General features: G+C 71.7%; 163 protein-coding genes, 2 tRNA genes, 1 pseudogene and 1 riboswitch. Of the genes and pseudogenes, 100 read left to right on the top strand and 66 right to left on the bottom strand.

The window, feature by feature from the left end:
• Both ACFWRT_RS21095 and ACFWRT_RS21090 read left to right on the top strand, forming a co-directional pair.
• Positions 1–163, top strand: a 163-nt coding sequence (locus ACFWRT_RS21095; RefSeq protein WP_380953015.1) for a transposase, incomplete at its 5' end; no start/stop codon positions are given.
• A gap of 165 nt (positions 164–328) precedes the next feature.
• Positions 329–487 (top strand): annotated as a pseudogene (locus tag ACFWRT_RS21090) (4-(cytidine 5'-diphospho)-2-C-methyl-D-erythritol kinase); the annotation flags it as partial.
• 20 nt (positions 488–507) lie between these two features.
• Here ACFWRT_RS21090 and ACFWRT_RS21085 read toward each other — a convergent pair.
• The 3 genes from ACFWRT_RS21085 to ACFWRT_RS21075 all read right to left on the bottom strand — a co-directional run bounded on the left by ACFWRT_RS21085 (position 508) and on the right by ACFWRT_RS21075 (position 2,346).
• Positions 508–1,017 (bottom strand): DinB family protein, encoded by a 510-nt coding sequence (locus ACFWRT_RS21085; protein WP_380952942.1) that lies wholly within the window; start codon positions 1,015–1,017, stop codon positions 508–510.
• Between the two features lie 25 nt (positions 1,018–1,042).
• Positions 1,043–1,690 (bottom strand): class I SAM-dependent methyltransferase, encoded by a 648-nt coding sequence (locus tag ACFWRT_RS21080; protein ID WP_380952943.1) that lies wholly within the window; start codon positions 1,688–1,690, stop codon positions 1,043–1,045.
• A 113-nt stretch (positions 1,691–1,803) separates the two neighbouring features.
• Positions 1,804–2,346: a PASTA domain-containing protein gene (locus ACFWRT_RS21075; RefSeq protein ID WP_380952944.1), complete on the bottom strand. Its 543-nt coding sequence runs from the start codon at positions 2,344–2,346 to the stop codon at positions 1,804–1,806.
• A 198-nt stretch (positions 2,347–2,544) separates the two neighbouring features.
• Between ACFWRT_RS21075 and ACFWRT_RS21070 the strand changes: the two genes are divergently transcribed.
• Positions 2,545–3,891, top strand: coding sequence for an acyltransferase family protein (locus tag ACFWRT_RS21070; protein WP_380952945.1), 1,347 nt, complete (start codon positions 2,545–2,547; stop codon positions 3,889–3,891).
• A 14-nt stretch (positions 3,892–3,905) separates the two neighbouring features.
• Here ACFWRT_RS21070 and ACFWRT_RS21065 read toward each other — a convergent pair whose 3' ends face one another.
• Positions 3,906–4,190, bottom strand: coding sequence for a type II toxin-antitoxin system Phd/YefM family antitoxin (locus tag ACFWRT_RS21065; RefSeq protein WP_381121336.1), 285 nt, complete (start codon positions 4,188–4,190; stop codon positions 3,906–3,908).
• A 139-nt stretch (positions 4,191–4,329) separates the two neighbouring features.
• Here ACFWRT_RS21065 and ACFWRT_RS21060 point away from each other — a divergent pair, with 139 nt between their 5' ends.
• The 4 genes from ACFWRT_RS21060 (at position 4,330) to ACFWRT_RS21045 (ending at position 11,507) form a co-directional block, all read left to right on the top strand.
• Positions 4,330–6,162 carry an ABC-F family ATP-binding cassette domain-containing protein gene (locus ACFWRT_RS21060; protein ID WP_380952947.1) on the top strand — a complete coding sequence of 611 codons (1,833 nt, stop codon included), beginning with the start codon at positions 4,330–4,332 and terminating at the stop codon, positions 6,160–6,162.
• 347 nt (positions 6,163–6,509) lie between these two features.
• Positions 6,510–8,495 carry an outer membrane protein assembly factor BamB family protein gene (locus ACFWRT_RS21055; RefSeq protein WP_380952948.1) on the top strand — a complete coding sequence of 662 codons (1,986 nt, stop codon included), beginning with the start codon at positions 6,510–6,512 and terminating at the stop codon, positions 8,493–8,495.
• An 85-nt stretch (positions 8,496–8,580) separates the two neighbouring features.
• Positions 8,581–10,566 carry an outer membrane protein assembly factor BamB family protein gene (locus ACFWRT_RS21050; protein WP_380952949.1) on the top strand — a complete coding sequence of 662 codons (1,986 nt, stop codon included), beginning with the start codon at positions 8,581–8,583 and terminating at the stop codon, positions 10,564–10,566.
• 230 nt (positions 10,567–10,796) lie between these two features.
• Positions 10,797–11,507, top strand: a complete 711-nt coding sequence (locus tag ACFWRT_RS21045; protein WP_380952950.1) for a helix-turn-helix transcriptional regulator — start codon at positions 10,797–10,799, stop codon at positions 11,505–11,507.
• A 36-nt stretch (positions 11,508–11,543) separates the two neighbouring features.
• Here the strand turns inward: ACFWRT_RS21045 and ACFWRT_RS21040 are convergent, their stop codons facing one another.
• Together ACFWRT_RS21040 and ACFWRT_RS21035 are read right to left on the bottom strand one after the other, a co-directional pair.
• A complete protein-coding gene (locus ACFWRT_RS21040) occupies positions 11,544–11,834 on the bottom strand; it encodes a hypothetical protein (protein WP_380952951.1) in 291 nt (96 codons plus the stop codon).
• Between the two features lie 24 nt (positions 11,835–11,858).
• Complete coding sequence (locus ACFWRT_RS21035) at positions 11,859–13,529, bottom strand: sodium:solute symporter family protein (RefSeq protein ID WP_380952952.1); 1,671 nt, start codon at positions 13,527–13,529, stop codon at positions 11,859–11,861.
• A gap of 249 nt (positions 13,530–13,778) precedes the next feature.
• Between ACFWRT_RS21035 and galT the strand changes: the two genes are divergently transcribed.
• From galT to galK, 3 genes are read left to right on the top strand one after another with little or no spacing between them, the layout of a single operon-like run.
• Positions 13,779–14,822 carry a galactose-1-phosphate uridylyltransferase gene (galT, locus tag ACFWRT_RS21030; RefSeq protein ID WP_380952953.1) on the top strand — a complete coding sequence of 348 codons (1,044 nt, stop codon included), beginning with the start codon at positions 13,779–13,781 and terminating at the stop codon, positions 14,820–14,822.
• Positions 14,819–15,796 carry a UDP-glucose 4-epimerase GalE gene (gene galE / locus ACFWRT_RS21025; protein ID WP_380952954.1) on the top strand — a complete coding sequence of 326 codons (978 nt, stop codon included), beginning with the start codon at positions 14,819–14,821 and terminating at the stop codon, positions 15,794–15,796. The genes galT and galE overlap by 4 nt, the downstream gene beginning before the upstream one ends.
• Positions 15,793–16,968, top strand: coding sequence for a galactokinase (gene galK, locus ACFWRT_RS21020; protein WP_380952955.1), 1,176 nt, complete (start codon positions 15,793–15,795; stop codon positions 16,966–16,968). The genes galE and galK overlap by 4 nt, the downstream gene beginning before the upstream one ends.
• A 24-nt stretch (positions 16,969–16,992) precedes the next feature.
• Here galK and ACFWRT_RS21015 read toward each other — a convergent pair whose 3' ends face one another.
• Complete coding sequence (locus ACFWRT_RS21015; protein WP_380952956.1) at positions 16,993–17,433, bottom strand: GNAT family N-acetyltransferase; 441 nt, start codon at positions 17,431–17,433, stop codon at positions 16,993–16,995.
• A 282-nt stretch (positions 17,434–17,715) separates the two neighbouring features.
• On the opposite strand from ACFWRT_RS21015, the gene ACFWRT_RS21010 reads away from it, so the two are divergent.
• Positions 17,716–18,501, top strand: a complete 786-nt coding sequence (locus tag ACFWRT_RS21010) for a LuxR C-terminal-related transcriptional regulator (RefSeq protein ID WP_380952957.1) — start codon at positions 17,716–17,718, stop codon at positions 18,499–18,501.
• Here ACFWRT_RS21010 and ACFWRT_RS21005 read toward each other — a convergent pair.
• Positions 18,460–18,957, bottom strand: coding sequence for a MarR family winged helix-turn-helix transcriptional regulator (locus ACFWRT_RS21005; protein ID WP_018515683.1), 498 nt, complete (start codon positions 18,955–18,957; stop codon positions 18,460–18,462). The genes ACFWRT_RS21010 and ACFWRT_RS21005 overlap by 42 nt on opposite strands.
• Positions 18,958–19,046: 89 nt before the next feature.
• On the opposite strand from ACFWRT_RS21005, the gene ACFWRT_RS21000 reads away from it, so the two are divergent.
• Positions 19,047–19,892, top strand: coding sequence for a trans-aconitate 2-methyltransferase (locus ACFWRT_RS21000; RefSeq protein ID WP_380952958.1), 846 nt, complete (start codon positions 19,047–19,049; stop codon positions 19,890–19,892).
• 16 nt (positions 19,893–19,908) lie between these two features.
• On the top strand, positions 19,909–20,289 hold the full coding sequence (locus ACFWRT_RS20995) for a VOC family protein (protein WP_380952959.1): 381 nt from the start codon (positions 19,909–19,911) through the stop codon (positions 20,287–20,289).
• A gap of 22 nt (positions 20,290–20,311) precedes the next feature.
• On the opposite strand, the gene ACFWRT_RS20990 is transcribed toward ACFWRT_RS20995, so the two are convergent.
• The 3 genes from ACFWRT_RS20990 to ACFWRT_RS20980 form a co-directional block, all read right to left on the bottom strand.
• Positions 20,312–20,914, bottom strand: a complete 603-nt coding sequence (locus ACFWRT_RS20990) for a Uma2 family endonuclease (RefSeq protein ID WP_380952960.1) — start codon at positions 20,912–20,914, stop codon at positions 20,312–20,314.
• A 103-nt stretch (positions 20,915–21,017) separates the two neighbouring features.
• Positions 21,018–21,698, bottom strand: a complete 681-nt coding sequence (locus ACFWRT_RS20985; protein ID WP_015609059.1) for a TetR/AcrR family transcriptional regulator — start codon at positions 21,696–21,698, stop codon at positions 21,018–21,020.
• Complete coding sequence (locus ACFWRT_RS20980) at positions 21,695–22,699, bottom strand: acyl-CoA desaturase (protein ID WP_380952961.1); 1,005 nt, start codon at positions 22,697–22,699, stop codon at positions 21,695–21,697. The genes ACFWRT_RS20985 and ACFWRT_RS20980 overlap by 4 nt, the downstream gene beginning before the upstream one ends.
• Before the next feature lie 400 nt (positions 22,700–23,099).
• On the opposite strand from ACFWRT_RS20980, the gene ppc reads away from it, so the two are divergent.
• The gene (gene ppc, locus ACFWRT_RS20975) at positions 23,100–25,829 is read left to right on the top strand and encodes a phosphoenolpyruvate carboxylase (RefSeq protein ID WP_380952962.1); all 2,730 of its coding nucleotides are present in this window, start codon (positions 23,100–23,102) and stop codon (positions 25,827–25,829) included.
• Positions 25,830–25,857: 28 nt separating this feature from the next.
• Here the strand turns inward: ppc and ACFWRT_RS20970 are convergent, their stop codons facing one another.
• The 7 genes from ACFWRT_RS20970 to ACFWRT_RS20940 form a co-directional block, all read right to left on the bottom strand.
• Positions 25,858–26,370, bottom strand: a complete 513-nt coding sequence (locus ACFWRT_RS20970; RefSeq protein WP_380952963.1) for a hypothetical protein — start codon at positions 26,368–26,370, stop codon at positions 25,858–25,860.
• Positions 26,371–26,483: 113 nt separating this feature from the next.
• Entirely contained in the window at positions 26,484–27,077 is a 594-nt protein-coding gene (gene pth / locus ACFWRT_RS20965) for an aminoacyl-tRNA hydrolase (RefSeq protein WP_380952964.1), read from the bottom strand.
• Positions 27,078–27,228: 151 nt separating this feature from the next.
• Positions 27,229–27,828 carry a 50S ribosomal protein L25/general stress protein Ctc gene (locus tag ACFWRT_RS20960; RefSeq protein WP_380952965.1) on the bottom strand — a complete coding sequence of 200 codons (600 nt, stop codon included), beginning with the start codon at positions 27,826–27,828 and terminating at the stop codon, positions 27,229–27,231.
• Positions 27,829–28,051: 223 nt separating this feature from the next.
• Positions 28,052–29,029 carry a ribose-phosphate diphosphokinase gene (locus ACFWRT_RS20955; protein ID WP_018515674.1) on the bottom strand — a complete coding sequence of 326 codons (978 nt, stop codon included), beginning with the start codon at positions 29,027–29,029 and terminating at the stop codon, positions 28,052–28,054.
• Positions 29,030–29,149: 120 nt separating this feature from the next.
• A complete protein-coding gene (gene glmU / locus ACFWRT_RS20950; RefSeq protein ID WP_380952966.1) occupies positions 29,150–30,598 on the bottom strand; it encodes a bifunctional UDP-N-acetylglucosamine diphosphorylase/glucosamine-1-phosphate N-acetyltransferase GlmU in 1,449 nt (482 codons plus the stop codon).
• Between the two features lie 108 nt (positions 30,599–30,706).
• Positions 30,707–30,778 (bottom strand) — tRNA-Gln (locus ACFWRT_RS20945).
• Complete coding sequence (locus ACFWRT_RS20940; protein WP_380952967.1) at positions 30,779–31,672, bottom strand: hypothetical protein; 894 nt, start codon at positions 31,670–31,672, stop codon at positions 30,779–30,781.
• Between the two features lie 156 nt (positions 31,673–31,828).
• On the opposite strand from ACFWRT_RS20940, the gene ACFWRT_RS20935 reads away from it, so the two are divergent.
• A complete protein-coding gene (locus tag ACFWRT_RS20935; RefSeq protein ID WP_380952968.1) occupies positions 31,829–33,175 on the top strand; it encodes a sensor histidine kinase in 1,347 nt (448 codons plus the stop codon).
• A gap of 134 nt (positions 33,176–33,309) precedes the next feature.
• Here the strand turns inward: ACFWRT_RS20935 and ACFWRT_RS20930 are convergent, their stop codons facing one another.
• Together ACFWRT_RS20930 and ACFWRT_RS20925 are read right to left on the bottom strand one after the other, a co-directional pair.
• Positions 33,310–33,864, bottom strand: a complete 555-nt coding sequence (locus tag ACFWRT_RS20930) for an SUKH-3 domain-containing protein (protein ID WP_380952969.1) — start codon at positions 33,862–33,864, stop codon at positions 33,310–33,312.
• Between the two features lie 10 nt (positions 33,865–33,874).
• Positions 33,875–34,408, bottom strand: coding sequence for a YwqJ-related putative deaminase (locus ACFWRT_RS20925; protein ID WP_380952970.1), 534 nt, complete (start codon positions 34,406–34,408; stop codon positions 33,875–33,877).
• 236 nt (positions 34,409–34,644) lie between these two features.
• Here ACFWRT_RS20925 and ACFWRT_RS20920 point away from each other — a divergent pair, with 236 nt between their 5' ends.
• The 4 genes from ACFWRT_RS20920 to ACFWRT_RS20905 all read left to right on the top strand — a co-directional run bounded on the left by ACFWRT_RS20920 (position 34,645) and on the right by ACFWRT_RS20905 (position 40,563).
• Positions 34,645–35,622, top strand: coding sequence for an SMI1/KNR4 family protein (locus ACFWRT_RS20920; protein WP_380952971.1), 978 nt, complete (start codon positions 34,645–34,647; stop codon positions 35,620–35,622).
• Complete coding sequence (locus tag ACFWRT_RS20915; RefSeq protein WP_380952972.1) at positions 35,619–38,066, top strand: SUKH-4 family immunity protein; 2,448 nt, start codon at positions 35,619–35,621, stop codon at positions 38,064–38,066. The genes ACFWRT_RS20920 and ACFWRT_RS20915 overlap by 4 nt, the downstream gene beginning before the upstream one ends.
• A 251-nt stretch (positions 38,067–38,317) precedes the next feature.
• On the top strand, positions 38,318–39,214 hold the full coding sequence (locus ACFWRT_RS20910) for a coiled-coil domain-containing protein (protein WP_380952973.1): 897 nt from the start codon (positions 38,318–38,320) through the stop codon (positions 39,212–39,214).
• Between the two features lie 197 nt (positions 39,215–39,411).
• The gene (locus ACFWRT_RS20905) at positions 39,412–40,563 is read left to right on the top strand and encodes a cytochrome P450 (protein WP_380953016.1); all 1,152 of its coding nucleotides are present in this window, start codon (positions 39,412–39,414) and stop codon (positions 40,561–40,563) included.
• 61 nt (positions 40,564–40,624) lie between these two features.
• On the opposite strand, the gene ACFWRT_RS20900 is transcribed toward ACFWRT_RS20905, so the two are convergent.
• The 5 genes from ACFWRT_RS20900 to ACFWRT_RS20880 form a co-directional block, all read right to left on the bottom strand.
• Positions 40,625–41,887, bottom strand: a complete 1,263-nt coding sequence (locus ACFWRT_RS20900) for a cytochrome P450 (protein WP_380952974.1) — start codon at positions 41,885–41,887, stop codon at positions 40,625–40,627.
• Complete coding sequence (locus tag ACFWRT_RS20895) at positions 41,884–42,498, bottom strand: GTP-binding protein (protein ID WP_355117966.1); 615 nt, start codon at positions 42,496–42,498, stop codon at positions 41,884–41,886. The genes ACFWRT_RS20900 and ACFWRT_RS20895 overlap by 4 nt, the downstream gene beginning before the upstream one ends.
• Positions 42,479–42,835, bottom strand: a complete 357-nt coding sequence (locus ACFWRT_RS20890) for a DUF742 domain-containing protein (protein ID WP_355080796.1) — start codon at positions 42,833–42,835, stop codon at positions 42,479–42,481. The genes ACFWRT_RS20895 and ACFWRT_RS20890 overlap by 20 nt, the downstream gene beginning before the upstream one ends.
• The gene (locus tag ACFWRT_RS20885) at positions 42,832–43,248 is read right to left on the bottom strand and encodes a roadblock/LC7 domain-containing protein (protein ID WP_031124219.1); all 417 of its coding nucleotides are present in this window, start codon (positions 43,246–43,248) and stop codon (positions 42,832–42,834) included. The genes ACFWRT_RS20890 and ACFWRT_RS20885 overlap by 4 nt, the downstream gene beginning before the upstream one ends.
• A 117-nt stretch (positions 43,249–43,365) precedes the next feature.
• A complete protein-coding gene (locus ACFWRT_RS20880; RefSeq protein WP_380952975.1) occupies positions 43,366–45,270 on the bottom strand; it encodes an ATP-binding protein in 1,905 nt (634 codons plus the stop codon).
• Positions 45,271–46,011: 741 nt separating this feature from the next.
• Between ACFWRT_RS20880 and ACFWRT_RS20875 the strand changes: the two genes are divergently transcribed.
• Positions 46,012–46,689 carry a DUF4232 domain-containing protein gene (locus ACFWRT_RS20875; protein WP_380952976.1) on the top strand — a complete coding sequence of 226 codons (678 nt, stop codon included), beginning with the start codon at positions 46,012–46,014 and terminating at the stop codon, positions 46,687–46,689.
• Between the two features lie 40 nt (positions 46,690–46,729).
• Here the strand turns inward: ACFWRT_RS20875 and ACFWRT_RS20870 are convergent, their stop codons facing one another.
• A complete protein-coding gene (locus tag ACFWRT_RS20870; RefSeq protein WP_161266159.1) occupies positions 46,730–47,350 on the bottom strand; it encodes a TetR/AcrR family transcriptional regulator in 621 nt (206 codons plus the stop codon).
• A 147-nt stretch (positions 47,351–47,497) separates the two neighbouring features.
• On the opposite strand from ACFWRT_RS20870, the gene ACFWRT_RS20865 reads away from it, so the two are divergent.
• Together ACFWRT_RS20865 and ACFWRT_RS20860 are read left to right on the top strand one after the other, a co-directional pair.
• The gene (locus ACFWRT_RS20865) at positions 47,498–48,271 is read left to right on the top strand and encodes a siderophore-interacting protein (protein WP_380953017.1); all 774 of its coding nucleotides are present in this window, start codon (positions 47,498–47,500) and stop codon (positions 48,269–48,271) included.
• A gap of 224 nt (positions 48,272–48,495) precedes the next feature.
• Complete coding sequence (locus ACFWRT_RS20860) at positions 48,496–50,742, top strand: 2Fe-2S iron-sulfur cluster-binding protein (RefSeq protein ID WP_380952977.1); 2,247 nt, start codon at positions 48,496–48,498, stop codon at positions 50,740–50,742.
• Between the two features lie 35 nt (positions 50,743–50,777).
• Here ACFWRT_RS20860 and ACFWRT_RS20855 read toward each other — a convergent pair whose 3' ends face one another.
• Positions 50,778–52,595 (bottom strand): MFS transporter, encoded by a 1,818-nt coding sequence (locus tag ACFWRT_RS20855; RefSeq protein ID WP_463288373.1) that lies wholly within the window; start codon positions 52,593–52,595, stop codon positions 50,778–50,780.
• A gap of 87 nt (positions 52,596–52,682) precedes the next feature.
• Positions 52,683–53,306: a histidine phosphatase family protein gene (locus tag ACFWRT_RS20850; protein ID WP_380952978.1), complete on the bottom strand. Its 624-nt coding sequence runs from the start codon at positions 53,304–53,306 to the stop codon at positions 52,683–52,685.
• A 413-nt stretch (positions 53,307–53,719) separates the two neighbouring features.
• On the opposite strand from ACFWRT_RS20850, the gene ACFWRT_RS20845 reads away from it, so the two are divergent.
• The 13 genes from ACFWRT_RS20845 to ACFWRT_RS20785 all read left to right on the top strand — a co-directional run bounded on the left by ACFWRT_RS20845 (position 53,720) and on the right by ACFWRT_RS20785 (position 74,321).
• Positions 53,720–54,508, top strand: coding sequence for an ABC transporter ATP-binding protein (locus ACFWRT_RS20845; protein ID WP_380952979.1), 789 nt, complete (start codon positions 53,720–53,722; stop codon positions 54,506–54,508).
• On the top strand, positions 54,505–57,090 hold the full coding sequence (locus tag ACFWRT_RS20840) for an ABC transporter permease (RefSeq protein ID WP_380952980.1): 2,586 nt from the start codon (positions 54,505–54,507) through the stop codon (positions 57,088–57,090). The genes ACFWRT_RS20845 and ACFWRT_RS20840 overlap by 4 nt, the downstream gene beginning before the upstream one ends.
• Before the next feature lie 361 nt (positions 57,091–57,451).
• Positions 57,452–57,739, top strand: coding sequence for a hypothetical protein (locus tag ACFWRT_RS20835; RefSeq protein WP_380952981.1), 288 nt, complete (start codon positions 57,452–57,454; stop codon positions 57,737–57,739).
• A gap of 21 nt (positions 57,740–57,760) precedes the next feature.
• Positions 57,761–59,656 carry an AfsR/SARP family transcriptional regulator gene (locus ACFWRT_RS20830; RefSeq protein WP_380952982.1) on the top strand — a complete coding sequence of 632 codons (1,896 nt, stop codon included), beginning with the start codon at positions 57,761–57,763 and terminating at the stop codon, positions 59,654–59,656.
• A 5-nt stretch (positions 59,657–59,661) separates the two neighbouring features.
• A complete protein-coding gene (locus ACFWRT_RS20825) occupies positions 59,662–61,998 on the top strand; it encodes a TOMM precursor leader peptide-binding protein (protein ID WP_380952983.1) in 2,337 nt (778 codons plus the stop codon).
• Positions 61,988–63,952 (top strand): TOMM precursor leader peptide-binding protein, encoded by a 1,965-nt coding sequence (locus ACFWRT_RS20820; protein ID WP_380952984.1) that lies wholly within the window; start codon positions 61,988–61,990, stop codon positions 63,950–63,952. The genes ACFWRT_RS20825 and ACFWRT_RS20820 overlap by 11 nt, the downstream gene beginning before the upstream one ends.
• 68 nt (positions 63,953–64,020) lie before the next feature.
• Entirely contained in the window at positions 64,021–65,601 is a 1,581-nt protein-coding gene (locus ACFWRT_RS20815) for a nitroreductase family protein (protein ID WP_380952985.1), read from the top strand.
• Positions 65,602–65,616: 15 nt separating this feature from the next.
• Positions 65,617–68,364 carry a lantibiotic dehydratase gene (locus ACFWRT_RS20810; RefSeq protein WP_380952986.1) on the top strand — a complete coding sequence of 916 codons (2,748 nt, stop codon included), beginning with the start codon at positions 65,617–65,619 and terminating at the stop codon, positions 68,362–68,364.
• Positions 68,361–69,437 carry a lantibiotic dehydratase C-terminal domain-containing protein gene (locus tag ACFWRT_RS20805; RefSeq protein ID WP_380952987.1) on the top strand — a complete coding sequence of 359 codons (1,077 nt, stop codon included), beginning with the start codon at positions 68,361–68,363 and terminating at the stop codon, positions 69,435–69,437. The genes ACFWRT_RS20810 and ACFWRT_RS20805 overlap by 4 nt, the downstream gene beginning before the upstream one ends.
• Positions 69,434–70,543 (top strand): site-2 protease family protein, encoded by a 1,110-nt coding sequence (locus ACFWRT_RS20800; protein ID WP_380952988.1) that lies wholly within the window; start codon positions 69,434–69,436, stop codon positions 70,541–70,543. Before ACFWRT_RS20805 ends, ACFWRT_RS20800 begins: the two co-directional genes overlap by 4 nt.
• A gap of 64 nt (positions 70,544–70,607) precedes the next feature.
• Complete coding sequence (locus tag ACFWRT_RS20795; RefSeq protein ID WP_380952989.1) at positions 70,608–71,564, top strand: ABC transporter ATP-binding protein; 957 nt, start codon at positions 70,608–70,610, stop codon at positions 71,562–71,564.
• A 55-nt stretch (positions 71,565–71,619) separates the two neighbouring features.
• Positions 71,620–72,375: an ABC transporter permease gene (locus tag ACFWRT_RS20790; RefSeq protein ID WP_380952990.1), complete on the top strand. Its 756-nt coding sequence runs from the start codon at positions 71,620–71,622 to the stop codon at positions 72,373–72,375.
• Positions 72,372–74,321: a TOMM precursor leader peptide-binding protein gene (locus tag ACFWRT_RS20785; protein ID WP_380952991.1), complete on the top strand. Its 1,950-nt coding sequence runs from the start codon at positions 72,372–72,374 to the stop codon at positions 74,319–74,321. Before ACFWRT_RS20790 ends, ACFWRT_RS20785 begins: the two co-directional genes overlap by 4 nt.
• Positions 74,322–74,401: 80 nt before the next feature.
• Here ACFWRT_RS20785 and ACFWRT_RS20780 read toward each other — a convergent pair whose 3' ends face one another.
• Complete coding sequence (locus ACFWRT_RS20780; RefSeq protein WP_018515646.1) at positions 74,402–74,578, bottom strand: thiazolylpeptide-type bacteriocin; 177 nt, start codon at positions 74,576–74,578, stop codon at positions 74,402–74,404.
• A gap of 331 nt (positions 74,579–74,909) precedes the next feature.
• Between ACFWRT_RS20780 and ACFWRT_RS20775 the strand changes: the two genes are divergently transcribed.
• Positions 74,910–76,271: an amidohydrolase gene (locus tag ACFWRT_RS20775; RefSeq protein ID WP_380953019.1), complete on the top strand. Its 1,362-nt coding sequence runs from the start codon at positions 74,910–74,912 to the stop codon at positions 76,269–76,271.
• Positions 76,268–76,534: a hypothetical protein gene (locus ACFWRT_RS20770; protein WP_380952992.1), complete on the top strand. Its 267-nt coding sequence runs from the start codon at positions 76,268–76,270 to the stop codon at positions 76,532–76,534. The genes ACFWRT_RS20775 and ACFWRT_RS20770 overlap by 4 nt, the downstream gene beginning before the upstream one ends.
• A 52-nt stretch (positions 76,535–76,586) precedes the next feature.
• On the opposite strand, the gene ACFWRT_RS20765 is transcribed toward ACFWRT_RS20770, so the two are convergent.
• On the bottom strand, positions 76,587–77,582 hold the full coding sequence (locus tag ACFWRT_RS20765; protein ID WP_380952993.1) for a helix-turn-helix transcriptional regulator: 996 nt from the start codon (positions 77,580–77,582) through the stop codon (positions 76,587–76,589).
• Between the two features lie 533 nt (positions 77,583–78,115).
• On the opposite strand from ACFWRT_RS20765, the gene mfd reads away from it, so the two are divergent.
• Entirely contained in the window at positions 78,116–81,649 is a 3,534-nt protein-coding gene (gene mfd, locus ACFWRT_RS20760; RefSeq protein WP_380952994.1) for a transcription-repair coupling factor, read from the top strand.
• Between the two features lie 123 nt (positions 81,650–81,772).
• Here the strand turns inward: mfd and ACFWRT_RS20755 are convergent, their stop codons facing one another.
• Positions 81,773–82,414: an SMI1/KNR4 family protein gene (locus tag ACFWRT_RS20755; protein WP_380952995.1), complete on the bottom strand. Its 642-nt coding sequence runs from the start codon at positions 82,412–82,414 to the stop codon at positions 81,773–81,775.
• Between the two features lie 174 nt (positions 82,415–82,588).
• Between ACFWRT_RS20755 and ACFWRT_RS20750 the strand changes: the two genes are divergently transcribed.
• Positions 82,589–83,392, top strand: coding sequence for an HNH endonuclease family protein (locus ACFWRT_RS20750; RefSeq protein WP_380952996.1), 804 nt, complete (start codon positions 82,589–82,591; stop codon positions 83,390–83,392).
• 27 nt (positions 83,393–83,419) lie between these two features.
• Here the strand turns inward: ACFWRT_RS20750 and ACFWRT_RS20745 are convergent, their stop codons facing one another.
• A complete protein-coding gene (locus ACFWRT_RS20745) occupies positions 83,420–84,088 on the bottom strand; it encodes a hypothetical protein (protein ID WP_380952997.1) in 669 nt (222 codons plus the stop codon).
• A 229-nt stretch (positions 84,089–84,317) separates the two neighbouring features.
• On the opposite strand from ACFWRT_RS20745, the gene ACFWRT_RS20740 reads away from it, so the two are divergent.
• From ACFWRT_RS20740 to ACFWRT_RS20675, 14 genes are all read left to right on the top strand, one after another.
• Positions 84,318–85,064 carry an N-acetyltransferase gene (locus ACFWRT_RS20740; RefSeq protein WP_380952998.1) on the top strand — a complete coding sequence of 249 codons (747 nt, stop codon included), beginning with the start codon at positions 84,318–84,320 and terminating at the stop codon, positions 85,062–85,064.
• A gap of 75 nt (positions 85,065–85,139) precedes the next feature.
• Positions 85,140–85,733: a cysteine hydrolase family protein gene (locus tag ACFWRT_RS20735; RefSeq protein WP_380952999.1), complete on the top strand. Its 594-nt coding sequence runs from the start codon at positions 85,140–85,142 to the stop codon at positions 85,731–85,733.
• Positions 85,734–85,881: 148 nt separating this feature from the next.
• Entirely contained in the window at positions 85,882–86,517 is a 636-nt protein-coding gene (locus tag ACFWRT_RS20730; protein WP_380953000.1) for a hypothetical protein, read from the top strand.
• On the top strand, positions 86,514–88,175 hold the full coding sequence (locus ACFWRT_RS20725) for a protein kinase domain-containing protein (RefSeq protein WP_380953001.1): 1,662 nt from the start codon (positions 86,514–86,516) through the stop codon (positions 88,173–88,175). The genes ACFWRT_RS20730 and ACFWRT_RS20725 overlap by 4 nt, the downstream gene beginning before the upstream one ends.
• 140 nt (positions 88,176–88,315) lie before the next feature.
• Positions 88,316–88,972, top strand: a complete 657-nt coding sequence (locus ACFWRT_RS20720; RefSeq protein WP_380953002.1) for a SurA N-terminal domain-containing protein — start codon at positions 88,316–88,318, stop codon at positions 88,970–88,972.
• Positions 88,973–89,075: 103 nt separating this feature from the next.
• The gene (locus ACFWRT_RS20715) at positions 89,076–90,062 is read left to right on the top strand and encodes a nucleoside triphosphate pyrophosphohydrolase (RefSeq protein ID WP_380953003.1); all 987 of its coding nucleotides are present in this window, start codon (positions 89,076–89,078) and stop codon (positions 90,060–90,062) included.
• 507 nt (positions 90,063–90,569) lie between these two features.
• The gene (locus ACFWRT_RS20710; protein WP_380953004.1) at positions 90,570–92,051 is read left to right on the top strand and encodes a tetratricopeptide repeat protein; all 1,482 of its coding nucleotides are present in this window, start codon (positions 90,570–90,572) and stop codon (positions 92,049–92,051) included.
• Complete coding sequence (locus ACFWRT_RS20705) at positions 92,048–93,340, top strand: cytochrome P450 family protein (RefSeq protein ID WP_380953005.1); 1,293 nt, start codon at positions 92,048–92,050, stop codon at positions 93,338–93,340. Before ACFWRT_RS20710 ends, ACFWRT_RS20705 begins: the two co-directional genes overlap by 4 nt.
• A gap of 178 nt (positions 93,341–93,518) precedes the next feature.
• Positions 93,519–94,646: a transglycosylase family protein gene (locus tag ACFWRT_RS20700; RefSeq protein ID WP_380953006.1), complete on the top strand. Its 1,128-nt coding sequence runs from the start codon at positions 93,519–93,521 to the stop codon at positions 94,644–94,646.
• A 290-nt stretch (positions 94,647–94,936) separates the two neighbouring features.
• Positions 94,937–95,134: riboswitch (cyclic di-AMP (ydaO/yuaA leader) on the top strand.
• Between the two features lie 5 nt (positions 95,135–95,139).
• Positions 95,140–95,856 (top strand): transglycosylase family protein, encoded by a 717-nt coding sequence (locus ACFWRT_RS20695; RefSeq protein ID WP_380953007.1) that lies wholly within the window; start codon positions 95,140–95,142, stop codon positions 95,854–95,856.
• A 381-nt stretch (positions 95,857–96,237) separates the two neighbouring features.
• Positions 96,238–97,518, top strand: coding sequence for a phosphopyruvate hydratase (eno, locus tag ACFWRT_RS20690; RefSeq protein ID WP_003968663.1), 1,281 nt, complete (start codon positions 96,238–96,240; stop codon positions 97,516–97,518).
• Between the two features lie 161 nt (positions 97,519–97,679).
• On the top strand, positions 97,680–98,150 hold the full coding sequence (locus tag ACFWRT_RS20685) for an FtsB family cell division protein (protein WP_380953008.1): 471 nt from the start codon (positions 97,680–97,682) through the stop codon (positions 98,148–98,150).
• A gap of 55 nt (positions 98,151–98,205) precedes the next feature.
• A complete protein-coding gene (locus ACFWRT_RS20680) occupies positions 98,206–98,817 on the top strand; it encodes a DUF501 domain-containing protein (RefSeq protein ID WP_380953009.1) in 612 nt (203 codons plus the stop codon).
• Positions 98,814–99,755: a Ppx/GppA phosphatase family protein gene (locus tag ACFWRT_RS20675; RefSeq protein ID WP_380953010.1), complete on the top strand. Its 942-nt coding sequence runs from the start codon at positions 98,814–98,816 to the stop codon at positions 99,753–99,755. Before ACFWRT_RS20680 ends, ACFWRT_RS20675 begins: the two co-directional genes overlap by 4 nt.
• A gap of 32 nt (positions 99,756–99,787) precedes the next feature.
• On the opposite strand, the gene ACFWRT_RS20670 is transcribed toward ACFWRT_RS20675, so the two are convergent.
• Positions 99,788–100,057: a type II toxin-antitoxin system RelE family toxin gene (locus ACFWRT_RS20670; protein ID WP_380953011.1), complete on the bottom strand. Its 270-nt coding sequence runs from the start codon at positions 100,055–100,057 to the stop codon at positions 99,788–99,790.
• Complete coding sequence (locus tag ACFWRT_RS20665) at positions 100,054–100,326, bottom strand: type II toxin-antitoxin system Phd/YefM family antitoxin (protein ID WP_380953012.1); 273 nt, start codon at positions 100,324–100,326, stop codon at positions 100,054–100,056. The genes ACFWRT_RS20670 and ACFWRT_RS20665 overlap by 4 nt, the downstream gene beginning before the upstream one ends.
• Before the next feature lie 114 nt (positions 100,327–100,440).
• Between ACFWRT_RS20665 and ACFWRT_RS20660 the strand changes: the two genes are divergently transcribed.
• From ACFWRT_RS20660 to ACFWRT_RS20650, 3 genes are all read left to right on the top strand, one after another.
• A complete protein-coding gene (locus tag ACFWRT_RS20660; protein WP_380953013.1) occupies positions 100,441–101,442 on the top strand; it encodes an arsenic resistance protein in 1,002 nt (333 codons plus the stop codon).
• A 387-nt stretch (positions 101,443–101,829) separates the two neighbouring features.
• The gene (locus tag ACFWRT_RS20655; RefSeq protein ID WP_380947298.1) at positions 101,830–103,218 is read left to right on the top strand and encodes an NAD(P)/FAD-dependent oxidoreductase; all 1,389 of its coding nucleotides are present in this window, start codon (positions 101,830–101,832) and stop codon (positions 103,216–103,218) included.
• Positions 103,219–103,520: 302 nt separating this feature from the next.
• A complete protein-coding gene (locus ACFWRT_RS20650; RefSeq protein WP_380953014.1) occupies positions 103,521–104,834 on the top strand; it encodes a class I SAM-dependent methyltransferase in 1,314 nt (437 codons plus the stop codon).
• A 145-nt stretch (positions 104,835–104,979) separates the two neighbouring features.
• Here the strand turns inward: ACFWRT_RS20650 and ACFWRT_RS20645 are convergent, their stop codons facing one another.
• Together ACFWRT_RS20645 and ACFWRT_RS20640 are read right to left on the bottom strand one after the other, a co-directional pair.
• Complete coding sequence (locus tag ACFWRT_RS20645) at positions 104,980–107,514, bottom strand: ABC transporter permease (protein WP_380955503.1); 2,535 nt, start codon at positions 107,512–107,514, stop codon at positions 104,980–104,982.
• A gap of 106 nt (positions 107,515–107,620) precedes the next feature.
• Entirely contained in the window at positions 107,621–108,391 is a 771-nt protein-coding gene (locus ACFWRT_RS20640) for an ABC transporter ATP-binding protein (RefSeq protein WP_380955505.1), read from the bottom strand.
• Positions 108,392–108,942: 551 nt separating this feature from the next.
• Between ACFWRT_RS20640 and ACFWRT_RS20635 the strand changes: the two genes are divergently transcribed.
• The 3 genes from ACFWRT_RS20635 to ACFWRT_RS20625 all read left to right on the top strand — a co-directional run bounded on the left by ACFWRT_RS20635 (position 108,943) and on the right by ACFWRT_RS20625 (position 110,631).
• Positions 108,943–109,028 (top strand) — tRNA-Leu (locus ACFWRT_RS20635).
• Between the two features lie 194 nt (positions 109,029–109,222).
• Positions 109,223–110,107, top strand: a complete 885-nt coding sequence (locus tag ACFWRT_RS20630) for a Bax inhibitor-1/YccA family protein (protein WP_109978066.1) — start codon at positions 109,223–109,225, stop codon at positions 110,105–110,107.
• A 206-nt stretch (positions 110,108–110,313) separates the two neighbouring features.
• Positions 110,314–110,631 carry a hypothetical protein gene (locus ACFWRT_RS20625; RefSeq protein ID WP_380955507.1) on the top strand — a complete coding sequence of 106 codons (318 nt, stop codon included), beginning with the start codon at positions 110,314–110,316 and terminating at the stop codon, positions 110,629–110,631.
• Positions 110,632–110,651: 20 nt separating this feature from the next.
• Here ACFWRT_RS20625 and ACFWRT_RS20620 read toward each other — a convergent pair whose 3' ends face one another.
• From ACFWRT_RS20620 to ACFWRT_RS20610, 3 genes are all read right to left on the bottom strand, one after another.
• Positions 110,652–111,542 (bottom strand): hypothetical protein, encoded by an 891-nt coding sequence (locus ACFWRT_RS20620; protein ID WP_380955509.1) that lies wholly within the window; start codon positions 111,540–111,542, stop codon positions 110,652–110,654.
• A 378-nt stretch (positions 111,543–111,920) separates the two neighbouring features.
• Positions 111,921–113,141 carry an acetyl-CoA C-acetyltransferase gene (locus ACFWRT_RS20615; protein ID WP_128844858.1) on the bottom strand — a complete coding sequence of 407 codons (1,221 nt, stop codon included), beginning with the start codon at positions 113,139–113,141 and terminating at the stop codon, positions 111,921–111,923.
• Positions 113,142–113,307: 166 nt separating this feature from the next.
• Positions 113,308–114,318 carry an SGNH/GDSL hydrolase family protein gene (locus ACFWRT_RS20610; RefSeq protein ID WP_380955530.1) on the bottom strand — a complete coding sequence of 337 codons (1,011 nt, stop codon included), beginning with the start codon at positions 114,316–114,318 and terminating at the stop codon, positions 113,308–113,310.
• 232 nt (positions 114,319–114,550) lie between these two features.
• Between ACFWRT_RS20610 and ACFWRT_RS20605 the strand changes: the two genes are divergently transcribed.
• The gene (locus ACFWRT_RS20605; RefSeq protein WP_380955510.1) at positions 114,551–115,957 is read left to right on the top strand and encodes a cystathionine beta-synthase; all 1,407 of its coding nucleotides are present in this window, start codon (positions 114,551–114,553) and stop codon (positions 115,955–115,957) included.
• A gap of 382 nt (positions 115,958–116,339) precedes the next feature.
• On the opposite strand, the gene ACFWRT_RS20600 is transcribed toward ACFWRT_RS20605, so the two are convergent.
• Positions 116,340–116,798, bottom strand: a complete 459-nt coding sequence (locus ACFWRT_RS20600; protein WP_380955511.1) for a hypothetical protein — start codon at positions 116,796–116,798, stop codon at positions 116,340–116,342.
• Positions 116,799–117,019: 221 nt separating this feature from the next.
• Here ACFWRT_RS20600 and ACFWRT_RS20595 point away from each other — a divergent pair, with 221 nt between their 5' ends.
• Positions 117,020–117,865: a MurR/RpiR family transcriptional regulator gene (locus ACFWRT_RS20595; protein ID WP_380955513.1), complete on the top strand. Its 846-nt coding sequence runs from the start codon at positions 117,020–117,022 to the stop codon at positions 117,863–117,865.
• 193 nt (positions 117,866–118,058) lie between these two features.
• Positions 118,059–118,598 (top strand): hypothetical protein, encoded by a 540-nt coding sequence (locus ACFWRT_RS20590; RefSeq protein WP_380955514.1) that lies wholly within the window; start codon positions 118,059–118,061, stop codon positions 118,596–118,598.
• Between the two features lie 155 nt (positions 118,599–118,753).
• Here ACFWRT_RS20590 and ACFWRT_RS20585 read toward each other — a convergent pair whose 3' ends face one another.
• The 5 genes from ACFWRT_RS20585 to ACFWRT_RS20565 form a co-directional block, all read right to left on the bottom strand.
• Positions 118,754–119,128, bottom strand: a complete 375-nt coding sequence (locus tag ACFWRT_RS20585; RefSeq protein ID WP_317820545.1) for a hypothetical protein — start codon at positions 119,126–119,128, stop codon at positions 118,754–118,756.
• Positions 119,129–119,238: 110 nt separating this feature from the next.
• A complete protein-coding gene (locus ACFWRT_RS20580) occupies positions 119,239–119,706 on the bottom strand; it encodes a roadblock/LC7 domain-containing protein (RefSeq protein WP_380955515.1) in 468 nt (155 codons plus the stop codon).
• A gap of 38 nt (positions 119,707–119,744) precedes the next feature.
• A complete protein-coding gene (locus ACFWRT_RS20575) occupies positions 119,745–120,557 on the bottom strand; it encodes a transcriptional regulator (RefSeq protein ID WP_380955516.1) in 813 nt (270 codons plus the stop codon).
• Positions 120,554–120,967 (bottom strand): hypothetical protein, encoded by a 414-nt coding sequence (locus tag ACFWRT_RS20570; RefSeq protein WP_380955517.1) that lies wholly within the window; start codon positions 120,965–120,967, stop codon positions 120,554–120,556. The genes ACFWRT_RS20575 and ACFWRT_RS20570 overlap by 4 nt, the downstream gene beginning before the upstream one ends.
• Positions 120,968–121,124: 157 nt before the next feature.
• Positions 121,125–122,540: an APC family permease gene (locus ACFWRT_RS20565; protein ID WP_380955518.1), complete on the bottom strand. Its 1,416-nt coding sequence runs from the start codon at positions 122,538–122,540 to the stop codon at positions 121,125–121,127.
• Positions 122,541–122,673: 133 nt separating this feature from the next.
• Here ACFWRT_RS20565 and hutU point away from each other — a divergent pair, with 133 nt between their 5' ends.
• The 4 genes from hutU (at position 122,674) to hutI (ending at position 128,529) form a co-directional block, all read left to right on the top strand.
• Positions 122,674–124,332, top strand: coding sequence for a urocanate hydratase (gene hutU / locus ACFWRT_RS20560; RefSeq protein ID WP_380955519.1), 1,659 nt, complete (start codon positions 122,674–122,676; stop codon positions 124,330–124,332).
• A gap of 143 nt (positions 124,333–124,475) precedes the next feature.
• Positions 124,476–125,684, top strand: coding sequence for an allantoate amidohydrolase (locus ACFWRT_RS20555; RefSeq protein WP_380955531.1), 1,209 nt, complete (start codon positions 124,476–124,478; stop codon positions 125,682–125,684).
• Between the two features lie 224 nt (positions 125,685–125,908).
• The gene (locus tag ACFWRT_RS20550; protein ID WP_380955532.1) at positions 125,909–127,291 is read left to right on the top strand and encodes a formimidoylglutamate deiminase; all 1,383 of its coding nucleotides are present in this window, start codon (positions 125,909–125,911) and stop codon (positions 127,289–127,291) included.
• A gap of 65 nt (positions 127,292–127,356) precedes the next feature.
• The gene (gene hutI / locus ACFWRT_RS20545) at positions 127,357–128,529 is read left to right on the top strand and encodes an imidazolonepropionase (RefSeq protein ID WP_380955520.1); all 1,173 of its coding nucleotides are present in this window, start codon (positions 127,357–127,359) and stop codon (positions 128,527–128,529) included.
• Between the two features lie 73 nt (positions 128,530–128,602).
• On the opposite strand, the gene ACFWRT_RS20540 is transcribed toward hutI, so the two are convergent.
• A complete protein-coding gene (locus tag ACFWRT_RS20540) occupies positions 128,603–129,607 on the bottom strand; it encodes an RNA polymerase sigma factor SigF (protein ID WP_380955522.1) in 1,005 nt (334 codons plus the stop codon).
• A 286-nt stretch (positions 129,608–129,893) separates the two neighbouring features.
• Here ACFWRT_RS20540 and ACFWRT_RS20535 point away from each other — a divergent pair, with 286 nt between their 5' ends.
• The 6 genes from ACFWRT_RS20535 (at position 129,894) to ACFWRT_RS20510 (ending at position 135,308) form a co-directional block, all read left to right on the top strand.
• Complete coding sequence (locus ACFWRT_RS20535; protein ID WP_380955524.1) at positions 129,894–130,262, top strand: STAS domain-containing protein; 369 nt, start codon at positions 129,894–129,896, stop codon at positions 130,260–130,262.
• 199 nt (positions 130,263–130,461) lie between these two features.
• On the top strand, positions 130,462–130,953 hold the full coding sequence (locus ACFWRT_RS20530; protein ID WP_380955525.1) for an ATP-binding protein: 492 nt from the start codon (positions 130,462–130,464) through the stop codon (positions 130,951–130,953).
• Positions 130,954–131,135: 182 nt separating this feature from the next.
• Positions 131,136–131,900, top strand: a complete 765-nt coding sequence (locus ACFWRT_RS20525; protein ID WP_380955526.1) for a peptidase — start codon at positions 131,136–131,138, stop codon at positions 131,898–131,900.
• 32 nt (positions 131,901–131,932) lie between these two features.
• On the top strand, positions 131,933–132,817 hold the full coding sequence (locus tag ACFWRT_RS20520; protein WP_380955527.1) for a hypothetical protein: 885 nt from the start codon (positions 131,933–131,935) through the stop codon (positions 132,815–132,817).
• A complete protein-coding gene (locus tag ACFWRT_RS20515; protein WP_380955533.1) occupies positions 132,817–133,908 on the top strand; it encodes a hypothetical protein in 1,092 nt (363 codons plus the stop codon). The genes ACFWRT_RS20520 and ACFWRT_RS20515 overlap by 1 nt, the downstream gene beginning before the upstream one ends.
• Positions 133,905–135,308, top strand: coding sequence for a hypothetical protein (locus ACFWRT_RS20510; RefSeq protein ID WP_380955528.1), 1,404 nt, complete (start codon positions 133,905–133,907; stop codon positions 135,306–135,308). Before ACFWRT_RS20515 ends, ACFWRT_RS20510 begins: the two co-directional genes overlap by 4 nt.
• 123 nt (positions 135,309–135,431) lie before the next feature.
• Here the strand turns inward: ACFWRT_RS20510 and ACFWRT_RS20505 are convergent, their stop codons facing one another.
• Positions 135,432–136,916, bottom strand: coding sequence for an oligopeptide:H+ symporter (locus ACFWRT_RS20505; protein ID WP_380954755.1), 1,485 nt, complete (start codon positions 136,914–136,916; stop codon positions 135,432–135,434).
• A 503-nt stretch (positions 136,917–137,419) separates the two neighbouring features.
• Here ACFWRT_RS20505 and ACFWRT_RS20500 point away from each other — a divergent pair.
• Both ACFWRT_RS20500 and ACFWRT_RS20495 read left to right on the top strand, forming a co-directional pair.
• Positions 137,420–138,097 (top strand): response regulator transcription factor, encoded by a 678-nt coding sequence (locus ACFWRT_RS20500; RefSeq protein WP_380954756.1) that lies wholly within the window; start codon positions 137,420–137,422, stop codon positions 138,095–138,097.
• A 52-nt stretch (positions 138,098–138,149) separates the two neighbouring features.
• On the top strand, positions 138,150–139,415 hold the full coding sequence (locus ACFWRT_RS20495) for an ATP-binding protein (RefSeq protein ID WP_380954757.1): 1,266 nt from the start codon (positions 138,150–138,152) through the stop codon (positions 139,413–139,415).
• Between the two features lie 53 nt (positions 139,416–139,468).
• On the opposite strand, the gene ACFWRT_RS20490 is transcribed toward ACFWRT_RS20495, so the two are convergent.
• On the bottom strand, positions 139,469–140,002 hold the full coding sequence (locus ACFWRT_RS20490; protein ID WP_380954759.1) for a GtrA family protein: 534 nt from the start codon (positions 140,000–140,002) through the stop codon (positions 139,469–139,471).
• 162 nt (positions 140,003–140,164) lie between these two features.
• Here ACFWRT_RS20490 and ACFWRT_RS20485 point away from each other — a divergent pair, with 162 nt between their 5' ends.
• From ACFWRT_RS20485 to ACFWRT_RS20475, 3 genes are read left to right on the top strand one after another with little or no spacing between them, the layout of a single operon-like run.
• The gene (locus tag ACFWRT_RS20485; protein ID WP_380954761.1) at positions 140,165–141,304 is read left to right on the top strand and encodes a 5-(carboxyamino)imidazole ribonucleotide synthase; all 1,140 of its coding nucleotides are present in this window, start codon (positions 140,165–140,167) and stop codon (positions 141,302–141,304) included.
• The gene (gene purE, locus ACFWRT_RS20480) at positions 141,301–141,840 is read left to right on the top strand and encodes a 5-(carboxyamino)imidazole ribonucleotide mutase (RefSeq protein WP_380954762.1); all 540 of its coding nucleotides are present in this window, start codon (positions 141,301–141,303) and stop codon (positions 141,838–141,840) included. The genes ACFWRT_RS20485 and purE overlap by 4 nt, the downstream gene beginning before the upstream one ends.
• Before the next feature lie 11 nt (positions 141,841–141,851).
• Entirely contained in the window at positions 141,852–143,048 is a 1,197-nt protein-coding gene (locus ACFWRT_RS20475; protein WP_380954764.1) for a dipeptidase, read from the top strand.
• A gap of 33 nt (positions 143,049–143,081) precedes the next feature.
• Here the strand turns inward: ACFWRT_RS20475 and ACFWRT_RS20470 are convergent, their stop codons facing one another.
• The 3 genes from ACFWRT_RS20470 to ACFWRT_RS20460 all read right to left on the bottom strand — a co-directional run bounded on the left by ACFWRT_RS20470 (position 143,082) and on the right by ACFWRT_RS20460 (position 146,106).
• Positions 143,082–144,260, bottom strand: coding sequence for a GDSL-type esterase/lipase family protein (locus ACFWRT_RS20470; protein WP_380954806.1), 1,179 nt, complete (start codon positions 144,258–144,260; stop codon positions 143,082–143,084).
• Positions 144,261–144,289: 29 nt separating this feature from the next.
• Positions 144,290–144,655 carry a VOC family protein gene (locus tag ACFWRT_RS20465; RefSeq protein WP_380954766.1) on the bottom strand — a complete coding sequence of 122 codons (366 nt, stop codon included), beginning with the start codon at positions 144,653–144,655 and terminating at the stop codon, positions 144,290–144,292.
• Between the two features lie 107 nt (positions 144,656–144,762).
• On the bottom strand, positions 144,763–146,106 hold the full coding sequence (locus ACFWRT_RS20460) for a UDP-glucose dehydrogenase family protein (protein WP_380954767.1): 1,344 nt from the start codon (positions 146,104–146,106) through the stop codon (positions 144,763–144,765).
• A 217-nt stretch (positions 146,107–146,323) separates the two neighbouring features.
• Between ACFWRT_RS20460 and ACFWRT_RS20455 the strand changes: the two genes are divergently transcribed.
• Both ACFWRT_RS20455 and ACFWRT_RS20450 read left to right on the top strand, forming a co-directional pair.
• Positions 146,324–147,481 (top strand): acyl-CoA dehydrogenase, encoded by a 1,158-nt coding sequence (locus ACFWRT_RS20455; RefSeq protein ID WP_366391952.1) that lies wholly within the window; start codon positions 146,324–146,326, stop codon positions 147,479–147,481.
• Positions 147,482–147,562: 81 nt separating this feature from the next.
• Positions 147,563–148,123, top strand: a complete 561-nt coding sequence (locus ACFWRT_RS20450) for an SMI1/KNR4 family protein (RefSeq protein ID WP_380954769.1) — start codon at positions 147,563–147,565, stop codon at positions 148,121–148,123.
• Positions 148,124–148,144: 21 nt separating this feature from the next.
• Here ACFWRT_RS20450 and ACFWRT_RS20445 read toward each other — a convergent pair whose 3' ends face one another.
• Positions 148,145–148,717, bottom strand: a complete 573-nt coding sequence (locus ACFWRT_RS20445) for a dihydrofolate reductase family protein (RefSeq protein ID WP_380954770.1) — start codon at positions 148,715–148,717, stop codon at positions 148,145–148,147.
• A 139-nt stretch (positions 148,718–148,856) separates the two neighbouring features.
• On the opposite strand from ACFWRT_RS20445, the gene ACFWRT_RS20440 reads away from it, so the two are divergent.
• Positions 148,857–149,330, top strand: a complete 474-nt coding sequence (locus ACFWRT_RS20440; RefSeq protein ID WP_380954771.1) for a hypothetical protein — start codon at positions 148,857–148,859, stop codon at positions 149,328–149,330.
• Between the two features lie 94 nt (positions 149,331–149,424).
• Here ACFWRT_RS20440 and ACFWRT_RS20435 read toward each other — a convergent pair whose 3' ends face one another.
• Positions 149,425–149,658 carry a superinfection immunity protein gene (locus ACFWRT_RS20435; RefSeq protein WP_380954772.1) on the bottom strand — a complete coding sequence of 78 codons (234 nt, stop codon included), beginning with the start codon at positions 149,656–149,658 and terminating at the stop codon, positions 149,425–149,427.
• 278 nt (positions 149,659–149,936) lie between these two features.
• Between ACFWRT_RS20435 and ACFWRT_RS20430 the strand changes: the two genes are divergently transcribed.
• Entirely contained in the window at positions 149,937–150,368 is a 432-nt protein-coding gene (locus tag ACFWRT_RS20430; protein WP_380954773.1) for a hypothetical protein, read from the top strand.
• 68 nt (positions 150,369–150,436) lie between these two features.
• A complete protein-coding gene (locus tag ACFWRT_RS20425) occupies positions 150,437–151,060 on the top strand; it encodes a hypothetical protein (protein WP_380954775.1) in 624 nt (207 codons plus the stop codon).
• Between the two features lie 144 nt (positions 151,061–151,204).
• On the opposite strand, the gene ACFWRT_RS20420 is transcribed toward ACFWRT_RS20425, so the two are convergent.
• Positions 151,205–151,792, bottom strand: a complete 588-nt coding sequence (locus ACFWRT_RS20420; RefSeq protein ID WP_018515561.1) for a Uma2 family endonuclease — start codon at positions 151,790–151,792, stop codon at positions 151,205–151,207.
• A gap of 52 nt (positions 151,793–151,844) precedes the next feature.
• Positions 151,845–152,801, bottom strand: a complete 957-nt coding sequence (locus tag ACFWRT_RS20415) for a hypothetical protein (RefSeq protein ID WP_380954776.1) — start codon at positions 152,799–152,801, stop codon at positions 151,845–151,847.
• Positions 152,802–153,265: 464 nt separating this feature from the next.
• Between ACFWRT_RS20415 and ACFWRT_RS20410 the strand changes: the two genes are divergently transcribed.
• Positions 153,266–154,339 (top strand): DUF5954 family protein, encoded by a 1,074-nt coding sequence (locus ACFWRT_RS20410; protein ID WP_380954777.1) that lies wholly within the window; start codon positions 153,266–153,268, stop codon positions 154,337–154,339.
• A gap of 88 nt (positions 154,340–154,427) precedes the next feature.
• Here the strand turns inward: ACFWRT_RS20410 and ACFWRT_RS20405 are convergent, their stop codons facing one another.
• On the bottom strand, positions 154,428–155,777 hold the full coding sequence (locus ACFWRT_RS20405; RefSeq protein ID WP_380954778.1) for an LCP family protein: 1,350 nt from the start codon (positions 155,775–155,777) through the stop codon (positions 154,428–154,430).
• A 117-nt stretch (positions 155,778–155,894) separates the two neighbouring features.
• On the opposite strand from ACFWRT_RS20405, the gene ACFWRT_RS20400 reads away from it, so the two are divergent.
• Complete coding sequence (locus tag ACFWRT_RS20400; protein WP_015608950.1) at positions 155,895–156,452, top strand: acyl-CoA thioesterase; 558 nt, start codon at positions 155,895–155,897, stop codon at positions 156,450–156,452.
• Positions 156,453–156,557: 105 nt separating this feature from the next.
• Here the strand turns inward: ACFWRT_RS20400 and ACFWRT_RS20395 are convergent, their stop codons facing one another.
• Entirely contained in the window at positions 156,558–158,096 is a 1,539-nt protein-coding gene (locus tag ACFWRT_RS20395) for an LCP family protein (protein WP_463288372.1), read from the bottom strand.
• 226 nt (positions 158,097–158,322) lie between these two features.
• Between ACFWRT_RS20395 and ACFWRT_RS20390 the strand changes: the two genes are divergently transcribed.
• Positions 158,323–159,402 carry a glycosyltransferase family 2 protein gene (locus ACFWRT_RS20390; protein ID WP_380954779.1) on the top strand — a complete coding sequence of 360 codons (1,080 nt, stop codon included), beginning with the start codon at positions 158,323–158,325 and terminating at the stop codon, positions 159,400–159,402.
• Positions 159,403–159,493: 91 nt separating this feature from the next.
• Here the strand turns inward: ACFWRT_RS20390 and ACFWRT_RS20385 are convergent, their stop codons facing one another.
• The 4 genes from ACFWRT_RS20385 to ACFWRT_RS20370 all read right to left on the bottom strand — a co-directional run bounded on the left by ACFWRT_RS20385 (position 159,494) and on the right by ACFWRT_RS20370 (position 165,584).
• Positions 159,494–161,209, bottom strand: coding sequence for an LCP family protein (locus tag ACFWRT_RS20385; RefSeq protein WP_380954781.1), 1,716 nt, complete (start codon positions 161,207–161,209; stop codon positions 159,494–159,496).
• A 55-nt stretch (positions 161,210–161,264) separates the two neighbouring features.
• Positions 161,265–162,803: an LCP family protein gene (locus ACFWRT_RS20380; protein WP_380954810.1), complete on the bottom strand. Its 1,539-nt coding sequence runs from the start codon at positions 162,801–162,803 to the stop codon at positions 161,265–161,267.
• A gap of 425 nt (positions 162,804–163,228) precedes the next feature.
• Complete coding sequence (locus ACFWRT_RS20375) at positions 163,229–164,656, bottom strand: LCP family protein (RefSeq protein ID WP_380954783.1); 1,428 nt, start codon at positions 164,654–164,656, stop codon at positions 163,229–163,231.
• A 175-nt stretch (positions 164,657–164,831) separates the two neighbouring features.
• The gene (locus ACFWRT_RS20370; RefSeq protein WP_380954784.1) at positions 164,832–165,584 is read right to left on the bottom strand and encodes a TIGR03089 family protein; all 753 of its coding nucleotides are present in this window, start codon (positions 165,582–165,584) and stop codon (positions 164,832–164,834) included.
• A gap of 137 nt (positions 165,585–165,721) precedes the next feature.
• On the opposite strand from ACFWRT_RS20370, the gene ACFWRT_RS20365 reads away from it, so the two are divergent.
• The 3 genes from ACFWRT_RS20365 (at position 165,722) to ACFWRT_RS20355 (ending at position 169,636) form a co-directional block, all read left to right on the top strand.
• A complete protein-coding gene (locus tag ACFWRT_RS20365) occupies positions 165,722–167,341 on the top strand; it encodes an N-acetylmuramoyl-L-alanine amidase (RefSeq protein WP_380954785.1) in 1,620 nt (539 codons plus the stop codon).
• An 80-nt stretch (positions 167,342–167,421) separates the two neighbouring features.
• A complete protein-coding gene (gene manB / locus ACFWRT_RS20360; protein WP_380954786.1) occupies positions 167,422–168,513 on the top strand; it encodes a mannose-1-phosphate guanylyltransferase in 1,092 nt (363 codons plus the stop codon).
• 64 nt (positions 168,514–168,577) lie between these two features.
• Positions 168,578–169,636, top strand: a complete 1,059-nt coding sequence (locus tag ACFWRT_RS20355) for a DNA-3-methyladenine glycosylase family protein (protein WP_380954787.1) — start codon at positions 168,578–168,580, stop codon at positions 169,634–169,636.
• A gap of 258 nt (positions 169,637–169,894) precedes the next feature.
• Here ACFWRT_RS20355 and ACFWRT_RS20350 read toward each other — a convergent pair whose 3' ends face one another.
• The 3 genes from ACFWRT_RS20350 to ACFWRT_RS20340 are packed head-to-tail and all read right to left on the bottom strand — an operon-like array spanning position 169,895 to position 172,753.
• Positions 169,895–171,247, bottom strand: coding sequence for a coenzyme F420-0:L-glutamate ligase (locus ACFWRT_RS20350; RefSeq protein WP_381121333.1), 1,353 nt, complete (start codon positions 171,245–171,247; stop codon positions 169,895–169,897).
• Complete coding sequence (cofD, locus tag ACFWRT_RS20345; RefSeq protein WP_076967413.1) at positions 171,244–172,200, bottom strand: 2-phospho-L-lactate transferase; 957 nt, start codon at positions 172,198–172,200, stop codon at positions 171,244–171,246. Before cofD ends, ACFWRT_RS20350 begins: the two co-directional genes overlap by 4 nt.
• A 13-nt stretch (positions 172,201–172,213) precedes the next feature.
• Positions 172,214–172,753: a cysteine dioxygenase gene (locus tag ACFWRT_RS20340; protein ID WP_380954788.1), complete on the bottom strand. Its 540-nt coding sequence runs from the start codon at positions 172,751–172,753 to the stop codon at positions 172,214–172,216.
• A gap of 698 nt (positions 172,754–173,451) precedes the next feature.
• Here ACFWRT_RS20340 and ACFWRT_RS20335 point away from each other — a divergent pair.
• The 3 genes from ACFWRT_RS20335 to ACFWRT_RS20325 all read left to right on the top strand — a co-directional run bounded on the left by ACFWRT_RS20335 (position 173,452) and on the right by ACFWRT_RS20325 (position 179,552).
• Positions 173,452–173,715 carry a WhiB family transcriptional regulator gene (locus ACFWRT_RS20335; RefSeq protein WP_014046372.1) on the top strand — a complete coding sequence of 88 codons (264 nt, stop codon included), beginning with the start codon at positions 173,452–173,454 and terminating at the stop codon, positions 173,713–173,715.
• Positions 173,716–174,099: 384 nt separating this feature from the next.
• Complete coding sequence (locus ACFWRT_RS20330; RefSeq protein ID WP_380954789.1) at positions 174,100–178,008, top strand: glycosyltransferase; 3,909 nt, start codon at positions 174,100–174,102, stop codon at positions 178,006–178,008.
• Positions 178,005–179,552 (top strand): DUF5719 family protein, encoded by a 1,548-nt coding sequence (locus tag ACFWRT_RS20325; RefSeq protein WP_380954791.1) that lies wholly within the window; start codon positions 178,005–178,007, stop codon positions 179,550–179,552. The genes ACFWRT_RS20330 and ACFWRT_RS20325 overlap by 4 nt, the downstream gene beginning before the upstream one ends.
• 82 nt (positions 179,553–179,634) lie before the next feature.
• Here ACFWRT_RS20325 and ACFWRT_RS20320 read toward each other — a convergent pair whose 3' ends face one another.
• Positions 179,635–179,994, bottom strand: coding sequence for a metallopeptidase family protein (locus ACFWRT_RS20320; RefSeq protein ID WP_380954811.1), 360 nt, complete (start codon positions 179,992–179,994; stop codon positions 179,635–179,637).
• A 510-nt stretch (positions 179,995–180,504) separates the two neighbouring features.
• On the opposite strand from ACFWRT_RS20320, the gene ACFWRT_RS20315 reads away from it, so the two are divergent.
• The 8 genes from ACFWRT_RS20315 to ACFWRT_RS20280 all read left to right on the top strand — a co-directional run bounded on the left by ACFWRT_RS20315 (position 180,505) and on the right by ACFWRT_RS20280 (position 189,150).
• Positions 180,505–180,882: a DUF3499 domain-containing protein gene (locus tag ACFWRT_RS20315; RefSeq protein WP_380954793.1), complete on the top strand. Its 378-nt coding sequence runs from the start codon at positions 180,505–180,507 to the stop codon at positions 180,880–180,882.
• 67 nt (positions 180,883–180,949) lie between these two features.
• Complete coding sequence (locus ACFWRT_RS20310) at positions 180,950–182,359, top strand: phosphomannomutase/phosphoglucomutase (RefSeq protein WP_380954795.1); 1,410 nt, start codon at positions 180,950–180,952, stop codon at positions 182,357–182,359.
• A gap of 290 nt (positions 182,360–182,649) precedes the next feature.
• Positions 182,650–182,832, top strand: coding sequence for a Trm112 family protein (locus ACFWRT_RS20305; protein ID WP_015608932.1), 183 nt, complete (start codon positions 182,650–182,652; stop codon positions 182,830–182,832).
• A 151-nt stretch (positions 182,833–182,983) separates the two neighbouring features.
• Entirely contained in the window at positions 182,984–184,117 is a 1,134-nt protein-coding gene (locus tag ACFWRT_RS20300) for an SIS domain-containing protein (protein WP_380954796.1), read from the top strand.
• A gap of 112 nt (positions 184,118–184,229) precedes the next feature.
• Positions 184,230–185,444, top strand: coding sequence for a mannose-6-phosphate isomerase, class I (manA, locus tag ACFWRT_RS20295; RefSeq protein WP_380954797.1), 1,215 nt, complete (start codon positions 184,230–184,232; stop codon positions 185,442–185,444).
• A gap of 97 nt (positions 185,445–185,541) precedes the next feature.
• Positions 185,542–186,549: a cation diffusion facilitator family transporter gene (locus ACFWRT_RS20290; RefSeq protein WP_380954798.1), complete on the top strand. Its 1,008-nt coding sequence runs from the start codon at positions 185,542–185,544 to the stop codon at positions 186,547–186,549.
• A gap of 274 nt (positions 186,550–186,823) precedes the next feature.
• Complete coding sequence (gene ahcY / locus ACFWRT_RS20285; RefSeq protein ID WP_380954799.1) at positions 186,824–188,281, top strand: adenosylhomocysteinase; 1,458 nt, start codon at positions 186,824–186,826, stop codon at positions 188,279–188,281.
• 239 nt (positions 188,282–188,520) lie between these two features.
• Positions 188,521–189,150: a hypothetical protein gene (locus tag ACFWRT_RS20280; RefSeq protein ID WP_380954801.1), complete on the top strand. Its 630-nt coding sequence runs from the start codon at positions 188,521–188,523 to the stop codon at positions 189,148–189,150.
• On the opposite strand, the gene ACFWRT_RS20275 is transcribed toward ACFWRT_RS20280, so the two are convergent.
• Positions 189,147–190,088: an RDD family protein gene (locus tag ACFWRT_RS20275; protein ID WP_380954803.1), complete on the bottom strand. Its 942-nt coding sequence runs from the start codon at positions 190,086–190,088 to the stop codon at positions 189,147–189,149. The two genes, ACFWRT_RS20280 and ACFWRT_RS20275, sit on opposite strands and share 4 nt — an antisense overlap.
• 120 nt (positions 190,089–190,208) lie before the next feature.
• Between ACFWRT_RS20275 and ACFWRT_RS20270 the strand changes: the two genes are divergently transcribed.
• On the top strand, positions 190,209–191,216 hold the full coding sequence (locus tag ACFWRT_RS20270) for a stage II sporulation protein M (RefSeq protein ID WP_380954804.1): 1,008 nt from the start codon (positions 190,209–190,211) through the stop codon (positions 191,214–191,216).
• The last annotated feature ends 341 nt before the right edge of the window (positions 191,217–191,557 follow it).

The following is a 191,557-nucleotide window of genomic DNA, read 5'->3' as shown; positions in this document are numbered from 1 at the left end:
CGGACTGGGAACCTACCGCTGGGTCGTCGAACGCAGCTTCGCCTGGCTCCACGGCTTCAAACGCCTCCGCATCCGCTGGGAACGCCGAGCCGACATCCACGAAGCCTTCCTCAAACTCGCCTGCTGCCTCATCACCCACCGACAGATCAACTCATTGTGTTAGCCGCTGTAAGCCGGAATGGGGGCGGAGAGTAGGTCCGCACCTGAACCTTCAGGAAAATAGGTCACCCAGTTTTAATTCCTTCGTCTCGGGAGTTAAGGAAATCGGTAAAGTGTCGTAGTTGCGAGTTGCCATCCCAAATTTGAGGCAGCTGACTGCCCCTGGTGCGCCGCGCTGGTCTCCGGATCCGGGCCGACGACGGCGTTCCTGGTCGCGGACGAGCCGGCGGCCCGCAAGGTGGCCGACGCGCTGCTGGCATCCGGTACCTGCCGGAACGCGCGGGTGGCGCCGGCGCCCGCGCGGGGCGCGCACGTGGTGACGGCGTAAGTCTTCGGGGGACAGCCGGCTCAGCGGCCCGTCGAACCGTCGATCAGTTCGCGCAGGATGTCCGCGTGACCGGCGTGCCGGCCGGTCTCCTCGATCATGTGGGCGAGCGCCCACCGGACACTGGGCGCGGGCTTCCCGGGCTTCCCGGGCTTGCCCGACTCCGGCCGGGGGACCGGGGCGGCCAGGTCGGTGCACCCGTCGAGGACGGTGTTCGCGCGCTCGACCGCCGTACGGTAGCGGGCGACGACCTCGGCCACGCTGTCCGTCGGCGCCGCCGTGAACGTGGCCTGCCAGTCGGTGACCTGGTCCCCGAGGAAGATCGCGCGCTCGACGTACGTCAGGTGGTTGAGCAGGCCGAGCAGGTTCGTCCCCGAGCGCACGGCGGCCGTCCGGACCTCCGGTTCCGGGGCGCCGTCCACCTTCGCGGCGACCGAGGTCCGCAGGTAGTCGAGGAACCCGCGCAGGGTCTCGGCCTCGCTGCCGCCGGTCCGGGGCGGCGGGGTGTCACGGCGGCGGTCACGGGTGGCCATGGCGGGTCTCCAGGGTGCGGGCGGGTCAGGCGGTGCGGCGGACGACGATCAGGACGTGGTCGGTGACCTCGGCGGTGGTGCCGTCCGGGCCGGTCGCGATGCGGCGGGGCGCGTCGGCGCGCTCGACCGTCCAGGTGGCCGGGTCGAGCGCGATGCCTTCGGCGACCTCCTGCGGGCTCGGGTGGTGCACGTCGGGGTCCTGGTTCCAGGACCAGGGCGCGGTCGAACCGTGGTCGACGACCAGCAGCCGGCCGCCCGGCCGCAGCGCCTGGGCGGCCCGGCGCAGGACGACCGCCCGGTCCAGCTCGTGCGGGGTGTGCAGGTAGTGGGCGGTGACCAGGTCGAACCCGCCCTCGGGGCCGTCCGGGCTCTCCGGGAAGGTCGCGCCCAGGTCGTGCCGCTCGGCCGTGACCCGGTCGCCCAGGCCGAGCGAGCGGGCCAGGGTGGTGAGCCGCTCGACCGCCACGGCCGAGACGTCCACGGCGGTGACGCGCCACCCCTGGCGCGCGAGCCACAGGGTGTCGCCGCCCTCACCGCAGCCCAGCTCCAGCGCGTCGCCGGGCGGCAGGTCGGAGACCGTCTCGGTGAGCCGGACGTTCGGCCGGGGGTCGGTGGCGACGGGCCGGGCGGCGTACACGCCGTCCCAGGAGGCGGCGGCATCGGTGGTGGTCAACGGAGAGCTCCTTCGGCCGGGACGCGCGCGGCGGGGCGCGCTGTCGGGTACCCGCCCAGTGTGGTCACCGGCCGCCGGGATCCGCACGAGAAGTTGCCGTTCCGGCAAGCAGCTCAGGGTGTGGAGGCCGGGTCGTTCTTTTCGTACAGGTAGCCGTTGAAACTCGTCGTGCAGTCGCTGAAGTCCCGCGCGAGCTTGACGGTGACCGTGGTGGTGGCCGGGAGCGGGTCGCCGGGCCGGGGGCTGGTGTCGCAGATGTACCAGGCGCCGTGGTCCCGGGGAAGGGTGACGTCCTTGTGCTGGGCGGCGGTTTTCAGGCGTGCGGGAGACAGGTCCTGGCGGGCGAACTCCGTCCGCGCCTGCTCGTAGGTCCTGCTGTGCAGGGCGGGCATGACCGGATCGGGGGCGGGGGCGGTCGAGGCGGTGGCCGTGGGTGTGGGGGCGGGCATCTCCGTGGTGCCGGACGGGGACGACGGAGACGGCAACGGCGGGGCCGGGGCCTGGGACGGGGACGGGGATGACGACGGCGCCGACGACGACAGGGACGGAGCCGCGGTCACCGGTGCGCTGTCGTCGGTCGGCGCGCCACCCGAGCATCCGGCCAGGGCGAGCACGCCGACGAGGGCGCTGAGGGTGAGGCGGTGAGAGGTCCGCACGATAGGGGTACTCCGATCCGGTGGGGCGGCTCGGTCCGGTGGGCACGTGGACGGCCTGCGTGCTTGTCCTGCCCCTGTCTCCTCCCCGGTACGGAGGGGGCTCACTCGGCGCATCGGCGGCGCATCCCGCGTACTCAGGCGCCGAATTGAGTACCCGTACCCTCCCGTCGCACCCCCGTCCGCCGCGAACGTATGTCCATGGGATCACCAGTTCGCGTTCTCGCCGAGGCCACTCCCGCCACCCGGGACCGCTACGTCGACCTCCTCCGGGTCGCCTCGCTCGCCGCTGTCGTGCTCGGGCACTGGATGATGGCGGCGGTCACCCCGGACGGGGTCGGCAACCTGCTCGCCGTCGTCCCGGCGCTCCAGCCGCTGACCTGGCTGCTCCAGGTCATGCCGGTGTTCTTCTTCGTCGGCGGATTCGCGCACGCGCTGTCGTACCGCTCCCTCCTCCGCAAGCGCCCTGAAGGCTCCGCGGACTCCGTCTACGCGGCCTTCCTGCGGGCCCGGCTCCAGCGGCTGCTGCGCCCCACCATGGTCTTCGTCCTCGTCTGGGGTGCGGCCGCCCTCCTCGTCCAACTGCTCGGCGGAGGCGGCGGGCTGACCGGTGTCACCCTGCGGCTGGTGACCCAGCCGCTCTGGTTCATCGGGATCTACCTGGCGATGGTGGCGTTCACCCCGCCGCTGCTGAGGCTGCACGAGCGGTACGGCTGGGGCGCGTTCGCCGGTCTCGCGGGTGCGGCGGCGGCCGTGGACGTGCTGCGGTTCGCGGCCGGGGTCCCGTACGTCGAGTTCCTCAACTTCGCCTTCGTCTGGCTCGCGGTGCACCAGCTCGGCTTCCTGCGCGCCGACGGCCGCCTCGGCGTCGGCGCGGGCCTCGCCACACTCCGCCGCCCCGCGCTCCTTGCCGGGGGCGGCCTGGTCACCGCCGTGGCCCTGGTGGCGTTCGGGCCCTACCCGCTCTCCATGGTCGGGATGCCCGGCGAGAAGGTCAGCAACATGGCCCCGCCGACCCTCGCCCTGCTCTGCCACGGCCTCTGGCTGGTCGGCGCGGTCGAGCTGCTCCGCGCCCCCGCCGCCCGGCTGCTGGCCCGCCCGCGCGCCTGGCGCACGGTGGTGGCCGCCAACGGGGTGGCGATGACCGCGTTCCTCTGGCACCTCACGGCGATGCTCGGCGTGTACGGGGCGATGCTCGCCCTGGACGTCCCGCTCCCCGAACCCGCCACCGCCGCCTGGTGGGCCCAGACCCCGCTGCGCCTGGCCGCCGCGGCCGTTCTCACCGCGGCCCTGGTCGCCACCTTCCGCACCGTCGAGCGCCCGGCGCCCACGGCCCTCCGTACGGGCTCCGGCCCGCTGGCCGCCCTCGGCGCGACGCTCTGCCTCCTCGGCGTGCTCGGCCTCTCCTTGGTCGGCTTCGCCGGCCTGCTGGAGGGCCGCACGGCCCTGCTGATCGCGATCCCGGTCACCGCCCCGGCCGCCGTCGCGATGACGCTGTGCGGCTGGCTGCTGGTGGAGCGGGCGGGGCGGGGGACGGCCGTGCGGTAGGGCTCCACGGGCGGCTACCCGCCCGCCGCCCACCCCTCGGCAGCATCCCGTACGGTGCCGGTACCCCGTTCCAGCCGACCGATCGAAGCCAGCAGCCGACGTGCGTTCGCGGGGTCGCGGAGAAGGTGAAGGGTCTCCTTCAACGACGTGTACTCGGCCACGGGCATGATCACCACGGAGCCGTGTCTCCCGCGATCATCACGGAGCCGTGTCTCCCGCGTCACGGCAACCGCCTCCCCGCCCCTGCCCACCGCGTCCACGGTCCCGGCGCAATCCGCCAGGAATTCCTCACAGGTCATCGTCCGCATGGCCACCTCCCGGCTCACCGGCATCATCCCGCACACCGAGCCGCGGTCCGGACAGCACGCCCGTGCCACCGAGCCCCCTCCGCCGCGCCGTACCCTGGGAAGGTCGATCAACCCCCTGGGCAGGAGTGAAATGGCCGTCAATCTGGTCAATGTCGAGCAGGTCAGCAAGGTGTACGGCACCCGTGCCCTGCTCGACGGTGTATCCCTCGGGGTCTCCGAGGGCGACCGGATCGGTGTCGTCGGCCGCAACGGCGACGGCAAGACCACCCTCATCCGGATGCTCGCCAAGCTGGAGGACGCGGACACGGGCCGCGTCACCCACAACGGCGGGCTGCGGCTCGGTGTGCTCACGCAGCACGACTCGCTGGACCCGGCGAAGACCATCCGCCAGGAGGTCATCGGCGATCTCGCCGACCACGAGTGGGCGGGCAGCGCCAAGATCCGCGACGTGCTCACCGGGCTCTTCGGCGGTCTCGCCCTCCCCGGCTTCGAGCACGGGCTCGACACCGTCATCGCCCCGCTCTCCGGCGGTGAACGCCGTCGTATCGCGCTGGCGAAGCTCCTCATCGACGAGCAGGACCTGATCGTCCTGGACGAGCCCACCAACCACCTCGACGTCGAGGGCATCTCCTGGCTCGCCGGCCACCTGCGGACCCGGCGCTCGGCGCTCGTCTGCGTCACCCACGACCGGTGGTTCCTGGACCAGGTCTGCACCCGCATGTGGGACGTCCAGCGAGGCACCGTCCACGAGTACGAGGGCGGCTACAGCGACTACGTCTTCGCCCGCGCCGAGCGCGAGCGGATCGCCGCCACCGAGGAGTCCAAGCGGCAGAACCTCATGCGCAAGGAGCTGGCCTGGCTGCGCCGCGGCGCCCCCGCCCGTACGTCCAAGCCGCGCTACCGCATCGAGGCGGCCAACGAGCTGATCGCCGACGTGCCGCCGCCGCGCGACACCAGCGAGCTGATGAAGTTCGCCAACGCCCGCCTCGGCAAGACCGTCTTCGACCTGGAGGACGTGACCGTCCAGGCCGGGCCCAAGACCCTCCTCACCCACCTCACCTGGCAGCTCGGCCCCGGCGACCGCGTCGGCCTCGTCGGCGTCAACGGCGCGGGCAAGACCTCGCTGCTGCGCGCCCTGGCCGAGGCCGCCCGTACGCAGGGCGACGAGCAGCCCGCCGCCGGGAAGGTCGTCGTCGGCAAGACCGTCAAGCTCGCCTACCTCTCCCAGGAGGTCTCCGAGCTCAACCCGAACCTCCGCGTCCTGGAGGCCGTCCAGCAGGTCCGCGACCGGGTCGACCTCGGCAAGGGCCGCGAGATGACGGCGGGCCAGCTCTGCGAGCAGTTCGGCTTCACCAAGGAGAAGCAGTGGACGCCCGTCGGCGACCTCTCCGGCGGTGAGCGCCGCCGGCTCCAGATCCTGCGGCTGCTGATGGACGAGCCCAACGTCCTCTTCCTCGACGAGCCCACCAACGACCTGGACATCGAGACCCTGACCCAGTTGGAGGACCTCCTCGACGGCTGGCCCGGATCGATGATCGTGATCTCCCACGACCGGTTCTTCATCGAGCGGACCACGGACAAGGTCATGGCCCTCCTCGGCGACCGCGCCCTGCGCATGCTGCCGCGCGGCATCGACGAGTACCTGGAGCGCAGGCAGCGCATGGAGGAGGCCGTCACCCCCTCCGCCGCCCCCGCGCCCCGCTCGTCCGGAGCGGGAGCCGGAGCCCCCGCCGCCGCTCCGGCCCTCTCCGCGCAGGAGGCCCGCGCCGCGAAGAAGGAGCTCCAGAAGGTCGAGCGGCAGCTCGACAAGCTCTCGACCCGGGAGACCGCGCTGCACAAGCAGATCGCGGACAACGCCACCGACTTCGAGAAGGTCGCCGGGCTCGACGCCGAGCTTCGCGAACTCGTCACCGAGCGCGACGAGCTGGAGATGCGCTGGCTGGAACTGGCCGAGGACGCCTGAGAGCCCGCCCGCCGCGACGGACGCACCGTGCTCATGCGGTCGTCCGTCGGCGGGGCGGCGGCCGGTGGCTGAAGGCGATCGGGCCGGAGGTTCGTCCCCGGTGACTGGCCGTCATCTTCCGCCGGTCGTAACGAGGGCATCACGACCCGGTTCTCCCTTGGGAACAGGGGGCGGACCGATCCGGTGTTCGATGGCTGGTGGGTGGTACAAAGAAGCCCCGCTCGACTGTCGTGACACCGCGGAAGCCATGCCCGATTCGCTCCTTTCCGGGGGTGATTGAACCCTCCCTCCCGGAATCGCGGGGGAGACCGGATCGGGCACCGGCCCGCACGAAGGGGGACGTGCTGATGAGCCAGCCGCCCAGCCAGCAACCGCCGCAGGGGGGCTTCGGGGCTCCGCAGGAGCCGCCGCAGGGGACTCCTCAGCCGCCGCAGGACCAGCCGCAGCCGTCCTTGGCCAAGCAGCCGGAGCAGCCGCCGCAGGCCCCGGCGGCCGGTCAGCCCCAGCCCCCGGCCGGCCCGCCGCAGACGCCGCCGGCCCCGGGCGGCCCGGCGTACGGCTACCCGCAGACGCCCCCGGCTCCGCAGCCCGGGTACGGCTACCCCCAGGCGCCGGGCCAGGCGCCCGGCCCGTACGGTCATCAGGCCCCCGGCCAGGCGCCCGGCCCCTACAGTCAGCAGCCCTCCGGTCCGTACGGTCAGCAGCCCGGCCCCTACGGCCAGCCCGGCCCCGGCGGCTACGGCCAGCCTGCCCCCGGCCCCTACGGCCAGCCCACGCAGCCCGGTTACGGCTACCCGCAGCAGCAGTACCCCGGCGCCCCCGCCCCGGGCGGAACCGGCGGACCCGGCGGACCCGGCGGTCCCGGCAGCGGCGGCCCCTTCAAGGGGAAGACCGGTGTCCTCGCCGCGGCGGCCGTCGCCGTTGTCCTGCTCGTCGGCGCGGGCGCCTGGTACGTGGTGAGCGACAGCGGCGACGACCCCAAGAAGCCGGTCGCGGGCCCCAGCGGCGACGCCAAGGGGTCGGAGGCGCCCACCGCCTCCCCCTCCGTCGACGAGGGCGACGGCACCGGCGACGGCCGGGAGACGGACGACGACCTCAACGCCGGGCGCAAGCCGGGCGAGGCCAAGGTCGCCTGGCTCCAGAAGAACGAGGTCGACCTCCCGCGCGACGGCGACGAGATCCGTGGCCCCTGGTTCGTCGGCGACACGGTGGTCACGGCCCTGTACCGGGGGATCTCCGGCTACTCGGTCGCCGACGGCAAGAAGAAGTGGACCGTCGCGCTCCCCGCCGACATCTGCGCCGCCCCCAACACGGTCTCCCCCGACGGCAAGATCGTCATCGGCATCCAGAACGGCACCACGGACCGGTCCAAGTGCTCCGTGATGCAGATGATCGACCTCAACACCGGCAAGGCCGGCTGGAAGTCCGAGGTCAAGAAGAGCGGCGCCTTCGACCTGATCTCCGACATCGGCCTCGCCATCAGCGGGAACACGGTCACCGCCGGGCGGACCAGCTACTCCAGCGCCTACCGGGTCAGCGACGGCAAGCAGTTGTTCGGCACCCCCGACAGCAACTGCCGGACCTTCGCCTTCGCCGGCGGCCCGAAGCTGATCGCCGCCGCCAACTGCCGTAACGACGACGCCGACAACCCCCAGCACCAGTTGCAGGAGCTGGACCCGGCCACCGGCAAGGCCAAGTGGACCTACCAGCCGCCTCGCGGATGGGAGATCAAGAAGACGTACTCGGTGAGCCCGCTCGTGGTCTCGCTGGAGAACAGGAAGAAGAAGCAGTGGTCGGTGGCCGCGTTCACCGACAACGGCAAGCTCCGTTCCCAGCTGAGCCCGGCCAAGGGTGACCTGGTCACCGCCAACTGCGGCGGCCTGCTCTCCATCTTCGGCCAGCAGCTCGAAGGGTGCTCCGGCGTCGCCGCCGACGCCGACACCTTCTACATGGCCACCAAGACCGACACCACCGGCTCCGAGCGGACCAACAAGGTCGTCGCCTTCGACCTGGACACCGGCAAGCCCAAGTGGACGGTGGCCGCCCCGGCCGGGCGCACCGTGAGCCCGATCGGGATGGACGGCGGCAAGGTGCTGCTCTATGCGGAGCCCCGCTACGACAAGGCCGGCGCCATCCTCACCGTCCCGCCGACGGGCGGCTCCACCAGTGTCCTGCTCCAGCACCCGGAGGGGACCAACCGGATCGAGAACAGCCTCTTCGGGGGCATGAACACCGTGTACCGGGACGGCCGCTCCTTCCTCTTCCCCAAGCGCATCACCGGCCGCGACGACGGCGAGATGGAGCAGGCGACGGCGCTGGTGTTCTCCAAGTGACCGCTCACGACGGCATCCGAAGGCAGCCGGCCCCTCGCGGCCGGACGCGACCCCACCCCCACACATCCTCCGAGGTACGTACGCGATGACCCAGCCGCCGCAGCAGCCACCCAACGAGCCCCAGCCCCCGAACCAGCCCCCCGGGCAGCCCCCGGGCCAGCCGTCGAACCAGCCCCCGGGCCAGCCCCCGGCAGGACCGCCCGCAGGTCCTCCTGCCGGCCCGCCCTCCGGCGGATTCGGGGCCCCGCAGGACCCGCCGCCCGGTGGGTTCGGTGAGCCGACCCCGCCGCCCGCGGACCCCTTCGGCAAGCAGCCCCCTCCGGCCGGCCCGCCCGCCGGAGGCTACGGCACCCCGCAGCCCGGTTACCCGACCCCGCCGGCCCCGCAGCCCAACGGGTACGGCTACCCGCAGGCCCAGCAGCCCGGTTACGGCTACCCGCAGGGAGCCCCCGGCCAGCCGGGCCAGCCGGGCTACCCGGGCGGTCAGCCCGGCTACCCGGGCCAGCCCGGTCAGCCCGGCATGCCGCAGCAGGGCTACGGCTACCCCACCCAGCCGATGTACGGCGCCCCGCAGCCCGGCCCGGGCGGTGGCGGCCCCGGCGGTGGCAAGAAGTTCTCCACCCAGATGCAGATCATCGTCGCCGCGGCCGTCGCCGTGGTGCTGATCATCGGCGCGGCCGTCGTCTACACCTCCACCAAGGACGACGGCGACACGGGCGACCAGGCCTCCACCTCCGGCTCCACCGGTGGCGGCGAGGGCAAGGGCGGTGACGGCAAGGAGGGCGGCCTGGCCGGCGGCAGCGAGAAGGCCCCCGGCAACACCGGCTCCAAGGTCGCCTTCCAGCTCCCGCAGCCCGAGGTCACCGACGTCACCGCGGTCAAGGGCTCCTGGCTCACCGACAAGGCGTACGTGAAGTCCGGCGTCAACGAGGTCGTCGCGTACGACCGCGACAAGGGCACCAAGCTCTGGTCCGTGCCGGTCGCCGGCGAGGTCTGCGGCGCCTCCCCGCACATGACGAAGGACTTCAAGACGGCGATCCTCTTCAAGGAGGGCAAGCCGACCAAGGCGAAGAAGTACCCCGCGTGCAACCAGGTCGGCGCCGTCGACCTGGCCGCCGGCAAGCTGCTCTGGAGCAAGTCAGTCACCTCCGCCACCGGCGGCGACCGGCCGGTCCAGTTCGACGAGGTCACGCTCAGCGGCACCACCGTCGCCGCTGGCGGCACCTCGGGCGGCGCGGCCTTCAAGCTGGAGAACGGTGCCGAGCTCTGGAAGCCGAAGGTCAGCGCCGACCGCTGCTACGACACGGGGTACGGGGGCGGTGAAGCCCTCGCCGTGGTCCGCAAGTGCGGTTCGTACGACAGCCCGCAGCTCCAGATCCAGGCGCTGAACCCGGCGACCGGCGCACCCCTCTCCTCGTACCAGATGCCCGCCGGCGTCGACTACGCCTCCATCGTCTCCACCAAGCCGCTGGTGGTCGCGGCCAACGTCGGCGACACCGCCAACGACGGCAGCGCCATCTCCGACTTCTTCTCGATCGACGCGGCGACCGGCAAGCTGATCGTGCGGATCTCCGCCGACGCGGAGAAGTACGCGGCCCGCTGCGGCTCCACCGACGTCGAGAGCTGCCGTGCGGCGGTCGTCGGCAACAACCGGCTCTACCTGCCGACCGAGGACCACGACGGTACGAGCGAGTACGGCGACACCAACGAGGTCGTCGCCTTCGACCTCACCACCGGCAAGCTGCTCGGCGGCCGGGCCGACGCGGGGGACCGCTACAGCCTGACCCCGCTCCGGATGGACGGCACCAACGTCATCGCCTACAAGCGGCCTCCGTACGACAAGGGCGGCCAGATCGTCTCCATCGACGGGGAGACCTTCAAGCAGACGCTGCTGATGGAGAACCCGAGCGACGAGTCGGTACGGGACGCGGAGACCGCGTTCACCGCCGACCGCTCCGAAGTCCTCTACGGAGAGGGCCGCCTCTTCCTCGCGAAGCAGTTGATCAGCGAGCGCCGTGACAGCCAGGCGGACGAGAAGCTCTACCTCGCGGTGGGCTTCCGCACCGACTGACACCCCCAACCCGCCCATCGGCCCTGCCAGTTGATCGCTGGCTGGCAGGGCTGATCGTTTTCTGCCCCGCGTGCGGTCTCCAAGTGATCCTGAATCAAGCAGAATTCGGCACTCTGATCAGCTTCTCCCCCGTAAGGGGCACACAGCGCCGAACAAGCGTGTACGTTGCCGGGTCAGGGAGCCCGGGGGGCCGGTATCCAGGGCATACACGGGCACTTGGAGCTTGAACGATGAGCGTGCGGCTCATGGTGGTCGACGACCACCGCCTGCTCGCCGAGGCACTCGCCTCGGCGCTGAGACTGCGCGGGCACCGGGTGCTCGCGGCGGCCGCCCCGACGTCCGGGTCGGCGGAGCTGGTGGTCAGCCGGGCCCCGGAGGTCTGCCTCTTCGGTACGGCGTCGCCCGCCGCGCCGGGGGTCTTCGACCCGATCACGCGCATCGTCCAGGAGCGCCCGCAGGTGGCGGTGGTGGTCCTCGGGCCGGTGCCGAGCCCGCGCGGGATCGCCGCGGCCTTCGCGGCCGGGGCGGCGGGGTACGTCCGGCACGACGAGCGCATCGAGGGCGTCGAGCGGGCGATGCTGAAGGCGCGGGTGGGGGAGAGCGCCGTCGCCCCGCAGTTGCTGCACGGCGCCTTCGCCGAGCTGCTCAACCCGGCGGCCCAGCCCGACGACGAGGGCCGCCGCCTGCTCCAGATGCTGACCCCGCGCGAGGCGGAGGTCCTCGTCCGGGTCGCCGAGGGCGAGGACACCCGGCTGATCGCGGCCGGGATGCGGATCGCGCCGAGCACCGCCCGTACGCACGTCCAGCGGGTCCTGATGAAGCTGGGCGTCGGATCCCGGCTGGAGGCGGCCGCCCTCGCGGCCCGTACGGGACTGCTGGAGCGGGCGGCGGCGAACGGCGGGACGCGACAGGGGCCGTACGTTCCCGGACAGCGCGGGTGACGTACGGCCCCCGAGGGCGTCAGGGCAGGCGACGGGTCAGTCCGCGCCGGTCTCCTCGACCGGGGCGGCCGGCGCCTCCGCCGGGCGCAGCTTCATCCAGATGAGGAAGAACAGACCGAGCGCCAGCATCGCGAGGCCGGTCCACAGGTTGATGTGGACGCCCTCGGCCTTCTTCAGGTCGGCGTCGGACGGGCTGATCCCGGCGATGGTGACGATCACCCCGTAGACCACGAACAGGCCGCCGATGATCCGCCGGATGTCGAAGAGACGGGCCGCGGTCGCGGACTTGCGCTCCAGTTCGGAGACTTCCTTGTGCAGGTCGGACATGGTGGGTTCCTCCGATCGGAAGTATCAGAACGAGTACGGGACGTAGCACGCGGCGGCGAGCACGATCGCGCCCCAGCCGAGCAGCGCGGGCTTGCGGTACCAGGCCTTGTCGGCCTCCTCCAGCGCCTCGTCGGGGTCCGGGGACTCCGTCCCGTACACCAGACCGGCCAGCTCGGCCTCGGGCTTCGGCGCGGTGAAGAGCGTGACGACGACCATGACGACGGCCCCGGCGACGAACCCGACGATCGCGGAGACGAAGTTGGCGCCCTGGTCGGACGGGATGTCGATGACCCCGCCCTTGTAGATCCAGAAGTAGTTGACCATCGCGGCGCCGGTACCCGCGATCAGCCCCCAGACACCGGACTTCATGGAAGCCCGCTTCCAGAACATGCCGATGATGAAGACGACGAACATCGGGACGTTGAAGAACGAGAACAGCGTCTGCAGGTAGCTCATGATGTTGGAGAAGCTCGCCGCGATGAACGCCGTGCCGATCGAGGCCAGCACCCCGATCGCCGTGATCAGCCGGCCGAACTTCAGGTAGTACGTGTCCGGCTTGCCCTTCACCACGTACCGCTGCCAGATGTCCGTCGTGAACACCGTGTTGAACGAGGACACGTTGGCCGCCATGCCCGCCATGAACGCGGCGAGCAGACCGGTCACCGCGATGCCGAGCACCCCGTTGGGCAGCAGCTCCTGCATCAGCAGCGGGATCGCGTCGTTGTACGTGAGGTCCGAGTCCGGGGTGCCGATCTGCGGCACGATCACGGCCGCGACCAGACCCGGGATCATCACCGCGAAGACGATGAAGATCTTCGGGAAGGCGGCGATCAGCGGGGTGCGCTTGGCGGCGGAGAGGTTCTTCGCGGACAGGGCGCGCTGCACCTCGGCGAAGTTCGTCGTCCAGTAGCCGAAGGAGAGCACGAAGCCGAGCCCGAGGATGATCGTCAGCCAGTTGGCGCCGAGCGGGTTGGCGTCACCGATGCCGGTGCCGCCCCAGGCCGTCATGAAGTCGCCGCCGTGCTGCTTGGTCAGCGAGTCGCTCATGGCGTCCCAGCCGCCGACCCGCTTGAGGCCCAGCACGGTGATCGGGATCAGCGCGGCGAGGATGACGAAGAACTGGAGCACCTCGTTGTAGATCGCCGAGGAGAGGCCGCCGATGGTGATGTAGATCAGCACGAACAGGCCCGCGACGACGATCGCGACCCACTGCGGCCAGCCGAGGAGCGCCTCCACGACGATCGACAGGGCGTAGAGGTTGACGCCCGCGATGAGTATCGCCGCGAAGGCGAAGAGTATGGAGCTCAGCAGGTGGGCGGACCTGTCGAACCGCTGGAGCAGGAACTCCGGTACGGAGCGCACCTTGGAGCGGTAGTAGAACGGCATCATCACCAGGCCGAGGAAGACCATGGCGGGGATGGCGCCGATCCAGTACCAGTGGACCACCGCGACGCCGTACTGCGCGCCGGTCGCCGCCATGCCGAGGATCTCGGTGGCCCCGAGATTCGCCGCGACGAAGGCGAGACCGGTCACCCAGGCGGGCAGGGACCGTCCGGAGAGGAAGAAGTCGAGGCTCGTCTTCACACTCGCGCGGGCCGCGAAGCCGATGCCGAGGACGACGACGAAGTAGATCGCCAGGATGGCGTAGTCGAGCCCGTTCGTGGGGAGACGGAGCCCTTCGGCCAGTGTCTGCATGGGGGTACTCGCTTCGTTGCGCGAACTGAACCCGACGGAACTTACGCCTCTGTGTTCGTTAAATGAACAGGTTCGTTGGGCTTCTTTGTTCGATCGTGATCGAGTGCGGTGGAATGTCCGGGTATGCCGCACGGAAGTGTTGCGGACGATCTCTGTGAGTGGCGTACGGGCGTCGGCATTGACGAGGGTGTTCGCTTGTGATTTGTTATGTGCGTTTGTGTTGGTTGGGGGAACGGGTGGAGGACCCTGGTGAAGAAGACGGTTACGCGCCTGGCCGACGGCCGTGAGCTGATCTACTACGACTCCGCGGACGGCACCGTCCGCGACGCCGTCGACCGGCGCCCGCTGGACGCGGTGTCGACCTCGTCGGAGATCCGCCGCGACCCGCTCCTCGGCGACGCGGTCGCCGTCGCCTCGCACCGCCAGGCCCGCACCTACCACCCGCCGGCCGACTCCTGCCCGCTCTGCCCCACCCGGGACGGGCGCCTCAGCGAGATCCCCGACAGCCACTACGACGTGGCCGTCTTCGAGAACCGCTTCCCCTCCCTCGCCGGCGACTCCGGCCGCTGCGAGGTCGTCTGCTTCACCTCCGACCACGACGCGTCCTTCGCCGACCTCACCGAGGAGCAGGCCGCGCTCGTCCTCGCCGCCTGGACCGACCGCACCGCCGCGCTCTCCGCGCTCGACCAGGTCACCCAGGTCTTCTGCTTCGAGAACCGGGGCGCCGAGATCGGCGTCACCCTCGGCCACCCGCACGGCCAGATCTACGGCTACCCCTTCGTCACCCCCCGCACCGAGCTGATGCTCCGCTCGGCCGCCCGCCACCGCGAGGAGACCGGGGGCAACCTCTTCGACGACGTGGTCGCCCGCGAGGAGAAGGACGGCACCCGGGTCGTCCTCGCCACCGACCACTGGATCGCCTACGTCCCGTACGCGGCGCACTGGCCCTACGAGGTCCACCTGCACCCCCGCCGCCGCGTCCCCGACCTGCCCGCAATCGACGAGGCGGCGCGTACGGAGTTCCCACAGGTCTATCTGGAACTCTTGAGGCGCTTCGACCGGATCTTCGGGCCCGGCGAGCCGCCGACCCCGTACATCTCCGCCTGGCACCAGGCGCCGTTCGGGATCGACGGCCGGGACGAGTTCGCCCTGCACCTGGAGCTTTTCACCATTCGCCGGACCTCCGGCAAGCTGAAGTTCCTCGCGGGATCCGAGTCCGGCATGAGCGTGTTCATCAACGACGTGCCGCCGGAGGCCGCGGCCCAGCGACTGCGAGAGGTAGCGAGCGAATGAGTAGCGCGAAGAAGTACCTGGTCACCGGCGGGGCCGGATACGTCGGCAGCGTCGTCGCCCAGCACCTGCTGGAGGCCGGGCACGACGTGACCGTCCTGGACGACCTCTCCACCGGCTTCCGCGCCGGCGTCCCGGCCGGCGCCACCTTCATCGAGGGCCGCATCCAGGACGCCGCCCGCCACCTCGACCCCACCTACGACGGGGTCCTGCACTTCGCCGCGTACTCCCAGGTCGGCGAGTCCGTCGTGGACCCCGAGAAGTACTGGGTCAACAACGTCGGCGGCACCACCGCCCTCCTCGCCGCGATGCGCGAACACGGTGTGCGCACCCTCGTCTTCTCCTCCACCGCCGCCACCTACGGCGAACCGGTCTCCAGCCCCATCACCGAGACCGACCCCACCGCCCCCACCAGCCCGTACGGCGCCTCCAAGCTCGCCGTCGACCACATGATCAGCGGCGAGGCGACCGCCCACGGCCTGGCCGCCGTCTCGCTGCGCTACTTCAACGTGGCCGGGGCGTACGGCAGTTGCGGCGAACGCCACACCCCCGAGTCCCACCTCATCCCACTCGTCCTCCACGTGGCCCTGGGCAGGCGCGAGTCGATCTCCGTCTACGGCGACGACTACCCCACCCCCGACGGCACCTGCGTCCGCGACTACATCCACGTCGCCGACCTCGCCGAGGCCCACCTCCTCGCCCTGGACGCGGCCGCCCCCGGCGAGCACCTCATCTGCAACCTCGGCAACGGCAACGGCTTCTCGGTCCGCGAGGTCATCGAGACCGTCCGCAAGGTCACCGGCCACGCGATCCCGGAGACCCCCGCCCCGCGCCGAGGCGGCGACCCGGCCGTCCTCGTCGCCTCCGCCGCCACCGCCGTCGAACGCCTCGGCTGGCAGCCGTCCCGCGCCGACCTGGCCGGAATCGTCGCCGACGCCTGGGAGTTCGCCCGCCGAGAGGAGACCACCACCCCATGAACGGGACCACCACACCGTCGGAACCCGCCGCCACCTTCACCGAGCTGTACGGGGGTGAACCCCACGGCATATGGGCGGCACCCGGACGGGTGAACCTCATCGGCGAGTACACCGACTTCAACGACGGCTTCGTCATGCCGCTCGCCCTCCCGCACACCGCCGTCGCCGCCGTCTCCCCGCGCACCGACGGCGTCCTGCGGCTGCACTCCTCCGACGTACCCGGAGGCGTCGTCTCGCTCCGCGTCGAGGAGCTGGCCCCGGGCTCCGGCCACGGCTGGGCCGCCTACCCGGCGGGCGTGGTCTGGGCGCTGCGCGAGGCCGGCCACCCGGTCACCGGCGCCGACATCGCGCTGACCTCCACCGTCCCCACCGGCGCCGGGCTCTCCTCCTCCGCCGCCCTGGAGACCGTCACGGCGCTCGCACTCAACGACCTGTTCGGCCTCGGCCTGACCGGTCCCGAACTGGCCGTCATCGGCCGCCGCGCCGAGAACGACTTCGTCGGCGTGCCCTGCGGGATCATGGACCAGATGGCCTCGGCCTGCTGCACCGAGGGCCACGCCCTGCACCTGGACACCCGCGACCTCACCCTGCGCCAGGTCCCCTTCGACCTGGCCTCCCAGGGGCTGACGCTCCTGGTCGTCGACACCCGGGTCAAGCACGCCCTCGGCGACGGGGCGTACGCGGAGCGCCGGGCCGGCTGCGAGGAGGGCGCCCGGCTCCTCGGGATACCCACCCTGCGCGACCTCCCGTACGACGGTCTCGACGCGGCCCTGGCCACGCTCGCGGACGCCGGGGCGGACGAGTCCGTGATCCGGTACGTCACCCACGTCGTCGGCGACAACCGCCGGGTCGAGCAGGTCATCGCCCTGCTGGACGCGGGCGAGGTGCGGGCGGCGGGCCCGGTCCTGGACGAGGGTCACCGCTCGCTCCGCGACGATCTGCGGGTCTCCTGCCCCGAGTTGGACCTCGCGGTCGCGGCGGCGGGGGAGGCCGGGGCGCTCGGGGCGCGCATGACCGGCGGCGGCTTCGGCGGCTCGGCGATCGTGCTGGTGGAGGCGGCGGAGGCCGACGCGGTGGCGGAGGCCGTCACGAAGGCGTTCGCCGGGGCGGGGCACGCGGCGCCGGGCATCTTCGCCGCGATCCCCTCGGCGGGGGCACGCCGCCTGAGCTGAACCGGCCTTACGCGGCAGGGCTGTTCAGAGCCGCTTGGTGAGGATGAACTCGGTGACGCCGGGCGGGTAATCCTCGACCCGGCCGATCTCCTCGTACCCCTGCTTCCGGTAGAAGTCCGGGGCCTGGAAGTCCCAGGTCTCCAGCCGGGAGCGGGTGCAGGCCCGCTCCGTGCGGGCCACCCGCTCGGCCTCGGCGAGGAGTCGCGAGCCGAGGCCGGCGGAGCGGTGGCGGGCGTCGACCCAGAGCAGGTCGACATGGAGCCAGTACGCCCAGGTCCGCCCGGTCAGCCCGCCGGCGACCGTGCCCTGCTCGTCCAACGCCCACACCTCCAGCGGGACTTCGTGCTCGGCGGAGGTGGAGAGCAGGGCGCGCAGACCGGCCGAGGCCGCGACGTTGTCCTCCTGGAGACGCTTGCTCAGCAGGCGGTGACGTTCTTTGTCCACTTCTGCCTCAAGACGGAACATGAACCCCACCCTAAACACCTCGTAGGCCGCCCCGGCCCACCAGTTCCGCGAATCGCCTTCCCCCTCCGGCCCCCGCCCGTACGCTGATCCCAGCACCGGTGGGGGCCGGTGCCGGATCAGGGGGCGAGAGAGTCGGGTACGGCGCCCGGAGCGGGGCGGCAGGCGGTGCATACGACGGCGGTCGGAGCACCGGAGGCCGCCGGTGAAGGCAGGCCACGGGCCCGCCGGATGTTCCGGACGCCGTACCCGCGGCTGTCCGCCCCCGCTGATGGGGGTCTCTCTGTGGCTCGAATCCGGGTTCTGGTGGTCGACGACCACCGCATCTTCGCCGAATCGCTCGCGGCGGCCCTCGCGGCCGAACCGGACGTGGACGTGGCGGCGGCGGGCAGCGGCCCGGCCGCGCTGCGCGCCCTGGAGCGCGCGGCCGCCGAGGCGCGCCCGTACGACGTGATCCTGGTCGACGCCGAGCTCGGCGTCCTGGCGCACGGCGGCGGCGCCCCTGTGCTCCCCGTGCCCCGGCCGGAGGAGCCGGGGGCCGTCGACGGCATCTCGCTGGTCGCCCAGGTCCGCGCCGCCCGGCCCGGCGTGCGCTCGGTGGTGCTCGCGGAGAAGGACGACCCGCGGTGCGCCGCCCGGGCGCTCCAGGCGGGGGCCTCGGGGTGGGTGGCGAAGGACTGCTCGCTGCAGCGGCTGCTCACGGTCGTCCGGGGCGTGCTGCGCGACGAGACGCATCTGCCGCCCGCCCTGCTGACCGGGGTGCTGCGGGAGCTGACGGCGACCCGTAAGCACCGCACCGAGAGCGAGGCGCTGGTGGAGTCGCTGACGCCGCGCGAGCGCGAGGTGCTGCGCTGCATGGTGGCGGGTCTGGGCAGGAAGGCGGTGGCGGAGCGGCTGTTCCTCTCCCCGCACACGGTCCGTACGCACATGCAGAACGTGCTGGGCAAGCTCGGGGTGCACTCGACGCTGGCCGCCGTGGCGCTCGCCCGCCGGGCCGGGGTCGGCCCGGCGGAGCCCGTAACGGTCCGGCTAGCCGGGGATGTTGTCGAACGGGGCAGTCAACTGGCGTAGCAGTCCGGCCAGTTCGCCGCGCTGACGGCGGGAGAGCTCGCCGAGGATGGCCCGCTCCTGGTCGAGGAGCCCGGCCAGCGACTGGTCGGCCTTGTCGCGCCCCTCGGCGGTCAGCCGGACCAGGACACCGCGCCGGTCGCTGGGGTCGGGAAGCCGCTCGACCAGGTTCTTCTTGGTGAGCCGGTCGATCCGGTTGGTCATCGTGCCCGAGGTGACCAGGGTCTGGGTCAGCAGTTGCCCGGGGGAGAGCTGGTACGGAGGGCCGGCCCGGCGCAGCGAGGTGAGCACGTCGAACTCCCACGGCTCCAGGTGGTGCTCGGCGAACGCTATGCGGCGGGCCCGGTCGAGGTGGCGTGCCAGGCGGGAGACACGACTGAGCACCTCGAGCGGTTCCACGTCGAGGTCGGGGCGCTCTCGGCGCCATGCTGCGACCAGTCGGTCGACCTCGTCCTCCATGTGGATCAGTGTAGAGGGTCTGTCGACATGAAGTCTCTTGAATTCAAGTGTCTTGACATCAAGATATAGCGGGCGTGATCCTGTTCCCCATGACACCGAAGACGCCGCCCACGCCCTCCACGTCGCCCACGCCGCCCACGACCGACCCCACCTGGGATCCCCAGCAGTACCTGCGCCACGCCGACCACCGCACCCGCCCCTTCCAGGACCTCCTGGCCCGGATCGGCGACCTCCCCGGCCACCCCGCGCCCCGCATCGCCGACCTCGGCTGCGGCGCCGGCAACGTCACCGCCCTCCTCGCCGACCGCTGGCCGCAGGCCCGTATCACCGGCTACGACACCTCCCCGCAGATGCTCGCCGAGGCCGCCGCCCACGCCCGCCCGCCCCTCCTCGACTTCGCCGAGGCCGACGCCGCCACCTGGACGCCCACCGAGACGTACGGCCTGATCGTCTCCACCTCCGCGCTCCAGTGGATCCCCGGCCACGCCGCCTACTTCCCCCGCTGGATCGACGCCCTCGCCCCCGGCGGCACCTTCGCCTTCCAGGCCCCCGGCAACTTCACCGCCCCCAGCCACACCCTCCTGGCCCAGCTCCGCGCATCCGACCGCTGGCGCCCCCGCCTCCACGGCACCGGCGACCGCACGGCCTCGGTCCTGGAGCCCGCGGACTACCTCACCCGCCTCCGCGACCTGGGCTGCACGGCGGACGTCTGGGAGACCACCTACCTCCAGACCCTGCACGGCGACGACGCCGTCCTCGACTGGGTCAAGGGCACCGCCCTGCGCCCCGTCCTCACCGCGCTGGCCGACGACCCCGAGGCCCGCGACGCGTTCGTCACCGAATACCGCGACCTGCTGCGCGAGGCGTACCCGCCGGGCCCGTACGGCACGGTCTTCCCGTTCCGCCGCATCTTCGCCGTAGCCCGCAAGCCGTAGCCCGCAAGGAGAAGTCATGACCGCTCAGGTAGGCCTCGCCGCCGTCGACCACGTCCAGCTCGCCGCCCCACCCGGCTCCGAGGACGCCCTGCGCGCCTTCTACGCCGACGCCCTGGGCATGACCGAGATCCCGAAACCCCCGGTGCTGGCCGCCCGCGGCGGCTGCTGGTTCGCCGTCGGCCCCGTCCAGCTCCACCTGGGCATCGAGCCGGACTTCCACCCCGCGAAGAAGGCCCACCCGGGCCTGCGCGTCACCGGGATCGTGGAGTACGCGGCCCGCCTGGAGGCCCACGGCGTCCGCACGGAATGGGACGACAACCTCCCCGGCCACCGCCGCTTCTACGCCCACGACCCGGCGGGCAACCGCCTGGAGTTCCTGGAGCCGGACGCGGCTTGAGGCGTCCCACAGCTCTACAGATCTAGAGCTCCTTGAGCGCGTCCGCCGAGATGTCGATGTCCACGGGGAACGGCACGCCCGTCTTCAGCCGGTCGTGATGGATCCCGGTCAGCGCGTACGCCTTCGTCACCGGGTCCAGCTCGTAGACCCGCACCACGGGGTGCTGGTCGCTGCCCGTCATCTCCACCAGCCAGAAGTGCGGGATGCCGGCGGTCGCGTACTTGTGCGGCTTGGCCTCACGGTCGCGGGCCTCGGAGTCGGGGGAGACGACTTCGACGGCGAGGACGACGTCGGCGGCCTTGAAATGCGTCTGCTCAAGGCCGGCGGTGGCGGAAGCACTGACGATGGACACATCGGGCTCCGGACCGTTGCGCCGGTCCAGGACCACCGTCATCTCGCGCTCCACCTTCACATCGGCCGGAGCGATACTGCGCAGGCCATTCACCAACAGGTCGATCGTCTTTTGGTGAAAGCGTCGCTGCGGACTCACGAAAACCAGGCTCCCGTCGATCAGCTCTGTGTGCGGCGGGAGATCGGGCAGCGTGAACAGATCGTCCACGGTGTATCCGTCCTGCGGGGGCACCGGCCAGCGGGAGCTGTGCGCGGTGGTCGGCTCGGCGGTCATGGTTCCTCCCATGGACGGGAATCTGTGCCCTGCCGACCACACTACGGCGGGAAATCCGCAGCCGTCATCACAACGGGTGACGACGTGCGGAAGGGGTACGCGGTCAGCTCTTCCGGTGCCCTATCAGCCGCGGCTTCGACTCCAGGTTCTCCAGGCCGTGCCAGCACAGGTTCACCAGGTGCGCCGCGACCTCCGCCTTCTTCGGCTTGCGGACGTCCAGCCACCACTGGCCGGTCAGGGCAACCATCCCCACCAGCGCCTGCGCGTACAGCGGCGCCAGCTTCGGGTCGAAGCCGCGGGCCTTGAACTCCAGGCCCAGGATGTCCTCCACCTGCGTGGCGATATCGCTGATCAGGGAGGCGAACGTGCCCGTCGACTGCGCCACCGGGGAGTCCCGGACCAGGATCCGGAAACCGTCCGTGTACGACTCGATGTAGTCCAGCAGCGCGAACGCCGCCTGCTCCAGCAGCTCCCGCGGGTGGCCCGCCGTGAGCGCCCCCTGCACCATGTCCAGCAGCCGGCGCATCTCGCGGTCGACCACCACCGCGTACAGGCCCTCCTTGCCGCCGAAGTGCTCGTACACCACCGGCTTGGAGACCCCGGCGCGGGCCGCGATCTCCTCCACCGACGTGCCCTCGAACCCCTTGTCGGCGAAGAGGGCCCGGCCGATGTCCAGCAACTGCTCGCGGCGCTCCTTGCCGGTCATCCGGACCCGCCGGGCCCGCCGGGAGGCGGTGGGTCTGCTCTTCTCGCTGCTGCCGTCGGTCGCCACGTCGTCAATCATGCCGGGTCGGCCGGTACGGGCGTGCGCCGGGCATCGACACGGGCCGCGTCCGGCCACCGCACGTTCGACGCCCACCCGAGCTGCTCGAACCAGCGGATCAGCCGGGCGCTGGAGTCGATCTGCCCCCGCATCACCCCGTGCCGCGCGCTCGTCGGGTCCGCGTGGTGCAGGTTGTGCCACGACTCGCCGCACGACAGCACCGCCAGCCACCACACGTTCCCCGAACGGTCACGGGACTTGAAGGGGCGCTTGCCGACCGCGTGGCAGATCGAGTTGATCGACCACGTCACGTGGTGCAGCAGCGCGACCCGTACCAGCGAACCCCAGAAGAACGCCGTCGCCGCACCCCACCACGACATCGTCACCAGACCGCCCACCAGCGGCGGGATCGCCAGCGAGACGATCGTGAAGGTGAGGAAGTGGCGAGAGATCGCCCGGATCGCCGGGTCCTTGATCAGATCGGGGGCGTACTTCTGCTGCGGGGTCTGCTCCTCGTCGAACATCCACGCGATGTGCGCCCACCACAGGCCCTTCATCAGGGCCGGCAGACTCTCCCCGAACCGCCACGGCGAATGCGGGTCACCCTCCGCGTCCGAGAACTTGTGGTGCTTGCGGTGATCGGCCACCCACCGCACCAGGGGCCCCTCCACCGCCAGCGAACCCATCACGGCCAGCGCGATCCGCAGCGGACGCTTCGCCTTGAACGAACCGTGCGTGAAGTACCGGTGGAAACCGATCGTGATGCCGTGGCAGCCGATGAAGTACATCGCCACCATCAGCCCGATGTCCAGCCAGCTCACCCCCCACCCCCACGCCAGCGGCACCGCCCCCACCAAGGCCACGAACGGCACCACGATGAACGCCAGCAGCGCGAACTGCTCGATCGACCGCTTCTTGTCCCCGCCCAGCGTGCCGGGCGGAAGAGGGGAGGAGGTGGCCGAGGCGGAGGCGGCGGAAGCGGAGGGGCCGGACTCGTCGATCACATCGGGCGTGGACGGCATAGGGGAGTCCCCAGGAGGGTGAGGAAGTGGCGCTCGGACGGCCATGGCTACGGTTCCGTAACCTACGGCTTGGTAAGTATGGCAGTGACGGGGCCCACAACACGAGAACCCGGTCCAGCCCGTCGTACGCGGTAGTCCGCCTGCCCGAGGGGTAGGGCACTGGGTGCCGACGGTGTTCCCCGCCCCCCGCCAGGGCTGCGGACACGCCGGAGGCGACGACACCTATCCTGGAAGGGTCGGACAGCGCGGTCCGCACCCGCTCGTCGGGGCGTGGCGACAGCACCGCTGCCTGCCGCAGAGCCCCGCACCCCGCCAGGCGCTCTCCCACCACCCAGCACCACCGTCACCGGGAGACGCCGGAGCGACGCACCTCCTCATTCACTGCAAGGAGCCGCACACTGTGAGCAGTGCCGACCAGACCCCCGCCGCCAGCCCCGAGCTGCGCGCCGACATCCGCCGCCTCGGCGACCTCCTCGGCGAGACCCTCGTACGCCAGGAAGGCCAGGAACTCCTCGACCTCGTCGAGCGGGTACGCGCCCTGACCCGCACCGACGGCGAAGCGGCGGCCGCGCTCCTCGGCGACACCGGCCTGGAGACCGCCGCACAGCTCGTGCGCGCCTTCTCCACCTACTTCCACCTCGCCAACGTCACCGAGCAGGTCCACCGCGCCCACGAGATGCGCGAACGCCGCTCGGCCGAAGGCGGGCTCCTGGCCCGCACCGCCGACCGGCTCAAGGACGCCGACCCCGAGCACCTGCGCGCCACCGTCAAGAACCTCAACGTCCGGCCGGTCTTCACCGCCCACCCCACCGAGGCCGCCCGCCGCTCGGTCCTCAACAAGCTCCGCCGCATCGCCGAGCTGCTGGAGACCCCGGTCATCGAGGCCGACCGCCGCCGCCACGACCTCCGGCTCGCCGAGAACATCGACCTCATCTGGCAGACCGACGAACTCCGGGTCGTCCGCCCGGAGCCCGCCGACGAGGCCCGCAACGCCATCTACTACCTCGACGAGCTGCACGCCAACGCCGTCGGCGACGTCCTCGAAGACCTCGCCGCCGAACTGGAGCGCGTCGGCGTCGAACTCCCCGCCGGCACCCGCCCCCTCACCTTCGGCACCTGGATCGGCGGCGACCGCGACGGCAACCCCAACGTGACGCCCGCCGTCACCTGGGACGTCCTGATCCTCCAGCACGAGCACGGCATCACCGACGCACTCGAACTCATCGACTACCTGCGCGGCCTGCTCTCCAACTCCATCCGCTACACCGGAGCCACCGACGAGCTCCTCACCTCCCTCCAGGCCGACCTGGAACGCCTCCCCGAGATCAGCCCCCGCTACAAGCGGCTGAACGCCGAGGAGCCCTACCGCCTCAAGGCCACCTGCATCCGGCAGAAGCTCGTCAACACCCGCGAGCGCCTCGCCAAGGGCACCCCCCACCGCCCCGGCTGCGACTACCTCGGCACCTCCCAGCTCCTCGCCGACCTGGAGCTCATCCAGACCTCCCTGCGCGAGCACAAGGGCGGCCTCTTCGCCGACGGCCGCATGGACCGCACCATCCGCACGCTCGCCGCGTTCGGCCTCCAGCTCGCCACCATGGACGTACGCGAACACGCCGACGCCCACCACCACGCGCTCGGCCAGCTCTTCGACCGCCTCGGCGAGGAGTCCTGGCGCTACGCCGACATGCCCCGCGACTACCGGCAGAAGCTCCTGGCCAAGGAACTCCGCTCCCGCCGGCCCCTCGCCCCCACCCCGGCCCCGCTCGACGCGGCCGGCGAGAAGACCCTCGGCGTCTTCCACACCATCAAGGAAGCCTTCGAGCGCTTCGGCCCCGAAGTCATCGAGTCCTACATCATCTCGATGTGTCAGGGCGCCGACGACGTCTTCGCCGCCGCCGTCCTCGCCCGCGAGGCCGGACTCCTCGACCTCCACGCCGGCTGGGCCAAGATCGGCATCGTCCCGCTCCTGGAGACCACCGACGAGCTCAAGGCCGCCGACCTCATCCTCGACGAGATGCTCGCCGACCCCTCCTACCGACGCCTCGTCTCCCTCCGCGGCGACGTCCAGGAGGTCATGCTCGGCTACAGCGACTCCTCCAAGTTCGGCGGCATCACCACCAGCCAGTGGGAGATCCACCGCGCCCAGCGCCGCCTCCGCGACGTCGCCCACCGCTACGGCGTACGGCTGCGCCTCTTCCACGGCCGTGGCGGCACCGTCGGCCGCGGCGGCGGCCCCTCCCACGACGCCATCCTCGCCCAGCCCTGGGGCACCCTGGAGGGCGAGATCAAGGTGACCGAACAGGGCGAGGTCATCTCCGACAAGTACCTCATCCCCGCCCTCGCCCGCGAGAACCTGGAACTGACCGTCGCGGCCACCCTCCAGGCCTCCGCCCTCCACACCGCCCCCCGCCAGTCCGACGAGGCCCTCGCCCGCTGGGACGCGGCCATGGACACCGTCTCCGACGCCGCCCACAGCGCCTACCGCAGGCTCGTCGAGGACCCCGACCTCCCGGCCTACTTCCTCGCCTCCACCCCGGTCGACCAGCTCGCCGACATGCACCTCGGCTCGCGACCCGCCCGCCGCCCCGGCTCCGGCGTCTCCCTCGACGGCCTCCGCGCCATCCCGTGGGTCTTCGGCTGGACCCAGTCCCGGCAGATCGTCCCCGGCTGGTTCGGCGTCGGCTCCGGCCTCAAGGCCCTGCGCGAAGCCGGACTCGACACCGTCCTCGACGAGATGCACGAGCACTGGCACTTCTTCCGGAACTTCCTCTCCAACGTGGAGATGACGCTCGCCAAGACCGACCTGCGCATCGCCCGGCACTACGTCGACACCCTCGTCCCCGACGAGCTGAAGCACGTCTTCGACGCCATCGAGGCCGAGCACGCGCTCACCGTCAGCGAAGTCCTCAAGGTCACCGGCTCCACCGAACTCCTCGGCACCAGCCCGGCACTCCAGCAGACGTTCGCCATCCGCGACGCCTACCTGGACCCGATCTCCTACCTCCAGGTCTCGCTCCTGGCCCGCCAGCGCCAGGCCGCCGAGCGCGGCGAAGAGCCCGACCCGCTGCTCTCCCGCGCCCTGCTGCTCACCGTCAACGGTGTCGCGGCGGGCCTGCGCAACACCGGCTGAGTACGCCGTAAGGCACAGGGCGGCCCTGCTACAGCGCGACGAACGTCGCCACCAGCAGGGCCGCCCCCGCCGTTCCGACCCCCCACGCCGTACGCGGCATCCGCAGCCCGCCGCCGATCACGAACCCGGCCAGCACCATCGCCCCGCCGAGCGGCATCCAGGCATGCAGAAGGCCCGGCACCCCCGTGCGGACCACCGCATCGGTACCGGGCCTCACGACCACCGGAAAACGATCGCCCTTCTCGGCCGCGACCGACCTCTCCACCACCACCCGCGCCCGCGCCGGCGACATCGCGTCCGGCTCGTACCGGCCGGTGCAGGTCTCCTCACCGCACTCCGTCACCGTCAACGTGCCGTGCTCCCGCCCCTGGGCCAGGACGACATGGTGCGCCGTCGCCCACGACGACCACACCCCCGCGACCAGCAGCACCAAGGCCACCAGCCCCATCGCCGTCCGTCGGCCCACGAGCGCCGTCCGTCGGCCCACGAGCGCCGTCCGTCGGCCCACGCGCGCCGCACGCTGGGAAGAGCTCCGCTTCATGGGGGCAGATCCTTGGCCAGAGCACAGCCCCCGGTCAACCTGTGGCCGAAAAACGCCCCACGGGGGACAGGAATGTCAGGAGTTGTACGCAGCGGAGGAGCGCGAGACGGCGGTCAGGAGTTGTACGCGCTCTGCGCCCGCTCCAGCCCCTCCGCCAGCAGACACTCCACCGAGTCCGCCGCCCGGTCCACCAGGAACTCCAGCTCCTTGCGCTCCACCGACCCGAAATCCTTCAGCACGAAATCCGCGACCTGCATCCGCCCCGGCGGCCGCCCGATCCCGAACCGTACCCGGTGATACTCCGGACCCATCGACTTCGTCATCGACTTCAGCCCGTTGTGCCCGTTGTCCCCGCCACCCAGCTTCAGCCGTAGCGACCCGTAATCGACGTCCAACTCGTCATGGACCGCCACGACATGGTCCGTCGGCACCTTGTAGAAGTCCCGCAACGCCGTCACCGGACCACCGGACAGATTCATGTACGACATCGGCTTCGCCAGCACCACCCGCCGGCTCCCCGGACCCGGCGGACCGATCCGCCCCTCCACCACCTGCGCCTGCGCCTTCTGCGCCCGCTTGAACTTCCCGCCGATCCGCGTCGCCAGCAGATCGGCCACCATGAACCCGACGTTGTGCCGGTTCGCCGCGTACTCGGGGCCGGGGTTGCCGAGGCCCACGATGAGCCAGGGGTCGGTGGCGTCGGACATCAGCGCTCGGTCTCCTCGTGCGGGAACAGGTGATGGCAGGCGAACGGGGCGGCGGCTCCCCGGAAGGGAACCACCACCCCGTCAGTCAAGCAGGTGGAACAGATGAAGCAGGTGGAACAGATGAAGCAGGTGGGACGGTGAGGGGGGAGGCTCAGGCCTCGGCACCCTCGGTCTCGGCGGCTTCGGCGGCCTCGTCCTCGGTCGGCTCCTCGGCCTGCGCGGCGACGACCTGGATCACGATGGCGTCCTCGTCACCGGCCAGCGTGGCGCCCTTGGGCAGCTCGATGTCCTTGGCGACGATCGAGTCACCGGCGTCCAGGCCCGCGACGGAGACCGTCACGGACTCGGGGATGTGGGTGGCCTCGGCCTCGACGAGCAGCGTGTTCTGCACGAACTCCAGCAGGTTGGCGCCCGGCGCCAGGTCGCCCTCGGCGTGCACCGCGATCTCGACCTGGACCTTCTCGCCGCGCTTCACGGTCAGCAGGTCGACGTGCTCGATGGTGCCCTTGAGGGGGTGACGCTGGACGGCCTTCGGGATGACCAGCGCGTCCTTGCCGTCGATCTTCAGACCGATCAGCACGTTGGCCGTACGCAGCGCCAGCAGCAGCTCGTGGCCGGGCAGCGTGACGTGGACCGGCTCGGCGCCGTGGCCGTAGACGACACCGGGAACCTGGTTGGCACGACGGATACGGCGGGCGGCGCCCTTGCCGAACTCGGTACGGACCTCGGTGGCGAGCTTGATCTCAGCCATGGTTGCACTCCTCGTCAGATGGGTGAGCCGTCGGAAGACGGAACACGAACGGTCACCCGGCCCACGACAGGCCTGCTACGAAGAGCGCGCCGATAACGGACCGCCGTACACACAGGTACGGCCTCCCTCGCCGAGCAACTCGCTGAGTCTACCCGGCGGGGAGGCCGCACCCCAAAGTGGATCAACAGGGACCGTCGTGGGACGGTCAGCCCCGCTCCTCCGGTCAGCCCTGCTCCTCGAAGAGGCTCGTCACCGAACCGTCCTCGAACACCTCACGCACCGCACGCGCGATCGTCGGCGCGATCGACAGCACGGTGATCTTGTCCAGCTCCAGCTCACCCGGGGTCGGCAGCGTGTCCGTGAAGACGAACTCGCTCACCTTCGAGTTCTTCAGCCGGTCCGCCGCCGGGCCCGACAGCACCCCGTGCGTCGCCGTCACGATGACGTCCTCCGCACCGTGCGCGAACAGCGCGTCCGCGGCCGCGCAGATCGTGCCACCGGTGTCGATCATGTCGTCGACCAGGACGCAGACCCGGCCCTCGACGTTACCCACGACCTCGTGGACGGAGACCTGGTTCGGCACGTCCTTGTCACGGCGCTTGTGCACGATCGCCAGCGGCGCGTCCAGCCGGTCGCACCAGCGGTCGGCGACCCGCACCCGGCCCGCGTCCGGCGACACGATCGTCAGCTTGGAACGGTCGACCTTCGCACCCACGTAGTCCGCCAGGATCGGCAGCGCGAACAGGTGGTCCACCGGACCGTCGAAGAAGCCCTGGATCTGGTCCGTGTGCAGATCGACGGTGAGGATCCGGTCCGCACCCGCCGTCTTCATCAGGTCCGCGATCAGCCGCGCCGAGATCGGCTCACGGCCCTTGTGCTTCTTGTCCTGACGGGCGTACCCGTAGAACGGCACGATCACCGTGATCGAGCGGGCCGACGCGCGCTTCAGCGCGTCCAGCATGATCAACTGCTCCATGATCCACTTGTTGATCGGAGCCGTGTGGCTCTGGATCAGGAAGCAGTCCGCGCCACGAGCCGACTCCTGGAAGCGCACGTAGATCTCGCCGTTGGCGAAATCGAAGGCCTTCGTCGGCACGAGACCGACACCCAGCTGATGTGCGACCTCCTCGGCCAGCTCGGGGTGGGCGCGGCCGGAGAAGAGCATCAGTTTCTTCTCGCCGGTCGTCTTGATCCCGGTCACAGCACAGTCTCCTCAGACGTGTATCTGGCGCTGCACGCATAGGTCCCGATGTGCAACGAGCCAGCCGAAATGGGGTGAGCATCTATCACGGTACGCCGTCACCGGCGCACCTGTTTCCGGTCAGCTTTCGCCGTCGGCTTCCTGCGCGGACGCCTGAGCAGCCTGAGCGGCGGCGCTGCCCGGACGCTTCCGGGCCACCCACCCCTCGATATTCCGCTGCTGGCCCCGCGCCACGGCGAGCGAACCGGAGGGGACGTCCTTCGTGATGACCGACCCGGCGGCGGTGTAGACCCCGTCCCCGACCGTGACCGGTGCCACAAACATATTGTCCGAACCGGTACGGCAGTGGGAGCCGATCGTCGTGTGGTGCTTGGCCACCCCGTCGTAGTTCACGAAGACGCTGGCCGCACCGATGTTGGTGTGCTCGCCGATGGTCGCGTCACCGACGTAGCTCAGGTGCGGGACCTTGGTCCCCTCCCCGATGGTGGCGTTCTTCATCTCGACATACGTACCGGCCTTGGCCTTGACCCCCAGCCGCGTCCCCGGCCGCAGATACGCGTACGGCCCGACCGACGCCCCCGCCCCGATCTCGGCCGAGTCCGTCACGGAGTTGTCCACGCGGGCGCCGGGGTGCACGACGGTGTCCTTGAGCCGGGAGTTCGGCCCCACCTCGCTGTCCTCGCCGAGACGCGTCGTCCCGAGCAACTGCGTCCCCGGATGCACGACGGCATCCCGCTCGTACGTCACGGTCGCGTCGATCAGCGTGGACGCCGGGTCCACCACCGTCACGCCCGCGAGCATCGCCCGCTCCAGCAGCCGCTCGTTCAGCAGCCGGCGCGCCTCGGCGAGCTGGAGCCGGTTGTTGATGCCGAGGATCTCGCGGTGGTCGCCCGCCACGGACGCCCCGACGCGGTGCCCCGCCTCACGCAGGATGGAGAGCACATCGGTGAGGTACTCCTCGCCCTGGCTGTTGTCGGTGCGCACCTTGCCCAGCGCGTCGCCCAGCAGCCGCCCGTCGAACGCGAACACCCCGGAGTTGATCTCCAGGATCGCCCGCTGCTCGTCGGTGGCGTCCTTGTGCTCGACGATCTCGGTGACCGCGCCGGAGGCGGCGTCGCGCACGATGCGCCCGTAACCGGTGGAGTCCGGGACCTCGGCGGTCAGGACGGTGACCGCGTTGGCGTCGGCGGCGTGGGTGGCGGCGAGCGCGCCGAGCGTCTCGCCGGAGAGCAGCGGGGTGTCGCCGCAGACGACGATCACGGTGCCGTCGACAGCCCCGCCGAGCTCTTCGAGCCCCATGCGGACGGCGTGCCCGGTCCCGTTCTGCTCGGCCTGGAAGGCGGTGCGCACGGGGGCGTCGCCGGCGTTCAGGTGCGCGGTGACCTGCTCACTGGCATGACCGACGACCACGACGAGGTGCTGGGGGTCCAGCTCCCGGGCGGCGGCGACGACATGTCCGACGAGCGAGCGCCCGGAGATCTCGTGCAGGACCTTGGGGGTCTTCGACTTCATACGGGTGCCCTCACCCGCTGCGAGGACGACGACGGCTGCCGGGCTGGTTGCGCTCACGGATGTGCCCTTCGGCTTCGGGTGGTGGTCATCCGCAGGATACCGGGGGTGTTTCGGCGGGGAATGGGGGCGGGCCCCGACCGGTGTGGTCGGGGCCCGATGCGTGAGCTCCGCCGGCTGGATTCGAACCAGCGTCTCAAGGCTCCAAAGGCCTGCGGGATGCCGCTACCCCACGGCGGATCACGCCTCAACCCTACCGGGTCGATCACCGTCCTTGAGCCGGGAGGTGGCCCCTTCGGCGATCCCCGACCACCACCCTTCGATGCGGCGGTAGAGCGTGGCGCCCTTGGCGACGCGGATGACCAGACACCCCCGGTACGCCTCGCCCACGTTCTTCCGGACCGTCTTCGGGTTGTGCTTCTTGAGCGTCGTCTTCTGAAGCGCGGACGCGTCGATGCCGACCAGGTCGGCCCAGTAGCGCTCGGCCGCCGGGATATCGGCGGTCTCATGGATCATCACGCGGTAGGAGAGGCGCTCCCGCTCCACTTCGAGCAGATCCAGCCACGCCAGATAGACGGCTATGACGCTCGGGTCGCTGTTGATGAAGGTGACGTTCTCCCGCCGGTCATAGACCTTGTCCTTGCCGCCTTCGGCCCAGTACAGGGCCACTCCGGTGTAGAAGAGCTCCCGGTCCGACATGGCCGCCGTCTCGTCGCGGGCAGCCGCCTTCGTCCGCTGCCGCTCGGCGTCACGCACCGCCAGCTCGTGGTCCCAACGCATGCGTCCCGCGAGGCGTGCCTGTTCGATGGCGCTACGGCTGCGCTCCGGCTTCGGCAGGTCCCGTACCCAGAGCGAGATCGACCCCTTGGAGCACCCCAGCTCCACCTGGATCTGGTCGTAGGTCATGCCCTGGAGACGCAGCTCCCGGGCTTTCGCCCGTACATCGTCCTTGGCGTTGGGCCGCTTCGTCCACTCAGGGGCGGGTTCGCCTTGCAGGAGCCGGTTGAGGAGGTCGTTGTTGTCGACGTGGAGGCGGTCGCGGATCTGGCGGCGGCTGAGGCCCTCTCTCCGCAGTGCCACCGCCTGGGTGCGCAAGCCCTCGAAGTCGGCGTACTTGCTTGTGGTTTCCGTCATACGGTGATCGTCGTCCGGAATGTGAACGTCCGGGTCGAAAGTGCGGTCGATTCGCCATTTCAGGCGATCAGCGTGCGTTTCGTGCACGTTCGAACGCGGAACGTGCTGTTGCCGGTCACCGGAAAAGGGGATGCGACCGCCCGTAGGCTGGATGCCATGACCGCAACGGGGGCAGACCGGGAGGCGGCGGGAATGACCACCCGCGGCTACTGGTGGTGGGAGCGGCGGCGGAGTGTCGCCCTGGACGTGGGACTGGCGCTGGTTTCGGCGCTGGAGTGTGGCCTGGAGGGGGTGGAGTTCGCCGGGAACACCGGGCTGCCGGTGTCGGTGGGCGTGGTGTTCGGGCTGCTGGCGGGTTCGGTGCTGGTGGTGCGGCGGCGGTGGCCGATCGCCGTGGTGCTCGTGACGATCGCGATGACGCCGGCCGAGATGGGCTTCCTGATGGCCCTGGTGGGCCTGTACACGCTGGCCGCGTCCGAGGTGCCGCGCCGGATCACCGTCGTTCTGGCGGGGATGGCGCTGGTGGGGACGTTCATCGTCACCTATGTGCGGCTGCGGCAGAGCGTGGCGGAGCAGGCCGACTTCGGCCCGGGCGACTGGTATGTGCCGCTGGTGTCGGTGTTCATGGCGGTGGGGCTGACGGCTCCGGCCGTGCTGTTCGGCCTGTACATAGGGGCCCGGCGCCGTTTGATGGAGAGCCTGCGGGAGCGGGCCGACTCGCTGGAGCGGGAGCTGTCGCTGCTGGCGGACCGGGCGGAGGAGCGGGCCGAGTGGGCGCGTACGGAGGAGCGGACCCGGATCGCGCGGGAGATGCATGACGTGGTGGCCCACCGGGTGAGCCTGATGGTGGTCCATGCCGCGGCGCTTCAGGCCGTCGCCCCGAAGGACCCGGCGAAGGCGGTGCGGAACGCGGCGCTGGTGGGGGACATGGGGCGGCAGGCGCTCACGGAGTTGCGGGAGATGCTCGGGGTGCTGCGGAGCGGGGACGCGTTGGTCGCGCCGGCCGCGGGGGGTGGTGGTGCGGTTCCGTTGGCGTCGGTGGCGCAGGCGGCCGCGGCGGTGGCTGCGGCGGCGTCGGAGGACGGGCCCCGGCTGAGCGAGCTGGAGGCGCTGGTGGCGCAGTCGCGGCAGGCGGGGATGGTGGTGGAGCTCTCGGTGGACGGTGAGCTGCGCCCGTACGCGCCGGAGGTCGAGCAGACGGCGTTCCGGGTGGTGCAGGAGGCGCTGACGAACGTGCACAAGCATGCGGCGGGGGCGAAGACGTGGGTGCGGTTGGCGCACCGGGGTTCCGAGGTCGCGATGCAGGTGGAGAACGGTCCTTCGGACGCGGCGGTGGCGGATGCGGGGTTGCCGAGCGGGGGGAACGGGTTGGTGGGGATGCGGGAGCGGGTGCTGGGGCTGGGGGGTGTGTTCGTGTCCGGTCCTACGGACGCGGGTGGGTTCCGGGTGTCGGCGGTGCTCCCGGACGCTTCCGGCCCACATTCCAGCCCGTCCGGCGTTTGAGGACGGAACCGTCGCTCGGGACGAACCAGCACCATCACGTCCCGGACAGGGAAAGGGCGCCGCTCCCCGCAGCAAGGGTTCCGTCCTCTAACGCCGGACGGGCTGAAGTGGGCGCCCCACGGGCTGGAAGTGGGTCAGGCCCCCGTCGGGGTGGACGTCAGGCGTAGTGGTTGTGTGCCGGTGATCAGCGTGGCCAGGGCATCGTCGATGTCCTTGCCCAGGAACCAGTCGCCCGTGTGGTCGATGCCGTAGACCCGCCCCTCGGTGTCGATCGCGAGGACCGCCTGCTCCTCGCCCTCCGCCCCCAGCGGCGCCACCTCCGTCTCCAGGGCCCGGCCCAGGTCGCCCAGGGTGCGGGCGAGGTGCAGCCCGTGCAGCGGGTCGATGCGGACGGCGGCGGGCGCGATCTGCCGGCCCGGTGCGGACGCCGTGATGTGCAGGGCCCCGAACTCCGCCCAGGCCTCCACCGCCGCCGGGAAGACCGCGTGCCGGTGCCCGGCGGGCGAGGTGTGGGCGCGCAGGGCGTCGGCCCACTCCTCGGCCTGCCGGATGTCCCAGCGCCCGGGCTGCCATCCCGCCGCGCGCAGGGCGGCGTCGACGGCGACGGGGAAGCGGGTGGAGTTGTGCGGCGGCCTCTGCTGGGGCGGAAGGTGCGGAACGTGCGGAGGGTGCGGCTGCTGGTCGTGCATCGGTGGGCGGTCAGCCCTTCTCGGCGGTGGTCGCGGCGCCGGTGGTGGTGAGGTCGACGGGGCGTACGCCGAAGTGGGAGAGGAGCGCCGAACAGGATCGGCACGGTGGCGCGTAGCTGCCGTGCAGCGGGTCGCCGTCCTCGCGGATGCGGCGGGCGGTGACCCGGGAGTGCTTGAGCGCGCGCCGCGCTTCCCCGTTGGTCAGGGGTTTGCGCTGGGCGCGTTTGGAGCGGCCGCTCTCGACGGCGGTGAGCTGCCGGGAGAGCAGTATGGCCTCGGGGCAGCGGCCGGTGAAGCGTTCGCGCTGGCCGCTGGCGAGGGTGTCGAGGAAGTCCTGGACGAGCGGGTGCAGGGCCGGCGGCTGGTCCCCCTTGCCGGCGGTGCAGGTGAGTGTCTCTCCGCGTACGGACAGCGCGGCGGCCACGGCGGGGAGGATCCCGTCGCGGCGGTGGAGCAGGTGAGGCGTGTGGCTGGTCTCGGTGCTGCTCCAGTTGAGTCGCGGGTCCCCTGATGTGCCATGGGTGACGGTTTGTACTGAATGCATGGTGCGGTCGTCCCTCCCTGCAATCCCCCGAGTTGCGGGGACAGCCTGCCAAATGTGCAGGGTGGTGGGGAAGCTGGGTGGGGGAATCGTGTGCGCGTGTCGCCGGAAGGTGCCGGAACGTCGCCTCACCGTCACGCGAATGTGACCGTTGGTGACGGAACCGGCGGGGCGGGAACCCCTGTTGCCCCACCGCTTAGGCTGTGCGGAACCACCAGACGCAGCAGGGGGCAACCGCCATGACGACAGGTCGGCTCGGGCAGCAAGCCGCGCCACCGAACGCGGCCTACGCCGGGCAGGTCGTGCACTTCCCGGACCCGGTCCGGGCGTCCCGCCACCCCAGGGGTGTGCGTGTGGACGGCAGCGGCCATCCGGATTTCTCGCCGTACGCGCGGGCCGCCGCCGAGATCGCCGACCCCCCGCAGGGGTTCGGTGTGGACGAGCTGCGGCTGACCGACTACGTGTCGGCGAACGCGGCGATGGCGGCCTCCGGCCATGAGCTGTGGGACACGATCGAGGCGGTCGCGACGCCGCACGGCTGGACCTGGCACCACGTGGCGGGCGGCCGGCGGATGGAGCTGGTGCCGGTCGAGGTGAAGGCGCTGCTGCGTCACCACGGCGGTCTGGCGACGACCGAGGTGGACCAGGACCGGCGCGGTACGCGCCCCTTGCAGGAGACCCGCCCCGCGCATGTCCGGCTGCCCAAGGGCGCGGTCGCGGTGAGCGAGCAGCAGATCCAGGGCGTCGAGGAGGACCTCGGTTACCGGCTGCCCGGCGCCTACCGTTCCTTCCTCAAAGCGGCGGGCGGTTCGGCCCCCGTGGGGGCCGCGCTGGACGCCGAGTTGGGGCTCCTGGTGGACCAGCCGTTCTTCACGGTGCGTGACGAGGCGGCCGTCAACGACCTGGTGTACGTGAACAAGTGTCTGCGGGACCACTTCACCAAGGATTACCTGGGCGTCGCCTTCGTCCAGGGCGGGATCCTGGCCGTGAAGGTGCGCGGGCAGGACGTCGGCTCGGTGTGGTTCTGCCCGTACGACGATGCCCGGGACCAGGACGGCTGGAGCGTGCAGGAGCGCGTGGAGCGGCTGTTGCTGCCCTGCGGTGCGGACTTCGACGCCTTCCTCCAGCGGCTTGCGGGCAACCCGCCGGAGCTGGAGACGGTGGCGAACCTGATGGTGGACGGCGGCTTCGCGCGCGCCGTCCCGGTGGAGGGGTGAGCGCGGTGGTGACTTTCGCGCAGGCGCAGGAGCGGGCGGACGAGTGGGTCAACGGTGACGTGCCCGCGTACCAGCACCGTGAGGTCCGGGTCCGTGAGTTCGAGCTGGGTTTCGTGGTGTGGGCCGAGGACCGGGCGGAGGGTCCCGTCTCGGACGGGGGCCGTCAGCGGCTGGTGATCGCCCGGGACAGCGGTGAGGCGACGTTGTGGCCGGGGCTGCCGGTGGGTGAGGTGATCCGGCGGTACGAGGAGGAGTACGGGACTCCGGCGGGCGCGCCGGCCCCGGCGCCGGAGCCGCCGCAGCGGGTGGACCTGAACCAGACGTCGTTCCTGCTGACGCCTCCGGAGTGGCTCCAGGAGGCGGCGGACAAGCTGGGCATCCCGGACCACCGGGCGGAGCGCCGCGCGGCGGAGAAGGAGGCGGACGCGGAGGCTTCGGGTGCTTCGGGGGCTTCCGCGTCGGGCCAGGCGGTCGGCGGAACGCCCGTATCCGCTCCGGTGGATGAGCCCGCCGACGCCGCACCTTCCTGGCCGGAAGCGGGCGGCGATACGGGTGCGGCGGCCTACGAGCCCACCGCCAACGACGGCGTGCCCGCCGACGCGACCCCGTGGGCCGGTACGGACACCAACTCCGCCGACTCCGACGACGGGGCCGTTCCGCTGCCCGCGACGGTGTTCGCGCCGCCGCTGTCCGGGACGGACGACGAGGAGGCCCCGCCGCCGGTGGTGCCGGCGGAGGCGCCCACCGCGCTGATGTCGGGGGGCAGCCAGCTCCCGCGTACGCAGGTGGCGCCCGCGCTCAAGCCCGCCGAGCAGGGCTCCTCGGGCGCCGGGGACATCGCGGACGCGGCCACCAGCAAGGCCGTGGTGCCCCCGCGCGGTTCCCGTGGCGCGGGTCCCACGACCCCGCCGCCGCCCGGTGCGCCCGGCATCCCCGGCGTACGCTCCGGCGCGACGCCGCCGCCCTCCGGCCCGGGTGCGCCCGGCGCTCCGGCGGGCGGGTACATCCCGACGCAGCTCGTCTCCCAGCTCGGCCCGCCCGGCGCCACCCCGCCGCCCGGCCCGCCCGCTCCTCCCGGCCCGCCGCCGGGCTCCACGCCCCCTCCGGGCGGCGTCCACCACGCGGCGACGATGTTCGCCGACGGGAGCAGCCTCGGCGCGGGCGTCCCGGCCTCGGGCCCGCCCCGCCCGCCGGGCCCTCCCGGCGTCCCCGGCGCCCCGCAGCCTCCCGGTCCTCCCGGGCCCCCCGGACCTCCGCCCGGCTCCACGCCGCCCCCCGGCGGGGTGCACCACGCGGAGACGATGTTCGCGAACTCCGGCCCGATCCCGGTCCCGGGTCCCCCCGGCCCGCCGGGCCCCCCGGGCCCTCCCGGACCTCCGCCCGGTGCTCCGCAGCCCGGTGCTCCGCAGCCCGGGGGCCCGCACACCCCGCCGCCCCCGGCGTACGGCTATCCGCAGCAGCCCACCGGTCTGCCGACCGTGGGCCCCGGCTACCAGGCCGTGCTGCGGTTCCGGGCGCCGGACGGCAGTGAGCAGCAGTTGATCCGGCGTTCGGCGCCGGGCACCCCGCACCCCGAGTGGCAGATGCTGCACGAGCTGCGGGCGATGAACGTGCCGCCGCAGCAGGTGATCGAGCTGCACACGGAGCTGGAGTCCTGTGAGCTGCCGGGCGGGTACTGCGCCCGGATGATCCGGGAGACCTGGCCGCAGGTGCGGATCACCAGCGTGGCGCCGTACGGTACCGATCACGCGAGCCGTCAGCAGGGCATGCGGCATCTGCTCACCCACCAGGGCGAGTTGCACCAGGTGGCGGACGGCCCGGCGCGGCCGGCTCCGCTGCGGGCGCCGCTGCCGCAGATGCCGCCCGCCCCGGCGCTGCCGCCGGAGGCGGTGGCCGAGGAACTGCTCCAGGCGTTCGGTCCGCAGGGGATCCTGCGGTTCGACCAGCGCGCGGTGTCGCGCCAGGGTGTCCCGGAGATCGTCGCGCGGACCCTCGTGTGGGCCGGTCTGCCCGCCGATTTCGGGCCGTTCTTCTGGGCGCAGCCGGGGCAGCCGGTGGTGCCGACGCTGGGCGAGCTGGCGGCGCAGCGGCAGGTGCGGGCGGCGCCGGACGCGGGGTCGTACCTGGTGATGGGTACGGACTTCGGGCGCGCGATCTGTGTCCAGTACGGCACGGCGAACATCGTGGCCGTGCCGGTGGAGGCGGGTCCGGGCGGTCAGCCGGTCCCGCCGCAGTTCGTGAACACGGGGCTGCCGGAGTTCGTGCGGTCGATGGCGCTGCTGGGCCGGATGTGGCGGCTCCGGTTCGGGCTGACCCCGGAGCAGGCGGGGCGGTGGACCGTCGATTTCCAGGCACAGCTGGTGGCGCTGGATCCGGCGGCGCTGGCGTCGCCGGAGAGCTGGTGGTCGGTGCTGCTGGAGCAGATGTGGGACGGTCTGCTCTGATCCGTACCCCTGGCCGATAGAGGTCGTACGAGGCACCCGGTCCGGGACGGATCGGGTGCCTCACCGCGTTCCGGGCGTGTGACACCGGTCGCTTTCCGTCCTGAAAGCGCCTGATCGATTCCGACTTCCGGCCCCAATTGCCGCATCCTTGGCGTATCGCGGGGAGACCCGTGTGCGCCTGCGTGTCCGTATGTCTGTGTGTCCGTATTTCGTGTGTCCGTGATCCGTATGTCGTAGAGGGGCTTCAGGCTATGAGTGCTGGACCGGTGTCCGCGTTCGACGTCGTCGGCGTGCGGGGGCGTGGTTACCGTCCGGAGCAGGTGGACCGCGCGGTGGCGGAGCGGAGCGCCGAGCGGGAGAGGGCGCTCGCCGAGGTCGTACGGCTGGAGCGGCAGGCGCAGGAGCTGGCGGCGGAGGCGGCCCGGCTCGCGGAGACCGTGGCGGGGCTGCCGGAGCAGGATTACGCGGAGCTGGGGGAGCGGGCGCGGCACCTTCTGGCGCTGGCCGAGGAGCAGGCCGAGGCACTGCGGGCGGACGCGGAGGCGGCGGGGCAGGAGCTGGCGGACGCGGCCGACGCCGAGGCCCGCGCGCTGGCGGACCAGGCGCGGGAGGCGGCGGACGCGGTGCGGGCCGCTGCCGTGGCGGCGGCGGAGGAGCGGGTCGCGGAGGCGGTCCGGGAGGCGGAGGGTGTGCTCGCGGCGGCCCGTAAGGAGGCCGAGGAGGTGCGCGGGGCGGCCGAGACCGCGATGGCGCAGACCCGGAGCCGTACGGCGAGTGTGCTGTCGCACCAGGATCAGGAGCACGCGGAGCGCCACCAGGCCGCCGAGGCCGAGATCGCCGCGGCCGAGGCGGAGTCGGAGGCGCGCCACAAGGAGCTGACCGACCGGGCGGAGGCCCTGCTCGCGGAGGCGTCCCGGGCGCTGGCGGAGACCCGGGAGGCGGCCCGCCACGGCCAGGAGGACGCGGAGGCGCGGGCGGCGGAGATCCTGTCGGAGGCCCGGGTGCGCGAGGAGCGGATCGTCCGCGAGACCGAGCGCGTGCTGCGGGAGCACGAGGAGGGCCGCGAGGAGGTCCAGGCGCACATGGCGCACGTCCGCAGCTCGCTGGCGGCGCTGACGGGGCGGGTGTCGGGGGGAGTGGAGAGCTGACTTTCCGGCGCCGGCGGCGGCATCGGTGGCCGGTACCCCTTGCGCATAGCTGTTCGTGCGAGCTGAATTGTCAGTGCGGTTTGCATTTTCCCGCTCTCCGCGCACGTTCGCCGCACAAGGGAGTGTTCATGTCCGCCCGAATACCGGACATTCTGTCACCAGAGTTCGAGAGGGACCCGTACGGGGCGTATCGGCAGATGCGTGACGGGGATCCGCTCAGCTGGCACGAGGCCACCGGAAGTTACGTCGTCTCGCGTTATGAGGACGTCGAGAGGATCTTCAAGGACAAAAAAGGCGAATTCAGTACGGAGAACTACGACTGGCAGATCGAGCCGGTGCACGGCCGGACGATTCTCCAGCTCAGCGGGCGGGAGCACGCCGTGCGCCGGGCCCTGGTCGCCCCCGCCTTCCGGGGCAGCGACCTGCGGGACAAATTCTTACCGGTCATCGAGCGCAATTCGCGCGAGCTGATCGACACATTCCGTGCCACCGGATCCGTCGACCTGGTCACCGACTACGCCAGCCGCTTCCCGGTCAACGTCATCGCGGACATGCTGGGTCTCGACAAGTCCGACTACGACCGTTTTCACGGCTGGTACACGGCGGTCATCGCCTTTCTCGGCAATCTCTCGGGCGACCAGGAAGTGGTGCGGGCGGGCGAGCGTACGCGGGTCGAGTTCGCCGAGTACATGCTGCCGGTCATCCGCGAGCGGCGCGCGGCGCCGGGGGACGACCTGCTGTCGGTCCTGTGCACCGCGGAGGTCGACGGGGTGCGGATGAGCGACGAGGACATCAAGGCGTTCTGCAGTCTGCTGCTGGCGGCCGGGGGCGAGACCACCGACAAGGCCATCGCGGCCATCTTCACCAACCTGCTGCTGCACCCGGAGCAGTTGGAGGCGGTTCGGGCGGACCGCGAGCTGATCCCCCGGGCCTTCGCGGAGACCCTGCGCTACACACCGCCCGTCCACATGATCATGCGGCAGTCGACCACGGAGGTCGCGCTCAGCGGCGGCACGGTCCCGGCGGGCGCCACGGTCACCTGTCTCATCGGCGCGGCCAACCGTGACGAGAAGCGCTACCGGGACCCCGACTCCTTCGACATCTTCCGGGATGACCTGGCTGCCACGAACGCCTTCTCGGCTGCTGCCGACCATCTGGCCTTCGCGCTGGGCCGCCACTTCTGTGTCGGTGCGCTGCTGGCCAAGGCGGAGGTGGAGACCGGGGTCGGCCAGTTGCTGGACGCCATGCCCGATCTCCGGCTGGCCGAGGGCTTCGACCCGGTCGAGCGCGGTGTCTTCACCCGGGGGCCGCAGAGCCTGCCGATCCGGTTCACCCCGGTCTCCGGCTGACCGGGAGGAGCGTGGGCGGCCGGAGCGCGTACTCCGGCCGCCCACGCCCTCACCGCCTCACCTACCGCGTCACCGGGCTGAAGACGACCGGTAGTTCCGACAGTCCCCGCATCCAGACCGAGGGGCGCCAGTGGAGCTCCGCCGGGTCCACCGCGAGCATCAGGTCGGGCAGCCGTTCCAGCAGCGTCTCCACCGCCGTACGGGCCATCACGTCCGCCAGCAGAGGCGCGGGGTAGGGGCAGCGGTGCTCGCCGCTGCTGAAGGACAGGTGCGCGGCGTTCTCGGCTCCGACGTACGACTCCGGCCAGATCTCCGGGTCGGTGTTGGCCGCGGCGATCCCGAGGACGAGGCAGTCGCCGGCCCGGATGTGCCGCCCGCCGAGCTGGACGTCCCGTACGGCCCAACGGCCGATGAAGTTCTGGGTCGGGGTGTCCAGCCACAGCACCTCGTTGAGTGCCTCGCCGACACTGAGCCGGCCGCCGGAGACGTTCAGCGCGAACCGTTCGTCCGTCAGCAGCAGCCGCAGTGTGTTGCAGATCCAGTTGGCCGTGGGCTGCTGGGCGGCGGCGATCACCGAGATGAGGTCCTGGACGATCTGCTCGTCCGTCAGTCCCTCCGGGTGGGTGACCAGCCGGGACGTGACGTCGGGGCCCGGGGCCGTACGCCTCTCCTGGACCAGCCGGCGGAGCCGGTCGCCCACGCGCCCGTAGGCGGCGACCGGGTCCTCCCCCTCGTTCGCGTCCAGGGAGATGCGCAGGTCGTCGACGAGCGACTGGGTGTCGTCCCCCGTCAGGGGCATGCCGCACAGTTGGACCACGGCCCGCATCGGCAGTGCGTGGACGAAGCTGCTCATCAGCTCGGTGCGGCCGCTTCCGGCGAAGGCCGTGATGAGCTGGTCGGCGATGGCGGCGCAGTCGCGGGCCAGTTCGAACTGGTCCACGGACTCCAGCGCCTCGGTGATCACCCCGGCTCTGCGCCGGTGCTCGTCGCCCTCGGTGAAGAGCACCGAGGGCTGGTATCCGACGTACGGGAGCAGCGGCCAGTCGGCGGGGATGTTCTCCCACTGGTTCCAGCGGCGGGAGTCGCGGGCGAAGATCTCGTCGTGCTCGGTGACGTAGGACAGCTCCGCGTAGCCGAGCACCAGCCAGGCGGGGATGTCCGCGTCCAGGAGCACCGGGGCCACCGCGCCGTGCTCCGACCGCAGGGAGCGGTACAGCTCGGTGGGTGTCTGCTGGTAGGAGTTCCCGGACAGCCGTACCGCCCCCCGGCCGGCCGGGCAGCCGGGGGCGGCGGGGGGACCGAAGGCGGGGCTGGAGGTACTCATGGGGTCGCCTCCCGGGCGAGGGCCATCGTGCGCAGATGGTCGACGAGGGTGATCAGCACGTTCTTGCTGGAGGTCCGGACCCGTGCGTCGCAGTCGACCATGGGGACGTGCGGGGGCAGGGCCAGGGCCTGGCGGATCTCGTCGAGGGAGTACGTGGTGTCGTGGTCGAACCGGTTGACCGCGACCACGAACGGGGTTCCGTGGTGTTCCAGCCGGTCGATCGCGTACCAGGAGTCGTCCATCCTGCGGGTGTCCACCAGGACCACAGCCCCCAGGGTGCCGGAGAACAGGCGGTCCCACAGGAACCAGAAGCGCTTCTGGCCCGGGGCGCCGAAGAGGTAGAGCACCATGCGCTCGTTGAGGCTGATGCGGCCGAAGTCGAACGCCACCGTGGTGGTCGTCTTGCCGTCGACACCGCTCGTCTCGTCGACCCCGACGCCCGCCTGGGTCATGACCTCCTCGGTGTTCAGCGGGCGGATCTCGCTCACCGAGTGGACGAGGGTGGTCTTGCCGACGCCGAAGCCCCCGACGACGACTATTTTCAGACCGGTCTCCGCGGCGTCGGCCAGGGGCGTGCGCTGGGCGGGCAGGTCAAAGCCTACGGAGTCCATGGAGCACCTCCATCAGCAGATCGGAGTCGGCTAGCGCGGCGGGGGAGTTCGCGGCGCGGGGGTGGCGGGCGGTGATGCGGCCGGCCGTGTGCAGGTCGTCGAGGAGGATGCGCACCACGGTGACGGGGAGGGAGAGTTCGGCCGCGACCTCGACGACGGCCGTGGGGTGCCGGCACAGTTCGAGGATGCGGGCGTGTTCCGACTGCATGCCCGTGGTGGGCCGGGACTCGCTGACGACGAGGGTCACCAGGTCGAAGGAGTCCTCGGACCGGCTGCGTCCGCCGGTGACCGTGTAGAGCCGGTCGGGGGGACCGGTGTCGACGGGCCGGAGGGTCATGACCGGCTCCCCGGGGCCCCGCCGCGTGGTGCCGCGCGCAGATGGTCGCCGATCTGCTCGACCATCTGCGTCATGTGGTGGCCCACCGCACTCGGGTCGGCCTCCTCCGAGGCGACCACGGCCAGGTGGGCGCCCTCGCCCGCTTCCACGATGAAGAGCAGGCCGCCGTGGAACTCGGTCATGGAGTGCCGGACGCCCCCGGTGCTGTCCCCGAACTCGATGGACGCCCCCTGGGCCAGTGCCTGCATGCCCGAGCAGATGGCGGCCAGTTGGTCGGCCTGGTCGAGGGTGAGGTGTTCGGTCCAGCAGAGTTTCAGTCCGTCCCGCGACAGGGCCAGGGCGTGGCGCGTTCCGGGGGTCTGCTCCAGCAGCCTCTGCAGGAGCCAGGTGAGGCTGGTGTCTGTGGTCTGCATGATGTGTGGCGGGACCGTGCGGCCAGGAGGCCGGCTGTACGGCCCGTACCTCCAATCTCGGAAGGTTCGAGCGAGGGGCTCCGATGCGCCGGGCACCGGGGGGATGGGCGTGCCGGGCTAGGGGGTGCCGGGGGGCGGCGTGGCCTGGCTGTCCGGATCTCCGGGGTTCTCCTGGGGCCGGCGTCCGCGCTGGAAGGCCCCGAACTGCTGGGACGCGCTGCGCGGCGGGGACTTCCTGGGTGCGCCGCCGTCCACCGGGGCCCGGCCCGCGGTGCCGCCCCGGTGCCGCCCGTGTTCCCGCTCGGCCTCTCCCATGGTCCGGCCCGGGGTGCGTACGGGCAGGCCGTTGGGGGTGGACAGGGCTGCGGGCCGGACCGGCGGAGCTGTCGGTTCCGGTACGGGCGGGCGGACCGTCTCCCGTACGGGCTCCGGGGGCCGGCCCGGCAGTTCGTACCGGGCCGGCGCGTGGTCGGGTGCCGGGGGCGTGAGGGGGGCCGGTGCCGGGGCTGCGAGGGGTACGGGGGTGAGGTCGGGGGGTGTGGTGGGTGCGGGGACGGCCCGTACGGGCGTACCGGTGGGGGGTGTCACCGAGGTGCCGGGCGGGGGCGCGGCCGCGGCGGCCGTGGCCCCGGGGCGGCTCGGGGCGGTGGGCAGGCCCGGAGCCTGTTGGGTGTCGCGGTTCTCCTGGGCGACGAGCTGGCGGGGCAGCAGGATCACCACGCCCGTTCCGCCCCGGGAGGACGGGCGGTAGTTGACGCTGATCCGGTGCTTGAGCGCGAGCTGTCCCACGACGGCCAGGCCGAGCCGGGTGCCCTGGAGCGAGGCGAGGTCGGTCAGCCGTCCGGAGACGGAGTCCGCGGCCCGGCGCATGGCGGCGTCGGCCATCTTCAGGCCGCTGTCCTCGATGGTGACGACGATGCCCGTGCCGCGTTCCTCGACGTAGACGTGGACCTCGTCGATGGGGGGCGAGAAATTGGCGGCGTTGTCCATCAGTTCGGCGAGCAGGTGCATGACGCCCTCGGCGGCGAAGCCGGAGATGGCGGCGGTGGACGAGCAGTGCAGCCGTACGCGCTGGTAGGCCGCGATGCGTCCGACCGCGCCGCGCAGGATGCTCTCCATGACGATCGGCCTGTTCCAGGCGCGGCTGGGCCGTCCGCCCATCAGCAGGGCCAGCCGGTCCGTCATGAGGCCGAGCTGGGAGGTGGTGTGGTCCAGCTTCAGCAGGTCGCCGAAGACCTCCTCGCCGTGACGTTCCTGCATGGTGCGCAGATCGGCCAGCATGCTCACGGCCTTCGCCTGGACGCGGCTGAGAGCCTTGGCCGAGGCGGTCTGGGCGGCCAGGGCACGACGCTCGCTGAGTGCGAGCTCCCGGACCACCGACTCGGCCGACGTCCTCAGCAGCGGGTGCTCGGGCAGCACGGTCTCGGCTCGCACCGAGGCGCCGGACTCTCCGGCGCGGAGCCGGACGGTCACCGACGGAAGCGTCTCCCTGGTGAACCGCTGCACCTCGGCGGTCATCACCTCCAGCTCGTCGCGGAGCCGGGCGATCTCCGCCCCCAGCTCCTCATGCAGCTGGGCGTTGCCCGCCTGGAGCGAGGCGGCCTGCTGCCCCTGCTCCTCGACGGTGGCCGCGGCGATGTGCAGCAGCTTGCGGTGGCGAGGGCTGCGCGGCGGGGGCACCTGTTCGAGTGCGGCGGCGGTGTTCCAGCCGCCGCGCACCAGCCTGATCACGGCGGGCAGTGCCACGTCGGACGTGTGGGCCGCGTCCGCTTCGAGGGCTGCTGTCGACGCCTTCAGCCGGTCGGCCTCGATGGTCCGCTCCGTCGCCGTGCGCTGCGCCCTGACGACCAGTCTGCGAGCGGTGACGAGCGTGATGGCCACCACCAGCCAGGCGGCGCCGGCGACGGCCACGGCCCAGCCGCGTGTGCCCTGCGGTGCCAGCACCACGGCCACGGCTCCGGCTGCGGCGCTCAGCGCCAGCAGGGCCCAGACCGGGGCTGTCACGGCCGTCGGAGCCTTCATCGGTCGCCGCTGTGTGGGGGGTTCGGGTTTGGGCATTGATGCGGGTCCCTCAGTTCATGCCGAGCAGAAGGTGTGGGGCCGCCTCGGAGGCCTACCACAAGGGCGGGCGGAGGAAAGGCGAGACGGGAAGGCCCCTGTCCGGCAGGCAGAGGCCTCATCGTAGCCATCCTGATGCACTGAATGATCTGCCGAGCGGCATAGTCCTATGGCAGTACAAGAATGTCGTGAACTGTGCGCCGTTGCCCGTCCGTTGCGCTGTGAGTGGTAGTCCCTGCGGCGAAGACGGAAAGGTAAGGGAAAGCGCCGTCCGGCCGTCGTGGCGGTGGGCGCGCGAGGGATGGCACACTCGCCCGAGTATTCGGCTGAAAACGCGATATGTGTGCGGCGTTGACTCGTTCGAGGGCTTTCTTTTCGGTCAATCTGCCTTGATTTTGCTGACCGCCGTACGAGGCGGCTGAGTCGTGTAAACGCTGGATGACTCGTGTATATGGAGAGAAAGTGCAGACCGGTGTGCGTGCGGAGAGGACGCCGCGTCATCCGATCGGGAAGACCGGGTGGGCGGAGATGGCGTCTCCGGTGCGGCCCGGTGACGGGAGGGGGGCGCGGGACCCGGGAGGTAAGCGGTTTCGGGAACGCGGCGGGGGGCAGGCGCGGTTGAACCGCGGAGGGCCTGACCACCCGATACCGCCGCACAGGGGTGAACGGTTGGCGGGACTCCCACGACCTTCGAGGAGCGCATTCATGCGAACGAGCCGGATCGCCGTCACTGCCGCAGCCGTCGTCGCGGGTCTCACGCTGTCCGCGTGCGGGGGTGAGGACAGCACGACGGACGCGGGCAACACCTCGTCTTCTTCACCCAGTTCCACTCCTGCCGAGGAGCAGACGGAATCCGCTCCCTCCGAGCAGCCGGAAGGCGAGTCCAGCGGGGCGGGAACGCCCGAGGAGACGCCGGACCAGGGCTCGGCGGGCCAGGAGTCCGGTGGCACCGGGACGACGCCGGAGCGGTGCCACACGGACGATCTCAAGATCACGGCGACCGCCGCGACCATCAGCGGTGACGACACCGAGACCGTCGCCGTCGAGCTGATGAACAAGTCTGGTCGCGCGTGCTCCATCAAGGGGTTCGCGGGGGTGAACCTGCTGTCGAGCGAGGGTGCGATACCCGCGACGCGCAGGGACCAGACGGACGACGGGACGGTGCTGAAGAGCGGTGAGCCCACCTACTTCGGCATCTTCTACAAGAAGAACGAGTCCGGTGGTTCCGGGGTCAAGATCAAGGGCCTCGTGGTCACGCCCCCGGACGAGAAGAAGTCCGTGACCCTCAAGTGGCCGGGTAAGCCCTCGCTCCCGGTCACCGACAGCCCGGAGCCCTCGGTGGAGATCGGGCCGATGGGCAGCGTCGGGCAGGGCCAGGGGTGACCCGCTCGCCGTCCCCTGGGGAGGGCCGGGGCCGTGACGGCTACCGGTCGCCGCCCAGGTAGCGCGTCACCAGGTCCGTCAGTTCGTTCTCCAGCGCCTCCTCCGGGATGGACCGCGGGTCGGCCATGTGCTTGTGGGTGTTCATCTCGACCGTGAACAGGATCAGTTCGGCCGCGGTGTCCAAGTCCCGTACGTGGACGTCCGGATGCCGGGCGAGAAGGTCACGCACCTGGCTCACCCGCTGCTTCCCGTGCCGGTCGATCGTGTCGAGCAGCTCCTGCGAGAACGACGCCTCCTCGATCATGATCCGCAGGAGCTGCGGATCGTCCCGGTGGTTGTCGATCGCGTCGCGCACCAGTGCCCGCGCCATCGTCCGCAGGCTCCCCGGGGACAGGTCGAGCTGATCGGCCTGCGTCCACGCGCTGCGGTCGATGTGCCGCACCAGCAGCTCGGCCAGGACGGAGTCCTTGTTCGGGAAGTACTGGTACAGGGACCCGATGGAGATACGGGCGTGTTCGGCGATCCGGTTGGTGGTGCCGGCGGCGTATCCGTACTCCGCGAAAACGTGAGCAGCGGCGTCGAGGATGCGCTCGCGGGTGAGCTCGGCGCGCACCTGGCGGGGCTTGCGACGTGGTTGGAGACGACGGTCGGCCGATGGCATGAGGGGCCTCCTGCGGCGCGCGAAATGCGAGTAGCCAAAGAGCTGAGCTATTACTCACAATAGTGCCATGACCTGCGAAGAAAGCACTCTTTCCGGCACGGGTGACGCGCCTTGATCCCCAAGGTGCACCTCCCCGAGTCACGCACGATGATCACGCTGGAGGTGCTCGGCCGCGAGCTCCTCAGCCCGGGTTTCGCGAGCGTCACCCTCGGCGGCCCCGCCGTACGGGATCTGCTGATCGCGGGCGGCGACCAGGCGGTCCGGCTGTTCTTCCCCCGGGAAGGGCAGCCGGGGCTGCGGATGCCGACCGTCTCGAACGAGGCGTGGATCGCCCAGCTGATGCTGCTGCCGAAGTCCGTCCGCCCCTGGGTCCGCAATCTGACGATCCGGCGGGCGCGGCCGGAGCAGGGCGAGATCGACATCGAGTTCGCCCTGCACGGCGACGCGCCTCTGTCGTCCTGGGTGCGCCGGGTGGAGCCGGGCGATCCGGCGGGGATCTTCGACATCGGCACCACGTACCGCCCGCCGGAGCATGCGGAGGGGCAGCTGCTGGTCGGCGACGAGACCGCGCTGCCCGCCATCCTGTCGATCCTTGACGGAGCAGACGAATCAACTGCCCCGCCACCGAGCGAGGTTCATCTGGAGGTGGCGTCCTCGGCCGACATCCGGCCCGTCGAGACGCCCGTGGGCGTCCGTATCCACTGGTACGCCCGCGATGACGCGGCGCTGCGGCCCGGTGCCCTGGTTGTGGCCGGGGTGCGTGACGCGGCGCTGCCGTCCGGCCGCTTCTCCACGTGGGTCGCGGGGGAGTCCCGGCTGGCCACGTCGGTGCGGCGGTATCTGGTCAACGAGCGCGGTGTGCCCAAGCGGGACGTCACGTTCGTCGGCTACTGGCGGCTGGGGCGGTCCAGCCCGGGGTGAGAGCGGGGGCGTCGGATGGCCGGGCGGTCGGACGGTTGGTTCGGCCGGCCGGACCCGGCGGGCAGGCACGGGAGCCGGTCCGGGACCGGAGGGAGATCCGGTCCGGTACCCGGAGGAGATCCGGTCTGTGGGCCGGAGGAGACCCGGTCTGTGGGCCGGAGGGAGATCCGGGCTGTGGGCTGGAGGGAGATCCGGGCTGCGAGCTGGGCGGAGAGGGAGTTGCCGTGGAGAAGACGGACCGGCCGGGTGGTACGCACCGGCTGACGACGGTGGACGAGGTCGAGCGGACCGTCGGCCGACCACCGTCGATGATCATGCTCAAACAGATCAAGGCTCTCGATGAGGGCTGCCGGACCGTCCTGGCCCGGTCCCCCGTCGCGGCCTTCGGCTACCGGGCCCCCGACGGCACCAGCAGGACCACCTTCGTCGGCGGGGCGCCCGGCTTCGCCCGGGTCCATTCGCCCACGCGGATCTCGTTCGTCCTGTCCGAGCCCGGCGACCCGCACGGCCCGGTCTCGTTCTTCTTCCTCCTGCCGGGCGTCGGGGAGATCCTGCGGGTCAACGGCTCGGTGGCCACCCGGAAGGGGGCCGAGGTGACCGTCGAGGTCGCGGAGGCGTTCGTGCACTGTGCGCAGGCCGTTCTGCGGTCCCGACTGTGGCAGCCGCCCGCCCTGGTTGACGGGTCCGGCCCGGTCGGCGGGGCCGCCCCGGTCGGCCGGCCCGGCCCGCTCGGGGAACCCGGGGTCGCCGAGTTCCTGGCGGCGGCGCCGTTCCTCGCCCTGTCCACCTGGGACGCCTCCGGTGGCGCCGACACGAGCCCGCGCGGAGACCAGGGGGCGGCGCTGCGGGTTCTCGACGGCCGGACGCTCCTCCTGCCGGACCGGAGGGGCAACAAGCGCGCCGATACGCTGCGCAACCTGGTGCAGGACGACCGGCTCTCCCTCGCCGCGCTCGTACCGGGACGCGCCGGCGTGCTGCACGTCCGGGGCCGGGGTGCGATCACCGACGATCCCGCGCTGCTGGAGACGATGGCGCTGCGCGGGACGCCCCCGCACGCGGCGCTGCTGATCGAGGTCGAGTACGCGGAGCTCACCGGCAACGACGCCGTGGCGCGCTCGCGGCTGTGGTCCCCCGGGGGCCACCTCGACCAGGGTGCGGCGCCCGACCTGATGGCCCTGGCGGGGAAGCATCTCGCCGCCAACTCGGCCGAGGAGGAGGGCGGTTCACCCGCTCTCCTGCTGAAGGTGCTCATGGCGGTGCCGGGCCTGCCCCGGTTGCTGCGCCTGGTGGTCGACCGCGCCTACAGTTCCGGGCTGCGCAAGGAGGGGTACGACGCCCTCCCGCCCGGCAGGAGCGGGTGGCGGCGCCTTCTCCCGTACCGCAGGGCCGTCGACGGCGGCCGGGAGGAGAAGGCGGAGGAGGAGCGCGGGGAGCGGCAGGACCTGCGGGAGGTGCGGATCGCAGAGGTGCGCCGGGAGACGCTGAGCGCGGTCACCCTGGTCCTGGAGGACTGGGGGCGGGAACCGGGTACGTTCGACTTCCGGCCGGGCCAGTTCTTCACCCTCGTCGCCGACATCGACGGCCGCCCGGTGCGGCGGGCCTACTCGGCCTCCTCGGTGCCCGGATCGGCCCGACTGGAAGTCACCGTCAAGCACATCGCGGGCGGCCGGTTCTCCGCCCACGTCCATCAGAGCCTCCGGACCGGTGACCGTATCGCGGTGCGCGGCCCGTCAGGCCACTTCCACGCGGAGCCGCAGCCGCCGGACGAGATCGTGCTCGTCGCGGCGGGCAGTGGGGTGACGCCCATCATGAGCATGATCCGCACCCGGCTCTCCGACCGCTCGGCGCGCGACCGTATGGCGTTGCTCTACAGCAGTTCCAGCGCGGAAGAGGCCATCTACGGGGAGGAGTTGGCGCGGCTCGCGAAGGACCACCCCGACCGGCTCTCGGTCACCCACGTCCTGTCCCGCCGCGACGGGCGACTCGACGCGGACCGGGTACGCCGTTGGGTCACCGGTGCGCCTCCGGCCCGGGACGCCCACTACTACGTCTGCGGGCCGGCCCCGCTGACGGCCCTCGTCCGGGAGGTCCTCACCGGGCTCGGGGTGTCGGACGGACAGGTCCACCACGAGCGCTACACCAGCGGTACGGAGACCGGGGCCGGGACCGGGATCGGGGCCGGGACCTCCGTGCCGCAGCGGATGACGGTCGAGAGGGACGGCGAGCCCGTCGGCACGGCGGTCGTGGAGCCGGGCCAGACGCTCCTGGACGCGGGCCTGGCCGCCGGGCTGCCGATGCCGTACTCCTGCACTGTGGGGAACTGCGGCGACTGCATGGTGCGGCTGAAGGTCGGCGAGGTCGCCCAGAGCGAGCCGAACTGCCTCACGGAGCGGCAGAAGGCCGACGGGTACGTGCTGGCGTGCGGGGGGTGCCCGCTGTCGGAGGTCACCCTCGACATCGCGGACCCCTGATCACCCGCCCGCGCTCAGGCTTCACCCGCCAGGGCTCAGGCTGAGGTGTCCGTGTCCTGCTTGCCGTCCGTCTCGGTGCCGTTCCTCTCGGTGGTGACCGGCTCCGTGCTGACCGGCTCCGTGCTGACCGCCTCGGTGCTGACCGCCTCGGTGATGACCGGGAAGCGGCGCGGGGCGAGGACGACGAGGGCGAGCAGGGCCAGGGCCGCCGCTCCGGCCGCGCCGATGTAGACGTGGTCCACCGCCGCGTCCACCGCCCGGCGCAGGTGGTCCGTGGCCGCCGCCGAGAGCGCGCCGGGGTCCTCCAGCGTGCGGGCGACCGCGTCCAGGTCGTCGGGGAGGCCGGGTACGGGGGCGTCGAGGAGGCGAGCGGCCAGCACGCTGTTCGCCACCGCCCCGAAGACGGCCGCGCCGATGCTCTGGCCGACCTGGCGGCAGAAGAGGACGGACGCCGTCGTCGTACCGCGCTCCGCCCATCCCACCGTCGACTGCACGCCCACGATCAGCGGGAGTTGGAAGAGGCCGAGGGCCGCGCCGAGCAGCAGCATGATCAGGGCGGGCTGCCAGGGCTCACCCGGGTAGGGGAGCAGCGGGAAGGCCAGTAGGACCAGCAGGGTGGCGCTCATGCCGATGATGGCGGTGAGCCGGAAGCCGATGCGGTTGTAGACCCGGTCGGCGAGGGCCGCCGAGACGGGCCAGCTCAGGGTCATGACGGAGAGCACGAACCCGGCCGCGATCGGGCCGAGGCCCAGGACCGACTGCGCGTACGTCGGGAGGAAGACGGTCGGCGCGACCATCAGCAGCCCCATCGCGCCGAGCGCCAGGTTGACCGAGGCGATGGTGCGGCGGCGCCAGACCCAGCCGGGGATGATCGGTTCGGCCGCCCGCCGCTCGATGACGACGGTCAGGGCCGCCAGCGCCGCGCTCGCCGCGAACAGGCCGAGCGAGGGCGCCGAGAGCCAGGGCCAGGCGACCCCGCCCTGGACGAGCGCGGTGAGGAGAAGGACACCGGTCGCGAAGACGGCCAGCGCGCCCGCCCAGTCGATACGGGGACGGGTCTTCGGCCGGGGGCGTGCGGGTTCGTGGAGGTGGCGGACGACGAGCCAGAGGGCGATCGCGCCGACCGGGAGGTTGATGAGGAAGATCCACCGCCAGTCGGCGTACCCGGCGAGCAGCCCGCCGACCACGGGTCCCGCGACCGCCGAGGCGGCCCAGACGGTGGACAACTTGGCCTGGATGCGCGGGCGTTCCTTCAGGGGGTAGAGGTCGGCGGCGATGGTCTGGACGGTGCCCTGGAGAGCGCCGCCGCCGAGGCCCTGGACGATACGGAACGCGATGAGCGCGCCCATGTTCCAGGCGGCGGCGCAGAGCAGCGAGCCGACCAGGAAGAGGGCGATCCCGGCGATCAGGACCGGCTTGCGGCCGAAGGTGTCGGAGAGCTTGCCGTACACCGGGAGCGTGACGGTGACGGCGAGCAGGTAGCCGGAGAAGAGCCAGGAGAAGACGGTGAAGCCGCCGAGGTCGCCGACGATCTGCGGTACGGCGGTGGAGACGATGGTGCCGTCGATGGCGACCAGCGCCATGCCGAGCATGAGGGCCGCGACGACGGGGCGGCGGCCCCGGCGGGTGGTGAGGGCGGCGGGGGCGCCCGGCTCGGCCGTTCCGTACGTACCGCGCTCGCCGTCCGTGCCGCCGCCGGCGCCGCTGCCGGCCTCGGTGCCCCCCGCACCACCCTTACCGCCCGCACCGCCCGTGCCGCTGCCGGCCTCGGTACCGCCCGCACCGCTGCCGGTGTCGATACCGCCCGTACTGCCTGTACCGCCCGTACCGTCCCTGGCCTCCGTGCCGCTCACCGGGTTTCCTTCCCTATGCACGTATCTCCCGGGGCACTGTCTCATCCCGGGCGGCGGCGTGGGGGCGGGCCGGCCGAAGTGGCGGGGTCAGAGGCGCTGTTCGGGCGGGAATCCGGTCCAGCGCAGGTCGGCGGGAAGGTGGCGCATGTCGTTGGTCAGGAGGACGGAGGCGGGGCGGTCGGGCGGGTAGCGGATGACCGTCAGGGCCGCGTTGGCGTGGTTGAGGCCGAGCCAGCGCCACTCGGGGGCGTACATGGCGTCCCGTACCAACCAGGCGACCAGGAAGTTGTGGGTGACGACCAGTTCGTGCCGGTCCTCCTCGCCGTCGACCGGGCCGGTGAACCGCTCCAGTGCCCGGCGGGCCAGGGCGGGGCCGTGCTCCCGCTCCTCCTCACCGGCTCCTTCGAGGAAGCGGAGGAAGAGGTCGGCTGACTCCGGCGGGAATTCGTCCCGGTGCGGGACGTGGGGGACGTAGTCGCCGGCGAGTGACGAGGGGTGCAGCGGTACGCCGTCCAGCTCGTCGCCGATCAGGCGCGCGGTCTCCGCCGCCCTCGGCAGCGGGCCGTGGTGGATCGCCGCGAAGGGGATGCCCTGGAGGCGCCGGCCGAGCAGGGTGGCCTGGCGGCGCCCGTTCTCCGTCAGTCCGCTCTCGTCCGGGGTCGCCTCGCCGTGCCGGACGAGGTGGAGGTAGCGGGTGGCTGTGGCGGTCATGTCCTGGGCCCTTCGGTGCGCCGGTGATCTCGCCCTCGGTGGACGCCCGGACTCCGGTCCCGGTTCCCGGAGGAGGACCCTGACACCGCCTCCCCCCGGAGGACGACTCCCCCTAGGGGGCACCCCCTCATAGTGGCCAGGGCCCCTTCCTCCCGGCGGAGGACGTGGAGGGCGCGGGCGTTTCCTTAACCTGTTCTTACGTCGCACCTGCGGCCCGCAGCAGGGGGGAGGGTGGGGAAAACCCCACCTCAAGACTGCGCTGGGCACCATCGCGCCGGACAGCTTGCTGAACTCAGACTGGGAACGTACTCGACGACCGAGGACGTACTCGACGCCCGACGACGTACTCGACGAACTGCGACGCACTCGGCGACCTGCTAGGTCCCATGATCAACTGACATAGGAGATATACCGTGACAACGGCTGTAACCATTCCCAGGCACGGGGGCACTGGAGGGCGTACGGCCGTCGCGGCGCGAGCGCGGCAAGTCGTCAAGGCCTACGGCAGCGGGGAGACCCGCGTCGTCGCGCTCGACCATGTCGACGTGGACATCGCCCGCGGGCAGTTCACGGCGATCATGGGCCCGTCCGGCTCCGGCAAGTCGACGCTGATGCACTGCCTGGCCGGTCTCGACACGGTGACGTCAGGCGAGATCTTCCTGGACGAGACCGAGATCACCCAGCTCAAGGACAAGAAGCTCACCCAGCTCCGGCGCGACCGGATCGGCTTCATCTTCCAGGCGTTCAACCTGCTCCCGACGCTCAACGCGCTGGAGAACATCACGCTGCCGATGGACATCGCGGGCCGCAAGCCCGATGCCGGCTGGCTCCAGCAGGTCGTGGAGACCGTCGGGCTCGCCGAGCGCCTCAAGCACCGTCCCACCCAGCTCTCCGGCGGTCAGCAGCAGCGCGTCGCGGTCGCCCGGGCGCTCGCCGCCCGGCCGGAGATCATCTTCGGTGACGAGCCGACGGGGAACCTGGACTCCCGGGCCGGGGCCGAAGTCCTCTCCTTCCTCCGCAAGTCGGTCGACGAGCTGGGCCAGACCATCGTCATGGTCACCCACGACCCCGTCGCCGCCTCCTACGCGGACCGGGTGCTCTACCTCGCCGACGGCTCCATCGTCGACGAGATGTACGACCCGACCGCCGACCAGGTCCTCGACCGCATGAAGCACTTCGACGCACGTGGGCGGACGTCATGACTGTCTGGAAGACCTCGATGCGCAACTTCTTCGCGCACAAGGGCCGGATGGCCCTCTCCGCGGTGGCGGTGCTGCTCTCCGTGGCGTTCGTCTGCGGCACGCTCGTCTTCACCGACACGATGAACACCACCTTCGACAAGCTCTTCACCGTGTCCTCCCCGGACGTCACGGTCAGCCCGAAGGGCGCCGGGGAGAACGACGAGCAGCCCGACAACGGCAAGCCCGCCTCCCTGCCCGCCTCGCTCGTCCAGCAGGTCGGGAAGGCCGAGGGGGTGGAGAAGGCGGAGGGCTCCGCCTTCTCCATGGCGGTCACGGTCGTCGACAGCGAGAACAAGAACATGGGCTCCGAGACCGGCGCCCCTACCATCGCGAGCAACTGGACCGACAACGACCTGCGTTCCATGGAGATCACCTCCGGACACGCACCCCGGGGCCCCACCGAGGTGATGGTCGACGGCGACACCGCGAAGAAGCACCAGCTCAAGATCGGCGACGAGCTGCGCACCATAGCCGTCACCGGTGACCTCAAGGCGAAGATCAGCGGTATCGCGTCCTTCACCGTCACCAACCCGGGCGCGGCCATCGTCTACCTCGACACCGCCACCGCCCAGAAGCACCTGCTGGGCGCCCCTGACGTCTTCACCCAGGTCCTGGTGACCGCCGAGAGCGGCGTCAGCGACACCCAGCTCAAGAAGAACGTGGCCGCGGCCCTCGACGGCTCCGCCGCGTACAAGCTCCAGACGCAGCAGGAGGCCGCCGACGCCAACAAGGACTCCATGGGCGCTTTCCTGGACGTCATGAAGTACGCGATGCTCGGCTTCGCCGGGATCGCCTTCCTCGTCGGCATCTTCCTCATCGTCAACACCTTCTCGATGCTGGTCGCCCAGCGCACCCGCGAGATCGGCCTGATGCGGGCCATCGGCTCCAGCCGCAAGCAGGTCAACCGGTCTGTGCTGCTGGAGGCGGTCCTCCTCGGCATCGTCGGCTCCGTCCTCGGTGTCGCCGCCGGCATCGGACTCGCCGTCGGGCTGATGAAGCTGATGGGCGCCGTCGGCATGGAGCTGTCCACCAGGGACCTCACCGTCGCCTGGACGACCCCCGTCATCGGCCTGGTGCTCGGTGTCGTCGTCACCGTCCTCGCCGCGTACATCCCGGCCCGGCGGGCCGGCAAGGTCTCCCCGATGGCCGCCCTCCGCGACGCCGGGACCCCGGCCGACGGCAGGTCCGGCTGGGTCAGGGCCGGGATCGGCCTGGTCCTCACCGGAGCCGGCGGCGCCGCCCTGTGGGCGACGACGCAGGCCGACAAGGCCACCGAGGGCTCGGGTCTCCTCGCCGTCGGTGTGCTGCTGACCCTGATCGGCTTCATCGTGATCGGCCCGCTGCTGGCCGGTGTCGTCGTCCGGGCCCTCAGCGTGGTCGTGCTGCGGCTCTTCGGCCCGGTCGGCCGGCTGGCCGAGCGCAACGCGCTGCGCAACCCCCGGCGTACGGGAGCGACCGGCGCGGCCCTGATGATCGGGCTCGCCCTGGTGGCCTGCCTCTCCGTCGTCGGGTCCTCCATGGTGGCCTCGGCCACCGAGGAGCTCGACAAGTCGGTCGGCGCGGACTTCATCGTCCAGGACAGCGGTACGGGCCGCCCGATCGTGCCGCAGGCCGCCGAGGCCCTGCGCGCCGTGCCCGGCCTGGAGCACCTGACGGACTACACGTACATCAAGGCGAAGATCACCGCCCCGAACGGCAGGACGGTCGACGAGGGCATCACCGCCACCGACCCGACCTACCAGCAGGACGTCCGCCGCACCGCCCTCTCCGGCGACCTGGCGAAGGCCTACGAGAAGAACGCCATGTCCGTCGGCGAGGACTACGCCGAGAAGCACGGGGTCAAGGTCGGCGACACCCTCACCATCGCGCTCAGGACGGGGGAGAGCGCGAAGCTGAAGGTCGCCGCCATCACCTCCGACGACACCAACATCGACCGCGGCGCGATGTACACCAACATCACCACGGCGACCTCCTTCATCGCCGCCGACCGGATGCCGCAGAACGTGGCGATGTTCGGCCAGGCCGAGGAGGGCAAGGAGAAGGAGGCGTACGCGGCCCTCAAGAGCGCGCTCGCCGGGTACCCGGTCTACAAGGTGCAGAACCAGGCCGACTTCAAGGAGGACCTGAAGAACCAGATCGGGCAGTTGCTGAACATCGTCTACGGCCTGCTCGCCCTCGCGATCATCGTCGCGGTGCTCGGTGTGGTGAACACCCTCGCCCTCTCCGTGGTCGAACGGACCCGGGAGATCGGCCTGATGCGGGCCATCGGCCTCTCCCGCCGCCAGCTCCGCCGCATGATCCGTCTGGAGTCCGTGGTCATCGCCCTCTTCGGCGCGCTGCTCGGACTGGGCCTGGGGATGGGCTGGGGAACGGCGGCGCAGAAGCTGCTGGCCCTGGAGGGACTCGAGGTCCTGGAGATCCCGTGGCCGACGATCCTCACGGTCTTCGCCTGCTCGGCGCTGGTCGGACTGTTCGCCGCCCTCGTCCCGGCCTTCCGGGCCGGCCGGATGAACGTCCTCAACGCCATCGCGACGGACGGCTGAGGCCCCACCTCTCCCGCTCACTCCACCCGGCAGGCGTCTCAACGAACCTCTGAGCAGCCGGAGTTCACCGTAGGATGACCGGCAGGTCCCGGGGCGTTCCTCCAAACGCCCCGGGGCCGAACCCGTTTCCGGCCTCTGCTCCGCCCGTTTCCCCGACCGGGCCCGCCGGTCACGGCGGGCCCTGACAGCTTGTTGCACGGGCGGCCACCGCCGTGTGCAGCAAGCTGACACGACTGCACCTCTGCGTCCCCCATCCGCGCTGGCATCGTCGTCCCTGCCGGGACACCCCCGGGAAACCGGGACACCCCGGCATGGAACCGGGACACCCCGGCATGGACCCCCACCGCCGAAAGGGGACAACGTGTACAGGACTTCGCCCCACCCGAAGCCGCGCCGCTCACCCCGCACCGCTGCCGCCGCCCTCGCCACCGGGATCGCCCTCGCCGCCGCCACCCTGCTGGCCGGCCCCGCGGCGGCCGCCGCCCCCCAGCGGACCGCCCCGGCCGCCCCCGCGACGCACACCGGGTCGGCCGGTGTTCCCGAGCACGTCACCCGGCTGGTCTGTACGGAGCTGGCGGGGGTCATCGGCCACCTGCCGCCGGAATCCGTGCCCGTCCGGGTGTGCAAGCTGGTCAACGGCTGGGACTAGGGCGAGGCGGCGGCGATCGTGATGCGCTTCCAGCTCCTGGGTCCGCTGGCCCTCGCGGACGGCCCGGACGTCGTCGTCCTCCAGCCCTCCAAGCCCGTCATCCTGCTCGCCGCGCTCCTCCTGCACGCCAACTCCACTGTCTCTGCGGAGTACTTGCAGCGGGCGGTGTGGGGTGAGGACCAGCCCGCCACCGCCAGGGCCGCCCTCCAGACCTGCGTCCTGCGGCTGCGGCGGCTCTTCACCAAGCACGGGGTCACCGGCACGTCCATCGAAGCGGTCCCCGGCGGCTACCGGATCACCGCCGGACCCCCCACCCTGGACCTCCTCGGCTTCCGTGACCAGGTGCGCCGGGCCTCGGCCCTCGCCGGTGATCCGGAGGCGGAGCTCTACACGCTCAAGGACGCCCTCTCGCTCTGGCAGGGCTCCCTGCTCGCCAACGTACGGTCCGACGTCCTGCACCGGGACGAGGTGCCCCGGCTCTCCGAGGAGCGGCTCCGCGCGGTCGAGCGGGTCTGCGACCTGCTGCTGGGGCTCGGGCGCTGCGGCGAGGCGCTGGTCGACCTGTGGACCGCTACGCGCGTATATCCGGGGCACGAACGGTTCCACGAGCAGCTCATCGAGGCCCTCTACCGCACCGGGCGCCAGTCCCAGGCCCTCGCCGAGTACCGCAGGGTCAAGAGCTTCCTGCTGGACGAGCTGGGCGTGGACCCCTCGCCGTCCTTACGGAAGCTGGAGCTGTCCATCCTGCGCGGTGAGGATCTGGGGGGCGGTGGAGCAGTGCGGGCTGCCGTAGAACCCGCGCCCGCCCTCGTCTCCGCCTCCGACCCGGGGGCCGCCTCGCGGGTCATCCAGGGTGCCGCCGTCCCCCTCCCGGCCGCCGCCCCCGGAGCCGGTCCCGCTTTCCCCGGAGCCGGTCCCGCTTTCCCCGCCGTCCCCCACTTCACCGGCCGTGCGGCGGAGGCCGCCGCCATGGCCGCCCGCCTCACCGCACCGCCGCCCCCGGACGCCGACGGCCAACGGCCCCTCACCGTCCTGGTGTCCGGCGCCCCCGGCATCGGCAAGTCCGCCCTCGCCCAGCACGTCGCCCACCTCGTGCGGGACAGCTTCCCGGCCGGCCGGCTGCTCGTCCGGATGACCCGGGCGGACGGCCACCCCCGTACGGCGGACGAGGCCGCCGCCGAGGTGGCCGCCGCGCTGGGTCCCGGACGGGCGGGTGAGCGGGCCCTGCTGGTCCTGGACGACGTGGTCGACGCCGACCAGGTCCGCCCGCTGCTCGGCGAACGCCACGACCTCGCCGTCGTCGTCACCAGCCGGATGGGGCTCGGCGGCCTCATCGCCACCCACGGCGGCTGGGTGCACCGGCTCACCGCCTTCACGGAGACGGAGTCGTACGCGCTGCTGCTCGCCGCCCTCGGTACGGAACGGGTGGAGGCCGAACCCCTCGCCGCCCGGCAACTCGCCGCGCTCTGCGGCCACTTCCCGGCCGCCCTGCGCATCCTCACCGCCCGCCTGCTGACCCGCCCCGGGCTGCGGCTCGGCGACGCCGTCGACTGGCTGGGCGACGACCCGCTGGCCCGGCTCACCCTGACCGACTCCCCGGACCACTCGGTGAGCGGCCTCTTCGACCGCGCGCTCGGCCGCCTCGACCCCCGGCTGTCGGAGACGTTCCTCCGTATCGGCGCCGGCCCACCGGAACTCCTGCGCGAGGCCGAGGCCGGGGCCGAGGCCGACGTCGTGGACGAGGTTCCGGACGGCACGAGGAACCACCCGCCCGTCCCCGAGGACGTCCTGGAACAGCTCGCCGACGCCGGGTTCCTGGAGGACGGGCCGCCGGGCCCGTACCGCATCCATGACCTGCTCCGCGCCCACCTCCGAAGAACCGTCCGGATCCGCGACCGCCGCACAGAGAAGGTGTGATCCCCATGGCCGAGAGCGCCGCCCCCGCCGTCCCCGCACCCACCGGGTCCGTCCCCGCCGTCCCCGCACCCACCGCCACCGTGCCCACCGGAAACGGGACCGGGTCCTTCGACGCGCTCGCCGGGACCCGCCCGCGCATCCGCCGGGACGTCCTGTTCACCGAGACCCCCGGCGGAGTGCTCTTCCACAACGCCGACGGCGGCTTCCACCTCACCGGCCGCACCGCCTACCGCTTCGCCTCCCTCGTCGTCCCCCATCTCACCGGACACCACCGGCTGGACGAGCTGTGCGCCGGGTTCGGACCGGCCCAGCGGGCGATGGCCGCCGAACTCGTCAAGACGCTGTACGCGCGCGGCTTCGCCCGCGACATCCCGGAGGCGGGCGCGGAGGCGGGCACGGACACCGCCGGGGACGACGGGTTGTGCCCGGAGATCGCCGAGCGCTTCGCCGCCCAGATCGCCTACGTCGACCACTACACCGACGACGCCCCCGCCCGCTTCGCCCGCTACCGCACCACCCGGGTCGCCGTCCTCGGCGACGACGAGACCGCCCGCTGGTGCACGCTGAGCCTCCTCCGTAACGGCTGCGCCCGGATCGGGACGACCTCCCCTCACGACGACGTCAGCGCCGAGGCCGCCGGGGCCGGGGCCGAGATCGAGACGGTCGGGGCCGGTACGGGCGCGGGCTGGGCGGAGCTGGCGGGGTACGACGTCGTCGTGGTCACCGGCGCCGGAGCCGGGGCGCGCACGCACGCGCTGCTGGCCGCCGGGGTCCCCGAGGGCGTGACGCTCATCCCCGCCTGGCTGTTCGGCCGCCGGCTGATCGTCGGCCCGCTCTCCACCGCCGCCTCCACCGGCTGCTGGTCCTGCGCCCTGCTGCGCCTCGGCGGCAACGTCGACGCGGGGGCCGCCGAGGCGCTGTGGAGCGAGGCGGCGGGAGCCGTACCGGCCTCCGCCGACGCCCTGTCCGGCCCGGTCGCGGCGATGGTCGGCAACCTCGTCGGCTACGAGATCTTCCGCCTCACCACCGGCGCCCTGCCCGCCGAGACGGACGGCCAGGTCCTCGTCCAGGACCTGGAATCGCTCGATGTCATGGCCGAACCGGTCCAGCCCCATCCCCGGTGCGCCCGCTGCGCCGCCCTCGACGCGCGGGAGCCCGCCCCCGCGCTCCCGGACACCCTCACGCTGCCCGTGACCCCGACCGTGGGGACGGCCCGGGACGCGGAGGCGCTGGTGGAGGAGCTGAACCGGGTCAGTACGGCGCTGGTGCGCCCGTACACCGGGATCTTCCGCCGGTACGACGACGAGGAGCTGACCCAGACCCCGCTGAAGCTCAGCCGGGTGGAGGTGGCGCTCGGCGGCGGGGTGCGGCGCCGGATCGCCGCGTTCGACGTGCACCATCTGGCGGGGGCGCGGATGCGGGCGCTGTACGCGGCGGCGGAGGCGTACGTGGAGCACGTGGTACCCCTCGCGGACGCCGAACCGGAAGGCCCGGTACGCGCCCTGCGGCCCGCCGCCCTCACCACCGGTGGCGGCACCGGTGCCGAGCCCACGCTCTGGGCCGCCGCCACCTCCCTGATCACCAAGGAGCCCGTACGCGTTCCGGCGGCGGCCCTGCGCCCGTTCGGCCCGCACAACCGCGACCGGGCGCACCTGGCGAGCCGGGCCGGTTCCGGGGCGGGCGGCAGTGCGGCGGAGGCGGCGGGGCTCGGGCTGCTGTCGGCGCTGGCGCACGACGCGCTGGTACGGGCGGTGCGGGGCACCACCCGGGTGAGCCCGGTCGCGGCCGAAGCGGGTGAAGCGGGTGAAGCGGGCGGCAGGGGCGGCGGGGCCGAAGCGGGCGGCAGGGGCGACGGGATCGACCCGGAGCTGGTGTTCCTGCTGAAGTCCGCCGCCAACCTGGACATCGCGGTGGAGCTGCTGGACCTGGGGGAGGCGGACCGGACCTCGGCCTACGTGGTCCTGGCCAGGGAAGCGAACGAACCTATGGCGCAGGGCCATTGGGCGGTCGGCGCCGGGCTCTCCCGGCGTACCGCGACCGCCTCCGCCCTGCGTGACCTGCTCGGCCAGGTCCAGCTCGCCGCCGAGGACCCGGGTGCGGCGGTCGACCTCGGCGACCCGCTGCTGGGGGACCTGGCCCCGGCGGCGATCGCGGTGGGCGGGGAGGCCGTGGCGGTGGACGGGCCGGAGGCGACGTTCGGCGCCGTGCTGGAGCGGCTGCGGTCCGCCGGGCGCGACGCCCTGTATGTGGCGACGACCCCGGCGGACCTGCCGTCGGGCTCCATCGCCACGGCCCGCGTGCTGCTGACGGTGGACGGCGAGGGCGGCCCTGATGCCCGTTGAGACCCGAACGGACGTCTTGGCGGACTCCACCTACCTGCTCACGGAGCTGCTGACGGCAGGGCTGGCCCGGCACCGCAAGGAGGTGGCGACCACCGCGCCCGTAGACGTCCAACCCCTCGGCGTACGGGACGCGTTCAGGTCCGAGGAGAGGTCATCTGCCCCCGCCGTCCCCGTCCGCTACTACGGCCGCCACGCCGTCGTCGGCCCCTTCCCGGCGGCCGGGAGCGATCACCGCCGACCCCCCTGCGCCCGCTGCCTGGAGCGCCGCTGGCAGGCCGTACGCTCGGTGGCGCTGCGCGAGGCGCTGGAGCTCGGTGACGGTACCCGGGCGGCGGGCCCGTCCCCGTACGTCACGCCCTTCGCGGCGGAGACGCTCGCCGGGCTCATCGCCGCCCGGCTGGACGGCGGCGGACCGGCGACCGGGTCCTTCCCCGCCGTCCACCTGGTCGACCTCCAGACCCTGGCCGTACGCCACTATCCGCTCGTCCCGGACCCCGAGTGCCCGGTCTGCGCCACCCCCGAGCCCGACACCGACGCGGCCGCCACGATCACCCTGAAGCCCGCGCCCAAGCTGCGGCCGGGCAGCTTCCGGGTGCGGGACATCGGCTCGTACGAACTCCCCGTCGAGCCGTACGCCAACCCGGTCTGCGGCTCCCTCGGCCCCTCCGTCGTCCAGGACGTCTCGTCCACCTCCACCTCCGCGACCATCGGCTGCTTCTCGATGCGCTCGGGCCCCTACCTCCGCGAGACGTTCTGGGGCGGCCACGCCGACACCTTCGCCGAGAGCGTGCGGATCGGGGTGCTGGAAGGGCTTGAGCGGTACGCGGGTATGCGGTCGCGGGCCAAGCGCGCCCAGGTCCACGCCAGCCTGGACGGACTCCGGGCGGAGGGCCGGGCGGCGGTCGACCCCCGGACCGTCGGGCTCTATTCGGACGCCTTCCATACCGCCAACCCCCGTGTCCTGCCGTTCACTTCGGACCGCGAGATCCCGTGGGTGCGGGGCTGGTCGCTGCGGGACGAGCGGACGGTTCTGGTGCCGGAGGTGCTCACGTACTACCACGCGCCCGGCCTGGAGAACCGGTTCGTGCAGGAGAGCTCCAACGGCTGTGCGTCGGGCGGGGCGTTGGAGGAGGCCGTCTACTTCGGGCTGATGGAGGTGGTGGAACGGGACGCGTTCCTGCTCACCTGGTACGGGCGGGCCGCGCTGCCCGAGATCGACCCGCGCACCAGCCGCCGCCCGGCCACCCGGCAGATGGTGGACCGGCTGGAGATGTACGGGTACGAGGCCCGGTTCTTCGACACCCGGATCTCCTTCCCGATCCCCGTCGTCACCGGGGTCGCCGTCCGCCCCGACGGCGGCCTCGGCCGGATGTGCTTCGGCGCCGGCGCCGGACTCGACCCGGAGGCAGCGCTCGCCGGGGCGCTCTGCGAGATCGCCACCGACGCCGTCAACCTCCAGGGCCGCACCGAGCGGGACGAGGAGCGGCTGCGGGCGATGGCGGACGACTTCGACCAGGTGGCGGCGCTCCATGACCACCCGCTGGCGTACGGCATCCCGGAGATGGGCGACCACGCGGACTTCCTGCTCGGTGCGCCGGGGGCCGCCCGCCAACCAGCTTCCTCTTTCCATGAGTTGTACGGGGACGGGCCCGGCGCCCGGCCCGTCCTCCCCGTCTCCGACGACCTGCGCGAGGACCTTCAGCGGTGCGTGGACGCCGTCACGGGCGCCGGGTTCGACGTGGTCGTGGTCGACCAGACCATGCCCGAGCAGCGCGCCCTGGGGCTGACCACCGTGAGCGTCCTCGTGCCCGGCCTGCTGCCGATCGACTTCGGCTGGAGCCGGCAGCGGGCCCTGCGCATGCCCCGGCTGCGCACCGCGCTGCGTGAGGCGGGGCTGCGTACGGCGGACCTCACCGACGCCGACCTCAACCCGGCCCCGCACCCGTTCCCATGACTATTCCCATGACCGTTCCCATGACCGTTCCCTCCTCCGCCCCTCCTGCCGTGACCAAGGAGCCCGCCATGGGATACGCCCATGAATACGCCGACGCGATCATGCACCGCGGCCGGGTCCCGATGGACCCCGCCGACTACGTACCGAACTGGCAGGACGGCCCCCGTAAGGCCAAGTTCTACCCGGGCGCCGACAGCTTCCCGCTGCCCGACGCCCCCTACCCCGCCGACGCCACGCTCGACCGGGGTCTGTGCGCCGAAGGGGCGCCCGGGGACGGCGAGTTCGACCTCACCACCCTCTCCGGCATGCTCCGGGACTCCTACGGGCTCACCGGCCGCCGCCTGGGCGTCCAGGCCAACACCGACCTCAGCGCTCTGCCCTTCTACCCGCTGGCCAACTGGTCGCGCGGCTCGGCCTCCGGAGGCGGGCTGTACCCGGTCGGCGTCCACTGGGTCTCCGGGCCGAGCGGCCCCGTACCGCCAGGCGTGCACTACTATTCCACCCGTCACCACGCCATGCAGCGGTTGCTCACCGGCGATGTGTCCGGCGAGGTGCGCGCCGCGCTCGGGGAGGGCGCGCCGGGCCCGGCGACCGATCAGTACCTGGTGCTCTCGATCAAGTTCTGGCAGAACTCCTTCAAGTACAACAGCTTCTCCTTCCACGCCGTCTCCATGGACCTCGGCGCCTGCCTCCAGACCTGGCGGATGTGGGCGGCCGCCCGGGGCCTGGCCGTCGAGCCCGCGCTCTGGTTCGACGAGCAGCGGCTCGCGGCCCTGCTCGGCGCCGACCCGCAGGAGGAGGGCGTCTTCGCGGTCGTCCCGCTGAAGTGGGCGGGTGGGGAGGGGAGATCGTACGGAGGTGGCGCACCCGTCTCCGTCCGCCGCAGGGACGTCGAGCGCTCACGTACGGTCCTCACCTTCGACGCCCTGCTCCGCATGCAGGCCGCCACCTCCGCCGACGCCACCGCCCGGCCCGCCCCCGGGGCGCTGGCCCCGGCCGCCGCGCACCCCGTCGCCCCGGCGGCGACGGAGGTCGAACTGCCCCCGGCCCGCCCGCTGGAGACCGACGTACGCACCGCCCTGCGCGACCGCCGCTCCAGCTTCGGCCGGTTCGACGCCCAGCAGCCGGTCACGCGCCCGCAGTTGGCGGCCTGCCTGGCGGCGGCGGTCGCCGGATCGCGGCTCGGCGGGGACACCGGTGAGGTGCGGCTCGCCCAGCTGTACGCGTTCGTCAGCCATGTGGAAGGGCTGGAACCGGGGTCGTACGCGTACGACCCCGAGCGGCGGAGCCTGCGGCGGGTGAAGGAGGGGCGGCCGGGGGAGTTCCTCCAGCGGAACTACTTCCTGGCCAACTACAACCTGGAGCAGGCCGGGGCCGTGCTCGTCCCGACCGTCCGGACCACCGCCGTCCTGGACGCGGTCGGTGACCGGGGATACCGCCTGGTCAACGCCACGATCGGGGCGGTCGCCCAGTCCGTCTACACCGCCGCCTCCGCCGTGGATCTCGGCTGCGGGGTCGCGCTCGGCTTCGACAACATCTCCTACATCGAGGAGCTCGGCCTCGACGGGACGGGCGAGGCGCCGCTGCTGATCATGATGATCGGCAATGAACGGCCCGCACCGGCCGACTTCCGCTACGAGATCGCCTGAGCGGGGGAGCCGACGATGAGCGATTCCCTCAACTCCGCAGTGACACGGCCCGCGTTCATGGCCCGGGTGGCCGGGCTGCCCGTCGAGAGCGTGCAAGGGCTGCGCTGCCCGGAAAGCCGCCGGTGGGCAGACGAAGTCCTGGACGCTGACGGCCAGTTGCGGCTGCTCGCGGAGAAGGCCGGTGACCGGCTCCACGACCTGATCGGCGGCAGCGACGACGAACCGCTGCGCCGGGCCCTGCTGAAGCTGCGCCGCGACATCTTCAACGGCCGGCTGCCCGAAGCCCTCTCTGCTGATCGCCTCCTCTCCCGGGTCCGCGCCCTGGACCCGGCCGCCGCCGCCACCCTCGCCGACTGGCTGACCGGCCGCCGCGCGCTGGACGAGCGGCGGGCTGCGGGGGCGGCCCTGCTCGCCGCCGAGACCGGCCGCAGCCGCGCGGCCCTGCGCGAACTCGCCGGTCACGAACGGCTGCGCCGGGCCCTCTTGCTCGCCTCCCCGGCGCTGGACGCCCAGCTCGACGCGTACCGCCGTCAGAGCCTGACGCCGGGCGCCCGGCCCGACAAGAAGCAGCGCAAGATCGAGCGTTCGCTGCTGAGTTACGTGTACCGGACGGCGTGCAAGACGAGCCCGTTCTCCACCTTCACCGGCGTCGCGCCGGGCTCCCTCACCGGCTCCGACGGGCTGCGGCTGCGCGTGGACGAGGAGTGGCGGGCGCAGGCCCGGCTCAACGTCGTCGCGCTGGGCCGCCTCGCCGACGCCGTGATCGCGGACCCGGCCCGGCGCGCCGACCTGCCGGTCGCCCCCGCCTCCGGGTGGGGCCGCGACGACGACCGGGTGCGGTACGTACGGCGGTGGGTCACGGCCGGTGACGACGACACCGCCGTCACGTTCGACGCGGTGAAGGACCGGCTGTTCTTCCTGCGCCGCAGCGGCACCCTGGACCGACTGCTCACCCTCTTCGAGGAGCGGGGCGAGGCGCGGAACGGACAGCGGGGCGGGCTGCGGTACGGGGAGCTGGTGGAGTGGCTGGCCCGGGACCAGGGGGCCGCGCGTGAGGAGTGCGAGCAGTACCTCGGGGCGCTGCTGGACGTCGGCATGGTCCAGGTGCCGTGTCTGCGGACCGAGGTGCACGACACCGACCCGCTGCGGGCGTTCCAGGGTGCGCTGCGGGGCCTGGAGCGCCCCTGGGCCGACCGGCTCGCGGACCGGCTGACTGCGCCCGCCCGCTGCGTCGAGCGGTTCGCGGACGCGCCGGTGGACGAGCGGCGCGCGCTGCTGGAGGCGTTGCGGGCGGGGCTGCGGGCGGTCCAGGAGGAGGAGCTGGGGGCGGACCGGGCGAAGGTGCCGCAGACGCTGCTGTACGAGGACGCGGCGGCGGGCGGGGAGACGGCGTTCGACCCCGACGCCTGGCAGGAGCTGGCGGCCGGGCCGCTGGCAGCCGTCGAGCGTGTGCTGCCCGCCTTCGACCTCACGCTCCCGCAGCGGATCACCTTCGAGGGCTTCTTCCTCGCGCGGTACGGGCACGGGGGCCGGTGCGACGACCTCCTGAAGCTGGTCCACGACTTCCACGAGGACTTCTTCGACCAGTACATGACGTTCACCGCCACCCGTACCCCGTACGACGCCGACGGCACCTACGTCCCCGAGGTCAACTGGCTCGGGCTCGACCGCCTCCGCGCCCTCGACACCGCCCGCCGCACCTTCACCGCCCGGATGGCCGCGCTGGCGGAGGCGGCGGGCCCCGGGGCGGCCGAGGTGCGGGTGGACGAGACCTTCCTGGCCGTGGTAGCCGCAGAACTGACCGGTCTGGCACCGGACTTCGCCCCGATGAGCCACCACCTTCAGATCGCCGACCGCCCCGGCGACCCGCTCGTCGTCCTGAACCGGTCCTACGGCGGGGTCGCGTTCCCCTTCAGCCGGTTCACCCAGCTCTTCGACGGGCTCGACAAGCGGCTCCTCGCGAGCGCGGGGGCGAGCGGGCCCGAAGGCGCGGCGACGAGCGGGCCCGAAGGCGCGGTGCTGGCCGAGGTCACCGGCGGCCCGGTCACCAGCAACCTGAACCTGCACGGCCGGCTGACCCCGTACGAGATCGTCTGCCCCGGCGAACGCGGCACGCTGGAGCCGGAGTTCCGGATCTCGCTGGACGACCTCCACCTCGTCCACGACCCGGACGCCGGCCGGCTGGTCCTGCGCTCGGCCCGCCTGGACCGCGAGGTGATCCCGGTCTACCTCGGCTACCTCGTCCCCCTCGCCCTCCCCGAGCTGCCCCGTACCCTGCTCCTCCTCTCCCCGACCTCCATGGCCCCGCTCAACGTGTGGGCCGGGGTCCCGGAGGGCGCGCCGGACGCGGACGGGGTCACCACACGGCCCCGGGTGCGCCACGGCTCGCTCGTCCTCAGCCGCCGTAGCTGGAGCGCCCCGGCCACGGCGCTGCCGCTGCACCGGGCCGGGGCCCCGGAGGCCGGCTGGTTCCTGGACTGGCACGCGTTCCGGCGTACGCATGGCCTGCCCGACCGGGTCTTCGCGACGGTGTCGGACTCCGGGGCCCGGGGCGCGACCGGGGCCAAGCCGCAGTACCTGGACTTCGACAGCCCGCTCTCCCTGTCGGCCTTCGAGGCCCTGATCAAGACCCCGCAGGCCCGGGTGGTGTTCCGGGAGGCGCTGCCGGACGAGGACGCCCTGCACACCGTCTCCGGCCGCGGCCGCCATGTCGCCGAACTGGCCGTGGAGACGGCCGTACCCGTCCGCAGGAGGACCGTATGACCCCGCTCGAAACGACCCCGCTCGGAACAGAAGCGACCTGCGCCTGGCAGGCCACCCACGTCTTCTACGCAGCCAACCCCCGCCCCTTCCTCCTGCACTGCGTCCGCCCGCTGGTAGCGGAGCTGGAGGCGGACGGGCTGATCACCGGGTACTTCTTCATCAACTACTGGCTGGAGGGACCTCACGTACGGCTCCGCCTGAAGCCGTCGTCCCCCGCCGCCGAACCCGAGGTGGCCCGCCGCACCGAACAGGCCGTGGACGCGTTCCTCGCGGAGCGGCCCGCGCTCTACGAGGTCGACTCCGGGTTCCTCAACGACTTCTACAACACGCTCTTCGAGATCGAGTTCCCCGGCAGCGAGCGCGGCCACTACATGGACGAGCAGGGCCGGATGAACCTGCGGCCCAACAACTCCCGCCATCGGGAGGCGTACGAGCCGGAGTTCGGGAAGTACGGCGGCCCGGCCGGGATCGAGCTGGCCGAGTGGCACTTCCGGCACTCCAGCGACCTGGTCATCGACGCGCTCGCCACCAAGAACCTCCACCTGCGCACGGTCCTGCTCGGCACCTCGGCCCAGTGGATGATGGTGATGGCGTCGACGTTCCTGCCGGAGCGGGCGGAGCTGACCGCCTACCTGGACAGCTACTACGAGTTCTGGCACCGCGCCTTCCCCGGCACCGGCTTCATCGGTACGGACGAGTACGACCGGAACTACGCCCGTACGGCGGACGGCCTGCGCGACCGCTTCACCCGCATCCGGGCCGCCACCGCCCCGCCCGGCAGCGCGCGTTCGCTCCCCGGGTCGTTGGCGGGCTGGGCCGGGCACTGCGCCGAACTCCGGGACCGGGCACGGAAACTGGCCGTCGACGGGGACCTGGTCTTCCGGTCGTGGGACGGCGAGCGGGACGAGCGGGTGACCGACCCGGCGGTGGCGCTGCCGCTGCTGCTCTCCCCGTATATGCACATGACCAACAACCGGCTGCACGTGACGATCAGGGACGAGGCCTATCTCAGCCATGTTCTGGGCCGGGTGCTCAAGGAGTCCGCAGAGGGGCACGCGGGGGAGTCCGTATGAGTGCGACCGGGGCTTCGGGGGCGCTCGCCTCCTACCGGCCCGCCCTGCGACCGGCCGTCCTGCTCAGCGACGCCCTCCTCGACGGCCCCTCCACCGTCCACCTGATCAAGGACACCGACAGCGGCAACTCCTTCAAGGTCGGCGCCAAGGAGCATTTCCTCATCGCCCGGATGGACGGCGGGCGGAGCCTGGCGGAGATCGGCGAGGAGTATGCGGGGGAGTACGGGCGGCGGCTCGGCGACGCGCACTGGCAGCAGATCCTGACGATGCTCGGGACGAAGGGGCTGCTGACCGGAACGCCTCTTCCGGAGGCCTCTGTTGTCGCGCCGGAGCCCCGTAGCCTGCTGCGCGGTACCCTGCCCCTGGTGGCCGACGCCGACGCCACCACCGCCCGCCTCCACCGGGTCTTCGGTTTCCTGCTGGCGCCGTGGGGGATGGTGCCGCTGCTGGTGCTGATCGTCGCGATGGAGACGGTCGTGGTCGCCCGGACTGGCGAACTGCTGATCGCCGTACGGGAATTGTTCACCAACCCCGTCCTGCTGACCGGCACGGCGATCCTGCTCTGGCTGAGCACCGCCCTCCACGAGCTCGCCCACGGGGTGGTGGCCCGGCACTACGGCGGGCAGGTCGCGGAGATCGGGCTGCGGTGGCGGCTGCCGGTCGTCATCATGTACTGCACGGTCGACAACTACCTGTACATCGGCAGCCGTTGGCATCGCATCGCCACAGCGGTGGCGGGCGCGGTGATGAACCTGCTCTTCCTGCTCCCGTTCTGCGCTCTCTGGCTCTTCGCCCCGCTCGACGCCGCCACGCACGAGGCGCTCGCCGCGCTGCTGCTCCTCGGCAGTGTGCAGGCGTTCGCGATGCTCGTGCCGCTGCCGCCGCTGGACGGCTACAAGATCGCGAGCCAGCTCGCCGGGGCCACCGGTCTCGCCGCCTCCGCCGCCGGCTATCTGCGGCTCGTGCTGCGCCGCTCGCCGGAAGTGGCCGCGTACCCGCGCCGAGCCCGGATCGCCTACCCGGCCTACCTGTTGGGCACGGTGCTTGTTCTCGCCGGTCTGGTCGCGGCGGCCGTCGCGGGCGCCCATCATCTGCTGACGGCCTGACCCTGCTGACGGCCTGGCCCTGCTGACGGCCTGATCCCGCTTGTTCCCCCTCAAGGAGAGTCCCATGACGTCCACCGCCCCCCACACCCCGCACGACCCCCCTCCCGGGCCGGCCGCCGGGCCCGCCGTCGCCCTGTCCGGCGTCCACAAGACGTACGGCACGACCAGGGCCGTCGACGGGGTCTCGCTGACCGTCGGGCGCGGCGAGTTCTTCGGGCTGCTCGGGCCCAACGGGGCGGGCAAGACCACCCTCGTCGAGATCATGGAGGGCCAGCGGCGCGCCGACTCCGGGACGGTGGCGGTCCTGGGGGAGAGCCCCTGGCCGCGCAACACCGCCCTGCTGCCCCGGCTCGGTGTGCAGACGCAGAGCTCCGCGTTCTTCGTCCGGCTGACCGCCCGCGAACACCTGGTCACCATGGCCGCCCTCTACCGGTGCGACGCGGCCGCCGCCGAACGGGCGCTGGCCTCCGTCGGCCTCACCGAGCAGGGTGACACGCGGGTGGACGACCTCTCCGGCGGCCAGCGGCAGCGGCTCGCCATCGCCTCCGCCCTCGTCCACGACCCCGAGCTGATCTTCCTGGACGAGCCGACGGCCGCGCTCGACCCGCAGGCCCGCCGCTCCCTCTGGCAGGTCCTCCGCGACCTCAAGGGCGCGGGCCGCACCATCGTCTACACCACCCACCACCTGGACGAGGCCGAGGCGCTCTGCGACCGGGTCGCCATCATGGTGGAGGGCAAGGTGGCCGCCCTCGACAGCCCCGGCCGGCTCATCGCCGCCTCCAGCCCCACCACCCGGCTCCTCGTCCCGGCCGACCGCCTCACGCCCGGCCAGGCCCGCGCGATCCCGGGCGTGGACCGGGTCACCGAGGAGGGCGGCTCGATCGTGCTGGAGACCCTCGCCTCGGGCCAGGTGCTCGCGGCCGTCGACGAGATCGCCGGGCTCCAGGGCGTACAGACCAGGACGGCGAGCCTGGAGGACGTGTACCTGGCGCTGACCGGCACCGGAGCTCAGCAGCCGTGACTCCGTCGAGAATCAGCCCCCTTGTTCCGGACGAGCACCGATACGGAGACACCCGATGAGCGCCTACACCGCGCTGAGCCAGGCCGGATACCGGGCCTACACCCGCGACCGCACCACCCTCTTCTTCACCTTCGCCTTCCCGCTGATCTTCCTCGTCGTCTTCGGGCTGATCTTCCACGGCCAGACCGTCGAGGAGAGCGGCAAGCCCTACATCAACTACATCGCGCCCGGCGTCCTGTCCTGGGGCGTCGGCAACGCCGCCGTGTTCGGCGTCGGGTTCGTCCTCATGCAGTGGCGGCGCGACGACATCCTCCGGCTGATCCGGATGACACCGACACCCGTCTCCGCCGTGCTCGCCTCCCGCTATGTGCTGGCGCTCGCCATCGGAGCCGTACAGGCGGTTCTGTTCGTCGCCGTGGCCCTGCTCCCCTCCTTCGGCCTTCAGTTGGACGGGCGTTGGCCGCTCGCGCTGCCGGTGCTGGTGCTCGGGATCACCGCGTTCCTCGCGCTGGGCGTCATCGTCGGCAGCTACGCCAGGACCCCGGAGGCGGTCGCCGCCGTCGCCAACTGCCTGATGATTCCCATGGCGTTCCTCTCCGGTTCGTTCTTCCCGCTGGACGCCATGCCGCAGTGGATGCAGAGCCTCTCCCGCGTCCTGCCGCTGCGCTACCTCAACGACGGGGTGTCCGGCGCGCTGACCGGCGGCGGCACCCTGACGGACATCGGTGTCGCCTGCGCGGTGCTCGCCGGATTCGCCCTCGTCCTCGGCGCGGTGGCGCTGAAGACCTTCCGCTGGAGCGACAAGTCATGACGACGGCCACGGCTTCCTCCCCTCCTCTGGACGCGGCGCGGGCCCAGCTTCAGGATGCGCTGTCGGTCCGCCATTCCCGTCCTTCCGGCCATTCCCTGCCCGCCCCCTACGTCGTCCCGCTCGGTGCCGCCGACACCCTCGGATTCGGGCACCCGGACCCGTACGCCGACATCCGCCCCGCCGCCAACGTCCAGCTCACCTCCCGGGCCGTCCTGATCGGGCCCTGGGGCGGCGGGCTGTCCGGTGCCGCCTGCGGGCAGTGCCTCGCGATGCGGTGGCAGCGGCTGCGCAGCCGGTCCGAGCGGGAGGCGCTGGAGCTGGGGTACGAGCCGCAGGGGGCCGTGCACTGGCCGGTACTCACCGACTACACGGTGGACGCGGTCTGGGCGGCGTACAGCGCCGTGCTCACCGGTCAGCGGAGCAACCCCGACGCCACCCCCGCCGACCGCGCGCTCCCCCAGGTCACCCGCGTCGACCTGGCCACCCTCGCCACGGCCACCTTCCCGCTCCTCCCGGAACCCCTCTGCCCTTCCTGCGTGGTCGAGGTCCCCGACACGGCGGAAGCCGCCCGGATGGAGCTGCGCCCCACCCCTAAACCGGACCCCGACGGCTACCGCCTCCGTACGCTCGACTCCTACCTCCTGCCGACCTCCGCCCTCGCCAACCCCGTGTGCGGGGCGCTCGGTTCGGACACCTGGATCAACCCCGCCTCCACCACCACGGCCCCCGTCGCCGGGACCCACTTCGTCCGCGGCTACGCCGGACTCAACGACGTCACCTGGAGCGGCCAGGCCAACCGGTACGCCACCAGCCGCACCCTCGCCTACCTGGAAGGGCTGGAGCGTTACGCGGGCACCCATCGCCGACGCGGCACATCCCCGGTGGTCGACAGCTACGCCAACCTGTCCGGCCAGGCCCTGAACCCCGCCGACTGCGGCTTCTACGCCTCCGAGACGTACGCCTCCGACCCCCTGGTCAGCCCCTTCGACCCCGACCGCGCGATCCCCTGGGTCTGGGGGCACTCGCTCCGCGACGACCGCCCCATCCTCGTCCCGGCCCGGCTCGCCCACTACAGCGCCGGGGTCGACGCCGACAACTTCGTCTTCGAGTGCTCCAACGGCTGTGCCACGGGCGGCAGTCCGGAGGAGGCGATCCTCTTCGGGCTCCTTGAGCTGGTCGAGCGGGACGCGTTCCTCCTCGCCTGGTACGGCCGCGCCCGCCTCACCGCGCTCGACCTCACCACCGCGACCACCCCCGCCGTCCGCTCGATGCTCGACCGGGCCGCCCTGCACGGCTACGACGTGCACGCCTTCGATACGCGGATGGATCTGGCCGTCCCCGTCGTCACCGCCCTCGCGGTCCGGCGCGACGGGGGCCACGGCACGCTCTCCTTCTCCGCCGCCGCCGGCTTCGACCCGGCGGACACCGTGGAGGCGGCCCTCTCGGAGGTCCTCACCTACATCCCGCACCTGCCCTACCAGGTGGCCGAGCGCCGCACCGAACTGGAGTCGATGGAGTGGGACTTCGCCAAGGTCCTGCATCTCAAGGACCACGCCCAGCTGTACGGACTGCCGTCGATGGTCCGGCACGCGGCCGAGTACCTGGAGCCGGAGGCCGTCCTCCCGCTGGAGGAGGTGTTCGCCGACTGGCAGCCGCTACGGCCGCGCACGGGCGACCTGCTGGATGATCTGCGTTGCCTGCGCGATCAGTTGACGACCGTCGGGTACGACGTCATCGCCGTCGACCAGACGACCCCCGAGCAGCACCGGATGGGCCTGCACACCGTCTCCACCACCGTCCCGGGCCTCCTGCCGCTGGACTTCGGCTGGACCCGGCAGCGGGCCCTGCGCATGCCCCGGCTGCGGACCGCGCTGCGGGCGGCCGGGCGGCGGGCGGACGACCTGCCGGAGGCGGAGATCAAGGCCGTCCCGCACCCGTTCCCGTGACCGGCTCCGCGCAGGACGTACGTCAGCCCCCTCCGACCGACGGAGGGGGCTGGCGGCACGAGCGGGCCTGCGAACCGGTATCAGGCGCTGCAGGAGGTGGTGCTGGTGGTGCTGGAGCAGGTGGAGGTCGAGGAGGAGGACGTGGAACCGGCGAGGACGACCTCCACCGCGTCGGAGTAGTCCGAGATCTCGAAGGTCTCCGACTCCAGCTCCAGGATCTCGTCGGCGAGGGTGGCGAGCTCGGTCTTGGGGGCCATGGTGTTCTCCCTGGTCTCGTGGGGACCGACGGCCGGCTGCTCCGGCCCGCTGTCCCCGGTCCTGAACCCATTGGAGAGGTGGCCGCTGTCAGATCGGCCGCGCTTTCGCTGTCACTTCGCCGCCACTTCGCCTGCACCGGATGACAGCGGGACGGCAGGGCCTCTGACAGCCGTACGGATCAGGCTCGTTGAGCGGGGACACGGGATGAGGTGTGAAGTGGTCACAGCGGCGAGAACGGCGAACGAGGTGAACGAGGCGGACGGCGGGGACGGCGTGATCGAGGCACCCGGCGCGAACGGCGACGGGCGCGAAGGGACGGGCGAAGAGGCCATGGCGACCACGCCCCTGCCCCGCCCGCTGCTCCGCGCCACCCTCGCGCTCTACCTCGACCTGCACGCCCACCCCGAACTCTCCGGCCACGAGCACCGCACCGCGGACCTCCTCGCCGCCCGCCTGACCGACCACGGCCTCACGGTCACCCGGGCGGTCGGCGGCGGCCACGGCCTCGTCGGCGTCCTGCGCAACGGCCCGGGCCCCACCGTGCTCCTGCGCACCGAACTCGACGCGCTCCCCGTCACCGAGGCCACCGGCCTGCCGTACGCGAGCACCGTCCCCGGGGTCATGCACGCCTGCGGCCACGACCTGCACATCGCGGCGGTGACCGGGGCGGTGGCCCTCCTCGCCGGGGACCGGAACAGTTGGCGCGGCACGCTCCTCGTGGTGGGCCAGCCCGCCGAGGAGACGCTGAGCGGGGCCCGGCCGATGCTGGAGGACGGCCGCCTGTACGAGAGGTTCGGCACCCCGGACGCGGTCCTCGCCCAGCACGCGGCCCCGCTCCCCGCCGGCACCGTCGCCCACGCGCCGGGCGGGGCGCCCCTGATGGCGGGCAGTATCGCGGCCGACGTCACCCTCCACGGCCGGGGCGGCCACGCGGCTACCCCGCACCTCACCGTCGACCCGGTCCTGATGGCCGCCGCCACCGTGCTCGGCCTCCAGTCGGTGGCGGCCCACGCGACCGCCCCCGCCGAACAGGCCGTGCTCACCGTGGGCTCGGTGCGGGCCGGCGAGCGCGGCAACGTCACCCCGGACACCGCCGAACTCTTTCTCACCGCAAGGGCGTTCACCGACTCCGCCCTCGACCGCCTGCTGGCCGCCGCGACCCGCGTCGTACGGGCCCAGGCCGCGGCGGCGGGCGCCCCGCACGACCCGGAGCTCACGGTGACGGCCCGCTCGCCCGCCCTGCTCCCCGACCCGGCGCTGACGGCGGCGGTCCGCCGCGCCCACGAGGCCTCGCTCGGCGCGGCCCGGGTGCTGGACGCCGCCCCCGCGACGGCCACCGAGGACTTCCCGCACTTCGGGGCGGGCGGGGTGGCGACGGCGTACTGGCTGCTCGGCACCACCGGCGTACGGGAGTGGCGTGCGGCACGGGCCGGGGGAGGGCCCGTACCGCCGAACCACGCGCCCGGCTTCGCGCCCGACGTCCGCACCGCCCTGCCGACGGGCGTCACGGCACTGGCGGCGGCGGCCCGGCAGGTGCTGGGCGGGGGGCCGGGAGGCGACGGGAGCGCGGGACACGGGCCGGGCGGCGGCGGGAACACAGGACACGGGCCGGGACCGGGCACCGGCACTGGCGGCGGCGGGAACACAGGACACGGGCCGGGACCGGGCGGCGGCAGGGAGGCGGAGTCATGACGCCGGGTCCGCCCGGTGCCGGGGCCGGGGTCGCCGCAGTCGTCCTCGTACGCCGGGACCGGGCCGCCCCGACCGGCTGGACCACCGTCGTACGGCTCCTGGGACTGCTCCCCGGCCACTGGTGCTGCCACCCGGAGGTGGGCCAGGACCGGGTGGTGCTGCGGATCGAGCTGGCCGGGTCGACGGACGCCCCGGCGGTGCGGCGGGCGGTCTCCTGCGTGCTGGCGGACACGGCGCTGCGGGGCTGGACGGAGGAGTTCTGACCACCGTGGCGCGCAGGGGCGGAGTTCTGACCACCGTGGCGCGCATGGGCGGTCAGATCCACCCCCGCTCCCGCGCCAGCAGCGCGGCCTGGGCGCGGCTGGCGGCGCCCAGGGTCTGCATCAGCTCGGCGACATGCCGCCGGTAGGTCCGTACCGAAACCCCCAGCTCCCGCGCCCCGGCCTCGTCCTTGCCGACCGTGCACATCGCCACCAGCACCCGCCGCTCCATGGCGGAGAGCCCTTCGCGGTCCGTGCCGCTCCCACCGCCGGCGTGGGCCAGCTCCTCGGCCTGGTCCCAGATCTTCTCGAACAGCGCGATGATGTTGGAGACGAGCCCGCTGCGGTGGGCGAGCAGCGCGCCCCGGGAGGTGTCGCGAGGGTCCAGCGGGACGAGGGCGGCGCGGCGGTCGTAGACCAGGAGCCGTTCGGTGGTGTCGGCCGTGACCCGGATCGACGCCCCGTGCTCGGACAGCTCGCGCAGATAGGCGGCGGTCGGCGGGTCCTGGAGGGCGACGCTGGAGACGACGTTGCGGATCCGGACGCCGCGTCTGAGGCAGCGCAGGTCCAGCGGTCTGGAGCGGGCGATGTTCTCCGGGGAGAGCCGGGTGTACGGCTCCACGGAGAGGATCTCGTCCCGGGCGAAGAAGGCGAGGTCGTCGATCCGGTTGCGGATCTGGGCGAGCCCCTCCAACTGCTCGATGCCCTGCGGGGGCGGCGTACGGGCCCCCTGCTCCGCGCGTAGACCGTCAATGACGTGCCGCGACCGGGTGACGCGCTGCAGCTCCTGGTGGAGTGCGTGGAGCCGCAGGTCGACCAGGCGGGAGAGGGCGGTCTCGGGGTCCTCGGGCGCTATCCGGCGGCCGTCGTCCTCCATCCGCAGGAGGCCCAGCTCCCGGAGCCGGTCGATCCGGGCGCGGGCCTGCCCGGGCTCGGTGTGGAGCAGGAGGTGGAGGTCGTCGGCGCCGGTGGAGGGGTTGCGCAGGAAGTGGCGGTAGATCTCCTCCTCGGCGTCGGAGACCCCGAAAACCGCCATCTCGTTCTCGCCCACGTACGCCCCCGATACCCGATACCTGGTGTCCGCTGGAGTCCGTGCACCGCCGGGGATCGCCCTGCGGAGCCGGTCGCCGCCCGCTGTCGCGGCCGGTGGAACTGGTGGAACCGTGTCTGCGCCGGTGAACCGTCGGAAACCGTTCGTGCCATGGTCGGCCACAGACTAGACGCTGGGATCACTCCTGTGAGGCCCCCGGACACAACTGTGTGCCGTACGGAGATGAACGGTGGGCGACGGGCGGTGAGCGGTGGTGGCGGAGCGACGGACGGCCCCGGACAGCTACCGCCGGTACCCGCGAGGGTGCCCGAACGGGCACCCCGTGAAGACCCCGGCGCCGTCCGACGGAGAGACTCCCCACACCGCCCGCCCGGTACACCGCTGCCGCCCCGGTTGCGGGAGCGGCTGTCACTGCCGGGTCGTAGTCTGGGAACCCCCGGCTCGTCCCACGTGTCGGGCTCTTCGCGTTGCCCCCTGGCAGCAGCCGGCTGCCGGCAACACCTGAACACCTCATGACCCGGACGGATGCCCCTATGAGCCTGCACGGTCTGCTGGATGTCGTCGTAACGGACCCGGCGATCGCCGAGGCGGTGAAGGCCGCCGCCGACGGCCACCGCATGCATGTCGACCTGGTGGGTCCGCCCGGCGCCCGGCCGTTCGCCGTGGCCGCGCTGGCCCGGCAGACCGGCCGGACCGTGCTGGCCGTCACCGCGACGGGCCGGGAGGCCGAGGACCTGGCCGCCGCCCTGCGGACGCTGCTGCCGCCGGACACGATCGCGGAGTTCCCGTCCTGGGAGACCCTGCCGCACGAACGCCTCTCGCCCCGCTCGGACACCGTGGGCCGGCGCCTCGCCGTGCTGCGGCGCCTCGCGCACCCGCGCGAGGACGACCCGGAGACGGGTCCGGTCTCGGTGGTCGTGGCGCCGATCCGTTCCGTACTGCAACCGCAGGTCAAGGGGCTCGGCGAGCTGGAGCCGGTGGCGCTGACCAGCGGGCAGAGCGCGGACCTGGGGGAGGTGGTGGACGCGCTGGCGGCCGCCGCGTACGCGCGGGTGGAGCTGGTGGAGAAGCGGGGCGAGTTCGCCGTACGGGGCGGGATCCTGGACGTCTTCCCGCCGACCGAGGAGCACCCCCTTCGGGTGGAGTTCTGGGGCGACGACGTCGAGGAGATCCGGTACTTCAAGATCGCCGACCAGCGGTCCCTGGAGGTCGCCGCGCACGGCCTGTGGGCGCCGCCCTGCCGTGAACTGCTGCTGACCGAGGAGGTACGGGAACGGGCCGCCGCCCTCGCCGAGGCGCACCCGGAGCTGGGCGAGCTGCTCGGCAAGATCGCGGAGGGCATCGCGGTCGAGGGCATGGAGTCGCTGGCCCCGGTCCTGGTGGACGACATGGAGCTGCTGCTCGACGTCCTGCCCCAGGGGTCGATGGCGCTGGTCTGCGACCCGGAGCGGGTCCGGACCCGGGCGGCCGACCTGGTCGCCACCAGCCAGGAGTTCCTCCAGGCGTCGTGGGCGGCGACGGCGGGCGGCGGCGAGGCCCCGATCGACGTGGGCGCGGCCTCGCTGCGGAGCATCGCGGACGTCCGGGACCGGGCCCGTGAGCTGGGGATGATGTGGTGGTCGACCTCCCCCTTCGCGGCCGACGACGCCGAGCACGACGAGGACACGCTCAAGCTGTCGATGCACGCCCCCGAGGCGTACCGGGGCGACACCGCCCGTGCGCTCGCCGACACGAAGGGGTGGCTGGCCGACGGCTGGCGCACGGTGTACGTCACCGAGGGCCAGGGCCTCGCCACCCGTACGGTGGAGGTGCTGGGCGGCGAGGGCATCGCGGCCCGCTTCGTCCCCGACCTGACCGAGATCGCGCCGTCCGTCGTCCATGTCTCCTGCGGGGCGATCGACCAGGGTTTCGTGGACCCGGCGCTGAAGCTGGCGGTGCTCACCGAGACCGACCTGACCGGCCAGCGCACCGCCACCAAGGACCTGGGCCGGATGCCGGCCCGCCGCAGGAAGACGATCGACCCGCTGACGCTGGAGGCGGGCGACTACATCGTGCACGAGCAGCACGGTGTGGGCCGGTACGTGGAGATGGTGCAGCGTACGGTCCAGGGCGCGACCCGCGAGTACCTGCTGGTCGAGTACGCCCCCGCCAAGCGCGGCCAGCCCGGCGACCGGCTCTACATCCCGACCGACCAGTTGGAGCAGGTCACCAAGTACGTGGGCGGCGAGGCCCCGACCCTGCACCGGCTCGGCGGCGCGGACTGGACGAAGACGAAGCAGCGGGCGAAGAAGGCGGTCAAGGAGATCGCCGCCGACCTGATCAAGCTGTACTCGGCCCGGATGGCGGCCCCCGGCCACTCCTTCGCCCCGGACACCCCGTGGCAGCGGGAGCTGGAGGACGCGTTCCCGTACGCGGAGACGCCGGACCAGCTCTCCACGATCGCCGAGGTCAAGGAGGACATGGAGAAGACGGTCCCGATGGACCGGCTGATCTGCGGCGACGTCGGCTACGGCAAGACGGAGATCGCGGTCCGGGCGGCGTTCAAGGCGGTGCAGGACGGCAAGCAGGTGGCGGTCCTGGTCCCGACGACCCTCCTGGTCCAGCAGCACTACAACACGTTCACCGAGCGCTACTCCCAATTCCCGGTCAACGTCAGGGCGCTGAGCCGCTTCCAGTCCGAAACGGAATCCAAGGCGACCCTCGCGGGCCTGAAGGACGGCGCGGTCGACCTGGTCATCGGCACCCACCGCCTCTTCTCCTCCGAGACGAAGTTCAAGGACCTCGGTCTGGTCATCGTGGACGAGGAGCAGCGGTTCGGCGTCGAGCACAAGGAGCAGCTCAAGAAGCTCCGCGCCAACGTCGACGTCCTCACGATGTCCGCGACGCCCATCCCCCGTACGCTCGAAATGGCGGTCACCGGCATCCGCGAGATGTCCACGATCACCACCCCGCCGGAGGAGCGCCACCCGGTGCTGACCTTCGTCGGCCCGTACGAGGAGAAGCAGATCGGCGCGGCGATCCGCCGTGAACTCCTGCGCGAGGGCCAGGTGTTCTACATCCACAACCGGGTCGAGTCCATCGACCGGGCCGCCGCCCGCCTCCGCGAGATCGTCCCGGAGGCGCGGATCGCGACAGCCCACGGGCAGATGTCCGAACAGGCCCTGGAGCAGGTGGTGGTGGACTTCTGGGAGAAGAAGTTCGACGTCCTGGTCTCCACGACGATCGTGGAATCCGGCATCGACATCTCCAACGCCAACACGCTGATCGTGGAGCGCGGCGACAACTTCGGCCTCTCCCAACTCCACCAGCTCCGCGGCCGGGTGGGCCGAGGCCGCGACCGGGGCTACGCCTACTTCTTGTACCCCCCCGAGAAGCCCCTGACGGAGACGGCCCACGAGCGCCTCGCGACGATCGCCCAGCACACGGAGATGGGCGCGGGCATGTACGTGGCGATGAAGGACCTGGAGATCCGCGGCGCGGGCAACCTGCTCGGCGGCGAGCAGTCCGGCCACATCGCGGGCGTCGGCTTCGACCTGTACATCCGCATGGTCGGCGAGGCGGTCGCCGACTACCGGGCCCAGATGGACGGCTCCGTGGAGGAGGAGCCCCCGCTGGAGGTCAAGATCGAGCTCCCGGTCGACGCGCACGTCCCGCACGACTACGCCCCCGGCGAGCGCCTGCGCCTCCAGGCGTACCGCGCCATCGCCCAGGCCACCTCGGAGGACGACATCCGCGCGGTCCGCGAGGAGCTGACCGACCGCTACGGCCCCCTGCCCGAACCGGTCGAGAACCTCCTCCTGGTGGCGGGCCTGCGGATGCTGGCCCGCGCCTGCGGAGTCGGCGAGATCGTCCTCCAGGGCTCCAACATCCGCTTCGCCCCGGTGGAGTTGCGCGAATCCCAGGAGCTGCGCCTGAAGCGCCTCCACCCGAAGACGGTCATCAAGCCCACGGCCCACCAGATCCTGGTCCCGCGCCCGACGACGGGCAGGATCGGCGGCAAGCCGGTGGTGGGCCGCGAACTGCTGTCGTGGACGGGCGAGTTCCTGACGACGATCCTGGGGTCGTAGGGGCGGCAGCCCGCCGTACGTCGGCCCCGCCGGGATTCCGGCGGGGCCGAGGTGGTCGTTCACGAGGGCGGCGGAGCAGCCGGGGGAGGCGTCCCGCCGGGCTTCGACGGTGAGGTGATCGGCTCAGTCCATGTCCTCTTCGTCCTCATCCTCCTCCATGCTCTCGTACCCGGAGTGGATCAGCGCGGAGAAGCTGGGGTGTCTCGTCGTGTCGCCGTACTTCGGTGCGAACTCGTAGGCGGCCCACTCGCCGTCCGGCCCGACGTCGGTCGGATCGAGCAGCCAGTAGTCCTCTCCCCGGGCGATCTCGACGGACCGGCGGAACAACTGGACGACGTCCTCGTTGCCGGGTATCGATTCGTAGATCTGGGTCACGCGGCTGCCTGCCTCGCTGTCCCGCATCCACACGACGCGGCCGCACGGGTGGATGCCGTCCACCCAGGCATCCACGCTCGCCCACCCGTCGCTCGCCAGGAAGAATCCCCGCAGACCCGGTGGGAACCGCACGCCGAGCCGCTCCTCCGATGCCACCAGAGCCTCCTCGCGGGCAGGGGCTTCCCCCAGCCACGGCACCACCCGCTCCCCTCGGTCCAGGGCCTCCAGCTGATCGTCATCCAAAAGGTCGACGGCCTCGTCATCGTCGGCGCGGACCTTCACGTACAGCTCGCCGTATCGCTCCAGAAAGACCCGCCACTCCTCCGGCGTGGTCAGGCCGCCAGCAACTTCACTGCATTCAGGCTCAGTTGTCTCACTCACGCCGATCATGGTGCCAGGCACCTATGACAATGCCGACGACCGGGACGCCGACTGCTCGCCGCTCACCCGGATCGGCCCGGGCGACCGGTGAAGACGGAAGGCCAGTCATGAAAGCCCCGCCGACGGGGAAGACGCCCATAAGATTCTCGGCGTTCGGCTTTCTCCCCGTCAGGATGGCTTCACGTGATATCTCCCCGTACGTACCGAGTCGCGGCCCTCCCCGCCCTCAGCGCCCTCGTCGTGCTCGCCCTGGCCGGCTGCGACCCCGACGACCTCGCGGCGGAGAGCGGCGGCAGCACCAGCGGCAGCGCGAGCGGCGGTGCGAACGGTGGCGGGGCGCAGTCCGCCGAGGGGTTCGGGGTCAGCCCGCTGGACAACCCCGACGGTACGAAGCCGGGCCTGGCGCCCCTCACCGGCGACGCGGACCGGGCCGCCGCCCGCAAGATCATCGAGAAGGTCGCCACCAAGGGGCGCGGCCCCAGGACCGGCTACGAGCGGGAGAAGTTCGGGTCGGCGTGGAAGGACGGGATCGACGGCATCCCGCTCGCCCGGAACGGCTGCGACACCCGTAACGACCTCCTCGCCCGCGACGGCAAGGACATCGAGCACCGCTCGGGCTCCGACTGCGTCGTCGTCTCGCTGAAGCTCAAGGACCCCTACACCGGCAAGTCCATCGACTGGCGCAAGCAGCAGGCGACGAAGGTGCAGATAGACCACGTGATGCCGCTCTCCTACAACTGGCAGATGGGCGCCGCCCGCTGGAACGAGACCAAGCGGCAGCAGATCGCCAACGACCCGCTCAACCTCCTCCCGGTCGACGGCCCGGCCAACAGCGCCAAGCGCGACTCCGGCCCGGCCGCCTGGCTGCCGCCGTACAAGGCGATTCGCTGCTCGTACGCGGTGCGGTTCGCCCAGGTCTCGCTGAAGTACGACCTCCCGGTCACCACCCCGGACAAGCAGGCCATGCTCGCCCAGTGCGGAGGCTGAGCCGGCAGCCCGTGGCCGTAGAGCGTGTCAGACCTTGCCGCCGCAGATCACGTTGTACGGCCGGCCCATCGCCATCATCAGCTGCATCGGCTCCGCCGTCGCCGCCGGGCACTCCTTCTCGTCCTCGACCAGGGCCAGCACCTTGAAGGCGTCGGACCCGGCCGAGGCGCAGGCGACCTCCTTGGCGGTCGACGTGATGCAGTCGCCCTTCACCAACTGCCCGCCGCCGGAACCCGCGTCCCCGGGGTGGTCACCGGTCAGGTTCCGGCCGCAGACGGTGTTGGTGGGGATGCCGCTGCTCTTCTTGTCGTCGCCGGAGCCGAAGACCCGTGAGACCTGGATGATCAGGTCCGTCCCGGCCGGGCACTGGATCGCGTTGGGCATGATGCTCGCGCTCTTGATCTCCAGCGCCTCGAAGGTCGCGCCGGCGTCGTCGCAGTCGAACGCGCGGTAGCCGTCCGGCTTGTTCTCCGGGTCCGGCCCGCCGCAGTCACCGACCTCCCAGGAACCGCCCTTGCCATCCGAGGCGGAGGAGGGGGACGAGGACGCGGAGGACGACGAGGAGGAGGAGTCCTTGTCACCGAAGACCTTGGACGCGCCGTAGCCCAGGCCGAGAATCACCGCGAGCACCAAAAGGCTCTGCAGACACCCGGCTCCCCTCCGGGGGCGGGACGGCGTACTGCCTGGCTGGCTCATGGTGCTGCTCCTCATGGAGTGGTGCTCGGGGACGAAGTCACGGAGGTACGAAGTCATGGCGGTACGAAGTCGCGGAGGTACGAAGTCACGGGTGGGGACGCGGCATGGACACCTCACGGTTCCCGGAGCGGAGCGCCTGGCGGGCAGCCGCCCGAGGGCCGCTCCCATCGGCGCCGGTACGCGGAAATTCCCTGGTCACAGCCGGTACGGCCTGGCTAGGGTCAGCCTCATGGAACTGCACATCACCACGCTCGCCGAGCGCCCCGAGCTCGCCGACGCCCTGAACCGGATGCCGGACACCTGGCCGGAATTCGTCCTGGAGGACATCGTCGGCTGGGCCAACTTCGGGCGGATCGCCGTCGAGTTCCCGCAGTACGTTCTCGTCGCCACCGACCCGGGCGGCAGCGTGGTCGCCCGCGCCTACAGCGTCCCCTTCGAGCTGAACGCCCCCGGGCGCGGCAAGCTCCCCGCCGGCGGCTGGGACCGGACCCTGCTCTGGGCCTTCTCGGATCTGCGGCGCGGCCGCACCCCGGACACCGTCAGCGCGATCGAGATCACCGTGGCCACCGGCCACCAGGGCAAGGGGATCTCGGGCCGGATGCTGGCCGCGATGCGGGAGAACGCGGGGCGGCACGGCTTCGGCGAGGTCGTCGCCCCGGTGCGGCCGAGCGGCAAGCACCTGCGGGCCGCGCTGCCGATGGAGGAGTACGCCCGGCTCACCCGGCCCGAGGACGGGCTGCCCGAGGATCCGTGGCTGCGGGTCCATGTCCGGGCGGGCGGGGTCGTGGACTCGGTGGCCCCGGTGTCGATGACGGTGAGCGGGACGCTGGAGCAGTGGCGGGGGTGGACCGGGCTGCCGTTCGACACGGAGGGGCCGGTGGAGGTGCCGGGCGCGCTGGTGCCGGTGCACTGTTCGCCCGCGCACGGGTACGCGGTCTACGCCGAGCCGAACGTATGGGTGCGGCACCGGGTGTGAGGAGCACGTCCGGGGGAGGGCGCCCCGGGGACAACTCCGGTGCGCCAACGCCCCGTCGGCGTTAGCGTGTGGCCCGTGCCGCACACCACCGCCCTCCTCGTCATCGACATGCAGAACGCCCTGGTGGCCATCGCCCACCAGGCCGCCGGGACCGTCGCGAGGATCGCCGTACTCCAGGAGCGGGCCCGGGCCGCCGGCGTACCGGTGGTGACGGTCCAGCACCAGGACGACGAACTGGAGCCGGGCACCGAGGGGTGGCGCATCGCCCCCGCACTCGCGCCCGCGCCGGGTGAGCCGGTCGTCCCCAAGTCGAGCCCCGACAGCTTCCTGGACACCGGGCTCGACGCCGCACTGCGGGACCTGGGGGTCACCGAGGTCGTCGTCACCGGGTTCGCCACCGAGATCTGCGTGGAGTCCACGGCCCGGCGGGCGCTGAGCCTCCGCTACGACGTGGTGCTCGTCGCCGACGCCCACACCACGTCACTCCGGCCCGACCCTGGCCCCGACCCCGGCCCGTACGCCGCGCCGGAGGCGTCGATCGCGCACCACAACGAGATCTACCGGAACCTGCGCTTCCCCGGCCGGCGCATCCGCGTACTGCGCACCGCCGAGGTGGACTTCACGGCGGGCGCGACGACCGGCCGCCCATCCAGGTCCACGCCGGCCTGACGGGCCGTGCGGTGCCGTGCGGTGCCGTACGGTCACGCCCCGGTGACCTACTGGGCAACGGTTGGGCACAACGGGGGACGGTCTGTCGGCGGCGGTGTATACGCTCAGCTCACACGCCCGACTCACGTACGCCTCCCAGGAGCAGCACATGCACGGCTACGGCTATCCGCCGCAGCAGCCGCCGACGTCCCGGCCGTCCCCGGGGACGCTCACCACGCTGCGCGCGATCTTTGTTGTGCTGACCGTGCTGAGCTGCGGGTTCCTCGGGTGGGTGGCGATGCTGAGGCTGGCGATCGTCACCCGCAAGCCCCGTGACTGGTGGCTGTTCGCGGTCGCGGTCGTCCTCACCATCGGCCTGTTCGCGTTCTTCGCGGCCCTGCCCGAGGGGGACCAGATGACGGACGCCCAGGCGCTGGTCGGGGTCGGCTGGCTCATACTGCTCCTCGCCGGCGTCATCACGTACTACCTGATCATGGAGACGCGGCACTTCGCGGCGCCCGGACCGTACGGCACCCAGCGCCCGGTGTCCGGCCCCACGGCCACGACCGTTCCGTACGGGCCGGGCACCCATCAGCACCCGCCCGCCCAGGTCCACAACCAGGTGCCCGTCCAGCACCAGCCCCAGCCCCAGACGCCGCCCGCCACCCCGAACCCGTACGCCGTCGACACCCCGCCCCCCAAGCCCGCGCCCCAGCGGCTCGACCAGGTCCGGGCCGAGCTGGACGAGCTCAGCGACTACCTCCGCAAGGAGAACAAGGAGAACAGGGAGGGCGAAGGCCGGTGAGCAACCGGGTCATCGCCGGGCGGTACGAGCTGGCCGCCATCCTCGGCCAGGGCGGCATGGGCCAGGTCTGGACGGCGTACGACCAGCGCCTGGACCGCCGCGTCGCCGTGAAGCTGCTGCGCCCGGACCGGGTCGCCGGCCCCACCGGCAGCGACGCCGCCGACGAGCTGCGCAGCCGGTTCGTCCGCGAGTGCCGGGTCACCGCGCAGGTCGACCACCCCGGCCTGGTCACCGTCCACGACGCGGGCAGCGACGGCCAGGACCTCTACCTCGTCATGCAGTACGTGGAGGGCGTCGACCTCGCCGACCACCTCGCCGAGCGGACCCCGTACCCCTGGCCCTGGGCCGTCGCGGTCGCCGCCCAGCTCTGCGCCGTCCTGAGCGCGGTGCACGCGGTGCCGATCGTGCACCGCGACCTGAAGCCGCGGAACGTGATGGTCCGGCCCGACGGCACCGTCACCGTGCTCGACCTGGGTGTCGCCTCCGTCCTCGACACGGACACCACCCGCCTCACCCACACCGGTTCACCGATCGGCTCCCCGGCCTACATGTCCCCCGAGCAGGCGATGGGCGGCGCGGTCGGCCCGTACACCGACCTGTACGCGCTCGGGGTCGTCCTGCACGAACTGCTCAGCGGGGACGTGCCGTTCGCCGGGTCCACCGCGCTCGGCGTCCTGCACCGCCACCTCTACGAGCCGCCGGTCCCGGTCCGCGAGGCCCGCCCCGAAGTCCCCGCCGCCCTGGAAGCACTGGTCCTGCGGCTGCTCGCCAAGGACCCGCAGGACCGGCCCGCCTCCGCGCAGGAGGTGTACGAGGAGCTGGCCCCGCTGCTGCCCCAGCACGGGACGCCCACCAAGCCCCTGGACCCGACCCGCCCCTTCCTGCGCCCGCACGCCCCCTGGCCGGACCGGGCCACGACCCCGGCCTCCACGCCCGTACCGGCAGCCGTCTCCGTACCGGCAGCCGTCTCCGTACCGGCGCAGCCCCAGCCCGGCACGACGACCCCCTGGCCCGCCGTCGCCTCCCTCCTCTCCCCGCCCCCGCCGCTCACGGCGCCGACCAACTTCACCCCGCCGCCGCCCGCCCGGCCGGACGTCGCGCGGGCCGTGGACGAGGTCAAGAAGCTGCTCGGCGAGGGCCGGATCACCCAGGCCGTGGACATCCTCGGTGCGATCCTCCCGGCGGCCGCCGCCGAACACGGCGAGCACTCCCCGGTCGTCCGCATCCTGCGCAAGCAGTACGCGGCGACGCTGATGGACGACGGGCAGTACCGCCGCGCCCTCCCGGAGCTGCGGCGCCTCGCGGAGGACCGCACCGCCGAGACCGGACCGGCCGACATCCAGGTCCTCCAGTTCCGTTACGACGCCGCCCAGTGCCTGGAGCAGCTCGGCGAGGCCACGGCCGCGCTCGGCGAGTACCGCGCGGTCCTCCCGTACTACGAGAACGCCTACGGGCCCGTCACCACCGACCCCGGCCGGGCGCTCGACATCCGCCACCGCATCGGGCAGCTCCTGCTCGCGGTCGGGGACCACACGGCGGGCCGTGCCCAGCTCCAGGCCCTGCTGTACGACGCGGAGCGCACGTACGGCCCGCACCACCCGCTCCCCGTGGACCTGCGCCGCCGCCTCAGCCACCAAAGGGACGTCCGGGGCGGCTGAGTCAGCTCCAGGGCCCGCCCCACATCCCCAACTCCTCCCGAATCGTTGGTCGAACTAGTGGCACCGATCACCACCACTGCCTAACATCGGTCACCGCAAGGCTTGTGCACCGATGCACAAACTCTCCACGGGAGGCTCCTTTGCACCGCCGTCGTCGCACCGCGCTCGCCGTCTCCGCCGCAACCCTGCTCGCGGCCCCCCTTCTGGCCGCCTGCGGCAACGAGGCCCACCCCGGTGCCGCGGCCGTCGTGGGCGGCGAGCGGATCGAGGTCTCGGCGGTCCAGACCCAGGCGGCCGACGTCCGCGCCGCCCAGGAGAGCTCGCCCGAGGCCGCCCAACTGGTCAACAAGTCGGGCCAGCTCAACCGCGCCAAGCTGCACGGGCTGATCTTCGGCCGGATCCTGGACAAGGCCGCCGAGGACGCCGGGGTCACCGTCACCCGCAAGGAGATCCAGGAGGCCCGGACCGCGAGCCGCGCGCAGGCGGGCGGCGAGGAGCAGCTTCAGGCGATGATGCTCCAGCAGCGCTGGGTCGCCCCGGACCAGATCGACGGCGACATGCGCCAGGAGGTGCTGCTCCCGAAGCTCGCCAAGGCGCTCGGCGCGGACCTCGGCACCCCCGCCGGGCAGCAGGTCGTCGGCGAGGCGCTGACCAAGGCGTCGAAGCAGCTGAAGATCGACGTGAACCCGCGCTTCGGCGCCTGGGACGACCAGAAGATGCAGCTCGGCAACTACAAGGCGCCGTGGATCACCCAGGTCACCGAGTTCGCCCCGCAGGAGCCTGAGGCGGGCGCCTGAGCCTGTCGCTTGAGCCGGGCGCTTGAGGCGGGCGCTTGAGGCGGGCGCCGTCCGGGTACCCGCCGGGCGCCTGACCTCGGGACGCGGCGGGTAGGTTCGCCGGGTGAACGCTGAAGCCTCCGGCCCGCCGCCCGCCGCCCCCGGCCGTATCGTCCTCCTCACCGCCAGCCACCGGGTCGCGGCCGGCCTGCTGTCCTGGCCGGCCTGGCAGACGCTGCACGCCGCCGACCAGGTCCTCACCGCCGACCCGGACCACCCGCAACTGCCCTACCTCCGCGAGGCGGGCGTCCGCGTCGAGCACGCGGCGCCCTCCGCCGACGAACTGGTCGCCGCCTGCGCGGGCGGCCGCACGGTCGTGGTCCTGGTAGGCGGCGAGGGGGACAGCCGGCTGACCGACGGACTGGCCCGGCTCGGCGGCTCCGGCCGGGTGGCCATGCCGGACCTGGAGCTGCTCCCCGGCTCGTACGACCTGCCCGGCGCCCGCCTCCTGGACCTGGTCCAGGTCATGGACCGGATCCGCCGCGCGTGCCCCTGGACCTCGCAACGTACGCACAAGAGCCTCGCCAAGTACGCCATCGAGGAGGCGTACGAACTGGTCGAGGCGATCGAGGACGGCGACCGGACCGAGCTGCGTGAGGAACTGGGCGACGTACTCCTCCAGGTCGTCCTCCACGCCCGCATCGCGGAGGAAGACCCCGAGGAACCGTTCGCCATCGACGACGTGGCGGGCGGCCTGGTCGAGAAGCTGATCCACCGCCATCCGCACGTCTTCGGCGACGAGACCGCCGAGACCCCGGAGGACGTCCACGCGCACTGGCTCCGCACGAAGGCGATCGAGAAGCAGCGCACCTCGGTCACGGAGGGCGTCCCCCTCGGCCAACCGGGCCTGGCCCTCGCGGCCAAGCTCGGCAGCCGCGCCCGCACGGCCGGCCTCGACGTCCCCCTCCCGACGGGCGACCCCCTCGGCTACGAGCTCCTCGCGCTGGCCGTGCAGGCCGAGGCGAACGGCACCGACCCGGAAGCCGCCCTGCGCGCGGCGGCTCGTGCCTACAGGGACGCGATCATGGCGGCGGAGGGGCGTGCGGGTTAGTACGGTGACCTGAGAGGTCGTACAAGGGGCGGGGGCGGGCGCGTGGACGCTGAACTGGAGTCGCTGGCAGATGCGTTGACGCTGGTCGTCATGAGCGACAAGCAGGGTACGCACGAGGCGATGGCCGCGTGCTTACGGAGGCGCCCCATCCGTTTCCAGGGGCCGCGCCTGGACAGGATGCACGGAATGCACCACGGCAGTATTCCGGGAGGGCCGGAAGCAGCCAGAGCACTCCTGCTGGCAATCCTGGGCGAGGTGAGGGTGGCCAACCCTGCCGGGTTCGTGGAGCTGAAAGCGCTGGCTGTTGCCTTCCGGCGGAAGAACGCCCCCACGGTTGCCCAGAAGAAGGTTCCTACGGTTACACGGAAGAACGTCACCGCGGTCGCGCGGAGGAACGCCTTCCAGAGTGCGCGGAGGAACACCCCCTCGGTAACCGAACGCCCTGCTGCGGAAGCGCCCCCGCTCACCGCGCACAACACCGTTTCCGGCGGAAGTTTCCAGGCCCCAGTGGTCCAGGCCGGGGCCCTGTACGGCGGCGTACACACCTACTATGCGCAGCCGCCGCACTCCGCCCTGCCGCCGTCCCGCGAGTGGCCGCACCTCCAGGCGGCCGACCCGATCACCCTCGGCGTGCGCCGCACCTGGCGGCTGCCCGGGGGGCCGCTGCTGCCGCCTTACGTGGAGCGGGACTGCGACGCGGAGTTGGGCGACCGCGTCCGGGAGGCGGCCCGGGAGGGCGGTCTCGTGGTGGTGACCGGGGCGCCGCTCTCGGGCAAGACCCGGACGGTGTGGGCGGCCCTGGCGGCCGGCCTGCCCGGTACGACCCGGGTGTTCGCGCCATCGCCCGGTACGGATCTGCGGGGGCTTCCGGCGGTGGTACGGGGGCGGGGCGAGGCGAGCTGTGTCCTGTGGCTGGACGACCTGGGTGGCCACCTGGGCGAGTACGGGCTGACCCCGGCCGTCCTGGCGGAGCTCGTACGGCTGCGGGTGCCGGTGCTGGCCACGATGGAGGACGAGGCGTACGACGCGCGGCGGTTCGGGGCGGCGGACCGCGCCCGGGTGCTCGACGGAATCCGGGCCGTCGAGCTGAACAGGGTGTGGAGCGACAGCGAGTGGGCTCGCCTTGAGGCACTGGACGAGGAGCCCCGGCTGCGGAGCGCCCGGCTCTGGCGCGGAGCGCACACCGTGCCCGAGTACCTGGCCGTCGGCCCGGACCTCGTCGAGGAGTGGCGGCGGGCGGCCCGGCCGACCCGTCACCCGCGCGGCCATCTGCTGGTGCGCGCCGCGGTCGACCTCCACCGGTGCGGGGTGCCCGACGGGGTGATCTCCGGCGAGGTGCTCCGCGAGGCGCAGCGGCTGTACCCGGACGCGTTCGCGGCGGCCGAGGCCGAGTCGTTCGACGACGGGCTCGCCTGGGCCGCCGAGCAGCGGTACGGGGTGAGCGGGCTGCTGGTCCCTGGGGAGAAGGACGGCACCTGGGGCGTCTTCGGCGGGCTGCTCGCCGATGCGGTCGACCAGCCCGACGACTGGCCGGTCCCGCTCGGCCTGTGGATGTTCGCCCTGAAAACGGTGTGGACGGAGGGCGCGCGCTGGACGGTCCGGGCCAACGCCCACGTACACCTGGTGGAGCGGGCGAGGGAGGACCCGATGCTCGCGGCGGTGCTCGGCGACATCAACGTCACCGTCGGCGACCTGGAGACCGCCGAGTTCTGGTGCCGCAATGCGGCGGACGGCGGCCACACCGAGGCGGCGGCCGCGGCGGGAGAGATGATGGTCGCGCGCGGTGCGCCGGCGGAGGCGATCCCGTACCTGGAACAGGCCGCCGAGGCGGGCATCGTACGGTCGCAGTACTCCCTGGGCATGCTGCTGCTCGACCGTGCCAAGACCTGGATGAACCGGGCGGCCGAGGCCGGGCACCCCTTGGCGGCGCGGGCGCTGCCCCGGCTGTATGCCGTGACGTACGCACCGCCCGATAGCGTCGAGGAGTGAACGACACCCCCGCCTGCCCCCACACGCCTGACGCCCCCGAATTCTTCACCTGGGAGTTCGCCACCGACCCCTACCCCGCCTACGCCTGGCTCCGCGAGCACAGCCCCGTGCACCGCACCGCGCTGCCCAGCGGGGTCGAGGCGTGGCTCGTGACCCGGTACGGGGACGCCAAGCAGGCGCTCGCCGACGCGCGGCTCTCCAAGGACCCGGCGAACCACGCCGGGTCCGCGGCGGCCAAGGGGAAGACGGGGATCCCGGGGGAGCGCAAGGCGGAGCTGATGACGCATCTGCTCAACATCGACCCGCCGGACCACACCCGGCTGCGCCGGCTCGTCTCCAAGGCGTTCACCCCGCGCCGGGTCGCGGAGTTCGCGCCCCGCGTGCAGGAGCTGACCGACCGGCTGATCGACGACTTCGTCGAGAAGGGAGAGGCGGACCTCATCCACGACTTCGCCTTCCCGCTCCCCATCTACGCCATCTGCGACCTGCTCGGCGTCCCGCGCGAGGACCAGGACGACTTCCGGGACTGGGCGGGCATGATGATCCGCCACGGCGGCGGGCCGCGCGGCGGGGTGGCCCGGTCGGTGAAGAAGATGCGCGGCTATCTCGCCGAACTCATCCACCGGAAGAGGGAGAACCCCGGCGACGACCTGATCTCCGGGCTGATCCGGGCCAGCGACCACGGCGAGCACCTCACCGAGAACGAGGCCGCGGCGATGGCGTTCATCCTGCTCTTCGCCGGGTTCGAGACGACGGTGAACCTGATCGGGAACGGTACGTACGCTCTCCTCCGCCACCCCGAACAGCGCGCCCGGCTCGAAGAATCCCTTGCCGCGGGGGAGAGCGCGCTGCTGGCCACCGGGATCGAGGAACTGCTCCGGTTCGACGGCCCGGTCGAGCTCGCGACCTGGCGGTACGCCACCGAGGCGCTGACGCTCGGCGGGCAGCAGATCGCGGCCGGGGACCCGGTGCTGGTGGTGCTGGCGGCGGCGGACCGGGACCCGGAACGGTTCGAGGATCCGGACACGCTGGACCTGCCACGGAGTGACAATCAGCATCTCGGCTACGGTCACGGAATCCACTACTGCCTGGGAGCACCGCTGGCCCGGCTGGAGGGTCAGGCCGCCGTGGCGACCCTGCTGAGACGCCTCCCTGACCTGCGACTTGCCGTAGAACCTGGCGATTTGCGCTGGCGCGGCGGGCTCATCATGCGCGGACTGCGCACCCTGCCGGTGCAATTCGAGCCCGGTCACCGCCTCGAAGAAAGTGACACGCTGTCACCTCTGTGACTTTCACGTGATCTGCGCTGCATCGACTTGTGACATGCGTTCGAGTCCCGCTAGGTTCACGGTTCGACGCGTCGGCCGCTGTTCACCGGTTGCCCACGCGCCACTTGCGTAACAGCTTCATGCTCCTCGGTTCCTGCTTGTCAGTTCTTGCTTGTCAGTCGCACGGAAGGCATATCCCATGGGCTCCGCGAACGGCAGACACCGCCGCCCTCGTCAGGCACCCGCCATCGTCGTCGCCGCAGGCGTGACCGGATCGGCCATCGCCATTCCGCTCCTCGGCGCGGCGGGCGCACAGGCGGCCGACGCCACCACCTGGGACCGGGTCGCGGAGTGCGAGAGCGGCGGTATGTGGAGCGCCGACCTCGGCAACGGCTACTACGGCGGGCTCCAGTTCTCGCAGGAAACCTGGTCGGCGTACGGCGGCGACGCCTTCGCGGAGCGGGCCGACCTGGCCAGCCGCTCGCAGCAGATAGCCGTGGCCGAGAAGGTCCTGGACGACAAGGGCCCGCAGGCGTGGCCGAGCTGCGCGGTGATCTCGGGCCTCGCGGTGGACGGCAGCCTGCCCGGCGTCGACCCCGGTACGGTCCCCTCCGCCGACCCCACTCAGGACCCCACGACCGCCCCGGCGGACGAAGCGGATGAAAAGGGTGAAGCAGAAGGTTCCGGCAACACGGGCTCGACCGACAAGACGGGCACCACGGGCACCACGGACTCCACCGGCAAGACGGAGAAAACCGACAAGGGGGAGAACAAGGGCGGCGGCGACACGCTCAACCCCTCGGCGAAGCCCTCCGCGCCCTCCGCCACCGGAAAGACCGGCACCCCCGGCTCTCCCGACGCCTCGCAGCCCTCCACCTCCGCCCCCGACGCCTCGCAGGGCAACGGCCGCGCCGACCGCACCGGCGGCAAGCACCGCGGCGCGCCGGCCCCCGAGGAGACCGGCACGGTGGACCAGGGGGACGGTCCCCGGGAGTCCGGCCGGCACGCCTCGCGGGGCGAGAGTGACGCGCGGGACGGCAGCGCGGTCACCGACGGCGGCTACACCGTGCGGCCCGGCGACAACCTCTGGGCCATCGCCGACTCCCAGGAACTCCCGCAGGGCTGGACCGGCCTGTACGAGGCCAACAAGGACCTCCTGGGCTCCGACCCGGACCTGATCCTGCCTGGCCAGAGCCTGGATCTGGGGCTGGGTCAGGGCGCCGACGCAAGTGCTGGGACAAGCGCCGACGCAGGCGCCGACGCAAGTGCTGGGACAGGCGCTGAGGCAGGCGCTGAGACCAGCCCCGAGGCGTCCGCCGCCAACTGATCGAATTCGGGAAAACACCCCAAAATCGCGGGTAGTTCAGAGGCCTATGTCCACTTATGCGTAAGTGAGACATGGGTCTCTTTGCTGCAACTGGCGTGTTGCGTCCGCCCGCTCGGCGTAGATCCCCTCCGACCTGCGGAAACGGTCCGTCAGGGTAGGCAAGTAAGCGCCGATTGGGTGAGTATGTCCATCTTTGAATGTCGGGGTTGCCTGTGTTTACGGTCTAAGCCGCTCGCACCGCGGGCCCCGTCGACCGTCACGCCGAATCCTGCCGTCGGTCGAAGGGAACAGACGCGTAAGCGCCGTAGGCAGGAGCGGGGGACCCAGGTAGGCCGCCGGGTCCGTGCAGCCCCCGCGAAGGACAGCTCCTTCGCAGCCGGGGACGTACGGGAACGGCTTGGGGTGAAGTCGCGCGCAAGGTCGCGCGACCGGGCAACTCATCAGCCCGAACCCGACAGCTCACCTCGTAGGCGTCGGTGAGGAGATCCGTTCCATGCTGCTGAACAGCAAGGGCAAGCACCGTCGCCCCTCGAAGACCGTCCGTCTCGCCACCCTCGCGGGCATCACCGGTGCCGCTGTGGCCGTCCCGCTGATGGGCGCGACCAACGCTTCCGCCGCCTCCGTCGAGACCTGGGACGCCGTCGCCCAGTGCGAGTCCGGCGGCAACTGGTCCATCAACACCGGCAACGGCTACTACGGCGGGCTGCAGTTCTCGCAGTCGAGCTGGGCCGCCGCCGGCGGTACGCAGTACGCCTCCCGTGCCGACCTGGCCTCCAAGGACCAGCAGATCGCCACCGCCGAGAAGCTCCTCGACATGCAGGGCCCGGGCGCCTGGGCCTGCGCCGGCGCCGGCGGCCTCACCAACGACGGTGTGGACCCGGGCGTGAACACCGGTTCCGGCTCGTCCGCGAGCAAGCCCGAGCAGGCGCAGCCCGAGCGCAAGGCCGAGCAGCCCACCTCGCGCAGCGAGCAGCGCACCGCCCCGGCCGCCCCCAAGGCCGAGAGCTCCAAGAAGACCGTCACCACCCCGACCGGTGAGAAGGTCCAGAAGGGCGACGGCGAGTACAAGGTCAAGACCGGCGACACCCTGAGCAAGATCGCCGACAGGGAAGGCGTCAAGGGCGGCTGGAGCAAGCTCTTCAAGCTCAACGACGACATCGTCAAGGAAGCGGACCTGATCTTCCCGGGTCAGCAGCTCCACCTGAAGTAACAGCCGTCTCTCCTCCCCGGAGGGAGGGGGTCCGGCTCCACCCTCCCTCGCACGGCTCCCCGGCCCGGCGCGCTACTCCCCCCGTGCGCGCCGGGCCGGGGTCTTTCCGCGTGAAGGACGCCGACGGGCGAGAGAAGCCGACAGGCGAGAGAAGCCGACGGGCAAAGGGATCCGTTCACTTCTTGTCGGCATCGCACCGCCGCCGCTTGTTACCGTTCAGTAGATTTCTAGAGATTTGTCCCGTGATGCTGGCCCTTGGGTCCTTTTTCGTCCCAGGAGGCGGGCGGTCGGCCGACTGACGCGGCCGGGCCGGTTAGGCTCGTGTCGCAAGGCCACAGTGACCCTGCACAACCAGCGTCATATCCCAGAAGGAGATGCCTCGTGCCGTCCATCGACGTCGTCGTAGCCAGGGAAATCCTCGACTCCCGGGGCAACCCCACGGTCGAGGTCGAGGTTGGCCTCGACGACGGCAGCACGGGCCGTGCTGCCGTTCCGTCCGGCGCCTCCACCGGTGCGTTCGAGGCCATCGAGCTTCGCGACGGTGACCCCAACCGCTACCAGGGCAAGGGCGTCGAGAAGGCCGTCCTCGCCGTCATCGAGCAGATCGGCCCGGAGCTCGTCGGGTACGACGCCACCGAGCAGCGCCTCATCGACCAGGCGATGTTCGACCTGGACGCCACCGAGAACAAGGCCTCGCTCGGCGCGAACGCCATCCTCGGTGTCTCGCTCGCCGTCGCGCACGCTGCCTCCGAGGCGTCCGACCTGCCGCTCTTCCGCTACCTCGGCGGCCCGAACGCGCACCTGCTGCCCGTTCCGATGATGAACATCCTGAACGGCGGCTCGCACGCCGACTCCAACGTGGACATCCAGGAGTTCATGATCGCCCCGATCGGCGCGGAGTCCTTCTCCGAGGCCCTGCGCTGGGGCGCGGAGATCTACCACACGCTGAAGAAGGTCCTGAAGACCAAGGGCCTGTCCACCGGACTCGGCGACGAGGGCGGCTTCGCCCCGAACCTGGAGTCCAACCGCGCCGCCCTGGACCTCATCGTCGAGGCCATCAAGGAGGCCGGTTACGTCCCGGGCCGCGACATCGCGCTCGCGCTCGACGTCGCCGCGTCCGAGTTCTACAAGGACGGCGTCTACGAGTTCGAGGGCAAGTCCCGCTCGGCCGCCGAGATGACCGAGTACTACGAGGAGCTCGTCTCCGCGTACCCGCTGGTCTCCATCGAGGACCCGCTGTACGAGGACGACTGGGCCGGCTGGAAGGTCATCACCGACCGCATCGGCGCCAAGGTGCAGATCGTCGGCGACGACCTCTTCGTCACCAACCCCGAGCGCCTGGCCCGTGGCATCGAGGAGGGCTCCGCCAACGCCCTGCTCGTCAAGGTCAACCAGATCGGTTCGCTGACCGAGACCCTGGACGCCGTCGAGCTGGCCCAGCGCAACGGCTTCAAGTGCATGATGTCGCACCGCTCCGGCGAGACCGAGGACGTCACCATCGCCGACCTCGCCGTCGCGGTGAACTGCGGCCAGATCAAGACCGGCGCCCCGGCCCGCTCGGACCGCGTCGCCAAGTACAACCAGTTGCTGCGCATCGAGGAGATCCTCGACGACGCCGCCGTGTACGCGGGCCGCTCCGCCTTCCCGCGCTTCAAGGGCTGACCGCTCTCCAGGGCTGACCTTGGCTCAGGGCTGACCTTGGCTCAGGGCTGAGCCCTTCTCAGGGCTGACCCACAGCGCCAAGACGGTAGCCTCCGCCCGTCCCCGCACCCGGTCCCGTACCGTGTGCGGGGACGGACGTGCGTAACGGGGAGGCGGGAGACATGGCCGGCAAGGACCGCGACCGGTTCTCCACCGCGACCAGGCTGCGGCTGCTCGGCGAGCAGACCGCGGCCCGCGTGTACCGCTCGCAGAACCGCCGCCAGGCCCGCCGCTCCCGGCTCACCGGCCGGGCCGCGTTCCTGGCGCTGGTGGTCTGCTCCCTGGTGGTCGCGCTCGCCTACCCGATGCGTCAGTACGTCTCCCAGCGCGACGAGATCGCCGAGCAGGAGCGGCTCTCGCAGGAGGCGAAGGCGCGCACCGAGGAGCTGCGGGACGAGAAGGCGCGGCTCCAGGACGACGCGTACATCATGCGGCTGGCCCGCCAGCACCTCCATTACGTCCTCCCCGGCGAGACCGGCTACATCGTGGCCGATCCCGACGCGGCGGAGGACCGGCGCGCAGACCCCGGCGAGAACAACCGCCCCTGGCACTCGAACGTCTGGGACGGCGTGGACAGCGCCGACCGCGACTGACACCCCTCTTACTTCCTTTTCCTTCGACGAGCTTCCGAGCAGAACCAAGGCAGGCATGGAAACGCCCCCTCCGCAGACCGAGTCCACCAAGCCCACCGACGCGGACATCGCCGCGTTCGAGCAGCAGCTCGGCCGCCCGCCGCGCGGCCTGCGCGCCATCGCGCACCGCTGCCCGTGCGGCAACCCGGACGTGGTGGAGACCCAGCCCCGTCTGGAGGACGGCACGCCGTTCCCGACGACGTACTACCTGACCTGCCCCCGGGCGGCCTCGGCGATCGGCACGCTGGAGGCGAACGGGGTCATGAAGGAGATGACGGCCCGTCTGGAGACCGACCCGGAGCTGGCCGCCGCCTACCGGGCCGCGCACGAGGACTACATCACCCGCCGCGACGCCATCGAGGTGCTGGAGGGCTTCCCGAGCGCCGGCGGCATGCCGGACCGGGTGAAGTGCCTGCACGTCCTGGTCGGCCACTCGCTGGCCGCCGGGCCCGGGGTGAACCCGCTGGGCGACGAGGCCATCGCGATGCTGCCGGAGTGGTGGGCCAAGGGCGCCTGCGTCACGCCGTGCGCGCCGAAGGCCGAGGACGGCTGGACGGTGGACGAGGGCGACGGGGGCCACTTCGCCTTCCGCCCGCTCGACGGCCCCGCCGAAGGGCAGGGCGCATGACCAGGGTCGCCGCCGTCGACTGCGGTACGAACTCCATCCGGCTCCTCGTCGCCGACGCGGACCCCGCCACCGGCTCCTTCACCCAGCTGGACCGCCGGATGACGATCGTCCGCCTCGGCCAGGGCGTCGACCGGACCGGCCGGCTGGCCCCCGAGGCCCTGGAGCGCACCTTCGCGGCCTGCCGTGAGTACGCCGCGGTGATCGAGGAGTTCGGCGCCGAACGCGTCCGCTTCGTGGCCACCTCCGCCTCCCGCGACGCCGAGAACAGCGCCGACTTCGTGGCCGGCGTCCGGGACATCCTGGGCGTCGAGCCCGAGGTGATCACCGGCGACCAGGAGGCGCAGCTCTCCTTCGACGGCGCCACCAAGGAGCTGACGGGCGGCGACCACCTGGCGAAGCCGTATCTGGTCGTCGACATCGGCGGCGGCTCCACCGAGTTCGTGCTCGGCTCGGACGGCGTCGAGGCGGCCCGTTCCGTGGACGTCGGCTGCGTACGCATGACCGAGCGTCACCTGACCGTGGACGGCACCGTGGTGGACCCGCCCACCCACGAGCGGGTCGCCGCGATTAGCGCGGACATCGACGCCGCCCTCGACGTGGCCGCCGGGACCGTCGCGCTGACCGAGGCGGCCACGCTGGTCGGCCTGGCGGGCACGGTCACCACGATCGCGGGGATCGCGCTGGAGCTGGCGGAGTACGACTCCGAGGCCATCCACCACTCCCGCGTTTCCCGCGGCCAGGTCCGCGCGATCACCGAACACCTCCTCCAGTCCACCCACGAGGAGCGCGCCGCGATCCCTGTGATGCACCCGGGCCGGGTCGACGTGATCGCGGCGGGCGCCCTGGTCCTGCTCGCCGTGATGGAGCGGACGGGCGCACACGAGGTCGTCGTCAGCGAGCACGACATCCTGGACGGGATCGCCTGGAGCGCCGCGTAGTCGGGCTGTGGGCGGCGGGGGGCCGCCGGCTCTCACAAGGACCGGTAGACGTCCCGCCGGTTGCCGACCTTGACGACGAGAATGATCAGCTCGCCGTCCTCCACCTGGTAGGCCACCCGGTAGCTGCCCACCCGGAGCCGGTAGAGCTCTGACGGGCCGGTGAGCTTCTTGATGTCGGCGTCCTCGCGGTACGGGTCGTCGCCGAGGGCTGTCAGCGCGGCGAGGATGCGCATGGCGGCGGGCCGGTCGATGGCCCGGAGCTGTCGTTGTGCCGCGGCGGTGAACCGGAACGCGTACTTCACGCCGCGCCTTCGGCGCGCTCGGTGAACAGGTCCGCCAACAGCTCCGCCATGGTCACGGTCGGGCCGCCCTCGGCCAGGACCGTTTCCGCTTCTCGGGCGAGCAGGACGTCGGCGGCTTCCTCCAGCGCATCGAAGTCCGCGATCGGTACCAGCGCGGCCACGGGCTCGCCGTTGCGGGTGATCACCGTGGGTGTGCCCGTCTCGGCGGAGTTGATGTGGTCCGCCAGGTGCGCGCGGGCTTCCCGTACAGTCACAATGCTCTCGGCCATGAACACAGTGTACGCGTATTCGTGTACACGCGCACGAGGTCGTCGTCAGCGAGCACGACATCCTGGACGGGATCGCCTGGAGCGCCGCGTAACAGTCCGCTGGGGGCGCACGACATGACCGAAACCGACACGCCGCGTGGGGCCGTCGAGCGGATGGAACACCACCAAGTGGCCGTCTATCTCGCCGCGATGACCCTCGGCGCCCTTCTCGGTCGCGCGGCGCCTTCTTTCGGGCCGGGTCTTGAGCACCTCATCAACCCCGTCCTGGGCGCGCTCCTGTTCGTGACCTTTCTTCAGGTCCCGGCGGCCGAGCTGCTGCGCTCGCTGCGCGACGGGCGGTTCCTCTCCGCCGCGCTGGTGGTGAACTTCGTCGTGGTGCCCCTCGTCGTCGCCGCGCTGTTCACGTTCCTGCCGGTCGACCGGGCGGTGCGGCTCGGGGTGCTGCTCGTGCTGCTCTGTCCGTGCGTCGACTACGTGATCGTCTTCAGCGGGCTCGCCGGGGGGTCGGCCCGCCGACTGCTCGCCGTGACCCCGGTCCTGCTGGTCGCGCAGATGGTGCTGCTTCCGGTGTTCCTGTACGCGTTCCTCGGCTCCGGGCTCGCCGACATCGTGGAGGCCGGACCGTTCCTGGAGGCGTTCGTCTTCCTCATCGTCATCCCGCTCGCGCTGGCCTGGGGGCTTCAGGCCTGGGCGGGGCGGCGGGAGAGCGGGCGGAAGGTGTCGGACGCGGCGACCACGACGATGGTCCCGCTGATGGCCGCGACCCTGCTGGTCGTCGTCGCGTCGCAGGTGCCGAAGGTGGGCGGGAACCTCGCCGATGTCGCCGCCGTCGTGCCCTTCTACGCCGCGTTCCTGGTGGTGATGGCCTTCGCCGGGAAGGCGGTGGCCCGGCTGTTCCGGCTGGACGTGCCCGGCGGGCGGGCGGTGGTCTTCAGTGGGGCGACGCGTAACTCCCTGGTGGTGCTTCCCCTCGCGCTGGCCCTCCCCGACGCGTACGCGATCGCCGCCGTCGTGGTGGTCACGCAGACCCTCGTCGAGGTCGTCGGCATGGTGCTCTACGTCCGTGCCGTGCCCCGCCTCCTGCCCGCTCAGCCGCAGCGTCACCTGCACCTTTGAGCCGCCCCGAGGCCCTGCTGGGCCGCTCGGGGGACCCTTCCGGAGAGGCGGCGCGAGAAAGTTCGTGAACTTCTTCACAAGGAATTCGGCCCTCTTGGGCGAAGTTCGCCCCCTCAAGGGCCGCCCGGGTCATATGAGGGGCCTCGTGGAAGGCGTACGGGCACGTTCCAGGGGTGTTGCGCGGGCGTGAAAAGGGGTGCCGTCGCGGCACTCCAGGAGGGCCAAGGGCCAGCTCACAGGCGGTCAGGAACGTTTCCCGGGGCGTTGCGGTTCCCCTGTAGGGTCATGACCTGGGTCACGTGGGCGGCGAAGTGTAGCAGAGGGTGGGTGAATCCTTGTGAAGGGGCTCACGAGCACCCCCCTGAGGGGAGGTGGATACTCGATGGCATGAGCACCACGGAGCGTCCCAGGATCCTCGTTGTAGGCGGTGGGTACGTAGGCCTGTACGCAGCTCGTCGCATTCTGAAGAAGATGCGATACGGAGAGGCGACCGTCACGGTCGTCGACCCGCGGTCGTACATGACGTACCAGCCCTTCCTCCCCGAAGCTGCCGCAGGCAGCATCTCGCCTCGGCATGTCGTCGTCCCGCTGCGACGCGTGCTGCCCAAGGCTGAGGTTCTCACCGGTCGTGTCACGACCATCGACCAGGACCGCAAGGTCGCCACGGTCGCGCCGCTCGTCGGCGAGGCCTACGAGCTGCCCTTCGACTACCTGGTCATCGCGATGGGCGCGGTCTCCCGTACCTTCCCGATCCCCGGCCTCGCCGAGCAGGGCATCGGCATGAAGGGCATCGAGGAGGCCATCGGCCTGCGCAACCACGTCCTGGAGCAGCTCGACAAGGCTGACTCCACGACCGATGAGGACGTCCGCCGCAAGGCGCTGACGTTCGTCTTCGTGGGCGGCGGCTTCGCCGGCGCGGAGACCATCGGCGAGGTCGAGGACATGGCCCGCGACGCGGCGAAGTACTACACCAACGTGAAGCGCGAGGACATGCGCTTCATCCTGGTCGACGCCGCCGACAAGATCCTTCCCGAGGTCGGCCCGAAGCTGGGCTCCTACGGCAAGGAGCACCTGGAGAGCCGCGGCGTGGAGATCTACCTCTCCACCTCCATGGACTCCTGCGTCGACGGCCACGTGGTGCTCAAGAACGGCCTGGAGGTCGACTCCAGCACCATCGTGTGGACCGCCGGTGTGAAGCCGAACCCGGCGCTCGCCCGCTTCGGCCTGCCGCTCGGCCCCCGCGGCCACGTGGACACCTCCGAGAAGCTCCAGGTGCAGGGCACCGACTACATCTGGGCCGCGGGCGACAACGCCCAGGTGCCGGACATGGTCGGCCGCCGCGCCGGCAACCCGAACGCCTGGTGCCCGCCCAACGCCCAGCACGCGCTGCGTCAGGCGAAGGTCCTCGGCGACAACGTGATCTCCGGTATGCGGGGCTTCCCGCAGAAGGAGTACAGCCACGCCAACAAGGGTGCGGTCGCCGGTCTCGGCCTGCACAAGGGCGTCGCGATGATCGTCATGGGCAAGGTGAAGATCAAGCTCAAGGGCCGTCTCGCCTGGTACATGCACCGTGGCTACCACGGCATGGCGATGCCGACCTGGAACCGTAAGATCCGGATCTTCGCCGACTGGACCCTCGCGGTCTTCCTGAAGCGCGAGGTCGTCTCGCTCGGCGCCATGGAGACGCCGCGCGAGGAGTTCTACGAGGCCGCCAAGCCGGCCCCGGCTCCGGCCGTCGCCGCCAAGCCCGAGGGCGAGAAGGCCAAGGCCTCCTGACTCCCCGGTGAAGCGCTCCGCGGGGAGCGCACCGTACGACGCCCGAAGGGGCCGTCCGCCATCCGTGGTGCGGACGGCCCCTTCGGCGTATCCGTGACGGCTTATCCGTGGCCGTGTCCGCTCCCCCTCGGAAGGCTTTTGCCCTTTCGTTGCCCCGTAGCGGGATGACGGAGCGTGGAGGGAGAGTTGACACAGACGTACCTCGTCATGGCACCGATCCCCGCCACGGCGGGACTATGGGCATGTATGTACGCATCGGGCTTGTTGTGTTTGTCGGGAACACCACCACGGAGGTGTGCGCCATGGCACGCGCCGCATCGCGGCTGACCGCTCTCGCCGAAGAGCTGCTCTCGGAACCCCTGCCGGTCCGCATCCGGGCCTGGGACGGCAGCGAATCGGGTCCGCCCGGCGCCCCCGTCCTCGTGATCCGCCACCGTCGCGCCCTGCGCAGACTCCTGTGGAAGCCCGGCGAACTGGGCCTGGCCCGCGCCTGGGTGGCCGGGGAGATCGATGTCGAGGGCGATCTGTACGAGGTGCTCGACCGGATCGCCGGGCTCCTGTGGGACCGGGGCGCCGACGCCAAGGACGCCGTCCACCCGGTCCGCGACCCCGCCGTCCGCGCCTTCGCGGCCGGCCTCCTCCGGCTGGCCGGCCCCTGGCCGCCGCCCGCCCCGCCCGTCGAGGAGGTCCGCCGCCGCACCGGCCCGCTGCACACCAAGCGGCGGGACAAGGAGGCCATCAGCCACCACTACGACGTGGGCAACGACTTCTACGCCCTGGTCCTCGGCCCGTCCATGGTCTACTCCTGCGCCTACTGGCAGGACGGCGGGACCCTGGAGGACGCCCAGCGCGACAAGCTCGACCTGGTCTGCCGCAAGCTCGCCCTGAAGGAGGGCGACCGCCTCCTGGACGTCGGCTGCGGCTGGGGCTCCATGGCCATCCACGCCGCCCGTGAGTACGGGGCACAGGTCACCGGCATCACCCTCTCCCAGGAACAGGCCACCCACGCCCGCAAGCGCATCGCCGAGGCGGGGCTGACCGACCGGATCGAGATCCGCGTCCAGGACTACCGGGACGTCCACGACGGACCGTACGACGCGATCTCCTCGATCGGCATGGCCGAGCACGTCGGCTCGGTCCGCTACCGCGAGTACGCCGAAGACCTCTACGCCCTCCTCAAGCCCGGCGGACGGCTGCTGAACCACCAGATCGCCCGCCGCCCCGAGCGGGACGAGGACGCCTACCGCATCGACGCGTTCATCGACTCCTACGTCTTCCCCGACGGCGAACTCGCCCCCCTCGGCCACACCCTGGCCACCCTGGAGGAGGCCGGGTTCGAGGCCCGGGACGTGGAGGCGATCCGCGAGCACTACGCGCTGACCCTGCGCCGCTGGGTGGCCAACCTGGAGCGCCACTGGGAGCAGGCGGTACGCGCCACCTCCCCGGGCCGGGCCAGGGTCTGGCGGCTCTACATGGCCGCCTCCGCGCTCTCCTTCGAGCACAACAAGATCGGCGTCAACCAGATCCTCGCGGTGCGCCCGCTGGAGGGCGGCTCCTCCCGGCTGCCGCTGCGCACCCGCGCCTGGACGGAGGAGGCGGTGGGGGCCGACGGCTGACCCGTACGCGTACCTCTGTAGTACCTACCTCTGTCAGACGTACGCCGGTGGTACGGGCGAGGGGCCGGTGCACCGCTTCTCCAGCGGTGCACCGGCCCCTCGTCGTCCCTTGCCGTCCCTTGTCGTCCCGGTCCCCGGGACCCGGCTACTCGGTCTTGATCGCCGTCAGCATGTTGAGCTTCGCGGCGCTGCGGGCGGGCCACAGCGAGGCGAGGACGCCCACCAGGCCGGCCAGGGCCAGGAAGACCGCGAGGCGGTCCCACGGGATGACCAGGGCGTAGCCGGGGATGTCGGCGGCCAGGGTCTGGCCGATCGCCCAGCCGAGGAAGACCCCGAGGCCGACCCCGATCACCGCGCCGAAGACCGAGATGACGACGGCCTCCAGACGGATCATCCGCTTCACCTGGCCGCGGTCGAGGCCGATCGCCCGCAGCATGCCGATCTCCTGCTGACGCTCGAACACTGACATCGCGAGGGTGTTGACGACCCCGAGGACGGCGATCAGCAGGGCCATGGCGAGCAGCCCGTACATGATGTTCAGCGCGGTGTTGATGAAGCCTCCGAACATGTCACGGATGTCCTGCCGGTCCATGACGCTCATCGCCGGGTTGTCGCCGAGCGCGTCCACGACGGCCTTCTCGTTGGCCTCGCTCGCGCCGCCGTCCGTCTTGATCCAGATCTCGCGGATCTCGGGGCGGGAGGAGGCGCTGTGCCGGTCGGCGAGGTCCTTGGGGATCACGAAGGGCGAGAGGAACTCGTTCTCCTTGTAGAGCGCCCCGATCGTGACCTTGCCCTTCTTCTCGTCGTCGAACGTCACGGGGAGGGTGTCGCCGGTCTTCCAGCCGTTCGACTTCGCCGTCTTGGAGCCGACGGCGACCTGGCCGTCCTTCAGCGAGGCGAGCGAGCCGGAGACCGTGTCCAGCGAGAAGACCTTCTCCACGTCGCCCGGGGTGACACCGGAGGCGGAGTGGTACTCCCCGTCCACCTGGAGGGAGGACGCCTGCTGCGGGGAGAGCGCGGAGACGCCGTCCGCCTTCGACAGGGCGGTGAGCGCCGACTTGTCGAGAGAGTCGCCACTGGCCATCGAGACCATGTAGTCGGCCTTGATGTTGTCCGTGGTCATCTTGTCGATGGCCTGGCCGAGGGTGACGCCGAGCACCGAGATGCCGGTGACCAGGGTCAGCCCGATGGCCAGGGCGGAAGCGGTGGCTCCGGTACGCCGGGGGTTGCGGACCGCGTTCTGCGAGGCCAGCTTCCCGGAGACGCCGAACAGCTTGGTGATCGCCGGCCGGACCAGCGCGATGACCGGGCGAGAGAGCAGCGGGATCAGGATGATGATCCCGATCAGGGCGAGGAAGGCGCCGGCCGCGACCAGGTACCGCCCGTTGGTCCCGCCGGTCGCCGCGCCGCCGACGATGGACACGGCACCCAGTAGGGCGATGAAGCCGCCGATCGAGTTCCGTACGACCAGGGACTTGGTGGAGGCGGTGGCGTGCACGCTGCTCATCGCGGCGACCGGGGCGATCTTCGCGGCCCGGCGGGCGGGCAGCCAGGCGGCCAGGATCGTGATCACGATGCCGACGGCGAAGGCGGAGAGGACCGCGGTGGGCGAGACGATCAGCGGTCCGGCCGGAATCTTGCCGCCGAGCAGGCCCATCGCGGAGCGCAGCCCGGTGGCGAGGCCCAGACCGAGGGCGAAGCCGATGACGGAGGCGAGCGCGCCGACGACGGCGGCCTCGATCAGCACCGAGCGCTTGACCTGGCGGCGCGTGGCACCGATGGCCCGCATCAGGGCCAGCTCACGGGTGCGCTGGGCGACCAGCATGGTGAAGGTGTTGGCGATGAGGAAGATGCCGACGAAGAGGGCGATGCCCGCGAAGGCCAGCAGCATGGTGTTGAGGCTGGTGAGACCGGACTCGATCTGCTCGGCCTGCTCGTCCGCCAGGGCCTTGCCGGTCTGCGCGGTGGCCTCCTCCGGCAGCAGGGGCGTGATGGCGTCCAGCAGCTTGCTGTCGGATGCGCCTGCGGCGGCGGCCACGGTGGCGTTCTGGAAGACGCCGGGCTTCAGGTAGAGCTTCTGGGCGGTCGCGGTGTCGAACAGCACCAGGCTGCCGCCCGCGTTGACCGCGCCGTCCTCGGTGGTGAAGACACCGGAGAGGGTGTACTCCTTCACCGGGCCGTTGGTGGCGACCCGCACCGGGTCACCGACGCGGTACTCGCCCTTGGCGGCGGTGTCCTTGTCGAGGGCGATCTGGCCGTTCCTCACCGGGCCGGTGCCCTGGGTGAAGTCGTACGCGCCGTCCTTGCCGTCCTTGCCGGGGGCGAAGTTGGCTCCGGTGTTGGACCAGCCGTTGCCGATCAGCTTGCCGTCCGGGTCGGCGACCCCGGCGAAGCCGTTGACCCGGCCGGTGACGGAGGCGACGCCGTCCACCGCGCGGATCTTGTCCAGGGTGGCCTCGTCGAGGCCGGGGGTCTTCTCGTCGCGCCCGCCGGCGTAGGTCTCCACGGCGACGGCGACGTCGTCGTAGCTCTTGGCGGACTGGTTGCGGAAGGCGTTGCCGAGGGTGTCGGTGAAGACGAGGGTGCCGGAGACGAACGCTACGCCGAGCATGACGGCGAGCACGGTCATCAGCAGCCTGGCCTTGTGCGCGAGCACATTGCGCAGGGCGGTACGGAACATGTCTGTGTGTCCTGGGATGGGTTCCGGAAGGGGGACGTGGGGACGCGGGCGGACGGAGGCCTTACGCGTCAGCCGGTGCGGCGGCCGGGCCGGCCGGCCGCCGGCGTCAGCTCGTGCGGCCCTTCGCGTCGAACGCCTTCATCCGGTCGAGGACCCCGTCGGCGGTCGGGTGCATCATCTGGTCGACGACCGCACCGTCCGCGAGGAAGATCACCCGGTCCGCGTAGGAGGCGGCCACCGGGTCGTGGGTCACCATCACCACGGTCTGGCCCAGCTCGCGCACCGAGTTGCGCAGGAAGCCCAGGACCTCGGCGCCGGAGCGGGAGTCCAGGTTTCCGGTCGGCTCGTCACCGAAGATGATGTCGGGCTGCGAGGCCAGGGCGCGGGCCACGGCGACCCGCTGCTGCTGGCCGCCGGAGAGCTCGGTGGGCCGGTGCTTGAGCCGGTCCGAGAGCCCCACCATGTCGATGACCTTCTGGAGCCACGCGGCGTCGGGCTTCCGGCCCGCGATGTCCATCGGCAGGGTGATGTTCTCCAGCGCGGTGAGCGTCGGCAGCAGGTTGAAGGCCTGGAAGATGAAGCCGATCTTGTCCCGGCGCAACTGGGTGAGCTGCTTGTCCTTCAGCGTGGACAGCTCGGTCTCGCCGATGCGCACCGAACCGCTGCTGAAGCTGTCGAGACCGGCCACGCAGTGCATCAGCGTCGACTTGCCGGAGCCCGAGGGGCCCATGATCGCCGTGAACTCGCCCTGCGGGAAGTCCACGGTCACCCGGTCCAGGGCGACGACCTGCGTCTCCCCCTCGCCGTAGACCTTCGACAGCTCCGTGGCGCGGGCAGCCACCGCGGTGGCGCGGTGAACGGTGGGGGTGGTGGTCACAGGGACGCTCCAGGATCGGTGATGCGGATGCATGCGGTGGTGACGCGGCCCGCGCTGACGGCGGTGCCTCGGGACTACTCCATCGTCACGTCCCGATCGCCCGACGTCGTCACTCCCTGAGCCCGTTCCCGTGGCCCTCTTGAGTCGCATCGGAAGGGTGGGGTCGTCCTCCTCGGGTATGACACCGACCCTGAGGCTTCATCCGAGGGTCGACCCCGTGACGCAGGGTGACCGCCGCTCTCCGGCGGCGAAGGCGACCCCGCACCCCGAACGGGAGCCGTTCCCGACGCCCCGGATCCCGAGGGTGGCGCACCCCCTGGCGAAGCCTGGCGCGCACCTGGCGCATTGGGCCGTACGGGTGCGGCGACTTTCCGTCAATCCCGCAGGAGGCCCGGTCGGCCGGGATCCGTTGCTGGTGCGTGGTGAGGCCGCGCGAATTTGCTGACGGTCCCTCAAGCGGTCAATAAAATAGGACAACATCGCGCCACTGTTCCGCTGATCGGGGGACGCCCCCGGATAGGGTCAGTTGCCAACGCGGAGCCGCGCGGCACGCCCGGATGGTGGAACGTAGACACGGCGAGCTTAAACCTCGCTGCCCCTCGGGGGCGTGCCGGTTCGAGTCCGGCTCCGGGCACCACGCACAGTACGGAGCGTGACCTGAACGGCCCTGTCCGTAGCCTCGCGCCGACGCTCTCCGTCCTCTTCCCGCGCCGGGCCGTGCCCATCCGTGCCGACGACGGTGAGAAAGATCCTCCTCTGGCACTGGGTGCTTCTTTTGCCTACCCATTACTCTTGTCGCAAGGCCGCGCAGTGTGGCCATGGAGGAGTGAGATGAGGAGCAGCAACCCGGTCTTCTCGCGACGGGGGTTCAGCCGCGACAACGGCCACGCGGGCTTCAACGCGGCGCCGCAGGCCGGGGCCGCCACGACGGGCGCCAACCCGTACGCGCAGGGCACCGCCGCAAACCCGTACGCCACCAACCCCTACGCCCAGCAGGGCACCCAGCCCGGCGCTCCGGCGCCCGCGCGCACCGACGCGATGACCATCGACGACGTGGTGACGCGTACGGCGATGACGCTCGGTCTGGTCGTCGTGGCCGCCGCCATCGCCTGGTGGGTCATGCCGGTCGACCAGGCGAACCTGGGCAGCGCCTACGGTGTCGCCATCGGTGCCGCGATCATCGGCTTCGTGCTGTCGCTGGTGAACTCGTTCAAGCGCCGGCCCTCGCCTGCGCTGATCCTGACCTACGCGGCGTTCGAGGGTGTCTTCCTCGGCATCGTCAGCAACATCGTCAGTGTCTACGTCGCCCCCGGCGCCGCGATGCAGGCGGTGCTCGGCACGATGGCGGTCTTCGCCGGTGTGCTGATCGCCTACCGCACCGGTCTGATCCGGGTCACGCGCCGTTTCTACGGCTTCGTGATGGCCGCCGCCATCGGCTTCATGCTGCTGATGATGGTCAACCTGCTGTTCGCCGTCTTCGGCGGCGGCGACGGCCTCGGCTTCCGCAGCGGCGCGCTCGGCATCATCTTCGGCATCGTGGCCATCGTGATCGGCGCGTGCATCCTCGCCCTCAACTTCAAGCAGGTCGAGGACGGCATCGCGTACGGTGCCCCGCGCGAGGAGGCATGGCTGGCCGCCTTCGGCCTCACCGTGACCCTGGTGTGGATCTACATCGAGATGCTGCGCCTGGTCGCCATCCTCAGCGGTGACGACTGACCGGTGACGACTGACCGGTGACGACTGACCGGTGACGAGTGGCCGGTGACGAGTGGCCGGTGGTGACCGGCCGGTGACGCGCCGGTGAGCCGGCAAGCACGACGGAAGGGCCCGCAGGCATCGCGCCTGCGGGCCCTTCCGCTTGCGCCGATGCGGGAGAGGCGCGTGGTGGCACCCGTGCGGGAGGGGCGCGTAGGGTCGGGCGCGTGCTCGATACGACGCCTCTGATCCTGGCCGTGGACCGATTCGCCGACCGGCTGCGTTCGGCCCCGCAGAGCCGCCTCCAGCGCGGCGCGGCCGCCGAGGCGCTGGCCGCCGCCCGCGAACTCGCCGTACGGGCGCAGCGCTTCGAGAGCCCCGGGGCGGAGCCGCGGGTGCTGCCGGACGCCGGGATGTTCGCCGTGGGCGACCAACTCGCCGTCGCGGGGCGTGATCTGGCCGTGGAACTGGTGACGGCCCCGCCCGGTGAGCTGGACGAGGCCGTGCGGTACGTCGAGGAAGCGGCGGCGCGGGCTTTCGCGTAGCCGCTCGAAGAAGCGACGGGTCAGAACGAGGCGATGACGCGGTCCGCCAGGATGTAGACGTTGTCCTCGCCGCAGGAGAAGGTCAGCGCGTAGGCGCCGGAGACACCCGAGCCGCCCAGCAGCACCGGCTGCCGGCCCGCCCGCAGCGCGTCCGCGAGCCGCTCGGCCGTCTCACGGTGGCCGGGGGTCATGCAGAGCGTGGTGCCGTCGGCGAAGACGTACACATCGAGCGTGCCCAGCGGTCCCGGCCGCACGTCGGTGAGCTCGGTGGCCAGGTCGGCCAGCTCCTCCAGGCGGCTCACGGTGCGCTCGTGGTCGGTGACCACCGGCGTCTGTACGGGGACGAAGTCCGGGTGCGAGGGGTGGCGGCGGCGGGCCGCGGCCAGCTCGGGGGAGTCCTCGGGGTGGTCCGCGATCTCCGGAAGGTCCATGAACTCACCGGCGAACTCGCCCGCGTACTCACCGGCCTCGTGCTCCGCCAGCGTCCGCTCGCTCAGCTCCGCCAGCTCCTCCATCGCCTCGGCCGATTCGAGGTCCAGCGACTCCAGACCCGCGAAGTCGGCCTGACGCGGAAGGTAGTACGGGGCGTCCTCACCCAGCACGGGCATCCCGCCCAGCAGGGAGGGGGCGTCCGCCGCGTCACGGGCCTCCTGGGCGGCCCAGAAGGCACGCGCCTCGGCCAGCTCACGCTCGCGCTCCTCGGCCAGCGCCTCGGCCACGGCCGCGCGTATCTCCTCGGGGGGAGTGGCGGCACTACGGCTCTGCGGCGGCACCGACGCACCGGGAGCGCGCCCCTCGGCCAGCTCCGTGCGCAGGCCCACGACCTGCTTGCGCAGCCCGTGAGCGGCATGCAGCGCGGCGGCGCCGACGGCCGTGGCAGCGGCGGTGGTCAGCAACAGGGCAAATGACATGGCGCTCACTGACAACTCCCGGTTTCAATCGACACCCCCGACTTCCTACATCAGCTTGGCCTGTACCCGTACCGCCTGTCAGTGCATTACGTCACGAAATGGACAGGTCTTTCGGTCCTAGGTTTACCCCCATATCCGCCGTGACCTGGGAAAACGACTCTCCCCCGGGACGCAGATCACATCCTGGGGGAGATTCGGTCACGGTCGGGGCTCGGAGGGATTCGGTCACCCCGCGGTGAGGAAGGCCGTGCGGCGCGTAAGGAAAGCCCTGGCAGGACTCAGCTCAGCCGCTCGTGCTGGTGGTCGCGCTGAGCTTCGCCTGCGCTGCGGGCAGGTGCCGCACTCGTCCCTCGCGCGACCCCTACCCTCCGCTGCGGCTCAGCTCAGCCGCTCGATCACCATCGCCATGCCCTGGCCGCCGCCCACGCACATCGTCTCCAGGCCCCACTGCTTGTCGTGGAACTGGAGGCTGTTGATCAGCGTGCCGGTGATGCGGGCGCCCGTCATGCCGAAGGGGTGGCCGACCGCGATCGCGCCGCCGTTGACGTTGACCTTCTCCAGCGGCAGGCCGAGGTCCCGGTAGGAGGGGATGACCTGGGCGGCGAAGGCCTCGTTCAGCTCGGCGAGGTCGATGTCGCCGATGGTCAGGCCGGCCCGCTTCAGGGCCTGCTTGCTGGCCTCGACGGGGCCGTAGCCCATGATCTCGGGGGAGAGGCCGGAGACGCCGGTGGAGACGATCCGGGCCAGCGGGGTCAGGCCCAGCTCGCGCGCCTTGGTGTCGGACATGATCACCAGGGCGGCGGCGCCGTCGTTGAGCGGGCAGCAGTTGCCCGCGGTGACCAGGCCGTCGGGGCGGAAGACCGGCTTCAGGCCCTGCACGCCCTCCAGCGTCACGCCGGCGCGCGGGCCGTCGTCCTTGGAGACGACCGTGCCGTCGGGGGTGGTGACCGGGGTGATCTCCCGCTCCCAGAAACCGTTCTTCAGGGCTTCCTCGGCGAGGTTCTGCGACCGTACGCCGAACTCGTCCATGTCCTGGCGGGTGACGCCCTTGGAGCGGGCCAGGTTCTCCGCCGTCTGCCCCATCGAGATGTACGCGTCCGGGACGATGCCGTCCTCGCGCGGGTCGTGCCAGCCGGCGCCGGACTCCTCGGCGCGGGCGGCGGTGCGGGCCTCGGCCTCGGCGAAGAGCGGGTTGTGCGTGTCCGGGAGGCTGTCGGAGTTGCCCTTGGTGAAGCGGGACACCATCTCGACGCCCGCCGAGATGAAGACGTCGCCCTCGCCCGCCTTGATCGCGTGCAGCGCCATCCGGCTGGTCTGGAGCGAGGAAGAGCAGTAGCGGGTGACCGTACAGCCGGGAAGGTGGTCCATCCCCATCTGTACGGCGATGATGCGGCCCAGGTTGTTGCCCTGCTCGCCGCCGGGCAGACCGCAGCCCAGCATCAGGTCGTCGATGTCCTTCGGGTCCAGCTCGGGGACCTTGGCCAGCGCGGTCTGGATGATCGTGGCGGTCAGGTCGTCCGCGCGCAGGTCCTTGAGGGACCCCTTGAAGGCGCGGCCGATCGGCGAACGGGCGGCAGAGACGATCACGGCTTCGGGCATCACGCGGCTCCATGAGGGCTGGAAAGCTGGGTGGACAGGCGGAACTCCCTTGGAAGCTACCCGGGCGTATGGCCCGGGTCACCCGGCAGGCCGTGTGATGAGCGACTCTTTTCTAAGCGCTTGCTCAGTCCGCTGCGGCCTGCCGGGTGCTCCGGTCCGGACGGGCCTACGTGTGCCCGTGCGCCGCGTCCGGGTGCGGATGCGGCGCCGTCGGTTCCGTCTCCGTGGAGGCGGGCAGACGCCGCCTCCTGCGGTGCTTGAGCAGGGCCCAGGGGGCGCGGGCCCCCGTGACCTCCGTACCGGCCTCGCGAGCCGCCTGGGAGGCCGCCTTGGCCACCGGGAGGATGTCCTCGCGGCGCGAGCCGTCCAGCCGGTCCGACTCCGGCCACAGGCCCAGCACCGCGCACAGGGTGGGCAGCACCGCCATCGCCGCCGTCGCGTACCCCTCGGCGGACGGGTGGTAGTTGTCCGGCCCGAACAGCTCGCGCGGATTCGCCGCGAACTCCGGGCCCAGCAGATCGCCCAGCGACACCGTGCGCCCGCCCTGCTCCACCGAGCCGATCGTCTGCGCCGCCGCCAACTGCCTGCTCACCCGTCGGGCCAGCCACCGCAGCGGCTGGTACACCGGCTCGATCGTGCCCAGGTCCGGGCAGGTCCCCACGACCACCTCCGCCCCCGCCGTCCGCAGCCTGCGCACCGCCGTCGTCAGACAGCGCACCGACTGGGTGGCGGGCATCCGGTGGGTGACGTCGTTCGCCCCGATCATGATCACGCAGACGTCCGGGGTTCGGGCCGGGTCCGCGAGCAGCAGCGAGACCTGCCGCTCCAGATCGTCCGACCTGGCCCCCGGCAGCGCCACGTTCCGCAGGTCCACCGGCCGCTCGGACACCGCCGCCAGCCCCGAGGCGAGCAGCGCCCCCGGGGTCTGCCCGGCCCGCCGCACGCCCTGGCCCGCCGCCGTCGAATCCCCGAGCATCCCGAGCCGCAACGGTTCGTTCGGGCCGGCGAACGCCACCCCGTACCGCCCGTCCGCACTCGGCGGAACCGGCGCCGTACCGCCGCCCACCTGCCTCTTCGCGAGCTGGACCTCCGCCAGGAACACGCCGACGGCCGCCGCACCGATCAGTCCGATGCTGCCACCGCCGTAAGCCGCGCCCGCCGCGATCCGCCGTGCCACCCTCGCTCTCGACACAGTCCGGTCCACCTCCTTCTCGCCGTACCGCCCTACATGTACCTACCTGCCCCGTGAAGTGCGCCGCCCAATCGCACCGCGCGTCTCCGGGCCCGTACGCTCCGTGTCCGACCTTGCTTTCCGGCCTCCCTCTCCCGGGGCGGAGCCCGTACGTACGCATCGTCCGGCCCGTACGCATACTCTGGGCCGGACCATCTCGGAGATCCCGGAGTACACGGTGCAATTCCACGATTCGCTGATCACTCTTGTCGGCAACACCCCGCTGGTGAGGCTGCGCAACGTCACGGCAGGCATCCAGGCGACCGTCCTGGCCAAGGTCGAGTACTTCAACCCCGGCGGGTCGGTGAAGGACCGCATCGCCCTGCGCATGATCGAGGCGGCCGAGCAGAGCGGCGAGCTCAAGCCCGGCGGCACGATCATCGAGCCGACCAGCGGAAACACGGGCGTCGGCCTCGCGATCGTCGCCCAGCAGAAGGGCTACAAGTGCATCTTCGTCTGCCCGGACAAGGTGTCCACGGACAAGATCAACGTGCTGCGCGCGTACGGTGCCGAGGTCGTCGTCTGCCCCAGCGCGGTCGACCCGGAGCACCCGGACTCGTACTACAACGTCTCCGACCGCCTGGTCACCGAGACGCCCGGGGCCTGGAAGCCGGACCAGTACTCCAACCCGAACAACCCGCGCTCGCACTACGAGACCACCGGTCCCGAACTGTGGGAGCAGACGGAGGGGAAGATCACCCACTTCGTCGCGGGTGTCGGCACCGGCGGCACGATCACCGGCACCGGGCGCTACCTCAAGGAGATCAGCAAGGGCGCCGTCCAGGTCATCGGCACCGACCCGGAGGGCTCGGTCTACTCCGGCGGCTCCGGCCGGCCGTACCTGGTCGAGGGCGTCGGTGAGGACTTCTGGCCCTCCGCCTACGACGCCGAGGTCACCGACGAGATCGTCGCGGTCTCCGACAAGGACACCTTCCAGATGACCCGCCGCCTCGCCAAGGAGGAGGGCCTGCTCGTCGGCGGCTCCTGCGGCATGGCGGTCGTCGGCGCCCTGGAGGTCGCCAAGCGGCTCGGCCCGGACGACGTCGTGGTGGTGCTGCTGCCCGACAGCGGCCGCGGCTACCTTAGTAAAATTTTCAACGACGAGTGGATGGCCGACTACGGCTTCCTGGAGGACACCAGCTCCTCCCCGCAGGTCAGCGCGGTGCTGAACTTCAAGGAGGGCCCGCTGCCCTCCCTCGTGCACATGCACCCGGACGAGACGGTCGGCCAGGCGATCGACGTCCTGCGCGAGTACGGCGTCTCCCAGATGCCGATCGTGAAGCCGGGCGCCGGACACCCCGACGTGATGGCCGCCGAGGTCATCGGCTCCGTCGTCGAGCGGCAGCTGCTGGACGCCCTGTTCACCCAGCGCGCCTCGCTCAGCGACCCGCTGGAGAAGCACATGTCGGCCCCGCTGCCGCAGGTCGGCTCGGGCGAGCCGGTCGAGGACCTGATGGCCGCGCTCAGCGGTGCCGATGGTGCGGACGCGGCGATCGTGCTGGTCGAGGGCAAGCCGAAGGGCGTCGTGAGCAGGCAGGACGTGCTGGCATTCCTCGCGAAGGACGCCGGGTCCGCGAAGGTCTGACCCGATTCGGAGTCGGTCGGGGTCGGCCGGGGCCGGTCGGGGCCGGGGCTTCGCGAAAACGGTACGAGCGCGTCACGTCCGCGCAGCACCCGCTTAACACGGCTCCGGCACATTGGTGGGTGTCGGCAGGGAAACCCGCCGGCACCCAGAACGGCGACACCGGACTACGGAGCGGCTCCCGGACCTCCACCGTCGCCCGGACGCGGGCATCCGGCCCTGACCCGGACCGCGTCCTTCGCGGGGACCGCCGTCGTCCCGCCCCCCGGGCCACCGGGGGTGCGGCGGCCCCCGCGACATACCTCAGGGGTACGCCCCTGGACGCGCGGCCGGACCCCCCGTGGGCCCGGCCGCGCGGTCGTTCCCCGGCTGCTGTGACCGGCAGTCAGTCGCTCTGCCACTCCGAGGCCGAAGCGGGACCGGCGCGCCGCTCTTGCCCCCGCTGCCGGAACGGGCCCCCGCCGCGCGCCGCGTGAGCCATGTTCACCCCGACGATCCCCATCCAGGCCACCACCAGCCCCTCGATGCCCGCGTTGACGACCCCGATTGCGGAGAGCGGGACGGCCAGCACGAGCGAGACGACCCCGACCCCGAACCGCTCCCCGAAGCCGGAGGGCGCCCCCGAGGCGGACGGCGGCCGCAGGGATCGGGGGTCCCGGGCGGCCGTCACCTGCTGCTCGGCCAGGTGGCGCCGGACCTGGCGGTCCAGGGTGGTGTCCAGGCGCTGCTCGACCCTCTCCAGGAACGAGTCGACGAGCGCGGACTCGTACTCCGGACCCAGCTCGCGGCGCGCCTGGAGGGTGGCGGCGAGCTCCTTCTCGATCTCGTGGTCACGGGCTTCCATACCCGTTACGTTACGAGCGCGGGCGGGCCCGGGCACGGGGGCTAGCCCCCCTATTTCCGGGCCAGGAGGCCACCCGCCCGCCCGCTTCCCGCCCCTGCATATGGACATGCAGGAGCCTTCCTGGCTGAATGGATCTGTCGGCGCCGACCGTGGCGCGACGCCGATCGCGGCGCGAAGATCGTGGCGCGACGGATCCAGCGAGGATCCAGCGAGGGGACAGCATGAGTGGGAGCAGCCCCGCTGCGCGGTTGCAGCAGCTCTTCGAGGGGCACCGGCTCACGCCCACCCAGCGGCGCATCGCGCACTGCATGGTCCGCCGGGCGGCCGACGCGCCGTTCCTGTCCAGCGTCGAGCTGGCCGAGCTCGCCGGGGTCAGCCAGCCCTCCGTCACCCGGTTCGCCGTCGCCCTCGGCTTCGACGGCTACCCGGCGCTCCGCCGCCACCTCCGCGAGGTCGCGCCCGCCGACGCGGAGCAGGAGGACGCGGGGGAGACGTACAACGAGTACCAGCAGGCCGTCCGCGCCGAGATCGAGAACCTCCAGCACCTCTCGGACCTCCTCGCCGACCCCGGACCCGTGGAGCGGGCGGGCCGGCTGCTGGCCGGGTCCCGGCCGCTGCCCGTGCTGGGGCTGCGCGCGGCCTCCTCGCAGGCGCGCGGGTTCGGCTACTTCGCCGCCAAGGTGCACCCCGACGTCCGCGTCCTCGACGAGGGCGGCTCCATGCTCCTGGACCGGATCGACTCCGCCCGCCGGGCCGGTGCCACCGCCTTGATGTGCTTCGCGCTGCCGCGCCACCCCAGGGAGTGCGTGGAGGCGCTGGCGTATGCCGGGGAGCAGGGGCTCACCGTCGTGACGGTCGCGGATTCCGCCTTCGCGCCGGTCGCCAAGCACAGCGACCTGCTCCTCCCGGCGGCCATCGGCTCGGGGCTCTCTTTCGACACGGTCTGCGCGCCGATGCTGCTGGGGCGGGTGCTCCTGGAGGCGATGTGCGACGAACTGCCCGACGCCCAGGCGCGGCTGGAGGAGTTCGACGTACGGGCGGCCGCTCGGGGCCTTTTCGTGGGGTGAGGCCTGCCGGCGAGGCCCCCGCGCCCACCGATTCCGCGGATTCTCAGGCACCCCTCATCTGCGGCCGCTAATCTCCGCGCGCAGAACGACCGGAGCGACCGGAGCGACCGGAGCGACCGGCACAGGGACCGGCGGGCGCAGGGTGAGCGAGAGGGGTGCGGACGTGGGGCGCGGAGGACAGTCGCTGGCGAGAGTGGCCGTGATCGTACGGGCCGGGGCCGCCCCGTTGTGGTGGGCCGGGCTGGTGGCCGCCGCCGCGGGAGCGTTCGTACCGGGGCTGACGGGACGCCGGATCGGGCTGCTGACGGGGGCGGCGCTCTTCATCGTGACCGCGGCCGTCGTGCTCCTGGCGCGCGGCGGGCGGTACGCGGAGCTGGCGCGGGGCGCCGCCCGGGCGGGGCGCGGCGACTTCCTCCAGGACCGGGCCGTGACCGTACGGGTGTGGCGGCGCGGGCACCGGTGGCGGCTGCTGGGCGCGTTCGTGGTGGCGGCGGCGTCCTCGTTCGCGCTGCCGGGCGCCGGTGGGCTGGTGCTCGCGGGCGCGGGGGCCGGTCTCTGGGCCAAGGCGGTGCGGATCGGGCAGCGGGAGCGCCGGGACGACGTCCTGTACTGGGTGCGCACCGACTGGGCGGGGCGCGGCAGTCCGGTCGCGCAGCGGGTGCAGGGGCACCGCACGACGGGGCCGGTGGCGGGGGACGCCGCGCCGGGCGGGGCGCGGCGTCGCCGCCGGTGAGGTCGGACCTTTGCGGCGTCGCCGCACGTGAGGTCGGACCTTTGCGGCGGCGTCGCCAGCGGTGAGGTCAGACCTTTCTGCGCTGAGACCTCACCGCGAGAGGTCAGACCTTTGCGCGCTGGACCTCGCCCGCGAGTGGTCCGACCTTTCAGGCCTCAGACCTCCAGCTCGGCCTCGATCCTCTTCAGCTGGTGGCGGGCCATCGCCAGGTTCGCGCGGCTCGCGTCCAGCACCAGGTAGAGGAAGAGGCCGTTGCTGCCCCGGGTCTTGAGCAGCCGGATCAGGTGGTACTGGGTGCCCAGGGTGATGAGGATGTCCTCGATCTCCTCCTTGATCCCCAGGTGCTCCATGGTGCGGAGCTTGGCGCGGATCACGTCGGTGTTGCCCGCGGCCGCGACCTCCAGGTTGAAGTCCTTGCCGCCGCCGAGCGTGCCCAGGGCCATCCCGCTCGTGTAGTCGACGAGGGCGACACCCGTGGTGCCCTCGATCGAGCTCATCGCTTCCTTCAGTGACGCTTCGGTGTTCGCCATGGAGGCTCGTTTCCTTTCCGTGGCCGGTCGCGCTGACCGGGTCCGTTTTCGCGTGGGTGGCATAGGTGTGGTGGGTGGTTGTGGCGCGTGTGGGGGAGGGGGAGGCGCGGCTACGTGGGGCGCTGCGGGAGCGTGCGGTGGGGGGCGCCGCGCGAGGGAGCGGTACGGGGCATGGGGGGCGTGCGCTCGGCGCGTTCCAGGGCGGTGTCGACGAGTTCGCCGATCCGGGCGCCCGCCCGGCGGCCCTCCAGATGGAGCCGGCCGACGTTGATGCGGTCCTCGGCCAGCAGGGTCAGGACGGCGGAGGAGCCGGCGGCGTACGTGGCGATGTAGCCGCTCTCGCCGCGGACCAGGAGCTCCCGGAAGCCGCCGCGGCCGGTGGCCTCCGTCATCCGGATCGAGACGCCGAGCGCGGCGGCGGTGAGGGCGGCGACGCCCTCGGCCTCGATGCCCGGGGTGTCGTGGGCCAGGACCAGTCCGTCGGTGGAGGCGGCCAGCGCCCCGGCGAGGAGGGGGACCCTGGCCCGTAACCGCTGGAGCTCGTCGAGGACACCGCGCGTCTCGGCCTCGGGAACCATCAGCTGTCTCCTCCCGGCACGCTGTCTGAGCGCGCGTATCACAGGGCCTCCAATGCGTCTCGGAGCCGGCGCAGCAGGGCGATATCGGGGTCGGCGGTCACCTCGGGAAGCGTGATCCGGCCGGGTGCCGAGGCGGTGGCGGGCAGAGGCTGCGCGCGGACCGCCTCGACCTGGCCGGCCGCGGCGAGCCGCCGCAGGTCGACCAGGATGTGGAACGCCGAACGGCCCAGGGCCAGGGCGATGTCGGAGGCCGTACGCACGCCGTCGGCCAACTCCAGGACGGCGCGCTGACGGGTGGGTACGGGGCTGTCGCCCGGGTGGGCCGCCGCCCGGAGCACCGGGGCGCTGTCGCAGGCGGCATCGGGCCAGATCCGGTCCAGCAGCTCCCGTCGGCGCAGCGTCTCGCGCTGGACGGCGGCCACCGGGACCGGCCGCACCGGGCCGATCCAGTGGGACACCCCGTAACGGAAGCGGGCGGGCGTCCCGGTCGGGGCGAGGGCGAAGAACGCGGCGTCGTACAGCGCGCCCAGGTGGCACAGCTCCAGCGCGCCGCCCGGCACATGGCCGCTGTCCACGAGGTAGCGGCCGACCCGCTGCCCGGCCCCGGCCTGCGTCACGGCGTCCCACCAGCCCTCGTGCCGCAGCGTGCCGCCGGTGGTGAGGAGGACGTCGATGCCGGGAGTGGCGGGGCTTTCGGCGTGCACCACCTGGCCGTCGGCGAGGTAGAGCGTGCCGCGGTCGCGCATCAGGGCACCGGTGGCGCGTTCGGCGGCGAGGCGCTGGAGCATCGGGGAGAGGACCGGGAGCCGGTCCGTCTCCGGGGCGCCGGGGTCGGCGGCTATCGCGCTCATGCCAGTACCAGCCGCTCGGCCAGCTCGCCCAGCCGTAACCGGGCCATCGCGAGGTTGCCCTCGGAGCGGCTCAGCCAGAGGTGGAGGAAGACGCTGCTGTCGAAAGCCGTCTCGACGAAGCGGAGCATGTGGTAACCGTCTTGTGTGGTGACGATGACGTCCTCGACGGAGGTGCTCGGCGCTTCCCCGGAGCGGTCGCCTCCGCCCCCTGGAGCCAGGTGGGCGAAGGCGGGCTGTTCGGCGGTCATCCTGGCGACCTCCGCGGTCTCGGCCGCCGTCGCCTCGTGGTCGCCGTTGGGGGACTCGCCGATGGTGCCGAGCGCGAGGCCGCTCGTCCAGTCGACCACCGAGGCGCCCCGGGCGCCGGGCAGCCTCATGACTTCGAGCAGGCACTCGTCGATTCCGGGCACGCGGATTCCCCTCCCGACGCGGCGTACGGCTGTGACCCAGAGGCTACGCAACGTACTCACGGCAGGTGGACGTTCTGGCATTTTCCTTTGGTACATGCGCCCCAGGGCGTAAAGGAGCGGCTGAAATGTGTTGGCCGGGAACGGGGGTGACGTGTCGTCAGCCCGCCGCCCGGTCGGACTTCTCGCGGGCCGTCATCACCGCCTTGTTCACCGCCCAGAGCCCGATGCCGATCAGCAGCAGGATCCCGGCCCGTACGTAGACGTCGGCGCCCCGGTCGGCGAGCGGGCTCGCCAGGACCAGCGAGGTGATCGCGCCGAGCACCGGCAGGGCGGTCGGCGTACGGAAGTGGCGGTGCTCGACCCGGTCCTTGCGCAGCACCAGTACGGCGATGTTGACCACGCCGAAGACGCAGAGCAGCAGGAACGAGGTGGTGTCGCCGAGCCCTTCGATCTCGCCGGTCGAGACCAGGCCGATCGCCAGGACGGAGACGAAGACGATGCCGACCCAGGGGGTGCGCCGGCCCGCCAGCACCTTGCCCATCGTGGGCGGGAGGATGCGTTCGTTGGCCATGCCGTAGCAGAGCCGCGAGGCCATCATGAGGTTGATCAGCGCCGAATTGGTGACCGCGAACAGGGCGATCAGCGCGAAGAGTTTCGGCGGAAAATCGACGCCGCCCGCCTTCACCACTTCCAGCAGCGGGCCGCTGGAGTCGGACAGGGTGCGGGAGTCGACCAGCAGCGAGGAGACCAGCGCGACCAGGATGTAGATCGTGCCGGTGACGGCCACGCCGATGAAGATGGCGCGCGGGAAGTTGCGGGCCGGGTCCTTGGTCTCCTCGGCCATGTTGACGGAATCTTCAAAGCCCACGAAGGCGAAGAAGCCGAGCGCGGTGGCGCCGAGCACCCCGGTGATCAGGGCGTATCCGGTGCCTCCGGCCTCGATCTGGGTCAGCCGGGAGGGCTCGCCGTCGCCGCTGAACACCGCGTACGCGCCGATCGCCAGGATCACCGCGAGGCCGCTGACCTCCACCAGGGTCAGGACGACGTTCGCCTTCACCGACTCGGAGACCCCGCGCAGGTTGATCGCGGCCAGCGCGAGGATGAACAGGATCGCGATGAGCGTCGGCGGCACCGCGTCGGTGAATTCCCCCAGGTAGTCGCCGCTGAACGCCCGGGCCGCCGCGCTCGCCGAGGAGAGCCCGGAGCACATGACCATGAAGGCGACGATGAAGGTCAGGAAGGGGATCCTGAACGCCTTCTGGGTGTAGAGCGCGGCCCCGGCCGCCTTCGGGTACTTGCCGACGAGCTCCACGTACGAGGCCGCCGTCAGCAGCGCCACGACGAACCCGATCGCGAACGGCAGCCAGAGCGCGCCGCCCACCTTGCCCGCCACGTCGCCGGTGGTGGCGTAGATGCCGGTGCCGAGGATGTCGCCGATGACGAAGAGGATCAGCAGCTTCGGGCCGAGCGCCCGCTTGAGCGGTGGCGACGCCTCGACGGGTGCGGGTGTGCCGGGCGTGCCGGGTGTGCCGGCGGGCGTGCCTGGTGTGTCTGGTGTGCCGGGCGTGCTCATCGGTGCCTCCGGTGCCCTCGGGTCGGGGATGGAACACCTCTTCCCGGACGCGACGCCAACCGCACCTGTTGACTACGACTATTCAGCGCCTCAGGATGTGAATAGAAGTTCACCGTCCCGAGGAGGCACCGCCATGTCAGGACCCCGCCCCGTACGAGCGCCGCGCGGCAGCGCCCTCAGCACCCTGGGATGGCAGCAGGAAGCCGCCCTGCGCATGCTCCAGAACAACCTGGACCCCGAGGTCGCCGAGCACCCCGACAAGCTCGTCGTCTACGGCGGCACCGGCAAGGCGGCCCGCGACTGGCGCTCGTTCGACGCGATGGTCCGGACCCTCCAGACGCTCAAGCAGGACGAGACGATGCTCGTCCAGTCCGGGCGCCCGGTCGGCGTCATGCAGACCCACGAGTGGGCGCCGCGCGTCCTGATCGCCAACTCCAACCTGGTCGGCGACTGGGCCAACTGGGAGGAGTTCCGCCGTCTGGAGGCGCTCGGCCTGACCATGTACGGCCAGATGACCGCCGGGTCCTGGATCTACATCGGCACCCAGGGCATCCTCCAGGGCACCTACGAGACCTTCGCCGCCGTCGCCGCGAAGAAGTTCGGCGGGACCCTGGCCGGGACGATCACCCTGACCGCCGGGCTCGGCGGCATGGGCGGCGCCCAGCCGCTCGCCGTCACCATGAACGACGGCGTCGCCATCTGCATCGACGTCGACCCGCGCGCCATCGACCGCCGTATCGAGCACCGCTACCTGGACGTCAAGGCGGACAACCTGGAGCACGCCCTCCAGCTCGCCGTCGAGGCCCGCGACGCCCGCCGCCCGCTCTCCATCGGCCTCCTCGGCAACGCGGCCGAGCTGCTGCCCCGGATGCTCGCCGAGGGCGCGCCCATCGACATCGTCACCGACCAGACCAGCGCCCACGACCCGCTGGCCTACCTCCCGCTCGGCGTCGACTTCGACGACATGGCCACCCTCGCCGCCGAGAAGCCCGCCGACTTCACCCAGCGCGCCCGCGAGTCGATGGCCCGCCACGTCGAGGCCATGGTCGGCTTCATGGACGCCGGGGCCGAGGTCTTCGATTACGGCAACTCCATCCGCGGCGAGGCCCAGCTCGCCGGGTACGACCGCGCCTTCGACTTCCCCGGCTTCGTCCCCGCCTACATCCGCCCCCTCTTCTGCGAGGGCAAGGGCCCCTTCCGCTGGGCCGCCCTGTCCGGCGAGGCCTCCGACATCCACAAGACCGACCGGGCGATGCTGGAGCTCTTCCCGGAGAACGAGTCCCTGCACCGCTGGATCAAGATGGCCGGCGAGCGCGTCCACTTCCAGGGCCTGCCCGCCCGCATCTGCTGGCTCGGCTACGGCGAGCGCGACAAGGCCGGTGAGCGCTTCAACGACATGGTCGCGAGCGGCGAACTGGCCGCCCCGCTGGCCATCGGCCGCGACCACCTCGACTGCGGCTCGGTCGCCTCCCCGTACCGCGAGACCGAGGCCATGCTCGACGGCTCCGACGCCATCGCCGACTGGCCGCTCCTCAACGCCATGGTCAACGTCGCCTCCGGCGCCTCCTGGGTCTCCCTCCACCACGGCGGCGGTGTCGGCATGGGCCGCTCCATCCACGCGGGCCAGGTCACCGTCGCCGACGGCACGAAGCTCGCGGGCGAGAAGATCCGCCGCGTCCTGACGAACGACCCCGGCATGGGCATCATCCGCCACGTCGACGCCGGATACGACATCGCGGAGTCCGTCGCCGAGGACAAGGGCGTACGTGTCCCGATGGCGGAGGGCAACTGATGCCCACGGGCACGACGCCGAACGGCACCACACCGGACGACGGCACCACACCCGACGGCACCACACCCGACGGCACCACGCCGGACGGCACGACGGAGAGCACGTCCGGCGCCCCGTGGCGTGCGGGTGACTCCTTCCTCTCCATGTGGCGCGAGCTGGCCCCCGTCGGGCGCCACCCCGACAGCGGCGGCTACCGGCGTTACGCCTGGTCGGCCGCGGACCTCGACTGCCGGGCCTGGTTCCGTACGCAGGCCGAGGCGCGCGGCCTCACCTACGAGGTCGACCGCAACGGCAACCAGTGGGCCTGGCTCGGCGACCCCCTGGCCGGCGGTGCCGTCGTCACCGGCTCGCACCTGGACTCCGTACCGGACGGTGGCGCTTTCGACGGGCCGCTGGGTGTGGTCTCCTCCTTCGCCGCGCTCGACGAACTCCGCTCCCGGGGCGTGGCGTTCACCCGCCCCCTCGCCATCACCAACTTCGGTGACGAGGAGGGCGCCCGCTTCGGCCTCGCCTGTGTCGGGTCCCGGCTCGCCGCCGGGCAGCTCACCGTCGCCGACGCCCACCGCCTCCGGGACGCGGACGGGACCACCCTGCCCGCCGCCATGGAGTCGGCCGGATACGACCCCGACACCATCGGGCCCGACCCCGAACGGCTCGCCCGGATCGGCGCGTTCGTCGAACTCCACGTCGAGCAGGGCCGCGCCCTCGACCTGACCGGCGACCCCGTCGGCATCGCCTCCGCCATCTGGCCGCACGGCCGCTGGCGGTTCGACTTCCGGGGCGAGGCCAACCACGCGGGCACCACCCGCCTGGCCGACCGCCGCGACCCGATGCTCGCGTACGCCGAGACCGTGCTCGCCGCCCGTCGCGAGGCCGAACTCACCGGCGCCCTCGCCACCTTCGGCAAGATCACGGTCGAGCCCAACGGCGTCAACGCCATCCCCTCCCTCGTCCGTGGCTGGCTCGACTCCCGCGCCGCCGACCAGGCCACCCTGGACGCCGTCGTCACCGGCATCGAGCGCGCCGCCCGGGAGTACGCCGACCGGGCCGGGATCGACCTCGCCGTCGTACGGGAGTCGTTCACGCCCGTCGTCGAGTTCGAGCACGCCCTGCGTGACGAGCTGGCCAAGATCCTGGAGGGGAGCGGCGACACGGGGCGCCCGGTCCCCGTCCTCGGCACCGGCGCGGGCCACGATGCGGGTATTTTGTCCGCTTCGGTGCCCACCGCCATGCTCTTCGTACGGAACCCCACCGGCATCTCGCACTCTCCGGCCGAGCACGCCGCCGAGGACGACTGCACGGCCGGGGTCCGGGCACTCGCCGACGTACTGGAAGGTCTCGCGTGCAGCTGACGAACCGGACCGCTGAGACGGCACGGGCCGCTGAGACGGCACGGGCCGCTGAGACGGCACGGGCCGCTGAGACGGCACGGGCCGCAGAGACAGGGGCACGGGCCGCAGAGACAGGGGCACGGGCCGCAGAGACAGGGGCACGGGCCGCAGAGACAGGGGCACGGGCCGCGGAGACAGGACGGACCGTGGAGACTCCAGAGGCCGCGGTGTCGCCACAGGCCCCGGTGACGACCGGGACGGCGGGGGAGACGACCAGGACGGCCGGCGGGCCCGTCACCGCCACGTACTGGATGGACCACGCCTGGCTCGGGACCCATGTGGAGCCCGATGTCGTGGTCGAGGTCGCGGGCGGCCGCATCGCCGGAGTGAGGACCGGCGTGCGGACGCCCCCGGCCGGCGCCACCGTGCTGCGCGGCCTGACCCTCCCCGGCCTGGCCAACGCCCACTCCCACGCCTTCCACCGGGCCCTGCGCGCCACCGTCCAGGTGGGCTCCGGCACCTTCTGGACCTGGCGCGAGCTGATGTACCAGGTGGCCTCCCGGCTCACCCCGGACAGCTACTTCGACCTGGCCCGCGCCACGTACGCCGAAATGGCCCTGGCGGGCATCACCTCCGTCGGCGAGTTCCACTATCTGCACCACGCGCCCGGCGGCACGCCCTACGCCAACCCCAACGCCATGGGCGAGGCGCTGATCGCGGCGGCGGCCGAGGCGGGCATCCGGATCACCCTGCTGGACACGGCCTACCTCGCCGCCGGTTTCGGTGAGCCGCCCAACCGGCACCAGTCGCGCTTCTCCGACACCACCGCCGAAGCCTGGGCCGAACGCGCCTCCCTCCTCAAGGGCGACGACCACACCCTGATCGGCGCGGCCATCCACTCCGTCCGCGCGGTCCCGGCCGGCCAACTGGCCATCGTCGCCGCCTGGGCCGAGGAGCGGAACGCCCCCCTCCATGTCCACCTCTCCGAGCAGACGGCGGAGAACGACGCCTGCCGGGCCGCCCACGGCCGCACCCCCACCCGGCTCCTGGCCGACCACGGGGTCCTCGGCCCGCGCACCACCGGCATCCACAACACGCATCTGACGGACGAGGACATCGCGCTGCTCGGCTCCTCCGCCACCGGCACCTGCATGTGCCCCACGACGGAACGCGACCTCGCCGACGGCATCGGCCCCGCCGTCGCCCTCCAGAAGGCGGGCTCGCCGCTCTCGCTGGGCAGCGACAGCCACGCCGTCATCGACCTCTTCGAAGAGGCGCGGGCGATGGAGCTGAACGAGCGGCTGCGTACCCACGTCCGGGGCCACTGGACGGCCGCCGCCCTGCTGCGGGCCGCCTCCGCCGACGGGCACGCCGCACTCGGCCGCCCCGACGCGGGCGTCCTGGAACCGGGCGCCCCCGCCGACCTGACGACGATCGCCCTGGACTCCGTCAGAACAGCGGGACCGGTGCCCCGACTGGCAGCGGAGACCGCCGTATTCGCCGCCTCCGCCGCTGATGTGCGGCACACGGTCGTGGCAGGGCGTCACATCGTGCGCGACGGCCGCCACGCACTGATCGAGGACGTGCCCGGAGCGCTCGCGACGGCTGTGGCAGCCCTGCACCACTGACCGCCGGCCCGCCCGGACGCGTAAGACCTCCGCACCGCCCGGAACGCAAGGAGAACACTCTCCAGATGACGACCACCGCCGTCACCCACATCGCCAGCCTGGTCACCAATGACCCCTCCCTCGGCAACGGGACCCCCCTGGGCCTGATCCAGGACGCGGCCGTCGTCATCGAGGGCGACCGCATCGTCTGGACCGGTGAATCAAGCAAAGCACCCGCCACTGACAACGTCCTCGACGCGGCGGGCCGGGCCATGATCCCCGGCTTCGTCGACTCCCACTCGCACCTCGTCTTCGCGGGCGACCGCACCCAGGAGTTCAACGCCCGGATGTCCGGGCAGCCCTACACCGCCGGCGGCATCCGCACCACCGTCGCCGCCACCCGCCAGGCCTCCGACGAGCAGCTCTCCGACAACGTCGCCCGCTACCTCGCCGAGGCCCTGCGCCAGGGCACCACCACCCTGGAGACCAAGTCCGGCTACGGCCTCACCGTCGAGGACGAGGCCCGTGCCCTGCGCATCGCCTCCCGCCACACCGACGAGGTCACCTACCTCGGCGCCCACGTCGTCTCCCCGGACTACGCCGACGACCCGGCCGGATACGTCGACCTGGTCACCGGCCCCATGCTGGACGCCTGCGCCCCGCACGCCCGCTGGATCGACGTCTTCTGCGAGCGCGGCGCCTTCGACGGCGACCAGGCCCGCGCCATCCTCACGGCGGGCCGTGCCAAGGGCCTGCACCCCCGCATCCACGCCAACCAACTGACGTACGGCCCCGGCGTCCAGCTCGCCGTGGAGCTCGACGCCGCGTCCGCCGACCACTGCACCCACCTCACCGACGCGGACGTGGACGCGCTGGGCCAGGGCGACACGGTCGCCACGCTGCTCCCCGGCGCCGAGTTCTCCACCCGCGCCACCTGGCCCGACGCCCGCCGCCTGCTGGACGCGGGGGCCACCGTCGCGCTCTCCACGGACTGCAACCCCGGCTCGTCGTTCACCTCGTCCATGCCGTTCTGCGTCGCCCTGGCCGTACGCGACATGGGGATGACCCCCGACGAGGCGATCTGGTCCGCCACCGCGGGCGGCGCCGCCGCCCTGCGCCGCACCGACATCGGCCGGATCACCCCGGGCGCCCGCGCCGACCTGGTCCTCCTGGACGCCCCGAGCCACGTCCACCTCGCCTACCGCCCGGGCGTGCCGCTGGTCAGCGCGGTGTGGCGGGACGGGGAGCGGGTGGAGTAGCCGCCAGGAGCCCGGCACACGGAAGGGCCCGCCCCGGCCTCCGGGGCGGGCCCTTCCGTAAGCGTGCGAGCCGCTACTCCTCCAGGGTCAGCCCCTTGCGGAGCTTGACCAGCGTGCGGGAGAGCAGCCGGGACACGTGCATCTGCGAGATGCCCAGCTCCTCCCCGATCTCCGACTGCGTCATGTTGCTGACGAAGCGGAGCGAGAGGATCATGCGGTCCCGCGAGGGCAGCGCGGCGATCAGCGGCTTCAGGGACTCCACGTACTCGATGCCTTCGAGCCCGTGGTCCTCGTAGCCGAGGCGGTCCGCGAGGGCGCCCTCGCTGTCGTCCTCCTCGGGCTTGGCGTCCAGTGAGCTCGCGGTGTACGCGTTGCTCGCGGACATGCCCTCGACGACCTCCTCCGGCGTGATGCCGAGGCGCTCGGACAGCTCCGCCACGGTGGGCGCGCGGTCCAGTTGCTGGGAGAGCTCGTCCCCCGCCTTGGCCAGGTCGAGCCGGAGCTCCTGGAGCCGGCGCGGGACGCGCACGGACCAACTGGTGTCGCGGAAGAACCGCTTGATCTCACCGACGATGGTCGGCATCGCGAACGTCGGGAACTCGACACCGCGGCTCAGCTCGAACCGGTCGATCGCCTTGATCAGGCCGATGGTGCCGACCTGGACGATGTCCTCCATCGGCTCACTGCGCGAGCGGAACCGGGAGGCGGCGAACTTGACGAGCGCGAGGTTGAGCTCGACGAGGGTGTTGCGGACGTACGCGTACTCGTGCGTGCCTTCTTCGAGGGACTCGAGGCGCTCGAAGAGCGTCTTCGACAGGGCCCTGGCGTCCAGAGCCCCTACCTCGGCGTAGGGCGGGATCTCGGGAAGTCCTTCGAGCCCCGTGAAGATCCCCGTGACGCCCTCAAGCCCCTCGCCGGAAGAGTCACCGGAAGAGTCAGGGGTGGTGCTGGTGGTGCCGGTGGTGCTGGTGCGCGGGCCCGGAACGGCGCTCGCGGCGGGGGAGTCGGAATTGGTCGGTCCCTGAGGACATGCCGACGACGCGTGGGGGGTACGCGCTTCGTCGAGCCGGGGTGACATGGTTCTCCTCCATCGTTCTCGGCATATGGCTGCCGATGCCCATACGTGTTCCTGCGGTGAAGCGGCGCCTCCAAAGCCGGTCGTGTTTCAGGTGTCCCTCTACCCTTACCCGGTTCCTGCCAGCAGTTACAAGCTCCAATTGACCGTATATGTCCGGTTTGTTGAGGTCTCCGACTACCGCGTGGCGAACGAAACGCGTACTGTTTCAGGCACGTCGGCGGCAGCTCTGCATACAGCCGCACAGGCAGTGACGCGCACAGTGACGGACGGCGAAGAGGTACTGGGCATGGACCGCGGGACGGTCGGCAGTGCGAACCGGGGTCGACTTCAGGTCGAGGCCCGGACCGAGGGGTGCAGCGAGGTCGTGACTCCGGTGGGTGAGCTCGATCACCACACCGCCGATCTCCTGCGGGAGCCTCTGGAGAGCGCGGTCGAGCAGGGGCGGTCACGCCTGGTGGTCGACTGCTCACGCCTCGACTTCTGCGACTCCACCGGGCTGAACGTGCTGCTCGGTGCCCGCCTCAAGGCGGAGGCGGTCGGAGGAGCGGTTCACCTGGCCGGAATGCAACCGGTCGTGGCAAGAGTCTTCGAGATCACCGGCGCCGAGGCGGTCTTCACCGTCCACGCCACGCTCGCGGAGGCCCTGGAGACCTAGATCGGGTGCGGCGCGCTCGCGCGTCGTCCCTGATGACGGCCGTGTTACGCGATCGACAGCCCGAAGGGGGTGTCGTAGCGGTCCGGCCGGGCAGGAGACACCCCGTCGGTATCCCGCAAAGATCCGGCACATTCGGTAACTGACCATTTCTGTTCGATGGCGACATGGCGACATGGCGAATCGGTGAGGTGAAGCGCTGATGAGCACCACCCGGCAGCATCCGCCGGGCGACCTCGGTCGCGAGCCGGAAGAAGCGGGCGCAGCCTCGCCCGTTCCGGCCGAGCGGCAGTGGCGCACGCTCTCACTCGGGCAGGCCAGCGGCATTGTGCCGATGGCCCGTGATTTCGCCCGGCAGGCCCTGCACGACTGGGGGTGGCTTCCGGCGTCCAGCGCGGACCGCCGGGCCGCGGCCGAGGACGTCCTGCTGGTCGTCTCCGAGCTCGTGACCAACGCGTGCCTGCACGCCGAGGGCCCCGAAGAGCTCCGGATCGGCCGCACGCCCAAGGCGTTGCGCGTCGAGGTCGTGGACCGGGGGGCCGGCCAGCCCGCCCCCCGTACGCCGCACCGCGCCGGCCGCCCTGGCGGACACGGCATGTTCATCGTGCAGCGCCTCTGCCTGGACTGGGGCGTGCAGCGTACGCCGGAGACGCCGGGCAAGACCGTCTGGGCGGAGCTCGCCGCTCCCGCGTGACAGCGAGAGGCATTCAAGAGGCATTTCCGTACACCGAAGAGCGCGCCGGATCCGGCGCGCTCTTTCTCTTCCCTCCATCAGGCCCCGGGCGTACCTTGAGCGCCCAATCTGATGTGTCGTCAGCAACTGGCGCCCGTACGGATCGTGGCGCGCGGCGACGTCCGGCATGAGGGGAACACGAGGTGTCGAACCAGAAGCGGACAGCTCTCGCGCTGACGGCCGCGCTCACGGTCGTGACGGCGGGCTCGGTGGTCCTGATGGCCGCGCCCGCCGCCCACGCCGAGGTCGTGGACGTCAACTACCAGTGTGAGACGCCCATCGGGCCCAAGGGGGCCGTCTCGCCCATAGACATCAAGAGCGTCAGAAGCGGCGGCGGCTACAAGCTCACCATGTCCTTCCAGAAGGGCGTCTCCTCCAGCCCGGTCGAGCTGGGCAAGGGGGCCATGAACCCGAGCGCCGTGATCGAGCTGGGTGGTGCGGAGACGGGGAAGGTCCAGGTTTCGGGGCCGGCGAACGCCGAGGCGATACCGGCCAACACCCCTATCAAGATCAGTGACTTGTCGGGGACGTACACCCCGAAGAAGAGCGGCAAGGTCACCTTCACCGCCGGGGTGCTCACCATCAAGGCGCTCGGTACGACGACGACCTGTACGCCGAAGAACAGTCCCGGGCCTTCGCTGGAACTCGATGTCGCAGGCGCCGGAGGCTCGACGGGCGGCTCCACGGGTGGTACGACGGGCGGCTCCACCGGCGGCAGTGGCTCCGGAGGCGGTGGCTCCACAGGAGGCAGTGCCTCCGGCGGCGGTGCCTCCGGTGGCGGCGAACTGCCGAAGACCGGCCCGCTCGACTCGGCGGCGGCGCTCGGCACCCTCGGCGGGACCGTGCTCCTGGCCGGCGCGGCCGGAGTGCTCTGGCTGACCCGGCGCGGACAGCGCCCCACGGGCTGAACGCCGGAACCGCCAGTGTGAGGGAGTCGTCCATGCCGTACGTACGCCGTCTGCTCGTCGCCTTGGTCCTGGCGCTGCTCCTGGCCCCTCCGGCGGCGGCCGACGAAGGCTCCGGCTGGACGGTCCGGCCCGAGGGCGGTGGGAGTGGCGGGCGGCCGTACGTCTATCTGGAGGGCACTCCCGCGACGGTGCTCCAGGACCGGATCTCGGTGACCAACCCCGCCCGCGCCCCGCTGACCGTACGGCTGCGGGGCGACGGCCGGGCCGGTCCGTGGCTTCGGTTCGCGGCGGAGACGGTCACCGTGCCGGCCCGGACCCGCGCCGACGTGCCGTTCGCGCTCGCGGTGCCGGTCAACGCGACGCCGGGAGGCCTCGCGGGAGAGATCGTGGCGGTGGCGGGCGGGGGCGAGGAGAAGCGCGTACCGGTACGGGTGCGGGTCGGCGGCCCCACCCTGGCGGCGCTCACCGTGGAGGACGTCGAGGTGGCGGGCCGGACCGTCCGGTACGCCCTGGTCAACCGGGGCAACGTACCTCTGCGGCCGCGGCTCGCCGTGCGCGCGGACGGCGTCTTCGGCGCGCTGCTGGACCGCCCGGCCCGGCCGCTGGACCTTGAGCTGGCCCCCGGCCGCCGGGTGGAGCTCACCGAACCCTGGGCTGACGCACCTGAGTTGGACTCCGTCACCGTACGGCTGCGGGTCGCCGCGGAAGGTGGGGCGCGGGATGAGGCGGCTGCCTCGGCGGCGTACGTCCCGGTGGCGCCGGTCGTCGGGGGCGGGCTGCTGGTGCTCGGCGTGCTGGCGGTGCTCGGCACGGGCGCGTACCGGCGCCGCTCGCGCGGCAGGCCGCGAGAGGCCGAGGTGGACGACGAGCTGCAACCGGCCAAAGAGGCGCGGCCCTTGGCGAAGGCGGGAGCGTAATCGTGAGGCAGCACCCGGGCAGTGGAAGCCGCGTACCGACAACTCTCCTGCTCCTCCTGGCCGTTCTCCTGGCGCTCGTCGCTCCGACCGCACAGGCGGCCGATGGCGACGGGCCCTCCGTCACGCTCTCCAAGAAGGAGGCGGGCAAGGGCGGTGAGATCACCGTCAAGGGCGGCGGCTGGCGCCCCGAGGCGTTGCTGATGCTCCTGATCTGCGGCCGGTCCACCCCGGAGCGGGGCGTGATCGGTTCCACCAACTCCTGCGCCAACGCCGACGGCCGGGCCGTCACCACCGACAAGAAGGGCGCTTTCAGCAAGAAGTTGCCGGTGGCCGAGCCGCCTGCGCCCTGCCCCTGTGTGGTGCACGTGGCCACGGTGACCGGCGAACAAGCTTCGGTCGACGCGGTGTTCACGGTGGCGGGCCACCCCACGGCCCCGCTGCCGCCCCCGGCCGACGAGGGGAGGCTCGCGGTGCTGGCCACCGCCCGGCTGGAGGGCGAGAGTTCGCTGCTCACCTGGTTCGGCGCCCCGCCCGCCCGGCAGTTGGTCGTCACCGTCGGCAATCTGGGGTCCGCGCCCGTGGAGGACCCCGTCTTCGAGATCGGCACGGCGCACGGCGTCTACGCCCCGCAGTGGGAGGAACGCCCGTGGCGCGGCACGGTCGCGCCCGGCTCCAAGGCGCAGATCAAGCTGCCGGTCGAACTCTCCGCCGGCGCGCACGGCGACTACCAGGTCTCCCTGCGGTACGGGACGAGGGTGCTGGCCGAACAGCCGTGGGGGGTGAGCCGCCCGTGGGGCGTCACGCTCTTCTGGGTGCTGCTCTGCCTGGTCGTCCCGGCCGCCGTCTTCCGTATCGGCATGGCCGTCGTGGACAAGGTCCGCCCGCGCCCCGCCGGCCTGGTGGCCCGCCACGCCCACCGTACGCGTACGCCCGTCGCCCAGGCGCCTCCCGCCCAGGCGCCTCCCGCCCCGGCCGCGCTGCCGTGGTTCACCCCTGACTCCGCACCGCCTGACCTTCGGCGTTCCGCACCGCCGGAGAACCGACCCCCACCCACGACGAAGGGACAAGCGTGGACACGCAACGGAGGATGAGCGCGGTGGGAATCGCGCTGATGCTCGGCGGCGCGGGCATCGTGCTGGCCGCGAGCCCGGCCCAGGCCGCCGAGGTCAGTTACGCGACGGAGTGCGTTCCGCCGCCGATCTCGGGACTGCCCCCGGTCCAGGGCACCACGAAGGTGCTGCTGACCGCCCCGGCCGAGGCCAAGGTCGGCGACGAGATCGAGGTCGTCTGGAAGACGGTCGACGCCGCCTCCAAGAACCCGGACGTGCTGGACCTGGGCAAGGACACGGTGAAGCCGACCGGGACCATCACGCTGGGCGGTGCGGCGAGCGGCGAGCTGAAGCTGGAGGGTCCCCGGCAGAACCCGCCCATCCCCAAGAACAGCCCCATGCTGCTGCCCGACATGAAGGCCAAACTGAAGCTGGAGAAGGCCGGGGAGATCACGCTGACCCCGGGCGCGTACACGATCAACGTCTCGAAGCCGATCTCCACGGACACCAAGTGCGCGCCCAAGGAGGCGGTTCAGCCGGGCGCCACGATCAAGGTGACGGCGGCGGGCTCCAGCACGGGCGGCACCACGACATCGGGCGGCACCACGACCACCGGAGGCACGACGACCTCCGGCGGCAGCACCGGAACCACTACCTCCGGCGGAACCACGACCACCGGAGGCACCACGACCACCGGCGGCAGCACCGGAACCACCACCTCCGGCGGCGGAACCGGCGGAACCGGCGGAACTGGCGGCACCGGCGGCGAGACCGACTTCCCCGGCAAGGAGGTCTCCGTCGCCTACGCCTGCAAGACCCCCATCGGCGACAAGAACGCCACCTCCCCGGTCCGGATCAGTGCCAAGAAGAACGGCGGCGCGTACGACCTCACCGTCAAGTTCAGCAAGTCCGTCATGGACAGCCCCATCGACATCCCGGCCGACCAGGTCAAGCCGTCCATGGAGGTCGCGCTCGGCGGCGCCGACCAGGGCACGGTCACGGTCGAGGGGCCGCTGAACAAGGAGGTCATCAAGACCGGCGCCCCGATCGACATCCCGGACCTCACCGGCACGTACAAGCCCGGCGCGAGCGGGAAGTCCACGCTCAGCCCGGGCGTCCTGACGGTGATGGCCGCCGGTACGACGACGACCTGCACCCCGCCCGCCGACGTGGCGGTCTCCCTGGAGCTGGACACCTCCGCCCAGCCGGGCGGCGCGTCCGGAGGGACGGGCTCCACGGGCTCCGGCGGCGGCACCACGACCGCCTCCGGCGGAGCGGCGGCCTCCGGCGGCGGTACGGACTCGGGCGGCGGCCTCGCGGCCACCGGCGCCGAGGACGACGGCGCCCTGCGCGCGCTCGGCCTGGTCGCGGGTACGGCGATCCTGATCGGCGGCGCGGTCTTCACGTTCACGCCGTGGCGGCGGCTGCGCGGTACGCGCTGAACCACCCGCAGAACGCGGAGGGCCGCCGCACCGGAACACTCCGGTGCGGCGGCCCTCCGCATAGAGCTCGTACGACAGCTCGTACGACAGCTCGAACCAGCCCGTACTACATCTCGTACGACGTCAGCGGACGTCTCCCATGAGCCGCTTGACCTTGCCGCGGTACATGAAGATCGCGATACCGGCGACCACGGCGAGCGTCGCCTCCAGGGCTACCACCCCGGTGCCGTTCAGCCCCACACCGGCCAGCGAGAGCAGGCCCGTGGTGCAGTCACCGGCGGTGACGGCGAGGAACCAGACACCCATCATCTGGCTCGCGTACTTCGCCGGAGCCATCTTCGTCGTGACCGACAGGCCGACCGGCGAGAGCGTCAGCTCGGCGACGGTCTGGATGAAGTAGATCGCGACCAGCCACATCGCGGCGGCCTTGTGGCCGTCACCCGCGATGGTCAGCGGCATCAGGAAGACGAAGAACGAGGCACCGACGAGGACGAGACCGGAGCTGAACTTCACGATCGTGCTCGGCTCCTTGCCGCGGCGGTTCAGCGCCAGCCAGAAGGCGGCGAAGACCGGCGCGAGGGCCATGATGAGGACCGGGTTGACCGACTGGTACCAGGAGACCGGGAAGTCCCAGCCGAAGACGCTGTTGTCGGCCGAGGACTCGGCGAAGATCGCCAGCGTCGAGCCGCCCTGGTCGTAGATCATCCAGAAGATGGCGGCGGCCACGAAGAACCAGATGTAGCCGGACATCTTCGACTGCTCGGCGGCGCTGAGCTCCTTGTCGCGCTTGATGCGGACCAGGACCATCACCGGGATGACGAGACCGGCGATGGTGATCGGGACGAGCAGCCAGTTCAGCGTGTAGACGCCGGTGACGACCGTACCGATGTAGAAGACGGCCGCGACGCCGAGCCAGATCATCGACTTGCGCAGCGTCGAGGCGCGCTCGTCCTTGGAGAGCGGCTTCGGGACGATCAGGCTCTTCTCGTCCAGGTGCTTGGTGCCGAGCAGGAACTGGAGCACACCGAGGCCCATGCCGAGTGCGGCGAGGGCGAAGCCGAGGTGCCAGTTGACGTTCTCACCGACGGTGCCGATCACCAGGGGCGCGGCGAAGGCGCCCATGTTGATGCCCATGTAGAAGATGGTGAAGCCGCCGTCGCGGCGCGGGTCGTCCGGGCCGTCGTAGAGGTGGCCGACCATCGTCGAGATGTTGGACTTCAGCAGACCCGATCCGATGGCCACGAGGCCCAGGCCGGCGAAGAACGTGCCTTCCCAGGGCAGGGCCAGCACCAGGTGCCCGGCCATGATGACCCCGCCGGCGATGGCGACGGTCTTGCGCGGGCCCCAGACCCGGTCGCCGAACCAGCCGCCGGGCATGGCGAGCAGGTACACCAGCGACAGGTAGACGGAGTAGATCGCGGTCGCCGTGGCCGGGTTCATGTCGAGCCCGCCGGGCGCGATCAGGTAGAGCGGGAGCAGTGCCCTCATGCCGTAGTAGCTGAAGCGCTCCCACATCTCCGTCATGAAGAGTGTGGCCAGGCCGCGGGGGTGGCCGAAGAAGGTCTTCTCGCCGGAACTGGCCGAGTCCTTCGTCAGGCTGGACGCCATGGTCGATCCTTGCTGGTCGGGACGCGCTCGCCTCGTGAGCGGTGCGCGCCCGGTGGGGGGTAGCCGGCACCGGCGCGGCCGCACCCCATCCCCACGCCTGAGGGGGACTCGCCCCGGGGCCGGGCTCCGGTCGGAGCGTTCGGCGGCGGGGCGGGGAAGTACCGCGTCGGGATCCACACCCGGATCGCGTGCACTCGCTGGTTCACACGCTCCGGGCCCGGCTCACAGGTCATTCACTCAAAGCGGGCCGGCGCGAACCGGCCCAACACACACAAGAGACCCTTGGCGCTCATGGCGGCCCAAAGGTCGTTCTTTAGTGCAACAGGCGTCGGGACACCATACGACACGACACAGCGGCATATGGAAGGACTTGAGACATGGATCACAGGTAATCGTGGAACCAGGCTCCCATATTCAAAGGTCCATGTCCGGATCTCGACGGTAACCCGCAGGCGGCGTCGCGGGCCTCACCTCGCACGTCCCAGCCGGACTACCATCAGTCCATGACCCGTGTACTGCTCGCCGAGGACGACGCATCCATCTCGGAGCCACTGGCCCGCGCACTGCGTCGGGAGGGTTACGAGGTCGAAGTCCGCGAGGACGGCCCGACGGCGCTCGACGCCGGACTCCAGGGCGGCATCGACCTCGTGGTGCTCGATCTGGGGCTGCCCGGGATGGACGGCCTCGAAGTCGCCCGCCGCCTCCGTGCCGACGGCCACACCGTGCCGATCCTGGTGCTGACGGCCCGCGCCGACGAGGTCGACACGGTGGTCGGCCTGGACGCCGGCGCCGACGACTACGTCACCAAGCCCTTCCGCCTCGCCGAACTCCTCGCCCGGGTCCGCGCCCTGCTCCGCCGCGGCGCCTCCGAGCCCGCCGCGCAGCCCGCCACCCACGGCGTCCGGATCGACGTCGAGTCGCACCGGGCCTGGATGGGCGAGGAGGAACTCCAGCTCACCGCCAAGGAGTTCGACCTGCTCCGAGTCCTGGTCCGGGACGCCGGCCGGGTCGTCACCCGCGACCAGCTCATGCGCGAGGTCTGGGACACCACCTGGTGGTCCTCCACCAAGACGCTCGACATGCACATCTCCTGGCTCCGCAAGAAGCTCGGCGACGACGCGGCCAATCCCCGCTACATCGCCACGGTCCGGGGCGTCGGCTTCCGGTTCGAGAAGAGCTGACGTACGAAGCCCTCATGCGCCCTGAAGCAGGACAACGGAAGAACCGGCGGCCATGCGCCGCCGGCTGATCAACTCCACGCTCGCCGTGGTCCTCGTCGTCATCGCCGTCTTCGGCGTCTCCCTCGTCATCGTAGAGACGCGCACCATCAGCGCCAGCGCCCAGGAGAGCGTCGAATCCGAGGCGCTGCGGCTGATCAGCGTGGTCGACAGCCGGCTGCTGGGCGACGAGGTGATCAACTCCGGGGTGCTGTCCGAGCAGATCGACCCGTCCCGGTTCGCACTGATCGAGATCCCGGGCCGGGCCCCGATCGCCGTCGGCGAGCGGCCCACCGGCAGCGTCCTGCGCGCCACCGAGACCGGTGAGCAGGGCGAGAAGGTCACCGTCGAGGAGTCCCGCTCGGCCGTCACCCGCGAGGTCGGGCGCACGCTCCTGATCATCGGCGCGGTGGCGCTGCTCGCGATCATCTCGGCCGTGCTCCTCGCCGTACGCCAGGCCAACCGGCTCGCCTCCCCGCTCACCGACCTCGCCGAGACCGCCGAACGCCTCGGCTCCGGCGACCCCCGCCCGCGCCACAAGCGGTACGGGGTGCCCGAGCTGGACCGGGTCGCCGACGTCCTGGACGCCTCCGCCGAGCGGATCGCCCGGATGCTGACCGCCGAACGCCGCCTCGCCGCCGACGCCTCGCACCAGTTGCGTACGCCGCTCACCGCGCTCTCCATGCGGATCGAGGAGATCTCGGTGACCGACGACCCGGAGACGGTGAAGGAGGAGGCGAACATCGCCCTCACCCAGGTCGAGCGCCTCACCGACGTCGTGGAGCGGCTGCTGACCAACTCCCGGGACCCGCGGACCGGCTCCGCCGTCGTCTTCGACCTGGACGAGGTCATCAAGCAGCAGATCGAGGAGTGGCGCCCCGCCTACCGCTCCACCGGCCGCGCCCTGGTCCGCTCCGGCAAGCACGGTCTGCGGGCGGTCGGCACCCCGGGCGCGGTCGCCCAGGTCCTGGCGGCGCTCATCGAGAACTCCCTGATGCACGGCGGCGGCACCGTCGCCCTGCGCACCCGCGTCACCGGCAACCAGGTCGTCATCGAGGTCACCGACGAGGGCCCGGGCGTCCCGGCCGAGCTGGGCGCGCGGATCTTCGAGCGGACGATCAGCGGCCGCAACTCCACGGGCATCGGCCTGGCCGTCGCCCGGGATCTCGCGGAGGCGGACGGCGGCCGGCTGGAACTGCTCCAGCAGCACCCGGCGGTCTTCGCGCTCTTCCTCAGCCGCACCCCGCTGGACCGCCAGGACCCGGAACGCCCGGTGCGCTGACCACAACGCCCGGTGCGCTGAGCCGGAGAGGAGCCGGAGAGGAGCCCGAGGGATCAGTTCCGTACGGGATCGGGCTCTACGGTCTCCGACGACCGGCGCTGCTCCAGAAACCGCTCCGCAGGACGCGGGGCCTCCTCGTCGGCCGGGGACTTTGCGGGAAGAGCCTTGAAGACCCACGTCCGGTAGGACCAGAAGCGGAACAGGGTCGCGATCCCGATGCCGAGGATCTTGAAGACGTTGCTCTGGACCGGGGTGTTCCAGTGGAAGCCGTACGTCGCGAGATACAGCACGCCGTTCTCGATGACCGCGCCCGCGACGCTGAACAGCACGAAGAGGGTCAGCTCGCGGGTCCGGCGGGTCTTGTCCCGGTCCCGGTAGGTCCAGTAGCGGAAGCCCACGTAGTTGCAGAGGATGGCGACGAAGGTCGCCAGCACGCTCGCCCGGACGACCTGGAGATCGGTGGTGTGCCGGAGCAGGTTGAAGACGGCGATGTTGACCAGCAGTCCCACCGCACCCACCGCGCCGAACTTGGCGACCTCCCGGGTCAGCAGATCAAGCCGGGTCCGCAGTGCGCCCCGTTCGCTCATGGTGATCGCTCAGTCCGTCCGTTCGAGGGCGTCGACGGTTCCGTCAACTCCGCCATGCTATCCAGCCCTCCCGTGTGGCGGGCCGGTGATGGTCAGGAGCCCGCCGGGAGGGGCACCCGGACGGCGTCCCGGGCGCTCCGGCGCGCCCGATACCCTGGGGGTGTGACGTTCCCGGTAGTCGGCATGGTCGGCGGCGGTCAGCTCGCCCGTATGACCCACGAGGCGGGTATCCCCCTCGGCCTGAAATTCAAGCTCCTCAGTGACACGCCCCAGGACTCGGCGGCCCAGGTGGTCAGCGAGGTCGTCATCGGCGACTATCGCGACCTGGACACGCTGCGCGCCTTCGCGCAGGGCTGCGACGTGATCACCTTCGACCACGAGCACGTGCCCACCGAGCACCTGCGGGCCCTGGAGGCGGACGGCATCCCCGTGCGCCCCGGCCCCGATGCCCTGGTGCACGCGCAGGACAAGGGGGTGATGCGCGCCAAGCTCACGGAGATCGGCGCGCCCTGCCCCCGCCACCGCATCGTGAGCGACCCGGCCGACGCCGCCGCGTTCGCCGAGGAGGTCGGGGGCTTCCCCGTCATCCTCAAGACCGTGCGCGGCGGGTACGACGGTAAGGGCGTGTGGGTGGTCCGCTCCGAGGCGGACGCGGCCGATCCGTTCCGCGCCGGGGTGCCGGTCCTCGCGGAGGAGAAGGTCGACTTCGTACGGGAGCTGGCGGCGAACATCGTCCGCTCGCCGCACGGCCAGGCCGTGGCCTACCCGGTGGTGGAGTCGATCCAGGTCGACGGGGTCTGCGACACGGTGATCGCCCCCGCCCCGGATCTCGCGGAGGAGCTGGCGGGCGAGGCCCAGCAGCTCGCGCTCCGCATCGCCGCCGAGCTGGGGGTCGTCGGCCACCTCGCGGTGGAGCTGTTCGAGACCCGTGACGGCCGCATCCTGGTCAACGAGCTGGCCATGCGCCCGCACAACTCCGGCCACTGGACCATGGACGGCGCGATCACCTCGCAGTTCGCCAACCACGTGCGGGCGGTCCTCGACCTCCCCCTCGGCGACCCGCGCCCGCGCGCCCCCTGGACGGTCATGTGCAACGTCCTGGGCGGCGACTACCCGGACATGTACCAGGCGTACCTGCACTGCATGGCCCGCGACCCGCAGCTCAAGATCCACATGTACGGAAAGGACGTGAAGCCCGGCCGCAAGGTCGGCCACGTCAACACCTACGGCGACGACCTGGCGGACGTGCGGGAGCGCGCCCGGCACGCGGCCGACTACCTGCGAGGAACGATCACCGAATGACTTCCCCCTCCGCACCGGCGCCCGTGATCGGCATCGTCATGGGATCGGACTCCGACTGGCCCGTCATGGAGGCGGCGGCCAAGGCGCTCGACGAGTTCGAGATCCCGTACGAGGTCGACGTCGTCTCCGCCCACCGCATGCCGCGCGAGATGATCGCGTACGGCGAGGACGCGGCGGGCCGCGGCCTGAAGGCGATCATCGCGGGGGCGGGCGGAGCCGCCCACCTGCCCGGGATGCTGGCCTCGGTCACGCCGCTGCCGGTCATCGGCGTGCCGGTGCCGCTGAAGTACCTGGACGGCATGGACAGCCTGCTCTCCATCGTCCAGATGCCGGCCGGAGTGCCCGTCGCCACCGTCTCCGTCGGCGGCGCGCGCAACGCGGGCCTGCTCGCCGCCAGGATCCTCGCCGCGTCCGACCCGGCGCTCCAGGAGCGGATGCAGGAGTTCCTCTCGGAGCTCAACGCCCAGGCCACGGAGAAGGGCAAGCGGCTCCGCTCCAAGGTCCAGGGCTCGGACTCCTTCGGCTTCGGAAAGTAGGGGCGGTTTCCATGGATCACCTCGCCCGCGCCCACGAGCTCCTCGCCGCCCATCCGATCGTCGACGGCCACAACGACCTCCCCTGGGCCCTGCGTGAGCAGGTCGGCTACGACCTGGACGCCCGGGACATCGCCGCCGACCAGCGCGGCCTGCTCCACACCGACCTGGCGCGGCTGCGGGCCGGCGGGGTCGGCGGCCAGTTCTGGTCGGTGTACGTACGCACCGACCTGACCGGCGACGCGGCGGTCAGCGCCACGCTGGAGCAGATCGACGTCGTCGCCGAGCTGATCGCCCGCTACCCCACCCACCTGCGCCGCGCGCTCACCGCCGACGACCTGGAGAAGGCCCGCGCCGAGGGCCGGATCGCCTCCCTGATGGGCGCCGAGGGCGGCCACTCCATCAACAACTCGCTGGGCACCCTGCGCGCCCTGCACGAGCTGGGCGTCCGCTATATGACGCTCACCCACAACGACAACATCGACTGGGCCGACAGCGCGACCGACCTGCGCCGCCTCGGCGGCCTCTCCGCCTTCGGCCACGAGGTCGTCCGCGAGATGAACCGCATCGGCATGCTGGTCGACCTCAGCCACGTGGCGGACGGCGTCATGCGCGACGCGATCGCCACCAGCACCGCGCCGGTGATCTTCTCGCACTCCTCGGCCCGCGCCGTCTGCGACCACCCGCGCAACATCCCCGACGACGTGCTGGCGGCGCTCCCGGCCAACGGCGGGGTCGCGATGGCGACGTTCGTGCCGAAGTTCGTGCTGCCCGCCGCCGTGGCCTGGACCCAGGCCGCCGACCGCAACATGCGTGAGCACGGCCTGCACCACCTGGACACCACCCCGCAGGCGATGCGCATCCACGAGGACTTCGAGGCGGCCCACCCCCGCCCGCAGGCCACCGTGGCGACCATCGCGGACCACCTGGACCACATGCGCGCGGTCGCGGGCGTCGACCACATCGGCATCGGCGGCGACTACGACGGCACGGCGTTCACGCCGTACGGCCTGGAGGACGTCTCCGGCTACCCGAACCTGATCGCCGAGCTGCTCCGCCGTCACTGGTCCGAGAGCGACCTCGCCAAGCTGACCTGGCAGAACGCCGTACGGGTGCTGCGCGACGCGGAAGCCGTGGCCCGCGACGAGCAGGCCACACGGGGCCCGTCCCACGCGACGATCGAGGAGCTGGACGGGCGGCGGATCCGCTAGTTCAGCTGTCGCGCGTCCGGGGCGGCGCCTGCGCTAGCGGGTGCCGGCGAACGGTCCCCCCGGGCCGAAGGCGTACGCCCCGAAGCGCTCGCCCATGCGGCGGTGCGCGGCGGGGCAAGGGTGGAGCCGGTCGGGCAGCGGCAGCTCGGCGGAGTCGGCCTCGCCGTACAGGGTGAGGCCGTCCAGGTAGGACAGCGCCGGATCGTCGCCCGCCCGCTCCGCCACGATCCGGGCGAGCTCCTCCCGTACGGTCCGCAGGGTCAGCTTGCCCAGGGCCGCCTCCGACGGGTCGCCCAACGCGGCGAACTCCACCCGCCCGTCCTCGATGTCGGGGGCGGCGGGCCCCGGAGTGTCCTCCTGGGCGGGGCAGAGGATGGGCGAGACGACCAGCAGGGGCGTGGTCGGGTGCCCTTCCCGGATGGTGTCGAGGAACCCGTGCACGGCTGGCCCGAAGGCGCGCAGCCGCATCAGGTCGCGGTTCACGACGTTGATGCCGATCTTGACGCTGATCAGGTCGGCCGGGGTGTCCCGCAGGGCGCGCGCGGTGAACGGATCGAGGAGCGCGCTGCCGCCGAGCCCCAGATTGATCAGCTCCACGCCCCCCGCCGCTGCCGCCAGCGCCGGCCAGGCGGTGGCGGAGCTGTCGGCGGCCGACCCCTGGCTGATCGAACTCCCGTGGTGCAGCCACACCCGCCGCCCGCCCGGCTCCACCGCCGCGACGGGGGCGTCGGTGCGCAGGGCGATCAGCTCGGTGGCCTCGGTGTACGGGAGCCAGATCTCGACGGTCTTCTCCCGCCCGGGCAGCCCGTCGAACCGGACGGTGCCGGCCTGCCCCGGGAACGTCTCCTGAGAGCCGTCGCCGAGGTCCACCATCAGCACATCGCCCCCGCTCGCCGTGGCCCGCCCGGCCGGCTCCCCGTCGAGGTGGAGGTCGTACGCCCCGTCCGGGCGGGGGGAGACACCCCGGTAGGCCACGACCGTGCGCAGGACGTCCAGCTCGACGGCGGTGGCCCGGGTGCGGAACACGATCCGTACGCCGGAGGGCTGGGCCTCCGCCTGGGCCACCTGTTCGTCACCGCCGAACTGCGCCCGTGCGCGGGCGGGCAGCCGGTGCGGGAGGAGGCCGCCGCGCGCGGTGCGCTCCAGGTCGAGCGCGCCGCGCACGAGGGCGTCGGTGAGGGGGGTGGTGATCCAGCCGGGGGAGTCGTCCATGGTTTCCAGCCTGTCCACCGAGGCACGATCTAGCAGGCGCAGAGACAGAACGGATGCCCGGCCGGATCGGCGTACACCCGGAAGGGCCGCTCCCGGTCCTCCGTGTCCAGCGGCCGGGCCCCCAGCGCCAGCACCTCCCGCTCCGCCGCGTCCAGATCCTCCACGGCCAGGTCCAGGTGGAACTGCTGGGAGCCGTCGGTCCGGGGCCACCGCGGCGGTACGAAACCGGGCGCGGCCTGGAACGCCAGCGGTGTGCCCGGGGCGTCCACGAGGTCGACCCAGCGACTGTCGCTGTCGCCCTTGATCGTGCCGTCGATGACGGCGGCGTAGAAGCGGGCGAGCGCGAGGGGGTCGGGGCAGTCCAGTACGACGGCGCCGAGTGTGGCGATGGGCATGACGCATACCTCCCGGTGGATACCGCCTTGTTGCTGTACGGGGAGACGCTTACCCCGTACCGCCGCCGGGAGTGCGGCCGTTCAGGCGGCTGGCCCAGGCGGCCGGCTCAGGCCTTCGGTCGCCCCATCGCCCGGTACGTCCACCCGGCCTCGCGCCACACCGCGCTGTCCAGGGCGTTCCGCCCGTCCAGGATGATCCGGCGGGACACCGCCTCGCCCAGCTCCGCCGGGTCCAGCTCGCGGAACTCGCGCCACTCCGTCAGGTGCAGCACCACGTCCGCGCCGCGTACGGCCTCCAGCGCGGAGTCGGCGTAACCGAGCGTCGGGAACAGCCGCCGGGCGTTCTCCATGCCCTTCGGATCGAAGACGGTCACCTGGCCGCCCTGGAGGTGGATCTGCCCGGCGACGTTGAGCGCGGGGGAGTCGCGTACGTCGTCGGAGTCCGGCTTGAACGCGGCGCCCAGCACGCCCACCCGGGTGCCGAGGAACGAGCCGCCGCCCACCGCCTCCCGAGCCAGCTCGACCATGTGGCCGCGGCGGCGCATGTTGATGGAGTCGACCTCGCGGAGGAAGGTGAGGGCCTGGTCGGCGCCCAGCTCACCGGCGCGCGCCATGAAGGCCCGGATGTCCTTGGGCAGGCAGCCGCCGCCGAAGCCGATCCCGGCCCGCAGGAACTTCTTCCCGATGCGCTCGTCGTGCCCGATGGCCTCGGCGAGCTTCACGACGTCGCCGTCGGCTGCCTCGCAGACCTCGGCCATGGCGTTGATGAAGGAGATCTTGGTGGCGAGGAAGGAGTTGGCGGAGGTCTTCACCAGCTCGGCGGTCGGGAAGTCCGTCACCACGAAGGGGGAGCCCTCCGCGACCGGCCCGGCGTACACCTCGCGGAGCAGCTTCTCGGCCCACTCGCTCTCCACGCCGACCACGATCCGGTCGGGGTGCAGGGTGTCGTTGACGGCGAAGCCCTCGCGCAGGAACTCCGGGTTCCAGGCCAGCTCGGCGTCCGCGCCCGCCGGGGCCAGCTCCGCGAGGCGGGCGGCGAGGCGGGCGGCGGAGCCGACGGGGACGGTGGACTTGCCGACGACCAGGACGGGCCGGGTGAGATGCGGGGCGAGCGCATCGAAGGCACTGTCCACATAACTCATGTCACAGGCGTACTCGCCGTGCTTCTGCGGAGTGTTCACGCAGACGAAGTGGACGTCACCGAACTCCCCGACCTCCTCCCAGGAGGTGGTGAAGCGCAGCCGCCCGGTCGACCCGGGGATACCGTCGACATGCCGCTGAAGCATCTCCTCAAGCCCCGGCTCGTACATCGGCACGCGCCCGGTGGAGAGCAGCTCGATCTTCTCCGGTACGACGTCGAGCCCGAGGACCTCGAATCCCAGCTCGGCCATGGCGGCGGCATGGGTGGCGCCGAGATAGCCGGTGCCGATCACAGTGATCCTGAGGGCCATGGGTGCTCCTGGGAGGTACGGACGGACGTGCGAACCGAGCATAGTCGCGGCGGGTGACCCCACCTTTCCCCACCCGATCCGCCGTATGTCTTCCGATACCTCCCGCTCTGCCCGACCCCTGTCACGAAGCTCACGTGGCACTCACGTATGCCGTCCCGGGGCTTCCGCACTAAAATTGAGTTACTTAACGGTAGTTAGCATCTGGGGAGTGAGCGTCTTGGCGGGTTCGACCGATTTCGACCTGTACCGTCCGGCCGAGGAGCACGACATGCTCCGCGAGACCATCCGCGCGCTCGCCGAGACGAAGATCGCCCCCTTCGCCGCCGCGGTCGACGAGGAGAGCCGCTTCCCGCAGGAGGCGCTGGACGCCCTGGTCGCCTCGGACCTGCACGCCGTCCACGTCCCGGAGGAGTACGGCGGGGCCGGCGCCGACGCGCTCGCCACGGTCATCGTGATCGAGGAGGTGGCCCGCGCCTGCGCCTCCTCCTCCCTGATCCCGGCCGTCAACAAGCTCGGCTCCCTCCCGGTGATCCTTTCCGGCTCCGAGGAGCTGAAGCGGAAATACCTGGGCCCGCTGGCCAAGGGCGACGCGATGTTCTCGTACGCGCTCTCCGAGCCGGACGCGGGCTCGGACGCGGCGGGCATGAAGACCAAGGCCGTCCGCGACGGCGACTTCTGGGTCCTCAACGGCGTGAAGCGCTGGATCACCAACGCGGGCGTCTCCGAGTACTACACGGTCATGGCGGTCACCGACCCCACCAAGCGCTCCAAGGGCATCTCCGCCTTCGTCGTCGAGAAGTCCGACGAGGGCGTCTCCTTCGGCGCCCCGGAGAAGAAGCTCGGCATCAAGGGCTCCCCGACCCGCGAGGTCTACCTCGACAACGTCCGCATCCCCGCCGACCGCATGATCGGCGAGGAGGGTACGGGCTTCGCCACAGCGATGAAGACCCTGGACCACACCCGCATCACCATCGCGGCCCAGGCCCTCGGCATCGCCCAGGGCGCGCTGGACTACGCCAAGGGGTACGTCCAGGAGCGCAAGCAGTTCGGCAAGCCGATCGCGGACTTCCAGGGCATCCAGTTCATGCTCGCCGACATGGCGATGAAGCTGGAGGCGGCCCGCCAGCTCACCTACTCGGCCGCCGCCAAGTCCGAGCGCGTCGACGGCGACCTGACCTTCTTCGGCGCCGCGGCCAAGTGCTTCGCCTCCGACGTGGCCATGGAGGTCACCACGGACGCGGTCCAGCTCCTCGGCGGCTACGGCTACACGCGGGACTACCCGGTCGAGCGCATGATGCGCGACGCCAAGATCACCCAGATCTACGAGGGCACGAACCAGGTCCAGCGCATCGTGATGGCGCGCAACCTGCCGTAACACCCGCCCGTGCGACGACGGCCCCCGGCGCACGATGCCGGGGCCGTCCGCATGTCAGTGGCCTCTGACAGCATCGCGGGCATGACCGACACCGATGACCTCGTGCAACGCGTCGCCCTCCGGGCCGCATCGGACGCGGACGACCTTCCCGCGCCTGTCGACGACGCCCGGATCGCGGAGGCCGAGGCGCAACTCGGCTTCCCGCTGCATCCCCTCCTCGCGCGCCTGTACGGCGAGGTCGCCGACGGCGGCTTCGGCCCCGACTACCGACTGCTGCCCCTGCTCGGTCCAGGCTCCAGCGTCGTCGGCGAATACCTGGAGCGGCGTCAGGCATCCGTCGGAGTGGAGCACCCCGAGTGGCCCGCAGGCGTCGTACCGATCCTGACCTGGGGCTGTGCCATGTACGCCGGCGTCGACTGTTTCAGTGAGGACGGCCAGGTCCTGCTCTTCGAGCCGAACCCGTACGGCGGCGGGTCATGGGAGCCGTGCTGGTTCCTCGACGCCGCCGGTCTCGCGGAGTGGCTGGAGACCTGGCTCGCGGGGACGGGCTGGTTCGAGGAGGACGCCTACGGCAGCGAGGACGTGGCCGAGCCCCAGCCGTGGGACCAGGCCGCGGACCGACTGTCCGCCGGCACAGGGTGAGTACCGGCGCCCGGCGGCGCGTCAGCGCACCACGTCGAACACGTTCTTCTGGATGCCGTTCGCATACGCCTCGTACTCGACCAGCTTCAGCTTCTGGGCGTCCTTGTCGCTCGCGCTGAACAGCCGCTTGCCCGCGCCCAGCAGGAGCGGGAAGACGAGCAGGTGGTAGCGGTCGATCAGCCCGGCGTCGGACAGGCTCCGGTTCAGGGCGGCGCTGCCGTGGATGATGATCGGCCCGCCCTCGGTCTCCTTGAGGGCGGCGACCTCGTCGGCCGACCGCAGGATCGTGGTGTCGCCCCAGTCGGAGACCAGGTCGTCCTCCTTGAGCGTGGTGGAGACAACGTACTTCGGCATCACCTTGTACTGCCCGAACTCCTCCATCGCGGGCCACACCGGGCTGAACGCCTCGTAGCTGGCCCGCCCCATCATCAGGGCCCCGGCCTCCTCCTGCTCCCGGCCCTTGATCTCGTACGCCTCCGGGAGGAACTCCATGTCCTTGAAGGTCCATCCCGAGTTCCGGTAGCCGGGCTCGCCGCCCGGGGCCTCCACGACGCCGTCGAGGGAGACGAAGGCGGTGCTGATCAGAGTGCGCATCGGGGGCTCCTGGATTTCTCGTACGGGCGCTTCATGTGAGCATCGGCTCTTACGGACGTACTGACCGCGCACCCCGCCGAAACTCATCGGTCCAGCCAGTCCCATCCCTCCGGATCCACGGCCGGTACCCTCCCACCCCATGACCGAACTCGACAGGCTCACCGCCCTCTTCCGCGCCCTGGGAGCGGACGGCGACGACGCGCCGGACTGGGCCGAGTCCGAGGCCGAGGAGGGGCTGCCGCAGCTCGCCCGCTACCGCCTCCTGCGGACGGTGTGGCAGGACGTGGACGCCTGGACCACGGAGGCACCCCGCTGGGTGGCCGCCTACCGCAGCGACGGCGTCGCCGCCGGGGCCGTCGACCGCGCCCTCGCGGCCGGGCTCACCCCGGAGGATCTCGGCGAGCTGGCCCGCGAGGTGGCCCGGGAGACGGCGTTCGGGGTGCTGTACGCCCTGGCCGACCCGGCGGACGGGTCGCTGCCCGCCGAGGTGGAGGAGCAGTTGCCGGGCTGGCGGCTGGCGGAGCTGGACCCGGCGGGCGAACCGACGGGCCGTCACCTCGACGCCCTGCACGAGGACTTCGCCGGCCTCGAACCGAAGGGGGTCGTGCCGTAGCCTCTGCTCCCGGTGCGGCCGCTTGCCGTTGCGTATCCGCGGGCCCGGCGACCGATCCGACATCCGCAGCCGTGAGCCTGGGCCTGCCAGTTCTTCAGACCGCGTTGTCGGCCCGGAGCATGTTCTCCGTGGAGCGGGTGCGCATGGTCATGGCCATGTACAGGGCTACGAACCACAGCAGGCCGGTGGGACCCGCGATCACGTTCACCAGGACGACCAGCCACAGACGTTCGACCTTCCTGCGGTAGGCGATCACGGACGGCGTGACGAGGACGACGAGTACCGCTGCGATAACCAGCAGTTCGAGGGGACCTATGTTCGAAAGCACCTGGTCAGCCTAGCCGCTGACTCTCATATCGGCGCCGAGAGCCTTCTCGTCCGCCCTCGCTTTCGGCGGCCCATTACCTCTGCGCCGACGGCGGCTCGGTCTGTCTCGGTCTGTCCGTCACCGGCGCATCAGGGACACCGACGGCGGCTGCGGTCATCGCTCGTCGTGCGCCCGAGAGTTGCGCCCACGCGCCGCCTTGTACGACTGCCTCCCCATCATGGCGGACGGACAGCCTGGGGAGCCCGTCGTTCGTGCACGGCTGACCCCAGGGAGCCGCCATGTTCCGGTACGCGTCCGCACCCCGTCTTCGCATGGCCGCCGTCGCCGCGTCTCTGACCGCGACCGTGGTGGTGACCGCGCCCGCCGCCGGCGCCGCGCCCGCCGCCGTACAGGGCACCAAGTCCGTGCAGTTGCAGTGGGCCTCGGCATGGCCGGCCGATCCGCCGTTCCACAGCGGCGTCCTGACCGTCGGCGGCGTGTACACGTGTACCGAACCGGCCGGAACCAGCGTGGCCGTCTCCTTCAACGCCCTCCAGGTCGTGCCCCTGGCCATGCCCTCTGGCTCCGGCACCCTGCCCTGCGGGCCGGGAGTGATCGACGCGCCATGGGAACTGGCCAGCTTCCCCAATGCGGACGTGCACAGCGGCTGGACCAACGTCCTGCTCACCTTCGACGGGCAGGGCCTGCCTGCCCAGGAGTTCACCGCCTGAGACGTGGGTCCCGGCCGTGGGGAACCGCCGTGGGGAACCACGGACTCGGGGCCCAACGTCCCCCGTACATGCTGATCTTCCTGGGGATACTCTTCGCCGTCGCGCCCGCCGTCGTCTGGATGACGCTCGCCCGCACCCGTCCCATCGGTCTGGCGATCGGCGGGACGCTGCTCGCCGGAGCCGGTCTGCTGATCGGTGTCCAGCGCGGCTGGATCGAAGCCCCCAGACCCGACGCCCATCTCCTGTTCACGGCTCTCGCGCCCCTGGTCATCGCCTGCGGCGTGGGACTGGAAGGACGGCACGGGAACCCCCCACCCCCGCGATGGACCTTCCGCCGCAACGGAGCGATCGGCTTCCTGGGGACCCAGTTCGCCCTCACCCTCGCGGTCGGCCTCGTGTACGCGCTGCTGCTCAGCGAGGGCTCGGACGCCCCGCCGTCCAAGGCCCTCCCCTCATTGCCGCCGGGCATCAGCGTCACCGACGAGGGCATCGGCTGCGGTTCCGGCGGCTGCTATCGCGAGGCGACGGTCATCAGCGAGGACGGCCTGTCCCGCACGGAGATCATCCGCGAACTGGGCCTCCAGCAGGAGAGCTGCCGCCCCAGCGGCTGGCTGCTCGACTGGCGAGACGTCTGCGTCGGAGTCGAGGACCACGGCAAGAACGTCACCGTCTACGCCACCTGGGGATACTGAGAGGCTGCGCGGCAGAGGGACGAAGGCGCTGGGCAGCAGAAGCAGCACTCCGAGGCAGAGCACCAGCGCGGCCACTCCGTGGACGTCACCGCGGAACCTCCGGGCAGCGTGGGCCCGGGCGGGGGGCGGCGCGGGGTATCGGCCTCAGACGTAACGCGGGAGGCCGTCCGTCGAGATCGTCCACTCGGCGATCGTGACGTCCTCGCCGTACAGGAAGTCCTTACGGGTCGCATAGCGCGGCCCGCCCGGCGTCCGGTGGATGTCGGAGAGAACGGCCCCGGAGCCGGTGCGCGGGTCGAAGATCGCGTAGACCGGAATGCCCAGGAGTGGGTAGTCCCGCATCTTGCTCACCCAGTCGTTCTCCGGGTTGGACCGGGAGACGACCTCGATCACGGCGATGAGGGTGCGCGGGTCGAAGGCACCCTCACCCTCCATATCGGCCACCGCGATGACCATGACGTCGGGGTGACGCATGATCCCTTCGGCTTCCACCTCCACATCCGGGGTCCCCGTATGCGCGAGGACATCGTCCGGCATTTCCTTCTCCAGGCGGCGACTCACCTGGGCTGCGGTGAGTTCGTGGGGGCGTCCCGGGGACATCATGTCGTGCACGATCCCTTCCTGGGTGATCTCGAATTTGCCAGGAAGCGTGTCGTCGGCGCTCGCGACGAACTCCCGCATGGCCTGGTAGAGGTGGGCGTCACGCCGTGCGTCGTCCGGGGCGATGGTCATCGTGCCCACTCCTCGTCGTCGGTGCCCAGGGGCAAGAGTCGTCCCCTTCATGCTAGGCCGCCGCCTCCGCCAGGTCGCTCCGGCAGCCCCGGCAGTGGCCCGGCTCCCTGGAGCGGAACGCGCGGTCGCAGCCGTCGCAGTTCTGGAGGGGGATCACGAGCGGGCGACGGACGGGCGGGGCCAGCTCCTCGGCGCCGGGGAGCGGCGGGGGCAGCAGTACGGTGAGGCGGTGCCTGACGATCTTCGCCGGGTACTTGGGCGGCTTCGGCAGGTCGGTCGTCAGGGCGTGGCGGATGGCGTCGGGGCGTACCTCCCGCTCCAGCCAGGCGGCCACCCCCGGGATCAGCTCCTCGACGTCGGCCTCGGAGAGCACCAGCTCCTCCGCGTGATTCCGCAGGTCGGCGAGGATCGCGGAGGCGGTCTGCCGCAGCTCCGGGGTGAGTTCGCGGGGCCGGGGGAGCGGCGGGCGCGGCGGCTTGGGCGCGGTGCGCGGCGGTACGCGGACCGGGGGGCGGGATTCCGGTACGGGATCGGGTTCGGGCGCAGGTGGCGGCGCGGGCGCCTCTTCCGGCACCGCGGGCGCCTCCTCCGGCACCGCAGGCGGCACCTTCGGCGCCACCACCACCCTCCCGGCCCGCTCCAGCGCCCCCGGCTGGTTGCAGAACACCGTGCGGGTGGCCATCCGGCCGTTGGCCAGCCGTACATGCGCCCGGCGCAGGTAACCGTGGGCCTCCAGCTCACGCAGAGCGGCGGCGATCCTCATCTCGCCCTCGGCGAAGCGGGCGGTGAGCGCCTTGATGCCGACCAGGGAGCCGGCGGGCAGCGACTGGATGTGGACGCCGATGCCGATCGCGACGAGGGAGAGCTCGGCGTGCTGCGCGAGGTGGTTGCCGACGATCGTGAACCGGCTGGTGTGCGGGATCGCGATGTGGATCACGCCGAAGGCCGGAAGGGGACCGGGAAGATCGGCCAGGGCGCGGGTGAGGGCGATATTGTGCTGGGTAGCCATGGGGAAGATGTGCTGCTTCCTTGGTGGTCAGGTCCTCGTTCGGGATTGCCGTCCCGGCGGGGGCCGTCTCATGTCTGGTGTTGTGGTCAGCGTGAGCATATGCCTGCCAACCCGTACGAAATCCAGCTCAGTTGGCGAATCTCACCCGTGTGGGTGACCAGCCACTCCCGCAGATGACCACCGGGATCGGGTGGGGTGGGGTTGGGTTATTTCTCTTAGTTCTTTACGTAGTTGATGTCGTGGCTCACCACGTCGCGGCGGGCCACGATCCGGTGGCCCCTCACCGGATCGTGACGCGCAACGCCCCGGCCTGAGCTGCGATTTCGGGTGGATTTCCAACGCTCCGAACGCGCCCGGCCCCCTCCGCGGGCGGCCGGGCGCGCTCATGTCCGTCAACTTCACTCCCGTACGGCCTTTGTGGCGGAAACCCTGACACCGGCAGCCCCCTTCGGCACACTGAGTGCATGGACCATCACCCGGGGAAGTCGCCGGACCACCTCACCATCAACGTCACGCACCGGGACGACCCGGTCTTCGAGGTCACTCAGGCGGACGCGTTCGCCTCGGTGCGCAAGTATCCGAACATCGTGGTCCGGGGGCCGTTGTTCGGGCTCGCCGCGCAGGGGCAAGGGGAGCGGCCGCGCTGGCGGTTGCTCGGGGAGCTAGACACCGGGTTCCCGCAGATGGCCCGCGACGAGCTGAACTCGCACCTCTGGTTCAAGGCCAAGGACCACACCGAGGACCGGGCCGTGCGGCGGTCGCTGCTGAAGGCGGTGGCCCGGCTGGAGAAGGACCCGGTCAACGAGGTGACGGCGGACGGGGTGCGCTACCGCGTGGTGCGGGCCGACGAGTTCGCCCGGATCGGTGACTCGCGCCTGGAGCCGCCCCGGGCCACCGACCCGGACGAGGACGGCTGGGACCTGGACGCGCCCGACCCCTCCCGCACCAAGGGGTTCGTGGTCGACCACGCCGCCGCCGTCGGGCTGGCCGAGGGGATCGACCGGGCCGGGCTGCTCCAGCTCTCGTACACCGCCAGCCGCTTCCCCGACGACGTACGGGCCGATTCCCAGCGGGCGTTGACCACCCACCCGGGCGTCGTGATCCTCCCGACGACGTTCCGGGTGGTGGAGCGGAAGGAGCTGTCCTGGTCGATGGTGACCGGGCAGTACGCGACCCCGCAGGGCGCCCGCCGCGCCCTCGTCCACCACCTCACCCGGCCCGTGCCGAAGCTCCCGGACCTGCCGGACATGCCGGAGCTGCCCGACTGGATGAAGGTGGACGAGAAGGAGCAGGCGATCCACGACCGGGCCGCGAAGAAGTTCATGGCGCGCCGCAGGCCCAACGAACTCATGGTGCGGGGGCGGCGGTACGAGGTCGTGCGGGTGGAGCGCGTGATGCGCATCGGGCCCGACGGGCCGGAGAAGCCGCGCCCGTCCGACACGGACGACTACGGCCCCTCGCAGATCCATCCCCTCATGGACGAGGAAGGGAACATCACCTACGGATCGGAGGCATCGGACTCTTCGGAGCCCTCGTAGCTCTCGTTGCCCACACAGGCCGAGGCCCCCCGCAACATCCTTGCGGGGGGCTTCAGTTGTCCCGGTCGTCCCGGTTGCCACGGCTGCCTCAGTTGCCCTTGACCGTGACCTTCTCGTCGTTCTTCAGTTGCTGCACGAGCTGCTTCACCTTCGCCTTGTCCCAGACCAGGTTGCCGCCGGAGCTGCCGGAGATCGGCATGTTCATCGACGTACCGTCGCCGCCCGTGACGCCCTTCATCGCGAAGAACATGTTGGCCAGCGACCAGAGCGACATGTCCTTGTCCACGATCAGGGTGTCCAGGCCCGCGCCCATCGTCGGGTAGAGCTTGAACGGGTTGAGGATGGTGGACGGGGTCGCCGTCTGGCTCGCCAGCGCCGCGAGGAACTTCTGCTGGTTCTTCGTGCGGTCCAGGTCGCTGCCCGCGAACGCGTACCGGGTGCGGACGAAGGCCAGGGACTGCTCGCCGTTCAGGGTCTGCTTGCCGGCCTTGAAGTCGGCGCCGGACTTCTTGTCCTTGAACGCCTTCGGGATGTCCATCTCGACCCCGCCGATCGCGTCCACGATCTGCGCGAAGCCGCCGAAGCCGATCTCGACGTAGTGGTCGATGCGCAGCCCGGTGTTGAACTCGACGGTGCGCACGAGGAGTTCGGGTCCGTCCTCGGCGTACGCGGCGTTCAGCTTCACCTGGCGGCCGGCGCCCGGGAACATCTTGCCGGACTCGGACCCCTTGAAGGAGGGGATCTCCACCTGGGAGTCGCGCGGCAGCGAGATCAGCGTCGGGCCGTTGGAGCCGTCGTGCAGGATCATCATCGAGTCGGTGCGCTTGCCCTCGGCGGAACCGGTGCGCAGCCGCTTCTTGTCCTCGGCCGTCATGCCCTCACGGCTGTCGGAGCCGACGATCAGGTAGTTCGTGCCGTCGCCCGCTTCCGGCCGCTCGATGACCTTGGCGAGGTCGACCTCGCGCTTCAGCTTGCCGTCGGCCCAGAAGTACGTGGAGACGGAGACCACGAGGAGCACGACGACCAGGGTCAGCGCGCCGAGCTTGATCCGGCGGCGCCAGTCGACCGGCGGGCGGCCCTGGACGTAACCCGCGTCACCACCGCCACGGCCACCGCCACGGCCACCGCCACGGCCACCGCCACGGCCACCGCCACGGCCGCCTCCGCGACCGTCGCCGCCCGCGCCACCGCCGTAGACCTGGCCGGTGTTGTAGCCGCTGTCGTAGCCGGGCTCGGGGCTGTTGCCGTAACCGGGCTGCCCGCCCTGGTAGCGGTCGTCGTACCCCTGGCTCTGCGGGGGCACCGTCGGCCTCTGCGGCGGAGCCGGGCGGCGCTGGATGTGAGGCATCGCCTGGGCGCTCTCGGGCTGGGGGCTGGCACTGCCCCGCCCGTAGCGCTCGCTGCGGTCGCCGGTCCGTCGATCGGGCCAATCGTTCATCCGCACAGTGTGCCGCGCGGACCCACAGCTATTACAGGGTGTAAGGGAAATCGCACCAGGGCTGTTGCGAAGCTGATGCATTCTGCGGGATCCGGCCCCCCGCATAAGGTGGACTGTATGACAGATCAGGCCACCCGCTCGGAGCGCTCGGAAGAAGAGATTCCGGGCAAGCCCACCGCCGCGTCCCGCACCACCCTCAGCCACATCATGACCGGCAGCGACACCAACCTCCTGGGTACGGTGCACGGTGGCGTGATCATGAAACTGGTCGACGACGCGGCGGGCGCCGTGGCCGGACGGCACTCCGGCGGGCCGGCCGTGACCGCGTCGATGGACGAGATGGTGTTCCTGGAGCCGGTCAGGGTGGGTGACCTCGTTCACGTACGCGCCCAGGTGAACTGGACCGGCCGCTCCTCGATGGAGGTCGGCGTCCGCGTGATGGCCGAGCGCTGGAACGAGTCGACCCCCGCCCAGCAGGTCGGCAGCGCCTATCTGGTCTTCGCCGCCGTCGACGGGGACGGCAAGCCGCGCCGCGTACCGCCGGTGGTCCCCGAGACCGAGCGCGACAAGCGGCGCTACCAGGAGGCGCAGATCCGGCGCACCCACCGCCTCGCGCGCCGCCGGGCGATCAAGGAGCTGCGGGAGAAGCGCGTGGCCGACGGCATCGACGACTGAGAGCCGCCGCGTACGCAGGGGCTACGGGCAGACCACCTCGTCGCCCCGCCGCGTACGAAGGGGCTACGGGCAGATCGCCCGGTCGCCCCGCCGCGTACGCAGGCCCTACGGGCACACCACCGCGTCACCCGTCACCGTGGCGAACTCGCCCGTCTGCTGTGTCTCCGCCCGCACCGGCCGCACCTTCGTGAAGTCCGAGCCGGCCGTCACCTCCATCGTGGCGCCCTGCCCCTTCACCGCCTTCAGCTCGCTCCCGGGCAACGCGGCGGCCAGCGACTTCGCCGACCGGTCCCAGCGCGGGTCGTACGTCACGAGCGTCCGCGCCAGGTCGCGGAGCTTGCCGTTGAGCGGGGCGTCGGTGGTGTTGAAGCCGGTCGCGCGCAAGCCGGCGTCCACGTCCTTGCCGAGGCCGTCCTTGGGGGTGCCGTTGTAGACCTGTACCCGGATCTGCTCCGGTGCCACGTCCACCAGGGTCGCCTGGGCCTTCTTCGGAGCGCCCGCCGACGGCTTCGGCTTCGCCGGGGCCAGCGGCTTGTCCTCGCGCAGCGCCTCGAACAGCTTCTTCGACTTCGCCGCGTCCCACTGGACCGTGGAGCCGATGCCCTTGACCGGGAAGCTCGGATTCCCGATGGGTACGGAGGTGAACTCCGACGACGCCGGGCTGAAGTCCTTCATCGCCGTGCCGAGCGCCAGCATCTGCTCCGTACCGAACCCCTCGTCGGCCCGGACCGACCCCAGCACCGACGCGGACACCTGCTGGAACCGCACCGGGTTCAGCAGCACCCCGTTGCTCGTCGCCTGCTTGATCAGCGCCGCCATGAACTTCTGCTGGCGCTGCATCCGGCCCAGGTCGGAGCCCACGTCCACATGGCGGGAGCGTACGTACTGGAGCGCCCTGCCACCGTCGAGCTGATGCGTACCGGCGGACAGGTCGAGACCGGTGTACGAGTCCTTCATCGGCCGGGCCGTGCAGATCTGCACCCCGCCCACCGCGTCGACCGTCTTCATGAAGCTGGTGAAGTCGACCTCCAGGTAGTGGTCGACCTTGACGCCGGTCATGTGCTCGACCGTCCGCACGGTCAGCGTCGGCCCGCCCTCCGCGTAGGCGGCGTTCAGCTTCACCGGGTGGCTGTTGTGCTTCTTGCCGGTGGTGCGGTCGGTGTGGGCGGGGATCTCCGCGTAACTGTCCCGGGGGAGGCTCACGACGCTCGCCCGCTGCTTGTCGGCCGAGAGGTGGACCAGCATGATCGTGTCGGTGCAGTGGCAGGGCGCGCCGCCCAGCTTGTACTTCTGCTTCTCCGCCTTGGTGATGGTGTCCCGGCCGTCGGTGCCCACGAGCAGCAGATTGGTCCCCTGCCCGGACTGGGGGCGGTTCTTCATGTCCTTGAACGGGTCGACCCGGCCGATCCCGCCCTCCAGGCCGCTCACCAGGGCGTGACCGATGCCGCCCGCGCCCAGCACCAGCACCGAGAGCCCGGTGGCGACCCGCATGCCCCAGCGCGGCCGCTCGTCCTGCTTCCGGGAGCGGACCGGCCGCTCGTCCTGCTTCCGGGGCCGGATTGGCCGTCCGTCCTGCGAGGGGCGGCGGCGCGGGGGAGCGGTACGGGGCCGGGACGGGCGCTGCGGCGGGCGGGGAGCGGTCACGGGCGGAGACACCTCCGGGTGGTCACGGCGGGGAGACACCTCCGTGGTGCGAGGGGACCATCGCACGGTAGGCCCATACGATCTCCGACCCGGTCCGCCACCGGGCGGCGCGCGCACCGGTGTCCCCCATTCGCGGTAACGTGGCGGCCGAATAACGCCCCCTCCCGGGGTGCCCGCCTCCTGGGCGCGGAACCCCTGGCGCCCCCGAGGACCCCCTGAGGACCACATGTCTGCCGCGCAGTACCCCGCCGTCTCCGTGATCATGCCGGTGCTCAACGAGGAACGCCATCTCAGGAACTCGGTCCGGCACATCCTGGAGCAGGAGTACGCCGGTGAGATGGAGGTCGTCATCGCGCTCGGCCCCTCCACCGACCGCACGGACGAGATCGCCGCCCAGTTGGTCGCCGAGGACCCCCGGGTCCACACGGTCCCCAACCCCACCGGCCGCACCCCCGCCGCCCTCAACGCGGCGATCAAGGCGTCCCGCCACCCCGTCGTCGTCCGCGTCGACGGCCACGGCATGCTCTCCCCGAACTACATCGCGACCGCCGTCCGCCTCCTGGAGGAGACCGGCGCGCAGAACGTCGGCGGCATCATGCACGCCGAGGGCGAGAACGCCTGGGAGGACGCCGTCGCCGCCGCGATGACCTCGAAGATCGGCGTCGGCAACGCGGCCTTCCACACCGGCGGCCAGGCGGGCCCGGCCGAGACGGTGTACCTGGGCGTCTTCCGGCGCGAGGCGCTGGAGCGGGCCGAGGGCTACAACGTGGAGTTCATCCGCGCCCAGGACTGGGAGCTGAACTTCCGGATCCGCGAGGCCGGCGGGCTGATCTGGTTCTCGCCCGAGCTGAAGGTCCAGTACCGCCCGCGCCCCTCGGTGAAGGCGCTCGCCAAGCAGTACAAGGACTACGGCCGCTGGCGCCACGTCGTCGCCCGCTACCACGCGGGCTCCATCAACCTCCGCTACCTGGCCCCGCCGACCGCCGTCGTCGCCATCGCGGCGGGCCTGGTGCTCGGCGCGACCGTCACCCCGTGGGCGCTGCTCGTCCCCGGCGGCTACCTGGCCGCGATCACCGCCGGGTCGCTCCCCGCCGGCAAGGGGCTCCCGCTGAAGGCCCGCGCGCAGATCCCGGTGGCGCTGGCGACCATGCACATGTGCTGGGGCTTCGGCTTCCTCACCAGCCCGCGCTCCCTGGCGAAGCGGGTCATCGCGAGCCGCCGCCCGTCGCTCGCGGACAGCAGTAGCAGTAACAGCAGTAACAGCAGTATCAGCAGTAACAGCAGTAGCAGCAGCGAGACGGTCTGATCCGCCGCCCGGTCCCGTACGCGAAGGGCCCCACCGGTACCGACCGGCGGGGCCCTTCGCGTACGCGCTCTCCGCTACCGGACCACCGAGGTCACCACGTGTACTTCGGGTCGACCTTCATGCAGCCCTCTTCCTCGCCGTTCTGCGCGCCCGCCGACTCCGGGGTCTTCTCCGTGCCCTTGGAGACGGGATAGGCCCCCTCCTCGCGCCAGTCGGCGCCCACGGCCAGTGAGATGCCCGAGACGTCGGTCGACCGCTTCACCTGCGAGAGCGGGACCCCGAGCGCCTTGGCGACCGCCTGGGCGTCGCCCTCCAGGTCAGCGCTCGGATACAGGATCGAGGTCCGCGTCGATCCCGCCACGTTGTCCGGGTCGACGGCGGCCTTCGCGAAGCCCGCCTCCTTGAGCTGCTTCTCCACGTCACCCGCCCGCCCCGAGACCGGCCCCAGGGCGTCGGTGGCGGTCCCGTTCCGTACGGCCACGGCGATCTCACCGACCGGCGCCGACGGGTCCTTCGGCTCCACCTTCTTCCGCTTGGACGCCTTGCCGTCCAGCGGCATGTCCTCGCGGACCATCCGGAAGAGCTGCTCCGCGTCGCCCGCCTTCGGGTACACGCGGCCCGCGTTGACGCCGGTGCCGTACACGTTCGGCATGGTCGACATCGTGATGCGCTTCGTCGGGACCTTCTTCAGCTCCTCGGCCAGGTCGTAGAGCTTCTTGACCGTGTCGAGCCCCTTGTCGACCGTCAGCGCGGTGGTCGCCGCCTCGGCCAGGTTCATCAGCTTCGCCGGGTCGGTGAGCTTGGTGCCCTTGCGCAGTTGGCGCACCATCGAGTTCATGTACTGGTGCTGGGCCTTGGCCCGGGCCAGGTCGCTGCCGTCCTCGAAGCCGTACCGGGTGCGCAGCCACTGGAGGGCCTGCTCGCCCTGGACCGAGGTGGTACCCGCTTCCAGCTTCAGCCCGGAGCCGCCGCGGCCGCCCGCGCCGCGTGAGTAGATGTTGGCGTCCACACAGACCGGGACGCCGCCGATCGCGTCGGCCATCGAGACCACACCGGCGAAGTCGATCATCATGAAGTGGTCGATCCGGATGCCGGTCAGCTCGTACCAGGCGGCCACCGTGCAGCCCGGACCACCGCGGCGCAGGCTCTGGTTGGTCTGCACGTCCACCGTGCTGGCCGCGAAGACCTCGCCGTCCGGGGCCGTGCACTTGGGCATCTTCAGCATGGTGTCGCGCGGCATGCTGACCACGGAGAGGTTGGAGCGGTCCGCGGAGAGGTGGAGCAGCATCTGCACATCGGCGAGCGGAGGGGAACCGAAGGTCTCCTTCGCGCCGCCCAGCTTCTGGTTCGCCGCGGAGTCCCGGGCGTCGGAGCCGATGAGCAGGATGTTGAGCGGGGTCTGCCCGGCGGCGTTGGCCTTGTGGTCGGCCATCCGCTTGTCGCCGAGGGTCAGATCCTCTTTCCTGATGTTGCCGTTGAGGTGCTCGTAGTAGAGGTAGCCGGCCCCACCGGCGCCGAGTATCAGCAGCGCGAGTACGGCGGAACCCCAGCGCAGGACCCGCCGTTTGCCGCTCTTGGGGGCGCGGCGGCCGCTGCGGCCGCTCCGGCCCTTGCTGTTCCTGCCCCGCGCCCCGGCCCGACGGCCAGGTCCGCCCGCGCCGTTGTCACCGCTCGCGCGGCCGTCACCGCCGCCGTCCCCGTCCCCGTTCTCGTACGGGCTCTCGCCCCCACCGGGCCGGTCCGCGTGGCGTACGCGTGACCGTGTCCCCTCCCCGTGCGTACTGCTCCGTCCCACCGGACCCCCCATGCTGTTCAGATTTCCGCGGATGACGCGGATGACGCGGTGATGCGGTGACTCGGTGTCACTTGGCGCAGACCGCCTTGTCCGCGCTCGACTTCTCGACGTCCGCCGGAATCTTCGCCGGTCCCGTGATGGGTATCCCCGCGCCCTTGAAGTCCGCCCCCAGCGTCAGCACCATCGCCTCCAGCCCTTCGGCGTCGGCGGTGCCCTGCTTCATGGCCGCGGCGGGCAGGCCCATCATCTCGGCGAGCGCGCGGGCCTGGTCGGCCTGGTTGGGCGCGTACTCCAGCGTCGTCTTCTTGATCTTCTCCGGGGCGTTGGCCTTGTTCGTGGACTTCAGCACGCCCTGCTGGTTCTGCAGCCAGGTGACGGTCGCGCCGGCCGCACCGGAGATCTCCCCGCCGTTGAGGACGTCCACGCGTACGTCGGCGGGCGCGGCCTTCGGGCCCTTGAGGAGGGCCGCCTGCTTGCCCTTGGCGGCCTTCTCCTTCTGCTTCACCTCGGTCAGCGAGGTGTCGGAGCGCAGCATCGCGAAGAGCTGCTCACCCTTGACCGGGTCGACGACCACGGTGACGGGGCTCGGCTCGGCCGGGTTGTCGATGACCGGCATCGTCAGGAAGGTGATGTTCTTCGTGTCGACCTTGCCGATCTCCTGGGCCAGCGTCATCAGCTTCTTCGCGTCGCCGATGGCCGTGTCGACCGTCAGCGCGTTGGTGGCCGCGTCGGCGAGCGTGTAGAGCTTCTTCGGGTTGGTCAGGGTGTCGCTCGACTTCATCTCGCGGATCATCGAGGCGAGGAACTGCTGCTGCACCTTGATCCGGTCGAGGTCGCTCTCGTTGCCGAAGCTGTGCCGGGTACGCAGCAGGGCGAGGGCCATCTCGCCCTGCACCTCCGACTTGCCCTCGGGCAGTTTCAGGTGCGACTTCGGGTCGTCGACCGGCTTCGCCATGCAGACCTCGACGCCGCCCACCGCCGTGGTGAGCTCCTTGACCGCGTTGAAGTCGACCATCATGAAGTGGTCGGGCTTGACGCCGGTGATGTTCTCGACCGTCTTCATGGTGCAGCCGGGGTTACGGCCGCTCTGGCCGAGGCTGGTGTTGAAGCGTTCGTCCGGGGTGCCGGGGATGGTCGTGGAGGTGCCGTCCGCTGCCTTCGTCTCGCACTCGGGGATCTCGGTCTTCAGGTCGCGCGGGATGCTCATCGCCGTCGCGTTGGTCCGGTCCTCGGAGACGTGGAACAGGATGGTGGTGTCGGCGTGGCCCGCGCTGCCCTTGTCGCCGTACCCCTCGTTGCCCTTGCCGGTGCGCTTGTCGGTGCCGATGATCAGGATGTTCATCGGGCCTTCGCTGACGACGTTCTTGCTTCCCTGGTCGCCGATGTCGATGGCGTCGATGTTCCCGTTGAGCTTCTCGTACAGGATGTACGCGCCCACCGCGGTGGTGGCGACGAGGAACGCCGTCACCCCGCCCGTCCACATCAGCGCCTTCTTGCGGCGCGCCTTCGGAGCCTTGCGCTTACGGCGCCCCGCGCCACCGGCCGCCGAAGCCTCCGCGCCGCGCCCGCCGTTCTGGGAGGACCGGCGGCTGCGCTGGCCGGGCACCTCGCGGCGGGGGCTCTCGGAGGAGCCGGTACGCGTGTCGCCGCGGCGGCCGGAATCCTCGGCGGTGGCGGTACGCGCGGCGGACGGCGACTCCCCTGCGGATCGGTCCAGTCGCAGTTCGTAATTGCCGGTGTGCGGGTTGAGTACCCACTGGTCTGCGGGGTCGATATCGTCCGCCCGCCCACGGCTTTGCGCATCCACGGTTGCTTGAGTCCTCCGTCGGTGCCACGCGAGGCGCCTTCCCCCGGCAAGGCGCTCGTTCCTTCGCTCCGGCGGTGCGTGGCCTGAAGGCCGGAAACACCGGATCGCGTCACACTATCCGCCCGGTTCGTAAAGGAGCGACGTGCGTGACCCACACCACGCCCCTTACAACCGGTCATTCTCCCCATTAAGTGCTGATTGCCTTCTATGTCTTGGTGATTGCTTTACTGCTTACACAGGTCGTCCGCGGCGCTCGAACCCGAATAGGTGGGTGTGGGGGTCGGGCTTTCGGAATCGGAGCCGGTGTCGTCCGGCTTCTCGTCCTGGGCCTTCTCCTTCTCCTTCTCCTTGAGCTCGTCCGCCGGAACCACCGCCACGGGCTTGTCCTCGCGCAGTTGCTTGAAGAGTTCGCTCGCGTCCGGTTCGACGAGTTCGTCCCGGTTCGTGTTCTGGCGGTACGGCTGCCGGGGCACGGTCAGGAACTGCACCTGCTCGGTCGGCACGTCGCGCATGCTCCGCACCAGGTCGTACAGGTCCCGCAGCGAGTTCAGGCCCGGGTCGGTCGTCAGCGACTTGGTCGCCGCGTCCAGGACCGGGTAGAGCCGCGTCGGGTTGAGCAGGACGCCGTTGCTCTGCATCTTGTTGACCAGGGCGCCGAGGAACTTCTGCTGGCGCTCCATCCGTTCGGTGTCGCTGCCGTCGCCGAGGGTCTTGCGCGCCCGTACGTAGCCGAGCGCCTCCTCGCCGTTCAGCGTCTGCCGCCCCGCCGGGAGCTCCAGGCGCGCGTCCTTGTCGTCGATCGGCTCCTTGAGGCAGATCTCGACGCCGTCCACGGCGTCGACCATGTCCTTGAACCCGTTGAAGTCGACAACCATGTGGTGGTCGATCCGGATGCCGGTCAGCCGCTCCACCGTACGGATCGTGCAGGCGGTGCCGCCGAGCTCGAACGCCGAGTTGAACTGGGTGAACTGCTCCCGGGTCTCCTTGTCGTCCCCGGTGCGGCACTTAGGGACCTCCACCATCAGGTCGCGGGGGAGTGAGACCGCGGTCGCGCTCTTCCGGTCCGCCGCGAGGTGCAGCAGGATCGTGGTGTCGGAGCGCTGGCTGCCGCCGTCGTCACGGCCGTACTTCTTGTTGTCGCCGGACCGGCTGTCCGACCCGATGAGCAGGATGTTCTGGGCATCCATGACGACCGGGGTGGGCCGCTCCTTCTCGTAGACCTTCAGCTCGGCGGCGGCGCTGGTGTCGGTGGTGATGTTGCCGTCGAGCTTCTTGTACAGCCACCAGCCCGCCCCCGCGGAGATCATCACGAGGAACGAGGCACCGAGGGCGGCCCAGCGCAGCCAGGGCCGCTTCCGAGGGGAGGCGCTGCCGTCCTTGGGGTGGCCGGCCCAGGTCTGGACGCCGGGGGTGTCGGCGGCCTGGTCCTTGACCCGTGGGGCGTCGGCGGCGTCGTGCTTGTCTTCGCCCTTGTCCTCGCCCTTGTCCTCGTCGCCGGAGTCCTGAGAGGTGTCGTCCTCGGGTACGGGCTCGGGCTCGTCCTGGGAGTCCGTGGCCCCCGGCTCTTCCTGCGACCTGCCCTGCGGCGTCTCCCCGGCCGGGTGGTCCGGGTCGGCCGGCGTGCCAGCACTGTCGGTCACGTCTGCGTCCATCCTTCACGGTCGGCGGCGCGATGGGCCGCCGGTCGCAGGAGTAGACGGCTGAACCTCACGCTTGGTTGTGCACTACGGGAGAGTGGTCTGTACCGCCGATCATCTACCCCCGTCGTCGATCGTTACCGGGGGCTCGGCCCGCGGTGGGCCGGACGAGTGCACCTCACGGCGCTTGTCATACCGCCGTGTTGGTGACCCGCTCGCTCTCGACCCGCTTGGCCAGGCCCTCCGCACCGAGCTGCCCGAGGTGGCGGCAGAGGACCACGGACCCCCCGGAGGCCAGGGGCGCGAAGAGACCGGTGCTCAGTCCCTCCCAGGTGTCGTACGTGTGCCCGGTCAGCAGCCGGGACCCCGGTACGAGCCCGAGGGCCTCGGCGTCCTCGCGGGCCTTCGCGACGAGTTGCGCACCGGTCAGCTCGACCCCGCCCACGGCCAGCGCCGGAGCCCGAGGGTCCACCGGGGCGAAGGGGACGAAGCGGTCGCCCTGGCTCGGCACCTCCACCGCGTAGTCGGCGAAGCCCTCGGGCGGCTGCGGGAACCGGCCGCCCAGCGGACGCAGGGCCAGCGCGACCCGCTCCCCGCGGCAGGCCCGGGCCCGCTCCAGCGTGTCCGGCCCGCTCACCACGAGGTCGGCGGCGGCCGGATCGCCCTGGACGTCGGCGACGACCCCGGCCGAGGAGCAGGCGAGCAGCCAGACCGCGGACTGCCAGTGCGCGGGAAGGAGCAGGGCGAGCCGGTCACCGGGCTCGGCGGCGAGGTCGCTCTGGATCAGGTTGGCGGTCTTGGCCACCCAATTGGCGAAGGTGGCCACCGACAGTTCGACGCGTTCTCCGGTGGCGTCGTCGTAGAAGGTGACCAGGGGGCGGGCCGGGTCCGCGGCGAGGGCGGATCGCAGCAGGTCGGCGGCGGTACGGTCGCTGGAGTTCATCCGCGCAAGCGTACGCGGGGAGGCGGTGCGGGGCGGGCTGAACGGGTGTCACGTACACCGGTTCGGCAGACAGGGCATCAGATGTGGCTCTCCGTCCGGGTAGCCGGAGTTGTCCGGTTATGGCCAATATCATGCTTATGCGTGCACTACTGGTCACCTCAGTCGGCGTCACCTGTGCAGCGGCCCTCACTCTGCCGCTCGCCACCCCCGCGGCCTCCGCCCCCGCGCCCCACTCCGCCTCGGCCCGGCCTCCCTCCATGTCCCCGGATTCCCCGGAGTCACCGGGTGCGGGCCCGCCCTCGGCACAGGCCGAAGCGACGACAAGGGAAGCCGAAGCCCCCGACACCTCTGACACCTCCGCAACGGAACCCCGCATCGCCGAGTCCACCGCATCCGCTGCCGAACCGGCCGGCTCGACCCAGTCACTGCCCCTGGCCCCCCTCGCCACCCCCTCGAACCGGGTCGCCGGAGCACCGGCGGCCCAAGGCCTGCCCCAGCGCGACGCCCGCCCCTTCTCCCTGGTCGGCGTGGTCTGGGACGACGCCGAGGCCGAACTGCACGGCACGGTCCAGGTCCGGACCCGCGCCACCGGCACCACGCGCTGGTCCGACTGGCAGGACGTCGAGACGCACAACGCCGAGCACGCCGCCGACCTCGGCAGCGCCGAGCGCGAAGGCCGTACGGTGCGGGGCGCGACGGCCCCGCTCTGGGTCGGCGACTCGGACGGCGTGGAGGTACGCGTACATCCGGAAGCCCCGGAGTCCGGGGAGGCCTCGCAGGACCGCGCCGCCGCCTCCGTACCGCTGCCGGAAGGCATGCGCCTGGAGCTGGTCGATCCCGGAGAAGGCCCAGGAGAAGGCCCAGGGCAAGGCCCCGGAGAAGGCCCCGCCGCGAGCCCCGGAGAAGGCTCAGGCGAGGGCGCGGCCCCGGAGCCCGCCCGAGGCGCCCCAGCAGGCCGGGCGGCGGCCGTCCCCGCCCGCTTCGCCGACACCCCGGCGACCGCCGCCGTCCTGCCGGAGGTCCTGACGGCCGAGATCGCCGCGGCCTCGGCGGTCAACGCGGAACTCGCGGAGCTCGGCGCGACCGTCATCCCCGCCCTCTCCCGGGCGGAGACGCTGGAGTCGGTGACCCTGGCACCCGGCGCGAAGCCGTACATCGGTCCCCGGCCGGGCATCGTCACGCGCAAGGGCTGGGGGGCCGACGAGAAGCTGCGCGAGAAGAACTTCGCGTACACGAAGACGGTCAAGGCGGCCTTCGTGCACCACAGCGCGACCGGCAACAACTACACCTGCAAGCAGGCCCCCTCGGTGCTGCGCGGCATCTACCGCTACCACGTCAAGAGCAGCGGCTGGCGCGACTTCGGCTACAACTTCGCCGTCGACAAGTGCGGAAACATCTACGAGGGCCGGGCCGGAGGCGTCACGAAGGCGGTCCTCGGAGCGCACACCCTGGGTTTCAACACGAACACCATGGGCATCGCGGTCCTCGGCTCCTACGCCTCCGCCAACCCGCCCGCCGCCGCGGTGACCGCCGTCTCCAAGCTCACGGCCTGGAAGCTCGGCCTGTTCGGCCGCAACCCCAAGGGAAAGATCACCCTTGTCTCCGGCGGCAGCAACAAGTACAAGGCCGGCGTCAAGGTCAAGATGAACGTGATCTCGGGCCATCGGGACGGGTTCGCAACCGAATGTCCCGGAGCGCGTCTTTACAAGAAGCTCGGCAAGGCCCGGACCACCTCCGCGAAACTGCAGGGCCGCTGACCGGTGCATGTCGGACCGGTCTGCTTAGACTGGCCAGCCATATCCAGGCCAGGCCACCCGCAGGAAGCAGAGACGGTGCTGTGACAGAGGCAAAAGAAGCGATCCTCCTGGTCGGTGGCAAAGGCACCCGGCTGCGCCCCCTCACGGTGCACACCCCGAAGCCGATGGTCCCGGCGGCGGGGGTCCCCTTCCTGACCCACCAGCTGGCGCGGGCCAGGGCGGCCGGGGTGGAGCACATCGTGCTCGCCACGTCCTACCTGGCCGAGGTCTTCGAGCCGTACTTCGGCGACGGTTCCTCGCTCGGCCTGCACATCGAGTACGTCACCGAGGAGGAACCGCTCGGCACCGGCGGCGCGATACGCAACGTCGCGGCCAAGCTCTCCTCCGGTCCCGACGAGCCGGTCCTGATCCTCAACGGCGACATCCTCACCGGCCTCGACATCCGGGCCCTGGTCGCCACCCACAACGCATCCGGGGCGGACGTCTCGCTCCACCTGACCCGGGTGGAGGACCCGCGCGCCTTCGGTCTCGTACCGACGGACGCGACGGGCCGGGTCACGGCCTTCCTGGAGAAGCCGCAGACGCCCGAGGAGATCGTCACCGACCAGATCAACGCCGGGGCGTATGTCTTCCGGCGCTCGGTCATCGACACCATCCCCGAGGGCCGCCCCGTCTCCGTCGAGCGCGAGACCTTCCCCGGTCTGCTCGCCTCCGGAGCCCACCTCCAGGGCATGGTCGACTCCACCTACTGGCTGGACCTCGGCACCCCGCAGGCCTTCGTACGCGGCTCCGCCGACCTGGTCCTGGGCCGCGCCCCGTCCCCGGCCGTTCCCGGCCGCTGCGGCGACCGCCTGGTCCTGGAGACGGCCACGGTGGCCGCCGACGCGAAGCTCACCGGCGGCACGGTGATCGGCGACGACGCGGTGATCGGCGCGGGCGCGCGGATCGACGGCTCGGCGATCCTGGCCGGAGCGGTGGTCGAGGCGGGCGCGGTCGTCACGGACTCGCTCATCGGGGCGGGCGCGAGAATCGGCAGCCGTACGGTGCTGAACGGCGCGGTCATCGGGGACGGCGCGCAGGTCGGCGCGGACAACGAACTGCGCCACGGGGTCAGGATCTGGTGCGGGGCGGTCCTCCCGGACGCCGCGATCCGCTTCTCGTCGGACCAGTAGGCCGCCTCGGCCCCGTACCCTCGTAAGCGCACTTTCCGCACCAGAAACCCCCGAGGCCCCACCCGTGGCAGGACGATTCGCCCCACGCACCGCACGCCCGCCTCTGCCGCACCAGGCAGCGCCGGTACGCGGGGCTGCGGCGCGGGGCACTGCGGCGCGGCACCCGGCCGGCTCATCGGGCCCGGCCGTCGCCACGTCCTCGCCCACCGATCCGCCCCTGACCCGGGAATGGACCCCGCCGGGCCCGCTGGACCTGCGCCTGGTGCTGAGCCCGCTGCGCCGGGGCCCGGCCGACCCGACGTTCCGGATGACGGCGGCCGGCGGGTTCTGGCGGGCCACCCGGACGCCGGAGGGCCCCGGCACGCTGCGGGTCGCGGCGCACGGCGACCGGGTCGGGGCACAGGCCTGGGGCCCGGGCGCGGAGTGGCTGCTGGCCGGCCTCCCCGCGCTCCTGGGCGCCGATGACGACCCGGACGCCTTCACCCCGCACCACCGCCTGCTCGCGGCGACCCGGCACCGGCGCCCCGGCCTGCGGCTGCTGCGGACGGGCCTGGTGATGGAGTCGCTGATCCCCTCGATCCTGGAACAGAAGGTCACCACGGACGAGGCGTACCGCGCCTGGCGCCTCCTGGTCCGCCGCTACGGCACCCCGGCCCCCGGCCCGACGGCCGCGCTCGGCCTCCACGTCATCCCGGACGCCCGCACCTGGGCGATGATCCCGTCCTGGGAGTGGCACAAGGCAGGAGTGGACACCAAGCGCTCCTCCACGATCCTGAGAGCGGTACGGGTGGCTGGTCGGCTGGAGGAGGCGTCCTCGATGCCTTTGGCGGAGGCCAAGGCCCGCCTGGAACTGATCCCCGGCATCGGCCCCTGGACCTCCGCCGAAACCCTCCAGCGCTCCAACGGCGCCCCCGACGCGGTGACGGTGGGCGACTACCACCTCCCCGGCATCGTGGGCCACGCCCTGGCGGACAACCGCCACGCGACCGACGAGGAGATGCTGACGCTCCTGACCCCGTACGAGGGCCAACGCCACCGGGCAACGCGCCTGATCCTGCTGTCGGGCCGCATCCCGGAGCGCAGGGCCCCGAGGATGACCCCGGGAAACATCGCAGCGCTGTAGGCCTGACCAGCCCTGACCCCTCCGACGCCCCACCCCTGGCCCCTCTGCCCCCATCCAGCCCCTCCGGCGTTTGAGGAGCGGGGCCCGGGGCAGAGCCCCGAAACCCCAGCCCGTCCGGGCGTCCACTCCAGCCCGTCCGGCGCTTGAGAACAAACGGGGGGCCCGGGGCGCAGCCCCGGCTTCGGGAAGGGGCGGGTAGGGGAAAGGCCCGCCGCAGGCGCCACCCCCCCCACCCCCGCCCCCGGCCCCCACCCCCCCTCACCGCACGGTGAGAAAGTCCTCCGCCACCCGAACACTCCGCTCCCGAGCCACCCCCACCGCATGCCCCACAGCCACCGCCCCCAACGGATCCCACGACGAAGGCAGCGCGAGCACCTCCCGCACCACCTCACGGCAGAACATCGTCGAGGACACCCAGGCCGACCCCAACCGCTCACCGGCCAGCGCCACCAGGAAGTTCTGCACCCCCGCCCCCGCCGCGACCACGAACATCTCCCGCTCCGCCGTGTCCCGCCGCTCGTCCCCGTACGTATGGGACCCGTCCATCACCAGGCACGGCACCGCCAGATACGGCGCGTCGCGCAGCACATCCCCGCGCCGCACCCGCTTCGCGATCGACTCCTCGCTCTTGCCGTCGCGCCGCAGATCCGCGATCCACGCGTCCCGCATCGCATCCAGCAACCGCGTCCGCGACTCGGCGGACTCCAGCAGCACGAACCGCCACGGCGTCGTGTGATGAGGCGCGGGCGCGGTCACCGCCGCCGCCACCGCCCGCCGTACGGCCCCCGGATCCACCGGCTCGTCGCTGAACTCGCGCACCGTACGCCGCAGGGTCACCGCTTCCCGTACGGCCTCCGACGTCCCGAGCCGGAACATGTCATCGGCAGCACTCCGTACGAGCGCACGAGCGCCGGGCTCATCGTCCCCGCCGGAGGCGACCACGTGCGGCAACCCCCGCACCACCGCCACCGGCAGCCCCGCCGCCTTGCCCTTGACCAGGTCCCCGGCGGCGGCCAGCTCGTCCGCCGTCGCGACGACCGTGGCGCTGAGCGGATTCCCGTACGCGTCCGTCCCGCCCCGCAGGTCGTCCAGCACCCGCACCCCCGCCGCCCCGATCGCGACATCGGTCAGCCCGTTCCGCCAGGGCCGCCCGAAGGTGTCCGTGACGACGACGCCGACCTCGACGCCGAGGGTGTCCCGCAGCCCGTCCCGGATGGCCCGCGCGGAGGCGTCGGGGTCCTCGGGCAGCAGCAGCACGGTCCCGGCCGGAGTGTTGGAGGCGTCGACCCCGGCGGCGGCCATCACCAGCCCCTGCCGGTTCTCCACGATCCGCAGGGCACCGCGCCGCGCCACGACCCGTACGGTCTCGGCGTCGATGGCGGCCTCACGGTCCGCTGCCCGCACGATCCGGCCCTCGGCCTTGGAGACGATCTTCGAGGTGACGAGCAGGACGTCCCCGTCGACGAGCCCCGGCTCGGCCCCGGCGATCAGCTTGGCGAGATCATCCCGGGCACGCACCTCGGGAATCCCGCCCAAGGCCCACACCCGAAAGGAAGGCGCGGACGCACCCCCGGCACCCCCAAGGGCACCCCCACCGGCGGAAGCAGTCACACCCCCACCTCCCCGGCCAGCTCCAGCGCCCGCCGGGCCATCTCCGCCGTCGCGTCCACGTCCGTCATCATCAGCGGCACCGCCCGGCACCGGATGCCCGCCGCCTCGACCTCGCCGACCGCACCCGCGTCCACCGTGTCGACCAGCCACCCGTCCAGCAGCCCCGACCCGTAGTGCTGGGCCACGGCGGCCGCCGTCGACTCGACGCCCACGGCCGCGAGCACCTTGTCCGCCATGCCCCGTACGGGCGCGTCCCCGACGATGGGGGAGAGGCCGACGACCGGCACCCCGGCCTCGGCGATCGCCTCCCTGATCCCGGGCACGGCGAGGATCGTCCCGATCGACACCACCGGGTTCGACGGCGGGAAGAGGATGACATCGGCGGCGGCGATCGCCTCCAGCACCCCCGGCGCCGGCTTCGCCTGCTCCGCCCCGACCGGCACGATCGCCTGCGCCTCGACGGAGGCGCGCAGCTTCACCCAGTACTCCTGGAAGTGGATGGCCTTGCTCTCGCCGTCCGTCTCGACGGCGACATGCGTCTCGACCCGGTCGTCCGACATGGGCAGCAGCCGCACCCCCGGCTGCCAGCGGGCGCAGAGCGCCTCGGTGACCGCGCTGAGCGGATAGCCCGCGCCGAGCATCTGCGTACGGACGATGTGGGTCGCGAAGTCGCGGTCACCGAGACCGAACCACCCGGGCCCCACCCCGTACGCCGCGAGCTCCTCCTTGACCTGGAAGGTCTCGTCGGTCCGCCCCCAGCCCTGCTCCTCGTTGATGCCACCGCCGAGGGTGTACATCACGGTGTCGAGGTCGGGGCAGACCTTCAGCCCGAACAGATGGATGTCATCACCCGTGTTGCCGATGACCGTGATGTCCGCGTCGGGCGCGGCCTGCTTGAGGCCACGCAGAAAACGAGCACCACCGATACCACCGGCCAGAACAACAATGCGCATGCACAGCAGTTTGTCAGGCGGGTACGACATCCACGGCCGTCGGGGCGCATTGCGCGGCGTGCATCGGCATCTCGGTCAGACCCGGGTAGTAGATGTGCAGGCTGACGGCCGGTTCGAGCGAGTCGTTGACCACTTCGTGGACGTATCCGGGGGCGAAGACGCGCTGCGCACCGGCGCCGAGCGTCTGAGCGCCGCGCTCGGTGTGCTCGGTCAACTCGCCTTCGAGCACGGTCAGTACGCCGGCGGAGCGGCCGTGGTCGTGGCGCCCGCTGCCCTGTCCGGGCACCCAGCTGAGCAGCCACACCTCATAGCCGAGTGGGGTCTCCCCCGCTCGAGCGGAGCCGAGAGCTGGGGGAACGGTCTGGAGGCGGTGGTACCAGCGGGTGGTGGTGTCGTACCGGACGAGTCCGGCCCAGCGCGTGCGGTCGGCCGCGATGGAGCGGGCGAGGCCGACGAACTCGGAGACGGTGGAGGGGTGCTCGCGGGCGGGCTGGAGGAGGTGCTGGACCTCAAGGATGTCGCCGGCGATCTGCAGGTCGCTGTCGTTGTTCATGGGGTGCGGTGGTTCCTCGGCATGGGGGGTGCGCGTGCGGGGAGTCGCGTGGAGCAAGGAAACGTCGGCGGCCGCGGAGAGAAGGGAGCCACGGGGAAGCCGGAGAAGCGGGGGAGGGCTGAATCAGAGCTGGAGCACTACGGCATCAACAGCTGTGACAGCTGGAACAGCAACAGCGAGCCTGGACAGCGCTACGGAACCCACGGACGTGGGTGACGTGCATCGCTGCGATCGCTGACATGAGATCAAGGAGACCGGTTGAATCGCTCTCTGTCAACCCGCTGCCCTATATGGGGGCAATGTTTCACCCCTTCCGGTTGTCGCGCGAGCAGAAAGGTTTGCTCACCGCCAAGAGCGGAGACATGGCGCATCACCCGCGCCTCTAAACGTGGCTGAGGGTCTGTGACCTGACTGTGATCTTGATCGCTACAGTGATCGAATCGCAACGTAAGGGCACCCCTGATCGTCTTGATCAAGGGAAGGCGTGATGGAGTGACGCCTGTGGCATATGTCAGGTTTTTGGTGATTTGAACACTTTCCGCATACGCTTGGTTCCGCAGAGTGAATCCCTGGGCCAATAGCAGATCCTCGCTTGACTGCCTCGGAGATACACACTTGTAATTTCACTCGTGTCGTTCGGCCGTGACCAGTCAGTAGCGGCCGCATCACGGGACGCAAGAGACAGACGAGGGGCGCACATGACCGAGCTGTTCCAGCAACTGCTGGTCGAGGACGCGGACGAGGAACTCGGCTGGCAGGAGCGCGCACTGTGCGCCCAGACCGATCCCGAGTCCTTCTTTCCCGAGAAGGGCGGATCCACCCGCGAGGCCAAGAAGGTCTGTCTCGCCTGTGAGGTGCGGTCGGAGTGCCTTGAGTACGCGCTGGCCAACGACGAACGCTTCGGTATCTGGGGCGGGCTTTCCGAACGTGAACGACGGCGCCTCAAGAAGGCAGCGATCTAGGCACTTCGGCAAGGCCCCGATCCAGGCGCCTCTCCCGGCCCGGCCCCGGCAGCCCTTTCCCGAGCAGGGCTCCTCAAGGACCACGCCCCGACCGGCCCGCCGCCCACCACTCCCTCCCCGGGGAGCGGGCGACGGGCCGTCGGCATGTCCGCGACTGCCGGCACCAGGTCCGCGACCCTCGCGCGCCATGCCCGCGACTTTCGGCACCATGCCCGCGACCCTCACGCACCAGGGGCGTTCCCCCGCTCCAGGCCACCCCCACGGATCCGTACCGTTAGTGTGGGGCCCCGTCCGAGATGCGCCAACGCCCCGCCGGGGCGCGCGTGTACACCGATGCAGCCCCGGGGATCCGCCCCCGGACCCGGCCGGAGGGCCCGTACCTCGATGTCCGTGCACAGCCACTCGGCGGCGCCGAACGCGGCCGCCGCCGCCCCAGAGTTCCCCCGGCACGTCGTCACCGCCGTGCTCGTCTCCCACGACGGCGCCCGCTGGCTGCCCGACGTGCTGGCCGGGCTGCTCGGGCAGGAACGCCCCGTACAGAACGTCGTCGCCGCCGACACCGGCAGCGCCGACGACTCCGCCCGGCTGGTCACGGAGGCGCTCGGCGGCGACCGGGTCCTGCACCTCGCCCGCCGTACGAGCTTCGGCACCGCCGTCGACGAGGCGGTCCGCACCGCCGGGGCGCTGACCCCCGACGACCTGCCCTACCTCAAGCGCCCCGGCGGCTGGGATCCGGTCACCCGGTCCTGGACCGACGAGAACTACGACCTGCCGGAGCTGCCGCACGGCGAACCGGTCCAGTGGCTCTGGCTGCTCCACGACGACTGCGCACCCGAGCCGGACGCGCTCGCCGAGATGCTGCGCGTCGTCGACACCGACAAGTACGCCACCATCATCGGGCCCAAGCTGCGCGGCTGGTACGACCGCAAGCAGCTCCTCGAAGTCGGCGTCTCCATCGCCAACAGCGGCCGCCGCTGGACCGGCCTGGACCGCCGTGAGCAGGACCAGGGCCAGCACGACCAGGTCCGGACCGTCCTCTCCGTCTCCTCCGCCGGCATGCTCATCCGCCGCGACGTCTACGAGGAGCTCGGCGGCTTCGACCGCAACCTCCCCCTGATGCGCGACGACGTCGACCTGTGCTGGCGCGCCCACCTCGCCGGCCACCGGGTCCTCGTCGCCCCGGACGCCGTCCTGCGCCACGCCGAGGCCTCCGCCCGCGAGCGCCGCCCCATCGACTGCGCCGGCCGCTCGGTCGTCGGCCCGCACCGCGTCGACAAGGCGGGCGCGGCCTACACGATGCTCGTCAACGCACGCGGCAAGGCCCTGCCCTGGGTCCTGCTCCGGCTCGTCGTCGGCACCCTCCTGCGTACCCTCGCCTACCTCGTCGGCAAGGTCCCCGGACAGGCACTCGACGAGGTCACCGGCCTCCTCGGCACCCTGCTCCGCCCCGGCCGCATCCTCGCCGCCCGCCGCGACCGCGGAAAGGGCGCGGTCGACGCGGCCGAACTGCGCGCACTGTTCCCGCCGCCGGGCGCCACCGTCCGCGCCACCGTCGAACAGGTCGCGGGCAACTTCGGCAACAAGGGCGAGGCCGAGTCGAGCGGTTCGCGGCACGGAGCCGTCGAGTCCGGCCCCGGCGGCGACGACGCCGACTTCCTGGAGGTCGACCAGTTCGCCCGGCTCAAGCGGATCGGCCGCAAACCGGGCCCGGTCCTCTTCGCCCTCCTCCTCCTGGTCTCCCTCATCGCCTGCCGCAACCTGCTCACCGGCGGCTCCCTGGCAGGCGGCGCCCTGCTGCCCGCCCCCGCGGAGGCCGGCGAGCTCTGGGGCCGGTACGCGGACGCCTGGCACACGATCTCCACCGGCTCCACCGAGACCGCCCCGCCCTACCTCGCGCTCCTCGCCGCCCTGTCGGCCCTCTTCCTCGGCTCGACCGGCCTCGCCGTCGCCGCGATCCTGGTCTGCTCGGTCCCGCTGGCCGGACTCACCGCGTACTTCGCCTCCCGGCCGCTGCTCCCGTCGCGGCTGCTGCGGGCCTGGGCGAGCGTCGCGTACGCCTTCCTGCCCGCCGCGACCGGCGCCCTGGCCACCGGCCGCCTCGGCACCGCCGTCCTGCTCGTGCTGCTCCCGCTGATCGCCCGCGCGGCCGTCGCCGCCCACGGGTTCCGCGACGGCACCGACCCGGAGGCGCCGCGCGGCAGTTGGCGCGCGACCTGGGCGTACGCGCTGCTCCTCACGATCACGACCGCGTTCACCCCGATCGTCTGGCCGCTCGCCGTGGTCCTCGGCCTCGGCGTGCTGGTGCTGCGCCGCCGTGACATCGCGGCGTACGGACTTCGCTTCCTCGCCGCCGTCGGCACCCCGATCCTGGCGCTGGCCCCCTGGTCGCTCACGCTCCTCACCGACCCGTCCGCGTTCCTGCGCGAAGCGGGCCTGGACATCGGTACGGGGACGGCGTCGGCGTACGACCTGCTCGGGATCAGCCCCGGCGGCCCGAAGGCGGCCGGCAGCTTCCTGCTGCTCGGCATCGTGCTGGCGGCGCTCGCGGCCCTGCTGCGCGGCGAGCGGCAGTTCGCCGTCCGGGCCGCCTGGGCCACCGCCCTCACCGGCCTGCTCTTCGCGGCGCTCGCCAACGGCTCGACCTGGGCCGGACCCGCCACCCTCGTCTACGGCGCCGCCCTGATCGCCGCCGCACTCGTCGGCGCGGACGGCGCCCGGGTGCGGGTCGCCGAGCAGAGCTTCGGCTGGCGCCAGCCCGTCGCGGCCCTGATCGCCCTGGCCGCAGGACTCGCCCCGGTGCTCGCCGCCTTCGGCTGGATGTTCGGCGGCGCCGACGGCCCGCTGGAGCGCCGCGACCCCGTCCAGGTGCCCGCGTTCGTGGCCGAGGAGAGCTCGACCCAGGACCAGGCCCGCACCCTGGTCCTCGGCGGCACCTCGCCCGACTCCGTCTCGTACAGCCTGGTCCGCGGCTCCGGCGCCCGCCTAGGCGACGGCGAACTGACCGATGCGGCGGGCTCCAACAGCCGGCTCGACAAGGTCGTCGCCAACCTGGTCGCGGGCTCCGGCGCCGACCAGGGCGGCCAGCTCGGCAACTTCGCCGTCCGCTACGTCCTCGTACGCGACGGAGCACCGCGCCAGATGAGCCGCGTCCTCGACACGACCCCCGGCCTCAGCCGCCTCAGCCAGCTCGACGGCAGCGCCCTGTGGCGGGTGGACCGCCAGGTCGCCCGCGTGATGGTGGTCCCGGCCGGCGGCGAGGGCGAGCGCCTTCCGGTCGGCTCCGGGCCCGTCGAGGCGCACTCCGCGATCCCGGCGGGCGACGAGGGCCGCATCCTGCGGATCGCCGACGAGGCCGCACCCGGCTGGCAGGCCACGGTCGACGGCAAGCCGCTGACCCGTGTGACCGTCGACGGCTGGGCCCAGGGCTTCGAACTGCCCGCGGGCGGCGGCCGCCTGGACCTCACCTACGACGCCCCGTTCACGCACACCGTCTGGCTCTGGGCGCAGGGCGCGCTCGCCGTGGTCCTGGTGGTCATGGCCCTGCCGGGCCGCCGCCGGGAGATCGACGACGACCTGCCCGAGGAGGCGCTCGCGGTCGCCGCCGCCGACGCGGACGGCGACGGCCGCCGGGCCCGCAGGCTCCGCGCGGCGGCCGAGGCGGAAGCGGCGGCGGCCGAGGCGGCGGGGGCCGAAGGAGCAGCCGGGGACGGCTATCCGACGGACGGCACGGGCGAGATCCCGCCCCCGCCGACCCCGCCGTCGGCACCGCCGTCCGCACCGGCGGAGACGGCCGGTGCGGGGGAGTACATCCCCGACCAGCAGAGCGCCGACCCGTACGCCGGGAGCGGCGGCTACGACCAGCAGGACACCACCGCGGGCTACGCGGCGCTCCCGCAGCAGAGTTACGGGGAGTGGGACGGCGGCCAGTACCAGGACGCCGGCCGGCAGGCCGCCACCTCCTACCAGCAGGGCGACTACGCCACGTACCGGCAGGACCCGTACACCCAGCAGGACACCGGCTATCAGGACCCGTACGGACAGCCACAGCAGCCGCAGCAGCACTACGGCGGCGGCCAGTACGGGGGCACCGACCAGCACGGCAACCCCACCCAGTACGGGCAGTACGACCAGTACGGGCAGTACACCGGGGAGCAGCCCCCGTACGCCGATCCCGCCCAGCCCCCCGCCCGGAACGGCGAGACCTCCGACACCCCCGACACCCCCGACAACCCCGACACCCCGGGCCAGGCCCCCTGGCAGACCCGTAACGCATCGCGAGGCGAGTCCGAGTGAAGTCCACCCACCTGTCCCTCATCGCGGGCACCGTCGCCCTGGCCGCCATCACCGGCTTCGCCTCGCTCAACGTGCCCGAGGGCCCGGCAACCGAGGAGACCGCGACCGCCTCCGAGCTGCCGGTCGAGCGCTCCAGCCTGGTCTGCCCGGCGCCCAGTACCTCCGACCTGGCGGAGACGGCGTACACCTCGTTCACGCCGCCCGGGAAGGGCGAGGGAGGCGGCACGAAGGACGACACCGCCGAGCTGAAGCCGGCCCTGCCGGTCCTCGACGACGAGGCCGAGACGGACCCCAAGAAGGTCGAGAAGGCCGAGGAGGCGGCGAAGAAGGCCCGGGCGAAGGCCGACAAGCCGGTCCTCGCCGTGAAGGAGCCCGGAAAGCCGGTCGTCGCCGAGGCGAACGGTGCCGACGCCCCGGCCCTCGTCGGCACGGCCACCGGCACGCTCGCCCCCGGCTGGGCCGCCCAGCAGACCACCACGGTCACCGCGGGCGGCGCGCGGGGCCTCCTCGGGGTCAGCTGCACCGCCCCGGACACCGACTTCTGGTTCCCCGGCGCGAGCACCGCCCGCTCCCGCCAGGACTACCTCCACCTCACGAACCCGGACGCCGGCGCGGCCGTGGCCGACATCCAGCTCTTCGGCGCCAAGGGCGCGGTCACCTCCGAGATCGGCGACGGCATCACCGTGCCCGGCCGTTCCAGCGTCGCGCTCCTGCTCTCCACCCTCACCGACGAGTCCGTCAACGACCTGACGGCCCACGTCACCACCCGCTCCGGCCGGGTCGGAGCGGTCCTCCTGACCGCCGACGACGGCTCGGGCACCGACTGGCTCACGGCGGCGGCCGACCCCTCCGGCACGCTGGTGATGCCCGGCATCCCGGCCGACGCCACCTCCGTACAGCTGGTGGCGTTCGCGCCCGGCGAGAGCGACGCGGATGTGAAGGTCCAGCTGATGGGGAAGAACACGACGTTCGCCCCGGCGGGGAACGACACCCTCCACATCAAGTCCGGGATGACCGCGACGGTCGACCTGAAGGACATCACCCGGGGCGAACCGGGCTCGCTCCGCCTCACCCCCGTGGAGAAGAACCGCTCGACCCCGATCGTCGCCGCGCTCCAGGTGGTCCGGGGCACCGGCGCCAAGCAGGAGTACGCCTACATCCCGGCCACCCGCCCGGTGGGTGCCCGGGCGAGCGTCACCGACAACCGGGCCAAGGGCTCCACGCTCTCCCTCGCCGCACCCGGCGCGGACGCCAAGGTGAAGGTGACGACGTCGGCGGGGAGCGGAGGCGGCGAGGCGAGCGTGGAGACGTACACGGTCAAGGCCGGTACGACGATGGCCGTCACCCCGAAGCCCCCGGCCGGGTTCAGGGGCACGTACGCGCTGACGGTGGAGACGGTCTCGGGCGGCCCGGTCCACGCGTCACGGTCGCTGGTCCTCCCGGAGGACGGCGTCCAGATGTTCACGGTGCAGACGCTGCCGGACGACGGCGGCACGGTGGTGGTGCCGTCGGCGCGGCAGGACCTGTCGGTCCTGGACGACTGAGGGGTACGGCAGGCACCGTCAACGGGTCCGGACCCGGGCTTCGGGTCCGGACGTGGCCCTGACCGCGGCCCCGGCCCCGGCCTCAGTCCTGCCCGTACCGCGGATCGACCGACTCCGGGGCCAGCCCCAGCAGCTCGGCGACCTGCTCGACGACGACCTCGTGGACCAGCAGGGAGCGCTCGTCGCGGTTCTTGGTGCGGATCTCGATGGGCCGCCGGTAGACGATGATCTGCGCGGGCCGTCCCTTGGCCGCCGATACGGCGCTGCCGAGCGGAACGCTGTCCTCCAGATCCCTGGGCACGTCCAGGACGACGAAGTCGACCTCGGCCAGTTGGGGCCAGCGCCGCTCCAGCCGCTCCACCGAGTCCTGGACCAGATCCCGGAAGACCTCGCCCCGGCTGGCCGACAGCGGCACCTGAGGCGGCGCGACCGGCCCCCGCATACCGCGGCCATGACGGTCGCGGCGCCGGGGCCGCGGCTCGAACGGGTGGGGGGAAGGTACGGAGCTGTCCATCACCGACGCAGCGTAACCCTCCCCGGGGCGGCGCGATCGTGCCGAGGACACGGCGCCGCGACGGTTTCCCGGGCCGCCCGCCGACGGTTCCCCCGGACCGCCCGCCGACCGTTCCCCCGGTCGGCCGAGGGAAACGATCGGCGGGAACATTCCGGTCGGCCACCCCGATGTCCGGGCCTTCTGTCCACAGTTGAACATTCAGGCCAAGGTTGAGCCTTTTTCAGGCCCCTGATCCGATCATCGGCAGTGAGCGGAACGCCGCCATCCACCCCGGCACGCACTCCCACCACCACCCGTCCCGCACCACGCGTCCGCCGCGACGCAGGTCAGGACGGTCGCCGGGGACGGGCGTGTGTCGAGGACCACAGGGCGACACGGTGGGGTGAGCCGGGGGAGAGTCGTCGCAGCCCGCTCAAGAGTGCGGTACCGTCCAACATCGTGAGCCCTGTACGTCGCTGTTCGCGCACCGCGTGCGGCCGCCCTGCCGTCGCGACACTGACGTACGTCTATGCCGACTCGACTGCGGTCCTCGGCCCGCTCGCCACCTACGCCGAGCCCCACTGCTACGACCTCTGTGCCGAGCACAGTGAGCGGCTGACCGCGCCACGCGGCTGGGAGGTGGTCCGCCTCTCCGACGGCTCCGCACCCGCGCACCCCAGCGGTGACGACCTCGAAGCCCTGGCCAACGCGGTACGGGAAGCGGCCCGGCCGCACGACCGCGCGCCGGACGGCGGAGGCCGGGGTCCGCGAGCCGCCGACCCGGTGGAGGTCGCCCGCCGAGGCCACCTGAGAGTGCTGCGTTCCCCGGACTCCTGAGGCCACCTCCTGACGCACCACCCGGCCGGGTAGTTTGGACCCTCCGTAAACACCAGGAGGACCGGCCGTGGTCGCTGATCTGTCGCAGCTCGTGAAGGCGTACGACGTACGTGGCGTGGTGCCCGACCAGTGGGACGAGTCGCTGGCCGAGTTGTTCGGAGCCGCGTTCGTCCAGGTCACGGCTGCCGACGCGATCGTGATCGGCCACGACATGCGCCCCACTTCCCCGGCCCTGTCCGGCGCCTTCGCCCGGGGTGCGGCGGCGCGGGGCGCGGACGTCACGCTGATCGGCCTCTGCTCGACGGACCAGCTGTACTACGCGTCGGGGGCGCTGGACCTGCCGGGCGCGATGTTCACGGCCTCGCACAACCCCGCGCAGTACAACGGCATCAAGATGTGCCGGGCGGGAGCGGCCCCGGTAGGCCAGGACACAGGCCTGAAGGAGATCCGCACCCTCGTGGAACAGTGGTCGGAAGGCGCCCCGCAGCCCCCCGCGTCCCCCACCCCCGGCACGATCACGGAACGCGACACCCTCACCGACTACGCGGCCCACCTCCTGGCCCTGGTCGACCTCAAGGCGATCCGCCCCCTGAAGGTCGTGGTCGACGCGGGCAACGGCATGGGAGGCCACACGGTCCCCACGGTGTTCGAGGGCCTGCCGCTCGATGTCGTACCCATGTACTTCGAGCTGGACGGCACGTTCCCGAACCACGAGGCGAACCCGCTCGACCCGAAGAACATCGTCGACCTCCAGGCCCGCGTCCTCGCCGAGGGCGCCGACCTGGGCCTCGCCTTCGACGGCGACGCGGACCGCTGCTTCGTCGTCGACGAACGGGGCGCCGGAGTCTCCCCCTCCGCGATCACGGCCCTGGTCGCCGCCCGCGAACTGGCCCGCAACGGCGGCGAGGGCACGGTCATCCACAACCTGATCACCTCCTGGTCCGTCCCCGAGGTGGTCCGCGAGAACGGCGGCACCCCGGTCCGCACCCGGGTCGGCCACTCCTTCATCAAGACGGAGATGGCCGAGCACGGCGCGATCTTCGGCGGCGAACACTCGGCGCACTACTACTTCCGCGACTTCTGGAACGCCGACACGGGCATGCTCGCGGCCCTCCACGTCCTGGCCGCCCTCGGCGGCCAGGACGCCCCCCTCTCGGAACTCGTCGCCGTCTACGACCGCTACGCGGGCTCCGGCGAGATCAACTCCACGGTCACCGACCAGGCAGCCAGCCTGACGGCCGCCAGGTCCGCCTACAGCACCCGCGACGACATCACGTTCGACGACCTGGACGGCCTGACGGTCACGTCCACGGACTGGTGGTTCAACCTCCGAGCCTCGAACACGGAACCCCTGCTGCGCCTGAACGTGGAGGCGAGGGACGAGCGGACGATGGAGGCGGTACGGGACGAGGTACTGGCCTTGATCCGCAACCCCAGCCCGTCCGGGCGCCTGCATTCCAACGCCTCCGGCGCTTGAGGAGCGGGGCCCGGGGCGCAGCCCCGAAACCCCAGCCCGTCCGGGCGTCCACTCAAGCCCGTCCGGCGCTTGAGGGCAAAGGGGTCCGGGGCAGAGCCCCGGTTTCGGGAAGGGGCGGGTAGGGGAGAGGCCCGCCGCAGGCGCCCCACCCCCCCCGGGGCCCCCACCCCGGCCGCCCCATCCCCCGTCCCCCACCCCCGGCCGACCCGCGCCCCCGTCCCCCCAGCGGTAGGCTGACGACGCCTGATCCACGTGAATCAGAATTCGCACCGCTCGAAGGGACCCACCCCATGCCGCTCGAAGCCGGCCTCCTGGAGATCCTGGCCTGCCCGGCCTGCCACTCCCCGCTCGACGACCGCACCGCGGCCGACAGCCCGGAGCTGGTCTGCACCGGCGCCGACTGCGGCCTGGCCTACCCGGTCCGGGACGGCATCCCGGTCCTCCTCGTCGACGAGGCCCGCCGCCCCGCCTGACAAGCGAGCGAAGCGCGTACGGGAACCCGTGCGGCACGCCGACCCGGACGGCCAGGGGCGCACCCCGAACAGGACCCGCCCCCACCCCCGTAAAGGCAAGGCCCCCGCACCCGCATCCCGCACCCCACCCGGTGATCGGAGGCCCACCGCCATGCTCGACGAGTCCTTGCTCGACGCCCCGGAAGCCCTGGCCAGGGCCGACCGCCGCGACCTGCTCCGCGGCGCCGCCGAGGCAGGCGCCCGGGTCCGCACCGCCGCCCGGCACGCCGCCGAGGCCGGCATCGGCGGCCTGAACCCCGAGGGCCGCCCCCGCGCCGTCCTGGTCGCCGGCCCCGGCACCGCCGCATCCGGCGTCGCCGACCTGATCGGCGCACTGGCGGGCGCGGCGGCCCCCGTGACCCGGATCCACCCCACGGGCGTAGCCCCCGCCCCCGGCGCCCTGCGATGGGCACTGCCCGGCTGGGCCGGCTCCGTGGACCTCCTCCTCATCGCCACCGCCGACGGCTCGGAGCCGGGCCTCGCCCTGCTCGCCGAGCAGGCGTACCGCCGCGGCTGCACCGTGGTCGCCGTCGCCCCCACCCGCTCCCCGCTGCGCGAGGCGGTGGACGGCGTGCACGGCCTGGTCGTACCGATGGCGGCAGCCCCGCACGGCGAGTACGACGCGGAGGTCTCCGCCGCGGGCCCCGGCACCCTGTGGGCGCTGCTCACCCCGCTGCTCGCGCTCCTCGACCGGGTCGGCCTGGTCACCGCGACCCCCGAGGACCTGCAGAAGGTCGCCGACCGCCTGGACCGCACCGCCGAACGCTGCGGCCCGGCCATCGCCACGTACAGCAACCCGGCCAAGACACTCGCCGCCGAGCTCGCCGACAGCCTGCCGCTGCTCTGGACGGAGGGCGAGGCGGCGGGCCCGGTCGGCCGCCGCTTCGCCGCCGTACTGTCCGAGCTGGCGGGCCGCCCCGCCCTGACCGCCGAACTCCCCGAGGCGCTGCCCTCGCACGGCACCCTGCTCGCGGGGGACTTCGCGGCCGGCGCGGACCCGGACGACTTCTTCCGGGACCGGGTGGACGAGGGCGAGACCCTCAGAGCCAGGGTCGTCCTGCTGAGGGACCGCCCGACGGGCGGCCTCAGCGCCTACCCGGCGGCCCGGGAGCTGGCCCTCGGCCACGACACCCCGCTCAGCGAACTGGAACCGGACGAGGGCAGCGACCTGGAGACCCTGGCCGAACTGCTCGCGATCACGGACTTCGCAGCGGTGTACCTCTCCCTGGCCTCAACGCCCACCTGAGGACGCACACCGCACCAGGGCACCACCCCACAGCACTGCATCACCACCACCCAGCACCGCCGAGCCCGCCCCGAGGCACCACCCCGCCCCGCACGACCCCGAGGACGACTCCATGGACCGGCTGTCCAACACCGTGCGCCCCTACGCCTGGGGCTCGACCACGGCCATCCCCGCCCTGCTCGGCACCGCCCCCACCGGCGAACCGCAGGCCGAGATGTGGATGGGCGCGCACCCGGGAGCCCCCTCCCGCATAACCCGCCCCAAGAGCTCCCCCAACACCACAGGCACCCCCAACACCACCACCCCACCGGAACGCCCCCTCACCGACGTCATCGCCGCCGACCCCGAAGGTGAACTCGGCGCGGTCACCGTAGCCAGGTTCGGCCCCCGCCTCCCCTTCCTCCTCAAGCTGCTCGCGGCCGGCTCTCCCCTCTCCCTCCAGGTCCACCCCGACCTGGACCAGGCCCGCAAGGGCTACGCGGACGAGGAGACCCGGGGCATTCCGATCGACGCCCCCCACCGCACGTACAAGGACGCCAACCACAAGCCCGAACTCATCTGCGCCCTCACCCCCTTCGACGGCCTCTGCGGCTTCCGCAGGCCCACCGAGGCGGCGGACGCCATGGAGGCCCTGGGCGTCGACTCCCTGAAGCCGTACGTGGACCTCCTGCGCGCCCACCCCGAGGAGGCTGCCCTCCGTGAGGTGCTCACGGCGATCCTCGGCGCCGACCCGGCGGAGATGGCCGACACCGTCACCGAGGCGGCGGCCGCCTGCGAACGCCTCGGCGGCACCCACGCCCCGTACGCCCGCATCGCCCACCACTACCCCGGCGACCCCGGCGTCCTCGCGGCGATGCTGCTGAACTACGTCCAACTCCAGCCCGGCGAGGCCCTGTTCCTCGGTGCCGGCGTCCCGCACGCCTACCTGGACGGTCTCGGCGTCGAGATCATGGCGAACTCGGACAACGTGCTGCGCTGCGGACTCACCCCCAAGCACATCGACGTCCCCGAACTCCTGCGCATCGTCCGCTTCGAGGCCACCGAACCCGGCGTGCTGCGCCCCGAGGCGTCATCCTCCGGCGAGGAGCGGTACGAGACCCCCGTCGACGAGTTCGCCCTGTCCCGCTACACCCTCGCGTCCGGGGCCCAGCCCGCCGAACTGACCGCCCCCACCCCCCAGATCCTGCTCTGCACGGCGGGGACCGTCCGGGTGGGCGAGCTCGACCTGACCCCCGGCCAGTCCGTTTTCGTACCGGCCGCCGAAGCGGTGGAAGCCACGGGATCGGGCACACTCTTCCGTGCCACGGTGGCGGCCCGAACGGTCTGAGCGTCCTGAGACCACATCCCTCCTCCGCGGCTGCAACAATGTGCCGCCGCAGCGCGGCACCACCTGCCGTCAACCGAGGAAGGGACACCACGCACTCATGAGCGCGTCCGGCGGAACCAAGGCGATCGTGGCGGCACTGGTCGCCAACCTCTCGATCGCCGTGGCCAAATTCGTAGCGTTCCTCTTCAGTGGGTCCTCGTCGATGCTCGCGGAGAGCGTCCACTCGCTCGCCGACTCGGGCAACCAGGGCCTCCTGCTGCTCGGCGGCAAGAAGGCCAAGCGCGAGGCGACTCCCCAGCACCCGTTCGGCTACGGCCGTGAGCGCTACATCTACGCGTTCCTCGTCTCCATCGTCCTCTTCTCGCTCGGCGGGATGTTCGCGCTCTACGAGGGCTACGAGAAGATCAAGCACCCGCACGAGATCACCGCCTGGTACTGGCCGGTCGGGGTCCTGGTCTTCGCGATCATCGCCGAGATCTTCTCCTTCCGTACGGCGATCAAGGAGTCCAACCAGACGCGCGGCGACCGCTCCTGGACCGAGTTCGTCCGCCGCTCCAAGGCCCCCGAACTCCCGGTCGTCCTCCTGGAGGACCTCGGCGCCCTCGTCGGTCTGATCCTCGCCCTCGGCGGCGTCGGCCTCGCCCTCGCCACCGGCGACGGCGTCTGGGACGGCATCGGCACCCTCTGCATCGGCATCCTGCTGGTCGTCATCGCGATCGTCCTCGCCGTCGAGACGAAGTCCCTCCTGCTCGGCGAGTCCGCCGGCCTCGAAGAGGTCGAGAAGATCAAGGCGGCCGTGGTGGACGGCGACACCGTCACCGGCATCATCCACATGCGTACCCTCCACCTCGGCCCCGAGGAACTGCTGGTCGCCGCCAAGATCGCGGTCCAGCACGACGACACCGCGACCGAGATCGCCAACGCGATCAACGCTGCCGAGAACCGGATCCGGGAAGCCGTCCCCATCGCCCGGGTCATCTACCTGGAGCCGGACATCTACAACGCGGAAGCGGCAGCGACCGGCGCCAACCCCGGCAAGACCCCCGGAGGTCCGGTCCCGCAGGCCCCGCAGGTTCCTGAGGCTCCGAAGGATCTCGGCCACTGACCCACCGCACTCCGGCCCCGATCGGCCCGGTGACCCCTCACACACGCCTGTCTCCACGAACGGGCTGGGGGTCACTGGGCCGTTCGGTGTAGATTCGGATACGGAACAGACGTCGCTGCTGATGGCGGTCGACCGGTCCGCGGACGCGAGCCGGGCGAGGGACAGAGGGCCTCCGACGGACTGCACTGCGAACGCGCTCGGGCATTCGTGTGCCCGTCGCCGCAGAGTCAGCCCAGACAGCCCACCTCGACCCATCACGAGGAGCAGCCCCGTTATGACGACGGTCACCAACCGCCAGGACTTCAAGGTCGCCGACCTTTCTCTCGCCGCCTTCGGCCGCAAGGAGATCACCCTCGCCGAGCACGAGATGCCCGGCCTTATGTCGATCCGTAAGGAGTTCGCCGCCGCCCAGCCGCTGGCCGGCGCCCGGATCACCGGCTCGCTGCACATGACCGTGCAGACCGCCGTGCTCATCGAGACCCTCGTCGCCCTCGGCGCCGATGTCCGCTGGGCCTCCTGCAACATCTTCTCCACCCAGGACCATGCCGCCGCGGCCATCGCCGTCGGCCCGAACGGCACCCCGGAGGCCCCTGCGGGCGTCCCGGTCTTCGCCTGGAAGGGCGAGACGCTGGAGGAGTACTGGTGGTGCACGGAGCAGGCGCTGACCTGGCCGAACACCCCCACCGGCGGCCCGAACATGATCCTCGACGACGGTGGCGACGCCACCCTCCTCGTCCACAAGGGCGTCGAGTTCGAGAAGGCCGGCGCGGCCCCGGACCCGTCGACGGCGGACAGCGAGGAGTACGCCCACATCCTCACCCTGCTGAACCGCACCCTCGGTGAGGCCCCGCAGAAGTGGACCCAGTTGGCGTCCGAGATCCGCGGCGTGACGGAGGAGACCACCACCGGTGTCCACCGCCTCTACGAGATGCACCGTGACGGCACCCTCCTGTTCCCCGCGATCAATGTGAACGACGCGGTCACCAAGTCGAAGTTCGACAACAAGTACGGCTGCCGCCACTCCCTGATCGACGGCATCAACCGCGCCACCGACGTCCTGATCGGCGGCAAGACCGCTGTCGTCCTCGGCTACGGCGACGTGGGCAAGGGCTGCGCGGAATCCCTCCGCGGCCAGGGCGCCCGCGTGATCATCACGGAGATCGACCCGATCTGCGCGCTACAGGCGGCGATGGACGGCTACCAGGTCGCCACCCTCGACGACGTGGTGGAGCAGGGCGACATCTTCATCACCACGACGGGGAACAAGGACATCATCATGGCCTCGGACATGGCCAAGATGAAGCACCAGGCGATCGTCGGAAACATCGGCCACTTCGACAACGAGATCGACATGGCCGGCCTGGCCGCCATCGACGGGATCGTCAAGGACGAGGTCAAGCCCCAGGTCCACACCTGGAAGTTCCCCGACGGCAAGGTCCTCATCGTGCTCTCCGAGGGCCGCCTGCTGAACCTCGGCAACGCGACCGGCCACCCGTCCTTCGTGATGTCGAACTCCTTCGCCGACCAGACCCTGGCGCAGATCGAGCTCTTCACGAAGCCCGCGGAGTACCCGACCGACGTCTACGTGCTGCCCAAGCACCTGGACGAGAAGGTCGCCCGACTCCACCTCGACGCCCTCGGCGTCAAGCTGACGACCCTCCGCCCCGAGCAGGCGGCGTACATCGGCGTCGAGGTCGACGGCCCGTACAAGCCCGACCACTACCGCTACTGATCCGGCACCGTCGGCGGCCGGGAGGCCACACCACCTCCTCCCGGCCGCCGCACGGCACACCGCCCTCAGCAGCACACGCACCACGCATGACGCATCACGTAGTAAGCAGCAGCAGCGGCCGATAGCCGGCAGCTGACAAGACAGGCCCCCGCACCCCCGTGTCGGGGGCTTGTCCCGTCAACTCCCGTCAACGCCCCCGGCTACCGCCCCCGCACAGCCCGAGGAACCCGAAGGACCCCATGCCCCGCGGCAGGTATTCGCTCCACGACCTTCACGATCACACCCCCCTCGGCGAAGAACACTTCCACTGCGCCCCCGGCCCCTCCGGCTGGCGCTACGTCTCCCAGACCACGTCCCCCTCGGGCGACCACCTGGGCTCCGTCGACCTGGCCCTGGACGAACTGGGCCGGCCGATCCGTCTCGAACTCCACTCCGCGAGCTGGCAGGTACGGGGAGCCGCCCTGGAAGGCGTCACCTGGGTCCGTACCGACCCGACCGGCACCGACGCCACCGAAGCCAACGTCCGCGCCCACGCCTTCTCCGGAACCTCCCCCGCGTTCCTCATCGCCCTGACCCGACTCCTGCGCCTCACCCCCGATTCCCCCGAGACCCGCGTCCGCGTGGTCACCTTCACGGACCCGGTCCTCGCGCCGCGTACCTGCGACCAGTCCTGGGCTCTGGTGAACAGTGAAGCGCACGCCACTGACAACGGCCCTCTGATCGTGGACGAATACCAGGTCAGCGCCCTGGACACCGGTGACCGGCACACCGTTCACGTGGCCGGGGACGTCGTCCTCGCGGCCCCCGGCATCGAGCTGGAGCACCTGGAGACACCCCCGTCCCCTCGCGCGTCCGGGCCGGCCGACTAACCGGGCGGAGCGAACCCCGCCGAGGAGCCTCCCGCCCTCGTCTGCTCCTCCGCGCCGGCGCCAGCAGACGCGCCGGACCTGGCAGACGTGCCGGACCCGCCAGGCGCATCAGCCCCGCCAGGCGCGGCAAAGCCGAGGGACCCCGCCGCCCCGCCCGCAGGCACCGGTGCGGCGGTGGACGCGCCCCCCGCCCCCGCGAACACCCGCCGGGCATCACGCGCCTGCCGCTCATGAACCACCGCGGCCAGGAACGCGGCAGCCGGAATCCCCTGCGGCGCAGCGATCCCCGTCCGCGTCACGACCTCGTCGGCCAACCGCGCAGCCATCGACCCGCCGACGCCGGGATCCAACTGCTGCATCCGCGTGAGGTACTGCCGTATCGCGAGCCAGAGTTCGTCCGGCACGGCGGACAGATCCAGTTGGGAGAACCGGCCGACCAGCCACGGCGGAGGCGGCGGCACGGCGACCGACCGCTTGGCCGTCACACGTTCCCGGATGACCAGCGTTCCCGCGAAGACATCACCGAGCCGGCGCCCGCGCGCCGACACCAACGACGCGATCGAGGCCACGACGCCGAAGGTCATCAGGATCTCCACGGCCCCCATCGCCCCCCGCACGAGCGCGTGCCGGAACCGGATCGGCCCGCCGTCGTCCCGCACCACACGCAGCCCGCAGGCCAGCTTCCCGAGAGAACGGCCATGGCTCAGCGTCTCCACCGCGATCGGCCCCCCGATCAGCACCAGCAGGAACAGGGCGACCCCGATGGCCGCGACGGCGGCTTCGTCCAAAGTGACGGAGGCAATGCCCACGACGACCGAGACCAGGATGAAGACGCAGAAGACGATGGCCAGATCGATCGCCGCTGCCAGTGCTCGGCTCGGCAGCCTCGCCGGCCTCAGCTCCAGGACAACGGCGTCCCCGGTCACCAACTCGCTCATCGCGCCCCCACTCTTCCCGACCTTCGCTGCCCCGGCCGGCCCCAGTCTGCCAAGCTGACCCGCAGCGCGCCGCAGTAGTACGGCCCCCGTACGCACCCATGCCTGGAGCAACAGCCGCCCATGGACCTCGACGTCTTCGTCACCGCCCACCGCACGGAGTGGGACCGCCTCGACCACCTCCTGCGCCGAGGGCGCCGTCTGACGGGCGCGGAGGCGGACGAGCTCGTCGTCCTCTACCAGCGCACGGCCACCCATCTCTCCCTGATCCGCTCGACCACCCCCGACCCGCTGCTCACCACCCGCCTCACCCAGCTCGTGGCCCGCGCCCGGGCGACGGTCACCGGCACGCGCAAAACCTCCTGGCGCGACGCGGCCCGCTTCCTCACCACGGGATTCCCGGCGGCGGTCTACCGCTCACGTCACTGGTGGGTCCCTACCGCGGTCCTGTCCACGCTGGTGGCAGCCCTCCTGGGCTGGTGGATCGGTACGCACCCCGAGGTCCAGGCCGCGATAGCGGCCCCGGACGACCTCCGGGCCATGACCCGCCCCGGCGGGGAGTACGAGACCTACTACTCCAGCCACCCGGCGGCCTCGTTCGCCGCGCAGGTATGGACGAACAACGCCCAGGCCGCCGCGATGTGCCTGGTCCTCGGCGCGTTCCTCTGCCTACCGGTGATCTGGATCCTCTTCCTCAACATGCTCAACCTCGGAGTCGGCATCGGCCTGATGTCCTCCGCAGGCCGCCTGGACGTCTTCCTCGGCCTGGTCCTTCCGCACGGCCTCCTCGAACTGACCGCGGTGTTCGTCGCCGCCGGTACGGGGCTCCGCCTCGGCTGGACGGTGATCGACCCCGGCCCCCTCTCCCGCCGAACCGCCCTCGCCGAGCAGGGCCGCGCCGCACTGGGCATGGCCATCGGCCTGGCCCTGGTGCTGTTCGTCTCCGGCCTGATCGAAGGCTTCGTGACCCCCTCAGGCCTCCCGACCTGGGCCCGGATCACCATCGGCATCGCCGCTGAGCTGGCCTTTCTCGCGTACGTCTACATCCTGGGCCGCCGCGCCGTACGAGCCGGCGACACCGGCGACCTCACAGCTGTCGAACGCAGTGCCGAGCTTCCCTCCGCCGCCTGACCACCGGTGTGCGTTCGTCCCCGCTGAGCTGCTAGTCTCCTCTTCGCCCACAAAAACCGTTGACACGGGAGACGTGGGGAGGTAGATTTAAACGGTTGCCTCGGACTAGACAAGTTCGAGTGAAGCGCATAGTGTCTACCTCGCTCGCGGCGGTAAGTTCGCAAATATCGCGCAGAGCCACCGATTCCCTTTATTCGAATCACAGGCCGTTCATTCGGTCGATGTGCTTCTGATAAAGTCGGATCAGCCGAAAGGCAAGGCCACTCCACAGGCCACCGGAAATCGAATTCGGACCGGAAACGGAACGAAAAAGAGTCTGGTAAAGTTGGAACCGCCGGAAA

The sequence above is a fragment of the Streptomyces cyaneofuscatus genome (genome assembly GCF_042718795.1).
GTDB classification, from domain to species: domain Bacteria; phylum Actinomycetota; class Actinomycetes; order Streptomycetales; family Streptomycetaceae; genus Streptomyces; species Streptomyces cyaneofuscatus_A.
Note: the sequence above shows the minus strand (reverse complement) of the source record. Positions and strands in the feature narration are given on the sequence as shown.

Coding starts and splice junctions, on each gene's coding strand:
- ACFWRT_RS21085 (WP_380952942.1), bottom strand. CDS start 1,017: ATGGCCACCCGTGACCGCCGCCGTGACACCCCGCCGCCCCGGACCGGC.
- ACFWRT_RS21070 (WP_380952945.1), top strand. CDS start 2,545: ATGGGATCACCAGTTCGCGTTCTCGCCGAGGCCACTCCCGCCACCCGG.
- ACFWRT_RS21065 (WP_381121336.1), bottom strand. CDS start 4,190: ATGACCTGTGAGGAATTCCTGGCGGATTGCGCCGGGACCGTGGACGCG.
- ACFWRT_RS21060 (WP_380952947.1), top strand. CDS start 4,330: ATGGCCGTCAATCTGGTCAATGTCGAGCAGGTCAGCAAGGTGTACGGC.
- ACFWRT_RS21055 (WP_380952948.1), top strand. CDS start 6,510: ATGAGCCAGCCGCCCAGCCAGCAACCGCCGCAGGGGGGCTTCGGGGCT.
- ACFWRT_RS21050 (WP_380952949.1), top strand. CDS start 8,581: ATGACCCAGCCGCCGCAGCAGCCACCCAACGAGCCCCAGCCCCCGAAC.
- ACFWRT_RS21045 (WP_380952950.1), top strand. CDS start 10,797: ATGAGCGTGCGGCTCATGGTGGTCGACGACCACCGCCTGCTCGCCGAG.
- ACFWRT_RS21040 (WP_380952951.1), bottom strand. CDS start 11,834: ATGTCCGACCTGCACAAGGAAGTCTCCGAACTGGAGCGCAAGTCCGCG.
- ACFWRT_RS21035 (WP_380952952.1), bottom strand. CDS start 13,529: ATGCAGACACTGGCCGAAGGGCTCCGTCTCCCCACGAACGGGCTCGAC.
- galE (WP_380952954.1), top strand. CDS start 14,819: ATGAGTAGCGCGAAGAAGTACCTGGTCACCGGCGGGGCCGGATACGTC.
- galK (WP_380952955.1), top strand. CDS start 15,793: ATGAACGGGACCACCACACCGTCGGAACCCGCCGCCACCTTCACCGAG.
- ACFWRT_RS21015 (WP_380952956.1), bottom strand. CDS start 17,433: ATGTTCCGTCTTGAGGCAGAAGTGGACAAAGAACGTCACCGCCTGCTG.
- ACFWRT_RS21005 (WP_018515683.1), bottom strand. CDS start 18,957: ATGGAGGACGAGGTCGACCGACTGGTCGCAGCATGGCGCCGAGAGCGC.
- ACFWRT_RS21000 (WP_380952958.1), top strand. CDS start 19,047: ATGACACCGAAGACGCCGCCCACGCCCTCCACGTCGCCCACGCCGCCC.
- ACFWRT_RS20995 (WP_380952959.1), top strand. CDS start 19,909: ATGACCGCTCAGGTAGGCCTCGCCGCCGTCGACCACGTCCAGCTCGCC.
- ACFWRT_RS20990 (WP_380952960.1), bottom strand. CDS start 20,914: ATGACCGCCGAGCCGACCACCGCGCACAGCTCCCGCTGGCCGGTGCCC.
- ACFWRT_RS20985 (WP_015609059.1), bottom strand. CDS start 21,698: ATGATTGACGACGTGGCGACCGACGGCAGCAGCGAGAAGAGCAGACCC.
- ACFWRT_RS20980 (WP_380952961.1), bottom strand. CDS start 22,699: ATGCCGTCCACGCCCGATGTGATCGACGAGTCCGGCCCCTCCGCTTCC.
- ACFWRT_RS20970 (WP_380952963.1), bottom strand. CDS start 26,370: ATGAAGCGGAGCTCTTCCCAGCGTGCGGCGCGCGTGGGCCGACGGACG.
- pth (WP_380952964.1), bottom strand. CDS start 27,077: ATGTCCGACGCCACCGACCCCTGGCTCATCGTGGGCCTCGGCAACCCC.
- ACFWRT_RS20960 (WP_380952965.1), bottom strand. CDS start 27,828: ATGGCTGAGATCAAGCTCGCCACCGAGGTCCGTACCGAGTTCGGCAAG.
- ACFWRT_RS20940 (WP_380952967.1), bottom strand. CDS start 31,672: ATGACGGAAACCACAAGCAAGTACGCCGACTTCGAGGGCTTGCGCACC.
- ACFWRT_RS20935 (WP_380952968.1), top strand. CDS start 31,829: ATGACCGCAACGGGGGCAGACCGGGAGGCGGCGGGAATGACCACCCGC.
- ACFWRT_RS20930 (WP_380952969.1), bottom strand. CDS start 33,864: ATGCACGACCAGCAGCCGCACCCTCCGCACGTTCCGCACCTTCCGCCC.
- ACFWRT_RS20925 (WP_380952970.1), bottom strand. CDS start 34,408: ATGCATTCAGTACAAACCGTCACCCATGGCACATCAGGGGACCCGCGA.
- ACFWRT_RS20920 (WP_380952971.1), top strand. CDS start 34,645: ATGACGACAGGTCGGCTCGGGCAGCAAGCCGCGCCACCGAACGCGGCC.
- ACFWRT_RS20910 (WP_380952973.1), top strand. CDS start 38,318: ATGAGTGCTGGACCGGTGTCCGCGTTCGACGTCGTCGGCGTGCGGGGG.
- ACFWRT_RS20905 (WP_380953016.1), top strand. CDS start 39,412: ATGCGTGACGGGGATCCGCTCAGCTGGCACGAGGCCACCGGAAGTTAC.
- ACFWRT_RS20900 (WP_380952974.1), bottom strand. CDS start 41,887: ATGAGTACCTCCAGCCCCGCCTTCGGTCCCCCCGCCGCCCCCGGCTGC.
- ACFWRT_RS20895 (WP_355117966.1), bottom strand. CDS start 42,498: ATGGACTCCGTAGGCTTTGACCTGCCCGCCCAGCGCACGCCCCTGGCC.
- ACFWRT_RS20890 (WP_355080796.1), bottom strand. CDS start 42,835: ATGACCCTCCGGCCCGTCGACACCGGTCCCCCCGACCGGCTCTACACG.
- ACFWRT_RS20885 (WP_031124219.1), bottom strand. CDS start 43,248: ATGCAGACCACAGACACCAGCCTCACCTGGCTCCTGCAGAGGCTGCTG.
- ACFWRT_RS20880 (WP_380952975.1), bottom strand. CDS start 45,270: ATGAAGGCTCCGACGGCCGTGACAGCCCCGGTCTGGGCCCTGCTGGCG.
- ACFWRT_RS20875 (WP_380952976.1), top strand. CDS start 46,012: ATGCGAACGAGCCGGATCGCCGTCACTGCCGCAGCCGTCGTCGCGGGT.
- ACFWRT_RS20870 (WP_161266159.1), bottom strand. CDS start 47,350: ATGCCATCGGCCGACCGTCGTCTCCAACCACGTCGCAAGCCCCGCCAG.
- ACFWRT_RS20865 (WP_380953017.1), top strand. CDS start 47,498: ATGATCACGCTGGAGGTGCTCGGCCGCGAGCTCCTCAGCCCGGGTTTC.
- ACFWRT_RS20850 (WP_380952978.1), bottom strand. CDS start 53,306: ATGACCGCCACAGCCACCCGCTACCTCCACCTCGTCCGGCACGGCGAG.
- ACFWRT_RS20840 (WP_380952980.1), top strand. CDS start 54,505: ATGACTGTCTGGAAGACCTCGATGCGCAACTTCTTCGCGCACAAGGGC.
- ACFWRT_RS20830 (WP_380952982.1), top strand. CDS start 57,761: ATGCGCTTCCAGCTCCTGGGTCCGCTGGCCCTCGCGGACGGCCCGGAC.
- ACFWRT_RS20825 (WP_380952983.1), top strand. CDS start 59,662: ATGGCCGAGAGCGCCGCCCCCGCCGTCCCCGCACCCACCGGGTCCGTC.
- ACFWRT_RS20820 (WP_380952984.1), top strand. CDS start 61,988: ATGCCCGTTGAGACCCGAACGGACGTCTTGGCGGACTCCACCTACCTG.
- ACFWRT_RS20815 (WP_380952985.1), top strand. CDS start 64,021: ATGGGATACGCCCATGAATACGCCGACGCGATCATGCACCGCGGCCGG.
- ACFWRT_RS20810 (WP_380952986.1), top strand. CDS start 65,617: ATGAGCGATTCCCTCAACTCCGCAGTGACACGGCCCGCGTTCATGGCC.
- ACFWRT_RS20805 (WP_380952987.1), top strand. CDS start 68,361: ATGACCCCGCTCGAAACGACCCCGCTCGGAACAGAAGCGACCTGCGCC.
- ACFWRT_RS20800 (WP_380952988.1), top strand. CDS start 69,434: ATGAGTGCGACCGGGGCTTCGGGGGCGCTCGCCTCCTACCGGCCCGCC.
- ACFWRT_RS20795 (WP_380952989.1), top strand. CDS start 70,608: ATGACGTCCACCGCCCCCCACACCCCGCACGACCCCCCTCCCGGGCCG.
- ACFWRT_RS20790 (WP_380952990.1), top strand. CDS start 71,620: ATGAGCGCCTACACCGCGCTGAGCCAGGCCGGATACCGGGCCTACACC.
- ACFWRT_RS20785 (WP_380952991.1), top strand. CDS start 72,372: ATGACGACGGCCACGGCTTCCTCCCCTCCTCTGGACGCGGCGCGGGCC.
- ACFWRT_RS20780 (WP_018515646.1), bottom strand. CDS start 74,578: ATGGCCCCCAAGACCGAGCTCGCCACCCTCGCCGACGAGATCCTGGAG.
- ACFWRT_RS20775 (WP_380953019.1), top strand. CDS start 74,910: ATGGCGACCACGCCCCTGCCCCGCCCGCTGCTCCGCGCCACCCTCGCG.
- ACFWRT_RS20770 (WP_380952992.1), top strand. CDS start 76,268: ATGACGCCGGGTCCGCCCGGTGCCGGGGCCGGGGTCGCCGCAGTCGTC.
- mfd (WP_380952994.1), top strand. CDS start 78,116: ATGAGCCTGCACGGTCTGCTGGATGTCGTCGTAACGGACCCGGCGATC.
- ACFWRT_RS20755 (WP_380952995.1), bottom strand. CDS start 82,414: ATGATCGGCGTGAGTGAGACAACTGAGCCTGAATGCAGTGAAGTTGCT.
- ACFWRT_RS20745 (WP_380952997.1), bottom strand. CDS start 84,088: ATGAGCCAGCCAGGCAGTACGCCGTCCCGCCCCCGGAGGGGAGCCGGG.
- ACFWRT_RS20740 (WP_380952998.1), top strand. CDS start 84,318: ATGGAACTGCACATCACCACGCTCGCCGAGCGCCCCGAGCTCGCCGAC.
- ACFWRT_RS20730 (WP_380953000.1), top strand. CDS start 85,882: ATGCACGGCTACGGCTATCCGCCGCAGCAGCCGCCGACGTCCCGGCCG.
- ACFWRT_RS20700 (WP_380953006.1), top strand. CDS start 93,519: ATGGGCTCCGCGAACGGCAGACACCGCCGCCCTCGTCAGGCACCCGCC.
- ACFWRT_RS20695 (WP_380953007.1), top strand. CDS start 95,140: ATGCTGCTGAACAGCAAGGGCAAGCACCGTCGCCCCTCGAAGACCGTC.
- ACFWRT_RS20685 (WP_380953008.1), top strand. CDS start 97,680: ATGGCCGGCAAGGACCGCGACCGGTTCTCCACCGCGACCAGGCTGCGG.
- ACFWRT_RS20680 (WP_380953009.1), top strand. CDS start 98,206: ATGGAAACGCCCCCTCCGCAGACCGAGTCCACCAAGCCCACCGACGCG.
- ACFWRT_RS20675 (WP_380953010.1), top strand. CDS start 98,814: ATGACCAGGGTCGCCGCCGTCGACTGCGGTACGAACTCCATCCGGCTC.
- ACFWRT_RS20665 (WP_380953012.1), bottom strand. CDS start 100,326: ATGGCCGAGAGCATTGTGACTGTACGGGAAGCCCGCGCGCACCTGGCG.
- ACFWRT_RS20660 (WP_380953013.1), top strand. CDS start 100,441: ATGACCGAAACCGACACGCCGCGTGGGGCCGTCGAGCGGATGGAACAC.
- ACFWRT_RS20655 (WP_380947298.1), top strand. CDS start 101,830: ATGAGCACCACGGAGCGTCCCAGGATCCTCGTTGTAGGCGGTGGGTAC.
- ACFWRT_RS20650 (WP_380953014.1), top strand. CDS start 103,521: ATGGCACGCGCCGCATCGCGGCTGACCGCTCTCGCCGAAGAGCTGCTC.
- ACFWRT_RS20645 (WP_380955503.1), bottom strand. CDS start 107,514: ATGTTCCGTACCGCCCTGCGCAATGTGCTCGCGCACAAGGCCAGGCTG.
- ACFWRT_RS20630 (WP_109978066.1), top strand. CDS start 109,223: ATGAGGAGCAGCAACCCGGTCTTCTCGCGACGGGGGTTCAGCCGCGAC.
- ACFWRT_RS20620 (WP_380955509.1), bottom strand. CDS start 111,542: ATGTCATTTGCCCTGTTGCTGACCACCGCCGCTGCCACGGCCGTCGGC.
- ACFWRT_RS20615 (WP_128844858.1), bottom strand. CDS start 113,141: ATGCCCGAAGCCGTGATCGTCTCTGCCGCCCGTTCGCCGATCGGCCGC.
- ACFWRT_RS20600 (WP_380955511.1), bottom strand. CDS start 116,798: ATGGAAGCCCGTGACCACGAGATCGAGAAGGAGCTCGCCGCCACCCTC.
- ACFWRT_RS20595 (WP_380955513.1), top strand. CDS start 117,020: ATGAGTGGGAGCAGCCCCGCTGCGCGGTTGCAGCAGCTCTTCGAGGGG.
- ACFWRT_RS20585 (WP_317820545.1), bottom strand. CDS start 119,128: ATGGCGAACACCGAAGCGTCACTGAAGGAAGCGATGAGCTCGATCGAG.
- ACFWRT_RS20580 (WP_380955515.1), bottom strand. CDS start 119,706: ATGGTTCCCGAGGCCGAGACGCGCGGTGTCCTCGACGAGCTCCAGCGG.
- ACFWRT_RS20575 (WP_380955516.1), bottom strand. CDS start 120,557: ATGAGCGCGATAGCCGCCGACCCCGGCGCCCCGGAGACGGACCGGCTC.
- ACFWRT_RS20565 (WP_380955518.1), bottom strand. CDS start 122,540: ATGAGCACGCCCGGCACACCAGACACACCAGGCACGCCCGCCGGCACA.
- hutU (WP_380955519.1), top strand. CDS start 122,674: ATGTCAGGACCCCGCCCCGTACGAGCGCCGCGCGGCAGCGCCCTCAGC.
- ACFWRT_RS20555 (WP_380955531.1), top strand. CDS start 124,476: ATGTGGCGCGAGCTGGCCCCCGTCGGGCGCCACCCCGACAGCGGCGGC.
- hutI (WP_380955520.1), top strand. CDS start 127,357: ATGACGACCACCGCCGTCACCCACATCGCCAGCCTGGTCACCAATGAC.
- ACFWRT_RS20540 (WP_380955522.1), bottom strand. CDS start 129,607: ATGTCACCCCGGCTCGACGAAGCGCGTACCCCCCACGCGTCGTCGGCA.
- ACFWRT_RS20535 (WP_380955524.1), top strand. CDS start 129,894: ATGGACCGCGGGACGGTCGGCAGTGCGAACCGGGGTCGACTTCAGGTC.
- ACFWRT_RS20530 (WP_380955525.1), top strand. CDS start 130,462: ATGAGCACCACCCGGCAGCATCCGCCGGGCGACCTCGGTCGCGAGCCG.
- ACFWRT_RS20520 (WP_380955527.1), top strand. CDS start 131,933: ATGCCGTACGTACGCCGTCTGCTCGTCGCCTTGGTCCTGGCGCTGCTC.
- ACFWRT_RS20510 (WP_380955528.1), top strand. CDS start 133,905: ATGAGCGCGGTGGGAATCGCGCTGATGCTCGGCGGCGCGGGCATCGTG.
- ACFWRT_RS20505 (WP_380954755.1), bottom strand. CDS start 136,916: ATGGCGTCCAGCCTGACGAAGGACTCGGCCAGTTCCGGCGAGAAGACC.
- ACFWRT_RS20500 (WP_380954756.1), top strand. CDS start 137,420: ATGACCCGTGTACTGCTCGCCGAGGACGACGCATCCATCTCGGAGCCA.
- ACFWRT_RS20495 (WP_380954757.1), top strand. CDS start 138,150: ATGCGCCGCCGGCTGATCAACTCCACGCTCGCCGTGGTCCTCGTCGTC.
- ACFWRT_RS20490 (WP_380954759.1), bottom strand. CDS start 140,002: ATGAGCGAACGGGGCGCACTGCGGACCCGGCTTGATCTGCTGACCCGG.
- purE (WP_380954762.1), top strand. CDS start 141,301: ATGACTTCCCCCTCCGCACCGGCGCCCGTGATCGGCATCGTCATGGGA.
- ACFWRT_RS20475 (WP_380954764.1), top strand. CDS start 141,852: ATGGATCACCTCGCCCGCGCCCACGAGCTCCTCGCCGCCCATCCGATC.
- ACFWRT_RS20470 (WP_380954806.1), bottom strand. CDS start 144,260: ATGGACGACTCCCCCGGCTGGATCACCACCCCCCTCACCGACGCCCTC.
- ACFWRT_RS20465 (WP_380954766.1), bottom strand. CDS start 144,655: ATGCCCATCGCCACACTCGGCGCCGTCGTACTGGACTGCCCCGACCCC.
- ACFWRT_RS20460 (WP_380954767.1), bottom strand. CDS start 146,106: ATGGCCCTCAGGATCACTGTGATCGGCACCGGCTATCTCGGCGCCACC.
- ACFWRT_RS20450 (WP_380954769.1), top strand. CDS start 147,563: ATGACCGACACCGATGACCTCGTGCAACGCGTCGCCCTCCGGGCCGCA.
- ACFWRT_RS20445 (WP_380954770.1), bottom strand. CDS start 148,717: ATGCGCACTCTGATCAGCACCGCCTTCGTCTCCCTCGACGGCGTCGTG.
- ACFWRT_RS20440 (WP_380954771.1), top strand. CDS start 148,857: ATGACCGAACTCGACAGGCTCACCGCCCTCTTCCGCGCCCTGGGAGCG.
- ACFWRT_RS20430 (WP_380954773.1), top strand. CDS start 149,937: ATGTTCCGGTACGCGTCCGCACCCCGTCTTCGCATGGCCGCCGTCGCC.
- ACFWRT_RS20425 (WP_380954775.1), top strand. CDS start 150,437: ATGCTGATCTTCCTGGGGATACTCTTCGCCGTCGCGCCCGCCGTCGTC.
- ACFWRT_RS20420 (WP_018515561.1), bottom strand. CDS start 151,792: ATGACCATCGCCCCGGACGACGCACGGCGTGACGCCCACCTCTACCAG.
- ACFWRT_RS20415 (WP_380954776.1), bottom strand. CDS start 152,801: ATGGCTACCCAGCACAATATCGCCCTCACCCGCGCCCTGGCCGATCTT.
- ACFWRT_RS20410 (WP_380954777.1), top strand. CDS start 153,266: ATGGACCATCACCCGGGGAAGTCGCCGGACCACCTCACCATCAACGTC.
- ACFWRT_RS20405 (WP_380954778.1), bottom strand. CDS start 155,777: ATGAACGATTGGCCCGATCGACGGACCGGCGACCGCAGCGAGCGCTAC.
- ACFWRT_RS20400 (WP_015608950.1), top strand. CDS start 155,895: ATGACAGATCAGGCCACCCGCTCGGAGCGCTCGGAAGAAGAGATTCCG.
- ACFWRT_RS20390 (WP_380954779.1), top strand. CDS start 158,323: ATGTCTGCCGCGCAGTACCCCGCCGTCTCCGTGATCATGCCGGTGCTC.
- ACFWRT_RS20385 (WP_380954781.1), bottom strand. CDS start 161,209: ATGGGGGGTCCGGTGGGACGGAGCAGTACGCACGGGGAGGGGACACGG.
- ACFWRT_RS20375 (WP_380954783.1), bottom strand. CDS start 164,656: ATGGACGCAGACGTGACCGACAGTGCTGGCACGCCGGCCGACCCGGAC.
- ACFWRT_RS20370 (WP_380954784.1), bottom strand. CDS start 165,584: ATGAACTCCAGCGACCGTACCGCCGCCGACCTGCTGCGATCCGCCCTC.
- ACFWRT_RS20365 (WP_380954785.1), top strand. CDS start 165,722: ATGCGTGCACTACTGGTCACCTCAGTCGGCGTCACCTGTGCAGCGGCC.
- cofD (WP_076967413.1), bottom strand. CDS start 172,200: ATGCGCATTGTTGTTCTGGCCGGTGGTATCGGTGGTGCTCGTTTTCTG.
- ACFWRT_RS20340 (WP_380954788.1), bottom strand. CDS start 172,753: ATGAACAACGACAGCGACCTGCAGATCGCCGGCGACATCCTTGAGGTC.
- ACFWRT_RS20335 (WP_014046372.1), top strand. CDS start 173,452: ATGACCGAGCTGTTCCAGCAACTGCTGGTCGAGGACGCGGACGAGGAA.
- ACFWRT_RS20330 (WP_380954789.1), top strand. CDS start 174,100: ATGTCCGTGCACAGCCACTCGGCGGCGCCGAACGCGGCCGCCGCCGCC.
- ACFWRT_RS20320 (WP_380954811.1), bottom strand. CDS start 179,994: ATGCGGGGGCCGGTCGCGCCGCCTCAGGTGCCGCTGTCGGCCAGCCGG.
- ACFWRT_RS20305 (WP_015608932.1), top strand. CDS start 182,650: ATGCCGCTCGAAGCCGGCCTCCTGGAGATCCTGGCCTGCCCGGCCTGC.
- ACFWRT_RS20300 (WP_380954796.1), top strand. CDS start 182,984: ATGCTCGACGAGTCCTTGCTCGACGCCCCGGAAGCCCTGGCCAGGGCC.
- manA (WP_380954797.1), top strand. CDS start 184,230: ATGGACCGGCTGTCCAACACCGTGCGCCCCTACGCCTGGGGCTCGACC.
- ACFWRT_RS20290 (WP_380954798.1), top strand. CDS start 185,542: ATGAGCGCGTCCGGCGGAACCAAGGCGATCGTGGCGGCACTGGTCGCC.
- ahcY (WP_380954799.1), top strand. CDS start 186,824: ATGACGACGGTCACCAACCGCCAGGACTTCAAGGTCGCCGACCTTTCT.
- ACFWRT_RS20280 (WP_380954801.1), top strand. CDS start 188,521: ATGCCCCGCGGCAGGTATTCGCTCCACGACCTTCACGATCACACCCCC.
- ACFWRT_RS20275 (WP_380954803.1), bottom strand. CDS start 190,088: ATGAGCGAGTTGGTGACCGGGGACGCCGTTGTCCTGGAGCTGAGGCCG.
- ACFWRT_RS20270 (WP_380954804.1), top strand. CDS start 190,209: ATGGACCTCGACGTCTTCGTCACCGCCCACCGCACGGAGTGGGACCGC.